The sequence below is a fragment of the Kosakonia sp. LAM2021 genome (genome assembly GCF_016620385.1).
Classification (GTDB): Bacteria; Pseudomonadota; Gammaproteobacteria; order Enterobacterales; family Enterobacteriaceae; genus Kosakonia; species Kosakonia sacchari.
Genome location: NZ_JAENHT010000001.1, coordinates 57,070 through 287,755 on the forward strand (window position 1 = coordinate 57,070; position 230,686 = coordinate 287,755).

Sequence of the window (230,686 nt, forward strand, 5' to 3'; positions counted from 1 at the left end):
GTTCTGGCGCTTGCCGCTGGCCGAGTTCCATCGCAATCAGCTGCCGTCCAACTTCGCAGAACTGAACAACACCGCAGGTGGTTCATTCCCGGCGGGGGCGAGCACGGCGGCCGGTTTCCTGTCGCACTTTGTCGAAAACTACCAGCAGGGCTGGCTGCACATCGACTGCTCAGCAACCTATCGTAAAGCGGCGGTTGAGCAGTGGGCGGCGGGAGCGACTGGCCTTGGCGTACGTACCCTGGCGAATCTGTTAACCGCGAAGTAATCTTTTTTCCTCTCCCGCAAGGGAGAGGAAACTCTCTGGAACCACTATGTCAGAAAGCAAAAACGAATTAGAAACCCTGCTGGAACAGGCCGCAACCGAGCCTGCGTATCGTCCGGCATTTTTCCGCACGCTGCTGGAATCCACGGTTTGGGTGCCAGGCACGGCGGCGGAGGGCGAAGCTATTGTTGAAGACAGCGCGCTTGATTTACAGCACTGGGAAAAAGATGACGGCACCTCCGTGATCCCGTTCTTTACCTCGCTCGAAGCCCTGCAACAGGCGGTGGAAGAGGAGCAGGCGTTCGTGGTGATGCCTGCGCGCACACTGTTTGAAATGACGCTCGGCGAGACGCTGTTTCTCAATGCCAAGTTACCGACCGGCAAAGAGTTCACCCCGCGAGAAATCAGACACCTGGTGGGCGAAGAGGGCAGCCCTCTAAGCCAGCAGGAAGTGCTGGAGGGCGGCACGGCGCTACTGCTTTCCGAAGTGGCTGAACCGCCTGCGCAAATGGTGGATTCGCTGACCACGCTGTTTAAAAGCATCAAAACCGTGAAGCGCGCGTTTCTCTGTTCAATCAAAGAGAAGGCCGATGAGCAGCCCAATCTGCTGATTGGTATCGAAGCCGAAGGTGATATCGAAGAGATTATTCACGCGGCGGGCAGTGTGGCGACCGATACGCTGCCAGGCGATGAACCGGTAGATATTTGCCAGGTCGTTGAAGGTGAGAAAGGCATTAGCCATTTTATGATGGCGCATATTACCCCTTTCTACGAACGACGCTGGGGAAGTTTCCTGCGCGACTTTAAGCAAAATCGCATTATTTAATTATTGGGCGGTATGTTATGTACCGCCTTCTATTATTTAAAAAATTGAATTATTAGCCTTTCATTAATAACGTCACGCAGTTTTCGTCGTAAATTCCATAAATTATGTATTAATCCTATACCTGTGATACGGTGCGTTTTTACGTTTCTTTACGGTTACTTTTTATGGACAAAAAAAGCCTGCTGTACTGCTTCGGCGTACCGTTAATTCTCTTCTTCTACGCCTGCTGGCAGAATATCCGTATTAACGAAGTGGATGTTTACCAGGTCACGCAATATGGTTTTGTTGGCCATAGCGTATTTGCCGATATGTCGCGCCAGATCCTCGCCAAAGCCGGCATGTTGTTTTCTCTGTTGGGCTTGTTTGCCAGTACCAGCGCGGTAATTCTCTGTGTTTTAAGCGTACGGAAAGCCCGTATATCTGCGGAAAAGTTAATTGCCGCGTTTACCCTTTGTCGTAAATTACTGCCATTTATTATGGTTGGCGTAATGGCGTCGATTGGTTTCGCACTGGTCTGCGTGCTGTTATATGAAGTGTGCTGGATCTACACGCTCGGCAGGGCGAGCGCCTTTAATATCAAACTGGTGATATTTGTTTTGCTGATCATTGGTTCGCTGGTATTTATGGTGCTGAAAAGCCTGTTCTTACTAAAACGCTGCTTTGCGCTGTTTGAGCCACAAGATATGCAGGTTCATGGTGCGGCTGTTTCTGAAGCCGATGCGCCGGAACTGTGGCGCTGGGTCAGAGAATTAGCCCAGCGCGGGCAGGCTATTGTGCCGGATAATATTGTTGTCGGTTTATTTGAGGGTTTTTACGTCACCGCAAGCCCGGTACAAATTGAAAATGGCGCGCGGTTAACCGGCAATACGCTCTATTTCCCGCTCAGTTACGCCGCGTTTATGAATAAAGACGAAGTGGCCGCCGTGATTGGCCATGAGCTGGGGCACTTTTCCGGTAATGATACCGTCTACACCCTGCATTTCGCCGGGCTGTATGCCGGTATGGAAAACAGTCTCGACTACTTTTATCGCGATGTGGCGAGCAGCGGCTGGCTTGAGCGGCTGGCGCTCAACCCGACCATTCATCTTGGCCTGTGGTTTTACCGTCAGTTCCATGAAACGGTCAATGGCTGGAGCCGCGTGCGCGAACTGGCGGCGGACACGGCGGGCGCTCGTACCAGCTCGCCACAGGCGCTGGCGGCTTCGCTGCTGCGTTTCTCTGCGCTCAATGAACGTTTTAACGCGCCGATGGAGCTGTTCTTTAACCGCAAACTTGAGACGCACGACCTGGTGCACAGTCTGTTTACTTCGCTGCGTGAGGGCGGGCGTTTTGATGTTGCCGCCTCACTTGAGCAGGAACTGGCGCACCCAACAGACAGCCACCCGCCGACGCGCGTGCGTATTGAGCAACTCAATGTGCCGCTGGATGAAACGCTGCTGGCCCGGGCGTCGCGCCCGGCGGACGAGGCGGATTACCAGTGGATGCGCAGTTTATTTCGCGATGCTTCGGCTTTGTCAGCCGCGTTAACCGCTGGCATGGCGAGCAATGTGGAAGCGCACCATGACGCTTATCAGGCCGAATTAGAGAATCTGGCAGCACACTCCACGGAAAGCGTCGTTGTCTCGCTGCGTAAGAAAAATTTCTGGTTGTTCCTGGTGCTGGCGGTGCTCTGCGTTGCTGGTGCCGGTTTAGTCCTCGCGCTGAGTATCCAGTGGAACGCCACCGCCAACACCTCGATGGAGAAGATAATCTTTGGCCTGGCGGTCGGTGGGCTTATTTTTGGGCTGGCGAGCTGGACGATGCATACCCGCGTGCGTCAACCGCTGTTCACGCTGACTGCGCAAGGCATCGAGAGCTATCAGCTCAGCGCGCCGCTCTTGCTGGCGGAGATTGAAAATATTGATATTCGTAGTGTCAATGAGTGGGTGTTTATCGATCTCTACTGGCGAGAAGGTTATCAGCCGCCGACCTGCACCGTCGGGCGTTTGTTCCGCAGTTTTACGTTTGAGCCGAAGAAGAACAAAGTGGTAATAAGCCTGCCTGGCGGGGTGTTGAAAGGCGCACAGCGTGAAAAAATGTCGATTGAGGAGCTGTATGTCGCGCTCCATGAATACATTCAGGCCGCCTGGGCACGGCGTGAACTGAACCATTCGTAATTCGCGCGTTTACTGATGCTTGCCGCGCTGCGGCAAGCATTATTGCGTCGCTTCCAGCAGCAACAAATCCATCAGCAGGACCAGATTTGACTCGAACGAAGTGATGCCGGCGGCTTCAGCGGCAAAATGAACCGCTTCGTCGTACAGCGCAAAATGGATATCCGCCATCTCCGCGAGCGGGTTTACCGACGCGCGGGTAAACGCCACCACCGTCATACCGACGGTGCGCGCAATACGTGCTTTATCCAGCACTTGTTCCGTTTCACCGCTGCGGGAGACGGCAATAAATACCTGGTAGCGCGCCGCGTTACTGAGAAAGATATTCCGGCTGTCGCCCGGCCCGGAAATAAACGCCGTCTTGCCCAGCACCTGCAATTTCTTGGTCAGGTACTCGGCAAACAGATAGGAAAAACCGGCGCCGTAAAGAAAAAAACTTTCCTGCTCAAGCAGCAGGGCAGCAAATTGCTGCCGTTTTTCCGCGCTCACCCACTGAAACGTACGCTGATAATTCGCCATAAACTGCGCGAAAGCGGCGGGTAGCTCGGCAGGTTCACTGTGCGGCCCGGTAATGTGCGGCGTGTCTGCCAGCCGCTGTTTGCAGTGCCAGATAAACTCACTATAGCCGCTAAAACCGAGCTTCTGGCACAGGCGAATAATGGTGGCGGTGGAGACAAATGTCGCCTGTGCCAGCTCGCGCACCGTGATGTTCCCCACCAGCAACGGGTGTTCCGTCAGATGCGCAAGAACGCGATATTCCGCGCGGGTCAGTGATTCCCCGCGCGTCAACAGTGGTGCCAGTCGGTTGTCCATTTACGCCGTTTCGATGGGTAAATCGTCGCGCGCGCCCCATTCACTCCAGGATCCGTCATACAGGGTCACGTTACTTGCACCAAGCGTTTCCAGTGCAAGGATCACCACCGATGCCGTCACGCCGGAGCCACAGCTGGCGATAATCGGTTTGTTCAGATCCACACCCTGACGGCGGAAAATCGCCGCCAGCTCATCGGTTGTTTTCAGTTCACCTTCAACGACTAAATCGACCCACGGCACATTCAGCGCACCGGGAATATGGCCGCGCTTCAGACCCGCGCGCGGTTCATCCACTTCGCCATTAAAACGTGGAGCAGGGCGGGCATCGACAATTTGCGCCGTGCCTTCGTGGCTTGCCAGCAGCACGTCGGTCAGTTTTTTCACCACGTGCGGGTCGAAATTGGCATTGAAATCGGACTCCGGCAGCGGCACGTCGCCTTTTTGCAGCGGCAGGGCATCGCGCTGCCAGCCTGCCAGCCCACCGGCCAGAATCGAGACATTTTCCACACCGTGATTACGCAGCATCCACCAGGCGCGCGGGGCAGAGAAGAGATTGCCCTCGTCATACACCACCAGATGTTTATCCTGGTTGATGCCCAGTTCGCGCATTGCCACGGCGAACGCTTCCGGGCGCGTCAGCATATGCGGCAGCGGCGTGGTGTGATCGGAAAGGGCTTCGATATCAAAAAAGACCGCACCGGGAAGGTGCCCGGCGCGGTATTCCGCTCTCATGTCGCGATGCTCCTGACCCACTGGCGCCATCCGCGCATCAATCAGCTGGATTTCGGGATCATCGCTGTGCTCTATCAGCCAGTCGGCCGCGACAAAATACGAGGTGGACATGGTTGTCTCCGTGTCATCAACAGTAACCTGAATTGTTAACGTTTTTTCATGACCCGACAAGCCGACTTCGCTAACGCCGCGAGCGACCTCGTTATTTTTATGCTGGTTTGCCGTTTTCCCATGCTTTTTGCAGCGCGGGCCAGTAGTCACGGTTGGCCTCGATCATCTCATTCAGAATTGCTTTCGCATGCTGCATGGTCGGTACGGTGCGGTTGAGGGTAAATGCCTGCAGCGCTTTCTCGTAACTGCCTTCAATGGTGGCTTCCACCAGCAGTTGTTCCGACGACAGTTGCTGCATTAGCAACGTCTGGTGGAACAGCGGCACCGCGCCCATCCGCACCGGTTCCGGCCCTTCACTGGTGATATACGCCGGGACTTCCACCATGGCATCGTAAGGCAGGTTAGCAATCGCCCCTTTATTTTCCACAATCACCAGATGGCGCTGGCGCAGGTCAAAAGCCAGCGAACACGCGACATCAACGATAAACGCGCCGTGTACCCCAACATGGAACGCATCCGGCAGAATACCGGTGCGCTGATACTCCGCCGCAGCGGCAAACAATTTCTTCTCGCGCCCGTCCATCACTTCATTGGCACGGGTGTAATCGGCGTTTTGATGCGCAACAATGTCGTTTGGCATCAGGTAATACTGCAAATAGGGGTTCGGCAAAAATTCCGGGAAGTGATCCATTATCGGCTTAATATTGCGCCAGGTTTTCACCCATGACGGATCGGAATGTTGCGGATCGGTTTGCGCGGCATCTTCAGTCAACAGACCAAAACGGGCCACGTGCTCACGCAGTTCCGGCAGCCGGTCTTCACCATCGACCCGCACTTTGGTAAACCAGCCAAAGTGATTCAGGCCGAAGTAATCCACCTCCAGTTTGTGGCGATCAACGCCGAGGATCGCGCCCATATTGCGCATTGCCGCCACCGGCATATCACAAATATTCAGCACGCGCGCGTTGGGACGCAGGCGGCGCACCCCTTCGGCGACAATCGCTGCCGGGTTGGAGTAGTTAACGATCCAGGCGCTTTTGTCAGCGTAACGTTCCACCAAATCTATCAATTCTACCATCGGCAAAATGGTACGCAGCCCGTAAGCCAATCCGCCAGGGCCGCAGGTTTCCTGACCCACCACGCCGTGGCGCAGCGGGATCTTTTCATCCTGCTCACGCATTTTGTACTGCCCGACGCGCATCTGCGCGAAAACAAAGTGCGCGCCGCGAAACGCCGTTTCTGCATCACTGGTGACGGTGAATTTAATGCTCTGGCTGTGGTCACGGATCACTTTTTCCACCACTGGCGCGATGGTGTTTTGCCGGGCTTCATCGATATCGTAAAGGCGGATTTCCGCCAGCGGAAAATCTTCCAGTCTCACCATCAGACTTTTGACGATGCCCGGCGTATAGGTGCTGCCGCCACCAGCGATCGATAAAATAAACGGGGGTTTAATCATTTCTGGACTCCTTTAGAGAAACATCTCAACCGCTTCTCGCATTTTTTTGACATGCAGCCCGTAGACCACCTGAACGTTATTACCTTGTTTGATAACGCCTTTTGCGCCTGTCGCTTTCAACTGCGGCTCATTAATCATCGCCGTGTCTTTTACCGTTACGCGCAGACGGGTGTAGCAGTTATCCACCACTTCAATATTGGCGCGCCCGCCCAGGCCTTCGATAATCGCTTCGCCAACCGCGTCGTTATTGCCTTTGGCCTGGTAATCCTGCTTGTTGTAAAGGCGTGTCTCTTCGCTGTCATCCTCACGCCCTGGCGTTTTCATATCGAAGCGCAAAATCAGGAAGCGGAAGATAACGAAGTAGAGGGCGAACATGATGAACCCGACGAGGATGTACATCGGCCAGTTGGATTTTTCGGTGCCGAGCGGCAGGTTGTAGAGAATGAAATCGATAATGCCGTTCGCGCCGATGGCATGAACGCCGAACAGAGAAAACAGCATCATGCCAATGCCGGTCAGCACGGCGTGGACCACAAACAGTAGCGGCGCGACAAATAGAAACGAGAACTCAATCGGTTCGGTCACGCCCACCAGCAACGAGGTGAGCGCGGCGGGGATCAAAATGGCTTTTGCTGCGGCTTTGCGTTCCGGTTTCGCGGTGACATACATCGCCAGCGCGGCAGCGGGCAGGCCGAACATTTTACTGATGCCGCGGGCATCCCACACCGCCGTGCTACTTAATTGTGTGACGCTCGGGCAGGCCATTTCTGCGAAGTAGATATTGCGTGCGCCCTGATAGGTGCTGCCGCAGACATCTGCCGTACCGCCTAACTCGGTATAGAGGAACGGGGTGTAAACCAGGTGATGCAGCCCGGTCGGTACCAGAATGCGCTCCAGAAAACCGTACACCGCGACGCCGAATGGCCCGGCACCTTTAATCGCCAGCGCCAGCGCACTGATACCGTGCTGAGCAAAGGGCCATAACTCACTCATCACCACACCGAGCACGATGGACACCGGCAGCATAATAATGGCGACAAAACAGTGGCCGGAATAAATCGCCATCGCGCCGGAAAACTGTACGCCGGAATATTTATCGTACAGATAGCCCGACAGCGCGCCAGTGAGGATCCCGGCGAAGACGCCCATCTCCAGCACCTGCACGCCCAGCACCATGCTCTGCCCGGCTGCTTTCATCTGCGCGGCCGGGGCCAGCGCACCCTGCATCTGCAGAGTGACATTCATGGCGTTGATGAAAACAATAAACGTCACCAGACCAATTAACGCGGCATAACCTTTATCCCGCGAAGCCAGCCCGACCGGGATGCCGACAGCAAACACCAGTGCCAGGTTAGCCAGCACCGAAACGGCGGATTTGGCAATTAACTGGCCGACGTTTTGAATAAACGGATGACCGAGGAAAGGCAAATATTCGGCCAGGTTGCCGTTGCCAAAGATATTTCCGAAGGCAATAAACAAACCGACGATGGGCAAAATGAGCACCGGACCAAAGAGGGACTTACCAAAATTTTGTAGGGCATTCACGGCTCTGGACATAATGTTCTCTCTTATTAGAACCGCGCACAAAGGTGCACAGACCGCTTAACGTTAGCAGCCAGTAATATGAAATATCCAGCTATCTTATTGTTTTAAAAACAAATGACTCATAACGTAACATGTTACATTACGGGCTGTGATCGGGTTAACAGCAAGGGTGAAGAACGTTAACTGCGCTTTGCGAGGCGCTTTCCAGAATTCATCGGCGGTTTTGTAATTGTCACGGTTGCGCATAATAATGTGTGAGCCTCTTTCAACAGGTTACTTAACCAGGGATAACGAATGAAACCGCTACGTCTTGCGGCGCTGACTCTTGCGCTCGTCACCACCTTTACGCTCGCGGGCTGCGATGATAACGATAAGCCTAAGGCCGCCAGCGCACCCGAATCGAAGGCTGCGCCTGCACCAGAGCAAAAAACACCGGCGGCTATCCCGCAGGATAAAGCAAAGCTTGCTGAGCTTGCCGCACGCAGCGAAGGCAAACCGTTAACCCTGCTGGATGCCTCCGAAGTGCAGCTGGACGGCGCGGCAACGTTGGTGCTGACCTTCTCGGTGCCACTGGAGCCAGACCAGAACTTTGCTTCTGCCGTGCATCTGGTGGATAAAAAAAGCGGCAAAGTGGATGGTGCCTGGGAACTGGCGCCAAACCTGAAAGAGCTGCGCCTGCGCCATCTCGAACCTAACCGCGAGCTGCTGGTATCGGTCGATAAAGGGCTGCTGGCGCTGAACAAGGCTACGTTCGGTAGCGATTACGAAAAAACCATCACCACCCGCGATGTGCAACCGAGCGTCGGTTTCGCCAGCCGTGGTTCGCTGCTGCCTGGAAAAGTGGTGGACGGGCTGCCGGTGATGGCGCTGAACGTGGACAACGTTGACGTCAATTTTTACCGCGTAAAACCGGAATCGCTGGCCGCGTTTATCAGCCAGTGGGAGTACCGCAGTTCGCTGTCGAACTGGGAATCTGAAACGCTATTGAAAATGGCCGACCTGGTTTATACCGGCCGTTTTGATCTCAATCCCACCCGCAACACGCGTGAAAAACTGCTGTTGCCACTTGGCGGTATCCAGCCGCTACAGCAAACCGGCGTTTACATCGCGGTGATGAACCAGGCCGGGCATTACAACTACAGCAATGCCGCCACCTTGTTCACCCTCAGTAACATTGGCCTTTCTGCGCACCGTTACCACAACCGGCTGGATATTTTCACTCAGGGGCTGGAAAACGGCGCTGCGCTCGCCGGCATTGAAGTGATGCTGCTGAACGAGAAAGGGCAAACCCTCGCACAGGCCACCAGCGATAGCGACGGTCATGCCACGCTCAACACCGATAAAGAAGCGGCGTTGATCCTCGCGCGCAAAGCCGGTGAAACCACGCTGCTGGATCTGAAATTACCGGCGCTGGATCTCGCCGAGTTCGCCATCGCAGGCGATCCTGGCTACAGCAAACAGTTCTTTATGTTTGGCCCGCGCGATCTCTACCGCCCTGGCGAAACGGTGATCCTTAATGGTCTGTTGCGCGACGGCGACGGCAAGCCGCTGGCAGCGCAGCCGGTAAAACTCGAAGTGGTAAAACCGGACGGGCAGGTGATTCGTACGGTGGTCAGCCAGCCGCAAAACGGGCTGTATCAGTTTACATACCTGCTGGAAGCCAGCGCGCAAACCGGCATGTGGCACATCCGTGCAAACACCGGGGATAATCTTTCTCGTGAATGGAGTTTTCACGTTGAAGATTTTATGCCAGAGCGTATGGCGCTGAATATTACGCCGCAACCAGAGCCTGTTGAGCCTGCCGCAGACGTGGTGTTTAACATTGACGGCCACTATCTGTATGGCGCGCCCGCCAGCGGTAACAGCCTGCAAGGCCAGCTGTTCCTGCGCCCGCTGCGCGAAGCCGTTCCCGCGCTACCGGGCTTCCAGTTTGGCGATATTGCCGAAGAGAACCTAAGCCGCAGCCTGGATGAAGTGCATCTGACTCTGGATAAACAAGGGCAAGGCGAAATCACCACGCCGAGCCAGTGGCAGGATTCGCACTCGCCGTTGCAGGTGATTTTACAAGCCAGCCTCCTGGAGTCAGGCGGTCGCCCGGTGACACGCCGCGCAGAACAGGCCATCTGGCCCGCGCAAGCGCTGCCGGGTATTCGTCCGCAGTTCGCCTCTAAAGCGGTGTATGACTATCGCACTGACACTACCGTGAACCAGCCGATTGTTGATGAGGGCAGCAATGCCGCTTTTGACATTGTCTATACCGATGCCAGTGGTGCGAAAAAAGCGGTCAGTGATTTGCAGGTGCGCTTGATTCGTGAACGCCGGGATTACTTCTGGAACTGGTCGGAAAGCGAAGGCTGGCAATCACAGTTTGATCAGAAAGATCTGGTCGAAGGCGAACAAAGCCTGACGCTCAAAGCAGATGAAACCGGAAAAGTCAGTTTCCCGGTGGACTGGGGTTCCTACCGCCTGGAAGTGAAAGGGCCGGATGACACCATCAGTAGCGTGCGCTTCTGGGCCGGTTACAGCTGGCAGGACAACACCGATGGCGCGGGTGCGGCAAGGCCGGATCGCGTTACCATGAAACTGGATAAACCGGCCTACAAACCGGGCGATACCATCAAATTGCACGTCACCGCCCCTGCCGCAGGAAAAGGCTACGCGATGATCGAATCCAGCGAAGGGCCGCTGTGGTGGAAAGAGATCGATGTACCGGCAGAGGGCGTTGATCTGAGTATTCCGGTCGATCAGAAATGGCAGCGCCACGATCTCTACATCAGCACGCTGGTGGTGCGCCCCGGCGATAAATCGAAATCCGCCACGCCAAAACGCGCGGTAGGTTTACTGCATTTACCGATGGGCGATGAGAACCGTCGCCTTGACGTGACGCTCGACGCGCCGCAGAAAATGCGCCCTAACCAACCGCTGACGGTGAAAGTCAAAGCAGCGGTTAAAAACGGTGCCACGCCAAAACAGATCAACGTGCTGCTTTCTGCCGTGGACAGCGGTGTGCTGAACATTACCGATTATGTGACGCCGGATCCGTGGCAGGGCTTTTTCGGCCAGAAACGCTACGGTGCGGATATTTACGATATTTACGGTCAGGTGATTGAAGGGCAGGGACGCCTGGCGGCGTTGCGCTTTGGCGGCGATGGCGACGAGCTTAACCGCGGCGGCAAACCGCCGGTCAACCATGTCACCATTATTGCTCAGCAGGCACAGCCGGTAACGCTTGATGAAAATGGCGAAGGTACGGTGAGCTTGCCGATTGGCGATTTCAACGGCGAGTTGCGCATAATGGCTCAAGCCTGGACGGCGGAAGACTTTGGTAGCACCGAAAGCAAAGTGATTGTTGCAGCGCCGGTGATAGCGGATCTCAATACGCCCCGTTTCCTTGGCAGTGGCGATACTTCTCGCCTGACGCTGGATCTGACTAACCTGACCGATCAACCGCAAACGCTCACTGTCGCGCTGGCGGCGAGCGGCCTGCTGGCACTGGAAAGCGGTCAACCGGAACCGGTTAAGCTCGCTGCCGGCGAGCGCACCACGCTGTTTATTCCGGTGCGTGCGCTGGAGGGCTTTGGCGATGGTGAGATTAGTGCGCAAATCAGCGGCCTGGCCTTACCGGGTGAAACGTTCGCACCGCAGCAAAAACAGTGGACAATCGGTGTACGTCCCCCGTTCGCGGCACAGACGGTCAATAGCGGTGTGATGCTCAATCCAGGTGAGAGCTGGCATACGCCCGGGCAGCATCTTGCCAATATTTCGCCTGTGACCTTGCAAGGTCGCTTACTGCTTAGCGGCAAGCCGCCGCTGAATCTGGCGCGCTATATCGAAGAGCTGCGTGCTTATCCGTACGGCTGTCTTGAACAGACCACCAGCGGGTTGTTCCCGTCGCTTTATACCAACGCCGCGCAGTTGAAAGCGCTGGGTATCAAAGGCGACAGTGATGAGCAGCGCCGCGCGGCGGTGGATTTGGGTATCTCTCGGCTGCTGCAGATGCAACGCGAAGATGGCGGTTTCGCGCTGTGGGACAAGAGCGGGCCGGAAGAGTACTGGTTGACGGCCTACGTCACCGACTTCCTGGTCAGCGCGTCTGCGCAAGGGTATAGCGTGCCTATGGATGCGCTGAATAACGCCAATAACCGCTTACTGCGCTATTTGCAGGATCCGGCGGCTATGTCTATTCGCTATACCGATGACGCGCCGGCAACCAGGTTCGCCGTACAAAGCTATGCCGGTCTGGTGCTGGCGCGCCAGCAGAAAGCGCCGTTAGGCGCACTGCGTGAAATCTGGCAACGTCATGAGCAGGCCAAAGCGGCGCTGCCGCTGATGCAACTGGGTGTGGCGCTGAAACTGATGGGTGATGCGCAGCGCAGCGAACAAGCGTTAGCGCTGGGGCTGAAAACGTCTCGCTTGCAGTCCGGGCACTGGCTGGCGGATTACGGCAGCGAACTGCGTGATAACGCATTGATCCTGGCGCTGCTGGAAGAGAACAACCTGCTGCCACAGGAGCAGCCGCGTCTCCTGGCGACGCTCGCCGAGCAGGCCTACGGCCAGCGCTGGTTGTCGACACAGGAGAGCAACGCGCTGTTTATGGCCGGGCGTAATCTGCAAAACGCCACTGGCGCCTGGCAGGCACAAACCTCTCTGGATGCAGCAGGGCTCGGTGGCGATCGTCCGCAAAGCCGCAATCTCAGTGCCGATCAACTGGGGGCATTGCAGGTCACCAATAGCGGCAACACACCGCTGTGGTTGCGTCTCGATAGTACCGGTTATCCGGAACAGGCACCTGCGCCGTCCGGGAAGGTATTAAAAATTGAGCGTACGTTCCTGGGAACCGATGGTCGCAGTAAGTCGCTTTCGTCACTGAAAAGCGGTGAACTGGTGCTGGTGCGTCTCGATGTGAATGCCAGCCAGAACGTACCGGACGCGCTGGTGGTTGATTTACTGCCCGCCGGGCTGGAACTGGAAAACCAGAACCTCGCCGATAGCAGCGCCAGTCTGCAAGATAGCGGCAGTGAAGTGCAGGATCTGCTTAATCGCATGCAACAAGTGGATATCCAGCATATGGAGTTTCGTGATGACCGATTTGTTGCTGCGGTGCCGGTAAGCGCAGGGGAGTGGGTCACGCTGGTTTACCTTGCGCGCGCGGTCACACCGGGCACTTACCAGATTCCTGCTCCGCAGGTGGAGTCAATGTATGTTCCGCAGTGGCGGGCGACAGGTGCGACCAGTGGTCCGCTGATTATCGTACCGTAACGTGAGGATCGTACGTCTGATACGCACCCGCTGGCGCTGGCTGGTGGGTGTTCCGCTACTGTTGGTGTTGGGCGTTATGGCTGCAGACAAGATCTGGCCGCTGCCGCTTAGCGAGGTTGATCCGGCGCGGGTGGTTGTGGCCGAAGACGGTACGCCGCTGTGGCGCTTTGCCGATGCCGACGGTATCTGGCGCTATCCGGTTACTATCGAAGAGGTATCGCCCCACTATCTACAGGCGCTTATCCAGTATGAAGATCGCTGGTTCTGGGCTCATCCTGGGGTTAATCCCCTGTCGATTGCGCGCGCCGCCTGGCAGGATTTGCGTTCCGGCCATGTCGTTTCCGGCGGCAGCACGCTGACAATGCAGGTAGCCCGCCTGCTCGATCCGCATCCGCGTACTTTCGGCGGCAAGGTGCGTCAGCTATGGCGAGCGCTGCAACTGGAGTGGCACCTCTCAAAACGTGAAATACTCACCCTTTATCTGAACCGCGCACCGTTTGGCGGCACGCTGCAAGGCGTGGGTGCTGCGAGTTGGGCTTATTTAGGTAAACCGCCGGCGAAACTCAGCTATTCCGAAGCGGCGCTGTTAGCGGTTCTGCCGCAGGCACCCAGCCGCTTACGTCCGGATCGCTGGCCGCAACGTGCGCAGGCCGCGCGCGACAAAGTCCTGGAGCGCATGGTGTCGCAAAAGGTGTGGTCGGCAACGCAGGTGGCGGAGTCACGCGAAGAACCTGTCTGGCTGGCTCCGCGTCAGATGCCGCAACTGGCACCGCTCTTTGCCCGACGGATGCTTGGTGAAAGCAAGGCGCTGAAAATCACCACCACGCTGAATGCCAGCCTGCAACGTCAGCTTGAAGATCTGGCGTTAAATGTGAAAAGCCGCCTGCCAGCGCGCAGCTCGCTGGCGATAATCGTCGTTGATCACACAGATATGAAAGTGCGCGGTTGGGTTGGTTCCGTGGATATCAATGACGACAGCCGTTTCAGCCATGTGGATATGGTCAGCGCCGTTCGTTCCCCGGGCTCGGTGTTAAAACCCTTTATCTATGGGCTCGCGCTGGATGAGGGGCTGATTCACCCGGCTTCGCTATTACAGGATGTGCCGCGCCGGGTGGGCGATTATCGACCCGGTAATTTTGACAGTGGTTTCCATGGCCCGGTAAGCATGAATGAAGCGCTGGTACGCTCTCTTAATTTACCGGCGGTGCAGGTGCTGGAAGCCTACGGGCCGAAAAAATTTGCCGGAAATCTGCGTAACGTTGGTTTGCCGCTGATTTTGCCGACGGGAGCGGAACCCAATTTGTCGCTGATCCTTGGCGGTGCGGGTGCGCGGCTGGAAGATATTGCGGCCGCGTACACCGCGTTTGCCCGTGAGGGGAAAGCGGGAAGCCTGCGTCTGACACCCGATGCCCCGCTGATGGAGCGGCGGTTGATGTCTCCGGGCGCGGCATGGATTATTCGCCGCATTCTCGCCGGAGAAGCACAACCGGTGCCCGACGAAGCGTTGCCGCAGGTGGTGCCGCTGGCGTGGAAAACCGGGACCAGTTATGGCTATCGCGACGCCTGGGCGATAGGGATTAATGCCCGCTACGTGATAGGCATCTGGACGGGGCGACCTGATGGTACGCCCGTGGCCGGGCAATTCGGTTTTGCCAGCGCGGTGCCGTTACTTAACCAGGTCAATAACCTGTTGCAGCCGCGCTCAGCGCTTGAACAGGCGAGACTGCCGCGCGACCCGCGCCCGCAAACGGTCAGCAGCGGCGTCATCTGCTGGCCGGGCGGGCAAAGCTTACCGTCTGGCGACAGCAATTGTCGCCGCCGACTCACCACCTGGTTGTTGGACGGTAGCCAGCCGCCGACGCTGTTATTGCCGGAGCAGGAAAGTGGTCACGGGATCAATTTCCCGCTCTGGCTGAATAAAGAGGGGCGAAGGGTTGCCGCAGATTGCCCGGACGCGCAGCAGAAAACTTTGATCGCCTGGCCGTTACCGCTGGAGCCGTGGTTGCCAGCCGGTGAACGGCGCGCTGCCCGGTTACCGGTGTCTGATAAAAGTTGCCCACCTCGTGACGATAACGCACCGCCGCCACTGTTATTAAGCGGCGTGCGTGAAGGTGCGGTTATCAAACGCATCCCCGGACAGGCGTTTGCCTTGCTGCCGCTACAAAGCAGCGGCGGCGAAGGCAGTCGCTGGTGGTTTTTGAATGGTGAACCGTTAGCCTCGCATAACAACTTATTGAGCCTGAAACTTGATAAAAGCGGGGAGTATCAGTTATTGGTTATGGATGACGCAGGGCAAATAGCGACAGTGCAGTTTGCGGTGCAATAACCAATGAAATGGCGCTGTTGGCGGGGAGTGTTGCTAAAAATAGTCTCATTTTAAAAAAATGTTACCTTCATCCATAGGCAACGCCCGTATTGCTCTTTATAATCCGCGCCACACCTATTCAGGGCAACAGAACAACTTACAGAGGTAAACATGGCTATTGAACGTACTTTTTCCATCATTAAACCGAACGCGGTGGCAAAAAACGTTATTGGCAGCATCTTCTCTCGCTTTGAAGCGGCAGGGTTCAAGATTGTCGGCACCAAAATGCTGCACCTGACCGTTGAGCAGGCGCGCGGTTTCTATGCCGAGCACGAAGGTCGCCCGTTCTTTGACGGTCTGGTTGAGTTCATGACGTCCGGCCCGATCGTGGTTTCCGTACTGGAAGGCGAAAACGCGGTGCAGCGTCACCGTGACCTGCTGGGCGCAACCAACCCGGCTAACGCGCTGGCAGGCACGCTGCGTGCTGATTACGCAGACAGCTTCACCGAGAACGGCACCCACGGTTCTGACTCCGTTGAATCCGCAGCGCGTGAAATCGCCTACTTCTTCGCCGAAGGCGAAGTGTGCCCGCGCACTCGTTAATCACACGTTAAACGTGTAACGAGGTTTACACTTTAATTTGTGAAAAGCCGCGTGCAAACGTGGTATCTGTGCGTCAGAATTTGTACAATGCTGCGCCCCAGGATGAGCCGATGCTTTCCTGGGGCGCTTCTTTTTAACCCTCCACGGGCCACAACGTGTAATAACGAGGCCGGAATACATTATGACTGAACAAATTGTCATGCCTGAGAACGACGCTCTCACGGTGCCAAACAAAGATGCAAAAATTAACCTGCTGGATTTAAACCGTCAGCAGATGCGTGAATTTTTCAAAAATTTAGGCGAAAAACCCTTCCGCGCCGATCAGGTGATGAAGTGGATGTACCACTATTGCAGCGACGACTTTGATGAGATGACCGACATCAACAAAGTGCTGCGCAACAAATTAAAAGACGTCGCCGAAATTCGCGCACCGGAAGTGGTGGAAGAACAACGCTCCTCCGACGGCACCATTAAGTGGGCGATTGCCGTGGGCGATCAGCGCGTAGAAACCGTCTACATCCCGGAAGACGATCGTGCGACGTTGTGCGTTTCTTCCCAGGTAGGTTGTGCGCTGGAGTGTAAGTTCTGCTCCACGGCTCAGCAGGGTTTTAACCGTAACCTGCGCGTGTCGGAAATTATCGGCCAGGTATGGCGCGCGGCGAAAATTATCGGCGCGGCGAAAGTCACCGGTAGCCGTCCGATCACCAACGTGGTGATGATGGGCATGGGCGAGCCGCTGCTCAACCTGACCAACGTCGTTCCGGCGATGGAGATTATGCTGGATGATTTCGGCTTTGGTCTCTCCAAACGCCGCGTAACGCTCTCCACCTCTGGCGTGGTTCCGGCGCTGGATAAACTTGGCGATATGATTGACGTTGCGCTGGCTATCTCTCTGCATGCGCCAAATGACGAAATTCGCGATGAAATTGTACCGATCAACAAAAAGTACAACATCGAAACTTTCCTCGCCGCCGTACGCCGTTATCTGGAAAAATCCAACGCGAACCAGGGTCGCGTAACCATTGAGTACGTGATGTTGGATCACGTCAACGATGGCACTGAACATGCGCACCAGTTGGCGGAGTTGCTGAAAGATACACCGTGCAAGATCAACCTGATCCCATGGAACCCGTTCCCGGGCGCGCCGTATGGCCGCAGCTCTAACAGCCGTATCGATCGCTTCTGTAAGGTACTGATGAGTTATGGTTTCACCACCATCGTGCGTAAAACGCGTGGCGATGATATTGATGCCGCGTGTGGTCAGTTGGCGGGCGATGTGATCGACCGTACTAAACGTACGATGCGTAAGCGTATGCAGGGCGAGCCTATTGAGATCAAGGCACTATAATCATAAGTTGCAGCGCGAAGAATATGCTGCATTTTGTGAAAATGTCGACTATTTGGCCTGTACACATACAGGCCATTAATAATTACGGTGCGTTTCTCCTTACTTTAAGGCAGTATGTAGTGATGGAACAACGGCTTAGCAAAAAGTGCTGAACGCTGTTCTGTTATGACGAGCCTGACAGTCCTATACTGTGGGCCAGGTTTAACCGACCCGGTTTTTTCGCGGCGCGTGTAGGCATTGCGGTTATGCGCGCCTGAATGTTTAATTTTCACGTACCAGTAGTTGTAGCGAATGAATACTGAAGCCACTCACGACCAAAATGAAGCACAAACCACTGGCGTACGTCTGCGCAACGCCCGTGAACAACTTGGACTCAGCCAGCAAGCGGTTGCAGAGCGCTTGTGCCTGAAGGTTTCCACGGTACGCGATATCGAAGAGGACAGGTCGCCCGCCGATCTGGCTTCGACTTTTGTACGCGGTTACATCCGCTCCTATGCCCGCCTGGTGCACATTCCTGAAGAAGAGCTGCTGCCGATTCTTGAAAAACAAGCGCCGGTCAGAGCGGCAAAAGTTGCGCCAATGCAGACTTTTGCTTTAGGCAAGCCGCGCAAAAAACGCGGTGGCTGGATGATGAGTTTCATCACCTGGCTGGTGTTTCTGGTCGCCATCGGTCTGACGGGCGCATGGTGGTGGGATAACCACAAAGCGCAGCAGCAAGAGATCACCAACATGGCGGATCAATCTTCTGCGGAACTGAACGCAAGCAACAGCAACGCGCAAAGCGTACCGCTGAATAACGACACCGCTGCAGCAGACCCGGTTGATAATTCCGGTACGCCTGTTGAAGCGCCAGCCCCGTCGTCGACGGCACAAACGCCAGCCGCCAGCGCGCCGCAAACATCTGCTACTACCGCAAATCAGAACACCGTTGTTGCACCGTCGCAGGCAAATGTCGACACCATGCAGCAGCCTGCCGCTCCAGCGAATACTGCACAGCTCCCGACCAGCCAGGCCGGTGTCGCAGGTGCGCAAGCGGATACTAACGCACTGGTGATGAACTTTACTGCCGACTGCTGGCTGGAAGTGAGCGATGCCACCGGGAAGAAATTGTTCAGCGGCTTGCAACGTAAAGACGCCACGCTCAATTTAACCGGCCAGGCGCCATATAAGCTGAAAATTGGCGCGCCGTCAGCCGTTCAGATTCAGTATCAGGGTAAACCTGTCGATCTGAGCCGTTTTATCAGAACTAACCAGGTTGCGCGTCTGACCCTCAATGCCGAACAATCAGCAGCACAGTAACAGACGGGCAACGCGGGAGATTTTTCATGCATAACCAGGCCCCGATTCAGCGTCGGAAATCGAAACGGATTTACGTTGGTAATGTGCCCATTGGCGATGGCGCGCCCATCGCCGTGCAGTCCATGACAAACACCCGTACCACGGATGTTGAAGCTACGGTCAATCAAATCAAAGCGCTTGAGCGCGTCGGTGCGGATATCGTCCGCGTCTCCGTTCCGACCATGGACGCGGCGGAAGCATTCAAGTTAATCAAACAGCAAGTGAGTGTCCCGCTGGTTGCGGACATCCATTTTGACTACCGCATTGCGCTTAAAGTCGCCGAATATGGCGTTGACTGCCTGCGTATTAACCCCGGCAACATCGGCAACGAAGAGCGTATTCGCACCGTTGTTGATTGCGCGCGCGATAAAAACATCCCGATCCGCATCGGCGTTAATGCCGGTTCGCTGGAAAAAGATCTGCAGGAAAAGTATGGCGAGCCAACGCCGCAAGCGCTGCTCGAATCCGCCATGCGCCATGTCGATCATCTTGATCGCCTGAACTTCGATCAGTTCAAAGTCAGCGTGAAAGCGTCGGATGTATTCCTCGCTGTTGAATCCTATCGCCTGCTGGCAAAACAGATTGATCAGCCGCTGCACCTCGGCATCACCGAAGCAGGTGGCGCGCGTGCAGGCGCGGTCAAATCTGCAATCGGTCTGGGTTTGCTGCTTTCTGAAGGCATCGGTGACACGCTGCGTATTTCGCTGGCAGCCGATCCGGTGGAAGAGATCAAAGTTGGTTTTGATATCCTGAAATCCCTGCGTATTCGTTCGCGCGGCATTAACTTTATCGCCTGTCCGACCTGTTCCCGCCAGGAGTTTGACGTTATCGGTACGGTCAACGCCCTTGAGCAGAGGCTGGAAGATATCATCACGCCGATGGATGTCTCCATTATCGGCTGCGTGGTAAATGGCCCTGGTGAAGCGCTGGTTTCCACGCTGGGTGTGACCGGTGGCAACAAGAAAAGCGGCCTGTATGAAGATGGCGTGCGCAAAGATCGCCTCGATAACAGCGATATGATTAGCCAGCTTGAAGCCCGCATTCGCGCGAAAGCGTCAATGCTGGACGAAGCGCGTCGTATCGATGTGCAACAGGTAGAAAAATAAGGTTGCTGGGAAGCGGCAGGCTTCCCGTGTATGATGAACCCGCCCGGCGCGACCCGTTGTTCGTCGCGGCCCCGAGGGTTCATTTTTTGTATTAATAAAGAGAATAAACGTGGCAAAAAATATTCAAGCCATTCGCGGCATGAACGATTATCTGCCTGGCGAAACCGCCATCTGGCAGCGCATTGAAGGCACTTTAAAAAACGTGCTCGGCAGCTACGGTTACAGTGAAATCCGTTTGCCGATTGTAGAGCAGACCCCGCTGTTCAAACGCGCGATCGGTGAAGTGACCGACGTGGTTGAAAAAGAGATGTATACCTTTGACGATCGCAACGGCGACAGCCTGACATTGCGTCCCGAAGGTACTGCGGGCTGCGTACGCGCCGGCATCGAGCACGGTCTGCTGTACAATCAGGAACAGCGCTTGTGGTACGTTGGGCCGATGTTCCGCTACGAGCGTCCGCAGAAAGGGCGCTACCGTCAATTCCATCAGTTGGGTGTGGAAGTATTTGGCCTGCAGGGGCCGGATATCGATGCCGAGCTGATTATGCTTACCGCCCGCTGGTGGCACGAGCTGGGCATTGCTTCGCACGTTGCCCTTGAACTCAACTCTATTGGTTCGCTCGAAGCGCGTGCGACCTATCGCGATGCGCTGGTAGCTTTCCTCGAGCAGCATAAAGATAAGCTGGACGAAGACTGCCTGCGTCGTATGTATACCAACCCGCTGCGCGTACTGGATACCAAAAACCAGGACATTCAGGCGTTGCTGAACGATGCACCGAAACTGGGTGATTACCTTGATAACGAGTCCCGCGAACACTTCGCAGGTCTTTGCGCATTCCTCGATGCGGCGGGTATCGCTTATACGGTCAACCAGCGCCTGGTGCGCGGTCTGGATTACTACAATCGCACTGTTTTCGAGTGGGTAACCACCAGTCTTGGCGCGCAAGGCACCGTTTGCGCAGGCGGTCGTTATGACGGCCTGGTTGAGCAGCTTGGTGGTCGCGCAACCCCGGCGGTTGGCTTCGCAATGGGTCTTGAACGACTTGTTTTGTTAGTTCAGGCAGTTAATCCGGAATTTAAAGCAGAATCCGTTGTCGATATATACCTGGTGGCGTCTGGCGCCAATACGCAATCCGCTGCTATGCAGTTGGGTGAACAGGTGCGCGATGCGTTACCTGGCGTACGGCTGATGATGAACCACGGCGGCGGCAATTTTAAAAAGCAATTTGCTCGCGCGGACAAGTGGGGCGCTCGCGTCGCACTGGTGCTCGGTGAAACTGAAATTGCCGACGGTAATGTTGTGGTGAAGGATTTACGCTCTGGTGAGCAGAGTACGGTAACGCAGGAGAGCGTTGCGGCGCATTTGCGCACACTACTGGGCTAATCTCCCCGGTGAATTATCGTTAAGGAGAAGGACTGCGTGGAAATTTACGAAAACGAAAACGACCAGGTAGACGCGATTAAGCGCTTCTTTGCCGAGAATGGTAAAGCGCTGGCCGTTGGCGTCGTTTTGGGTATTGGTGCGCTGGTTGGCTGGCGCTACTGGAACGGCCATCAGGCGGACACGGCGAGAGCCTCTTCACAGGCGTATGAAAACGCGGTGGTCGCGCTTTCGGCGGGCAAACCAGAGTCGTTCACAGCGGCGGAAAAATTCGCTGCTGACAACAAAAATACCTACGGCGCGCTGGCGTCGCTGGAACTGGCGCAGCAATACGTTGAGAAGAACGAGCTGGATAAAGCCGCCGCTCAGCTGCAGCAAGGGCTGGCTGCGACGAATGATGAAAATCTCAAGTCGATAATCAATGTGCGCCTGGCGCGCATTCAGGTACAGCAAAAGCAACAAGACGCTGCGCTGAAAACGCTGGATGCTGTCAAAGCGGAAAGCTGGTCAGCGATTGTTGCCGATCTGCGTGGTGAAGCACTGCTGAGCAAAGGCGATAAACAAGGTGCGCGCACCGCATGGGAAAACGGCATTAAAAACAATGCTTCTCCTGCGCTGAGTGAAATGATGCAGATGAAAATCAATAATTTGTCCATCTAAGAGGGACCCGATGCAATTGCGTAAATTACTTCTGCCAGGGCTGCTTTCCGTCACGCTTTTGAGCGGCTGTTCCCTGTTTAACAGCGAAGAAGACGTTGTCAAAATGTCCCCGTTGCCGGTGGTTGAAAACCAGTTCACCCCGACCACGTCATGGAGCACCTCCGTGGGTAACGGTATTGGTGACTTCTACTCTAACCTGCATCCGGCGTTTGCTGATGGCGTGGTTTATGCCGCCGATCGTCACGGTGTGGTGAAAGCGGTTAGCATTGAAGATGGGCATGAAATTTGGTCGGTTAACCTGGCTGAAAAAGATGGCTGGTTCTCTACACGCGCTGCACTGCTTTCCGGCGGTGTGACCGTTTCCGGTGGCCATGTTTATGTGGGCAGCGAAAAAGCGCAGGTTTATGCGTTGAATACCAGCGATGGTTCGCAGGCGTGGAAGACGAAAGTCGCTGGTGAAGCGCTTTCTCGCCCGGTAGTGAGCGACGGTTTAGTGCTGATCCACACCAGCAACGGTCAGTTGCAGGCGCTGAACGAAAGCGATGGTGCATCCAAATGGACCGTCAACCTCGATATGCCTGCGCTTTCTCTGCGCGGTGAATCTGCTCCGACTTCCGCCTTTGGCGCTGCCATTGTCGGCGGCGATAATGGTCGCGTAAGCGCGGTATTGATGCAGCAGGGCCAGATGATTTGGCAGCAGCGCATCTCCCAGGCTAACGGCCCGACAGAGATCGATCGTCTGAGCGATGTCGACACCACGCCGGTTGTTGTTGGTAACGTGGTATACGCGCTGGCCTATAATGGCAACATGACGGCGCTGGATCTGCGTAGCGGCCAGATTATGTGGAAACGCGAGCTGGGTTCAGTGAGCGATTTCGTGGTTGATGGTAACCGCATCTATATGATCGACCAGAGCGATCGTGTTCTGGCGCTGACTACCGACGGCGGCGTGACCCTGTGGACGCAAAGTGACCTGCTGCACCGTAACCTTACCGCTCCGGCGTTGTATAATGGTTACATTGTGACAGGCGATAGCGAAGGCTACGTGCACTGGATTAACGTCGAAGACGGGCGCTTTGTCGCGCAGCAGAAAGTCGACAGCTCCGGTTTCCTGACCGAGCCGGTCGTTGCCGGTGGCAAACTGCTGATCCAGGCGAAAGACGGCACAGTGTACGCCCTTTCGCGCTAAGCGCGTCGGGTTTGTCGTTCCTGAAGACGGCTCCTGTTGCAGGAGCCGTTTTCCTGTTTTTAAAACGGCGCGCAACCCGCGACGTTTTGCTAATGAATTTTCTGTAATGAGGCTTTAAACATGGTACCTGTGGTCGCGCTTGTCGGGCGCCCTAACGTTGGAAAATCCACGCTATTTAACCGTTTAACACGCACCCGTGATGCGCTGGTGGCGGATTTCCCGGGTCTGACTCGTGACCGTAAGTACGGTCGTGCTGAAGTTGAAGGCCGCGAATTTATCTGCATCGATACCGGTGGTATCGATGGCACCGAAGACGGCGTGGAAACGCGTATGGCGGAACAGTCGCTGCTGGCGATTGAAGAAGCCGATGTCGTGCTGTTTATGGTCGATGCGCGCGCGGGGCTGATGCCTGCCGATTCGGCCATTGCCAAGCATCTGCGTTCACGCGAAAAACCGACCTTCCTGGTGGCGAACAAAACCGACGGTCTGGATCCGGATCAGGCAACAGCAGATTTTTACTCGCTGGGCCTTGGTGAAATTCACGCTATCGCCGCTTCCCACGGGCGCGGTGTTACCAGCTTGCTGGAGCACGTGCTGATGCCGTGGATGGATGAGCTGAACCCGCCGGAAGTTGTGGACGAAGAGGCGGAATACTGGGCGCAGTTCGAAGCCAACGAAAACGGCGAGAAAAAAGAAGAGCCGGAAGACGATTTCAACCCGCAGGATCTGCCAATCAAACTGGCTATTGTCGGGCGTCCCAACGTCGGTAAGTCCACACTCACTAACCGCATTCTTGGTGAAGACCGCGTGGTGGTGTACGACATGCCGGGCACCACGCGCGACAGCATCTACATTCCGATGCAGCGCGATGAGCGTGAGTACGTACTTATCGACACCGCTGGTGTGCGTAAACGCGGCAAAATCACCGATGTAGTAGAAAAGTTCTCGGTTATCAAAACGCTGCAAGCGATTGAAGATGCTAACGTTGTGCTGCTGGTCATTGATGCCCGTGAAGGTATCTCCGATCAGGATTTATCGCTGCTCGGCTTTATTCTTAACAGCGGCCGCTCGCTGGTTATCGTCGTCAATAAATGGGACGGTCTGAGCCAGGAAGTGAAAGAGCAGGTGAAAGAGACGCTGGATTACCGCCTGGGCTTTATTGATTTCGCCCGCGTGCACTTTATTTCTGCGCTGCACGGCAGCGGTGTTGGCAACCTGTTTGAATCCGTTCGCGAAGCTTATGACAGCTCCACCCGCCGCGTGAGCACCGCGCTGCTGACCCGTATTATGAACATGGCGGCGGAAGATCATCAGCCGCCGCTGGTGCGTGGTCGTCGCGTGAAGCTGAAATATGCCCACGCCGGCGGTTATAACCCGCCGATTGTGGTGATCCACGGCAACCAGGTAAAAGATTTGCCGGATTCTTACAAACGCTATTTGATGAACTATTTCCGCAAATCGCTGGATGTGATGGGTACGCCAATCCGTATTCAGTTCAAAGAAGGGGAAAACCCGTTTGCTGAAAAACGTAACACCCTGACCCCGAACCAGATGCGTAAACGTAAGCGCCTGATTAAACACATCAAAAAAAGTAAGTAATCACTTGCTTCAAACCCGCCGCCTGGCGGGTTTTTTGTTTGCCAGAATTGGCTCACCTACAAAATTCAGGCGCTGTTTCAGCCTGTCGATAGCAGTACACTCTTTATAGCTATAAAAACAAAGGGTTAATAACTGGCTTCAATAAATAATTTCAAAAGGGATATGAAATGAAGAAGGTTTTACTGTTAATACTGCTGGGCAGTGTAATGACAGGTTGCACACCGCTTCACCCCTCCGATTGTCATAAAACCACTGCGCTTGGCAGTTGCGACTCCGGGCGCTTTACCGACCAGGATGCGTACGGGAAACAGGCCCGCGCGATAAAAAACGCTATCGAATCCCGGCTTACCGATCGTTCTGTCTGGAAAGGGAAAAAATGCCGCTTACATCTGGAATTTGCCTATGATGGCAAACTGAACAATATCGAGACCAGAGAAGGGAATAAAGCTTACTGCGCAGCGTTGAAAACCGCAGCGCAACGGGCGACATTCCCGGCATTTCCTTCTCAGCGGATTTATCAGGCATTCGAGAGCTCCCGCTTCGTGATGGTGGGCGAATAGCAAACCAAACCTGACGCGGCACTTAACCCGTTTGCAGGCGGGTTTTTTGTTGCCAGCGGTGTATGATAAACGCCGTGAAAAATTAAGGAGCGCCTTATGGAACTTACCTGCCCGACTTGCCATAACCCGCTGCAAATCGTGGGAACACAGGCTCACTGCGACGGTTGCGGCAAAGACATTGAAGTACAAGCAAATTGCCCGGAGTGCCACCAGCCTCTGGAAGTATTAAAAGCCTGTGGCGCGGTGGATTTTTTCTGCCAGCACGGCCACGGGCTGATTTCGAAAAAACGCGTCGAATATACGTTGCTCTAAGGTTTGCAAATACAGTCTTCCCCTTCGCGCCACAGTTCGACAAACGACGGTGGCGCTTTGCTTTCCGGGATAAGCAGCAGCACATCCGTTTGCTGGGTGGTCCAGGTTATTTGCAAACGGTAGAAACGCTGATCGCCGCGGCCCGGTGAGTCCGGCTGGCCTGGCGGCTCTGCAAGCGGGAGCGTCTGGTGCAATATATCCACCAGCCGCTGGCGCTGCTCCGCACTGAGCTGGGCGATGACAATTTTACGCGCGCCGCTCAGTTTGGGAATGTAAGCCAGCCCGCCTTCACGGGCTAGCTCCACTACCGCATCGTCGGTTAATTCGGGTTCGTTCATCATAAAACTCCGACATCTTTCCACGCCTGTTCGATAGCAGCGGCGATTTTCTTGCCGGACCGTTTTTCGCCATGTTTGATGGTGAATTTGGCGAAGGTCGCGAAGTCGGCATTTTGCGCCAGTGACTTATCACACACGGTGTCATACCAGGCGTATCCGGCTTTTTCCCATGCATAGCCGCCTATAGCGGTTGCCGCCAGGTAAAATGCCCGGTTAGGAATGCCGGAATTCAGGTGTACACCGCCGTTATCCTCACGCGTTTTAATAAAATCTTTCATATGCGCAGGTTGCGGATCTTTACCCAGTAACGGATCGTCATAAGCCGTTCCCGGCTTCGACATCGAACGCAGCCCCTTGCCATGAATGCCTTTCGCCAGCAAGCCTTCACCAATGATCCAGTCCGCCTGATCCGCCGTCTGTTGCTGGTGATACTGTTTTACCAGCGAACCGAACACATCGGATAATGACTCATTTAACGCGCCAGCTTGTTCAAAGTAGATCAGCCCGGCTTCCGTTTCTGTGACGCCGTGACTCAGTTCATGCGCCACCACGTCAATGGCAATGGTAAAACGGTTGAAGATCTCTCCATCACCGTCGCCAAACACCATTTGTTGGCCATTCCAGAAAGCGTTCTGGTAATCCTTACCGTAATGCACGGTGCCGCTGAGAATGAGCCCCTGGTTATCCAGCGAGTTGCGCTGATAAATCTGCCAGAAGAAATCGTGGGTGACTCCCAGGTAGTCGTACGCTTCGGTGACGGCGACATCGCCCGTCGGTGGCTGGCCTTCATAGCGCACTTGCTCGCCGGGCAACGTCTCTTTTTGCTGGGCGTCATAGATATCGCGTACCAGCTCGCCTGGCGAAGTGACCAGCGGCGCATCGACTTTGCCGTGGCTGTGCGCCATCAACGTTTGTACATGCGTTAAGGTCTGGCGGGCGCAGCGTTGCTGAAGTTCAGAACCATTGTCGATAATGCGGCGCAGGATATAAGGCGGGATAACACTGTACGGATGACGTGCATTCATGTTGATCTCCTTGATAAAACAAAAAAGAACAACAAAAAGTATAGGTTCGTCTGATTTATTGAGCGCGCTAATTAAGAGGATTTACGTTGGCGCGCTTTTTCACGGGCGTGACGGCGCTGACTTCGCTCTCCACCCAGCCGTCATTCAGCCGCGTGGTCAGTTTGTCACCCGCTTTTACCTGTTTGGTCTGTTTCAACACTTTGCCGTCGGTCGCGGTGGTTACGCTATAACCGCGCGCCAGTGTCGCCAGCGGGCTAACGGCTTCCAGATGCGTGATGGCCGAACCGAAGCGTTCACGCGTGCTGCTTAAGCGGTCACGAATATTCTGGCTCAGACGATATTCCAGTTGCTGAATACGGCTTTGCGCCCGGTGAATACGCGGCTGCGGGTTTTGTTGATTCAGGCGTTGCAATACGCGCTGCTGGCGCGCGGACGTGCGTTTTAACTGATTATCCAGCGCGTTGTGCATGCGCTGTTGCAGGCGTTCCAGCACAGTTTGCTGGCGCGCCAGACGCAGTTGCGGATGCTGTTGTTGCAGACGATGGTGGACCTGGGCAAAACGGCGACTACGGCCTGCCAGATAGTAATCCATCGACATTTCTAAACGCTGTTGCATCGCCTGAACCTGGCGCAGCAGCTCCAGCTGGTTACGGCTGACAATTTCCGCCGCAGCAGAGGGCGTTGGCGCGCGCAGGTCGGCAACAAAATCGGCAATGGTCACATCGGTTTCATGCCCAACGGCGCTGACCACCGGAATGCGGCTGGCAAAAATTGCCCGCGCTACACGTTCGTCGTTAAAACTCCACAAATCTTCCAGCGAACCGCCGCCGCGACCGACAATCAATACGTCGCACTCTTCGCGGGCGTTAGCCAGCTCAATGGCGCGCACAATCTGCGCGGGCGCATCTTCTCCCTGTACCGCAGTTGGGTAAATTACTACCGGCAGCGACGGATCGCGGCGTTTCAGCACATGCAGAATATCGTGCAGCGCGGCACCGGTTTTCGAGGTGATGACACCAACGCAATGGGCGGGGGAGGGCAGTGGTTTTTTGAATTGCTGGTCGAACAGCCCTTCGGCCGCAAGCTTAGCTTTAAGTTGCTCATATTTTTGTTGCAGCAGGCCTTCACCGGCCGGTTGCATGCTCTCGACAATAATCTGGTATTCGCCGCGCGGTTCATACAGCGTGATATTGGCACGCACCAGCACTTGCTGGCCGTGCTGCGGGCGAAACGTGACGCGGCGGTTGCTGTTGCGGAACATCGCGCAGCGCACCTGAGCGGTATCGTCTTTTAAGGTGAAGTACCAGTGACCGGAAGCGGGCTGGGTAAAGTTGGAGATTTCCCCGCTGATCCACACCTGGCCGAGTTCGCGTTCCAGCAGTAAGCGCACCGACTGATTAAGGCGGCTAACCGTAAAAATTGAGGGGGATTGGAACGACGACATGTGAGCCAGATCAAATTCTAAATCAGCAAGTTATTCGTTCGATAGTAACCCGAAACGAGGGGATGGCAAGTATTTTTCTTAAAAAAGTGTGGATGCAATCGGTTACGCTCTGTATAATGCCACGGCAATATTTAACCCCCCAGGTCAGAGATATTGCCCATGCTACGTATCGCTAAAGAAGCACTGACGTTTGACGACGTCCTCCTCGTTCCCGCTCATTCCACCGTTCTGCCGAATACTGCCGACTTGAGCACGCAGCTCACTAAAACCATTCGCCTGAACATTCCTATGCTCTCTGCGGCGATGGATACCGTGACGGAAGCGCGCCTGGCAATTGCCCTGGCACAGGAAGGCGGCATTGGCTTTATTCACAAAAACATGTCGATTGAGCGCCAGGCAGAAGAAGTTCGCCGCGTGAAGAAACATGAATCCGGCGTGGTTAAAGACCCGCAAACCGTTCTGCCGACCACCACCCTGCGCGAAGTGAAAGAGCTGACCGAACGTAACGGCTTTGCCGGTTACCCGGTGGTGAACAACGACAATGAACTGGTTGGCATCATCACCGGTCGTGACGTGCGTTTCGTCACCGATCTGAGCCAGCCTGTTAGCGTGTACATGACGCCGAAAGAGCGTCTGGTTACCGTGCGTGAAGGTGAATCCCGTGAAGTTGTGTTTGCTAAAATGCACGAAAAACGCGTTGAGAAAGCGTTGGTTGTTGACGAAAGCTTCCACCTGCGCGGCATGATCACCGTGAAAGATTTCCAGAAAGCAGAACGTAAACCGAACGCCTGTAAAGATGAGCAGGGTCAACTGCGCGTTGGTGCAGCGGTTGGTGCCGGCGCGGGCAACGAAGAGCGCGTTGACGCGCTGGTTGCCGCAGGCGTTGACGTGCTGCTGATTGACTCCTCCCACGGCCACTCCGAAGGCGTGTTGCAGCGCATTCGCGAAACCCGTGCCAAATACCCGGATCTGCAAATCATCGGCGGTAACGTAGCGACTGGCGCAGGTGCTCGCGCACTGGCTGAAGCGGGCGTCAGCGCGGTGAAAGTCGGTATCGGCCCTGGCTCCATCTGTACGACGCGTATCGTGACTGGTGTGGGCGTTCCGCAGATCACCGCTGTTTCCGACGCGGTTGAAGCGCTGGAAGGCACCGGCATTCCGGTTATCGCTGACGGCGGTATCCGTTTCTCTGGCGACATCGCCAAAGCGATCGCCGCAGGTGCTGCCGCCGTGATGGTAGGCTCAATGCTTGCCGGTACTGAAGAATCCCCGGGCGAAATCGAACTCTACCAGGGCCGTTCTTATAAATCCTACCGTGGCATGGGCTCGCTGGGCGCGATGTCCAAAGGCTCTTCTGACCGCTACTTCCAGAGCGATAACGCTGCCGACAAACTGGTGCCGGAAGGTATCGAAGGCCGCGTGGCTTATAAAGGCCGCCTGAAAGAGATCATTCACCAGCAGATGGGCGGCCTGCGCTCCTGTATGGGGCTGACCGGCTGTGGTACTATCGACGACCTGCGCACCAAAGCGGAATTCGTGCGCATTAGCGGCGCGGGCATTCAGGAAAGCCACGTTCACGACGTGACCATCACCAAGGAATCCCCGAACTACCGCATGGGTTCTTAATGATTTTCGCGCCCGGTGCTCTCACCGGGCGCTTTCGTAACTTGCCTCGGAAGTAACGTCAATGACGGACAACATTCATAAACATCGTATTCTTATCCTCGATTTTGGTTCTCAGTACACCCAACTGGTTGCGCGCCGCGTGCGTGAACTGGGAGTTTACTGCGAACTGTGGGCGTGGGATGTCACCGAAGCGCAGATCCGCGACTTCAATCCAAGCGGCATCATCCTTTCCGGCGGCCCGGAAAGCACCACCGAAGACAACAGCCCGCGCGCGCCGCAATATGTGTTCGAAGCTGGCGTGCCGGTGCTTGGCGTCTGCTACGGCATGCAGACCATGGCGATGCAGCTCGGCGGCCACGTTGAAGGTTCTAACGAGCGTGAATTCGGCTACGCGCAGGTTGAAGTACAGACCGACAGCGCGCTGGTTCGCGGCATTGAAGATTCGCTGACCGCAGAAGGCAAAGTGCTGCTGGACGTATGGATGAGCCACGGCGACAAAGTGACGGCGATCCCGTCTGACTTCGTTACCGTTGCCAGTACCGAAAGCTGCCCGTTCGCCATCATGGCGAACGAAGAAAAACGCTTCTACGGCGTGCAGTTCCACCCGGAAGTAACCCACACCCGCCAGGGCCTGCGTATGCTGGAACGCTTCGTGCGCGATATCTGCGAATGTGAAGCGCTGTGGACGCCGGCAAAAATCATCGATGACGCCGTTGAGCGCATCCGCCAGCAGGTTGGCGACGATAAAGTGATCCTCGGCCTCTCCGGCGGCGTGGATTCTTCTGTGACCGCGATGCTGCTGCACCGCGCTATCGGCAAAAACCTGACCTGTGTATTCGTTGATAACGGTCTGCTGCGTCTGAATGAAGCCCAGCAGGTGATGGACATGTTTGGCGACCACTTCGGTCTGAACATTGTTCACGTTGAAGGGGAAGCGCGTTTCCTGGCTGCACTGGCCGGTGAGAACGATCCGGAAGCAAAACGTAAAATCATCGGCCGTGTGTTCGTGGAAGTGTTCGACGAAGAAGCACTGAAGCTGGAAGACGTGAAATGGCTGGCGCAGGGCACCATCTACCCGGACGTGATCGAATCCGCTGCTTCGGCAACCGGTAAAGCGCACGTTATCAAATCTCACCACAACGTGGGTGGCCTGCCGAAAGAGATGAAGATGGGGCTGGTTGAACCGCTGCGTGAGCTGTTCAAAGATGAAGTGCGTAAAATTGGTCTGGAACTGGGTCTGCCGTACGACATGCTGTACCGCCATCCGTTCCCGGGCCCGGGTCTCGGTGTTCGCGTGCTGGGCGAAGTGAAGAAAGAGTATTGCGACCTGCTGCGCCGCGCCGATGCGATCTTTATCGAAGAGCTGCATAAAGCCGATCTCTACAACAAAGTGAGCCAGGCGTTCACCGTGTTCCTGCCGGTTCGTTCCGTGGGCGTGATGGGCGACGGTCGCAAATACGACTGGGTTGTCTCGCTGCGTGCAGTAGAAACCATCGACTTTATGACCGCACACTGGGCGCATCTGCCGTACGATTTCCTCGGCCGCGTCTCTAACCGCATCATCAACGAAGTGAACGGTATTTCCCGCGTGGTGTATGACATCAGCGGTAAACCGCCAGCTACGATTGAGTGGGAATAATAGTTGGCTCCTGCTGATTAAGCAGTTGTGCTCTAAAAAAACCAGCAAGCCTTACGGCTGCTGGTTTTTTTAAATGATAATATCACTCCAGACAGATAGCCTTTGCTAATGATTGTCTATCTATTAAAACTAAGCTGGTATCGCGCTTTATTATAATTTCAGAACAGTATGGTTTAATTTATTTTTTCAAAAGGCAGTTTTTTAAAATTCAAATAGATTATCTAACCTCACGCCCAACCCATCCGCAATAACCGCAATAACTTCCAGCGTTGGATTCCTTACCCCTCGTTCAATCCCACTAATATAAGTGCGATCCAACCCACATTTGTCGGCGAAAGCTTCCTGAGAAAGCCCGCGTTCTAAACGAAGGGTTTTTACGCGTTGTCCAAAACGGACTGTAATATCTTTTGTATTTTTCATGTCCGACAGCATCGTACTTCGTTGCTTATCAGACCACGGACGATGAGTCACATAATTAGCTGTGTGGGTGATCCGATTATCAAGTGCGCCGATCAGTCAGATTCATCAAATGTGAACAGCGTGGTGAGTTCAGTGTGGAGGGCTGTCGCAAGAATATAGAGAATTTCTAAGGTCGGATTCCGGATGCCGCGTTCGATGCCGCTGATATAGGTGCGATCAAGGCCGCACTTCTCCGCAAAGCCTTCCTGAGAAAGCCCCGCTTGCGTACGCAATGTTCTGACACGTTGTCCTAACAGGACTTTGATATTTTCAGAATTTTTCATGCGTACAGCATTGTTTTTTGCTGACTATAAGTCCACGGACTATTAGTCACAATTCTAAAGACTTGTGCTATTGTGTGACTCATAGTCAACATGAAAAGGAGCATTACAATGGAACACCACGACTGGCATCCGGCGGATATCATTGCGTGTTTAAAGAAAAAAGGAACCTCGTTGGCGGCGCTTTCCCGCGAATCAGGACTGGCTTCATCCACGCTCGCCAATGCCTTAACCCGGCACTGGCCGAAAGGGGAGCGGTTAATTGCCGAAGCGCTGGAAACCAGGCCAGAGGCAATCTGGCCGTCGCGTTATCAGATATGTAATTCCGAAGAACGTGTTTGCGAAGAGAAGGGCGCATAAACGCTGAAGCATGAAAACGGTAATGGCCTGTTTCAGGGCTATTACCGTCTGCTCAGTATGTCTGATCATTTCCGCGGTATTTGCTGGCTTGACGAAATTAACCCAGCCGATATTATGTGGTATTAAGCCAGGAATTAAATTTTGAATTTAATTTCCTGCATTGTTTGAATTGAGTATGTTTTTTCGATATTGATTTTCTTTCTTAATTTAACATTTTTAATCCCTTTATCTCTTGTTGAGGTGAAAAAAGCCTCTCCCGTATCGAATTCCCTGCTTTTTAATTATTAGCCTCTTATATTTCACCTCTGTATGTAAATTCCATTTTCTGCCTTCCGTTTGATGCTATGAATGTGCGTTTTTTGAACAAATTCGGTTCATCGCCAGGATGAATAGCTATTCCATGAAACGGCATATTTGAAACGTTAGTTTGAATAGATTGGTGAATACTAAGCATATTTTTTCGCTCAAGTACCTTTTTTCTAACTCTTTGATTCAAATATGTAATGTGATTTAAATTAAATTTTAACGCCAGATTGCCGATAAGTTGTCTTCGGTATGCTCCTTTCAAAGGGGGCAGAAATTCATGAAATCACCTCAACCCAGGGTAATAAATATGTCAGTTAGGCGTTTTTCATTTCTCGTTTTTAGTCTGTTACTTGGTATTTTTCTCATCAGCTCGGCTTCTAACCTTTGGTCACTTACTCACAGCAACCAGTCGCTGGATAACGTGAACAAAGAGATCAGGGTCGTGCTGTCGGTTATTGACCCGATTAACCATAGCCGCACACTGCGTGTGCGTCTGATGGAAGCCATGATTAACGCCTCCCTGGGCGACAAACAGAAAGCGGATGCGTCGCTTGAGAGCGCGAAAGCGGTGATGCAAAAAGCCACCGATGCGTTCAACAACTACAAGGCTGCGCCACCCGTCGAGGGCGAAGAGGCGCTTTCCGCGCCTTACAGTCAGGCCTGGCAAACATATGTTGATCAAGGCCTGCGTCCGTTGATGGACGCCGCGAGCAACAACGACACGGCGCGTTTCAACCAGCTCGTCAGCACCACTGTTCCGCAGCTTGATCGTCAGTTTGAGATCACACTCGATAACCTGCTGGCCTTTCGCGAAAAATACGCCCAGCGCCTTAACAACGACGCGCAGAATCGCTTCGTGAATAGCATGGTGACCATTGGTGTTTTCGCCTTACTGTTTACCTTGATCATTGTCGCTATCTTTATCCTGCTGCGTCGTCGCGTTCTGTCGCCGCTGGATGCCGCCCGCTTACATTGCCAGAAAATGGCGGCAGGCGAGTTGCACACTCCTGTTGTTTACGGTTCTAAAGATGAGATTGGCGACATGCTCGGTTCGCTGGAGCAAATGCGTCTTGCCCTGCTGGAAATCATTGCCCAGGTGCGTAATTCCAGTCAGAGCGTGGCTCACGCGGCAGAAGAAATCGCTGCCGGTAATACCGATCTCTCGGCCCGTACCGAAGAGCAAGCGGCTTCTCTTGGGCAGACCGCTGCCAGCATGGAACAGCTAACTTCAACGGTTAAGCACACCTCCGAAAACACACAACAGGCAAATACCCTTGCGACAGCGATGCGCAGCTCCGCGCAGGAAGGGAATACGATTGTTGAAAAGGCGGTGATGTCGATGAAAGAGATCGAATCCAGCTCCGGCAAAATAGACACCATCATCTCCTTAATCGAGGACATTGCTTTCCAGACCAACATCCTGGCACTCAACGCAGCGGTTGAAGCGGCACGAGCCGGCGAGCAGGGGCGCGGGTTTGCGGTTGTGGCAAGTGAAGTCCGTAATCTGGCGCAGCGTTCGTCACTCGCGGCGAAAGAGATCAAAGAGCTTATTGAGGAATCCGGCCGGCAGGTGCTTCTGGGTAGCGAAAGGGTGTCGCAGGCAGGCGAAAGCATGCAGCGCATTATCAGCACCGTTAAGCAGGTTTCTGAGCTGATGGCGGAAATTGCGCTCTCGACCGGTGAGCAGAGCCGCGGCATAGAGCAGATAAACCAGGCTGTTGCGCAGATGGACACGGTAACGCAGCAGAACGCCGCGTTAGTCGAAGAAGCATCTGCAGCGGCGCTTTCGCTTAAAGAGCAGTCTCAATTGCTGGAAGAGACGGTAGCCGTTTTTAAACTGAGCTAACGTTTTGCCAAAACATAAACAAGGCAGGTTGATGCCTGCCTTGTTGGTGATTCTTTAATGGTTCGTCGCTACCCGGTTACCCGCTATTCAACGTATTTCTCAACAGTGTAGAAGTGCTCATGAAAAGCACGGGTGTGGCCACATCGTTGCAGTTGTCCCAATATAGCGCTGTTCAGTACATCCACTTTTCCACCACGTCATCACCCAGGCGCTCGCGCAGCAACTCCTCGTTATCCTCCTCGCCGTGGGCTTCCAGCAGGCATTTGAACATCAGCACGTCAAGGTATTGGCCCACGTCGGTGAAAATCTGCGTCAGCATCGGCGAGCTGTCGTGATCGAAATACCAGACTTCGCCGGTTTCCCGATGAAAGCACCATAAATTGCCGTTGCCCAGATAGTCGCCAAAGGCGACCAACTGATTAACCTGCGCCCATTGCGACGCCGCGTCTGGCGCACCTTTGAGAATGTCATGAATGCCGGGATAAGCATCTACCAGCGGTTCAATGCTGGCGTATATCGCGGGCGTGACGCTGCACAACCTTTCGGCCAGTTCGAGTGCGCCGAGAGTTTCATGGTAGCGACGCAGCAGCGGCGGAAGCGCGCAGCCCAGGCGTTGTTCAAGCGCTTCAATCTCTTTGGGGTTAACCGGCGCAACTGGCGCCGGGTTATTCCACTGTTCGCGCCAGGCCTGTACGCAGGCGCGCCACCAGGCCAGCCGTGCTGTCTCATCGGTAAATTCTGGCCACGTTAAGGGCGGCAGTTCGCTGCTATCTGGATTCATTTTTTTCCCCCTGCTTATTTACTCTGGCTGCTCACAGGATCGCTTACATTCGCCATGAGGACTACTGCCATTAGTGATGGCTTTACGCTATGTTCTTCGCAACGTTAAGGTAACCGAAAAAATCCACTGTGCAGAACCGGGAGCGCTATGCAGTCAGTAAAGTTAATGGGAGATGGCTATGAGCCGCAGGTCTGGCAGGAAGGCGATCAATTGACATACTCGCTGCCGGTCGATTCCGGGTTTGTCAGTTTTGATTTTAGCTTTATTATTCGCCGAAGCGATCTGGATGTCCTGCTGGCTGATGATTACCGACGCGCCGCACTCGAAATCATTGCGCACACGCTACTTCAGCATTCCACGCTAAAGGGAAATGCCCGTTTCACGCAACGCGATTTCGATAAACTGCTTGCGGATACGCTCCACTCAACGAACGATTTCCTGCAGGCCTTTATTGCCCGCATCAATCGGGAACATCGCATTGGGATTGAGCACTCTGTGAAAGAGATCCTCGCCCGTCGCGCTGCAGCGGATTAAAGCACCGTATGCACTTTGAAAGAGTGGCGCCTATTGCACGCTAAAGCGCATCGGGCTTTTCCCTCAGACAACCCCCACCAAATCAGGTAGTTTGCTTCCGGTTTGCGGTACCGGAGGCGTTATAGTGCTGTTTCATTGCAAAAGGCGTCACAAGAATAAAGAAGGGACTCACATGTCGGGTAGCCAAAAATTCGTTTTACTCCTCCTTGCGTTGGCGTTGTGCTTCGTGGTGGGAACCGGGCTGTATTCCTCGTGGTTTAATGCGGCCTCAGTTGGCGTGTTTATCTGCCTGATGCTCTATTTCACGCGGCCATTGCTGATGCCTGCCGGTTATGGTGCGAACAAAATCCGCACGCTGGTGCTGGTTCTGGCATTTGGAGCATTCTCCAGTGTTTCCAGCACGCTGAATTCGCTCCTGCCGACACTCTGGTCATTGCCGGTGCTGCAAAATGCGCCGGACTGGTTGAAGCGTCTCCAGCCTATTAGTCAGGCCTCAGATCAGTTGCTGGCTGCCATTGTGATCATTGTCGGGATTGTCTTTTTTTGCTTGCGCGACAGAAGCGTCGCAGGCGAGCTTCCGCCATTAAAAAAAGATATCGCTGACAAAGAGTTACCGCGCAAACTGAAGGTATTTTGCAATGTGCTTGAGCGCGATTTGATGACGATCGATCAGGACACTAACTGGAGCCCGGAACACTACACCGAACTGGAAGCCGAGGTCGAGATCCGCCAGGTGAAAGGCGTCGCTTCACGTAAGAAGATCATCGGGTTGCAGGATGCGATCCGCAAAGACCGAACCTCGCGCTCATTTTTGATTCTGGGAGCGCCTGGTTCCGGTAAAAGCGTCGCGCTGCGCAAGCTGGCTAAAGATATGCTGGCCGAAGTCAATAAGACGCACCGCGTGCCGGTCTACATCAACCTGCGTGAATGGGTGCCAGCAAGCACTGTGGTGGCCGGGCGTACTGAGTTTTCCGTGAAGGATCTGGAAGAGTTTGTCATTAAAAGCCTCATTCGTCGTGGTGACGCGTATACCCGAAATTTTGTTAATCAATACTTTGATTCCCTTTGTAGCTCTGGTCGCCTGTTTTTTATCTTTGATTCATTTGATGAAATTTCAGAGCTGCTGGATGCCAGTGAAAACTCAGATGTGATTAATTCACTCTCCAGCGTTATCTCGCGCTTTATGACTTCACACCCGGCGTCACGCGGTGTTTTAGCCTCACGCGTGTTCCGCCAGCCGACGCGCGCATTTCTGGCGGACAAAGTGCTGGAGATCCGCCCACTGTCAGAAGCGGGCATTTCCGAGGCGCTTAGCCACTATCCGCAATTCACGGAGCAGGTAAGAAACACCTTGTTCAGCCACCGCCCGGATTTGATTCCCTTAGTACGCAATCCCTTCATGATGGCGCTGCTTGGCGAGTGGATTGCGGTTAACCAAACGCTGCCGGTTAATCAGGCTGAACTTTATAAGAGCTACATTGATAGCCGCATGAAACTTTGCGAGCAGGAACTCAGCGATGCGGGGATCTCCTCGCGTGAAGTGATCGCGATTTCAACGGATATCGCGTGGTTTGTCTTTCGTTCCTCGAAGTTTGGCCTTGAAGCGCCAGTGAAAGTGATCCGCAGTTATTTCAATTCAGCAAATGTGGACGCGGTACTGGATCTGCTCAGTTTTGCCCGAATTGCCAGGGTGACCCCCGGCAATGACAAATCGTTCGCCTTTGTTCATCGCCGTTTTCTGGAATATTTCGTCACCAACCGTTTTTTGCAGCAGCCCGCAGAAGTGCCCGATTCGCACATTCCTACCGATTCTCGCGGCCGTGACGCGCTGGTGTTGTATGCACAGTTGTGTAGCGAAACCGAGGCTCAACGGCTGGCCAATCTTTGCTGGGATGAGATCCAACGCTATTTCACGGATGCCAGCCAGCGCATTCGCGCCATCCACTGTCTGCGCTTTTTGATTGACGCATTTGGCTCCCGCCGTGAGGTGTTGCAACCGTTCGAAGAAGCGCTTTCTGCTTTTGTGATGCAGCACGTAAAAGCGGGCGATAACATCCTGCTGGCAAAAATTTGCCTGGAAGCCACCGGGCTGCTTTCAGAGTCGCGCGCAGCGCCGGTGCTGGCCGCCGCGATTGCTGGTGAGGATGGCTGGTTGCAGGAGACTGCTTTTCGCGCCTGTCGCCATTTGCCGAAAATGGATCCCGAACTGGAAGAGGGGATGAAGAAATACGTGCTGAATATTTCGGAAACCAATTTCTGGCGCGGGCGCAAAAATATCCTGCTGAGCCTGTCGTTATCCGATGCGTTAAGTGGCGTTTACCGCGTTGCGAAGATGCGCCTGTGGAGCATGAAAGCGGCGCTCACCAGCACGGTGTTACTCATCATTATGTTGCCGTTTATCACCTTTTTTAGCGCGAGCTATGCGGCGGCTGTTTCCGCACCGATCTTACTGTTCGCCAAAGCGGGGCGTACGGCACAAAAAGAGAAGGCGAGAAAAGTGGGCGGCGATAATCCTGCGCCTCGCGCGACGGTGCCATTTGTTGATAAGGGTTTTTTATCCGGCACCATCGTGTTATTTCGGGTGATGTGTTTCGTCATTCTGTCGGTGATCAGTGTGGTCGGGCTGTTATCCCCGGCGCTGGCGCTGGCGGCGATACCGTTTTACCTCTTCAGCGGGCATGCCATTTATAACGGCTGGCTGGCGGCCGTGAATGTGGTGTTGAGTTTAATGTTGCTCGATTGGGTGGCTATCTGCCGGTTTGTACGCAGCAAAATTAATGATTTGCTTAACCCGAAAAAGTGGCTGGCCGCGCTGTCGATTCTCGCCACGTCTGTGTTGGGCGTCGCGCTTATTTTTAGCGCTATTCATTATGTCTCCCAATACCCGATGGCGGAGCCGGTATTTAAAGCCACATTCTCATTGCTGCTCGCGCTGTTGGCGGCATACGTGGCGTTCACCTTTATTCAATCTGTGCGCGGCGGGATTAAAGACGTGCGGATGCTGCGCAAATTCACCTTTGGCTTAGCCATTAAACGTACGCAAATCGCTATAATTCTTTCTGAATGCGTGTCGGATTACGGGCGTTTGCGGTTTGTTCGTCGGCTTGAAAGCGAAGGCATCTCCGCCACCGGCGACTGGCCGGAAGGGTTCAAACTGGCGGTTGGTCTTGGCGAGGCCTACACGGCGCTGGCGCGGCTGGAAGAGCGCTGGTTAAACCTCGACAGATAAGTAACGCGTTTGTGCAAGGGGGCGCATACCTTTGCGCAGACGAGCGCAAACCCACGCGGTAAGACGTGTAAGCAAAATCGGGTAAAACTAGCGTTGCGCGGTGGGGTCGATAGTCTGGCTGATTTGTTGCGACTGGCTTTTATCCTGATGGTGATACCAGGCGCCAATAGAGGAATAGACGAAGCGGCCGAAGAAAAAGATAAAGCTGATAAGAAGTACGATACGGGTCATGCGACTGTCAAATCGATGTCGTTTTCGCATACTGGTTGCCTGACTCACAATGGTTCCTTTAGGAATACCCGATCTACGGGCGACAGCGTCATTAATGCACACTCTTTTAGTCAGGTCAATTAAGCCTGGCGCAAAAACACAATGATTAAATTATCACCAAGAATTATATAAGATAAATTAAATATTTACGTGAGCAATGAAAAATGGGCGATAATGCGCATAAAGCGGGGAATTAGAGTTGGCTGGCGCGTTTTTTTTGATGCAAATCAATTAACAGATATTGTCCGGAATTAGAATTTCTGTTTGTTAACAAACTGGCACTTCACCGGTGCGCAGCACAGTCGGGTCGGATACCTGCCTGAAACACCCGCCAGGATCTGGGTTGGGTAACCGAGCATCTATGACACTTATTCAAAAATATCATCGCCTGAAAGATCAGTGGTGGGCTTTGCCGCTCATCACGCCTGTTGTTTTGTACCCACTGTTTAGTCTCGCTAATACATTTACTACCGTTTCTGGTCAGGCGGTCATTCTCTATTATCTGCCGATGGCGTTGCTGATCGTCCTGATGATGTTTTATGGCTGGGCGGCGCTACCGGGCATTGTGCTGGCGTTGATCTGCCATTATTGGCCCGCACCGCCGCTGGAAATGGTCAGTAAAGGCGTGCATTTGCTGCTGCCCATCATATTGAGCTGGGCGGGTTACCGTATTTTTGTCACTCGCCGCCACCTGGTGGCTTACGGCACGGCATTGCTGGTTTCCCAGCGTATTTTCTGGCAGGTGCTCTGTCCGGCATCGATCTACCTGATGATCCTTGAGCTGGGTGTCTGGCTGAATCTTTACGATCGGGCAGCTGGCGATAGCGGCGCGCTGGCATGGAATGTGCCGATGCTCATCAATTACCAGGCATTGCTGGTGGGAACAATGACCGGCGTGCCGTTTAGCTATTTGTTGATCCGCGTTATTCGCCATCCGCGCTACGCGGTTTCGTGGTTATCGCAAATGCGTCACGAGTTTGATCGCAAAGTTACGCGCATTGAGATCGTGGTCTGGTTCGCCGTGGTGATTGGCATTTTGCTGCTGTTACTAATGCCACTGAACAAAAACAGTTCCATTTTCAGTACCAACTACACGCTTTCACTTCTCTTGCCGGTGATGCTGTGGGGATCGATGCGTTACGGCTACCGTTTTATGTCGCTGGTCTGGACACCGCTGCTGGTGATCTCTATTCACTTTTTTTACCGTTATTTGCCGTGGTTTCCTGCTTACGACGTGCAACTGGCGATCGCCTCATCAAGTTACCTGGTGTTTTCCTTCATCATTCTCGCCATGGCGATGATGGCGACCCGTCAGAGACTGGTGCATGATCGCGCCCGCCGTCTGGCGTTTATCGACCCGGTTGCCAATATGCCCAACCTTCGCGCGCTGGGCCGGGCACTGGCGGATACGCCGTGGTCGGTGCTCTGTTTTCTGCGCGTGCCTGAGCTGGAACTGCTGGGGCGCAACTATGGTGTGCTGCTGCGCATTCAGTACAAACAGCGCATGGCGGACTGGCTCAGGCCGCTGTTATCGGCGGAAGAGGGCGTGTATCAACTCTCCGGACACGATCTGGCGATCCGCCTGAATACGCAGTCGCACCAGACGCGCATTGAGGAACTGGACGCGCGCATCAAGCAGTTCCGCTTTATCTGGGATGATATGCCGCTGCAGCCGCAGGTGGGGTTGAGTTACTGCTACGTGCGTTCGCCGGTGAAGCACCTCTATTTGCTGCTCGGTGAGATGAGTACCATCGCTGATCTATCGCTGGCGACCAACCACCCGGAGAATTTGCAAAACCGGGGCGCGGCGAATCTGCAACGCAGCCTGAAAAGCAAAGTGGATATGATGAATCGCCTGCAGCTGGCGCTGGAGGAGAACCATTTTATCCTGATGGCGCAGCTGATTCATGGCGTGCGTGGCGATGACTATTACGAGATCCTGCTGCGCATGCGTGAAGAGAACGGCGACAGCATCAGCCCGGATGCGTTTTTGCCTGTCGCGTATGAGTTCGGCTTGTCGTCGCGTATCGATTTATGGGTGATTGAACATGTACTGATGTTTATGGCGCAAAACCGCGAAAAACTCCCCGCGCAGCGTTTTTCCATTAACCTCTCGCCGGCCTCAATTTGCCGCACGCAGTTTTCCCAGGAAGTCCGGCGTTTATTACGCAAATACCGCATTGAAGCCTGGCAGTTGATTTTTGAGATAACAGAAAGCAACTCGATGACCAACCTCCAGCAGGCCAACCAGACGCTGGGGCAACTGCAACAGATGGGCTGCCGGGTGGCGATTGATGATTTTGGCACCGGTTATGCCAGCTATGCGCGGCTGAAAACCGTCAATGCCGACATCCTGAAAATCGATGGCAGTTTTATCCGCAATATTGTCTCGAACAGCCTCGATTATCAGATTGTGGCGTCGATTTGCCATCTGGCGCGGATGAAAAAAATGCTGGTGGTGGCGGAGTATGTGGAAAGCGAAGAGATACGCAGCGCGGCAATCGCGCTGGGTATCGACTATTTACAGGGGTATCTGATTGGTAAGCCAGCGCCGCTGGAGACGCTGGTTAACGAGTAGCGAACGGGCGGCTCAGGCCGCCACTTCCGGAGAGTGCTCTTCTTCGATTTTCAGTCGCCAGCCGGTCACGGCTTCCCAGTATTCCTGCTCTTTTTCCAGATCCAGTAACACCAGCGCGTTCTGGCTGAACCAGTCGTGCGGGAAGCTGAGTGTCCAGTGATTGGCATCGGTGGTCAGGCGCAATGTTGGCGGCGTAGTGGTCGCCTGGCGCTGGTTATTCAGCAGCACGCCAAGGCGTAAGATTTGCACCAGCGGTAAATACTGTTTCTTTTTAAACAGCGTAAAACGCGGCAAATCATCAAGCTTGATAGCCTTACGGTGGCAGCGCACCAGCGTCGCCATCATCAGCTGTTGCTCCTGATTAAAACCGGGCAGATCGCTGTTTTGCAGAATGTACGCCGAATGGCGGTGCATCCCGCTGTGGTTAATATTTAGTCCGACTTCGTGCAACATCGCTGCCCATTTCAGCAACGCCGCCAGTTGCGGGTTAGCGAGCTTCGCGTTTTGCGCCAGCCACTGCTCGTAAATCTGGGTTGTGGTTTCCAGCACGCGCCGCGCCTGCTCACGGTCGATATTGTACTGGCTGGCAAGGCTCTGCGCGGTGCGGCTGCGAATGTCCTGATGGCGGAAACGGCCTTCCATCTCATACAGCACGCCTTCACGCAGTGCGCCATCGGAAAGGCGCAATTCGCGGATCGCCAGCGCATCGAACACGCCGCAAAGAATAGCCAGCCCCGGCACAAACACCGCTTTACGCTCTTCGGAAAGGCCTGGCAGGCTCAGTTCACTGAAGTTCTTATATTTCAGCACTTCGGCGACCAGTTTCTCCAGTCGTTCCGGCGTGATAAAACCGTCTTTCTCGCCAGAGGCGATCAGCACTTCGTGGGCGGCTTTAATGCTGCCAGATGCGCCAAGCGCCACATTCCAGCCCTGAATGCGGAACTGCCACGCCAGCGACTCCAGCTTTTGCGTTGCCGCCATACGCGCGCGGCGGAAGTTTTCGCCATTAATCGTGCCGCCCATAAAGTACATCTGCGCAAAGCTCACGCAGCCCATACGGCGGCTTTCCACCAGCTTCGGCTCGAAATCTTCACCGATCACTAATTCGGTAGAGCCGCCGCCGATATCGATCACCAGCTTGCGGCCTTTTTCCGGCTGCGTATGTTCCACGCCCATAAAAATCAGGCGCGCTTCTTCATTGCCCGGAATGATTTCAATCGGGTAGGGGATCACTTTTTCCGCGCGTTTAAGAAACTCTGTGGCGTTCAACGCCTGGCGCAACGTGTGCGTACCAACGATGCACACGCTTGCCGGATCAAAGCCCTGCAAGCGCTCGGCGAACAGCGACAGGCAAGCCAGCCCGCGCTCCATCGCCTCTTCGCTCAGCATGTTATTGCTGTCCAGACCATCAGCCAGGTGCACGCGCTGTTTCAGTCGGCCGATGATCTGCATTGCGCCGTCGACCACGCGCGCAATGACCATATGGAAACTGTTTGAACCCAGATCGACCGCGGCAAATTCCTCCGGTCGTGGCGTCTTTTCTTGTATCGGCATAGGTTAGTCGGGCTGTTCGAGTGATTTGATGTAGTCGTAAATCGCCAGTTGTGCGCGCACTTTACGGCGGTTGCCGCGCGGCACATAGCGATTACTCAGTTCTTTATCGATGTACCTGGCTTTCACGGTATCACTTAAAAGTAAATCAATGATATCCAGAACGCGCTGTTTAAGGCGCGGATCGAGCAGCGGTGCGGCCACTTCGATACGGTAATCAATATTACGTGTCATCCAGTCTGCGGAGGAGAGATAAACGCGTTTATCGCCGCCGTTCTCAAAAATATAGATGCGATCGTGCTCAAGATAACGATCAACGATACTGGTGACACGAATATTTTCGCTGATGCCTTCCAGTTGCGGAATAAGTGAACACATGCCGCGCACCAGCAGGTTCACCGGCACGCCGGAACTGGAGGCGGTATAGAGTCTGTCCACCAGCCCTTTATCAACAAGGTTGTTCAGCTTCAGCGTAATGCCAGAGGGTTTACCTTCCTGCGCGTTAGCGATCTCCGTGTCGATCATGTCGTACAGCAGGCGGCGCGAGTTTTGCGGCGACACCAGCAAATAATCGAAACTCACCGGGCGATAGGGGTTTTCGATAAAGTTGAATACCCGGCGCACTTCATTGGTGATGCGCGCGTCAGCGGTGATCAGCGAGTAGTCCGTGTAAAGCCGCGCGGTTTTTTCGTTAAAGTTGCCGGTACCGATGTGCGCATAGCGCACGATCTCTTCCCCTTCCATACGGGAGATGAGGAACAGTTTGGCGTGAATTTTTAAGCCCGGCGCCGAGAAGATCACCTGCACGCCCGCTTCCGTCAGCCGCTTCGCCCAGTGGATGTTGGCTTCTTCGTCGAAACGCGCCTGCAACTCCACCACCACGGTGACTTTTTTACCGTTATGCGCCGCGTGGATCATCGAATCGATGATGCGCGAATCTTTCGCCACGCGGTAAATGTTGATTTTGATCGCCAGCACGCTCGGGTCGAACGACGCCTGGCGCAGCAGCTCCAGCACGTGTTCAAAGGTGTGGTACGGATAATAGAGCAGCACATCGCGTTCGCGAATGGCGTCAAAACCGTTGCGGAACTTGTCAAACCCGATGTGGCGTAGACGCGGCATCGGTTTGTTGACGAGGTTGGCTTTGCCGACATTCGGAAAACCTATAAAGTCTTTGAAGTTGTGATAACGCCCGCCGGGAATAATGGAGTCATAACGGGAGATGGTCAGCTTTTCACGCAGCATCTCGACCATGGCATCGGGCATATCACGCTGATAAACAAAACGCACCGGTTCGGCGGTCAGACGCTGTTTCAGGCTTGAGGACATCAGCTCCATCAGGCTCGATTCCATTTCGTGCACCAGGTCATATTCGGCGTCACGGGTCATTTTCATCGAATAGGCGTTCAGGGCGTCATAATCGAAGAAGCCTTTAAAGATATCATCCAGGCAGTAACGCAGAATGTTATCCAGCAGAATCATCGGCTTGCGACGGCGCGGCGTTTCCGGCGGCAGGTTTACAAAGCGTGGCACTTTATCTGACGGGATCTCCAGCAGCGCGTAACGAATTTCGTCACCGCGAATAATTTCTACCGCCAGGTAGGTGTAATCATCTTTTAAGAAGCGTACCAGGTTGGTTTCGCGGTTAATCAGCGTCGGGGTAATGTGCTGGCGCAAATACTGTTTGAAGTAGTTGCGCAGCCAGCTCTGCTGGTTTTGCGAAAGCTGGCGTTCGTTAATCAGGAAAATTTGATTACGCGCCATCTCCAGCAGCAGGTCGTTGTACAGACTGTCGAACTCCTGATCGGCTTTCAGTACGCGGGATTGGATCTTGCCCAGCAGATGGCGGGAATTCGTGGTAACGCCTTGCTCTTCGCTAATGATTAAACGGCGTTTCAGTTCAGCAAAACGGACTTTATAAAATTCGTCGAGGTTGTTGGAATAGATCCCCAAAAAACGCATGCGTTCGATAAGCGGGTTACTTTTGTCGGCGGCTTCCTGGAGAACACGTTCATTGAAGCACAACCAGCTTAGTTCTTTTTCGAGATATAACTTTTCCTGACCCATTCCTGTTTACACTCCGGTTCTTGCTCGGGACACGGCAAATCCTTCTCGCGCTCGCGGTGCCCTGACTGACAGGTGAACGTTGCTGGCGTCCCTTCGTATGACACAACTTATTATGGCGAGCTTTGCCGTCAGATGTCCAACTGTGCCAAAAAAGTATGACAGTAATCCGTTTTTCGCATCTAAGGTGATGGAAATAAAGTAACTTTTTCTTTTTGCAGGGGAAGAGGAAAGAAACCCTGCCGCGGCGGGCAGGGAGAAAAGCGATAAATTGCAGTGATTATTCGTCGGCCGCATAGCCTTCAGGCGGTAAGCGCACACCATCCAGCCATGCGCTGTTGCTGTCCATTTTCAGGCGGCCATCAACAAACCAGCTGACCACCAGCGGGTAAATCGCATGTTCCTGCGACTGTACGCGCTCGGTGATCTCTTCTTCCGTATCACCTTCAAACACCGGCACTTTGGCTTGCAAAATCACCGGGCCGCCGTCCAGCTCATCGGTAACAAAATGCACGCTGGTGCCGTGTTCTTCATCACCGTTTTCCAGCACCTGGCGGTGCGTGTGCAGGCCGGGATATTTCGGCAGCAGGGAAGGGTGGATATTCAGCAGACGTCCGGCGTAATGCGCGACAAACGCCGGGCTGAGGATACGCATATAACCCGCCAGCACCACCACATCCGGGGCGTAGGCGTCGATTTCCTGCATCAGCTCGCGGTCAAACGCATCGCGGCTGGCGAACTGATCTGCGCTCAGCGCATGAGCGGGAATATTAGCTTCCCGCGCACGTTTAAGGCCGAACGCGTCGGCCTTATTACTGAAAACTGCCCGCAGGGTGCCGTTGATTTTCTTCTGTTTGCAGGCGTCGATAATTGCCTGCAAATTGCTTCCGTTGCCGGAAATCAGCACCACGATGTTTTTCATTCAATAACCACACGCTCACTGGAATCGGATGCGTTGATGATACCGATTTTCCACGCCTTTTCACCTTTCGCATTCAGCAGCGTGATGGCTTTATCGGCTTCAGCCGCAGGCAGCGCAATCACCATACCGACACCGCAGTTAAAGGTGCGGTACATTTCGTGGCGGCTCACGTTACCGGCGCTTTGCAGCCAGTTGAACACGGCCGGCCACTGCCAGGAGGATTCATCGATTACCGCCTGGGTGTTATCCGGCAGTACGCGCGGGATGTTTTCCCAGAAACCGCCGCCGGTCAGGTGGGCGATGGCGTGAACGTCAACGTTCTCGATCAGCTCCAGCACGGATTTGACGTAAATGCGAGTCGGTTCCAGCAGGTGATCGGCCAGCGGTTTGCCTTCAAGCTGCGTAGACTGCGGATCGGCACCGCTCACTTCGAGCACTTTACGCACCAGCGAATAGCCATTGGAGTGTGGTCCGCTGGACGCCAGGGCGACCAGCACATCGCCGTCAGCCACTTTGGAACCGTCAATGATTTCTGATTTTTCTACCACACCGACGCAGAAACCGGCGACATCGTAATCTTCACCGTGGTACATGCCCGGCATTTCCGCCGTTTCGCCGCCAACCAGCGCACAGCCCGATTGCAGACAGCCTTCGGCGATGCCGTTGATCACGCTGGCGGCGGTATCGACATCCAGCTTGCCGGTGGCGTAATAGTCGAGGAAGAACAGCGGCTCAGCGCCTTGTACCACCAGATCGTTAACGCACATTGCCACCAGGTCGATACCGATGGTGTCGTGACGTTTCAGATCCATTGCCAGACGCAGCTTTGTGCCCACTCCGTCAGTGCCGGAAACCAGTACTGGCTCACGATATTTTTGCGGCAGCGCGCACAGCGCACCGAAGCCGCCCAAACCGCCCATCACTTCCGGGCGACGGGTTTTCTTCACCACGCCTTTGATTCGGTCAACCAGAGCATTGCCTGCGTCGATATCAACACCGGCATCTTTATAGCTGAGAGAGGTTTTATCGGTCACTGCTTGGGTCCCCACGCGTTTACTTGCGGTAGAAATAAAATTCGGCGCAATTCTAACAGCCAAGGCAAACGTTTGCGAGTCCATTATGTAAGGGCGCGGCGGATTCTTGCGATATACTCTTTTCCAGTCTGATTGATCGCGATCAAGCGCCTTCCTGTAGCGCAACGGAGAAAAAGCGGTATAATCCGGCGATTTTTTTTGTGGCTGCCACCTGTCAGGGGAAAGGAGAAGAGTATGAAGGTCGTGGAAGTAAAACACCCACTCGTCAAACACAAGCTGGGCCTGATGCGAGAGAACGACATCAGCACCAAACGCTTTCGTGAACTCGCCTCAGAAGTGGGCAGCCTGCTGACCTATGAAGCAACGGCCGATCTGGAAACTGAAAAAGTGACCATCGAAGGCTGGAACGGCCCGGTACAGGTTGATCAAATTAAAGGTAAGAAAATCACCGTGGTGCCGATCCTGCGCGCAGGTCTGGGCATGATGGAAGGCGTACTGGAGCACGTACCGAGCGCGCGCATCAGCGTGGTGGGTATCTACCGTAATGAAGAGACGCTGGAGCCGGTACCGTACTTCCAGAAACTGGTATCCAATATCGACGAGCGCATGGCGCTGGTTGTTGACCCGATGCTCGCGACCGGTGGTTCAATGATCGCGACCATCGACCTGCTGAAAAATGCCGGTTGCCACAGCATTAAAGTGCTGGTGCTGGTTGCCGCGCCGGAAGGTCTGGCGGCGCTGGAAAAAGCGCACCCGGACGTTGAGCTGTACACCGCGTCGATTGACCAGGGGCTGAATGAGCACGGATACATTATTCCGGGCCTCGGCGACGCCGGCGACAAAATCTTTGGTACGAAATAACTGATAAGAAATCGAAAGCCGACTTTGATAGTCGGCTTTTTTTTGGAATTCATAACACTGCCCGCCATTTTGGACGGGTGGACAACAACAACACTCAGAGGAAAACACTATGACGCGCCGTGCTATCGGGGTAAGTGAAAGACCGCCGCTTTTGCAGACGATCCCGCTTAGTTTACAGCATCTGTTCGCCATGTTCGGCGCAACCGTGCTGGTGCCAATCCTGTTCCACATTAACCCGGCCACCGTGCTGCTGTTCAATGGTGTCGGAACGCTGCTCTATATCTTTATCTGTAAAGGGAAAATCCCGGCCTATTTAGGCTCCAGCTTTGCGTTTATCTCCCCGGTACTGCTGTTGCTGCCGCTGGGCTACGAAGTGGCGCTCGGCGGGTTCATTATGTGCGGCGTGCTGTTCTGCATCGTCTCATTCATTGTGAAAAAAGCGGGTACCGGCTGGCTGGATGTGATGTTCCCGCCTGCGGCGATGGGCGCAATCGTTGCCGTCATCGGTCTGGAACTGGCGGGCGTGGCGGCGAACATGGCCGGCCTGCTGCCAGCAGATGGGCAGTCAGCGGATTCCAAAACCGTGATCATCTCGCTGGTGACGCTGGGCGTGACGGTGTTCGGCTCGGTGCTGTTCCGTGGTTTTATGGCGATTATCCCGATCCTGATTGGCGTGCTGGCGGGCTACGCGCTCTCCTTCTCGATGGGCGTTGTTGATACCACGCCGATTGCCCAGGCGCACTGGTTCGCGCTGCCAACGTTTTATACGCCGCGTTTTGAGTGGTTTGCCATTTTCACCATTCTGCCTGCGGCGCTGGTGGTCATTGCCGAGCACGTCGGTCATCTGGTGGTGACGGCGAATATCGTCAAAAAAGATCTGATCCGCGATCCGGGCTTGCACCGCTCTATGTTTGCCAACGGCCTTTCAACCATCATCTCTGGTTTCTTCGGCTCAACGCCGAACACCACTTACGGTGAAAATATCGGCGTGATGGCGATTACCCGCGTCTACAGTACCTGGGTAATTGGCGGCGCGGCGATCATCGCCATTCTGCTCTCCTGCGTCGGTAAACTGGCGGCGGCTATCCAGATTATCCCGGTGCCGGTAATGGGTGGTGTTTCCCTGCTGCTGTACGGGGTCATCGGCGCTTCAGGTATCCGAGTGCTGATCGAATCGAAAGTGGATTACAGCAAAGCGCAAAACCTGATCCTGACCTCCGTTATCCTGATCATTGGTGTCAGCGGCGCGAAGGTGCACATTGGTGCCGCCGAGCTGAAAGGCATGGCGCTGGCGACGATCGTTGGTGTGGCGCTGAGTCTGATCTTTAAACTGATTAGCGTACTGCGCCCGGAAGAAGTGGTACTGGACGCGCCAGAAGATGACGCGGCGAAGTCGTAATCATCGTGCAGAATTGAACCGGGTCTCGCGCCCGGTTCAAACCTTGCAACATTTTGTGATAGACTCACTGCGTTTTTTGTAAGCCTTGTTGAGGTACCTCTGAACACGCCGGCACAGCTCTCCCTGCCATTGTATTTACCCGATGATGAAACCTTTGCGAGTTTCTGGCCGGGTGACAACCCCTCTTTACTGGCGGCACTGCAAAACGTTCTGCGCCAGGCGCACAGCGGATACATCTATTTCTGGTCGCGTGAAGGCGCGGGGCGCAGCCATTTGCTGCATGCCGCGTGTGCCGAACTCTCCCAGCGTGGCGATGCCGTAGGATATGTGCCGCTTGATAAGCGTACCTGGTTTGTGCCGGAAGTGCTGGATGGGATGGAGCAACTCTCGCTGGTGTGTATCGACAATATCGAATGCGTCGCCGGTGACGAGCCGTGGGAGATGGCGATTTTCAACCTCTACAACCGCATTCTGGAACAGGGCAAAACCCGCTTGCTGATAACCGGCGACAGACCGCCGCGCCAGCTCAACCTGGGCTTGCCTGATCTGGCCTCACGGCTGGACTGGGGGCAAATCTACAAGCTGCAACCGCTTTCCGACGAAGACAAATTACAAGCCTTACAGCTGCGGGCGCGGATCCGCGGGTTTGAGCTGCCGGAAGACGTAGGGCGGTTTTTGTTAAAGCGGCTGGACAGGGAAATGCGCACATTGTTCGATACGCTGGATGAGCTGGATCGCGCGTCGATCACCGCCCAGCGCAAGCTGACTATTCCGTTCGTCAAAGAGATCCTCAAACTCTGAACCCTCGCCACGCGGCGAGGGTTTTTTAACCTTACAAAATCTCCAGAACCTGCTCCGGCGGGCGACCGATTCGTGCTTTGCCGTGGCTAACGACAATCGGGCGTTCAAGCAGTTTCGGGTTATCCACCAGTGCCTGCACCAGTTGCGCTTCCGTCAGTGCGCTATCGCCAAGCTGCAATCCTTTGTAGAGATCTTCTTTACTGCGCATCAGTTCGCGCGCGCTGGACATACCGAGCATTTTCACCAGCTTTTGCACCGTCGCTGCGTCCGGCGGCGTCTCGAGGTAGAGCACCACTTCTGGCTCAACGCCGTTTTCCTTCAGCAGCGCCAGCGTTTCGCGGCTCTTTGAGCAGCGTGGGTTATGGTAAATCTTCACCGTCTCTGACATCTCTTCTCCTTGTTACATTTTCTGGTACGGCTTGAACCGTTGCTGCAACTCGCGTAACTGGTCAATTCGCGCATCGTAACGCGCCTGTTGCAGGCTGCCGAGTTTCACCTGCGAACTGGCGCTGCTCAGCAACGTAATGGCCTGATCCAGCTTGCCTACCAGCGCCAGCCCTTCTGCACGCGCGGCCAGTTCCTGATCGCGGTTATTAAGCGCTGCTTCGGCCTGCGCCAGTAAATCCCAGCCGTTGACATCCTCTTTATACGTAAAGGTGTAACGGTTAAGAATGCGCGCGGCTTCAGCGGGCTGACCGCCTTCCAGGTAAGCGTTCGCCAGGTTAAGTTGCAGCACAGGATTGGTTTTCAGTTCGCTGGCGGTATTGAGGCGTTTAATGGCATCCGCGCTTTTGTTCTGCCCTAAATCGATATCGGTCGCCAGGTCGATATACCAGGCGTTATTCGGGCTGGCGCTCAGCAGCGGCTGCAAGGTTTTTGCCGCCTCGGCGTAATTTTTCGCTTCCATCGCCTGTAACGCCCGGCCATATTGCGCCGCGCGTTGTTCGCGTACATTACCTTTCGACCAGCCATCCAGCAGATCGCTGGTGAGCTGGTTACGCCCGGAATTGTACATGCCCAGCGTTCTGGCTTTCGCCATGTAGAACTCTTCGGATGATTGCACCACCACCGGGCGCATCTGGTTGGCGCGGTTGCGGGCATCCGACAAGCGGCTTTCCGGCAACGGGTGCGTCAGCAGAATTTCCGGCGGGCGCGTGGAGTAGCGCGACTGATCCAGCAGTTTTTCAAGGAATGTCGGCATCGCTTGTGGATCGAACCCGGCGCGTTGCAGCACCTGAATGCCAATGCGATCCGCTTCCTGTTCGTTCTGCTGGGTAAAGCTGATAAGCCCTTGCTGTGTACCGGCCAGCGTGCCGGTGAGCGCGCCCATCCCGGCTTGCGGGTTAGCCATCGCCAGCAAAATGGAACCCAGCACGCCCGCCCAGGTCAGCGGCGCGTTGCGTTTTTGGTCCTCCATCGCGCGCGCCAGGTGGCGCTGCGTGACGTGGGAGATTTCGTGCGCCATCACCGAAGCCAGTTGGCTTTCGTTATCCGTATAGCGGAACAGCGCGGAGTGCAGCACCACATTGCCGCCAAAAAAGGCGAAGGCGTTGATTTCGTCGTTATTGACGAGATAGAAGTGGAAAGGGGTTTTGACCGAATCCGCGTGTGCCACCAGACGCATGCCGAGGGAATTAATGTACTGCACCAGCAGCGGATCATTAATCAGTGGCGCGCTGCCGCGAAGCTGGCGAACGTAATAGTCGCCCATCTGCATCTCCTGACCAATGGAGAGCGTGCTGCCTGCCGAGGTGCCCATATCCGGCAGACCGCTGTCTATCGACTCTGCCCATGTCGGGGTGGTGGCGCCCGCACTGAGTGCGGCAATCAGGGTTGCGACCAGTGTTCGTTTCAACTGCCTGAACATAACCTCTTTCCTGTATTTGGGGTGACACACTGTTGACCTGCTTTCGGCGGCGTCGTTCCGGCTCACCGGCCTTCGAGTGTAGCCGCCTTTTGGGATGAAAAACATTGTATTCAGTGGATTGCTATGTTTCCCGCAAAGGATACGAAAAGCGAAGTCTTTTTTGTGACATTTCGATACAATTCCACTCCTTACCCCCCGCTCAAGAGGCTCATAAAAGAACGTTATGCTCGAAATGTTAATGCAGTGGTATCGCCGCCGCTTCAGCGATCCGGAGGCGATTGCGCTGCTGGTCATTCTGCTTGCGGGGTTCTGTATTCTCTTCTTCTTCAGCGGCCTTCTTGCGCCGCTGCTGGTGGCGCTGGTAATCGCTTACCTGCTTGAGTGGCCTACCGCACGTCTGCAACGTATCGGCTGTTCGCGTACCTGGGCTGCGACCATCGTTCTGGTGCTGTTTGTCGGCATCCTGCTGGTGATGGCGTTTGTGGTGATGCCGGTTGCCTGGCAGCAGGGGATTTACCTGATCCGCGATATGCCCGGCATGTTAAGCAAACTCTCTGATTTTGCCGCCACCTTACCGCGCCGCTACCCGGCGTTAATGGATGCGGGGATCATCGATGCGATGGCGGAAAACATGCGCTCCCGCATGCTGACAATGGGCGATTCCGTGGTGAAATATTCGCTCGCCTCGCTGGTCGGGCTGCTGACGCTGGCGGTGTATCTGGTGCTGGTGCCGCTGATGGTTTTCTTCCTGGTAAAAGATAAAGAGCAGATGCTCAACGCCGTGCGTCGCGTGCTGCCGCGCAACCGTGGGCTGGCGGGTCAGGTGTGGAAAGAGATGAACCAGCAAATCACCAACTACATCCGTGGCAAAGTGCTGGAGATGATTGTCGTTGGCGTCGCCACCTGGATCGGTTTTATCCTGTTTGGTCTCAACTACTCCCTGCTGCTGGCGGTGCTGGTCGGCTTCTCGGTGCTAATCCCCTATATCGGCGCGTTTGTCGTCACTATTCCGGTGGTTGGCGTGGCGCTGTTCCAGTTCGGGCTGGGTACCGAGTTCTGGAGTTGCTTTGCGGTGTATCTGATTATTCAGGGGCTGGACGGCAACCTGCTGGTGCCGGTGCTGTTCTCCGAAGCGGTTAACCTGCATCCGCTGGTGATCATTTTATCGGTGATTATCTTCGGCGGGCTGTGGGGCTTCTGGGGCGTATTTTTCGCCATTCCGCTGGCGACGTTGATTCAGGCGGTGATCCACGCCTGGCCGGATTCGCCGCCGGTGTCAGAAGAGTAAACTCACCGGGCGGCAGCCAGCTTGCCGCCCGGCATTCTCCTCAATGCGTGTCGTTCTGATGGCGCAGATAAATAATCCAGTACGTCACCCCCACCAGCACGCCGCCACCAATAATATTGCCAATCGTCACCGGCAGCAGGTTATCGGTAATCACGTTACTGATGGTGAGCGCCGGGAAGTTATCCGGCGAGCTGTGTACCGCGGTCCAGAAACTCTGCGGTGAGAAGTCACGAATAATCACCGCCAGCGGCAGCAAAAACATGTTGGCGATACTGTGCTCAAAACCGCTGGCGACAAACATGCCGATCGGCAGCAGCATCGCCATGATTTTGTCAGTCAACGTATGACCGGAATAACTCATCCACACCGCCAGGCAGACCATCAAATTACACAGTGTGCCCAGGCACACCGCTTCGATAAAGGTGTGGTGCATTTTATGGTCAGCGGTTTGCAACACATTCAGCCCCCACAAGCCGTTACCGTTCATGGCCTGGCCGCCAAACCAAATCAACGCCACAAAAAACAGCGCACCCACGAGGTTGCCGAAATAGACAATTACCCAGTTGGTAAACAGTTGCCGCCAGCTAATCAACCCGCTGGCTTTTGCCATCACCGTCAGCACGGTTGAGGTAAAGAGATCCGCCCCGCAGACTACTACCAGAATCAGCCCGAGGGAAAAACAGACGCCGCCCGCCAGCTTCGCCAGCGCAGTCGCGGGCGCAGGCCCGGCGGTAACGGTGATGTAAAACACAAACGCAATCGAGATAAATACGCCCGCAGTAATGGCGAGGAAGAACGACAGCTCTTTTCGTTTGCTGACTTTATACAATCCAGACTGCTCGGCGACTTTTGCCATTTCCGCAGGAAGTCGCAGGTCAAACGCGTTGCCGGTATCCATTTGATTCTCCTGATTCAATGCATAGTAGACACCCGCCGTCTTATGCATAGCGCATACCAGCGACAAACCAGAGAGCGTTAGCGGGTTCACAGAACCCGAAGGGGGTTACAGCACTTCGCGCACGGCGATACCAAGACGCTGCATTCGTGATAACAGCGTGGTGCGTTTCATGCCGAGTTTGGCGGCCGCGCCGCGCGGTCCGGCGACAATGCCGTTGGTTTCGCGCAGCACCTGGATAATCTGCTGGCGTTCCGCTTCGTCATTTTCCGGCGGCTCCGGGTGCATCATCTCCGCCACTTTTGGCAGCGTGAAGGGGAAGGGATCGTGGCTGACAGGCTGCACCATGCTGACCGGCTGCGCGTGCAGATGCAGGTTTAAGGTGTTATCACGCGCCAACAGCACGGCGCGTTCAATGACGTTTTCCAGCTCGCGCACATTACCAGGCCACTCGTAACGCATCAGTTGCTGGAGGGTATCGGCGGGAATGGTATCGATGGTGCGATTGAGGCGGCGCGCCAGTTTTTGCGTGAAATAACGCGCCAGCAGCGGAATATCGTCTGGTCGCTCGCGTAGCGGCGGCAGCACCAGCGGAAAGACATTCAGGCGGTAAAACAGATCGTTACGGAACTCGCGGTCAATCACCATCTGGCGCAGATCGCGGTTGGTGGCGGCAATAACCCGCACGTTCACCGGAATGGTTTTTGTGCCGCCGATGCGTTCGATCTCGCGCTCCTGCAACACCCGCAGCAATTTTGGTTGCAGCTCAAGCGGCATATCGCCAATTTCATCGAGGAACAGCGTGCCTTCATCGGCCATCTCAAAACGCCCGCGATGGGCGTTAATCGCCCCGGTAAACGCGCCTTTATCGTGACCAAACAGCTCGCTTTCCAGCAGGCTGGCGGGAATGGCGGCACAGTTGATTTTTACCAGCGGTTTATCTTTGCGCGGGCTCATCTGGTGTAGCGCGCGGGCGATGATCTCCTTGCCGGTGCCGGTTTCCCCGAGGATCAGCACTGTGCTGTCGCTTAGTGCCACAATGTTGACCTGCTGGAGCACCTCGCGCATGGCATCGCTCTGGTAAATGATGTCGCCAAAACTCTGGCTGGAGGCGATTTGCTCGTTCAGTTTGCGGTTTTCGCTGTTCAGATTCTCTTTTAAATGAATCACCTGCCGGTAGGCGTCGGCATTATCGACGGCAATGCCAATTCTGTCGGCAATTTGCTGCAACAATCGACAGTTTTGCTCACCGAAAATCGAGTCGTCCCGGTGCGCCAGCAACAGCACGCCAGGCGCGTGGTGGCTGAAGGTCAGCGGCAAAATAAACACCACGTTTAACCCCTGCATCAATAGCTGTTGCAATACCGGATCGCGCTGCCATAACCCGGCATCCTGCGTCTGGTGCAGCAATGCGCCCTGATTTTCATTGAGCGCCGCCAGCACCACCGGACTGTCACTGCGCAGGGCAAAGCGCTCGGTTTCCGGCGGGCAGCTGGGAAAGTGGGTGGCATGGCAAATAAGCTGGTGGGAGTGCAGCGTGTCGCGCAGAACGACACGAACATTATCGATGCCGAAAAAGCGGTGGATCTCCTGCGAAACATCAGCGATCAGATCGTCAAGATCCAGATGCGAGAGCACCGAGTTGGTAATGTCTACCAGCACTCGATCATGGTCGCGCTCTTCGCGTAGCGTTTCGATCGACTCGCTCAATTCCACCTGAGAAAGTTGCGCTTCCAGCGCCTGGCTTGCCAGCCGCGCCAGCCAGCTAAACATCGTGTTGTCCTGCTCCGTGAACTGGCCGCTATCGGTGCGAACAAAACGCAACTCCAGCACATCACTTTGCGCCAGCAGCACGAGATGCAGCGAACTGTCGCTGACTTTTCCACCGTATTCACGCTCGCTACTTTCGGCGCTGCCATCATCAAAGCAGCGCCAGAAGTGGGCGTTATTCAGGCGTAATTCGATAAACTGGACGGGGCTGAAAGGCGGCGGTAAAGGGATAAACGCCCGGAGTAACGAAGTGTGAGTATTCTGTTCCAGCAACTGCCGTAAGATCATGGATACGTCGCCCTTAATAGTGAGCGTAAATAGTACATTACCCCTTATTTTTGTAGTGTTACAAGCTTCACGTATAAATCACTGGGGTGACATTTATATGATGAATCATTCAGCGTAACAGCCGCACCATCAGATAGATCGCCGGTTCATGCGCCATATCCTGTAAATGTTGCAGCAACTGGCGGCTCCAGCTCCGCCAGGGTTCTTCCGCCGTTTTTGATAACTGTACGAATGTTGGTGCCAGGGTATTCACGTGGCTGGCATCGATGACGATTTCGCCAAAGGTTAATAACCCCTGCATTTTGCGCCTGGCATCCGCGTCATCGATCAACGCCAGCCAGTGCTGGTAATCATCAAGCGGGCATTCAAGCGCCACGTTGAGGCAGTCGATCACCCCAACGTGGTGACCAATCGCCAGCGAGTAGTACATCACCTGGCGACTTTTCTCTTCCAGTTCGACGCTGTTATCGACAAACTTCTGCCGCAGCATCCAGAACATCACTTTCGCTTGCTGCTCAGACATGGGCGCGCTCCAGCTCGTTCATCAGTTGCTGCACGATGGAGCTCAGGCGCGGGTCTGCCGCCTGTTGCAGCCAGTTATTCACCCGCTGTGTGGCCTGTGCGGGATCGCCTGCGGTTAATAAAGCAAAAAGCTGGTCGGTAATTTCGCGTCCCTGGCGATAACCCGCCAGCTGGCGCGCCAGCCGTTCAAGCGTCACGCGTAATGCCAGCGGCAGCGTCGGCCAGCGCACGCTGGCGATTTCATCTGCCGCTTGTTGATGATCGACGGCGTGCAGTTTTTGCTCCAGCAAGCCAAGCGCTACGGCAAAACCGTGGATCGTCGCCGCAGGCGTCGGCGGGCAACCGGGGATCCATACATCAATCGGCACAATGGTGTCGCTGCCGCCCCACACGCAGTAGAGATCGTGGAAAATCCCGCCACCGACGCCGCACGCACCGTAGGAGATGGCAATTTTATAGTCCGGTGCGGCTTCCCATGCGCGCAGCGCGGGCATGCGCATGGCGCGGGTGACCGCGCCGGTAAACAGCAAAATATCCGCGTGGCGTGGCGACGCCACCACTTTGATGCCAAAGCGTTCTGCGTCAAACAGCGGCGTAATGGCGGCGAAAATTTCGATTTCACACCCGTTACAGCCGCCGCAATCGACGCGGTAAACGTAAGCAGAGCGCTGGATATCGCGCAGCAAGAGCTGCTTCATTTTCTGCGCGGATTCATCGAGCGGCACCGGCTGGCTGACATGCTGGTTCAGCACTTTCAGGTCGGAACTCATGCTTGCTCCTTAAGGTAATAATGCACGTTAACGCTGCCGCGATGCTCCAGCGCCGCGCGTCGGCGGCACGCCGGGCAGAGAGAGGCTTGCGCCCGCAGGTTCTCCAGCTGATGCGGTGCGTTTTGGTTCAGGGCCAGCAGCTCCACTGCCAGCGCCACGGATTTTTCTGGCGCGAACGGCACGCCGCACTCGCTACAGTGCTGCAGGCGGAAGGTGGCGCGCACATAGAGATCGGCTTTGTTAGTGACCGCCAGCTCAAACTCTTCCGACAGACGGATCGCCCGCGTCGGGCATACCTCCTCGCAGCGCCCACAGTAGATGCAACGGCCAATGAACAACTGCCAGACGCGGCTGTTCTCCCCGGCATCCGTTTCCAGCGTGAGCGCGTTCGCCGGACAGGCGGTGGTACAGGCGCCGCAGGCGATGCATTGCTGCGGATCCAGTTCCGGTTTTCCGCGAAACCCCGGACACACCTCCAGCGGCGCAAACGGGTATTTCACCGTCGGCTCGCCCGCTCTGAGAATGGTTTTCAACAATTTCAGCATCGTTTCTTTCCTTACTTCAGCGGCGAGTGGCGACGTTCAATGCCGTAACGTTCAATCTCTTTGTAGGGCACGGTTGTCGATTTACGCTTGCGCACATCCACCAGCGTCACGCGGTCGGTACACGAATAGCAGGGATCGAGGCTGCCGATAATCAGCGGCGCATCGGAAACGGTATTGCCGCGCAACATATAGCGCAGCACCGGCCAGTTGGCGTAGGTCGCCGCGCGACAGCGCCAGCGGTAAAGCTTCTGGTTGTCGCCGAGCATGCTCCAGTGAACATCTTCTCCGCGCGGCGCTTCCACATAACCGAGCGCGAATTTATGCGGCTGATAGCTAAACCCTTCGGTCAGCAGCGGCGTATCCGGCAGGTTATCAAGGGCAAATTCAATCATCGCCAGCGAATCGAACACCTCTTTCACCCGCACCATGACGCGTGAAAAGACGTCGCCATCCGGCCAGGTAAAGAGCGTTTTCGGTAGGTTGCCGTAATCCGCGTACGGATGATCGAAACGTAAATCGCGGGCAAAACCGCTGCCACGGATCAGCGGCCCGACCGGGCTGAAATCGCGCGCTATCTGGCGGTCAAGAATGCCCACACCCTGGGTGCGCTGTGCCATGTTGGGCGTGGAGAGCAGCATATCGACCAGTTGTGCCACTTCCGCGCGCATCTCTTTCACCAGTTGAATGGTTTTGACGCGCTGCTCTTTCAGAATGTCGCGGCGGATGCCGCCAATCAGATTCAGACCGTAGGTTTTGCGCGAACCGGTGAGCAACTCAGCCATGGTCATCGATTTTTCACGGATGCGGAAAAACTGCATAAAACCGGTATCAAAGCCGACAAAGTGGCTGGAAAGACCGATGTTGAGCAGATGGCTGTGCAGCCGTTCCACTTCCAGCAGTACCGAACGGATGGTATGCGCCCGCTGCGGCACCACAATGCCGAGCGCATTTTCGACCGAGGTGGTGTAAGCCACGCTATGGGCAAAGCCGCAAATGCCGCAAACCCTGTCCGACAGGAATGTCACTTCGTTGTAGCCCATGCGGGTTTCCGCCAGCTTTTCCATACCGCGATGGACATAAAACAAGCGGTAATCGGCATCGACAATCCGTTCGCCATCAACAAACAAGCGAAAATGCCCCGGTTCATCGGAGGTGATATGCAGTGGGCCAATCGGCACAATGCGCGCCGAATTGCCGCCATCGTTGATAAAGGTGTAGTTTTCCGTGTCGCTGGAGGGTTCCGGGCGCAGGCGGTAATCCATGGTGTCTTTGCGCAACGGGTGCAGATCGTCCGGCCAGTCATCCGGCAACACCAGCCGGCGCTGATCCGGCAAACCGACCGGGATCAGACCGTACATATCGCGGATCTCACGTTCGCCCCATACGGCGGCGGGTACGCGCGGCGTCACCGACGGGAACTCGCGCGTGTCGGCATCGACCAACGCTTTCACCACAATCCAGCACTTTTCCGCACCTTCCATCGACAGCGCGTAGTAGACCGCGTAATGACCATTCAGGGTACGTTCATCATTGCCGAACAGCACCGGTAACCAGCCGTCATGCTGGTAATAGAGGTAGTGCACAATGTCCGGCAACAGATTGATTTTGACCGTTATAGTGACTTGTTCGAAGGTCTGGCGCTCCTCGTCCAGCACCGCGCCGGGAAACTGCGCCTTCAATGCAGCAAGACAGGCGTTGCCGCGAGGTTGCTGGAGATTCACGCTTGCTAAATAACTCACTTTCACTCTCCCTGACGATGCGACGGCGTTGCCGATGCGGCGGTGGTATCAAAATTGGCCCACAGCCAGCTAAGCTGCGTGGGATGATCATCATTGTTTTGCTGCACGATGGTGGCGGCGCTGGCCAGTAACCGGCTGACCGGCTGAGGAATATGCGTACCCATCACCAGCATCATCACCAGCAGAATCACCATCGGCGCGGTGGTGAGCCAGCCCAGCTCGCCGGTTGCCACCTGTTGCGGCGGCGTGGCGAACAGCACTTTCGCCACCATGCGCACCAGCCCGCCGAGCACCAGCGTCAGTAACACCAGCAGCAGGATGGTGACGGCGAGATGTTCCGCCGCCAGCCCGGCGGTAACGGTCATAAACTCACTGAGGAAAATATTGAATGGCGGCATACCGCCCAGCGCCAGCGCGCCGCCGCCGAGCAGCACGGCGGTAAACGGCATCACTTTCAGCATCCCGCATACCACATCCATATTGCGGGTGCCGTACTTAAGCAGCACATTACCGGAGCCGCAGAACAGCAGCGTTTTCGCCAGGCTGTGATTGAGCGTGTGCAGCAGCGCCGCCAGAATACCGAGCGGGCCGCCGATGCCGAGTGCAACGGCTACCAGCCCCATGTTCTCCACACTGGAGTAAGCCAGCAGGCGTTTCATATCCTGCTGCACCAGAATGAAGAACGCGGCGACACCCACCGACAGCAGACCAAAAATCAGCAATAGCCGGTTGGGGAAACTGTCACCGATGGCGTGACAAATAATGATGTAGTAGCGGATCAGCACCAGCAGTGCGCAGTTGAGCAGCACCGCTGAGAGCAGGGCGCTTACCGGGCTCGGCGCTTCGCTGTGCGCGTCCGGCAGCCAGGCGTGCATCGGGAACAACCCGGTTTTGGTACCAAAACCAATCAGCACAAACACAAACGCCAGCACCATCAGTGTCGGGTCGAGCTGGCCGCTCTCTTTCAGCACTTCGGTCCAGAAAATAGCGTGGTCAGGTTGTGCCATAAAGCTGGCGGCATTGGCGTACACCAGCACCGTACCGAACAGGCCAAACGCCACGCCAACGGTACAGATGATGATGTATTTCCATGCCGCTTCCAGCGACGAGCGCTGCCCGTAAATACCGACCAAAAACGCGGAACTCAGCGTGGTGGCTTCGATCGCCGCCCACATTACAATCAGGTTATTACTGGTGACCACCAGCAGCATGGTGAACAGGAACAGGTGGAAAAAACCGTAGTAGTAACAGAGCGTCGGCACGCTGATTTCACCGTGATCAACTTCATGGCGCATATAGCCAATCGAGTAGAGGCCGGTGATAAAACCGATAACGCCCAGCAGCGACAGGAACAACCCGCTCAGGCTATCGATATGCAACCAGCGGCTGGCGGCGAAAATTTCCCCTTCGCGCACCGCTTCCGCGATCGTCCACAGGGCGATGACCAACAGCAGCGAAATCCCCAGCGTATGCACCACCGTAACCAGCGTGCGCGCCACATTGCCGCTCAGGCGGCAGGCGAAACACAGCGCAGAAACCAGCAGCGGCGTCAGCAGCAACAACGTGAACATCAAGGTATGGCTCATGGTGTTACCCCTTCAGCGCCGTCAGCGTGTTGACATCCAGCGTGCCGTGCGTGCGCCAGATTTTCCGTGCCAGCAGCACCATCACAATCACCGCGAAAATGGCGTCGGTGGCGATGCCAATCTCCACCAGCTCCGGCGCGCGCCAGGCGAGCAGCGCCAGCACCAGGTGCGAGCCGTTCTCCATCAGGCAGTAGCCGAAGATTTGCCGCAAAATATTGCGCTGGCTGATAATGCACAGCAGCCCAAGCAGGAAGTGACCGAGCGCAACGGCGAGCGCCGGTTTGAGCTGCGCTATCATCGGCAACTGCACCGGGCGCACCACAAACCAGCACAGCAGCACAATTGCCGCCGCCATCAGCACCAGCGTTGCCGGACCAAACAGCCGTTCCCCAACGCCGGATTGCGCCATCTTGCGAAAGGCGTAGCCCATGATCAGCGGCACCAGCAGCACTTTGGTGAAGAATGCGCTGAACGACCACATCAGCAACTGTTCGGCGTCCAGTAACTGCGACAGGGTAAAAAAGATAGAGACCAGCACCAGCGATTGCAGGGCATACAACCAGCAGGAGACGGAGTAGCGTCTGGCGCAGGTGACCAGCAGCGAGGTGAACATCATCAGCCCCGCCAGGTTGTTAACAAGCAGTGTTCCCGTCATTATCGACTCCCTTATCCAAGCCACGCCGCAGCGATCACGCTTGAGCACAGCGACATCACAATCAGAATCACCAGTACCAGTTTCATCGCATACGGCAGCGGTGCGGCTTGCGCCACTTCCTCGCTCGGCTCACCTGGCACCACGCGCCCGAACCAGTAAATAAACCAGCCGAAGCTGGCGACGGATTCCACCAGCGCCAGAATCATCACCGCCAGTAAAATCGGGTCGTCATTCGACAGGGCAAACCCGGCGGCGAAGAGGGGGAATTTACTGAAGAAACCGTTAAACGGCGGCACGCCGGTGATCGCCAGCGCGGCAACGCAAAAGCCAATGCCCGCCAGCGGCAATGTCTTCATCACCCCGCGCAAGCGTGGCAGCAGGCGAGTACCGCAGCTGTAACTCAGTGCGCCCGCGACGAGGAAAAACAGGCTTTTGGCAAAAGCGTGGTTGAAGATGTAAACAATCCCCGCGGTGAAAGCCAGCGGCGAGCCGAAAGTCGACAGCGACAGGGCAAGGAAGATCCATGCCAGTTGCGAGATGGTCGACCACGCCAGCAGCCGTTTCATATCTTTTTGCGGCAGATACATCAAAAAGCCGTATACCAGCGTCAGCGTCGCCATGCCCACGCCAATCCAGCTGATGATGTGAGGAATGTGTCCGCCTTCGGCGATCGCGCGGGCAAAAATGTAGACACCCACTTTCACCATGGACGCGGCGTGTAAGTAAGCGCTCACCGGGGTTGGTGCTTCCATCGCATCCGGCAGCCAGGCTTGCAACGGCAACTGGGCGGATTTGCCCCACGCGGCAAACAGAATGCCGCCGTACACCAGATACGCCGCCGGGCCTTGTAGCTGACTGATGGCGCTCAGCGCAAAAGTGTGGGTATGCAAAAACAGCGTGGCCGCCGCCAGATACAGGCCAAGCGAACCGACGTGCGTGATAAGCAGCGCTTTCATCGCCGCGCGCTGGGATTTTTCGCTCTGGTAATAGCTAATCAGCGCCCAGGAACAGCCGCCAGTGATCTCGAAAAACAGCAACTGCCCGAGCAGCGTGGAGGAGAGCACTAAGCCGGACATCGCACCGATAAACACCAGCAGGAACGCATAATAACGGTTGCTGCCGTCGTGCGGATGCTCGCGGTTGCTGCGCGTCAGGTAACCGGTCGAATAGAGCGCCACCAGCAGGCCAAGAAAGACCACCGCAAACAGGATCAGGGTGCTGATGCGGTCGACTAACAGACCAAACAGCACCACCTGACCCGCTGCCAGCAGCGGCATATCTGCTGTTTCACTGCCCGCCTGGTAAAAGCGCCAGGCCAGCAACACGGTGGCAAGCGTTGCCAGAAGCGCGAAGAGCGTGGCAAGCTGCGGCGCGGTTTTCCGTGGGCAAAGCGAGACGACCAGCGCGCCGATAAAGGGCAGCAGCAGTGTCGTCAGAGCAAGAGTTTCCATTATTTTTCCGCGCTCCTTACAAACCGGTTAACCAGAGGACATAGGACAGCGCAGCCAGACTGAAGCCGAGCCAGGTCAGGCGGTGCGTCAGCAAAAAGCGCCCACGCGCCAGCGAGTTTTCCACCACCGACGCCAGCACAAACACCACCAACAGTTTCAGCAGCGTGATCACCAGCGACAGCGCCATTGCGCCCACACTGAGCGTGACGGCGTTGCCGAAGGGGAAAAACAGCGCGAGGAACAGCGAGGCCATCACCACCTGCTTCAGACCGACGCCCCATTTCACCAGCGCCAGACCGGCGCCGGAGTATTCGGTCAGCGGGCCTTCCTGCAACTCCTGCTCCGCTTCCGCGACGTCGAACGGGATTTTGCCCATCTCAATAAAACAGGCGAACCCGCAGGCCAGCATTGCCAGTAGCGTGGCGACCGGTGACATCCAGCCCGCCGCCAGCGTGTTGCTGATGGCGCTGATTTGGGTGGATCCTGCCAGTAACGCCAGCACCAGCAGCGAAAGGATCAGCATCGGCTCCACCAGAATTCCCAGCGTCAGCTCGCGGCTGGCGCCGAGGCCGGAGAAGGGGCTGCCGGTATCCAGCCCGGAAAGGGCAAAGAAGAAACGAAACAGGGCAAAGAGATAAATCAGGGTGATTAAATCGCCCGCTCCGGCAAAGGGCGCGGTGCGGATAAACAGCGGCAGCGTCATCGCCACCAGCAGCATGCTGCTGAGCAACACCCACGGCATGGCGCGAAACATCAGGCCAGATGAAGTCGGTGCGACAGCCTGGCGTTTTAGCAGCTTTTGTAAGTCGCGGTAATCCTGCCAGATCCCCGGCCCTTTTCGGGAGTGCATGCGGGCGCGGATTTGCCGGGACACTCCGGTAAACAGCGGCGTCAGCGCCAGCAATAGAGCCGCCTGGCAGAGGGCAAATAGCCCGAGTGACCACGCAGATGTCTGTTCTAACATTGTTGTCTCCTCCTCACAGCGCGATCGTCAGCAGCAGGATCACCAGCGCGGCAATCACATACAGGCAGTAGAGCCGGAAATCGCCGCTTTGCAGGTACTGCACCACGCGAGCCACGCGCTGCGTCGCACTGACCAGCGGGCGAATGATTTTCTCGTCCCAGAATGGCTCCGTACGCGTTGCCGCCTGCGTAATACCGCCCAGGCTGCGCTGTAAGGGCTGAGCCGGATCGAGCTGTTTACGTAGCTGGTAAAGCGGGCCAAACATCACGCGCAATGGCTGGGTAAAGCTGCCTGCGGAAGGGGCCATGCCTTTTTCCCACGCGTAACCACAGGCCCAGGCATCGCCGCTGCGGCGAAACGCGCCGCGCGTCTGGCGGTTGAGAAACCACAGCACGCCGGGCAGCAGGGGCAAAAGCAGTAACAGCAGGAACACGGTGGAAGGCGTCAGCATCGCTTGCTGCGCCTCACCGGGGATAAGCGTTGCGCCTTCGGCGGCGGCAAGCGCGGCGGGTGGCGTTAAGCTCAGCGCGATATGCATTAACTGCGGGGCAATCCAGCTTGCGCCCACGCCGAGCGCCACGCACAGCAGCGCCAGCACGGACATGGCGGCAACCATCGGCCATGGCACTTCACGTGCCTGATCGGCTTTTTCACTGCGGGCATTGCCGCAAAAACTGACGCCGTAAACTTTCACAAAACACATTGCCGCCAGCGCGCCGGTGATCGCCAGCATCACAATGGCAATGGGGCCAGCGAGGCGCGGGATGATCGCGTCAATGCGGGTCAGAGAGAACAGAGACTGATAGGTGTACCACTCGCTGATAAAGCCGTTCAGCGGTGGCATTGCGGAAATCGCAAGGCAGCCCACCAGAAATGCCCCGGCTGTCCACGGCATCCGTTTGCCGAGTGCCCCCATTTTTTCCATATCGCGGGTATGCAGACGAAAAATGATTGCGCCTGCCCCCAGAAACAGCAGGCCTTTAAACAGCGCGTGGTTCAGCAGGTGGAACAGCGCGCCGAGCAGGCCGACAGCGGCAATCATCGGTTGATGTAAAGCGATGCCCGCCATGCCGACGCCGACGCCCAGCAAAATGATGCCGATGTTCTCAACGGTGTGCCATGCCAGCAAGCGTTTGATGTCGTGCTCTGCCAGCGCGTAGAGCACGCCAAGCACCGACGACACCGCGCCAAAAGCCAGCACCACCACGCCCCACCATAACGGAATACCGCTGTGACCGAGCAGGTCGATACCGACTTTGATAATGCCGAAGATACCAATTTTCACCATCACGCCCGACATCAGCGCCGAGGCGTGCGACGGTGCAGCCGGGTGGGCGCGCGGCAGCCAGCTGTGCAGCGGTAACATCCCGGCTTTGGCGCCAAAACCGAAAAAGGCCAGCAGGAAGACCGCCGACGCGGTGCCCGGCTCCAGCGTGAGCGTGCGGAAACTGGCGAAATCGAGGCTGCCGCTCTGTCGCCACATCAGGAAGAAGGCGATCATGATCAATACCGACCCGGCGTGGGCGATAAAGAAGTAGAGCATCCCGGCGCGGATCGACTCTTCATCCTGGTCCGTGATAACCAAAAACCACGAGGCGAGGGACATCATTTCAAACAGCACGATGAACCAGAACGCGTTATCCATCACCACCAGGCCTACCATCGAGGCGATAAACAGGTTCATAAAAAAGCCCATCGCCCCGGCACCTTTGCCGATGTATTCCCGCACATACGCCAGTGAATAGAGCCCGCACAACGTGACCAGCAGCGAGATGACGAGCACCATAAAGGCGCTCAGGTTATCCATGCGCACCACGAAATGGGCGAAATCAAAGGGGCCAATGGCCTGAAAACTCAGCGGCACGCCGCCGTGCAATGCGCTCAGGGCGCTGGCGATCCCCAGCACGCCGCCGATCATGGCGGCGATCCCGGCGACGTTGATCGCCAGTTCCTGACTGCGGGCAAGCAACAACGACAGGACGCCTCCGGCGACGTACACCACGATTGACCACATCAATAATTGCAGGGCATCCATTAGCGTTGCTCCGGCGAAGAGGGAAGAGGAGGGAAGGTCACATCGGTTGAACTCAGCGCGGCCAGCTCCCGACGGGCCTTGAGCTGTTTATGCAGTGTGCTTTCCGTTTCCAGATGCAGCGCTTGCGTGGGGCAAGCCCGTACACAGGCAGGGCCTTCGGGCAGGAAGTCGCAGAGATCGCATTTCACCGCGATGGTTTGCACCCCCGCGTTCCAGCGTAAAAACGGGTGATCGTTGGGCGCGCTGCCGGGCACATCGCGCAGTTGTTCTTCGGCAATGTGATGCTCGTAACGGGCGGGAATATTGAGCGGGCGGCTGCCGGCGGGCGTGATCGCCCCGAACGGACACACCAGCCCACACAGTTTGCAGCCAATGCACAGCGTTTCATTGAGATAAACGGCATCATCCTGAAACGAAATGGCATTGACCGGACACACCTGTTTGCACGGCGCATCGTCACAGTGGCGGCACAGTATCGGCGCGGTTTTGCTGGGTGTGCGCACGAGTGTCAGCCGGGGATGGTGCTGCAGGCCCTGGCTTTTATGCACATCCGAGCAGGCGGCAAGACAGGTATTGCATCCTATACACCACTCGGGATCGGCAATCACAAAGCGGTTCATTTCGGCTCCCTGGAATCGAGGTAAAAACATTGAGCCTGCTTTAGCATAAGCTGTGCCAAAGTTATAAATTTTTAAATTTCAAGTGGTTGTGTGTTTTTGAGGATCGAGGGGCGAACAAAAGTGATGGTCAGCGTAGAGCGAAAATTAACCTGTCGGCACAAGTGTCGACATCACGGTGTGAAGTGTGATCGTGGTCAAATAGTTGAAGGGAGAGGCAAAGGAAAGTTGCAGGGGAGCGGCAAAGGAAAGGGCGTACCCGATCGGGCCGCCCTGAGAAAAGGTGCGTTACTGTCAGGCGTTCTCTTTCAGCCAGTTAACCACGATGTCGTGGTGATTGCTGGTTTTGAAGTCATCAAACACATGTTCAACTTTACCGTCAGCATCCACGAGGAAGCTGATACGGTGGATACCGTCGTAGGTTTTGCCCATAAAGGTTTTTTCACCCCAGACGCCAAACTGCTCGCAGACCTGGTGGTCTTCATCAGAGAGCAGCGTAAAGTTGAGCAGCTCTTTTTCTGCAAAGCGGGAAAGTTTCTCTGGTTTGTCGGTGCTGATACCCAGCACTTCCACACCCGCTTTCTTTAACTCATCCATGTTATCGCGCAGGCCACAGGCCTGGACAGTACAGCCTGGTGTCATGGCTTTCGGGTAGAAATAGACCAGAACACGCTGTCCCTGGAAGTCGGCCAAATTTACTTGTTCACCGTCTTGATCGGGCAAGCTAAATTTCGGTGCGATATCACCGGCTTTCAGTGGATTCATTACTTAACTCCATCCTGTTCATCATGCTGGGAATAGTTGACGATGTTTATACTGCCTTGCGCGTTCAATTCTGTACATAGGGCTTTGAACGCCTGCTCAATATTTGACGCGTCCTGTGACGCGGGGCTATGAGCGGTTATCTGGATAAATAACGTTGGCGCAACGGTAAGATTACCGGGCTGTGTACGGGAGACTAACTCCGCAATATTCATTTCGTGTGCGTCGAAAAGCGCAGTGAAACGCTCAATCAGGTGGGGTGAATCGGGGACTTCAACCTGCACCCACACGGTGGCTGGCATATCAGGACGCGGACGGGCATCGGTGCGCTTCATCACAATTAGCAAATCCAGCTCGGCGCCTTTCAGCGGTAAGGTCGATTCGATAAGCGTAATAGCGTTCCACGAACCCGAAAGCAGCATTATAAACGTGAACTCTTCCCCCAGCATCGCCAGACGGCTGTCTTCGATATTACAGCCGCAGCTGCTGACGTGGCGTGTGATCGTGTTCACAATGCCAGGCCTGTCGGCCCCCAGCGCAGTGATAACCAAAAAGTGTTGTGATGAGGTTGTCAAACCTGAGCTTCCTGTCAAACATGAGGTAATCATAAGGAAAGCATAAAAAAAACCGGCATACAACCGCCACAGAGCCTCAGGTCTCTTGCTTTTCTGACGGCACCGCACGTACCATTGAGAATCTTGTTCGCACAGAGGATGGCCCATGTTCACGGGAAGTATTGTCGCGCTTATCACGCCGATGGATTCGCAAGGTAAAGTCTGCCGGTCAAGCCTGAAAAAACTGATTGATTACCATGTCGCCAACGGAACCACGGCGATCGTTTCGGTAGGGACTACCGGTGAATCCGCCACGCTGAGCCATGATGAGCATGCCGACGTGGTGAAGATGACGGTTGAACTGGCCGACGGGCGCATCCCTGTGATTGCCGGGACAGGCGCGAACGCTACCGCAGAAGCCATCAGCCTGACCCAGTGTTTTAACGACAGCGGCGTGGTGGGTTGCCTGACTGTTACGCCTTACTACAACCGCCCGACTCAGGAAGGGCTGTTCCAGCATTTTAAAGCCATCGCCGAACATACTGACCTGCCGCAAATTCTGTATAATGTGCCGTCGCGTACCGGCTGCGATATGCTGCCGGAAACCGTAGGCCGTCTGGCGAAAATTAAAAATATTATCGGTATTAAGGAAGCGACCGGGAACTTAAGTCGTGTTCACCAGATCAAAGAGCTGGTTTCAGACGACTTTATCCTGCTGAGCGGCGACGATGCCACCGCGCTGGACTTTATGCAGCTCGGCGGTGACGGTGTAATTTCCGTGACCAGCAACGTGGCGGCGCGCGATATGGCTGACATGTGCAAACTGGCGGCCCAGGGGAATTACGCCGAAGCACGCGTAATCAACCAGCGTTTGATGCCGTTACACAACAAACTATTTGTCGAACCCAATCCAATCCCCGTTAAATGGGCATGTATGGAGTTGGGGCTTGTAGCAACCGACACGCTGCGTCTGCCGATGACGCCCATTACCGACCATGGTCGTGACGTTGTCCGCACTGCGCTTAAGCATGCCGGTCTGCTGTAAAGTTTAGGGAGATTTGATGGCTTACTCAGTACAGAAGTCGCGCCTGGCGAAGGTAGCGGGTGTTTCACTTGTGATGTTGCTCGCCGCCTGTAGTTCCGATTCACGTTATAAGCGTCAGGTTAGCGGTGACGAATCCTATCTGGATGCGGCTCCGCTTGCTGAACTTCACGCGCCCGCAGGGATGATCCTCCCGGTGCAAAACGGTGATTACACCATCCCTGTTGCTAACGGCAGCGGCGCGGTAGGTAAAGCGCTGGACATTCGTCCGCCAGCTCAGCCGCTGGCGCTGGTGAGCGGTGCGCGCACCCAGTTTACCGGTGACACCGCGACGCTAATGGTCGAAAACGGCCGCAACAGCACGCTGTGGCCGCAGGTGGTCAGCATTCTTCAGGGGAAAAACTACAGCATCGACAAACGTGACGATGCCACGCAGACCCTGACCACCGGTTGGGTTGACTGGAACCGTCTGGATGAAGATCAGCAGTATCGTGGTCGTTATCAAATCTCGGTGAAACCGCAGGGTTACCAGCAGGCGGTTGTCGTCAAGCTGGTAAATCTGGAACAGGCGGGCAAACCGGTTGCGGACGCCGCATCGCTGCAGCGTTACAGCACCGAAATGCTGAACGTTATCTCCTCCGGTCTGGATAAAACCGCAACTGACGCGCAAACTGCGGCGGAAAACCGCAGCGTCTCTACGCTGAACGTCCAGAGCGCCGCCGATGATACCGGTCTGCCGATGCTGGTGGTGCGTGGGCCGTTTAACGTTGTGTGGCAGCGTCTGCCGTCCGTGCTGGAAAAAGTGGGAATGAAAGTCACCGACAGCACGCGCTCAACGGGCAGCATTGCAGTGACCTATAAGCCGCTGTCCGACAGCAGCTGGCAGGAGCTGGGCGCGCGCGATCCGGGTCTGGCTTCCGGCGACTATAAACTGCAGGTCGGCGATCTGGATAACCGCAGCAGCCTCCAGTTCATCGATCCGAAAGGTCACACGCTGACACAATCGCAGAACGACGCGTTAGTCGCAGCCTTCCAGGCGGCGTTTAACCGATAATCCTCAGGGCCGGATGTTCCGGCCTTTTTTTATTATGGTGACGCAAACGTGTGCGTCAGCGTAAAATAGCCAAATTAGCCTTGTAATCACACCTGGAGTAATTAAGATGCAAAAGCAAGCTGAGTTGTATCGCGGCAAAGCGAAGACCGTGTACAGTACGGAAAACCCGGACCTGTTGGTGCTCGAATTCCGTAACGATACGTCAGCAGGGGATGGCGCGCGCATTGAACAGTTTGATCGTAAGGGCATGGTGAACAACAAGTTCAACCATTTCATTATGACCAAACTGCAAGAAGCGGGCATCCCGACCCAGATGGAAGCGCTGCTTTCTGATACCGAATGTCTGGTGAAAAAACTGGATATGGTGCCGGTAGAGTGCGTGATTCGTAACCGTGCGGCAGGCTCGCTGGTGAAACGTCTGGGCATCGAAGAGGGCATTGAGCTGAATCCGCCGCTGTTCGATATGTTCCTCAAAAACGATGCGATGCACGATCCGATGGTGAACGAATCCTACTGCGAAACCTTCGGCTGGGTGAACAAAGAAAATCTGGCGCGCATGAAAGAGCTGACCTACAAAGCCAACGACGTGCTGAGCAAACTGTTTGATGATGCCGGTTTGATCCTCGTTGATTTCAAACTGGAGTTTGGCCTGTTTAAAGGCGAAGTGGTACTCGGCGACGAGTTCTCCCCGGACGGCAGCCGCCTGTGGGATAAAGAGACGCTGGATAAAATGGACAAAGACCGTTTCCGTCAGAGCCTTGGTGGCCTGATTGAAGCCTATGAAGCCGTGGCGCATCGTCTTGGCGTGAAACTGGACTGATCTTCACCTCGCGTTACTTCCGGAGGGTGACTGCATCCTCCGGATTTCCTCACTTTTTTCCTGTGCTAATCCTTCCCTCTGCGCCTACGATCATATATACACTGAGTCCATCATTGGGATAGTGAGGTAGTTATGCGCTGGCAAGGCCGTCGAGAGAGTGACAACGTAGAAGACCGACGTAATGAGTCGGGTGGGCCGTCGATGCGCGGGCCCGGGTTTCGTTTACCGGGTGGCAAGGGTGGGATAATCCTGCTGTTGGTGGTGATCGTCGCGAGCTATTACGGTGTTGATCTCACCAGTTTACTGACCGGGCAACCGGTGAGCCCACCCACGCAACAACAGCGCGCCGCGAACCCGCATGAGGATGAGTCTGCGCATTTTACCCGCGTTATTTTCGCCACCACCGAAGAGACCTGGGGCCAGCTGTTTGAAAAAATGGGACAACATTATCAACAGCCGACGCTGGTGATGTACCGTGGCAGCACCCATACCGGCTGCGGCACCGGGCAATCCATTATGGGGCCGTTTTACTGCCCGGCAGACAGCAAAATTTATATCGATCTCTCTTTTTACGATGAGATGAAAAACAAGCTCGGCGCGGGCGGCGATTTCGCTCAGGGCTACGTGATTGCCCATGAAGTCGGTCATCACGTGCAAAAACTTCTGGGGACGGAAGCCAAAGTGCGCGGCCTGCAACAAAACGCCACGCAACAACAGGCGAATGCCTTGTCGGTGCGCATGGAGTTGCAGGCCGATTGTTATGCGGGCGTCTGGGGCCACAGCATGGAGCAGCAGGGCGTGCTGGAACCGGGCGATGTCGAAGAGGCATTAAACGCTGCGCAAGCCATTGGTGATGACCGCTTACAGCAGCGCAGTCAGGGCGTCGCATTCCCGGATAGTTTCACGCATGGTACCTCGACACAGCGTTACACCTGGTTCAAACGCGGAATGGACAGCGGCGATCCGGCGCAGTGCAATACCTTCAGCGGGCAGTTGTAATCACCTCGTGATGCAACAGCTGATTGAACTGAGCGCCCGCATGGCGCGGGAAGGGATCCGTCGCTTGCTGGTGATTGCCGGTCAGCCTGCGTGGAGTGAGGCGCAGGCGGGCACACTGCGCGACTCGCTTCCCGGCGACTGGCTGTGGGTCGGTGAAAACAGCGGCTGGCCACAACACATTCAACCTCGCGCATTAACTACCTTGCTCGGGCGTGAATTCCGTCATGCCGTGTTCGATGCGCGTGAAGGATTTGATGTCGCCGCTTTCGCCGCCCTTGGCGGGACGCTCACGGCCGGTAGCTGGCTGGTGATGCTCACACCGCCGTTCGCGCTGTGGCCGCAGCAGCCGGATGCAGACAGCCTGCGATGGAGCGACACCGCCGAGCCGATCCCGACCCCGGTTTTTATTGATCACTTTTGCCGTACGCTCCGTGACGATCCACAAACCGTGGTGTGGCAGCAAGCGTCACCTTTTTCTCTTCCGGACTTTCCTTCCCGGCCTGAATGGCACGCGGCAACTGGCGCACCCGAGCACGAGCAGGCGCAGATCCTTGAGCAACTTCGTCGCATGCCGCCAGGTGTCGCGGTGGTGACGGCACCGCGCGGGCGAGGAAAATCGGCGCTGGCGGGGATGCATATTGCCCGCATATCTGAGCCTGTCACGGTCACCGCACCTGCGCGCGCCGCCACCGATGTGCTGGCGAAATACGCCGGCGAGCGGTTCAACTTTATCGCCCCGGATGCGTTGCTCCAGCAGATAACGGCGCAGGGAACACAGCCGGGCTGGCTGGTGGTGGATGAAGCTGCTGCCATTCCTGGGCCGCTGCTGCATGCGCTGGTTTCCGATTTCCCTCGCGCATTGCTCACCACCACCGTACAGGGTTATGAAGGCACCGGGCAGGGTTTTTTGCTGAAGTTCTGTGCCGGGTTTCCGCAGTTACGCCATTACACGCTCTCCACGCCGCTGCGCTGGGCGCAGGGCTGCCCGCTGGAGCAGGTAATTAGCGCCCTGTTGCTGTTTGACGATGAACCTGTCGTTGAACCGCCGACAGGTGACATCACCATACAGCCGTTATCAGCACGGGCCTGGCAAGAGACGGCGGCGATTTATCGTCTGCTGGCGAGCGCCCATTACCGCACGTCACCGCTCGATCTGCGACGCATGATGGATGCGCCTGGGCAGCATTTCTGGCAGGCTTGCCGGGCAAAAACGGCGGTGGCCGCGCTCTGGCTGGTGGACGAGGGTGGGTTAAGTGCCGGGCTTAGCCAGGCGGTGTGGGCGGGTTTTCGCCGTCCGCGCGGTAACCTGGTCGCACAATCGCTGGCCGCGCACGGCGGTAGCCCGCTGGCGGCAACATTGCGCGGGCGGCGTATCAGCCGCATTGCTGTGCATCCTTTTTGCCAGCGTACGGGGATTGGCAGTGCGCTCATCGCCCATGCGCGAGCGCATACAACGAAGTGTGATTACCTCTCCGTCAGTTTTGGCTATACGCCAGAATTATGGCGCTTCTGGCAGCGCTGCGGTTTTTCGCTGGTACGCCTTGGCAGCCATCGCGAAGCGAGCAGCGGCTGTTTTACCGCCATGGCGATACTCCCGCTGACGGTGGCTGGCGAAGCGCTGCTGGTGCGGGAACAGACTCGCCTGGCGCGCGATCTGCCCTGGCTTGCCGACTGGCGCGAGGAAACGTTGTCTCTGCCTGTTGTTCAGTCGACTACGCTTAGTGAAGAGGACTGGCTCGAGTTGGCCGGTTTCGCTTTTGCGCATCGACCACTTTCGGCGGCTTACGGCGCGTTATGCCGTTTGCTGGCGCACGCGCATTTGCCATTGTTGGCATTGCGAGGACGGGTAAGCGATGGCGAAAGCGAACAGGCGTTATGCCAGCGTTTATCGCTGAGCGGGCGTAAAGCGCTGCTGCTATCTCAGCGCCGGGAGTGTGAACAGGCGCTCTTTAACCTGGATGCTGTTCGCGCGCTCAATCTGAAAACACAGGTGCAGAAACTGCAATTTTTTTAACTAACTCATTCAGTTAAATGGCATGGTCATTATGGCTCCCGGGCGTAAACTGCACTCAACGATTTAAGGAGACAACCATGAAACATGACCATTTCGTTGTGCAAAGTCCGCAATCCCCGGCAAAACAATTACTGCTGTTGTTTCATGGCGTTGGCGATAACCCGGTCTCCATGGGACAAATCGGCAGCTGGTTTGCACCGCACTTTCCCGATGCGCTGATCGTCAGTATTGGCGGCGTCGAAACCTGCGGCGCACCACCGGCCCGCCAGTGGTTTTCCGTGGCAGGCGTGACGGAAGAAAATCGTCAGCAACGCATTGATGCTGTGATGCCGCAATTTATTGACGTTGTGCGCTACTGGCAGCAGCAAAGCGGCGTAAATGCGTTAGCCACGGCGCTGATTGGCTTTTCGCAAGGGGCGATTATGGCGCTGGAAGGGCTGAAAGCGCAGCCGGATCTCGCTTCGCGGGTGATTGCGTTCAACGGGCGTTACGCCACGCTGCCGCAGGCGGTTTCCACGGCACAAACCATTCACCTGATTCACGGCGGTGAAGACCGGGTTATCGATTTGGCCTGGGCGGTGAAGGCGCAGGAAGCGGTGCAAACGCTTGGCGGCGATATCACGCTGGATATTGTCGACGATTTGGGCCATGCCATTGATGATCGCAGTATTGAGCTGGCGCTCAAACATTTGCGCTACACCGTGCCGAAGCACTATTTCGATGAAGCGTTAAGCGGCGGCAAGCCGAATGACGACGATATTATTGAGTTTTTATGAGCAAAAAATTCACCCCCGATAGGGGGTGAATTATGTGAGGCTTACTTTTTCGGCTGATCCTGTTTCGGCCAGTCGTCATCGTCGTCCCACTTGTCGTTGAAATCACGATGCGGCGGCAGATCCGGCTTGTTAGCGAGGAATTTTTTGTGATCGACCCGGCTCAGGTCTTTGATCACATTAATCAGTACGCCAAGTAAAAAAACCAGTACCAGAATCCACCAATATTTTGCCAGCCAATCCATGTCATCCTCCAGGCCATCAGGCGATGAGTTGTTCCATAATGCGTTGATACATACGGGCAAGCAGTTGCAAATCCGCCGCGTTCACACATTCGTTGATCTTGTGAATGGTGGCGTTCACCGGCCCGAGTTCAACCACTTGCGCGCCCATACGCGCGATAAAACGGCCATCTGACGTGCCGCCGGTGGTTAACAACTGCGGTTTGATTTCATTATAGTGCTCAATGGCATTAACCACCGCATCCACCAGCTTGCCGCGCCCCGTCAGGAAAGGTTGCCCGGAAACCCACCACTCCACGCTGTAACGCAACTGATGTTTATCCAGCAGCGCCTGCACGTGAGCTTTGATCATCTCATCGGTCAGTTCGGTACTAAAGCGGAAGTTGAACTGCACAAACAGATCGCCAGGGATAACGTTGTTGCTACCGGTTCCTGCTTTGATATTGGCAATCTGCATGCTGGTCGGCGGAAAGTATTCGTTGCCGTGATCCCACTGGATGGCCACCAGCTCATTGAGCATTGGCGCGGCGCGATGCACCGGGTTATCCGCCAGATGCGGATAGGCAACGTGCCCCTGAACACCGTGAATGGTCAGGTTGCAGGTCATCGATCCACGACGACCGTTTTTTACCACATCGCCCACCACTTCCGTACTGGAAGGCTCACCAACCAGGCAGTAATCCAGCCGTTCGTTACGCGCCATCAGCGCGTCGACCACTTTGACGGTGCCGTTGGTGGCGCTGGCCTCCTCGTCAGAGGTGATAAGAAATGCCAGACGGCCTTTATGCTGCGGATGCTGGGCGACAAAACGCTCGGCGGCGACAACCATCGCCGCCAGCGAACCTTTCATGTCTGCTGCGCCGCGACCAAATAGCATGCCGTCGCGGATGGTTGGTTCAAAAGGCGGGTTGATCCAGCGGTCCGCATCGCCAGCCGGCACCACATCCGTATGGCCAGCGAAGGCCAGCGTTTCGCCTTGCCCGCGCCATGCCCAGAAATTTTGCGTGTCGCCAAAATCCATCGGCTCAATGGTAAAACCGATAGCGCGCAGACGTTCAATCATTAGCGCCTGGCATCCTGCATCATTGGGGCTCAGAGAAGGGCGACGAATAAGCTGCTGTGTCAGCTCAATAACCGGGCACGACATAAACTACACCTCGTTAATAAACTTCTCATAACTGGATTCATTGAAACCCAGCAGCATAGGCTTACCCGGCGCGCAGAGCAATGGGCGTTTGATAATTGCAGGCATTTCAAGCATCAACGCGATGGCAGCATCATCATTGGTGATGGCTGCGCGCTGGGCTTCATCCAGCTTGCGCCAGGTGGTGCCCCGGGTGTTTAGTAGCGCTTCCCAGCCGAGTTCATCAACAAATGTACGCAGTAAATCTGCATGAATACCGTCTGTGCGGTAATCGTGGAAACGGTATTCCACCCGCTGCGCTTCGAGCCAGCGGCGCGCTTTTTTGATGGTGTCGCAGTTTTTGATGCCGTACATGGTGATCATGGTGAATCCTTTTGTCTCTTTTTTGGTTATTTGTGCAAGAAATTAGAATAACGGATTTTAATTTGCCTGTGATTTGTCTGAGAAGCAAATGTCAGCGGATATAACCACTCTGTTCCAGTTTGAATAAACTTTCAGGTGTTGCGCATACCATGCCAGTGGTTAAAAAACGGAAACCATATTGTTGATAAAATCCTGTCTTTTCCGGTACGGAATAAATAAAGGTTTTGCCGAACGGTAATAATGTTCTGACAATGTCAGACATCAGTTGTTTTCCATAACCGCGTCCCTGCATTTCCGGGGCGACCACAATATCCGCAACATAGCTGGCCCATGTCAGATCGCTGATTGCGCGCGCCGTGGCGACCAGCTCCCCGTTATGATAGCCAAACCAGCAGAAGGTGCTATTGCGCCACGCCTGCTCGACCTGTAGCGGGTCGCGCTGATTAAGACCGCCTGCGGCAATCAGCGCCGTTAACGCCAGCCAGTCCACCGCTTCAATTGCTGATTTATCGAACAATGTGATCGTCATTTCATTTGGCCCTAAAGTTTTTATGGAATATTGCCGTTATTCACATTAAATGACATGACATCGGCTCATAGTTATCACAAGCATTAAAAGTACCCCGCTAATAGCGATTGAAGCAATTGATTAACGTCTCTTCAATGTTGTTACGGGTTTAAGTAGAATTGCCAGAATAATAAGAGAGGTAGTTATGATTGAACATGAACTGGGGAACTGGAAAGACTTTATCGAAGGCATGCTTCGTAAATAATTTCCTGACGAACGATTAAGCAGTGACGGCTTAATAAATAACAATGTGAACCGACACATGAAAAAGGCGACCACCAGGTCGCCTTTTTGTTATGCAGAAATTACTGCGTGCGCGCTTTGAGCGGGAAACGGCGGCGCACCAGTACGAAGAACAGCGGTACAAAGAAAATCGCCAGCACGGTGGCGGAAATCATCCCGCCCATCACACCGGTTCCCACCGCATGCTGGCTGCCGGAGCCCGCGCCGGTGCTGGTTGCCATTGGCAGCACACCGAAAACGAACGCCAGCGAGGTCATCAGGATTGGTCTTAAACGCTGACGGCAGGCATGCAGCGTGGAGACCAGCAAATCTTCGCCTTTCGCATTCATATCATTGGCAAACTCAACAATGAGTATCGCGTTTTTCGCTGACAGACCTATTACTGTCAACAACCCGACCTGGAAGTACACATCGTTTTCCAGCCCGCGCATCCAGGTTGCCAGTAGCGCGCCAATCACGCCAAGCGGTACCACCAGCATCACCGAGAACGGCACAGACCAGCTCTCATACAGCGCCGCGAGGCACAGGAATACCACCAACAGGGAGACCGCATATAACGCTGGCGCCTGCGCACCGGAAAGGCGTTCCTGGTAAGACATGGCGGTCCACTCCAGGCCAAAACCGGTAGGCAACTGGCTAACCAGTTTCTCCATCACATCCATTGCCGTACCGGTGCTGACGCCGGGGGCGGATTCGCCGACAATCTCCACTGCGGCATAACCGTTGTAGCGCTCAAGACGCGGCGAGCCGGTTTCCCAGCGCGAGGTGGCAAACGCGGAGAATGGCACCATTCCACCGCTGCTATTTCGCACATACCAGAGGTTAATATCGTCCGGCAGCATGCGGTATTTCGCCGCAGCCTGTACGTAGACTTTTTTCACGCGACCGCGATCCATAAAGTCATTCACGTAGCTGGAACCCCAGGCGGTTTTCAGCGTGTTGTTAATATCATCAATTGACACGCCCAGCGCCTGCGCTTTGCGCTGATCAATATCGATTTGCAGCTGTGCGCTGTCATCAAGACCGTTATGGCGAACGCGGGTCAGCGCCGGATCTTTGGCCGCCATCTCAATCAGACGATCGCGAGCCGCCATCAGAGCGTCGTGGCCTGCACCGGCGTGATCCTGCAATTCCATATCGAAACCGGCCGAACTCCCCATGCCGCTGATGGCGGGCGGGCTGCTGGCGAAAACGCGGGCTTCACTGATGCGGCTAAACGCTTTGGTGGCGCGTTCGATAATGGCAAACGCGCTGCCGCTTTTCGGATCGCGGGCTTCCCAGTCTTTCAGGCGGATGAACAAACGCGCCACGTTCTGCCCGTTACCACCGGGGCCGGAGCCGACGGTAGCAAACACGGATTCAACATTCGATTTCTCGTGGGTGAAAAAATAGTCTTCCACTTTCTGCACCACTTTCAGCGTCTGCTGTTGCGTTGCACCACTCGGCAGCTGCACTGAGGTGGTAAACATGCCCCTGTCTTCCAGCGGCAGAAACGACGTTGGCAGACGCAGGAACAGCAACACCATGCCGCCAATCAGCAGCACATAGAGCAAAATCCAGCGCAGGCTGCGGTGCAGAATTTTACCGACGGCGGTTTCATAACGATCGGCATTACGGTTGAAAATACGGTTAAAGGCGCCGAAAAAGCCTTTCTGCCCATGCAGCTCACCTTTATGCAGCGGCTTGAGCAACGTGGCACACAGCGCCGGTGTGAGGATCATTGCCACCAGCACAGAAAGCACCATCGCCGAAACAATGGTGATTGAGAACTGGCGATAAATCGCGCCGGTGGTGCCGCCAAAGAACGCCATCGGCACAAATACCGCCGACAGCACCATCGCAATCCCCACCAGCGCACCCTGGATTTGCCCCATCGATTTACGCGTCGCTTCCCTGGGCGACAGCCCTTCTTCGGTCATGATGCGTTCGACGTTTTCCACCACCACAATCGCATCATCCACCAGCAGACCGATGGCGAGCACCATGGCGAACATGGTCAGGGTGTTGATGCTGTAGCCGAATGCGTAGAGCACGGCGAATGTGCCAAGCAGCACGACCGGCACGGCGATAGTGGGGATCAGCGTGGCGCGGAAATTTTGCAGGAACAGGTACATCACCAGAAACACCAGCGCGATAGCTTCGAGCAGGGTTTTCACCACATCGATAATCGAGGCTTTAACAAACGAGGTGGTTTCGTAAGCGACTTTATATTCCAGACCGTGCGGGAAAAAAGGTGCCAGCTCGTTTAAGCGATTAATCACCAGTTCTGCCGTCGCCATTTCGTTAGCGCCGGAGGCCAGTTTCACCCCCAGCCCGGACGCGGGGTTACCGTTAAAACGGCTCAGGTAGTCATATTTCTCTGCGCCCAGTTCCACCGTCGCCACGTCGCCAAGACGCACTTCTGAACCGTCCTGATTCACGCGCAGCGTAATATTGCGAAACTGTTCCGGTGTTTGTAAAAGCGACTGCGCATTGATAGTGGCGTTTAAGGCCTGGCGATCAACGGACGGCGTTCCGCCAAGTTGCCCGACGGCGATTTGCGCGTTCTGCGACGAAATGGCGCTGGTGACATCCGAGGCGGTGAGCTGGTAGCTGTTGAGCTTCGCAGGATCGAGCCAGATACGCATTGAATATTGCGAACCGTAGGCGTCAATATCGCCAACGCCGTTTACGCGGCTAATCGGATCCTGAATATTACTCGCCACGTAGTCGGAGATATCTTGTTTATCCATCGAGCCGTCGGTAGAGACAAACGCGATGGTTAAGATATTGGTATCACCGGTTTTGCGCACCGTGACACCCTGGTTTTGCACCGCTTGAGGGAGTTTACGCATCGCCGATTGCAGCTGGTTTTGCACCTGCTGTACGGCTTCATCAGGATCGGTACCGGCACTGAAATTGAGCGTCACCGTTGCCTGCCCGGTGGCGCTGCTTTGCGAGGACATATACATTAAATTATCGAGGCCGGTCATATTCTGCTCGATAACCTGAGTAACGGTATTTTCCAGTGTTTGCGCCGATGCGCCAGGGTAGTTAGCGGTAATGCGGACGTTAGGCGGGGCTAAATCGGGATATTGTTCGACGGGTAAAGAAATAATGGCAAGTGTCCCCGTAAGACAGATCAGGATCGCCAGCACCCACGCAAAAATGGGGCGATCAATAAAAAAATTCGCCATCAGAAATAAAACCTCATATTGCTGCGCATCGTTATAGTGACATTGCTTGCATCAATGTAGCGGCAATGCGGAAACCAATCGTGGAGAAAAAAAGGAGAAAATGTAAATTATCATGCCTGATTAAGGCATAACTATGCATAACGAGACTTAAGCAAAATTTCCTCCTGCACAAAATCATTTTACTTTAAATTCTTTACACTTATTGACGCTGCGCGCTGACCGTTAACGGAAAACGAAACTGCACCTGAGTGCCGCTGCCCGGCGGTGAGACGATTTCCAGCACACCGCCAAGACGCTCGGCGCGCTCGCGCATGATCGTCAACCCGTAATGCCCGGCGGGCTCCTGCGTACTGTTCATACCGATGCCGTTATCGCGAATGTAGACCGAGTGCAGTCCGTCAGGATCGGTCACACAACTGACGGTGATTTCGCTGGCCTGCGCATGTTTAATCGCGTTGATAACCGCTTCACGCACAATTTGTAAGACGTTCATTTGCTGTTGCGCATCCAGTGCCTGCGTGGGTAAACGGCAATCCAGATTCAGCTTCGCGCTGGTCTGGCTCTGCAATACATCCAGTGCTTCACGCAGCGCGGCGGGTAGCGAACTTTGCTGTAAAGAGAGGCGGAACGTGGTGAGTAGCTCACGCAACTGCTGCCAGGCATTGTTCAGACCCCGTGAAAAGTCGTCGATAATCAAGTGTGCCGGGGCGTTATCGTCCGGCACTGAGCGCTTAAGCAGCGCCAGCTGGATACGCAGATAAGAGAGCATCTGCGCCAGAGAATCGTGCAGTTCGCGGGCGATGGTCGCACGTTCTTCCATCAGCATTAATTGCTGGTAATGCTTCTGCGCCTGGTTGATATAGAGCCCGCGTCCAAGAATGGTGGCGATATTACACATCAGCGGTGCGGAGAGCGGCTGCTGGTGGCTTTGCCAGCGCAGCTCGCCCAGCACGTTCTTCTGCATATTTACCGGCAAGCTGTTCACCGGCAGCCTGGGATCGGCCTCACCTTGCTGAATGCGCCAGTTGTCATCGACAACCAGTTCCAGGAAGCACGCCGCTTTATGATCGTAAACAATCTGTAAAACGTGATGCAGACAGAGGGCGTCAATCTGGCTGGTGTTGAGCGCCTGCGAGCACTGGTACATCACTTCCAGGCGACTGTTGGCTTCATGCAGATCGCGGGTTTTTTCTGCTACCGATGTTTCCAGCGAGCGGTAGAGCTTAAACAGTTGTCCGGACATTCTGTCAAACGTTGAAGCCAGTAAACCCAGTTCGTTATCCAGTTTGTTATCGAGCGGCAGCAAGGAAAATTGCCCTTGCTGGATGCGCTGGCAGGTGGCGACCAGGTTATTAAGCGGCTTGACGACCCGCTGGCGAATACGGCGCAGCGTAAAAAACACCAGCGTGAAAATCCCGGCTGCCCCCAGCAGCGAAATAGCGACTACCAGCATCATCTTGCGTTCGGCGTAGTGCTGGAGCGCCAGCACGAACAAATCAATTTGCCCGACATAAGCCTGGATATTTTGCTCGTACCATTGCTGGTCGCCCTGAATTAGATGTTTTTCCATCTGGCGCCAGTTTTCATGCAATTGCCCATAACGTAGCTGCACTTCCTGCGGCACGTACCAGCGGTTCAGGGTTTGTAATACGGGAGAGTTCAGCGTCTGCTGGTAAATCTGGCGGTGGGGTTGTAGTTCGGCGGTCTGTTTTTGCAGCTCGTAACCAAGACGATAACTCTGCATACGCAGCGACCCGGCAATATTAATGGCTTCCGCGTCCCGCAGGCTGCTGGCAAGCGTGACGAGTGCCACTCCGGTGGAGAGCAGCGACAGTAAAACAAGAGAGAAAAAGGCTCTGGCCAGGCTTCCTGAAACAGGTTTTTTGACTATCACTGCAGCGCTTCCCAATCCTGATGTTACGTACAGGAAACATCGGCCTGAACGTCCATCGAATGAAATAATTTTTCATAAATCCTGAAATAAATTGATCTGCTACAAGCTCGTGACAAATAGATAACCTTTCTGGGCAATTGAACATTGCCTGTGTCGTGCTGCCCCGGTAAATACAATCCTCATATAAAAAATAGGGTTTATTAAACCAGAAAAGAAGGGTGCCATGAATCGTTTTATTATGGCGAATAGCCAGCAATGTATAGGATGTCGTGCCTGCGAAGTCGCGTGTGTGATGGCGCACAATAATGAGCAACATGTGTTAAGCGCCGGACATTTTCACCCACGGATCACCGTGGTTAAACATCAGCAACACCGCAGCGCGGTGACCTGCCACCACTGTGAAGCTGCGCCCTGTGCCCGTAGTTGTCCGAATGGTGCAATCAGCCGCGTTGATGAGGCGATTCAGGTCAATCAGCAAAAATGTATTGGCTGTAAATCCTGCGTGGTGGCTTGCCCGTTTGGCACCATGCAGGTGCTGGTCACGCCAATTGGCGACGGGCTGGTAAAAGCCACCGCGCACAAATGCGATCTCTGCCAGGGCAGGGCGGAAGGCCCGGCCTGCGCGCAGAATTGCCCGGCCGATGCGCTACAACTGGTGAACAGCGACGCGCTTGCGGGGCTTGCTAAATCTCGCCGTCTGCGTACCGCCAGCCATGAAGCGCAGCCGTGGCACAGTGTCGCGGCGCTGACTCCCGCCTTTAACGACCGCAAAGTGCGGCAGATGCGCAAAACGACGTCTCGCGGTGAGCCAGATAAACTGCCACTGGCGGCGCGTAAAAATGGTTTTGATGAAATCTATCTGCCGTTTCGCGCCGATCAGGCCAATCGTGAAGCGGAGCGCTGCCTGAAGTGCGGCGAACACAGCATTTGCGAATGGACATGCCCGTTGCATAACCATATCCCGCAGTGGATCGAGCGGGTGAAAGAGGGCGATATTGCGGCTGCGGTTGAACTTTCGCATCAAACCAACTGCTTGCCGGAGATCACCGGGCGCGTCTGCCCGCAAGACCGGCTGTGCGAAGGGGCATGTACGGTGCGCGATGAGTATGGCGCGGTCACTATCGGCAATATTGAGCGCTATATTTCCGATCAGGCGCTGGCGCAGGGCTGGCAACCCGATTTACAGCAGGTTGCGGCGGTAGATAAACGTATCGCGATTATCGGTGCTGGCCCGGCGGGTCTCGCCTGCGCTGACGTGCTCGCTCGCCACGGCGTGAGCGCCACGGTGTTCGATCGTCACCCGGAAATCGGCGGTTTGCTCACCTTTGGCATCCCCGCTTTTAAACTGGATAAATCGCTGCTGGCGCGCCGTCGTGAAATTTTCAGCGCGATGGGCATTCGCTTTGAACTCAATTGTGAAATCGGTAAAGACATCGCGCTGGAAACGCTGCTCAGCGATTACGACGCGGTGTTTGTGGGCGTTGGCACTTACCGTTCAATGAAAGCCGGATTGCCAAATGAAGAGGCACCGGGCGTTTACGATGCGCTGCCGTTCCTGATTGCTAACACCCGTCAGTTAATGGGGTTGCCGGATAGCGCCGACGAGCCGTTTATCAACACCGAGGGGCGTAATGTCGTGGTGCTTGGCGGCGGCGATACGGCAATGGACTGTGTCCGTACCGCACTGCGCCATGGCGCGAGCAAAGTGACCTGTGCCTACCGTCGCGACGAAGCCAACATGCCTGGCTCGAAAAAAGAGGTGAAAAATGCGCGGGATGAAGGGGCTGAGTTTGAGTTCAACGTCCAGCCAGTAAACCTGGAGTTGGATAAGAGCGGCAAAGTCTGCGGCATTCGCTTGCTGCGCACACAGCTCGGCGAGCCGGATGCCAAAGGCCGTCGCCGTCCGGTGCCGATTGAAGGCAGTGAGTTTGTTATGCCTGCTGATGCGGTGATCATGGCGTTTGGTTTTAACCCGCATTCCATGCCGTGGCTGGAGCGCCACGGTGTGCGCGTTGATGACTGGGGGCGTATTGCCGCCAGTGTCGAAAGCCAGTATCGCTACCAGACCAGCAACCCGAAAATTTTTGCCGGCGGTGATGCGGTGCGCGGAGCCGATCTGGTGGTAACCGCGATGGCGGAGGGGCGCCACGCCGCGCAGGGTATGATGGACTGGTTGGGCGTCAAAGCACCAGGGCAGCATTAAGGCGTTTGCCATAAAACAGGCTTCACGGCGTCACACTTCGCGGCGTAGTATTACGCAAAGTTGTTAGCGCTCTGGAGCCTGTATGTCGCTGAAAATTGAAGTTATCAAAGATAAAATCCTCTCTGAAAATTACTTTGTCCTGCGCAATATCACCTACGATTTGACCCGTCAGGACGGTGAAGTGGTGCGTCATAAACGTGAAGTCTACGACCGGGGCAATGGTGCCACTATCCTGCTGTATAACCGTGAAAAGCAGAGTGTGCTGCTGATCCGTCAGTTCCGGATCGCCACCTGGGTGAATGGCAACGTGGATGGTCGCCTGATTGAAGCCTGCGCCGGGTTACTGGATGACGATGAGCCGGAAGTGTGCATTCGTAAGGAAGCGATTGAGGAGACGGGATATGAAGTTGGCGAGGTGCGCAAAGTATTTGAGTTGTACATGTCGCCGGGCGGAGTGACGGAAATTGTCCACTTCTTTATTGCGGAATATAACGACGCGCAGCGCGCGAATAACGGCGGCGGAGTGGAAGATGAAGATATCGAAGTGCTGGAGTTGCCTTTCCGCCAGGCCTTAGCGATGGTCGCCAACGGTGAGATCCGTGATGGCAAGGCGGTGATTTTACTGCAATATTTGCAAACATCTGGCCTAATGGACTGAAATTAATAAGGTTATCAGCTCCGCTTTCAGATGAAGCTATCCGACAAATCCGATTGAGCAAGCCAACCGGGAAATAGAATATACGCAGGTTCTGCGTCTATTCTTCCGGGGTTGTGCCAACCATGCGTTACCGCAGCGTTTTGACTTTGCTCTTCGGTCTTCTGGCCGCACCGTTGCTGTGCGCTGCGCCCGCGCAACAAACCTTTTCCGACTGGCAAGTCACCTGTAATAACCAGAACTTTTGCGTGGCACGCAATATTGGTGAGCATCAGGGGCTGGTAATGACGCTGGAGCGCAGCGCTGGCGCGCGTGCCGATGCCACGCTACGTATCGACTATGGCGGCATCGACGCGCCGATTACTAAAGAACCGCCGATTGCCGGGCGTTTATTGTTTGACGGTCAGCCACTGGCGTTGGCGAGCGATCGCTGGCAAACCACTCCGTGGCATCTGGTGACGGATAACACTGATGCCATCACTTCGTTTCTAAAAAACATTCAGGAAGGCCAGGCGCTTACCCTGCGAGGCAGCAAGGGCGAGATTTCTCTGGTCGGGCTGAAAGCGGCGCTGCTGTTTATTGATGCGCTGCAAAAACGTGTCGGCAGCGAAACGGCATGGATTAAAAAGGGCGATAGCCCGTCGTTAAGCGTCCCGCCCGCACCCGCGTTGAAAAAGGTAGCCACGGCCAACGTTGCGCCAGCTCCGCTGACGCACCAGGAACTGAACGATTTGCTGGATTACGGCACCTGGCGAATGAACAACAGCCAGTGTTCGCTGGATCCGATGCGCCGCCAGGTGCGGGTGAGCGCGCTAACCGATGATAAAGCGTTGCTGTTGATCGACTGTGAAGCGGGTGCGTATAACATGGTCGAACGCGCTTGGCTGGTATCACGGGAAAAACCATTTGCCGCACGGCTGGTGCGCCTGTTGCTGCCTTTCACGCCGGATAACGGTAACGATGAAATGGAGTTGATGAACGCGGCATTTGATGAGAAAACCCGCGAGCTGACCACACTTTCCAAAGGCCGCAGCCTGGCGGATTGTGGCGTGTCGAGCCGCTGGCGTTTTGACGGCCAGCGCTTTCGCCTGGTGCGTTACGCGCAGGAGCCCTCCTGTGATAGCTGGCACGGCCCCGATGCATGGCCAACGCTGTGGGTGACGCGCTAACCCTTCGCTGACATAATCCTTCCCGGATATTTTTATCGGGAAGGGAATAATGAAACGCGTTTACCCACAATGGTTTGCGGCCTGCGTACTCTTTTTTGCCGTTCTGCCTGCACAGGCTGAACTGACCTCAGCAGATAAACAGAGCATCGCCCAGCTTGTCGATGTCTGGAATAGCCACCTGAATGGCAATGCCCAGGCAACCGGCAGCGATCTCTATGCGGCTCAGGTCGAATGGTTTGGCCAGCATCTTGAGCGCGACGAGGTACTGCGCCGTCAGCAAGTGTTCACCTCTCACTCACCGCACTATGCGCAGCGAATTATCACCACGCTTGATATCACCGAAGATGAGGCGGGCCAGGTTCAGGTCGAGTTTGTCAAACAAGCCGGGCTCGATGAAAAACAGGTAAAAAACTACCCGGCGCAGCTTACTTTCAGCAAGCAGCATGAGGGCTGGCGCATTAGCGGCGAAACCGATTTGCTCACCCGCCTGAATCAAAAAGAGGCGTCGGTACAGGGGCTTTTGACCAAAGGTAAGTTTGACGGCATTACCAAAGATGTCGTGTGGGTGAACGCGCGCGACCCCAAAACCGGCGGCAGTTGCGATGAAGAGGGCGACTGTGAATGTAAGCTCTGGAGCAGCAACCCGGCTGTAAAACCCGCAGTGGTGCCGCAGTGCATTGGTGGCGGAGTGGAAACGCTGTCGCAACTCGATGATAGCGGGCGCGATCGGGTCGTTGTTTTCCCGCAGTGGTGGACCAGCGCCTGGCGGGTGGTTTATGTCTTTGATATCCAGCAAGGGCAATGGGCGAAAGCGCTGCCTTCGTTTCCCATTAACATCAATATTCAGGAAGACGATGACGCCGCAACGCTGGTGAAACGCGACACGCAACACAACGGCAATGTGCTGGTGAAAAAAGCACTGTGGGATGAAAAGCAGGAAGATATCGTGACGCCGCAGGAGAGCGAGCCGTTGCTGGTAGTGAAATAAAAATGGCGCGCCAGCCGTATGCTGGCGCGCCCACGCTTATTTTTTCAGTACTGCTTTGGCTTTTGCCACCACGTTCTCGACCGTGAAGCCGAAGTAGGGGAACAGCTTCTCGGCAGGCGCCGATTCACCGTAACCGGTCATACCGACAATCGCCCCTTTCAGGCCGACATATTTGTACCAGTAATCGGCAATCCCGGCTTCGACCGCCACGCGCGCACTCACATCCGAGGGCAGCACAGATTCACGCCAGGCTTCATCCTGCGCATCGAAAATATCGGTTGACGGCAGCGATACCACGCGCACTTTATGGCCTTCGTTAGTCAGTTGCTCCGCCGCATTGACGGTAATTTCCATCTCCGAACCGGTAGCAATCAGGATCAGATCTGGCGTACCCTCGCAATCTTTCAGGATATAACCGCCACGGCTGATGGCCTGCACCTGCTCCGGGGTTCGCTCCATTTGCGTGAGGTTCTGGCGCGAGAGGATCAGCGCTGTCGGGCCATGATGGCGCTCGATCGCTAGTTTCCAGCCGACAGCCGCTTCCACCTGATCGCACGGACGCCAGGTGCTGAAGTTTGGCGTTAAACGCAGGCTGGCGAGTTGCTCCACCGCCTGATGCGTTGGACCATCTTCCCCTAAGCCAATCGAATCATGGGTGTAAACCATGATCTGCCGGGCTTTCATCAGCGCCGCCATACGCGCCGCGTTACGGGCATATTCAACGAACATCAAAAAGGTGGCGGTGTAAGGCACAAAACCACCGTGATGCGCGATACCGTTGGCAATCGCCGTCATACCAAACTCGCGCACGCCGTAGTGAATGTAGTTCCCGGCCAGATCCTCTTTCAGCGAAGTGGAGCCAGACCAGATAGTGAGGTTGCTGGGCGCGAGATCCGCAGAGCCGCCAAGCAGCTCCGGCAAAATTGGCCCATAGCTGTTGAGCGTGTTCTGCGACGCTTTACGGGTGGCGATTTTCGCCGGGTTGGCCTGCAGCTTATTGATCCAGTCGGTGGTGGTTTTCTCCCAGCTTTCCGGCAGTTCACCGCTCATACGGCGTTTAAATTCAGCTGCCAGATCCGGGTACTCTTTAGCCCAGACCGCCAGTTTCTCATTCCACTCATGCTGATGTTTCGCACCGCGCTCGCGGGCATCCCACGCCTGGTAAATCTCTTTCGGGATCTCAAAGGCCGGGTATTTCCAGCCGAGTTTCTGTCGGGTAAGCGCCACTTCTTCTTCACCGAGCGCCGCGCCGTGCGACTCCTCTTTCCCGGCTTTGTTCGGCGAGCCAAAACCAATCACCGTGCGGCAGATAATCAGTGACGGCTTATCTTTCACGCGTTGCGCTTCTTCGATAGCTTTTTTCACCGCCTCGGGTGAATGGCCGTCGATGTCGCCAATCACATGCCAGTTGTACGCCTCGAAGCGTTTGGCGGTGTCATCCGTAAACCAGCCCTCGGTTTCGCCATCAATCGAGATGCCGTTGTGATCGTAAAAGCCGATCAGTTTGCCAAGCCCCAGCGTGCCCGCTAGCGAACATACCTCATGGGAAATCCCTTCCATCAGGCAGCCATCGCCCATAAACACATAGGTGTAGTGATCAACAATGTCATGCCCCGGCCGGTTAAATTGCGCCGCCAGCGTACGCTCGGCAATCGCCAGCCCGACGGCATTCGCCAGCCCCTGCCCGAGCGGGCCGGTGGTGGTTTCCACGCCCGGCGTATAGCCGATTTCCGGGTGGCCTGGGGTTTTGGAGTGGAGCTGACGGAAGTTTTTCAGCTCTTCAAGCGGCAGGTCATAACCACTGAGGTGCAGCAGGCTGTACAGCAGCATTGAGGCATGACCGTTAGAGAGGATAAAGCGGTCGCGATCGTACCAGGTGGGGTCTGCCGGGTTGTGGCGCAGAAAATCATTCCACAGCACTTCAGCAATATCTGCCATCCCCATCGGGGCGCCAGGGTGGCCAGAATTGGCTTTTTGCACCGCGTCCATACTCAGGGCGCGAACGGCGTTAGCAAGCTCTCTACGGGACATAATTCACTCCATGGCAAAGGTTAAAGTTTAGCGGCGAGCAGATCTTCAAGGCTGCGCTGATCGACGGCGAACTGACGGATCCCGTCGGCCAGCTTATCAACGGCCATCGGATCCTGGTTATGCTCCCAACGGAATTCAGCTTCTGTTAACGGTTCCGGGCGATGGAAGGTTTGGCGCGACGGCACCAGCTTGCGCTCAACAATGCCTTCCTGTGCTTGTAGCTCTTTCAGCAGTGCCGGAGAGATAGTCAGGCGGTCGCAGCCCGCCAGCGCGAGGATCTGCTCGGTGCGGCGGAAACTGGCACCCATCACGATGGTTTGATAGCGATGTTGTTTGTAGTAGTCGTAGATATTGCGCACCGACTTCACGCCAGGATCTTCATCCACCACATACGGGTCGAGCGGTTTGCGATCGTTATACCAGTCGTAAATGCGACCAACGAAAGGCGAAATCAAAAACACACCCGCTTCGGCGCAGGCACGCGCCTGGGCAAACGAGAACAGCAGCGTCAGGTTGCAGTTGATGCCCTCTTTTTCCAGCTCTTCCGCCGCGCGAATGCCTTCCCAGGTCGACGCCAGTTTGATGAGAATGCGTGACTTATCGATGCCTTGATCTTTGTACAGCGCGACCAGTTGACGCGCTTTGGCGATACTTTTCTCTTTGTCGTAAGATAGGCGGGCGTCAACTTCGGTGGAGACGCGTCCCGGAATGCTTTTCAGAATTTCCGCACCAAAATTGACCGCCAGTTTGTCGCTGGCTTCTGCCACTTGCTGCTCCTGGGTTTTACCACGCGCTTTGCCGTAGGCGATGGCATCATCAATCAGATGTGAGAAGTGCGCCAGCCCGGCTGCCTTCAGCAGCAGGGAAGGGTTGGTGGTGGCATCTTCCGGCTGATAGTGGCGAATGGATTCGATGTCGCCGCTGTCGGCCACCACGGTAGTGAATTGTTTGAGGCCGTCTAAGTGATTCATGAAAAATAACTCCTTTAAAAGCAATGGATTACTGGAGTGCTTTCTGTCGCACTTTTGTGAGGATGAGAGGTGCATAACAAAAAAGCATAGCAGACGCGCCCGCGCCCTGCGTTTTGCGGCACGTAACAAAGTTGCGATAAATTGATAACAATTTTGTTTATGTCATGGCGAGATTTTGGCTATGTTCAAAGTTTATGCGGGCGACAGAGGCCATACTATGCGGCGCATTGGGATAGACATCGCACGTTTCACTCTGAAAACAACGTGAAAGGAACCTCAAATGGACGACCAACTAAAACAAAGTGCCCTCGATTTTCACGAATTCCCCCGTCCGGGGAAGATTCAGGTCTCCCCGACAAAACCGCTGGCAACACAGCGAGACCTCGCGCTGGCCTACTCCCCCGGCGTCGCCGCGCCTTGTCTTGAGATCGAAAAAGATCCGCTGGCGGCCTACAAATACACCGCGCGCGGCAATCTGGTCGCCGTGGTATCCAACGGTACTGCGGTACTCGGCCTTGGCAATATTGGCGCACTGGCCGGTAAACCCGTCATGGAAGGCAAAGGCGTACTGTTCAAAAAATTCGCCGGGATCGATGTGTTTGATATCGAAGTGGATGAACATGATCCGGACAAACTGATTGATGTCGTCGCCGCGCTGGAACCGACTTTTGGCGGCATCAATCTGGAAGACATCAAAGCGCCGGAGTGCTTCTACATTGAAGCGAAGCTGCGCGAACGCATGAATATTCCGGTATTTCACGACGATCAGCACGGTACGGCGATTATCAGCACCGCCGCTATTCTCAACGGTCTGCGCGTGGTCGAGAAGAATCTCTCCGATGTGCGCATGGTGGTTTCCGGCGCGGGCGCAGCGGCGATCGCCTGTATGAACCTGCTGGTGGCGCTTGGTATGCAGAAACACAATATTGTGGTCTGCGATTCGAAAGGCGTTATCTACAAAGGCCGCGAGCCGAACATGGCGGAAACCAAAGCCGCTTATGCCGTTGACGATGACGGCAAACGCACGCTGGCGGATGTGGTTGCCGGTTCGGACATCTTCCTTGGCTGTTCCGGGCCGAAAGTGCTGACCCCGGAGATGGTAAAAGGCATGGCGCGCCAGCCGTTGATCCTTGCGCTGGCGAACCCGGAACCGGAAATTCTGCCGGATCTGGCGAAAGCGGTGCGCCCGGACGCCATCATCTGCACAGGGCGTTCCGATTACCCGAATCAGGTGAACAACGTGCTCTGCTTCCCGTTTATCTTCCGTGGCGCGCTGGATGTTGGTGCGACGGCGATTAACGAAGAGATGAAACTGGCGGCGGTCAACGCCATCGCGGAACTGGCGCACGCTGAGCAGAGTGAGGTGGTGGCTTCGGCCTATGGCGATCAGGATCTCAGCTTCGGCCCGGATTACCTGATCCCGAAACCGTTCGATCCGCGCCTGATTGTCAAAATCGCGCCTGCTGTGGCAAAAGCCGCCATGGATTCCGGTGTGGCAACGAGACCGATTGCCGATTTCGATGCTTATGTCGATAAGCTCACTGAATTTGTCTACAAAACCAATTTGTTCATGAAGCCGATCTTCTCGCAGGCGCGTAACGCACCGAAACGCGTGGTGCTGGCAGAAGGTGAGGAGCCGCGTGTGCTGCATGCCACGCAGGAACTGGTGACGTTAGGGCTGGCAAAACCGATCCTGATTGGTCGCCCGAGCGTGATTGAGATGCGTATTCAGAAACTCGGTTTGCAAATTCGCCCGGATGTGGATTTTGAAATTGTCAATAACGAGTCCGATCCACGCTTTAAAGAGTACTGGATGGAGTACTTCAACATTATGAAACGCCGCGGCGTGACGCAGGAGCAGGCGCAGCGCGCGGTGATCGGCAATACCACCATTATTGGCGCGATCATGGTGCATCGTGGCGAAGCGGACGCGCTGATTTGCGGCACCATCGGCGATTACCACGAGCACTTCAGTGTGCTGCAGCCGATCTTCGGCTATCGCGACAACGTCCATACCGCAGGGGCGATGAACGCACTGCTGCTGCCGAGCGGCAACACCTTTATCGCCGATACTTACGTCAATGAGGATCCGAGCGCGGAAGAACTGGCGGAGATTACTATTCTGGCGGCGGAAACCGTGCGCCGTTTCGGCATTGAACCGCGTGTTGCGCTGCTTTCGCATTCGCAGTTTGGTTCATCGAACGCGCCTGCGGCGGTGAAAATGCGCGATACGTTAGCGCTGGTGCGTGAACGCGCGCCGGAGTTAATGATTGATGGCGAAATGCACGGTGACGCGGCGCTGGATGAGACTATCCGCCATGAACGTATGCCGGATAGCCCGCTGAAAGGGGCGGCGAATATCCTGATTATGCCGAACGTTGAAGCGGCGCGAATCAGCTATAACCTGCTGCGCGTGTCCAGTTCTGAAGGAGTGACTGTCGGGCCGGTACTGATGGGCGTGGCGAAACCGGTGCATGTGCTGACGCCGATTGCCTCGGTGCGGCGTATCGTCAATATGGTTGCGCTGGCGGTGGTCGAGGCGCAAACGCAGCCGTTGTAATGTTTGTGTCTGCGAACCGTCGATAATCGGATTGTCGCGTGTTGGTCGTGTTTTTGAAGGAAGCCGCTCGTTATTTCTGCCCGGGCTGAATTCAATCGCGATGGGTTGAGTGCCGCTGACATCGGCGAACCGAAGAGTGAGTGACAAGGTCTGGGTGCCATGGATGGCGGCCAGAGGCGAATCGAGCCACAGACAAAATTGCCGGGAGCCATTTTGAACAGCGCCTGCGCTGGCCCTGAAGGGACGAGTCTCAGGGATGGGACGAGTAATCGCGAGTTGAGCCGACCGCAGACAAGCACTCGGTAGGTGAGCGTAGTGCGAAGCACCGATTTATCGCACAGACGCGGGCATTGAAAAGGGGAGCGCGGCAGCTCCCCTTGTCCCATTCACATGCAGCGATGTTTCAGAAACTGTTGAACATCTGCTGAATGGAACAATACCTCATCAGTGACATATCCGTTGAATAGCGCTCTTTATCCGGCCTGAGAATTAAAGAAATTAAACCCAGTCTCTGACTTTTATAAACTCGCTGAGGGCAGCTTCCGGGCTGCCTTCGGCGGGTTGATAATTGTATTCCCAGCGCACCAGCGGCGGCATCGACATCAGAATGGATTCAGTGCGCCCGCCGGTTTGTAAGCCAAACAGCGTGCCGCGATCCCACACCAGATTGAACTCCACATACCGACCGCGACGGTAAAGCTGGAAATCGCGTTCACGCTCGCCATAAGGCGTAGCTTTGCGGCGTTCAACGATCGGCATATAAGCCTCGAGATAGCCGTTGCCCACCGCCTGCATAAAGCGAAAGCAGTGATCGAAATCTGGCGTATTGAGATCGTCGAAAAACAGCCCACCGATACCGCGTTGTTCGTCACGGTGTTTAAGGTAGAAGTAATCGTCGCACCACTTTTTATAACGTGGATACACCTCTTCGCCGAACGGCAAACAGATATCGCGCGCTGTGCGGTGCCAGTGGCGAGCATCCTCTTCAAAACCGTAGTAGGGCGTTAAATCAAAGCCGCCGCCAAACCACCACACCGGTTCCGCACCGGGTTTTTCGGCGATAAAAAAGCGCACATTGGCATGGCTGGTGGGCACATACGGATTACGCGGGTGAACCACCAGCGAAACGCCCATTGCTTCGAAACTGCGACCTGCCAGCTCCGGGCGGTGCGCGGTGGCTGAAGCGGGCATTGCGTCGCCGTGGACGTGCGAAAAATTGACGCCCGCTTGTTCAAACACGCCGCCATCACGCAGCACACGGCTGCGCCCGCCGCCACCTGCCGTACGCGTCCACGCATCTTCAATAAATGCGCCGCCATCAATGGCGCTCAGCTGGTCACAGATCTTGTCCTGCAAATTCAGCAGGGCGTTTTTAACCGGGTGAATATCAGGCGTGGTCATCCGCGTCTCTTCGTATGGGCTTTGTGATTATCAAACCAGCTAAAGTAGCTGAGTACGCCATCGGCAATGGCGCTGGCTATTTTCTGGCGAAACGCCGCCGTTCCGAGCAGCTTCTCTTCTGCCGGGTTGGTGATAAACGAGGTTTCCACCAGCACGGACGGTATCGAAGGCGATTTTAGCACCACAAATGCAGCCTGTTCTGTGTTACGGCTATGCAGGCGGTGTACCGGTTTGATCTGCTTGAGAATATGCGAGCCGAGCGTCAGGCTGTTTTTAATGGTGTCGGTTTGCACCAAATCGAACAGCACCTGCTGGAGCAGGTGATCTTTATCTCTGGCTTTTTTCCCGGCCAGATCGTCGGCGGCGTTTTCTTTATCCGACAGATACTTGGCCATTGCGCTACTGGCCCCGCGATTGGAAAGAGCAAACACCGACGCGCCCGCAGCGCTTGGGTTGGTGAAACCATCGGCGTGGATCGACATAAACAGATCGGCACCGTGCTGGTGGGCAATCTCTACGCGATCATAAAGCGGAATAAATTTATCGCCGGTGCGCGTCAGGCGCGCATCAATTCCCTGCGCACGCAACTGGGCGCGGACGGTTTTGGCGATCGCCAGTACCACGTGTTTCTCTTGCGAACCGTTATGTCCAATCGCGCCGGTATCAATACCACCGTGGCCCGGATCAAGCATCACAATGCGTTTTGCGCCAGCTTTCTTTGCTTTCGGCTTGCTGTGCCCGGTGGTGGTTTTGAGTGGTGTCTCGTCCTTAGCGATAGCACGAGACATGCCCGTTAATGTCAGGGCGGCCAGGCCTGCTTTCAGCACCTGACGACGCGAGGTAAGTGTTTTTAAAGGTTTAAAGGTGCTCATACGCCTGAATTGTCTTATTCGTGGTCCCTGGTGTTATAGCGTATCGTGTTTGCCGTTACGACTATCCGTGCGAACTAATGTTTTACTTTTCATTTCAATACGTGACAGAGTGACATTATGCCAAATTTCAGCGCCGAAGATGCCGGATATTGGCGACAGCGGCGCTTAGGGCCATAATCTACGTTTACACAGCTGAAAATGACGGGGAATACCATGGAGATACGCGTTTTTCGCCAGGAAGATTTCGAAGAAGTGATCACCTTGTGGGAGCGTTGTGAGCTGTTGCGACCATGGAACGATCCGGAAATGGATATTGAGCGCAAAGTGAATCACGATGTGAGCCTGTTTCTGGTCGCCGAAGTCGGCGGTGAAGTAGTCGGCACGGTGATGGGCGGTTATGACGGTCATCGCGGTTCAGCTTATTACCTCGGCGTTCATCCTGAGTTTCGCGGGCGCGGCATCGCTAACGCCTTGCTGAACCGGCTGGAGAAAAAATTGATTGCCCGTGGTTGCCCGAAAATCAACCTGATGGTGCGGGAAGATAACGAGATGGTTATCGGCATGTATGAGCGCCTCGGTTATGAACATATGGATTCGGCCAGTCTGGGCAAGCGTTTGATTGAAGATGAAGAGTACTGAGATTTATCCCGCCGATTACGACAGTCATGGTCGCCTGAAACTCCCTTTTTTGTTCTGGTGCGTGTTGCTGCTCCAGAGGCGCGCACTTGGGGGCTGTTTGTTATTGCCGGTGCATCGCGCGGGCAGGGCGACGCATTGCTCGCACTGTTTTACCCCGATCACGATGATTTCTGGCTGGGCTTGCTGCCGGGTATGCCGGCGGCCCTGACCTTTTTACTGAGCGGTCGCCGCGAACATTTTCCCCGCCTGTGGCGCGCCCTCTACCCGCTGGTATTGCTGGCGCAACTGGCGTTGCTGGTATGGCAACCCTGGCGCTGGTATACCGGCGAGGCGCTTTCCGGCGTTGGGCTGTTTCTGGTTATTGCCGATCTTTTCGCGCTGTGGTGGCTGGCGGCAAACCGGCGTCTTCGGGCCTGTTTTTCCCTTGCTCAACATTGAACGGCACTTTTTTCACTTCCGGGACTCCAACAGGCGTTCTATGAATAAAAGGAATGAAGCATGAAATCCCTGCGTACACTTATTTGCGTTCTGCCGCTGGCGTTAACCGGCTGCTCGACGCTGGCTTCCGTCAACTGGTCGGCGGCCTATCCGTGGAACTGGTTTGGTTCATCTGTCGAGGTGAGCGACAACGGAGTGGGTAACATCACCGCCAGCACGCCACTAAACGAGCAGGCAATTCAGGACGCGCTGGGTGGCGATTACCATCTGCGTAGCGGTATGAAGACGGAAAAAGGCGGCATCGTTCGTTATTTTGAAGCGCTAAAAGACGACAAACTGGCGCTGGTGGTGAACGGAGAAAACGGTGCGGTCAGTCGTATTGATGTGCTCGATAGTAATATTGCCACGGATAAAGGGGTAAAAATCGGCGCACCGTTCAATTCGCTGTTTGATAAAGCTTTCGGTAATTGCGTGAAAGGCGCGGGCGATGACAGCGTGGGCGTCGAGTGTAAAGCGCCGGGTAGCCAGCATATCAGCTACGTATTTACCGGCCAGTGGAGCGGCCCGGAAGGGTTGATGCCGTCCGATGATGCGCTGAAAAACTGGAAAGTTAGCAAGCTTATCTGGCGCCGTTAATTTGATCTTAACTCGCTGCTGCTGCGGGAAAAACAGGTACAATACCGCGATTATCGCCACGGTTTCGTGGCCTGTTTTTTCCAGGAGGAGTCATGTCCCAGGTTCAAAGCGGCATTTTGCCAGAACATTGCCGTGCGGCGATTTGGATTGAAGCCAACGTAAAAGGGGACACCGATGCCCTGCGCGTGGCGAGCCGCGTATTCGCCGATAAGCTGGCGACCTTTCAACTGCAATTCCCCGATGCGGCGCTGGGCGCGACCATTGCCTTTGGCAACAAGACCTGGCGCGCGCTGAACGGTGCTGAAGGCGCAGACGAGCTAAAAGATTTTCCGTCGTATGGCAAAGGCCTGGCACCCGCAACACAGCGAGATCTGCTGATCCACATTCTTTCTCTGCGCCACGATGTGAATTTCTCTGTCGCTCAGGCCGCGCTGGCGGCGTTCGGCGACGCGATCGAGGTTAAAGAAGAGACACACGGTTTCCGCTGGGTCGAAGAGCGCGATTTGAGTGGCTTTATCGACGGTACGGAAAACCCGGCTGGCGATGAGAAACGCCGCGAGGTTGCCATTATTCAGGATGGTGTGGACGCCGGTGGCAGCTACGTAATGGTGCAGCGTTGGGAGCATAACCTCAAGCAGCTTAACCGCATGAGCGTGGGCGATCAGGAGATGATGATCGGTCGCACCAAAGAGGCCAATGAAGAGATCGACGGCGATGTACGCCCGGACACATCACACCTGACGCGTGTTGACCTGAAAGAGAACGGCAAAGGGCTGAAAATTGTCCGCCAGAGCCTGCCTTATGGAACCGCCAGCGGTACGCATGGGCTCTATTTCTGCACCTATTGCGCCCGTCTGTACAACATCGAGCAGCAACTGCTGAGCATGTTTGGCGATACCGACGGTAAGCGCGACGCGATGCTGCGTTTTACCCGCCCGGTGACCGGCGGCTACTACTTCGCCCCGTCGCTGGATAAGCTCTTGGCGCTGTAAACCACGCACCTCTGCCTGACCGGGGAAACCCGGTCACTACTCCCTTCTGCTTATATTCTTTTCTGATTCCAAATCACCAATTGGTATATAAAACCGTTACTGGTTTCACACTCGTTATAAATAAACTGAGTGACGAAATGTCATCAGCTTATAAGGGTGCGCAATGGCCGTTAACTTACTGAAAAAAGGATATCTGACGCTGGCAGCACTGACGCTGTGGGCCGCTCAGGCACAAGCGACGGAACTGCTTAACAGCTCTTATGATGTATCACGCGAGCTATTTGCGGCCCTTAACACGCCGTTCGAACAGCAATGGGCGAAAGATAACGGCGGTGACAAGCTGACCATTAAGCAATCTCACGCTGGCTCCTCAAAGCAGGCGCTGGCGATCCTGCAAGGGTTGAAAGCGGACGTTGTGACATATAACCAGGTCACCGATGTGCAGATCCTGCACGACAAAGGCAACTTGATCCCGGCGGACTGGCAGAGTCGTTTGCCGAATAACAGTTCGCCGTTCTACTCGACGATGGCGTTTCTGGTACGTAAAGGTAACCCGAAGAACATTCACGACTGGAACGATCTGGTGCGCAGCGACGTGAAGCTGATTTTCCCGAACCCGAAAACCTCCGGCAATGCGCGCTACACCTATCTGGCGGCATGGGGCGCAGCGGATCAAGCGGATGGCGGCGACAAAGCCAAAACCCAGCAGTTTATGACCCAGTTCCTTAAAAACGTTGAGGTGTTCGACACCGGCGGTCGCGGCGCGACAACCACCTTTGTTGAACGCGGGCTTGGCGATGTGCTGATCTCGTTTGAATCGGAAGTGAATAACATCCGCAAGCAATATGAAGCGCAAGGTTTTGAGGTTGTCGTACCGAAGGTCAACATCCTGGCTGAATTCCCGGTGGCGTGGGTGGATAAAAACGTGAAAGCCAACGGCACGGAAAAAGCGGCGAAAGCTTATCTCACCTGGCTTTACAGTCCACAGGCGCAAACCATCATTACTGATTATTACTATCGCGTGAACAACCCGGAAGTAATGGCAAAACTGAGCGATAAATTCCCGCAGACAGCGCTGTTCCGTGTAGAGGACAAGTTTGGTTCCTGGCCTGAAGTGATGAAAACCCATTTCGCCAGCGGTGGTGAACTGGACACGTTGCTGGCGGCGGGGCGTAAATGATGTTTGCAGGATCAAAACGTGTGCTGCCTGGCTTCGGTTTAAGCCTCGGCAGCAGCCTGTTTTTTGTTTGTCTGATACTGCTGTTGCCGCTGAGCGCGCTGGTGATGCAACTGGCGCAGATGAGCTGGGCGCAATACTGGGAGGTGGTCACTAATCCGCAGGTTGTGGCCGCCTATAAAGTCACGCTGATTGCTGCGTTTGTCGCCTCCGTTTTTAACGGCGTGTTTGGCTTGCTGATGGCGTGGATCCTCACGCGTTACCGCTTTCCGGGCCGTACACTGCTGGATGCGTTAATGGATCTCCCTTTTGCGTTGCCCACGGCCGTGGCGGGTCTGACGCTGGCCTCGCTGTTTTCGGTGAATGGCTTTTACGGCGAATGGTTAGCGAAGTTTGATATCAAAGTGACCTATACCTGGCTCGGTATTGCGGTGGCAATGGCGTTTACCAGCATTCCGTTTGTGGTACGCACCATCCAGCCGGTGCTGGAAGAGCTGGGGCCGGAATATGAAGAGGCGGCGGAAACCCTTGGCGCGACGCGCTGGCAAAGTTTTCGCAAAGTGGTGCTGCCGGAACTCTCTCCGGCGCTGATGGCGGGCGTCGCGTTGTCGTTTACCCGCAGCCTTGGCGAATTTGGCGCGGTGATCTTTATTGCCGGTAATATCGCCTGGAAGACCGAAGTCACCTCGCTGATGATTTTTGTACGCTTGCAGGAGTTTGATTACCCGGCGGCGAGCGCGATTGCCTCGGTGATCCTGGCGGCTTCTCTGCTATTGCTGTTTTCCATTAACACCTTGCAAAGCCGCTTTGGTCAGCGTGTGGTAGGTCACTAATGGCGGAAATAACTGAATTGAAACGCTATGACAAGCCTCAGGTGAACTGGGGCAAATGGTTTTTGATTGGCACGGGAGTGATTGTCTCGGCGGTTATCCTCGTCGTGCCGATGGTTTACATCTTCGTGCAGGCGTTTAGCAAAGGCCTGATGCCAGTTCTGCAAAACCTCGCGGACGCCGACATGCTGCATGCCATCTGGCTGACGGTGCTGATTGCGCTGATCTCGGTGCCGCTGAACCTGATATTTGGCACATTGCTGGCCTGGCTGGTGACGCGCTTTAACTTCCCCGGACGCCAGTTACTGTTGACGTTGCTGGATATTCCCTTTGCTGTTTCGCCGGTGGTCGCAGGTCTTATCTATCTGCTGTTTTATGGCTCGAACGGCCCGCTTGGCGGCTGGCTGGATGCGCATAATCTGCAAATTATGTTCGCCTGGCCGGGCATGGTGTTGGTTACCGTGTTTGTCACCTGTCCGTTTGTGGTGCGCGAACTGGTGCCGGTGATGTTAAGCCAGGGGAGTCAGGAGGACGAAGCAGCGATTCTGCTTGGCGCGTCCGGCTGGCAGATGTTCAAACGCGTGACGTTGCCGAATATTCGCTGGGCGCTATTGTACGGCGTAGTGCTCACCAACGCGCGGGCGATTGGCGAATTTGGCGCGGTGTCGGTGGTGTCCGGCTCTATCCGTGGTGAAACCCTGTCGCTACCGCTGCAAATTGAGTTACTGCAGCAGGATTACAACACCGTCGGTTCGTTTACCGCCGCGGCCCTGTTGACCTTGATGGCTATTTTGACGTTGTTTTTAAAGAGTGCGTTGCAGTGGCGTTTGAATAATCAGGAAAAACGCCAGCAACAGGAGGGAAATCATGAGCATTGAGATTGCCAATATTAAGAAGTCTTTTGGTCGCACCCAGGTGCTGAATGATATCTCTTTGGATATCCCTTCCGGCCAGATGGTGGCGCTGCTGGGGCCGTCCGGTTCCGGTAAAACAACGTTGCTGCGTATTATTGCTGGCCTTGAGCATCAGAGCAGCGGGCGTATTCGTTTTCACGGGACTGACGTCAGCCGTTTGCATGCGCGCGAGCGCCGCGTTGGTTTTGTATTCCAGCATTATGCGCTGTTTCGTCATATGACGGTGTTCGACAATATCGCTTTCGGCCTGACGGTGCTGCCGCGTCGAGAACGTCCTAATGCGGCGGCGATCAAAGCCAAAGTGACGCAACTGCTGGAAATGGTGCAGTTAGCACATCTGGCGGAACGCTTTCCGGCACAGCTTTCCGGCGGACAGAAACAGCGTGTGGCGCTGGCGCGTGCACTGGCGGTTGAGCCGCAAATTTTACTGCTGGATGAACCCTTCGGTGCGCTTGATGCGCAGGTGCGTAAAGAGCTGCGCCGCTGGTTGCGTCAGTTGCATGAAGAGCTGAAATTCACCAGCGTGTTCGTGACGCACGATCAGGAAGAGGCGACGGAAGTTGCCGATCGCGTCGTCGTGATGAGCCAGGGAAATATTGAACAGGCGGATGCGCCGGATCAGGTCTGGCGCGAACCCGCAACCCGCTTTGTACTGGAGTTTATGGGCGAGGTTAACCGCCTGAAAGGCACGGTGCGCGGCGGACAGTTCCATGTTGGCGCGCACCGCTGGCCTCTCGGTTATACCCCGGCTTACCAGGGAGATGTCGATCTGTTCCTGCGCCCGTGGGAAGTAGATGTCAGCCGCCGCACTAGCCTCGATTCTCCGCTGCCGGTACAGGTGCTGGAAGCCAGCCCGAAAGGCCATTACACCCAACTGGTTGTGCAGCCGCTGGGCTGGAACCCGGAACCGTTGACGGTGGTGATGCGTGATGAGCAACCTCCGCAGCGCGGTGAGCGTCTGTTTGTTGGCCTGCAACATGCCCGTTTATACAACGGGAATGAACGCATTGAGGCCCGCATGGAACTTGCTCTGGCAGATTCTGCCTGATAGCTTAAACAGACGTGGTTTCTGCCGGATAACGTACAGGTTTATCCGGCCTACAAGCCCGGTATGCATCTTGCGACCGGGTTTTTTATTGGACAGCGATTGTGAACACATTAGAACAAACCATTGGCAATACGCCGCTGGTCAAATTGCAACGCCTGACGCCGGATAACGGTAGTGAGATCTGGGTCAAGCTGGAAGGCAACAATCCGGCGGGATCGGTAAAAGACAGAGCGGCACTGTCGATGATTGTGCAGGCGGAAAAGCGCGGGGAGATTAAACCCGGCGACGTACTGATTGAAGCGACCAGCGGTAATACGGGTATCGCACTGGCGATGATCGCCGCGCTGAAAGGCTACCGCATGAAATTGCTGATGCCGGATAACATGAGCCAGGAACGGCGCGCCGCGATGCGCGCCTATGGTGCGGAGCTGATTCTGGTCAGCAAAGAGCAGGGCATGGAGGGCGCGCGCGATCTGGCGTTGGCCATGTCGGCGCGTGGTGAAGGTAAACTGCTCGATCAGTTTAACAACCCGGATAACCCCTACGCACATTACACCACCACCGGCCCGGAAATCTGGCGACAGACCAGCGGGCGAATCACGCATTTTGTCTCGAGTATGGGCACTACCGGCACTATTACCGGGGTATCGCGTTTTCTGCGTGAGCAGGATAAAAAAGTGACGATTGTCGGTTTGCAGCCGGAAGAGGGCAGCAGTATTCCTGGTATCCGCCGCTGGCCTGCTGAATATATGCCGGGGATTTTTAACGCGTCTCTGGTTGATGAGGTGCTGGATATCCATCAGCGCGAAGCGGAAAATACCATGCGCGCGCTGGCGGTGCAGGAAGGTGTTTTCTGCGGTGTCAGTTCCGGCGGAGCAGTAGCAGGAGCAATACGGGTGTCGAAAGCGAACCCGGGCGCGGTGATCGTCGCCATTATTTGCGATCGCGGCGATCGCTATCTTTCTACTGGCGTATTTGGTGAAGAGAGTTATTCGCAGGGCGCGGGGATTTAACCCGTTAAGGAGAGGTAATGGAGATGATCCTGTTCAGGGATAAGACCCGGGCGCAGCAGGCCGATATCGTTGCCGTACAATCACAGGTTGTCTACGGTAGCGTGGGCAACAGCATAGCGGTGCCGAATATTCGCCAGCATCATTTGAACGTACTGGCCGTGCCGACCGTGCTGTTCAGCAACACGCCGCACTATGACACCTTTTACGGCGGCGTCATTCCTGATGAGTGGTTTAACGGCTATTTACAGGCGCTGGAAGAGCGTGATGTTCTGCGCAGCGTTAAAGCTGTGACGACCGGTTATATGGGCAGCGCCAGCCAGATAAAACTGCTGGCTCAGTGGCTCACAGTGTTGCGGGAAAAACATCCGCAATTATTAATTCTGGTTGATCCGGTGATTGGCGATACCGACAGCGGCATCTACGTAAAACCAGAAATTCCGCAGGCATATTGTGAACATCTGCTGCCACTGGCGCAGGGGATCACGCCAAATGTGTTCGAGCTGGAAGTGCTGAGTGGTCAGCCATGCCGGGATTTGCAAAGCGCGATTGAGGCGGCAAAAGGCCTGTTATCGGAATCGCTGCATTGGGTGGCGATCACCAGTGCGCCGGTTGAGCAACACGATGAGCAAATCCACGTGGTACTGGTTACTGCTGATGCGGTTCATGTGAGTGGTTATCCGCGTGTGGCGACAGATCTCAAAGGCACTGGCGATCTGTTTTGTTCTGAACTGGTGAGCGGCATTGTTCAGGGAAAAGCGCTCGACATGGCGATACAGGCTGCGGGCGATCGGGTCGTAGAAGTGATGGGATATACGCTGGAAAAAGGCTATGACGAGCTGATTTTACCGCCGCAGTAAAGCAAAAATGGCGCCTTTCGGCGCCATTCTTTTATGCATTACGCATTACTTTTTGATGCGGATCACCGGGGTTTCGCCCACGGTTACGCTACCAGAAAGTTTGATAAGCTCTTTGATTTCGTCCATGTTGGAGATAACCACCGGCGTCAGGGTTGACTTGGCTTTCTCTTCCAGCAGCGGCAGATCAAATTCGATTACCGGATCGCCAACTTTTACGCGCTGGCCTTCTTCTGCGATGCGTTTGAAACCTTCACCTTTCAGTTCAACGGTGTCGATACCGAAGTGAACAAACAGTTCAATGCCGCTATCGGATTCGATAGAGAAGGCATGGTTGGTTTCAAAGATTTTACCGATAGTACCATCAACCGGGGCTACCATTTTGTTACCGGTCGGTTTGATAGCAATGCCATCACCAACGATTTTCTCAGCGAACACAACATCCGGTACATCTTCAATGTTGACGATTTCGCCAGAAAGCGGGGCAATAATCTCAATGGTTCCGGTGTCTTTTTTATCATCAGAAACCAAAGATTTCAGTTTATCGAAAAAACCCATGATCTTCTCCTAAGCAGTAATTTGGGCGCATCTCGTGGATTAGCAGATTGTTTTTTCTTCAATGAACTTGTTAACCAGCGTCATTAACTCGTCCGTTGTCGGTTGAGCAAGAGCCTGCTCTGCTAACACCTTCGCATCTTCGAAGTTCGTGTTACGAATAATCTTCTTAATGCGCGGGATAGAAATGGCGCTCATACTGAATTCATCCAGACCCATCCCCAGCAACAGAAGTGTAGCACGTTCGTCGCCAGCAAGCTCACCACACATGCCAGTCCATTTGCCTTCCGCATGAGAAGCATCAATAACTTGCTTGATCAGGGTGAGTACAGACGGTGACATTGGCTGGTAAAGATGTGAAATCATATCATTACCACGGTCAACCGCCAGGGTGTACTGCGTCAAATCATTGGTACCGATACTAAAGAAATCGACTTCTTTCGCCAGATGGCGGGCAATTGTCGCGGCAGCAGGAGTTTCCACCATCACGCCAATTTCAATGCTCTCGTCAAACGCCTTGCCTTCGTTACGCAATTCTTGTTTGTAGATCTCAATCTCTTTCTTCAGTGCGCGCACTTCTTCGACAGAGATGATCATCGGGAACATAATTCGCAGTTTACCGAAAGCGGAAGCGCGCAGAATCGCGCGTACCTGGTCGCGCAGGATCTCTTTGCGATCCATGGCGATACGTACCGCACGCCAGCCCAGGAACGGGTTCTCTTCTTTCGGAAAATTCATGTAAGGCAGCTCTTTGTCGCCGCCAATGTCCATGGTACGGACGATAACTGCCTGAGAACCGCAGGCTTCAGCCACCGCTTTGTAGGCGTCGAACTGCTCTTCTTCAGTCGGCAGGGCGTCGCGATCCATGAACAGGAATTCGGTACGGTACAGACCAACACCTTCGGCGCCATTGCGCTCCGCGCCCGCGATATCGCGAACGGTACCGATGTTGGCACATACTTCCACCTGGTGACCATCAAGGGTGATCGCCGGCAGATCTTTCAGTTTCGCCAGTTCGGCTTTTTCTTCAGCAACCTGAGTTTGCGCCGCGCGCAGTGTCTCAATCTCTTCATCGCTCGGGTTAACGTAGACTTTGTTGTTAACCGCATCGAGGATCAGATAATCGCCATTTTTGACCTGAGTGGTGACGCTACCGGTGCCCACAATCGCTGGCAACTCAAGGGAGCGCGCCATGATAGACGTGTGGGAAGTACGACCACCGATGTCAGTGATAAAACCAAGCACTTTTTTCAGGTTCAGCTGAGCGGTTTCTGACGGTGTCAGGTCGGCCGCAACCAGAATCACTTCTTCCTGAATTGCGCTCAGATCGATAATCGGCATACCCAGTATGTTGCGCAGCAGACGCTTACCGATGTCACGTACGTCAGCAGCACGTTCTTTCAGGTATTCATCATCCAGCTCTTCCAGGGCTGTTGCCTGACCTTCGATAACTTCATGCGCTGCCGCATCGGCAGTCATGTTCTTATCTTTAATCAGGGCTATGATTTCCTGCTCCAGCTCCTCATCTTCCAGCAGCATAATATGCCCTTCGAAGATGGCTTCTTTTTCTTCACCGAAAGTTTCACCCGCTTTCGTTTTGATTGCTTCCAGCTGTGCCGATGCTTTGGCACGACCGCTCAGGAAACGCTCAACTTCCTGGTCAACCTTGTCGGCAGAAATTTTCTTCCGGTCGATGACGATCTCGTCTTCTTTCAGCAGCAATGCTTTGCCGAAAGCGATACCCGGGGATGCTAAAATGCCTGAAATCATAACCCTACCTTTACTTGTGACTGATCTTGAAAAGAACCCGTAAGTAAAACTTACTCAAGTTCTGCCATCAGTTTAACCAGATGCTCAACCGCTTTTTGCTCGTCTTCGCCTTCAGCGGTCAACGTCACAACAGTACCTTGAGTCAGACCCAAAGTTTGCAGTTTGAACAGGCTTTTCGCGCTAGCGCTTTTGCCGTTAGAAGTCACAGTGATTTCAGAAGAGAAGCCTTTTGCTTCTTTAACAAACTGAGCAGCAGGGCGGGTATGCAGACCGTTCGGAGCGGTAATGGTAACTTCTTGCTGGAACATTGTATTTCCCCAACTTATAGGTTTAGTGTTGTGGAACTAAAGTCTAGCCTGGCGGCATGACTTTAGCCTGTATTGTTAGCGCCGGCGCAACGGGACAAACTACAGAAGCCTGCCTGGCGCAACCAAACGCTGGCGCTTCTGGCTGCTGACGTTTCGCTCGTCATTAAACATTATGCAGCGAAAGGCAGAATTGAACCAAATCATAAAATCGATTCAGCTTGGTGAAATCTTGCCTTCGATTAATTTCGCGCATCAAAATAAATGTGATGGTTAAATACCAGACTAGGAGGTTTCAGGCAATGCCAGGTAGGGCAAAAATTTGATATATGCCACAAAAAAGCACCGCAATCGGTGCTTTTTTGGGCTTATTTAACAATCTGGCATCACTGTTGCAATTCTTTTTCAGTAAACAGATCGGCAAACAACGCGGTGCTCAAATAACGCTCGCCAGAAGAAGGCAAAATCACCACGATATTCTTATTGGTAAAGGTTTCGTCTTCTTGCAATTTCAGCGCCGCCGCAACGGCAGCACCCGAAGAGATACCCGCCAGAATACCTTCCTCTTCCATCAAACGACGCGCGGTACTGATGGCTTCTTCGTTGGTAATTTTGACAACTTTATCGATCAGTTTCAAATCCAGGTTGCCGGGAATAAAACCCGCGCCGATGCCCTGAATTTTGTGCGGACCAGGTTTCAGCTCTTCGCCTGCCAGCGCCTGAGAAATAACCGGAGAATCAGTTGGCTCGACCGCGACGGTGATCAGGTCAGTTTTGCCTTTGGTATTTTTGATATAACGCGTTACGCCAGTCAGCGTACCGCCAGTGCCTACGCCGGAGATAAACACATCAACCTGACCATCGGTGTCTTCCCAGATTTCCGGGCCGGTAGTTTTTTCATGGATTTCCGGGTTAGCCGGGTTACTGAATTGCTGCAACAGCAGGAATTTCGCCGGATCGCTGGCGACAATTTCTTCCGCTTTCTGGATAGCGCCTTTCATGCCTTTTGCGCCTTCCGTCAGTACCAGGTTCGCGCCTAATGCCTTCAGCAGCTTACGGCGTTCGATACTCATGGTTTCCGGCATGGTCAGCGTCAGTTTGTAGCCGCGTGCAGCTGCGACATAGGCCAGCGCGATCCCGGTGTTGCCACTGGTTGGTTCAACCAGTTCTACGCCCGGTTTCAGCACCCCGCGTTTTTCGGCATCCCAAATCATATTGGCACCGATACGGCATTTTACGCTGAAGCTTGGGTTACGTGATTCGACCTTCGCCAGAATGCGGCCGTTACCGATGCGGTTCAGTCGAACCAGCGGCGTATGACCAATCGTCAACGAGTTGTCTTCAAAAATCTTACTCATAGCCCGTCCTTAACTGTATGAAATTTGGGAGTCACCTCAGCATACGCACTTACTGTTGTTGGGGAAGTAAGGAAATCGCATATCTATATGCTGCGGCGAAATAATGCTAATCAGTATGGAATAAGAAACGGAATAAATCCTTATCGCCACACCGCGTGTTTTTCCCGATAGCAATCGACCCACATTGCCGTTGCGCCACACACCGCTACGGGCATCACGACCAGATTCAACACTGGAATCATCGTAAACAGGCTGGTGAGCGCACCGAATTGCATATTAATAACCTTGCGTTCACGCAAGGAAACGCGCATCGCTTTAAACGGCACCTTATGGTTATCAAACGGATAGTCACAATACTGGATAGCCAACATCCACGCACTGAACAGGAACCACAGCACCGGGGCGACGGTTTGTCCAATACCGGGGATAAAATAAAGCACCAGCAACAATAAAGCGCGGGGCAGATACCAGGCCAGTTTTTGCCATTCGCGCTTCATGATGCGCGGTACATCTTTGAGCAGCCCAAAAACGCCGACGTCGGGCGGTGTCGCGCCGGTAAGGCGTGCTTCCAGCTGTTCTGCCAGCAAGCCATTAAAGGGAGCGGCAATCCAGTTCGCAAGGGTTGAGAAGAAGTAGCCGAACACCAACAGAATTGAGACAACGGCAATTGGCCACAGTAAATAGCTCAGCCATTGCAGCCAGTCCGGCACATGGTTCATCAGCGAAGGGATCCAACTATCCAGGCGGGTAAACAGCCACCAGAATGCGCCGCCCATCAGCAAGATATTCACCATTAACGGCAAGATCACAAAGCGGCGAATGCCTGGCAGTGTGACCAGTTTCCAGCCTTGGGAAAAGTAAAACATGCCGCTGCGAGCAACAGACGGGGATGATGAAACCATAATCTGGCCATACTCCTTTCATGACGACCGAAAACTGCAGCTTATAATATTCATCAGACGGGGGAAACCCGTTCGGAAATGTTCGAAAAAACAGCAAAAAGCACAATTTCGTTCATCTTTATGCTGCGAAAGACACGCGCGCACTTGCACTTGACGTAATGGGCAAATACTCTTAGTGAGTAAATGTTTGCCGTGGTGGCAAGGTGTTAGAACAACAGAGAATATAATGATGCAGGATTTGCGTCTGATATTAATCATTGTTGGCGCGATCGCCATAATTGCTTTGCTGGTTCATGGGTTTTGGACCAGCCGCAAAGAACGTTCGTCCATGTTCCGGGATCGCCCATTAAAACGCATGAAGTCGAGACGTGACGACGACGAGTTGGATGACGAGGATGTCGAAGAAGACGAAGGCGTAGGTGAAGTGCGTGTTCATAAAGTGAATCACGCGCCGGGAGCCAGTAACGAGCAGGACGCGCCGCGTCAGCACCAATATCAGCCGCCTTATGCGTCGGCACAACCACGCCCGTCGGCACCGTCTGTTCAACCTGAAGAGCCACCGCACCACGCGCAGCAGCCTTATTCCCAGCAGCAGCCGGAGCGTCCTGCGCAAGTTCCTGCCTTTGAAACGCAGACGGTGCGTCACGCGCCGCAACAGCCTGTAGCACCACAACAACCAGTGGCACCTCAGCAGCCTGCGCCCCAGTATCAATCGCAACCTGAAATTGCGCAGCCCGCACCTCAGCCGGAACCTGAACCGGTTGTCGAAGCGCCAATCGAAAAACCGCAGCGCAAAGAGACCGTGATTATCATGAACGTTGCTGCACACCATGGCAGCACGTTGAATGGCGAAGTGCTGCTGAACAGCATTTTGCAGGCCGGGTTTAAATTCGGCGATATGAGCATTTTTCATCGTCATCTTAGCCCGGACGGCAGTGGCCCGGCGCTTTTCAGCCTGGCCAATATGGTCAATCCCGGCACGTTTGATGTTGATACGATGAGCGAGATGGCAACGCCAGGCGTCACCATCTTTATGCAGGTGCCTTCCTATGGCGACGAGTTGCAAAACTTTAAACTGATGCTGCAATCCGCACAGCATATCGCCGATGAAGTCGGTGGTGTGGTGCTGGACGATCAGCGTCGGATGATGACGCCGCAGAAATTACGTGAATACCAGGATCGTATTCGCGAGGTCAAAGACGCCAACGCGTAACGGGATCGAACATTATTTCCTTCCAGAACCCCCGCCAGTCGGGGGTTTTTTATCATTGATGGTGCGATATGGACTCAATTGAACAACAACTGACAGAACTGCGAACCAGCCTTCGCCATCATGAATATCTGTACCATGTTATGGACGCGCCGGAGATCCCGGATGCCGAGTACGATCGTCTGATGCGTGAACTGCGTGAGCTCGAAGCGCAGCGCCCTGATTTAGTGACGCCTGATTCGCCGACGCAGCGTGTTGGCGCAGCGCCGCTTACGGCTTTTAGCCAGATACGTCATGAAGTGCCGATGTTGTCGCTAGACAACGTGTTTGACGAAGAGAGTTTCCTCGCTTTTAACAAACGTGTGCAGGACAGACTGAAAAGCACCGACGCGCTTACCTACTGCTGCGAGCTAAAGCTGGATGGCCTGGCGGTGAGTATTCTCTACGAAAACGGTGTGCTGATGCGTGCGGCAACGCGCGGCGATGGCACCACCGGAGAGGATATCACCACTAACGTGCGCACTATCCGCGCCATCCCGCTCAAGCTGCACGGCGACAATATTCCCGCCCGCCTCGAAGTGCGTGGTGAAGTGTTTTTGCCGCAGTCGGGTTTTGAAAAAATCAACGAAGATGCGCGTCGTACCGGTGCGAAAGTTTTTGCCAACCCGCGTAATGCGGCCGCAGGCTCATTGCGCCAGCTCGATCCACGTATCACCGCCAAACGCCCCCTGACCTTTTTCTGCTATGGCATCGGCATTCTCGAAGGGGGCGAACTGCCGCGCAGCCATCTGGGGCGTTTGCAGCAGTTCAAAGCCTGGGGGCTGCCGGTAAGTGACCGTATACGTCTGTGCAGCACGCCGGAAGAGGTGTTGGCCTTCTACCACCAGGTTGAAGCCGATCGTCCAACGCTCGGTTTTGATATTGACGGCGTGGTGATTAAGGTCGACTCGCTCGATTTACAGGAACAGCTGGGCTTTGTCGCTCGCGCGCCGCGCTGGGCAGTCGCCTTCAAATTCCCGGCGCAGGAGCAGATGACCTTTGTTCGTGATGTTGAGTTCCAGGTCGGGCGTACCGGTGCGATTACGCCTGTTGCCAGGCTTGAGCCGGTACACGTCGCCGGGGTTCTGGTCAGCAACGCTACACTGCACAACGCCGATGAAATCGACCGTCTGGGTCTGCGTATTGGTGATAAAGTAGTGATTCGCCGCGCCGGTGATGTGATCCCGCAGGTGGTCAATGTGGTGCTTTCCGAGCGTCCACAAGAAACCCGTGAAGTGCTTTTTCCGACACACTGCCCGGTGTGTGGTTCCGATGTTGAGCGTGTTGAAGGCGAAGCCGTTGCCCGCTGTACCGGCGGGTTAATCTGTGGTGCGCAGCGTAAAGAGTCGCTGAAGCATTTTGTCTCCCGTCGCGCGATGGATGTGGATGGCATGGGCGACAAGATAATCGACCAACTGGTGGAAAAAGAGTACGTCCATACACCGGCAGACTTATTCCGTCTTACGGCAGGTAAGCTGACCGGGCTGGATCGTATGGGGCCTAAATCGGCGCAAAACGTAGTCAATGCGCTGGAGAAAGCCAAAGAGACAACCTTTGCTCGTTTCCTCTATGCGCTCGGTATCCGCGAGGTTGGCGAAGCCACGGCAGCCGGTCTGGCGGCTTACTTTGGTACGCTGGAGGCGCTGATGGCAGCAAGCGTTGACGAGCTGCAAAAAGTGCCTGATGTTGGGGTTGTGGTCGCGAAACACGTGGACAACTTCTTCAATGAAGAGAGCAACCGCGAGGTTATCCGCCAGTTAGTCGAGGATGTTGGCATTCACTGGCCAGCGCCGGTTGTCATCAAGGCTGACGAGATCGACAGCCCGTTTGCCGGGAAAACTATCGTGCTAACCGGTAGCCTGAGTCAGCTTTCACGCGATGACGCTAAAGCACGTTTAACAGCGCTAGGGGCAAAAGTTGCGGGCAGCGTGTCGAAGAAAACGGATCTGGTGATCGCCGGGGAAGCGGCGGGCTCCAAGCTTGCGAAGGCGCAGGAACTGGGGATTGAGGTGATCGACGAAGCCGAGATGATTCGCCTGCTGGGAGCGTAAATGGAAAAGGAACAGCTCGTCGAGATTGCTAATACCATCATGCCGTTTGGTAAATACCAGGGGCGGCGGCTTATCGATCTGCCTGAAGAGTATCTGCTGTGGTTTGCCCGGAAGGATTCGTTTCCCGCCGGGCGGCTGGGCGAGTTGATGCAGATAACGTTACTGATCAAAACGGAAGGGCTGAGCCACCTGGTACAGCCCCTGAAACGCAATTAAGCTTTCGCCGCTTCCTGCGCCTGCTGTTGCTCCGTTTGACGTTTATAACGGCGCGCCAGCACGGCGCAGACCATCAACTGGATCTGATGGAAGATCATCAGCGGCAGCACCATCATCCCGATCACCGACGTCGGGAACAGAATGTTGGCCATAGGAATACCGTTGGCGAGGCTCTTTTTCGAACCGCAGAAAACAATAGTGATTTCATCGGCTTTGTTAAAGCCACATTTCCGTGCCACCACTACGTTCACTACGATGACAATCGCCAGCAACACCAGGCTCGCCACCACGATAAACAGCAGCGAACCGATGCCCACTTTATGCCAGATGCCGTTCACCACCGCTTCGCTAAAGGCGGAGTAAACCACCAGCAGAATCGACGTCTGGTCGGTTTTTGAAATCCACTTCTTATGTTTCGCCACAAAAGCGCCGGTCCACGGGCGTGAAAGGTGGCCCAGCACAAACGGCAGCAGCAGTTGCAGCATGATCTTACCCACTTGCTCAAGGCTGCCTTCTGCGCCGTGCAGATCCATCAGCAGGCCAACCAGCAGCGGCGACAGGAAGATGCCGAGTAAGCTGGAGGCCGATGCCGAGCAAACCGCCGCCGCGACATTACCGCCCGCCAGCGAGGTAAAGGCTATTGCCGACTGAACGGTCGCAGGCAGAATGCACAAATACAGAAAACCGGTATACAGCTCCTGGCTGACATTCACCGGCGACCACCAGACAAACAGCACGCCGAGCGCCGGGAAAAGCACAAACGTGCTGCACATTACCCAAAGGTGTAAACGCCAGTGGCTACCGCCAGCGATGATCGCCTCGCGCGACAGTTTTGCGCCGTGCATAAAAAACAACAATGCAATCGCGGCGGTGGTTAGCCCTTCGAAAAACGGCACAAAGCCGCCGCGCGCCGGGAAGAAAGAGGCCAGCAAAACGGTACAGACCAGCGTGAGCGTAAAAGGATCAAGGATACGAAAAAGTTTCATGTGCACTCCTGAAAGTCGGTGTCGCTATTGTGCTTTTTCTGCTTTGAGAAATAAAATTGATTTATTGCATCCATTCATGAATTTATAAGATGAATTATTCCTTACGTCAGTTACGCGTCTTTGTCACGGTGGCGCAGGCCAAAAGTTTTAGCCGGGCAGGGGAGATAATCGGCCTCAGCCAGTCGGCGGTAAGCCATAGCGTGAAAGAGCTGGAGCTGCAAACCGGTGTACGCTTACTCGACCGTACCACCCGCGAAGTGGTGCTGACCGAAGCCGGACATCAACTGGCCGGACGCCTCGAGCGGCTGTTAGATGAGCTTAGCAGCACACTGCGTGAAGCCGGGCGCGTCGGGCAGCAACTGACTGGCACAGTGCGTGTGGCGGCGAGCCAGACCATTTCGGCGCACCTGATCCCACAGTGCATCGCCAGCAGTAACCAGCGCTATCCGGAAATTGATTTTGTGTTGCACGACCGGCCGCAGCAATGGGTGCTGGAAAGTATTCGCCAGGGCGAGGTGGATTTTGGCATTGTGATAGATCCAGGCCCGGCGAACGATTTTCAGAGCGAAGAGATCCTCGAGGAGCCATTCTTTTTGCTGTGTCGCAGCGATCATTTGTGGGCACAGCTTGCGGAGGTGCCTTGGTCGGCGCTGGATGGTGCGAGATTAGTGGTGCAGGATTACGCGTCAGGTAGCCGACCGCTTATCGATGCGGCGCTGCGCCATTTTGCTGTGCGCGCGACAATCGTGCAGGAGATTGGCCATCCGGCAACGCTGTTTCCAATGGTCGAAGCGGGGATCGGCATTAGCATTCTGCCCGCACTCGCCTTGCCGCTGCCGCAGGGAAGTGAGCTGACAGTAAAACGGCTGGTGCCGGATATGCAGCGCAAAATTATGCTGGTGCGGCGAAAAAATCGGTCACTCTCGGGGGCGGCGCAGGCATTGTGGGAAGTCGTAAGAGAACAGGCCCGGTGTTTAAACCAGGCCCGTGAGGACGATCCGTTATTTACTCAGACGTAAATATCAATCTGATGATCGTCGGAAGGTTTGTTAACACCTTCCGCTTTCGTTTGCGGGTGCTGCTGGGCTTGTTTCTGCTCTGCTTCCTCAGCCTGTTTGCGCTGCAGTTGCGCCAGCTGCGCTTGCAGTTGCTGGATTTCAGTCTGAATCATCTCTTGCTGTTTCTTCTTGTCTTCCGTCGAACCGCTCCCGTTAGCGATTTCTTTCAGCTGCTGCGTCAGCTTGGTGATCTTCTGAGTAATGCGGCTGATTTGCGAAGCGGTATCGTTGCCGGTAGACGATGAACTACCCGCGCTACCTGTTTGAATTGACGCAGTTGTTGTCGAGATTGTGGTCATTGCACACTCCTTTTTGCCATAAAACATGGTTATCGGCCGTCATCATTCATTTCTTGAATTGTCTTAATCGAATGGCGGTTCGGCGGGCATCATATCGGGACATTAAGGATAAATTATGGGTAAACGTTACCGTTTTTACTCGTTGAAAATAATGGGGTTTTATTCGTTTCTCTATTGCTGTCAGGGTAGGTTTAATGGCTAACCCGACAGGTATTTAAGCGCTTATATGCTGCCCTAAAGAAAATTGTGCGGCGGGAAAAATTCATTGGTTTACTGGTCGCATAATGGGAGTCGCGCGGTTGGTAATCAATAGATTTCAACTGAAGGCTGGAATGGTGGAATGGGCAGATAAAGGGTAAATCGCAGATAGCAAAAAAGCGCCGCCAGCGCCATTTTTACATTGGTGGGTCGTGCAGGATGACTCGCTTTGCTCGCCCTTCGGGCCGTCGCCGCAAGCGGCTCCGTTGTCTCACTACGTTCGACTCGAACCTGCTGCAGGTTCGAATCTTTTATTTGGGCAGATAGCAAAAAAGCGCCTTTAGGGCGCTTTTTTACATTGGTGGGTCGTGCAGGATTCGAACCTGCGACCAATTGATTAAAAGTCAACTGCTCTACCAACTGAGCTAACGACCCGAAGTGGTGGGTGATGACGGGATCGAACCGCCGACCCCCTCCTTGTAAGGGAGGTGCTCTCCCAGCTGAGCTAATCACCCACTTCGGTACTTCAACTGATAAGAATTCGCTGGTGAGAAAGTGGTGGGTGATGACGGGATCGAACCGCCGACCCCCTCCTTGTAAGGGAGGTGCTCTCCCAGCTGAGCTAATCACCCACTTCTCATTCTTATCTACACTGCGGAAGCCACAAAAATCGTGGTGGGTGATGACGGGATCGAACCGCCGACCCCCTCCTTGTAAGGGAGGTGCTCTCCCAGCTGAGCTAATCACCCCCGCTGTGTGGAGTCGCATTATAGGGAGAGTTGAAAATGAGTCAACGCATTTTCAAAAGAAATTGTTCGTTCGTCGTAAAATTAGACAAACCGCTGCGTAAAGCGTCGCGAGAGCATGATTTCTAAACAAAATAGCCAGATAACCCCCTCATTGCGGCAACAACATTGAGGAATCAGCCCACAGTGATAGAATATCGCCCACTTTCATTTTCGCTATTGCCGACGGTCGGCATCTTTATAAACGTAAGGCCATTTCATGAAAATCAAAACTCGCTTCGCGCCAAGCCCCACCGGCTATCTGCACGTTGGCGGCGCGCGCACTGCTCTTTACTCCTGGCTATTTGCACGTAATCACGGCGGTGAGTTTGTGCTGCGTATTGAAGACACCGATCTTGAGCGCTCCACTCCGGAAGCAATTGAAGCCATCATGGATGGCATGAACTGGCTGAACCTGGAGTGGGACGAAGGTCCGTACTTCCAGACTAAACGTTTCGACCGCTACAACGCGGTCATTGATGAAATGCTCAAAGCCGGCACCGCCTATAAATGTTACTGCTCGAAAGAACGCCTTGAGCAACTGCGCGAAACGCAGATGGCAAACAATGAAAAACCGCGTTATGACGGCCGCTGCCGCCATGACCACTCGCATCATGCGGATGATGAACCGTGCGTCGTGCGTTTTGCCAACCCGCAGGATGGTTCTGTTATTTTTGACGACCAGATTCGCGGCCCGATTGAGTTCAGCAACCTCGAACTCGATGACCTGATCATTCGCCGTACTGATGGTTCACCGACCTATAACTTCTGCGTTGTGGTTGATGACTGGGATATGGAAATCACCCACGTTATTCGTGGTGAAGACCATATCAACAACACGCCGCGTCAGATCAACATCCTGAAAGCGCTGAACGCGCCGGTTCCGGTTTACGCGCACGTGTCGATGATTAACGGCGACGATGGTAAAAAACTCTCCAAACGCCATGGCGCGGTCAGCGTAATGCAGTATCGCGACGATGGTTATCTGCCGGAAGCGCTGCTTAACTATCTGGTGCGTCTGGGCTGGTCGAGCGGCGATCAGGAGATCTTCACCCGTGAAGAGATGATCAAGCTGTTTTCACTCGGTGCGGTAAGCAAGTCGGCGAGCGCGTTCAACACCGACAAACTGCTGTGGCTGAACCATCACTACATCAATACGCTTGATCCGGAGTATGTGGCGACGCACCTGCAGTGGCACATTGAACAGGAAAACATCGACACCCATACCGGCCCGCAGCTGTTTGAATTAGTGAAGCTGCTCGGCGAGCGTTGCAAAACGCTGAAAGAGATGGCGGCAAGCTGCCGTTATTTCTATGAAGAGTTTGACGAATTCGACGCAGATGCAGCGAAAAAACACCTGCGTCCGGTTGCGCGTCAGCCGCTGGAAGTGGTGCGAGACAAGCTGGCTGCTATCACCGACTGGACGGCGGAAAACGTTCACCACGCGATTCAGGCGACTGCCGATGAGCTGGAAGTAGGTATGGGCAAAGTCGGTATGCCGCTGCGCGTTGCCGTGACCGGCGCGGGACAGTCTCCGGCGCTGGATGTCACCGTTCACGCCATTGGCCAGGCGCGGAGTATCGCGCGTATCAACAAAGCGCTGGGTTTTATTGCTGAGCGTGAAAGCCAGCAGTAAGTTTTACCTGCTGTAAATAAAAAGCCGCCTTTATTAAGGCGGCTTTTTTATGGCTGTCAGCTCACAGCGTGCAGCGTGAATTCCGTCGATTAACGGGCAACCACAAAGCGTTTAGCGTCATCCATAAAGGCTTTATCGCCAGCGGGTGCCACGATCGAACCGAAGTTCATATGACCGCGCAGTTTCCAGTTCGCCGGAATACCCCAGGTGCGCTGCACATCGGCGTCAACCAGCGGGTTATAGTGTTGCAGATTCGCGCCAATGCCTTTTTCGGCCAGCGCCAGCCACACGGCGTATTGTGCGATACCGGTGCTGTGTTCAGACCATACCGGGAAGTTATCGGCGTAAGCGGCAAACTGCTCCTGCAAGCCTTTCACCACATCCTGATCTTCAAAGAACAGCACGGAACCCGCCGCTGCGGCAAAGCCGTCCAGCTTGTCGGAAGTGGCTTTAAAGCTCTCTTCCGGCACGATTTTTCTCAGTTGCTCGCGAGTCAGCTCCCAGAACTGCACATGTTCTTTACCTAACAGGATCAGCGCGCGGGAGCTCTGTGAGTTAAACGCAGAAGGCGCCTGACGAATCGCTTCTTTGATGGTTTCAATGACGACATCTTCTGCCACCGGCAGATCTTTACCCAGGGCGTAAATGGTGCGGCGTTGTTTGGCTAAAGCGAGAAAATTGTCTGACATAGTCACTCCTGAAGTTGGCTGCACGTCCGCGACGTTGTTACCTGCGGACTGTGGAAACAAAGCGCTAAAAAGTTTCTGTAATGGGTTCATGGTTAATCTGGCCTGCAACGAAAGTTTTGATTAATTTTACGGCCAACCTGCGGGCCAGTTCCGTTTGTAATGGGCTGTTTTGCCCTGATGAAACGAATGATAGGCCGATGACGTGGAAAGAAAAAGCTGAACTATTTGCGCGTAGTATTCAAAAAATTAGAATGACTTTTGAATAGTTATCGAGGGTAAAAGGCGGGGAGATTCCCCACCGTACACGCGCAGGGAGGGGAAATAGTGCGTTTTCAAACGGCGAGCCAGCGCTTCCAGATAAAGCGCACCACAAAAAACTCCACGGTGCCGAGCAACAAAAACCACAGGCAGTAAAGAATGATGTAAAGCTGGGTTAGATCGAGCAGATGAAAGCGCTGCACCAGGCTTTGCGCCAGTTGCAACCCAAGCGCGGGCGCGGGAAGCAGCAGCACGGAGAGAAAGGCCATCAGCAGAATGCCTGCCAGCGTAAGCAGCGGTTCGAGCGAGTGTTTCATAAGCGTTAATCAATGGTGAAAAGCCGCATTGTCGGGGAAAGCGGCGCGCTGCGCAACGTTCCCCGACAGGCTTTTACGCTACGACGAAGCGGTCAACCAACGTCGCCATGGTTTCCGATTGTTGATCCAGCATCTGACTGGCGGTCGCCGCGCTGGCGACCAGCCCGGCATTTTGCTGGGTGACCTGTTCCAGTTGGTTCAGGGCTTGATGCACCTGCGACACGCCCAGCGACTGCTCACTCGCTGCACGCGCAATATCGCTGACAAACGCCAGCATCTGCCCGGTATGGGCTTTTGCCGATTGCAGCGCGCGGTCAGAAGCCTGCACCAGCGTGACGCCTTGCTGGATCTGCTCCATGTTTTTGCTCACCAGTTCTCGGATCTGGTGCGCGTCATTGGCGCACCGCTGCGAAAGGTTACGCACTTCGCTCGCCACCACGGCGAAACCTTTGCCCAGCTCACCGGCGCGTGCGGCTTCCACTGCCGCATTCAGTGCCAGCAGATTGGTCTGGAAAGAGATTTCGTCAATTGAACTAACAATATTTGAGATCTGCTCGCTGGAGCCGCGAATGGCAATCATGCTCTGGCTGGCTTCACCCGCCACCCGGCTTGCTTCCTGCACGTGTTGCTCCATCTCTTGCGTCAGCCGTTTGGCTTCGTTGGCGTTATCCGCCGTCTGGTTCACTGCGGTTGCGATCTGCTCCATGCTGGCCGCGGTTTCCACCAGTGACGCGGCTTGTTCATCCGTACGTGAGGCCAGATCCTGGTTCCCGCTGGCAATCTCGGAACTGGCGCCGCGCAGCACGCCCGCACCGTGTTTTATCTCGCTCACAATATGCTGAATATTCTCGATGGCCTGGTTGTAAGCTCGGTTCAGCAACGACAGCTCGTCGCTTCCCGGCACATCCAGCCGCTGGGTGAGATCGCCGTCCATCCCTTCAATCGTTGCCAGTGAATGGTGCAACTGGCGATGAATACTGCTTGCCACCAGCAGGGCGAAGAACAGCGCGATCGCCAGGGCTGCGACGCTTATCACCGCAAAAACGATCACATCGCGCCAGGCGTTATCTGCCAGACCTTTTGCCGTTAGCAGTAAGGTATTTGCTGCGGCATCTTCCACAGATTTCAGCGTATTGATGCGCGCAGTCTGGGCGTTAAACCAGTCTGTCGGCGCGATGCCAAAACCGCCGGTCGCCACATGATCAATTGCCTGCTGGCGCATCTCAAGCGCGCGCGTCACTTCCGGGGTTTGCAGTTGCGCCGCCAGCCGTTCATTGACGGCGGCAGTACTGAACGCTCGCGTTGCCGCCAGCCAGGAAAGTTGCTTGCCAACCACTTCGTTTAACTGACGGAACTGCCCGTCGGTAAACCGGTCAGCGGAAAACACGTTGGACATCAGCGCACGTTCAACGCCGGTTTGCTCTTTGGCATTCAGCACGCTGTAATATGCCGCCAGTTGATTCACAATTTCGCCGTTGTCCGTCAACTGACTAATGCCGCCCACCACATTAAGTAAATCGCTAATAATGGTGCTGTACCAGGTCAGCGATTCCGTACCGCTTACGCTGAGGGTATGAATTTGTTGGCGAAAATCAGTTATGCCTTGTTGATGCTGGCGGAATTGATCGAGTGCATGACGAATATCATTATTCGCCCGCTGGAGCGGGAATTCTTTTAACGCTTCAGCTAATTGGCTCAGTGCTTTATCAGAGAGAATATATTGTGCAGATAACTCAGCGTTAAATTGCTGACCTTTACTGCCGATATATCCTGCACTCATGCCACGTTCTTTTTGTAATTCATGAATAACGCCGCCGGCATTTTTCGCCAGATCCGTTAATGACATGATGGTGCGCATCTGCTGGCCTGTTTCCACGCGCGCCAGGATGCCGCTGGTTGCTAACCATATGAGGGCAAACAATAAAGGCAGTAAAGCCAGTAATAATTTAAATTTCATTGATAACCGGTAAATCCATCTCATACAAATGCCTCATTTTCTCGTTTGCTTTAATTCGTTATCGGAGTAGGGCGCGGGGGCTTTATTTCTAACGCAGAGCTTGTTGATATTTATCAATTCTGTTGAATTCATCTACCACTTAGTGGTTATTATTTTGAGTAATAAGAAAAAAATAACCTGCTGATTCGCAGGTTATTTAAGTTGTGGTTAAGAATAATAACTAAAAAATTAACTCTTTAGCCTGCCGCCCAAATCTCAGCATGTTTTTGCATTAATCCAATTAGCGAGCCGCCATCGGTGATAAATTCACGCATCATCTGTGCTTCACTTTTCCCGCGTTTCACCACGTTTGCCAGTTCATCCAGTGCGCTACCCGCATTGAGCTTATCAGCCGACGGCGCAAGCTTCTCCAGCAGGCGAGTGAGATCGTCAGCGATGGTGTACCGCTCACCGGTATGTACATCGGTAATCAAGCCCTCCAGCCCGTAACGGCAGGCCTGGAAGCGGTTGAATTTATACAGTAAATAATCCTGCGGCTGGTGTTTAAACGGCCGCTCAGTCAGCAGCCAGTGCGACAACGCCTGGATAAAACCGGCAACATTAATGGCGTGCGAAAGCGTTAGCGGCGTGTCCATGACCCGCACTTCAACGGTGCCGAAATGCGGGCTGGGGCGAATGTCCCAGTGCAAATCTTTAATGCTTTCAATCATTGAGGTGTAGCTCAGGCGGCGAAACAGCCCTTCAAACTCCTGCCAGTTCGCCACCCACGGCATCGGGCCATTATCCGGAAAGGAAGAGAAAATGTTCAGGCGCGACGACGCATAGCGGGTGTCGGTGCCCTGGATATAGGGCGAGGCGGCGCTGAGCGCAATAAAGTGCGGCACAAAACGGGAAAGACCATGCAGCAAATAGATCGCGTCGTCACCGTTGGTGCAGCCAACATGCACATGCTGGCCAAACACCGTCGCTTGTTGCATCAGATAACCAAACGTTTCCAGCGTGCGGCTATAACGCTCATCATTACAGATCTCCTGGCGTTGCCACTTCTGAAAAGGGTGAGTACCGCCGCCGCATATCTGCACATGGTGCTCGGATGCGGCCTGCAAAATCACATGCTGCATAGCGGAAAACTGATGCGCCGCCTGGTTGATATCCCGGCACACACCGGTGGCAATCTCCAGCATGCTTTCGGTGATGTCATGTTTGACCTCACCGGCACTTATCTGGTGTTTTACCGCTTCAATCAGGCGTGAAGAGTCCTGGCTCAAATCATAGCCCGGCGGGTTAACAACCTGTAATTCCAGTTCAATGCCGAGCGTAAACGGTTCAGAAACATGAAAATCTGGCAGTGGCATAGCGTTCTCGCGATAAAAGGGTTTGCTTCAGTATGGAAGCGATTAATCATTCCTTCCTGCGAGGCGGCGGCAACCGCTCAAAATATCAACACAACTGCGCCAGTTGGCCGCGCAACACCTCCACGCCAGGTGCAATTGCATCCGGATTGATCGCGTGAAATCCCATCCGAAAGAAGTTATCCGGCGGCGCAGCATCAAGAAAATGCCGCGCGCCTGGCTCAATCAACACGCCCGCGTGGGCGGCGCGCCAGGTCAGTTGCTGGGTGTTGATCTGTTCTGGGGTGCGCAGCCAGAAGGCGTTGGCATGTTCGCTGCCCTGCATCAACTGGCACTCCGGCAAAAAGGTGTGCAACGCGTTGTGCAGGCAATCCCAGCGGCGGGCGGAGTCTTCATGGTAGCGGCGCAAATGGGTTTCGTAATGCCCCTGCGCCAGAAAATGCGCCATCTGGTATTGAATATTGGTGGGCGGATGGCGGTACACCAGGCGGCGCAGCGCCCGTGCTTCATCAATGATTTCCGGCGCGGCAACCATATACCCCAGCCGTAAGCCCGGCGACAGTGCTTTGGACAAGCTGCTGACATAAATTACGCGCCCGCTGCGATCGCTGGCTTTCAGTGCGGGCAGCGGATTTTGCATAAAATTACTTTCCGAGTCGTAATCATCCTCAATCACCACGGCATCGTGGCAAGCCGCGTAATCGAGCAACTGCGCGCGCCGCGCTTTACTCATCGTCACGCCAGTGGGTACCTGGTGGCCTGGCGTTACATAGTAGTAGTCGCAAGGCGTTTCGTTGAGCACCAGCCCTTCGCTGTCCACGTCGTGCGGCACGATTTGCGGCTCGCTTAATAAGAAGGTGTTAATGGCTTCGCGAAACCCGGGGTTCTCCACTGCCACGCGTGTTGCGGGCGACATCAGCAAGCGCGTCAGCAGATAGAGCGCATTTTGCGAGCCGAGCGTAATCAGGATCTCATCCGGCGCGGCAACGATGCCGCGTTTTGGCAACACGCGGGTGCGGATCTGCTCAATCAACATCGGCACATCCTGGTCAATATGATCGATAACCCACGCCGGATCGCGCACGCCGCCGTGCAGCCAGTTTGCCGCCGCGCGCCAGCTCGCAAGCGGGAATTGCTGCGTATAGGGCTGCCCGTAGATAAACGGGTAGCGATAGTGCATCCAGCCCGCTGGCTTAAGGATTGATTCCTGCTGGCTGGGGGTGATTTTCAGGCGGTTGCCCCAGCGTGGTGCAGCGCTCTCGCATTCAGGTGCAGGTGGCGTTGGGTTTTGCCCGCAGCGGTAGTAATCCGGGTGCAGGTAATAACCGCTGCGCGGGCGGCTCACCAGATAACCTTCGTTGACCAGGCCTTCAAACACCAGCGCGGTGGTATTGCGCGAAACGTTAAGCTGGCTGGCAAGCTGACGGCAGGAGGGCAGCGCGGTATCCGCCGGAAAAATCCCGCTCAGAATGGCGTTGATCAAACATTCGCGGACTTGCTCCTGCAACCCGCGTTGGCCGTCAAAATTCACATTCAACAGGTGACGAATCATGCTGCCCTCCTTCGGATATATCACGTTATGCAGTAGAGCAAATTCCATACCAGCTTCCTGTTAACTGACACACTCATTCGCCAGAACTGGCTCTATTCACAAAAGCGCAAGCCTCCCTATTGTAAAAACGCAGTCATGAAAAACACACGATGTCGTGTTTCGGCATATATCTTGCAACGCTTCCGGCACACCTGGGATATACCGGTCTGGCACATTAAATAAGGGTGGAGAGATGAAAAACGTATTCGGCAAATATTGTCTTGCAGCCACGATCGCTTTGGCATTTTCCTTACACGCAGTCGCAGCGGATTTACCCGAAATTGAAAAATCTGGCACCATGAAAGTGGCGACCGAAGACGATTACGCGCCATTTAATTTTATGAATAATGGGCAGACGGATGGCTTTAATAAGGACATGCTTGAGGAATTACGCAAATACGCGAAATTCAATATTAACCAAAGTATCTTACCGTGGACGGGATTACTCGCTGCGGTTTCTACCGGTCAATATGATATGGCACTTACCGGTGCGGTAATTACCGATGAACGCCTCAATGTCTTTAATTTCACCCCGCCGTGGGCTTCTGCGCAGCACTATTTTGTCAAACGCGCCGACGATAAAACCTTAAATACCATTGCCGATCTCAGCGGTAAAAAAGTGGGCGTACAGGCGGGCAGCGCACTGCTGGCGCGTTTGCCGGAGCTGAAAGCGATGCTGGAGAAAGTGGGCGGAAAACTCGGGCCGGTGGTGGAATATCAATCCTACCCGGAAGCCTACGCCGATCTGGCGAACAAGCGCGTTGATTATGTGATTAACGTGGTGATTTCCGTCAACGATCTGGTGAAAGCCAAACCGAAGGTCTTTGCCAAAGGCCTGGCCGTTTCCGGTCCGGGTTACATGGCGTGGCCGATCCCGAAAAACTCACCGGAACTGCTGAAATTTATGACCGGTTTTATGAATCATATGACTGAAACCGGCAAGCTCACTGAGCTGCAGAAGAAGTGGTTTGGTGAAACCTATGAACTGCCGAAAGAGCCGATCACCAGCGCCGATCAGTTCCACAAGTTAGCCGGTTTGTAAGTCATCTGCGGCGGGCAACCGCCGCCCGTTTTCACAGGAGGGAACATGGACTTAATCTCATGGCAGTTATTGATTGAAGGCGCATGGACGACCCTCTGGATCTCAGGCGTGGCGATTGCGTTCGGGGTGGCCATCGGCCTGGTTATCGCCTTTATCCGCATGATGAAGATCCCGTTTATTGACCAGTTTCTGGTGGTTTACATCAGCCTGGCGCGGGCCACGCCGCTGGTGACGCTGGTGCTGTTTCTGTTTTTATCCCTGCCGACACTCGGTATTAACCTGGATAAAACGCTGGCGGCGATTGTCGCGCTGACGCTGAACACCTCGGCGTTTAACGCGGAAATCTGGCGCAACGCGTTTCGTAATTTCCCCCGTGAACAGCGGGAAGCGGCGGAATCCGTGGGGATGCGGCGCTGGACCTATTTTCGCCACATTATGTTGCCGCAAATGTGGATCGAAAGCCTGCCGGCGCTGGTTAATGAGATGTCATTTTTGATCAAAGGCAGCCCGGCGATTGCGGTGATTGGCGTGGTGGATTTAACGCGCGTCACTAACCGGATCTCATCGGTGACCTATGAACCGCTGTCGCCGATCCTCGCTGCGGCGCTGTTATACGTAATTATTATCGGCCTGCTGCTGAAGTTGCAGGGCGTAGCTGAACGCAAAGCGAAGCGCCTGGCGCGATAAAAGGCGGAGGATGTATGAATCAGTGGGGAATTATTTGGGCCGCGCGTGAGAGTTTTTTCAACGGGCTGCTGGCGACGTTAGAATTATTTATTATTGCCGCCGTGGTTGGATTATTGATTGGTGTGCTGTTTTGCTACTTGATGGAATATCAAAACCGTGTTGTAAATCGTCTGATAATTGCTTTCGTGAGCCTGATGCGAGCAATACCGTTTTTGATTCTGGCATATCTGCTTTATTACGGTTTACCGCAGTTAGGTATCAGCATGGACGCCTGGACTGCAGGGTTATTAGCGCTGGTGATTTATCACGGTGCCTATTTCTTCGAAATATTGCGTAGCCAGCGCAGAATATTCTCCTCCGGCTATATTGAAGCTGCCGTATCGCAAGGTTTTTCCCGTTATAAGATCTTCCTGCACATTATTTTGCCGAATATTGTCTCTTCCGCGCTGCCCTTAATGGGCAACCAGCTGATTATTTGCCTGAAGGACACGGCGTTTCTGTGCATTATTACCGTGCAGGAGATCACCGCCGCCGCGAACAGTGTGCAGTCCACGTACTTTATTCCGTTTAACGCCTTTATTGTCGCCATTGCGCTGTACTGGGGCATCAGCATTCTGCTGGAGTTGCTGATTAAGCGGTTAAGCCATTACGGAGCGAAAAGAGGAATGACCCATGCCTGAAGCAAGCGCGGTAAGCATCAAAAACCTGTCCAAGCAGTTTGATAACGTTGAGGTACTGCGTGATATCAATCTGACAGTAAAAAAGGGCACGGTGGTCAGTATTCTGGGTTCGTCCGGTTCGGGGAAATCGACGCTGCTGCGTTGTATGAACTGGCTGGAGCAGCCGGATCGCGGCGAAGTGCGCATCAGCGGGCAGCGCATCGGTGTGGATGAAAAAACCGGCAAAGCGATGTCGCATAAAGATCTCTCGCACATCCGTGAACGGGTTGGCATGGTGTTCCAGAGTTTTAACCTGTGGCCGCATTTATCTGTGTTGCACAACGTCAGCGAAGCGCTGGTGCATGTGAAAGGGATGAAGCGTGAACAGGCGAATGAAATTGCTCATCGGCAACTGGAAAAGGTCGGCATGAACCATAAAGCCGATGTCTATCCGATAACGCTTTCCGGCGGGCAGAAGCAGCGCGTGGCGATTGCCCGTTCGCTGGCGATGTCGCCGGAGGTGATTTTATTTGATGAACCCACTTCAGCGCTGGATCCGGAGCTGGTTAACGAAGTGCTGGGCGTGATGAAAGATCTCGCCGCAGAGGGTTACACCATGGTGGTGGTGACGCACGAGATGGATTTCGCCCGCCAGGTGTCGGACGAGGTGGTGTTTCTGGAAAAAGGATTGTTGATTGAGCAAGCACCGCCGGAGAAATTTTTCACCAACCCGGATTCGGACAGGGTGAGGAAGTTTTTGCAATCCAGCCGCTGAGGGCAGGGGTTCAGAACCGAAAAAACAGACCGCTAATCGGTATTTTTCGAGCAGTGCCGCACGTTGAAATATCTGGCAGGATTGCATTGGACTTGCCATTACGAAGCGGCTGTAGCGGTTATAAAATTACCACCTAAGTGAAATTTCACTCATTGTCAGGGTAACGCGTTCAGGGAGTTTTCTATGAAAAAATTCGATGAGTTCGACGGTTTCTGACAGACAACTTTTTGACAGGCGGGGCTCAGGCTCCGCTTTTTTACCGCACGACATGGCGTTGTCTGTGGAAATCAGTCCGACCGCGTGGCAAGTCACCAGCAATCTTCTTGTTTTTGGCGGCATTTGTACCGCTGTTTTTACTATCAGATTTAACGTGAAGATGACCCGGTAAGCATCACCCCACCGGGCCTGGTATTAAAGCGCGATAACGTCATCCCCTTGTTTGAACCAGCGCGGTGCTTTTAGCGTATCGGCGAAAAACGCCACCAGCATATAGAGCAAATCCCGCAGTACGCTTTCGGATGCAGGCGCAAGCGTGTTGCTCATCAGTAATTGCGTTAGCACCTGGCAATATCGACACAACTGGTCGGATTCGGGTTCAAATGAGGGAACATGCGCGGGAATACTTTCCACGGTCAGGCAGGCTTTCAATGCTTGCGGAACAGGTTCGAGAAGCGTCGGTTGCAACAGAGCAAGACAGGCAGAAAGTCTGCCGCAAAGCGCCATTTTTAATCGCGGATCATCGCACTCCGCCAGCACTTCCGCAAAACGCTCGCAGTTATCAGCAAGCTCGGTGAAATCGGTCGAGTGAGTGAACGGCGAAGTCAATAACGCCTGAGTCAGGGTTGGGGTAGTAGCCATAAAAAGGCCTCAAGTGAGTCATGATGCTAACCGCCACCAGAGGTTCCAATCTCATTGGTGGCGGACCGAACAGGGTTGGAACTACCGGACTCACTGACCGGCGCGTCTTACGACGCCCCTGTTCGGCCCACCATTGAGGTATGACCGAACGCACGACATAACAACATGCCGCCTGTGAGTGAGCAGGGTTCCAATCCCGACGCCTGATTTTGCAGGCGCGGAGAGAACATATGACTAACACGTACAAGCGGCAAGGGATTATAGCTAACCTGATGAAGGGATTACCATTCCTGGAAGCAGCTTCGCAAAACTTTTGTTTTTTAGAGAAAGAATGAAAAGCACGTGCGAGCCATATCGCGGGACGTCGTTCCAGCCGCAATAAAGGATTTTTATAAGCAACGATATTACAGCGGTGGGGTTGTGTCCCCGCTGAAATCGGCGAGCCGGAGCACCGACGACAAGGTCTGGGCGCCAGGGATGGCGACCAGAGGCGAAACGAGACAGGACGTCGAGTCGAGCCGGCCGAAGTCGGAGATGCGGGAGGTGAGCGTAGTGCGAAGCACCGATTTCCCGCGGGGCCGCGGGGATTGAAAAGGGGGGCGCGGCAAGCTCCCCTTTTCCCGTTCACGTGCGGTGATGTTCAGGTGTCTGCCGAACGTCTGGTGAACGGAACTATTCCACAATGCCAAACCGTTCCACAATGCCAAACCGTTCCACAATGCCAAACCGTTCCACAATGCCAAACCGTTCCACAATGCCAAACCGTTCCACAATGCCAAACCATTCCACAATGCCAAACCATTCTGCAGAACCAAACCATTCCACCAGACACCGCCGAAACGCCTACTCCCTCAATGCTGAACATTTTCCGACGACACCCCCATTTTCACCTGTGGGCGAAAAAAATCCTCATGCAGCGCGACCTGGTTACGCCCGCGCTTTTTCGCGTGATACAGCGCGGTATCCGCCGTGCTATACAGCGTCTCAAAATCGCTGTCTTTATGCCCCAGGCTGACACCAAAACTGGCGGTCACCAGTTGCTGGGGAAGCACCTCGAGCGGCGAGGCATTCAGCGATGAGTGAATATAACTGGCCGTAATCATCGCCTCTTCGACACGCGCTTTTGGCAGCACAATGGTGAATTCTTCGCCGCCGACGCGACCAATCGCCGCGCTTTGCGGCACGGCGCGGCGAATACGCGCCACCAGCGCACAAATCACGCGGTCGCCCATCGGGTGGCCATATTCATCATTAATGCGTTTGAAATGATCAATATCGAGCAGGATCAGCGCCACATGGCCGGTCGTCAGCCCCTGGTTAATGTGATTAATGATTGCGCTGCGGTTAAACACGGCGGTCAGCGGGTCGTGCGTCGCCTCATATTCAAGGCGTGCCGCCAGCTGTTGCAACTGCTCATTCATGCGATTCAGCTCGCGCTCGGCGCGATCACTGCGCGAAATCAGGCGATACGATTCGCGGATCAGCCGCTGGTAGTTTTTTGCCACCGCCCACAATTTTTCGCGGCAGACATCGGCCGTCAGCCTGTCGTCAGCAGCGGCCAGGCGGGCATCTTCGAGAACGGAATAATCCTCCTTGAATAGCTCATTGATATCTAACATGCGTTAATGTCCGGGATAAGAAAAACGGCCAGCGACGGGAAATCGATGCGCAGCTCCTGGCCAAACTCCTCGGAGATATCGTCTTCGGCGTCATAGTACCAGTACAGCTCACACGCCGCGCCGCCTCTGGCGTAATCATTCAGGCTTTCGAACAGCGTAAATAGCAGTTTGGTACTGGAGCTGTTGAAGTAGCTCAGTGCCACATGCAACTGGAGCGGCGAGTGCGTCTGCTGGCCAGTCTGCAACCAGCCTTCCAGTGCATCCATCAGCGGGCGGAAAAATGCGGCGGCATTTTCCGGGTAAGCTTCGCCTTTCAGCATCAGGTGTTGGGTGGCAAAATCAAATTTCACCTCCGGCGTCGCGGCGGTGGCGGGCAATTCAATAGCCGGCGTCAGTGTCATATCAGTCATGGCAGAACGTTGCCTTTAAGTGAAAGGCGGACAGAGAACTCGCCGCCAGAGGGTGAATGCGATATTCCAGCGGCAGGCTGGTGTCCCGCGCCATGGTCAACAAACCAATGTTCGCGCCTTTACTGGTGACAGGAGCTTCACTGCGTAGCCCCTGTTTCCAGGCATCGCGGATCTCCGCCTGCGACATACCGCGCAACACATCGAGATTTGTCTGCAATAACGAGGACGCTTCCGGCCCCACCAGGTTTGCGGTTTCGAGGTAATAGTGGGTTTGATCCATATGAAAGCAGACCGAACCGAAGCGCAGCTCTTGCTGTTCAGTCGATAAATACCGGTCGTCTGAGGAGTAGCGCACAATGTTTTGCCCCATCTCGATAAAAGCTGAGAACAACTTTCTGCGTGTTATCGCTGAGGATTCATGTTTATCCAGCCATGTGCGAATGACTTCGCCCAGCGAAACAATATGCTGCTGGGAAAAATAGCCCGTATAAAAAAGCTCAACGGCGTTTTGCCGTTGCAGCGTAAAAAGGGGTAACAGAACGGCTTCTTTGACCTGCAGGTCGTTTATTTGCATGTTATTCACCAGCGAAAACCAAACCACGTCATGTCATCGCGCGACGCCTGCTGACCCTGCCAGGCTTTCAGCGCCGCGAGCAGGGCGTCGGAAAGTGCAGGCATCGGCAGCGTGCGGTTTTGCGCTAACAGTGACTGAATACGTTTTTTGCCAAACATTACCTTGCGCGGGCCGCCTGGCTGGTCGGTCGCGCCATCAGAAACAATTAAGAATGTGTCGCCACGGCACAATGGAGCCTGGTAGCGCTGCCACTGGTAATCCACCGGTGTGTCGGTGTAGCCGACACCTTTGCGGCAGCTTTCAAGCGTTGCTGCGCTGTCTTTTTCCGCGCTGAGCACGAAAGCGTGCATCCGCGCGCTCGCCCAACTAACCTGCTCATGTTGCGTGTCGACAAACAGAACAAGGGCGTCACAGCCATCGTTGGACTGGCTGCGATCGGCAGAAGGATGCACCTGGCTGAGCGTCTGTTTGATATGTTGGTTGATCAGGCTGAGCAATTGTTCCGGCGCGTTCGCAGGGGCGAGGCTGAGCGCTTTTTCCAGCGCCGAGGAGAAAATAAAGGTCATAAACGCGCCGGGAACGCCGTGCCCGGTGCAATCCGCCAGCACCATCAACCAGCCATTTTCCACGTGCTGAAAAGCATAGATATCGCCGCCAACGCAGTCGCGCGGGTGCCAGTGCAGGCACCAGTCATCCAGCGTTTTTTCAATGGTATTGCGCGATCGGCTCAGCATGGATTCCTGAATAATGCGCGCGTATTCAAGACTTTGCATAATTTGCAGATGCTGTTTGGCCTGTAAATCAGATACCGTGCGGATAAGGTCAATGCCCAGGCCAATACCGATGTATTGCCCCTGCTGGGTGAGGATAAACCCTTCGGTGACGGCTTTGTCGCCGGTTTCGATCACCCGCTCGGACAGATATTCGAGACCGGAATCGGCATCGACAATCAGCGGGTTTTTATCCATAAACGCGATGCAGCTTTTCTGATCATACAGTTCATGAAAAAACGGACGGCTCATCTGCGACAGAAAAATATGCCGGTTAATCATGCCAATAGGACGGTTATTTTCCAGTACCGGCAGGCCAATCAATGATTTGTGTTCATTGAACAGTGACATGACCTGCACATTATTGGCATCCGGTGTCACGTGCGGGACGGCAAGGCGCAAGATACCAGCATTAAGCTGTCGCGAAGAGAGCGGTATATCCATGATTCAAACAGCATCCCGATATAAGAATAATCTTAGGTTAAGGCGGGTTTGTGACGGTTTGATTTCAATTAAGTAAGCCAATGAATAACGGGAGATTATTGCTCCCTAAGCGAAACCACAGTCATATCTGCGGCGGCGAGAGGAGAGGGGATAAAAAAAAGCCCGCACTTGTCAGGCGGGCAAATAATACTGGAAGCAATGTGAGCAATGTCGTACCGAATACTTGAGTGATTTGCTCAACTATTCGGTAATGCGAAAGATAATCTTTATCATCTTTTCGGTCAACCCCAACTTTTGTGCGACTTCACTGATTTAATGCCTCGAGTTCAAGAAATTCGCGCCAGCTCACATCATCAATATAAATACCTGCGTGCTGGCGACGGGTGTACGCACGTCGTTCCGGCTCGCCGGGGATTTGCACATCCCGCTCTTCTTGCCCTTCGCGCAGATAGTCGATCTGCGCCAGCAGTGCGTGCTGATATTGCTCACCCGCCCCCAGCTTTTGTGGGTCGAAAAGAATCGACAACATATTATTGATGATCCCTGCGCGCGGCGGGATTTGGTGGCTTTCCGTTTCACCGCCGGTCAACGCTGCGCCGAGCAGGCTGCAAATCAGCGATAACCCTGCGCCTTTATGCCCACCGAACGGCAACAATGCGCCGCGCGGTTCCGTCATTAATACACCCGGATCGGTTGTTGGTTGCCCGTGAGCATCCACGGCGCAGCCTTCCGGGATGGATCGCCTTTCATTCCACGCGATGCGGGCTTTATTCCCGGCAATCGCGCTGGTCGCGAAATCCAGCACCACCGGCGGGCGTCCCGGCAGCGGCACGCCCACGCAAAACGGGTTCGTGCCGAGCCTGGCGTGCAGCCCATTAAACGGTAGCACTGCTGATGGCGCGGCAACGTTAGCAAAATGGATAGACACCAGCCCGGCAGCGGCGACCTGTTCCGCCCATGCGCCAATGCGGCCAAGGTGGTGTGAATTGGCTAAGCCGACAATCGCCACGCCAGACTGTTCTGCGCGGGCGATGCCTGCCGCCATTGCTTGCTCGCCCAGCAACTGACCAAAACCGTGGTTGCCGTCAAAAGAGAGGATCGCGCCTTCTTCACGTACCGTTTGCAGGCTGGCATTGGCGTTCAAATCGCCGGCCAGGATGGCGCGAATATACCGAGGAAGCAGTGTCACGCCGTGCGAGTCGTGGCCTTTTAACGACGCTTCCACCAGGTTATCAGCAACTTTCTGCGCAATTTCAGGCGCGGTATTCACCCGCAGCAGGTGTTGTTGCAGCAGCGCGCGTAACTGCTGATGTGAAAATAGCGGCATAATCCCTTAACTCACTAAGGATAATAAAGAGGAGTTTTCGACTATAACGACGATGCAGAACGTGCCTAACCATTAAAAATAACTATCTTTTCCTGCCGCATGAATAAAGCGATGAGTAACATCTCATTGTGATTTTTTAACTAAGCATTACTGATTAAATCATTTCCATTTTCTTATCCCACCAGCCAATCATTTTCGTTTGAAAAATTAAAAAACTGGGGACAGGCATGAATACAATAAACAAAACGCTCGCCGGAGCGCTGGCGCTTTTTACCTTAAGCGGCATTGCGCATTCGGCATTTGCCGAAGGGAAAATCAGCATTGCGCAGCAATTTGGTATTGGTTATTTAATTCTTGATGTTGTACGCGACCAGCAACTTATCGAAAAAGAGGGTAAAAAAGAGGGGCTGGATATTACCGTTGACTGGCGCACTATCTCTGGCGCTACGGGAATGAATGAAGCGCTGCTTTCCGGCGCGCTGGATGTCGCTTCTGCAGGCGTACCGCCGCTGCTGACGCTGTGGGATCGCACCAAAGGTAAGCAGAACGTGAAGGCCATTGCTTCCCTCGGTTCAATGCCAAATTATTTGCTCAGTAATAACCCGGAGGTGAAAAGCATTAAAGATTTGAGCGATAAAGATCGCATTGCGGTGCCGGCTGCTGGTGTCGGTTTTCAGTCCCGCACATTACAGATTGAAACCGCTAAATTATATGGCGATGCAGATTTTAAACGCTTCGATAATATCAGTGTTAGCCTGCCACACCCGGACGCCAGCGCGGCGTTAATTGCCGGAGGATCAGAAATTACCACCCATTTCTCCAGCCCGCCGTTTCAGTATCAGGCTCTCGAACACAGCAACGTGCATAAAATCTTGAGTTCATATGACGTATTAGGCGGACAGGCAACGTTTAACGTGCTTTATACCACGCAGAAATTCCACGACGAGAACCCGAAAACCTATAAAGCTTTTTATCGCGCGCTGAGCGAAGCCGCGAAAATCATTAATGCGGATAAGAACGCCGCCGCCGAAACCTATATTCGTGTGGAAAAATCTCGTCTGCCATTACCGCTGGTGCAGAAAATCGTCAATGACCCGGAAATAAGCTTCACCGTCTCCCCGGAACGCACCGGTGTGTATGCGGAAAAACTGCATGAGCTGGGCGTACTGAAAAACAAAGCCGACTCGTGGAAAGCGTACTTCTTCAGCGAAGCGTGGGAAAACCCGGGCAGCTAACCTCAGGAGGCAACGATGGCAATGCATCCGCATGACGGGCCGCTATTACAAGTCAGCCACGTCGATATTGAGTACCGCACCCGCGAGCGGCAGGTGCGCGCGACCCATGATGTCAGTTTCGACGTCTGGCCTGGCGACCGTTTTATTCTGCTCGGACCATCTGGTTGTGGAAAATCGAGCCTGCTGAAAGCGGCGGGCGGTTTTCTCGCGCCGCGCAGCGGGCAAATTGTCTTGCAGGGCGACGTTATCACCGCACCTGGACCTGAACGGATGATGGTGTTTCAGGAGTTCGACCAACTGCCGCCGTGGAAAACGGTACTGGAAAACGTCATGTTCCCGCTCCTGGCGAGCCGCAAAGCGAACCGCGCACAGGCGAAAGAGGCGGCGCTGCATTTTCTGGGCAAAGTCGGGCTGGCGGATTTTGCCGATGTGATGCCGCATATGCTTTCCGGCGGCATGAAACAGCGCGTGGCGATTGCGCGGGCGCTGGCAATGAAGCCGCGCATTTTACTGATGGACGAACCGTTTGCTGCACTCGACGCGCTGACACGGCGCACGATGCAAGAAGAGTTGCTGGCGTTATGGGAAGAGGAGCGTTTTACGCTGCTGTTTGTCACCCACTCAATTGAAGAAGCGTTGGTGGTCGGCAGCCGTATTCTGGTGCTCTCGCCGCATCCCGGGCGGGTCAGGGCAGAACTGAACTGCCATCAGTTCACGCTTAATGAATTCGGTAGCGAAGCGTTCCAGCAGGCGGCGCAGCATATCCATGATCTGCTGTTTCCGGCTGGTGGCGCTGGCGCATCCCCCTCATCTGACAAGGAGCCGGCTTATGTCGCAGCCACCGTACATTCGTCCTGAATTTGAACGCGAACTGCCGCCGCTGCGCAATGTGCCGGTTGAAATACCGTTACCGCTAAGCCAGCGCTTGTGGAATCAGGCGTGGCTGCGCAAGTCGCTGATTGTGCTGCTGGTACTGGCGCTGTGGGAAGTGGCGGCGCGGGTACAGCATAACGACTTGATGCTGCCGGGCGTGCTACAAACCTGGCACGCTTTCAGTGAAGATATGCGTAACGGCGAACTGCCGGAAAAAATCATTAACTCACTGAGTATTTTGCTGAAAGGTTATTTGATTGGCAGCCTGCTGGCGCTGGTCGCCAGTGCGCTGGCGGTGACAACACAGTTTGGCCGTGACCTGCTTAGCACGTTAACGGCGATGCTCAACCCGCTGCCGGCGATTGCGCTGTTGCCGCTGGCGCTGCTGTGGTTTGGTCTGGGGAATGCGAGCCTGATCTTTGTGCTGGTGCATTCGGTGATGTGGCCGATTGCGCTCAATACCTGGTCTGGTTTTAGCGGTGTGCCGGAGACATTGCGCATGGCGGGGCGCAACTATGGCTTGAGCGGGCCACGTTACGTGCTGACGATCCTCATCCCGGCCTCGCTTCCGGCGATCCTCTCCGGTTTAAAAATTGGCTGGGCTTTTGCCTGGCGCACACTGATTGCCGCCGAGCTGGTATTTGGTGCGTCCAGCGGACAGGGCGGGCTGGGCTGGTATATTTTCCAGAACCGCAACGAGCTGTTCACCGACCGCGTATTCGCCGGGCTGGTAACGGTGATCGCCATTGGTTTACTGGTGGAAGGCGTGGTCTTCGCCAGCCTTGAGAAAGTGACCGTTAAACGCTGGAGAATGCAGCGTTAAGCGCCGCACGTTTTTCCCGCCTGCCCGGCGCCGCCGGGCAAAACAGTGATCCCGGCTAATGCTTTTGTCAGGTTTTGTCAGTACTATCCTCTGCGCGAAAAAACAGACAACGAGTAAGCGATGACCCTCTTCTGGTGTGTAGTGCCAATATTGCTGTTGTTCTTTGGCAAAGCGTGGAGTTCGGCGAAGATCCGCGAATATTACCGCCGCTCGCAGCGCGCTCTGGAAGCGACCGTGGCCAGCGAGATGGATAACCAGCAACCTTCCTGGATAAATGATGTCGCGCAGCGTGCGCAATTCACCGCCTCGCTGTGCGAGCTGTGCATGAAAAAAGATGTGCCAGACTGGTTTCTGGAGAGCATTGCCGGCAACGACGAAGGGATGCGTTTTCTCACCCGACACGCCGCGCTGATGGAAACCTTTGGCGCGCCATTTCGCGACCAGGTGCAGGCTGCCGCCGAGCTGGTCGACGGCGCCTGGCAACGTTCAAAATTACGCGGTTATTGATGAGCCGGGCGGCGGGCAAAGCTGGCGGATAATCGGTCCAGCAAAATCGCCATCAGCACCACTACAATACCGCTTTGCAACCCAAGCCCGATTTCCAGTTGTTGAATGCTGCTGAGAATATCGTTGCCCAGCCCGCCAGCGCCGACCATTGAGGCGATGATGACCATCGACATTGCCATCATGATGGTCTGATTGATGCCCGCCATAATTGACGGCTGCGCGGCCGGAAGTTGCACCTTCCACAACAGTTGCCACGGCGTACAACCAAAGGCGATCCCCGCTTCCAGCCGTGCAGTGTTGACCTGGCGGATCCCTAAGTCGGTTAAGCGCACTACCGGTGGCATCGAAAACAGGATCGTGGCGAAAATACCCGGCGGGCGACCAAGGCCAAACAAAATGGTGGCCGGGATCAGGTAAACAAACGCAGGCATGGTCTGCATAAAATCGAGCAGGGTACGCACAATGCTGCCCACCGTTGCTCGCCGCGCGCTCCAGATCCCAAGCGGAATACCGAGCAGCAGGCTAAAAAAGGTGGAGGAGAGTGTCAGCGCCAGCGTAATTGCAGCATGTTCACTGTAGCCGCTATAGATGATGTACAGGGTTGCCAGTAGCGCGAACAGCGCAAATCCTTTGCCGATGCGCCACGCGCCAAGCCCGACCGCCAGCACCACCAACCCCCACGGCGAGAGCGCGCTAATCAACTGTTCAAGACCACCGGCAAACAGATCAATAACGCTCGCGATGCCGTCGAAAAGCCCGCCCGCATTTGCCAGTAACGCGTGGACAGCATCATCAATCTGCCTACTAAAATCTAATGGGTAAGCCATGGTATTCCTTAACGAGTGCCCCAGATATCGGCGTAGTTTTCCGCCAGTTGCCAGCGGGAAACGTCCACCCCGGAGAAAAAGTGGCGCACATAAGGTGTAGCAGGGGCGTTTATCAGCACTTCGGGTTTACCTACCTGTACCAGTTTGCCTTTTTCCATTATCGCGATGCGCGAACCCAGCCGTAGCGCCTCTTCCATGTCGTGAGTGACAAAGACGATGGTGCGTTGCGAGCCCGTCTGTAGCATCAGCAGCAGGCTTTGCATTTCGCGGCGGATAATCGGATCCAGTGCGGAAAACGCTTCATCCATTAATAGCACCGTCGGTTCTACCACCAGCGCCCGCGCCAGCCCAACGCGCTGCTGCATGCCGCCAGAAAGCTGGTGCGGATACTGCTCAGCAACCTGTGCAAGGCCCACTTTCTCCAGCATGGTCAGCGCCCTGGCTTCCCGCGCTTCACGCGGAATACCGGCAACTTCAAGACCGAAGGCGACATTTTCCAGTACCGTGCGCTCATCAAATAGCGCAAAAGACTGAAACACCATACTCATATGCTGGCGGCGCAGCGCAATCAGCTCATGCTCAGACAACGTTGCCAGCGCACGTCCCTGAAAAGTGACGTCGCCAGAAGTGGCCGGGATGAGATGATTTAAGGTGCGCAGCAGGGTCGATTTGCCCGAGCCGGATAAGCCCACAATGACAAAAATCTCACCGGCAAAAATCTGCAAATGAATATCTTGCAGGGCTTTTACCGGTACGCTTTTTTCCCGGCGTGAAAAAATACTTTTTCGACGTGTGGAATAATAGTCTTTATCCACTGCGCGTAACTCAAATAAAGGTTGCGACATAATGTTTGCTTTATTTTGGGGTTTCGCGTTCACACTAACGTAAAAGAATTGACCGGAGTATTTATTTTAACTTTGCTGATATGCTTTTTCTGCATGAGCTTATTTAAAAAACGGCAATTGACGTTGTGTTTTCATGAAAGCCCCAGGCTTCATCTAATAACCATGATTTGACTTTTTCCTGCTGGGCGGAAATCGGTTTATGGCTGGCAGAAATAAGATAATAACCGCGCTCGGTTCGCACCGCCGGGCCGCACTGCGCTAACTGCTGATGAGTAATAAATGGCGCAATTAACGGCTGCCAGCCAAGGGCAATGCCCTGGCCTTCCAGCGCCGCCTGGATAACCAGCGAGTAAGCATTAAACGTACGCGAGGCGCTATGGCTCTGGCCGAAAATCTGGTGGTAGCGGAACCAGTCCTCCCAGCTTATCCAGCGCTGCGGACGGGTTTCCGGCAGCTTTAACAGCGGATAACGTAGTAGCGCTTCCGTCTGCATGTTTTCCCCCATTTTTTGCTTTATTTCCGGGGTGCAGACCGGGAACACAATTTCCGGAAACAGGCGCTGGGTCTGCGTTCCCGGCCAATTTCCCTGACCAAAATAGATAGCCAGATCGGCATTGCTGTCGCGAAAATTGTAGTCATTAGGCGAGGTGGTAACCTGCACTTCCACGCCGGGGATCAGCGCCTGCAAACGCTCCATTCGCGGTAGCAGCCAGTAGCTGGCAAAACCCATATCGGTGTCGATGCGCAGCACGTTGCGCTTGCGCCGGGTGCGCTCCAGTTGCTCGCTGATGTCGCTCAGGCTGCTGCGTACAATCAGGTACAGACTATGGCCGGACTCGGTTAACTGTACGCCGCGATGCCGCCGCTCAAATAACGGGGCATCAAGCCGGTTTTCCAGCATTTGAATGCGCTGGCTCACCGCCGGCTGGGAAAGCCCCAGCTCATTTCCGGCGGCGGTGAAATTACCTAATCTTGCCGCCGCCTCAAATACCACCAGCGCCTGTAAAGGCGGAAGTTGTAATTTATCTGCCATAATTCCACCTTATTTCATGATAAAGAAATAACCCCTTCACAGGGGAATATACGCGTGAGATAAACGTATCATGTTTTTTACGTCTATTTTATTTTTGGATGTCGCATGCTTATAAAGAAACCGAATATCGTTATTCTTATGGCCGACCAATTAACGGCCAGCGCATTAAAAACGTATGGGAATAAGGTTAGTCTGACACCGAATATTGATAAATTAGCCAACGAAGGGGTGGTATTTGAATCTGCCTACTGTAATAGTCCGCTGTGCGCGCCGTCGCGCGCCGCATTGATGACCGGGCAATTTATTTCACGCAACGCCGTTTATGATAATGCCGCCGAGTTTCATGCCGATTCACCGACCTTTTGTCACTACCTGCGCGAGCAGGGTTACCGTACCTGGCTTTCCGGCAAGATGCATTTCTGCGGTCCGGATCAGCTCCACGGGTTTGACGAACGCCTGACCACCGATATCTACCCGGCAGACTTCGGCTGGACGCCGGACTGGGAGCGCCCGGAGCGCCGTCTTGACTGGTATCACAACATGAGTTCGGTGCTGGAAGCGGGGGAGTGTGTGCGTACCAACCAGCTTGATTTTGATGACGAAGCGCTGTTTCTCGCACGCCAGCGTTTATATGATGCCGCACGTCGGCCGTCGGAACAGCCTTTTATGTTGCTGCTGTCGCTGACTCATCCGCACGATCCGTTCGCCATTCCGCGTCGCTATCTCGATCGTTTTCGCGAAGAGGATATCGATCTGCCGCAAACACGCCGTGAAGACGTGGAAGACGACGCGCATTCGGCACGCTTGCGAGCGATGTATCAACTGGAGGAAGGGCTGCTTACCGACGACCACATTCGCCGCGCGCGTCACGCCTATTATGGTGCACTGGCGTATGTGGATGATTGTTTCGGCGAGGTAGTAAAAACCTTGCAGGACACCGGGCTTGCGGAAAATACCGTGGTGCTGGTAATCGCCGATCACGGTGAAATGTTAGGTGAACGCGGCCTGTGGTACAAAATGACTTTCTTCGAGAATGCGGTGCGTATCCCATTTATTGTGCATAACCCGGCGCGGTTTACGCCGAAGCGTATCGCACAAAGCGTGTCGCTGGTGGATCTGCTACCGACGCTGGTTGAACTGGCAAGCGGAGAAGACCGCAAAGCGCAGGCGATAGCCCCGCTCGATGGCAACAGCCTGGTGGCGCATTTGCGCGGCGAAAATGGCCCGGATGGGGCGTATAGCGAATACCTTGCCGAAGGCGCGCTGGGACCGATGCTGATGATCCGCCGTGGCCCGTGGAAATACATTCACTCTTTTAGCGAAGCGCCGCAGTTATTCCACTTGCAACGCGATCCCCATGAGCGCGAAAACCTGGCGACACACAACGAATACCAGACGGTGGCAGATGCTTTTGCCGCTGAAGTGGACGCGCACTGGGATGTGGCGGCGCTGCGTGAGCAGGTGCTGGCAAGCCAGAAGCGGCGGCTCTTTTTAACCCGCATCGCCGGACGCGATGCCATTCCAAAATGGGATTTCCAGCCGCAGCAGGATGCGTCGCAGCGCTACATTCGTAACCACCAAACGCTGGATGAACAGGAAGCTTTTGCCCGTTATCCGCACCCTTTAAAACAACCGGCCGGGAAATAACAATGAATCACACTGTGAGCAAACTTTTACTGCTGGCGCTGGCTGGCAGCGTTTCACTGAACGTTTTCGCCGCCGACGCTGAGCGCTGCGCGACGGTGACCCAGTCCGATCCGGGTTGGACGGATATTGCCTCAACCAATGCGCTTTCTGGCGTGGTGCTTAACGCGCTGGGTTACCAGCAAAAAGTGCAGAATCTCTCTGTGGCGCTGGCTTTTCAGGGGCTGAAAACCGGCCAGGTGGATGTTTTTCTGGGTAACTGGATGCCTGCGCAGGAGCCGGTGATCGGTAAATTTACCGCCGACGGCGCAATTAAGGTGATCGGCGCAAACCTGCCTGCAGCGCGTTTTACGCTGGCGGTGCCGGATTATGTTGCCGCAGCCGGAGTGAAAGATTTCGCCGACCTGCAAAAGTACGCCGATAAATTTCACCATAAGATTTATGGGATTGCGCCGGGCGCGCCGGCCAACCAAAACCTGAAAAAGATGCTCGATAAACATGATTTCGGCCTGCAAAACTGGCAACTAGTGGAATCGAGCGAGAGCGGCATGCTGGCGCAAGTGACTCGCGCAGTGGAACGCAAAGAGTGGATCGTCTTTTTAGGCTGGGAGCCGCACGCCATGAACACGCGCTTTAAGCTGGCCTACCTGAGCGGCGGCGACAGCTACTTTGGTGCGAATTATGGTAGCGCGACGGTAAACACGGTGACACGCAAAGATTTCGCCACCGATTGCCCGAACCTTAATCGTTTTTATAGCCAGCTGAAGTTTGATGTCGCGCTTGAAAACGCAGTAATCACCCGCGTGCTGGATAAACAAGAAGATGTCAACGCGGCGGCGAAAGCCGAGCTGGCACAACGTCCGGAACTGTTAAAAACGTGGCTCGCGGGTGTTACCACGCGCGACGGTCAACCTGCACAACCGGCCGTTGAGAAAGCGCTCGGTCTGTAATTTCCCCACTGTTCACGCCGGATGTCTGCATATCCGGCGCTTTTCGCTTTTTTTTACCGCTCAATTTATCCCCACGACAGCGAAGTGAAACGATAGTTCTTGCTCGAAAGTAAAGAATGCGTATAGTTCTCATTCTCTTTAGTGTTTGTGGGCGCAGCAAGGATCTTCCCCGCAATAATAGTGAGCGTAAAGGCTGACAGGGAACACTGAAAAGCCGTGACGAGCTGCGCCGGGCCGAATCTGCCCTCATCAAACGATCGCGCACATGATGCGTGGCGTGGGCGCTCGTCTGCCTTGATGACATTAACGGTAAAGGATCTCCCATGAAGATGAACACCTCCGTGCTGGCTCTGCTGGCGGCGATGACGCTTGCCGGTTGCAGCGCACATAACATCACCAGTGCACAGCCTGCAGCACCAGCAGCAAAACCTGCGGCGGCGCAGCTACCTGAAAATGTGGTGAAACGCTCTCTTACCAGCGGCTTGTATGAAATGGCGCTCAGCCCGCAGGGCGATGCGCTGTATGTTGCCAGCGCGGAAGGCTTTAAAGATGTGCAGGGCGGGGTGGTTTACAAACTGGATCCGAAAACGCTAACAACCCTCGGCGCGACTCACACCGACCTGAAAAACTTTGGCATGGCTCTCTCTCCGGATGGCAAAACCGTGTATGTCACCAATTCGCTGGACGGCGGCGTGAGCGCTATCGACACCAGCAACGGCAAAGTGCTTTCCCGCACATTGTTCCCGGAACGCAACGAAAAAGGCCTGCCCTACGGTGCGCGTGAAATTGTGCTGCATAACGGCAATTTATATATCGGCGCCGTTGCCGATCCGGCGCTGGTGTGGGTGGTCGACGCGAAAACCCTGAAGGTCAAAGCGCGTATCAAAAACGCGGGCAAATGGGTGACCGGCCTGCACTTCTCTGCGCAGACGCAACGTTTGTATGTGGCGAATGGTGGCGGCGAAATTCTGGTGGTCAACCCGCGCAATAACCGTATCGAGCAACGCTGGAAACCGTTGGGCGACAAACCGGCGCTGCTGTTGAATATCGCTGAAGATGAGGCCACCGGCCGCTTGTTCGTCACCGATAATTCAAAAGCCAAAACCACGCTGGTGCTGGATATTCACAGCGGCAAAATCGTGAAACAGCTTGAGGGCGATGCGCTGGCGGTGAAATTCAACGCTAAACGCCATGAAATCTATATTACCCAGCGTGAGTCCGGCAAAGTGCTGAGCCTTGATGCAACCAGCTATGCCGTAAAACAGCGCTGGGAGCTGCCGCCGCATCCGAACAGCCTGCTGCTTTCCGCCGATGGCCAGACGCTGTTTGTCACCGTCAAACAGGCGTTTAACAAAGATCACTCCACCAACGGCCCGGATAGTGTCGTCAGGATCGATCTGAACAAGTAATGACGCTGGCCTGGAAACGGGCCATTTCTTTTTATTTCAATAGTTAATAATGATGAATAACCGCAAAAAACATTCGATACCTTTGCGCAAGACCTTGCTTGCGCTGGTCATTGGCGCGGTCGCGCATAACGCACAGGCAGCGACGGCTGACGCCAGCGTAAAACCCACGCATGAAGAAACCATTGTTGTGCAGTCCGCTGCCGGCAGTGATTTCAGGCCCGGCGGCAGTGAACTGGTTCCCGCGTTTCTGGACGGACAAGTGGCGCACGGCGGCCGCCTTGGCGTGCTGGGCGAGCAAAAAGCGATGGATGTGCCGTTTAACGTCATCGGTTACACCTCGAAGCTGGTGCAGGATCAACAGGCAAAGACTATCGCCGATGTCGTTAGCAACGATGCCGGCGTGCAGGTTGGCCAGGGTTACGGCAACTTTGCCGAAACGTACCGTATTCGCGGCTTCCAGCTTGATGGCGACGACATGCTGATGGGCGGGCTGGCGGGCATTGTGCCGCGCCAGATTGTCGATACCCAGATGCTGGAGCGCGTGGAGATTTTTAAAGGTTCGAACGCGCTGATGAACGGTTCTGCGGGTTCGGGTGTAGGCGGCATGATTAACCTCGAACCGAAACATGCCGAGGATACGCCGCTCACCCGCGTGGGTGTCGATTACACCACTCGCTCACAAGTCGGTGGTTCGCTGGATGTGGGGCGTCGCTACGGTGATAACAACCAGTTCGGCGTACGCATGAATTTGCTGCATCGCGAAGGGGATGCTGCGGTAGAAGACGATCATCGCCGCACGACGGCGGCGTCAATTGGCCTCGATTATCGTGGCGAGCGCTTGCGCACGTCGCTGGATCTCGGTTACCAGAACAAAACGGTTCACGGCGGCGAAATGGGCGTCAATATCAGCGCCGTCGACTTTATTCCGACGCTGCCGGATACCCGTAAAAACTACAGCCAGCGCTGGGCGCACAGTGATATTGAGAACGAATTTGGCCTGGCGCGCGCCGAATACGATCTCACCGATGACTGGACAGCTTACGGCGCGTTTGGCGGCCAACATGCTCATGAAGACGGCACCTATGGCGCGCCTAAACTGTTTAATAAAAACGGTGACGCCACTTTCAGCCGCATGGATACGGTGCGGATTTCCGACTCCTGGAGTGGCATGGCCGGGTTGCGCGGTAACTTCGATACCGGTTTTGTTTCCCATAAAGTGAATGTAGGTTATTCGGCGAACATCAAGCGTGACCGCGTGGCCTGGACTCAGTCCGATCAAAAAAATCTGCCGGTGGTGAACATTTATGATCCCTCTGCGATCCCGCTGCCGGACAATTTAACCCATAGCGGCAACTACAGTGACCCGCTGACAACCGCGCGCTACCGCTCGCAGGGTTATACGCTGAGCGACACGCTCGGTGTATTCGAGGACCGGCTGCTGTTTACCGTGGGCGCGCGTCACCAGAAACTGTGGGTGCGCAACTACAGCAATGCCACCGGTGCGGAAACCACCACTGCGCGTTATACCCAGGATCGCTGGATGCCGACGTACGGTGTGGTCTATAAGCCGTGGGATGTTGTCTCTTTCTACGCCAACCATACCGAAGCGCTACAACCGGGCGGCGTGGCGCCGAAGACGGCGGAAAACCGCTATCAAAGCGTGGGGATTGCGCATTCTAAACAGAACGAAATTGGCGTGAAAACGGACTTTGGCCGCATTGGCGGTACGCTGGCGTTGTTTGAAATCAAAAAGCCGACCGGCATTCTTAACAGCACGACCAATGTTTACGGGCTGGACGGTGAGCAGCGTAACCGTGGCGTGGAGTTGAATCTGTTTGGGGAGCCGGTGCTCGGTCTGCGCCTGAATGGCAGCGCGACCTGGCTGGATGCGGAGCTAACGAAAACCAAAGATGGCATTAATCAGGGTAACCGACCAATTGGTGTGGCGAAATTCTACGGGGTGATGGGGGCCGAGTATGACATCAAACCGGTCGATGGCCTGACCGCCACGGCACGCGTGAACTATACCGGCTCGCAATATGTAAACACCGCCAATACCCGCAAACTCGACAGTTACACCACCCTCGATCTTGGCCTGCGCTACCGTATGCAACTGAATGCGGAGAAAAACGAGATGGTCTGGCGCGTGGGCGTGGATAACGTCACCAACGAGAAATACTGGGCCAGCGTTGAAGACAACGGCACCTATATTTACCAGGGCGATCCGCGTACCGTAAAAGTCTCAATGAGTTACGACTTCTGATAGGTGTTTTATCCGGCGGGCGTGATGCCCGCCTGTTGCAGGCCATTCAACACTTCCCGCATTCCCCGGCTCACCACTTTATCCTGACGCATCACCAGTGCTAACTGGCGCTGGAGCGGCGGCTGCACCGATTGTACGCGCAGACCCTGGTGGTCTTCTTCAGCCTGAACCGCCACGCCGGGCACAATGCTGTAACCCAACCCGGCGCGCACCATGCGTTTTATCGCTTCAATACTGCCCAGCTCCATCACCGGTGCGAGGGTGACACCGCCTGCGCTAAACCACTGTTCTATAAGCAGGCGCGTACTGCTGCCGGATTCGAAAACAATCAGCGGAAGGTGCGCAAGCGTTGCCGGCGTCGGCAATGAAACGCCGTCAGCGTCTTGTGCAGTGATCACCACAAATTCTTCGGTAAATAACGGTGAAATCGCCAGATTGCGCCCGTTGGCGGGCAGCGTTACAAGGCCGATATCGATACGGTTTTCTTCCACCGCGCGCACGATATCACTGGTGTTGCCGGTGCGCACCCCGACAGACAGTAGCGGGAAATCGCGGTGCAACTTTTGCAGCAGTGGCGGCAACAGGTGAATACAGGTCGTCGCGCCGGTGCCAATTGTCACGCTGCCGCTAATAGCGTCCTGATGCTGCGACACTGACTGCACCGCGGCGCTGACGGCATTTTCGATCTCCGCACAATGCGCCAGAAAGGTTTCTCCGGCGGCGGTGGCGCGCAGACCGCGCCCGGAACGTTCAATCAGGCGAACGTGCAATGCCTGTTCAAGCTGGCGGATTTGCAGGCTGACTGCGGGTTGCGAAATGCCTAACACCTCTGCGGCGGCGGTAAAACTTCCCCGGGCAAGCACCAGCTTAAACGTCGCTAACTGGTCAAAGCTGAAGTGTGGCATGGCAAAGTTTTCCTTATAACGGTGATAAGCGCAGCCTGGTGCCGCGCGGGCGGCGTTACCGGTAGCCTGTAGATATCATCAAACGGGGAACAGTTATGGAAATTATTGACGCGCAAGAACATCATCTTAGCGCGATTGTGCAGATTTATGCTTATCACGTGACGCACGGTAACGCCACATTCGAAACCGAAGCGCCGGACGTGGAGGAAATGCGTACGCGGCTGGCGAAAACCCGCCGCAACGGCTTGCCGTGGTATGTCGCCGTGCATGAAGGGCAGGTTCGGGGTTACTGCTATTTATCGCGCTATCGCGAGCGGCGGGCGTACCAGTACACGCTGGAAGATTCTATCTATGTTGATGACAGTTTCCGCCAGCAGGGCGCAGGCAAAGCGCTACTCGCCCGCGCGGTAGCCTGGGCGGAGCAAAACGGTTACCGCCAGCTCATCGCCAACGTTGGCAACAGCGAAAATGAAGGTTCATTACGCCTGCACAGCCGTGCCGGTTTTGTGGTTATCGGCACGCTGAAAAGTGTCGGCATGAAGCACGGGCGCTGGCTGGATACCGTTCTGATGCAGCGCCCATTGGGGGAGGGGGATGTGACGCTTCCGCGCAACAACCTCCTGTAAGTCAACGGTAATGAGTGGCTGAAAGACTATTCTTCTGCCGTCACAATGCGCTCAAACGCGTTCAGTTCCGCCAGCTTGGCGTGATACCACTGATCGCAAAACGCGCTGCCTAAATGGTCCGCCAGGTAGGCGCACTGGCGAAACGCCTCCAGCGCAGGCTGCTGGAATAACGGCAGATCGGGCGAGGCGTGGGTGAAGTTTGCCAGCGCGTCATCATCAATACGTTCCAGGCCGTATAACATGCCCGTCAGTAACGTCGCCATTACCAGATAAGGGTTGGCGTCCGCGCCCGCCAGGCGATATTCGATCCGCCGGTTGCGCGCATCAGAGCAGGGAATGCGCAGAGCAGCGTTGCGTTTGTTGTAACCCCAGGAGTGAAAAAGCGGTTCATACAGATTCTTACGCAACCGCCTGAACCCATTAACACCTGGCGCCATGATCGCCAGCGACGCGGGCATCAATTCCAGCATGCCGGCAAGGGAGAGTCGCACCATTTCATTGGGTGCCTCCGCCGGGCTGGCAAACACATTTTCTCCATTTACATCATTAAGGCTGACGTGAAAATGCAGGCCATTACCGGCCAGTTCTGAGAATGGCTTCGCCATAAAATTGGCCTGATAGCCAAATTTCTCCGCTACGGTACCGGTGAGTTTGCGCAGCGCCAGCATCTGCTCGCAACTCTCCACGACATTGGATGAATGGCACATATTCAGTTCAAACTGCCCGGCTTCGGCTTCGCTAACGATGCCGGATAAGGGAAGACGTTGTGCTGCCGCCATGTTTTCCAGTTCCTCAATAAACGCAGAGTAGGTGGACGGCACGGCCAGATGAAAACAGCCCTGCGGGCGGTTCTGTTGTACGGCGGGGTCTACAAGGTAGAACTCCATTTCCGCAGCCACCACCGGGTAAAGGCCATGTTGATGAAACTGACGCAGCACATTTTGCAATATGACTCTTGGCTCAAGCGGCCACGGCATATTATCGCTGTCGAGCATGGTTAATAATAATTGCGCGTTATGGTGCGGATCGTGCGCGCTTGGGCGTAACGTGCCGGAAACGGGTAAACATAAATTATCGGGTTCTTCGTTAATAAGTCTGCCGGGTGAAGAGGTGATTATTTTCCCTTCGCGATCCATGGCGTAAACAGATTGCGGGAAATAACAACCCGTGCTTAGAGAAAATATATTTTCGACGGTGACTCTTTTCCCCCGGAATGTGCCGTGGGTATCGTTAAGATAAATATCAACGTGTTTTGTTTGCGGGTGTTCGTTCAGATACGCTTTGATTTCGTGACAAAAATTCTGCTGAAGTAGCCTGATTTCCTGATCAACCATCAATGCCGATCGCGAATGTAACGGTGTTGGAAATGGTGTGGTGGTAAAAAAGATACGGATATTTTTCAGTAGCGGAATAGTCATCAGCGAGTTCATATTTTTCTTTCTGTGAGGCCTGTTGGCGATGAACTCAGCATAAAAGAGCGCTTTTTATTTTGATATAAACGCCGCGTAAAAAGGAAATACGCGGCGATAAAAATAGTATAAAAATGGCGTGTTTAAAGCGTGGAAGGCATTTTTAGCAGCGGCGAGGGCGCGCTATCCACGAAATGCGTTTTTACCCAGTCAAGTGTTTTGCGCTGGCCAGGAAAAGTGAGCAATTCGCGGGCGTCGGCAAAGCTGACCCAGCGGTATTCGCTGTGCTCGTGGTTGAGTGTTATCTCGCAGGCTTCATCGACGTACGCAACAAACACCGGCACGACGGTGATGGCGTCGCGGTGCGCTTCGTAAAACTGCTCGCAGCAGTCGGCGGAATAGAGGTCGCTAAGCTGTAAGCCCGTCTCTTCCCGGGCTTCACGCAGTGCGGTTTGCCAGGCCGTTTCACCGTGTTCAATGCCGCCTGCAATCTGGCACCACTGGCCGTTAAGCATTTTACCGCTGCGTTTAAGCAGCAGAACGCGCCAGCCCGCTGCGGAGTGGCACAGCACAAACAGGGCTATCGAAAAGCAGCGTATCGGGATTTCCTTACTCATTGTTTTCTCCGTGTTAATGGCTTAAGCAGCAATATCAGGGTGTCGCCAGGGCTTGTCATGGTTTCGCGCAAATGGCCTTTTTTCCTGATTTTTCACAACAACCAGGCAGCAGATCGGTTACACTCGCGGCACAGAAAAGCCACATGACAGGAGGTTTATATGCTGGAAAAATTGCGTACCCGCGAGGGGAAAAAATTTATCATTGCGGTGGTGATTGTATTCCTGGTTGCCGTGAGCGTCATTTCGAAAGTGACCTTCGAGGGCGTCGAAGATCAGTACAATTTGCCGATGGAATCCTGGACGGTAACGATGTTTATCATGCAGGGCGCATGGGTTGCTATCTACAGTCTGATGTTCACCATCATTGGCTCGCTGCCTTTTGGGTTCTATTTCCTCGGCCCGAAAGACGATCGCGGCTGATCCCTCCCGCCCTGGCGTGCTGCCGGGGCCGCCTCTCTTGCGTTCTTGAGCCTTAATCGAAATCGTGATCTCTCGCGTCCTCAGCGTAAAGCTCTGCGGTAAGCGACGATGACCGACAAGTTAACTGCCACTACATTTTCTGGCCCATGCAGGCTGCTGTTTCTCGCTTTAAAAAGCGTTTTTACCTCGCAATAACACTTTCACCAACAATTAAAGATCAAAAAATAAACGCCGATAGAGATCTCACAGGGAGTTCGTGCTGAAAGGAAGATAACGTAAAAGGCTGACTCCAGGAGAGCCGTAATGGCCAGAGAATTTGTGACCAAAAAAATGAGCACCCGCGCGCAAATGTTGCTGACGGGGGCCATCACCATCACCCTCGGTTTTGTGGTAACTATCGGGGTACTGAGCTGGCAGTCCAGCAGTGAACAAAAACACCGCGCCGAACAATACCTGCAAAAAATTGCCCAGAGCCAGGCGTTGACTATCCAGCAGCAACTGAACTATGCGCGCGATGTGGCGCATAACCTCGGTCACAGCATGATTGCGTTGCCAGAAGCTGGCATCACCGACCGCCAGGTGGCAGATAAACTGCTTATCTCCGCCCTGCGCGATAACCCTGACTATCTCTCTATCTCGGTTATTTTTGAAGATAACGCCTATGACGGTCGCGATGCAGAGTTCGCGGATAAGCCCGATCAGGCACCCAAAGGCCGCTACGCCTTCTTTGTCGATCACGATCAGTCCGGTAATTTTAAGCTCCACCCGTTAACGTCGATCTTTACGCCGGGCCAGGGCGACTACTATCTGCTGCCGCAAAAAAGCCAGAAAGATACGTTAATTGAGCCCTACAGCTATGCCTATAACGGCGTGCCGACGCTGCTGACCTCAGTGGCGGCACCGATTGTCAGCGGTGGCAAACTGCATGCCGTTGTGACATCGGATATCTCGCTGGCCTCATTGCAGCAGAAAGTGAATCAGATCAAACCGTGGGAAGGGGGCGGCTATGCGGTGCTGCTCTCTACTGCCGGGAAGGTGATTTCCTACCCGGATAAAAACCTGACCAGCAAGCCTTACCCTGGTAAAACGGATGGCTTTACCAGTAATGTGGTGGAACAAGATGATCCGATCCTCGGCGAAAAAGCGCTGATTACCTGGCAACCTGTATCTATCGGCAACAGTACCGATAACTGGTATCTCGGCGTCGTTGCGCCGGTGAGTTCGGTGATGGCGGCAGCCAACCGTCAACTGATGTACGCCATTGTTCTGGGGGTTATCAGCATCCTGTTGGTGTGTACGCTGCTCGGCCTGATCTTCAGTCGTAAAGTGTTGAAACCGATTGGTGGCGAGCCGCTGGAAGGGGCGAATATCGCACTGGCGGTCGCGGACGGCAAACTCGATAACACCATTCCGGTGAAAGGTAACGATCGCAGCAGCCTGTTCTATGCCCTGCATACCATGCAGGCGCAGTTACGGCAGATTGTCGGGCAGATCAAAGAAGCCAGTGACTCGGTGCGCCAGGGCGCCGGCGAGATTGTCAGCGGCAACATTAACCTCTCTTCGCGTACTGAACAGCAGGCCGCAGCGCTGGAACAGACCGCCGCCAGTATGGAGCAGTTTAGCGCCACGGTGAAACATAACGCCGCCAACGCCCACCAGGCGACGGCGCTTACCGCCAATGCCACGCAGATTGCCAGCCGGGGTGAAACGTTGGTCGGTCAGGTGGTGGAAACGATGGCGAAAATTGACGACAGCGCGAAGAAAATCGGCGATATCACGGCGATCATTAACAGCATCGCTTTTCAGACCAATATCCTGGCGTTGAACGCCGCGGTAGAGGCGGCGCGTGCTGGTGAACAGGGGCGTGGCTTTGCGGTGGTGGCGTCTGAAGTGCGCAACCTGGCGCAGCGCAGCGCCGACGCGGTGAAAGATATCGGCGCGTTGATTGAAGAGTCCAGCAAACGCGTCGAAGCCGGGGTGCAACTGGTGAACGATGCCGGACACACCATGCAGGAGATGACGCAGGCGGTGAATTCCGTGCAGACCATCATCAATGAGATTGTCAGCGCCTCGGATGAGCAGGCCAAAGGCATCAGCCAGGTGACGATTGCCGTCAATGAAATGGACGGTGTCACGCAACAAAACGCCTCGCTGGTGCAGCAAATGGCTGCGGCAGCAACTTCACTTGAAGATCAGGCGCAGCAACTGGCGCAGACGGTGCATCAGTTCCGCCTCGAAGCGTAACCTCAACAGAGAGCCTGGCAACAGGCTCTCTGCCTTTCTTATCCGGCAACCAGTTCGATACGGTTATTATCCGGGTCCAGTATCACGGCTTCATAAAAACCATCCCCCGTCCATCGCGCGGCGCTGGCTAACCGGCCCTGCTGACGGGCTTTTTCTGCCATCTCATCCACCGCCCCGACATCTCCGACATTAATCGCGATATGCGCCCAGCCAACAAATTCTGCGGCGTTCGGCGCATCGGCCAGTTCTGGCACGGTCATGAGTTCAATGGTTGGCCCGTTGTGCAGCGACATAAAATAGGATGCAAAACCGGCGCGGTTTTGACTGACATATTTCTCATTGCTGGTGGCGGAAAAAAAGTCGCGCCAGAAAGCGCGCTGTGCGTCGAGCTGGCGTGTCCAGAGTGCGACATGGGCAATGTTCATGGTGATCTCCAGGGCGTAGGGGTTGTTAATTGACAGCGTAATACATTTGCATGATCATGCTCATTGTTGCTCGATTTGAATTTAATAAAGAGGATTTATGCTCGATTATGCAGCTTTTCCCGATCAACGACAAGATCTGATCCGCCAGCGCCTTCAGGCGCAGGGACGGGCAGTCTGTGCGGAGTTAGCCGTTGAATTGCAGGTTTCAGAGCACACTATTCGCCGCGATTTGCAGGAACTGAGTAAAGCGGGCATCTGCAAGAAGGTCTATGGCGGCGCGGTATTGCAACTGGCGGCCGCCGGGAGCTTTACGCAAAGAAAAGAGCAGGATCGAGCAACAAAAAGCCTCCTCGCGCAGCGCTGCGTGCCACTGCTCAAGCCCGGCACCTGTGTATTTATTGATACCGGCACCACCAACCTTGAACTGGCAAAAGTGCTGCCGCCAGAGTTAAACCTGACGGTAGTGACTAACTCACCGGAAATCGCCGCTGTTGCGTGTAAACATCCGCGCTGCGAAGTGATCATGCTGGGCGGGCTGGTGCAGAGCAGCACCGGCGGTTGCGTCGGCGCACCGGCTATCAGCCAGCTTAACGGGATCATTTTCGATCAGGCGTTTATCGGTGGCTGCGCGATGTCGCCAGAAATGGGGCTGACCGGCTTTGATTATGCCGATTGCGAATTTAAAAAGGCGGTGATCGCCCAAAGCAACCAGGTGGTGGTGGCATTAACGGCGAACAAGATCCCCGGAGTGGCCCGCTACATTGTTGCCGCCAGCCAGCAGATTGATGTGCTGGTGGTAGAAACCGATCTCACCAAAGCGTTTCATCAGGCCTTTCGCGCAGAGAATATTGAGATCCTGACGGTTTAAACGCAACCGGGCGTTTCGCGCGTTGCCGCTCAGGGTTCATTTCTTGCCAGCCCACAGCGGAGATGTTAAAAGGTGCCCCTTTAAATGAAACCACAAAGGGGAAGGACGTGAAAAACGCGTCACAGGCAGCGGGAAGCAGCACCGATGCCGCGTCGGAAGCAGGGCCGACACTACAACGAGGTTTAAAAAACCGCCACATTCAGCTGATTGCACTGGGCGGCGCGATTGGCACCGGGCTTTTTCTGGGCATTGGTCCCGCGATTCAGATGGCCGGGCCAGCCGTTTTGCTGGGCTACGGCATTGCTGGCGTTATCGCTTTTCTGATCATGCGCCAGCTCGGTGAAATGGTGGTTGAAGAGCCGGTTTCTGGTTCATTTTCCCATTTTGCCTACAAATACTGGGGACCGTTCGCGGGCTTTCTTTCTGGCTGGAACTACTGGGCGATGTTTGTGCTGGTGGGAATGGCGGAACTGACCGCCGCCGGTATTTACATGCAGTACTGGTTTCCGGACGTGCCGACCTGGATTTGGGCCGCCGCTTTCTTTGTCATCATCAATGCCGTCAATCTCGTCAATGTGCGCTTGTATGGCGAAACCGAGTTCTGGTTTGCGCTGATTAAAGTGCTGGCAATTATCGGCATGATTGGTTTTGGCTTGTGGATGCTGTTTACCGGCCATGGTGGTGAGCGCGCCAGCTTCGATAACCTCTGGCGCTATAACGGCTTTTTCGCCACCGGCTGGCATGGGCTTATCCTCGCGCTGGCCGTGATTATGTTCTCTTTTGGCGGCCTGGAGCTGATCGGCATTACCGCCGCCGAAGCCAGCGAGCCGCACACCACCATTCCGAAGGCGGTTAACCAGGTGGTGTACCGTATTTTACTGTTTTATATCGGCTCACTGGTCGTGCTGCTGGCGCTTTATCCGTGGATTGACGTCAAAGCCAACAGCAGCCCGTTTGTGATGATTTTCCACGAACTGGACAGCAACCTGGTGGCATCAGCGCTCAATTTCGTCATTCTGGTGGCGTCCCTGTCGGTGTATAACAGCGGTGTCTATTCCAATAGCCGTATGCTGTTTGGTTTGTCAGTGCAGGGCAACGCGCCGGCCTTTTTGACGCGCGTCAGCCGCCGTGGCGTGCCGGTGAATTCCCTGTTCCTCTCAGGGGCTATCACCTCGCTGGTGGTATTGGTTAACTATCTGCTGCCGCAAAAAGCCTTCTCCATGCTGATGGCGCTGGTGGTGGCGACGCTGCTACTTAACTGGATCATGATTTCGCTGGCGCACCTCAAATTCCGCGCAGCGATGCGCCGCAAAGGGCGCGATCCGCAGTTTAAAGCGCTGCTCTTCCCGGCGGGCAACTATCTGTGCATTGGCTTCATGCTGATGATCCTGGTTTTGATGTGCACCATGGACGATATGCGCCTGTCAGCGGTGTTGCTGCCGGTGTGGATTGTGTTCCTGTTTGTCGCTTTCAAACTGCTGCGTCGAGCACCGAAGCGCGGATAACTCGCGCGATTCCCTACCAGATCCGGTGGGCTGCCGCTTGCCGGACTGGTGATGATGTCTATGTCTAAACTGTGATAGCCTCGGGTCTTATGGCCAATTGCAGAATATATTGTTGTTATGTCCATTCAGAAAATTGCCAGGATGGCGGGCGTTTCCGTTGCAACGGTTTCACGGGTGCTGAATAACAGCGAATCAGTGAAGCCGAAAAATCGCGAACGCGTATTGCAGGCCATCAAGGAGTGCCAGTATCAACCCAACTTATTAGCCCGCCAGTTGCGCACCGCGCGCAGCTCAATGATTCTGGTGTTGGTCTCGAATATCGCTAACCCGTTTTGCGCCGAAGTGGTGAAGGGCATTGAAGAAGAGGCGGAAAAAAACGGGTATCGCATCCTGCTGTGTAACTCCGGTGCAGATATAGCGCGCTCGCGCTCAGCGCTCAAATTGCTGTCGGGCAAGATTGTTGACGGCATCATCACCATGGCTGCGTGTGCGAAATTGCCGGAACTGGGCACCATGATTGGTGCCGCGCCCTGGGTGCAATGTGCCGAGTACGCCGATAACGGCGACGTCTCCTGCGTGGGCATTAACGATGTCGACGCCGCCCGCTGCGTGATTGACCAGTTAGTAGAGCGCGGCTGTCAGCGCATTGCCATGATTAACCACGATTTGAGTTATAAATATGCCCGGCTGCGTGAACACGGTTATCGGAGCGGTTTACAGGCAAAACGCCTGCGCTATGAAAACGTGGAGTACGCCCGCGATTTGAGTTTCAGCGCCGGGAAAACCGCGATGCAGCTGCTGCTTAGTGCACCGGAACGCCCGGACGCGGTGTTTGCCGTTTCCGATACGCTGGCCGCCGGGGCGCTGCTGGCGATCCATGAAGCTGGGCTGTCAATGCCGCAGGATATCGCGGTGGTCGGTTTCGATGGTACTGAACTGGCAGAAATGGTTACCCCGCCGCTCAGCACCATTGAGCAACCTTCGCAGGCGATGGGGCGCGAAGCCGTCCGGCTGTTGCTGAACCGTATTGATAATCCGGATAGCCCCCCAGAAAGCGTAATCATGGACTGGCGTTATATTTCCCGCGCCAGCGCCTGACATTTCAGGCATGATGTGTGTAAAGATTTCGCCAGCCGCCGCGCTGGCTTTTTTATTGCTCAGGGAGCCTTGCCATGACCCGGCAACGACAAGCTGATTTATTTCTGGTTTTGACCACGCTGATTGCCGCTTGCGGATGGATTTTCTCACGCGAAGCCATTAGCGGGATGCCGGTTTTCGCCTTTCTTGGGCTGCGTTTTTTTGGCGCGGCGCTGGTGCTGCTGCCGTTTTGCCGTGGGCAACGTATTGCGCGGGAAAAAGTGCGTCAGGTAGTGATAAGCGGATTATGGATGGCGCTCAACCTCTGCCTGTGGATCTGGTCAGTGTCGACCACGCCATCGCTGGGCGAGGGGGCATTTATCATGAGCCTGTCGATGCTGTTCGTGCCGCTGGTGGCCTGGGTGATGCTAAAAACCCGCCCGGCTCGCGCCTACTGGGAGTGTTTGCCGGTCGCCATTGTTGGATTAGCGCTGCTGAGCCTGCACATACCCATCACGTTTCATGCCAGCCAGGGCTGGTTTTTGCTGACGGCGTTCGTGCAGTCGATCTATTTTTGCTACACCAGCCGTTGTGCCAGAGAAGTACCGCTGCTGCCGCTCACGGCGGTACAGCTTGCGATAACCGGCGTTGCCGGGCTGGTAATTTCTGCGTTGTTTGAGTCCTGGACTCAACCCTTTACCAGCACCACAGCGATGTGGCTGGCGGCGAGCATTTTAATTGCCACAAGCCTCAGGTTTGGCCTGCAACTGCAAGGGCAAAAATATGCTGCCGTCGCCAGCGCCGCCATCATTATGGTGCTGGAACCGTTACTGACGGTGATTGCCGCCTCGATTTGGTACGGTGAGCGCTTACCGCTACAAAAAATTCTTGGCGGTGTGCTGATCCTGCTGGCGCAGATTTGGTTCCGCTGGCGGATGATTGCGCGTTTACCGTCAAAGCCGTAACGTGCCAGCCAGCACCGTATGCGCGCCGCCGCCGATCAGCACGCGACCATTTTCCCTGAGCGCCAGCGCTAAAACGCCGCCGCGCGTTGAGGCCTGGTAGGCGGTAAGCGAGTGCTTACCCAGCCGCGCTGACCAGTAGGTCGCCAGCGCACAGTGCGCGGAACCGGTCACCGGATCTTCATTCACGCCTACCCACGGGGCGAAGTAGCGCGACACGCAATCATACTCATCCTGACCGGGCGCGGTGACTGCCACGCCGCGGCCTGGTAAGGCGCGAAGCACCGCAAAATCAGGCTTGAGCGCGTAAACTAACTGCGCATCCTCGACCACCACCAGTTGCTTCGCGCCGAATACACCGTAACCACTCACCTGTTCATTCGCCAGTCCAAGTGCTTTCAGTAATTCTGCTGGTGCCTCGGGCTCCATTTGCGGTGTCAGTAGCGGGAAATCAAGCTCAATGCCCTGCGCTCCGGCAGTTGCGGTCAGCGGGCCGGAAAGGGTGTGAAAGGTGATGGCATCGCCTTCGGCAAGCCGCCCGTTCTGGCGCAGAATATGCGCGGTTGCCAGCGTGCCGTGGCCGCATAAATCGACTTCGGCCTGCGGCGTAAACCAGCGCAGGTTATTGTCCGCAAGGTTTAAAAACGCGGTTTCGGATACCGCCATCTCTTCGGCTATCTGCTGCATTAATGCGGCTTCCAGCCCCTGCGGTGTAATGCAAACCGCTGCCGGGTTACCGGAAAAAGGACGCGTGCTGAACGCGTCCACCTGGTAAATATCAAGTTCCACTACGGCGCTCCCTTTGTTAACAAGGGGATAACATTATCGCCTTTTTACGCCTGTAGGTAGCGCTAATCAGGAGTTTGCCGGGCAGCGCGGTGCCAGTTGATGGCGTGCGCTCACTGCCGCTGCCGCCAGCACCAGCATCATCACCACTTCTGTTGCCAGAAAACCACTCAGCGCCGTGCTGTAGTTGCCCTGCGACTGGCCGACAAGATGCAAAAACAACCCGCCGAGTACTGCCGGACCGAGGCCGAGCGTGGCCTGCTGCAATGTGCTGAGCAGTGCGCTACCTGCGCCTGCATCCTGGGTGGTGATATCACGCATTCCGATGCGGTAAAAGCTATTCACAATCAGCGCCTGGCCATAGCCAATCAGCGCGGTAGACGGCGCAAGTGCCAGCGCATCCACCATTCGCCCGGAGAGCTGCAGAGTAGCAATCAATGCCAGCAGGCCACTGACCTGAATCATCAGCCCGGTGAGTAAAATGGTGCGCATACTATAGCGACCAATCATTTTGGGCGCATACCAGGCAGAGACAAAATAGGCGACGCCCAGCGCGACAAAGCTGTTGCCCGACTGATACGGCGTCATGCCCATTCCGGCTTGCAACGTGAGCGCCATACAGAACATAAAACCCGACCACGCGCTAAAGAACAGTAAAGCAATCAGCAGGCCGAAACGGATACTGTGCAGTTTGAGTAAGCGCGGCGGTAACAGCGGCATCAAACCCGCTTGCTGCTGTTTTAACGCGCTGGTGCGCATCCACCATGCCAGCGGAATCAGCGCCAGCAGCGCGGCTTTCGTTTCCCACGGCCAGTGCAGTTCCGGGCCAAGCGCCAGCGGGAACAGCAGGCAGCAGAGGATCATCGCAAGGGCAACAGTGCCTTGCCAGTCAATGCGCGTGCGCGTTTCGCTCCGGGTTTCCGGCACATAGCGGCGGCTAAGCGCCAGCACTAACAGACAAATGGGTACATTGATAAAAAAGGCGTTACGCCAGCCAAGACCGGCGATATCCGCCGAGACCAGCCAGCCACCGCCCATCTGACCAATGATAAACGCCACGCCGCCAATACCGCCGTAGAGACTGATGGCGCGCGCATGGGCAGTGCCTTTTAACGTGACATGCAACGTCGCGAGGATTTGCGGCACAATCAGTGCCGCGCCCATGCCCTGTAGCGTTCGCGCGCCAAGCAGCGTGGAGACCGAATTTGCCAGCCCGCACAACAGCGAAGCGATACCAAACAGGGCAACGCCCCATAAGAACACCCGCCGGCGACCGAAGTTGTCCCCCAGTTTACTGCCCATCGCCAGACAGACGGCGAAAGCCACGCCGTACAGCGCGACAATCAGCGCCAGCTGCGTGGCAGAGGTGTGCAGCGAGAGGGTGATGGAATCGAGCGCGACATTGGTAATTGACGTGTCAATCAATGGCAGCATCTGCCCGGTCAGCAGAAGGATCAGGCCTGCCCGGCCCGGAGAAACAGCAGACGTTTTCATGGTAACTCCATTGCGTCATTCATCGGATGGACGTAGCATCGCTTAACAGAAAAACGGGTACCAGTTCTTGCCTATACTGGTACTGGCACTACCATGCTGGAGATTGTTATGACGTTGATGGTCGAAAAACTTCCGGAACTGACGGTGCTGGATGAGAACCGTAAACAGCTTGGTGCATTTTTGCGTGCGCGGCGGGAAAGCCTCGATCCGCAACGGCTGGGGCTGCCACGCAGTACACGTCGGCGCACGCCGGGGCTGCGGCGTGAAGAGGTGGCACTGCTGGCAGATGTTGGCGTCACCTGGTACACCTGGCTCGAACAGGGCAGGGACGTCAATCCTTCCGCTACCGTGTTGCAGGCGATTGCCGCGGCTTTGCAATGTTCGCCAACGGAAACCCGTCATCTGTTTTTGCTGGCCGGGCTAACGCCAACGGAAGCACTGAATACGCCGCAGTGTGAAGGCATCAGTGAAGGCACCCGGCGCTTGCTGGATAGCCTGCTGCCGCAACCGGCCAGTATTCAGAAAACCAACTTTGACATTGTGGCGTGGAACGTTGGTTTTGAGCGCCTGATGGGCATTAATTTCAGCGAGATCCCCGACGAAGACCGCAACTGCATTTATCTCTATCTCACCCACCCGCAGTGGCGCAGCCGGCTTGGCTTTGACGATAGCGTATTACAAACTTTTGTGGCCTATTTCCGCGCAGCCATGGCTGAGCACCGGGGCGATGCGGTGTGGGAAGCGAAGCTGGCGCGGTTTTGTGCGGCGTCGGCGGAATTTGAAGCGTTGTGGCGCAAGCATCTGGATGTGCGCGGCGTGGAAAATAAGATAAAAATCTTTAATCACCCGCAGCTTGGCGAATTTTCCCTTCAGCAAATGTACTGGTACTCAGCACCGCGTAACGGCTCGCGGTTGCTGGTGTATCTGCCGGTGGATGAAACCAGTGAAAAGGCGTTGAGCTGGCTGGCGGAAAACGCTTAAGGGCGCAGACGTTTTTGATCTTTGCGCGGCAAGCCGTCGACCACGCGATCCCATGATTCCTGAATCAGGAACGCGAGCAGCGATTCATCGATGTCGTCGCCTGCGAATACGGAAATCCAGTGTTTTTTGTTCATGTGATACCCCGGCTCAATGCTGGGGTGGATCTGCTGGTTGAGCAGTGATTTTTGCGGCTCGGCTTTCATCGTCACCATCGGCCTGCTGTGCGCGGTAGTGGTCATCATAAAAATCTTCCCGCACACTTTGAACACGTCATGTTCCGGACCAAACGGCCAGCAATGTTCGGTGAAGGGCAGTTCGAGCGCAATACGGTGCGCGCTTGCTTGCAGGGTTTTACTGTCCATGATTTTCCTCAATGGCCAGCGCACGCCACATGGCTTCGAAGCCAAGGCGCTTAAACTCGGTGATGCGAGACGCATCCCGGCTGGCGAAGGTGATCGTTGTGTCCGCCATCGACAGGAAAATCGCATCGCCAAAAGGGGAGTATTCATCGGTCAGAAACACCGGCCGTACCGAACGATGGCATAACTCATGCAGCTCCGGAAAAATTTCCGCGACTTGCTGGCGGGTGGCATCGGTGAGTTTGTCGCTGACGGCTATCTGGCGCACGGCGCAGTGACCATTCGGGTGGCGGATCCCCCAGTCGATATAGCTGTTCCAGATGCATTGCGTGTGGTGCCTGGAATCGTTGATCGAGAGATCGATATTCGCCAGCATCGTGCCGCACAGATCGCTTTTCAGATGCAGGTAAAGCGCGTTGAGCAGGTCGTCTTTGGTGGCGAAGTAGCGAAACAGCGTCCCTTCCGCGACACCCGCATTGCGAGCGATTAACGCGGTGGAGGCAGCGATCCCCGACTGTGCAATGGCTTCGGTAGCCGCTTCCAGTAACGCCAGTTTTTTATCTTCACTCTTTGGACGAGCCACTGCACTTTTCCTCTCACATTGTAAAAACCACGATTGAAACATGCCCTCTGCAACGCTGCAACGTCGAATGACATAGAAAAAAATGATCTTGACGGTTGAGCGATGCTTTCTATAATGAGTGCTTACTCACTCATAATCAAGTTTAACCAGCGTCGTATCTACGGAATGGATCGATTTTGTCGGGTCAGGATATGAAGCGTCTCATTTTCAGCGTGGTTCTTGTTATGCTCGTTGCCTCTGCCACAAGTTTACCTTTTGTTCTGAATGCCGGATTTGGCCAACTCCCGCAGGGCGAACAGCTTACTGAAGTCGAAAAATCACCGCATTATCGTGACGGAAAGTTTCAAAACCAGTTGCCGACTCCGGGTTTCACCGGAAAGAAAAATATGCTGGCAGCATGGTGGGATTTTCTGGTTACTAAACGCGAGAACGCGCGCCCGCAGCAGCCGTTACCGGCGGTGCACACCGATCTCGCCAGCCTGCCGCTTGAGCAGGATACGCTGGTGTGGATGGGGCATTCGTCCTGGTATGTGCAACTGGCGGGCAAGCGTATTCTGATCGATCCGATCCTGAGTCATTACGCGGCGCCATTTTCATTTCTCAATAAGGCGTTTGCCGGTAACGATCTCTGGACGGCGCAAAACATGCCGGAGATCGATCTGCTGATTATTTCTCACGATCACTATGACCACCTGGATTACGCCACCATCAAGGCGCTGATGCCGAAAATCAAAAAAGTGGTGACGCCGCTCGGTGTGGGCTCGCACCTGCGTTACTGGGGAATGGATCCGGCAATCATTCAGGAAGCTGACTGGCAGCAGAAAGTGGTGGTGAGTGACGATTTGACCGTGCACGTTTTACCCGCGCGCCACTTTTCCGGGCGCGGTCTGAAACGCAATCAGACATTGTGGGCCAGCTTTATGTTCACTACCGCCACGCAGAACGTTTATTACAGCGGTGATAGCGGTTATGGCCCGCATTTCAAAGCGATTGGCGAACAGTTTGGCGTGGTTGATCTGGCGATTATGGAAAATGGTCAGTACGACGAGGACTGGAAGTATATTCATATGATGCCGGAAGAGACCGCTCTGGCAGCACAGGAACTTAATGCTCGCGCGGTTCTGCCGGGCCATGCGGGGCGTTTTGTGTTGGCAAAACACACCTGGGACGATCCGTACAAAAGGCTGGCGGCAGCAAGCCGGGAAAAAAGCTATCGCTTATTGACACCGAGGCTGGGCGAACCGGTGCTTGCGGCAGACACTGCGCAAGTTTTCCGCGCCTGGTGGGAATAAACCCGTTTATTAATCGAAGAGCAGAGGGGGATCGCAGTATGACTATTTCCGCTCAGGTTATCGACACCATCGTCGAGTGGATCGACGACAATCTCCATCAACCATTACGTATTGATGATATTGCAGCGCATGCGGGCTATTCCAAATGGCATCTGCAACGGCTTTTCTTGCACTATAAAGGGGAGAGTCTGGGGCGCTATATTCGCACGCGAAAATTATCTCTCGCTGCGAGGGATTTACGTAATACCGATCAGAAGGTTTACGACATCTGCCTGAAGTACGGTTTTGATTCGCAGCAGACGTTTACGCGCATCTTTACCCGCACCTTTAATCTGCCGCCGGGTGCGTACCGGCGGGAGAATCATCAGCATACCCATTGATGGTAAACAGATAAAAAAATCGGCCTGCATAAGGCCGTTTTTTATTCTGCCAGCGTTTTCTCGATGCCTAAACGGCTTAAGAGCCCGCTAATACCTTCGCGCGCCAGCAGCGTTGAAAGCTGCTTTTGTTCCTCAGCGGTCATGTTTTGCAGCACTTTGATAATTTCATGCAGCGCGCTATTCCCACTGGCGTAAACCGGTGCGGGTTCGGCAATAGAATAGGGAGAATTATGATGGCGCATAGAGGGCGTTTTCATAATGAAACTGCGCACCTCTTTCGTGAGGTGAATCAGCCTGGCGCGACCGCCTTTTACACCGGGTAACGGTTCTGTTTCCCAACCTTGCTGGCGGATCCAGCGATTTACCGTTTGTCTGGCGACGCCGAGAAACTCCGCTAATTCTTCGGTGGTCATTTTGTTAGGTAATTTCATCATATTATTTTTGATCGCGGAGCCCCAGACGTTGCAACAAGCCGGTAATGCCGTCGCGTAATAAAAGTGAAGAGAGTTGTTTTTGCTCCGCGTCGGTCATCTCTTTTGCCAGCCGGATTAATAACGCCTCAAGTGAGGTATCGCCGGCGGTAAGCGTGGCTTTGGGTTGGTCTTCAGTGCGCTGTGCGCTGCGAATAAATGCGCGGACTTGTTCATTTATATGGACCAGACGGGCTTTACCTCCCTGTACGCCGGGTTTTGGTGAGGTCACCCAGCCTTCTTTGCGCACCCATTTATTGATGGTTTGTCGGCTATATCCTGTAAGGCTGGCCAACTCTTCTGGCGTCATTCGTTCCTTGAGCATGTAATTTCCCGAATTGTTGTAAGGGTAATTAATGGCTTATGTTATAGCACCATTTTACGGGAAAATGTGACATGTTTAACTACTGGCTGCGAGGGTGTTCGCAATGTCTTTCATTTGCATGCTTTTTCAGCGATTGAATAATACGGCGCGATTTTGCCGTTGACACCTGGCAAGGGAATTCATATTATGCCGCCCGTCAACACGACACGCTTTACGCGATGGGGCTATAGCTCAGCTGGGAGAGCGCTTGCATGGCATGCAAGAGGTCAGCGGTTCGATCCCGCTTAGCTCCACCAAATTCCGAACCCAACGGAATTGGCGCGTTAAGGCATAATGTGGGGCTATAGCTCAGCTGGGAGAGCGCTTGCATGGCATGCAAGAGGTCAGCGGTTCGATCCCGCTTAGCTCCACCAAAATTCAAACCCTCGCGTTTACGCGGGGGTTTTTGTTTTTATCTTCCTCTTTTATTCAATTCTTTCTGCTATACATAACTAAGCATACGTCCGGTAAGGCGACAGTTATGCTCGGTATTCGAGCCGCTGATAGCTTGATTCGCACTATGAATAAACCTATCATCTCGGCGACTCTTTTTTGACCAGTTGGGAGCATTTAATTAACGCTGATGAAATACAGTAAATACAGTGCGGTAAGAAAATTCTTCCTCGCGTTAATTTTATGCCTGGTGGCTATTCCGGTTTCACGATTTATTTCTCCACTCACCCTTGTTGATGCCAGTGAAGTTTATCTTGCCTGGTTACCGTTGAGTGCAATGCTGGCAATACTTCTATTATTTGGTCGGCATGGAATATTACCGATTATCATTGGGTTTGCTCTGGTAAATGAGGCTTTTTTTCATCTTCCCCTCGCTGAAGCATTGATTCTTTTATTTTGCCAACTATTTTCGGTGTTGTTGATCTGCGGTATTGTTCGCTGGCAGTTGGGCTCTCGCTGGCGTCACGGTCTGCCAAATAAAGATATGGGCGTGCGTATCCTGTGGTTAGGATTTATTGCTCCTGTCGGAATGAAAACATCGATGTATATTGCTGGCGCCTGGTTTAACTATCCAATTAATTTATCGAATTTTTTTGGGGCTGGTTCGGTTATTTACTCTATTATTGATATCCAGAGCCTGATTTGCGCCGCACTTATTTTTACCATGATTATTTATTATCCTTTGAGGATGATTCTTAATCCCCGCTTTGCTCGCGCCTTATGGTTGAGAAATTTTAAACCGTTTTTTTCCAGGAAAAATCGACTCTTTACGCTGTGTTGGCTTATTTCGCTTGCTGCACTTGTTATTATTTTATGCGCTCCATATAAAAATGATTATATTGCGGGTTATTTGGTGCCGGTTATTTTTATTTTATTCACCTTTGGCATCAGTAGGTTAAGTTCTACGCTCATTTCATTAAGTTGGGGCGTTTCGGCGTTCCTGTTGCTGGCGTACAACGATAATTTTCTTCACGGTGTGCGTTCCGATTACTCGCTGGCATTTGTGATGTCGGTACTTATCAGCTTTACCATCTGCATACTTTATATGACGCGTGTTTTTAACCGCAGCGAATGGCTGAAAGGGCGTTGGGAAATACAGGCCATGAGCGATCCATTAACGGGCCTGCCCAACCTGCGTGCGCTGGAACAGCAGATGGCGCAGCAGCCAAATGGTATCGTGTGCTGCCTGCATATGAAAAACCTCGAATTCCTCAGCCGCCATTTCGGCATGATGATGCGTGTATATGTGAAACGCAGCGTAACGCGTGAGCTTCAGCCTTTGCTACAGGATGGGGAACGCTTTTTCCAGCTTCCCGGCAGTGAGCTTTTATTGTTACTTGATGGGCCAGAAATCCTGGCGCGTTTGCATCATATGCTGGATTACCTGAACAGTCGCCGCATTTACTGGAACAATGCCGTTCTGGATATTGAGTTTGGTGCTTCCTGGGGGGAATTGCAGGGCACGGGTGAAGAGCTACATCAGACATTGGGCCAGTTAAGTTGGCTTTCAGAACAGGCATGTTCGGAGCACCGGGTACTGGCGCTGACAAACAGCCTGCAAGTGGTTACCGATCAAACCACGGAGCGAGTGTTACAGCTGAACAAGGTAAAGCGTGCGCTCAGCGAAAACGGAATTGTCCTCTATGGGCAGCCGATCGTGAATGCCGAAGGGGACGGTTACCGGGAAGTCCTCACGCGGCTGGTTGTTGATGGCGAATTCATTACGCCAGATCTTTTTATTCCTGTTATTGCCCAGTTCAATCTTGGCGCACGGTTTGATATGCAGGTTATAGAGTGCCTGCTTCAGTGGATGCAGGCGCACCCGCAGCCCGGCGATTCGGCGCGTTTTTCGGTGAATTTAATGCCACTCACCCTGATGCAAAAAGAGTTCGCCGCGCAGTTTCTGGCGCTTTTTGCACGCTATGCGGTATTGCCGCAGCAGGTGATCATCGAGATAACGGAAGAGCAGGCTTTCTCAAATTCGGAAATCAGTATCCATAGTATTAAGCAGTTGCGAAAGGCGGGATTCAAAATCGCGATTGATGATTTTGGTACCGGCTATGCCAATTTTGAACGTTTGAAAGGGCTCCAGGCCGATATCATCAAAATCGACGGCTGTTTTGTTCGGGATATTTTGCAGGACAAGCAGGATGCAATGATTGTCAAAGCGATATGCGAACTGGCGAAGGCCAAATCGCTGACTGTGGTTGCGGAGTATGTGGAGAATGAAGCGCAACGCGAATTGTTGCTGAATTCTGGCGTCGATTACCTGCAGGGGTATTTGCTGGGGAAACCGCAGCCGCTGGCAAACGCCAAATAAAAAAACCGGGGAAATCCCCGGTTTTTTTTAGCCTATGACAATCAAATAACCAGCGCAGCGATAGCCGCAGACAGCACGCTCACCAGCGTGGATCCATACACCAGTTTCAGACCGAAACGGGAAACCACGTTACCTTGTTCTTCATTCAGGCCTTTGATTGCCCCGGCGATAATGCCGATAGACGAGAAGTTCGCGAAGGAGACGAGGAACACGGACAGGATACCTTCTGAACGCGGAGAGAGGTTCGCCGCGATTTTCTGCAGATCCATCATCGCCACAAATTCGTTAGAAACCAGTTTGGTCGCCATGATACTGGCAACCTGCAGCGCTTCGTGAGCCGGCACGCCCAGCACCCAGGCAATCGGGTAGAAAATATAGCCCAGAATTCCCTGGAAGGAGATACCCAGCACGGCGGCAAACAGCGCGTTCAGGCCGGAAATGAGGGCGATAAAACCAATCAGCATTGCCGCAACAATAATGGCAACTTTGAAGCCCGCCAGAATGTATTCACCCAGCATTTCAAAGAAGCTCTGGCCTTCATGCAGCTTCGCCATTTGCAGGTTTTCTTCGCTCTCATCCACGCGGTACGGGTTGAGAATCGACAGCACTATAAAAGTACTGAACATGTTCAGTACCAGCGCCGCAACAACATATTTCGGCTGGAGCATGGTCATATACGCACCAACGATGGACATCGAAACAGTCGACATTGCGGTCGCTGCCATGGTGTACATGCGGTTGCGGGACATTTTGCTGAGAATGTCTTTGTAAGCAATGAAGTTTTCAGACTGTCCCAGAATCAGGGAGCTAACAGCGTTAAACGACTCCAGTTTGCCCATGCCGTTCACTTTGGACAGCACCGTACCGATGGCGCGGATGATGATCGGCAACACGCGAATGTGTTGCAGAATACCAATCAGAGCAGAAATGAAGACAATCGGGCACAGCACTTTCAGGAAGAAGAACGCCAGACCTTCATCATTCATTTTACCGAAGACGAAGTTGGTACCTTCGTTGGCGAAACCGAGCAGTTTTTCGAACATCTCGGAGAAGCCTTTTACGAAGCCAAGGCCAACATCAGAGTTCAGGAAGAACCAGGCCAGTAAAACTTCAATCACCAGCAGTTGAATAACAAAACGAATGCGGATCTTCTTGCGATCGCTGCTTACGAGCAGGGCAAGCAGCGCCACAACAGCAAGCGCCAGGACAAAGTGCAAAACGCGGGACATATTTGCTCCAAATATGAGACGGGTAGGAATTTCGTGCACATTCTATGTAACAAGGCAAAAGAAAACGAGATCAAACACACACTATATTAATGACCTGTGACCAGACTCAAAATTAGTGATCCAACATACATTTCTGTTATGTTAAGTAAAAGCGTGAAAAGTTGCGTCATACTGCTAGACTCTTAACATAATGCTGCGGCAAAAGCTGTTGTCGCCGTCACCATCCTTGACATTCAACCCTTCTATTGTTTCTGGCTATCAGAGAAATCAGGTAAACCCATTTAAATGAACTTGATAATCATTCTCATTTTGGTAGCATAAAACATAGCAAAGGCTATATTTAGGGGCAATAAATGAACAGTAGTCGCGTTGAGAATAGTAATGGGCGTGCAGCGCGCAAGTTACGGTTTGCCTTAATGGGACCCGCGTTTATTGCTGCTATCGGTTATATCGATCCGGGCAACTTCGCTACCAATATTCAGGCGGGCGCCAGTTTTGGCTATCAACTGCTGTGGGTGGTGGTCTGGGCCAATATCATGGCGATGCTGATCCAGCTGCTTTCCGCCAAACTGGGGATCGCCACCGGGAAGAACCTCGCAGAGCAGATCCGCGATCACTATCCGCGCCCGCTGGTGTGGTTCTACTGGGTTCAGGCAGAAATTATCGCCATGGCAACCGATCTGGCAGAGTTTATCGGTGCCGCCATCGGGTTTAAGCTCATCCTCGGCGTTTCGTTACTGCAAGGTGCGGTGCTCACTGGCGTGGCGACGTTCTTGATTCTGATGTTACAGCGGCGAGGGCAAAAACCGCTGGAGAAAGTAATAGGCGGCCTGCTGCTGTTTGTCGCTGCAGCTTATATTGTCGAGCTGGTTTTTTCCCAGCCGAAGCTCGCTCAACTGGCGCAAGGCATTGTGATCCCGAGTTTGCCGAGTAGCGAAGCGGTGTTTCTCGCGGCAGGCGTTCTGGGTGCGACCATTATGCCGCACGTCATTTACCTGCACTCGTCTCTGACGCAGCATCTGCACCAGGGTACTCAGCGCGAGCGTTATTCCGCCACGAAATGGGATGTCGGCATCGCAATGACTATCGCCGGGTTTGTGAATCTGGCGATGATGGCGACAGCGGCAGCGGCGTTCCATTTTAACGGGCATACCGGTGTTGCCGATCTCGACCAGGCGTACCTGACGCTGGAGCCATTATTAAGTCACGCGGCAGCGACCATTTTTGGTCTTAGCCTGGTAGCAGCGGGGCTTTCTTCTACGGTGGTGGGGACGCTGGCCGGGCAGGTAGTGATGCAGGGGTTTGTGCGTTTTCATATTCCCTTGTGGGTGCGGCGCACCATCACCATGATGCCGTCGTTTATTGTTATCTGGCTGGGGCTGGATCCGACGAGGATTCTGGTTATGAGCCAGGTACTGCTCAGTTTCGGTATCGCACTGGCGCTTGTGCCGCTGCTGATTTTCACCAGTAACCGCAAATTAATGGGCGAGTTAGTCAACACGACATTCATTAAGCGAATTGGTTGGGTGATTGTGGTGCTGGTGGTCAGTTTGAATGGCTGGCTGTTAATCGGCAGTGCGGCAGGTCTGTAAATCGCATGAGAAAAAGGAGCGCTTGCGCTCCTTTTTTTGAATTAGTGGTGGTGTCCCCGGCCACGATGATCGTCGCGGTCCCGCCAGCCTTCACGGTAACCGCGTTCATACGCATTCTGTTTGTCCCAGCCGCGATGCCAGCCGCGGTCGTGTTTGTGCCAACGGTTGCCGCGCCACTCATAGTTGCGGCCCCAGTAGTCACGGTCGCGCCAGCGGCCGCCGTCCCAGTAGTTACCGTAATTATCGCGATCGCCAATTTGTAATTTTACAGATGGCAACAGGGTGATTTCGCCAGCATTTGCGACTAGCGGCGCAGAAGCCATTAACACAGCTGCCAGAATCAGTGACCTGAACATACTCTTCTCCTTCACGATCGGGCCGAAACGGCCTGTTACAACAATATTACGGGGCGGCCAAACCCCGTATTATTGGCGGAACTCCTAAATCATGAATGGCAGCATTTTTTGCTAAATTTGCTGTTATTTTGCGCCACTGAGAATGGCGTCGATCTCGTCACTTTCAGTCGTTGTGAAGTGGCGGTTTGCCAGCATGCCGACTGCATCGTCAAGCTGGCTCGTTTTACTGGCACCAATCAGCACCGAGGTAACACGATCGTTGCGCAGCACCCAAGCCAGCGCCATCTGCGATAACTTCTGTCCGCGCCGTTCCGCCAGTGCATTCAGCGCGCGAACGGTCGTCAGCTTTTCGTCCGTAATTTGCTCCGGATTGAGAAAGCGGCTGCCGCTGGCGGCGCGGGAATCGGGTGGAATGCCGTGCAGATATCGGTCGGTCAGTTGCCCGCCTGCCAGCGGTGAAAACGCAATACTGCCGACGCCTTTTTCCTGCAACACATCAAGCAATTCCGCTTCGACCCAGCGTTCAAACATTGAGTATTTCGGCTGATGGATAAGACACGGTGTTCCGAGGTCATTAAGAATATCGATAGCTTCGCGCGCCTGCGCCGCCGGATAGTTGGAAAGCCCGACGTACAGGGCTTTGCCCTGGCGTACAATATGGTCCAGTGCGCGCATGGTTTCCTTCAGCGGCGTCTCGGGATCCGGGCGATGGTGATAGAAGATATCAACATACTCCAGACCCATACGGCGCAAGCTCTGGTCGAGGCTGGCAATCAGGTACTTACGTGAGCCCCAGTCGCCATACGGGCCGTCCCACATGGTATAACCGGCTTTGCTCGAGATAATTAATTCATCGCGGTAGGGCAGGAAGTCCTCTTGCAAAATCCGGCCGAAATTGCGCTCTGCGGAGCCCGGTGGCGGCCCGTAGTTGTTGGCCAGATCAAAATGGGTAATGCCCAGATCAAAGGCATGCCGCAACAACTGGCGGCTGTTTTCCAGCAAAGTGGTATCACCGAAGTTGTGCCACAACCCAAGCGAAATTGCCGGAAGTTTTAACCCGCTGTCGCCGCAGCGATGGTAGTGCATCTTTTCATAGCGTGCGGGATCGGCCAGATAAACCATGCAGTTGCTCCTTGTTATCAACGTAGCATCAGTGTATGCGTTTACATTCACTGAGCTTACACTGTCAGGCGCCGTAAAGCTTGCTTGCCACTTCCTCTCTGACGCGCATCCTGGACTCTCATCACAGTTCTCCAATACTCAGATAAGTGTCAGTATTTGGAGATGTAACGCAATGCAAAACGATTATTCAGTTGCCGACTATCTACTGGACAGGCTTGCCGGCTGCGGCATTCATCATCTTTTCGGCGTACCCGGCGACTACAATCTGCAGTTTCTTGATCATGTTATCCAGCACCCGGCGGTGCATTGGGTGGGCTGCGCCAATGAATTGAATGCCGCTTATGCCGCCGATGGTTACGGGCGTTGCCAGGGCGCGGGCGCGCTGCTGACCACCTTTGGCGTGGGAGAGTTGAGCGCGATTAACGGTGTGGCCGGCAGCTTTGCGGAGTATGTTCCGGTGTTGCACATCGTGGGCGCACCTTGCCGCAGCGTACAGCAACGTGGTGAACTTCTGCACCACACCCTGGGAGACGGTGATTTCAGCCATTTCTGGCGCATGTATGAACCTGTTAGCGCCGCACTGGCGGTGTTAACAGCAGAAAACGCTTGTTATGAGATTGATCGCGTGATCCGCATTATGCTCAGTGAATCCCGCCCCGGTTACCTGATGTTGCCCGCAGACGTAGCAAAAATGGCGGCAACGCCGCCTGTAAACGTTATCACTCCCGCACCACTTCAGGCTAACGAAGCGCGTCTGGAAAGCTTTCGCCGCCATGTACAGGCGATGCTCAGCGAAAGCTCGCGCGTTGCGCTGCTGGCGGATTTTCTCGCTCACCGCTTTGGTGTACAGAAAATGTTGCAGTGCTGGATGAAGGATTCGCCCATCCCGCACGCTACGTTGTTAATGGGTAAAGGTTTGTTTGATGAAACGCAGCCAGGGTTTGTCGGCACTTACAGCGGTGCCGCCAGCCCGCCGCAGGTGCGTGAAGCGATCGAGAGTGCCGATGCGGTAATGTGTGTCGGCGTGCGTTTTACGGACACCATCACCGCCGGGTTTACCCAGCAGCTACCCGTGGAACGCACGATTGATATCCAGCCCTTTGCGGCGCGGGTAGGGGAAGAGTGGTTCAGCGGGATTGCAATGCAGGACGCGGTGAATACGTTGATTTCGGTTTGTCGCAATAACCCACGCTGCGTGCTTGACTCTGTCCCCGCGCCCTCCGCCAATTCGCCGCACCACTCCGGCACATTGAATCAGCATACATTCTGGCAAACCCTGCAGGCATTTATTCGCCCCGGTGATATTTTACTGGCCGATCAGGGAACCGCCGCCTTTGGCGCGGCGTCTTTGCGCCTGCCAGCCGATGTTGACATGCTGACGCAGCCGTTGTGGGGATCGATTGGCTATTGCCTGCCCGCCGCGTTCGGCGCACAAACCGCCTGCCCGGAGCGGCGTGTCATTTTGCTTAGCGGCGACGGCGCAGCGCAGCTCACTATTCAGGAGCTGGGGTCCATGCTGCGTGACGGGCAGCGACCAATCATTTTATTGCTCAATAATGATGGTTACACGGTGGAGCGGGCGATCCACGGCGCGCATCAGCGGTATAACGATATTGCGCGCTGGAACTGGACACATATTCCGCATGCGCTCAGCCATGACTGCCAGGCCGAATGCTGGCGCGTTAGCGAAACGGTGCAACTGGCGGAAGCACTGGAAGCCGCCTCGCATCATCACCGGCTTGCGCTGATTGAAGTAATGTTGCCGCAAGCCGATTTGCCGGATCTGCTGCGTGAGGTTACGCATGCGCTGGAAACGCGTAACAGTGAGTAGTTACTTACTGCGTCGGGGGACAATCATCATCGGTTTTCCGGCCAGCACTAACCAGGCGGGCAGGATCACGATACACAGCAGCGGCAACAAGGTGGTATCCGGTACAACGACGGCTGCCAGGAACAGGCTCAGCCAGCCATCGCGTGTTACAACCAATACCAGCCCTAATACGGCACAGGAAACGGTGACCGCAGCCGGAACAGCATCGACATGTTCATGCAGCATTAAGCCTAAAGCCACCCCGACAAACACCGCCGGAAATATACGCCCACCGCGAAAACCGCAGGCGGCAGCAATCACCAGCGCGGCGAGCTTCACCAGGGCAAACAGCAGGTAATCGGTTACGGTATAGGTATGTGCAAACGCCAGCTGTTGCATCTCATCCAGCCCCTTAAATAGGGTAACGTGGCCGCCCGTCATGCCCAGAAGACCAAGCAAAAAGCCGCCCACTCCCAACGTCAGCACCGGGTTGTTCAGGCGATGCATTAAGTGATGCAGACGCGGTAAACACCAGACTGCCACCATTCCCAGCGCAATGGCGAACAGCGTCACGACCGCGCCGCTAAAAATATCAACGATATGCATCTGCGGATAATGAGGAATGGGCAGCGTGAAATGCGGTTGCGAAAAGAGGCTGGTGGTTAACGCGCCTGCTGCCGCAGCCATTAACGGCGCGAACAGGCGATCCCACAGCGGCACGTCTTCACTGGCTTTCAGAGTTTGCGAGAAGATAAGCGCTGCCGCCACAGGCGTGCCAAACAGCGCACCGAGCGTGCCGGCAGAGGCAAGGATTGTCCAGTCCAGCGGCGCAACGCGCGGGAAAATGCGCGCGCCAAGTGCAACGGCAAGGGCGATATTGAGCACCATCACCGGTTGTTCCGGGCCAAGACTTACGCCGCCAGCCAGACCGAGGATCAGCGCCAGTGCCAGCCCCGGCAGCGCGTTGACGGCAACTGGCGAACCAATCAGCGGCACCGTCGCCGGATCCGGCCCGCCATGACCGGCGCTGAAACGGATCACAAGGCCAACAGCAACGCCGGTGAGCGTCAACACGACCAGTATCCACCAGGGGGAATCCGGTGAGATGCCGAGCCGCCACGGCACGTCGCTCCACAACACGGTTTGCAGCAGGGCAGCGATTTTCATCACCAGCGCTAAGATCAGACTCGACGCAACACCAATAATGAGCGCAGGCAGCGCCAGTAAGAGCAGCGTTCTCGCACGCGGATGGAGCATCTTTTTATCCTTGTAACGAAGCCAGGCAACGGAGGATGCAACCGGGCTGAAACCTTTAAGGTAATCTGTGATGAAGATCGATAATCCTGGGGCACTCATGATATGGTCGTTGTCGTTACAGCGCCTTGAATTTACAGTGTGCCAAAGATTTATTCTGACTTTAGCGGAGCCGTAAAAGAATGACAAAGTATGCTTTAGTGGGAGACGTGGGTGGCACGAACGCGCGCTTAGCGTTGTGTGATGTCGATAGCGGTGACATCTCCCGGGCCAAAACCTACTCCGGCCTCGATTATCCAAGCCTGGAAGCCGTGGTGCGTGTTTATCTGAAAGAGCACGACGTCAAGGTAGAAGATGGCTGTATCGCCATCGCCTGTCCGATAACCGGTGACTGGGTGGCAATGACCAACCACACCTGGGCGTTTTCGATTGCCGAAATGAAGAAAAACCTCGGTTTCGCCCATCTGGAAATCATTAATGATTTCACCGCCGTATCAATGGCGATCCCGATGCTCAAAGCCGAACACTTAATCCAGTTTGGCGGTTTGGCGCCGGTTGAAGGTAAACCGATCGCCGTTTACGGTGCAGGCACCGGGCTTGGCGTTTCGCATCTGGTGCATGTGGATAAGCGCTGGGTGAGTTTGCCAGGCGAAGGCGGCCATGTCGATTTCGCGCCAAACAGCGAAGAAGAGGGGATTATCCTCGAAGAGTTACGTGCGGAAATCGGTCACGTTTCTGCTGAACGCGTGCTCTCCGGTCCCGGTCTCGTTAATCTCTATCGCGCAATCGTCAAATCAGATGGCCGCCTGCCGGAAAATCTGCAACCGAAAGATGTGACTGAACGCGCACTGGAAGACAGCTGCATTGACTGCCGTCGCGCGTTGTCACTATTTTGCGTCATTATGGGGCGTTTTGGCGGCAATCTGGCGCTCAATCTCGGCACTTTCGGCGGCGTATACATTGCTGGTGGTATTGTGCCGCGCTTCCTCGATTTCTTCACCGCTTCCGGTTTTCGCGGCGGTTTTGAGGACAAAGGGCGCTTTAAATCCTACGTCCAGGATATCCCGGTATTTCTGATCGTGCATGATAACCCGGGCCTGTTGGGTTCTGGCGCGCATCTGCGCCAGACGCTGGGTTACGTGCTTTAAAGATTCATTAACTGACGAAACTCTTTAACTTTGCTGCGGCTGACGGGCACCTGAAACTCCAGGTCCCGCAGCCGCAAAATATAGGTGTTGTTAAACCAGGGTTCGATCTCGCGGATTTTATCCAGGTTGACGCAGTAAGAGCGGTGGCAGCGAAAGAAGTGCGCCGCCGGCAGTTTGCTGCAAAACTCGGTGATGTTCATCGGCATCACATAAGATTCCCGTTTCGTATAGACAAACGTCATCTTCTCATGCGCTTCCGCATAATAAATATCATGAATACTGGTGACGATAATGCGCTCGTCTTTCACCAGATTAATGGTCGCGTTTTCCCGTGGCTGCGGGCTGGCTACCGGGCCAGATTGCTGCTGCCAGGTCGTTTCCAGTTTTTGCAGCATGCTAATGATGCGTGACTCCTGGTACGGTTTCAGGATGTAGTCGAACGCTTCCAGCTCAAAAGCCTCCACCGCATGCTCTTTCCAGGCAGTAATAAAGACGATAAACGGCTTATGGGCGAACTGACTGATATTCTGCGCCAGCAATACGCCATCCAGAGAAGGGATATTGATATCAAGAAAAATGGCATCGACTTTGTTGTGCTGTAAATACTTCAGCACGTCGAGACCATCGTCGAAGGTGCCGACAATTTCCATCTGGCTATGGGCTTTAATAAGCCAGCTCAGCTCCTGTTGCGCCAGGATCTCATCTTCAACAATGATGACTTTCATACAGCTCTCCTGTTAAGGCAACAATGCGGCGGGAGACGGCTGACGTTGCACAAAGAACGCGATCTCCGTGCCCGGCGTTAAACGGCGGATATGCAACCCTTCGCCATACAGCAATTTCACGCGCTGGTGAACGTTCAGCAGGCCAATCTTGTTACCGGGCATCTCATCGGCTTCAACGCGGGCAATCATCTGCGGATCGATGCCGTTGCCCGTATCGCGCACCGCGATACGCACGCGGTTGCCGCACTCTTCCACACTGATGGTGACCACGCCTTTGCCTTTACACGGCTGAATGCCATGCACAATCGCGTTTTCAACCAGCGGCTGGATCAGCAGGCTTGGGATCACACAACTGACCTCTTCATCGATGTCATAAATCACCGTCAACTTATCGCCAAAGCGGGCCTGCTCGATGGCGATATAGTCTTTGATTTGATAGAGCTCTTTTTTGATATCAATGAGTTCATCATCTTTTAATTCAATGTTATAGCGCAGATAACGCGACAAATTGAAAATGAGCTGCCGGGCGGTGTCCGGATTCAGGCGAATCGACGACGAGATAGCGTTCAGGGCGTTAAACAGGAAATGCGGATTGATCTTACTTTGCAGAGCGCGCAGTTCCGCTTTGTTCGCCATCTCCCGCAGCTGTTCGGCGCGGGAAACTTCCAGTTGTGTCGAGATAATCTGCGATAAACCAACGGCCATATCCTGTAATGACGAGGTGATCTGGTGCGCGTGGCAGTAATAGATCTTCAGCGTGCCGGTCACGATGCCCTGTTCACGCAGCGGGATCACCAGCATCGAGTGGATTTCGGGCGTGCGGTGGGCTTCGTCATTGTTTTTAATGATAATTTCGCCGGTGTTCATCGCCTGGTGAGTGGTTGGACTGATAATATCGTCGCTGTCGCGGTAATTATTTTCTCCCACGCCAACGTAAGCCAGCACGTGATCGGTATTGGTGATAGCCACGGCATCGGCGTTGATATCCCGGCGAATAATGTCACAGACTTTGCGCAGGGACTCGCTATTCACATTGCGGAACAGCGGCAGTGTTTTATTGGCAATATCCAGCGCCAGCTTCGCCTGACGACCGGCAATCGCCTCTTTTTCCCCTTCCACGCTTTGCACCAGCAGCACAATAAAGCCGATGCAGACGCTGCCGAGGATCATCGGCACGCCAATTTTGGACACAATATCGAGGCCGAGCGCGGTAGTCGGCGCCCACAGCACCACCAGCGTCATGGTCAGGCTTTCGCAAATCATGCCGCCGATGATGCCTACGCGCCAGTGCTGCGCTTTGGGCACTTTGCGGTTAATCATCCCGGACATCACGCCGGCAATAATGCTGGTAATAAAACAGGGAATCGCCGTCACGCCGCCAATATCAATCAGATAACGGTGCACCCCGGCAATCACGCCGGTAATAATGCCGACCCACGGGCCGAACAAAATCCCGCCGGACATCACCGCGATGATACGCACGTTAACCAGCGAGCCTTCCACCGGTACGCCGGACCAGGTGCTGAACAGGGCAAACATTGAGAAGATGGCCGTCACGCCCAGCAGCTCTTTTGGCGAGTGCGCTGTTTTATGCAGCAGTTCGCGGAACAGGCGGATGCGGATCAAGAAAAAAAGGCAGATCAGCATGAGCGCCGCTCGGTCAAAAACGGCCAGCAGCATGTCGAATATTTCGTGCACGGGGGACTCATATGAATAGCGTCAAAAAGCTATGATAAAAAACCCCGGCGCAGATGACCAGCCGCAGTATTCATTTGCTGAATGAGGAAAAACCACTTTTCCAAAAGGGGATTGAAAAGAGTCGAAAGAAGAGACGCGAACCTGCGCTAACCGATGATTTTTTAAGGTAATTTTATCTTTATTTTATTGTTAAAATATATGATGGATTTTTCTATAAGAGGATAATTTCGCTTTCCCTTTCCTAAATTAAACTTCCTCTTTTATGGCGTTGCGTTATTTTTGCGCTTACCTCTCGACAGCGAGATTTTTTTCGGGCTATGTTCTAAGCACGCCGCAAATGCGGCGACGTCGCTCGGACGGTCCGGGCGCTAACGTTACTCCGAGGAATCTATGGCTGACTTCAGTCCTGAACGCCGTTTTACGCGTATCGATCGTCTTCCCCCCTATGTTTTTAATATCACCGCTGAACTGAAAATGGCTGCGCGACGCCGCGGCGAAGACATTATTGATTTCAGTATGGGCAACCCGGATGGCGCGACGCCGCCGCATATCGTTGAGAAACTCTGTACCGTAGCGCAACGCCCGGATACGCACGGTTACTCCACGTCGCGCGGCATTCCGCGTCTGCGCCGGGCGATTTCCCGCTGGTATCAGGATCGTTATCAAGTGGATATCGATCCGGAAACCGAAGCGATTGTCACCATCGGTTCGAAAGAGGGGCTGGCGCATCTGATGCTGGCGACGCTGGATCACGGTGATACCGTGCTGGTGCCGAACCCGAGTTACCCGATTCATATTTACGGTGCGGTGATTGCCGGTGCGCAGGTACGTTCTGTGCCGCTGGTGGAAGGTGTCGATTTCTTTAATGAACTGGAGCGCGCCATCCGCGAAAGCTATCCGAAGCCGAAGATGATGATTTTAGGCTTCCCGTCTAACCCGACGGCGCAGTGCGTTGAACTGGAGTTCTTCGAGAAAGTGGTCGCGCTGGCAAAACGCTACGATGTGCTGGTGGTTCACGACCTGGCCTACGCTGACATTGTTTACGATGGCTGGAAAGCGCCGTCGATCATGCAAGTGCCGGGCGCACGCGATGTCGCTGTTGAGTTCTTCACCCTGTCGAAAAGTTACAATATGGCGGGCTGGCGTATCGGCTTTATGGTCGGTAATTCGGTGCTGGTCAACGCGCTGGCGCGGATCAAAAGTTATCACGATTACGGCACCTTTACGCCACTACAGGTCGCAGCGATCGCCGCGCTGGAAGGGGATCAGCAGTGTGTGCGCGATATTGCCGCTCAATATAAACGCCGTCGCGATGTGCTGGTAAAAGGGTTGCATGAAGCGGGCTGGATGGTAGAAATGCCGAAAGCGTCGATGTACGTGTGGGCGAAAATTCCGGAACCGTACGCGGCGATGGGCTCGCTGGAGTTTGCCAAAAAACTGCTGCAAGAGGCGAAAGTGTGCGTCTCTCCGGGCATTGGCTTTGGTGATTACGGCGATACGCATGTACGCTTCGCGCTGATCGAGAACCGCGATCGTATCCGCCAGGCGGTACGCGGCATTAAAGCGATGTTCCGCGCCGATGGGTTACTGCCGGCAGCGCAAAAGAGCGCGGCAGAAGATCTGGAACCATAACTGCGCCTTGCCCGCCTGATCGTTGGCGGGCAAAACAAAAAAGGAGCCTTTTGGCTCCTTTTTTGTACAGCACGATATGCTCAGGTTAGATCATCAGGGCGAATGTGCCGGCCCACACAATAACCATCACCGAAATGCCCATAAAGAAATATTTCACGTTCATCGCTCCGCACACCTAAGTATGCATTCATGACCATTCAGGACTGAGTATAGAGAGGTGAAACTACGCCACATCGAAAATGAGAATTATCTCTATTTCGGCCACAGCTCCATCTCAGAATTTCGGGTGAATTCCTCACCAAACGGGGCTAATGTACGCTTAATTTTTAGGCCTTACAAGAGCCTTTTTTCTATTCAATTTTAGTGACTTACATTGTGTCGGGCTTTGGCGACACAATACTTTCACTGCTAAATAAATTGCTATTGAGCGACGAAAAAAAGGGCCTGCTGAAACGGTTCATTTCCGCTTGAATAATAAGGCTAATTTTTTGAAGCGGGTCACAGCATCTGCAATTCTTTCGGAAAAATGCGCCGCCGTGTTTCTGCGATGACATGCATAAAAAAGTGAGTGAGAGGGGAAAAATAACCCTGCGGCGAAAAAATCCCGCTTAGGGAAAAGGACGCTGGGGAAAATTGTTGAAGAATCCTGGCATATCATCAAAGCCGTGAGCTTCCCGGCTGATGAGTGCCGCCTGTTGCACACCAAATGGCACGATCCCTGCTTGCTTGTTCGCCCGTACATGACCAACCTCACAAATTGTCTCCCATGCCAGCCTGCTTTTCCCGTGTAGCCGTTACCGTTTACAGCGTCGTGATAGTTTGCATCAGCAAAAGCGTGATTGCTGGCGCACTATAATAAAATTGTATCTTTTCTGTTAAATCCTGCCTTGCGCGCAATTGTATAGGCAAGTATATATGTTTACACATCAGGATATGTCCTCAGGAGAGAACACCGATGCCGCACATCCTCAACCGCCAGCAGACTTTCCGCGCCCACAGCGGTACGGACCTGGATGCGAAAAGCTGGCTCACCGAAGCACCGTTGCGCATGCTGATGAATAGCCCTGATCCCAATGTTGCCAAAAAAACGAACGCGCGGGTGGTGTATGGCGGCATGGGTCGCAGCCATCTTGATTCTGGCTCGGTAGTAAGCCCGAGCCGCGAAACCGAAGCGATGCACAACGGTTCCGACGTCGTATCCAACTGGCCGTTGCTTAACGCCGCCAGCGGCGCGACCTGTGCCTCGCGACATCACGGCGGTAGCGTGCGAATGGTTTTTTCCCGGCATGCAGGGATGGTGATCGTTTGTGGTGACACAGATGAAGCGGCGGCACACATTGCGCACGTGCTGCACAACGATCCGGCTACCGGTGTGATTCATCACGCTGACGCCGGGTATGAGATTGCGATTGAGTGCGCCGCAGCGCAGGCGCTCAATCTTCCGATGGTTGCTGCAATGCAGGAGCAGGGCAAAGCATGAAAAATTTCACCCTTATTCCGGGTCAACTCACCCTCGCGCAGTTGCGCGAAATCTACAGCCAGCCTCTTCATCTGTCGCTGGATGATGGCGCGTTTGCGACCATTAATGAGAGCGTTGCCTGCGTCAACACGATTATGGCGGAAGGCCGCACTGCCTATGGCATCAATACGGGCTTCGGTTTGCTGGCGCAAACGCGCATCGCGACGGAAGATCTGGAGAATTTGCAACGCTCGCTGGTGCTTTCTCACGCGGCAGGCGTTGGCGAACCGCTGGATGACGCGCTGGTTCGCTTAATTATGGTGCTGAAGATCAACAGCCTGGCGCGCGGTTTTTCCGGCATTCGCTTGCAGGTTATCCAGATGCTGGTGGCAATGGTTAACGCGGAGGTTTATCCGTGGATCCCGGCGAAAGGCTCGGTGGGTGCATCCGGTGATCTCGCACCGCTGGCGCATATGTCGCTGACGCTGCTTGGCGAAGGGAAAGCGCGCTGGCAGGGTGAATGGTTACCGGCGAGTGAAGCGCTGAAAAATGCCGGCCTTGAGCCGATTACGCTGGCGGCAAAAGAGGGGCTGGCGCTGCTGAACGGTACGCAAACGTCGACCGCATTTGCTTTGCGCGGCCTGTTTGAAGCCGAAGATCTGTTCGCTTCTGCTGTGGTTTGCGGTGCGTTGACCACTGAGGCGGCGCTCGGTTCGCGTCGCCCCTTCGATGCGCGTATTCATGATGTTCGCGGTCAGCGTGGGCAGATTGACGCGGCGGCGTTATATCGTCATCTATTAACCGATGACAGCGCCATTTCTCAGTCTCACCACAACTGCAATAAAGTGCAGGATCCTTATTCCCTGCGCTGCCAGCCGCAGGTGATGGGCGCATGTCTGACGCAACTGCGTTTTGCTGCAGAAGTGCTGCTAACCGAAGCGAATGCGGTTTCCGATAACCCGCTGGTTTTCGCCGCTGAAAATGAAGTGATCTCCGGAGGAAATTTCCACGCTGAACCAGTGGCGATGGCGGCAGACAACATTGCGCTGGCGATTGCGGAAATAGGCTCGCTTGCGGAGCGCCGTATCGCCCTGCTGATGGACAGCCATATGTCGCAACTGCCGCCGTTCCTTGTGAAAAACGGCGGTGTTAACTCCGGCTTTATGATTGCCCAGGTCACCGCAGCGGCACTGGCAAGCGAAAACAAAGCGCTGTCACATCCGCATAGCGTGGACAGTTTGCCGACATCGGCAAACCAGGAAGATCACGTTTCGATGGCACCGGCCGCCGGGCGTCGCCTGTGGGAAATGGCGGCAAATACACGTGGCGTCATTGCTGTCGAGTGGCTCGCCGCCTGCCAGGGGCTGGATATGCGCGAAGGCTTAACCAGCAGCCCGTTGCTGGAACTGGCGCGCCATCTGCTGCGCGAACAGGTTGCGCATTATGAGAAAGACCGTTATTTCGCGCCGGATATTGAACGTGCGATGGCGTTGCTGGCGGAGCGCCATCTGACGACATTGCTGCCAGCAATAGTGTCTTGCTAAAGAAGAGAGGGGCATTGCTGGTCATTCGAATCTGACGGGTGCTGCCTGTGAAATGAAATCCTGTAAGGCAGCCGAGTGTTTTGTTATCAGGTGCAGGTGTCATGCCAGTAATGGATTAAGTGTTAGCGGTAACTGGAAATACAGACTCAAAGACACGGGAATGAATACCGTCATTAAGGGATGCTTGCGCATCCCTTTTAGTGTTAACGGGGCAGTCGTTGTCGACTCCAGTCGAGCGCGGTATTGATCAAGGAAGTCAGTAGCTGGCGGAACGCTTCACTCTTCTCTTCGGAGAAAGCAAAACTCGTTTCATCCATATAGCAACACTGCGCCACTTCCAGCTGTATCGCATGGATGTTCTGTTGCGGTGCGCCGTAATGGCGGGTGATATAGCCGCCTTTGAAGCGACCGTTGAGCACTTTCGTGTAGTGCGGAAATGCCTCACTGCACGCCAGTAATGCGGTGCTCAGTTCCGGTGCGCAGCTTGCGCCATCGGCAGTGCCGAAGTTCAGATCCGGCAGTTTGCCGTCAAACAAACGCGGAACCACCGATTTGATGGAGTGCGCATCCCACAGGAGCGCGTAGCCGAACGTGTCACGCAGCCGCGCCAGTTCCTGCGCTAGCGCCTGGTGATAGGGCTGCCACACAGTATGCAAAATAGCAGCTTTCGTGGCGTCATCCGGCGCTTTACCCGCTTCGAACAGCGGCTCGCCGTCAAAAAAGGTCTCCGGGAACAGGCCGGTAGTCGCAGTGCTGTATAACGGTTTGTCATCTGCCGGGCGGTTTAAATCCACCACATAGCGGGAATAATTAGCGCTCAGCACACTGGCACCAAGTTCACGAATTGGCTGATACAGCAGCGGGATATGCCAGTCCGTATCCTCCAGACGTCGTGCCCGCGCCGTGAGACCGCTGGCAATTTCCGGCGTCAATTGCGTGCCTGGATGGGGCATGCTGACCAAAAGCGGCAACCGGCCCTGATGTAATTCGAATGCGTTAGTCATGCCAGACTTCCTCCCCCTGATAGATAACCTGTTTTGACAGTGTGCCTCCCAGCCAGTAGCTGAGTTCTGCCGGATGCGCCACATCCCACGCGACAAAGCTGGCCTCTTTACCCGCCTGGAGCGTGCCGCAACGTTCGCTGATGCCTAATGCGCGGGCGGCATGACAGGTCACTCCCGCCAGCGCTTCTTCAGGCGTCAGACGGAACAACGTGCAGGCCATGTTCATCATCAGGCGCAGCGACAACACGGGCGACGTACCGGGGTTCAGATCGCTGGAAATCGCCATCGGCACCTGGTGCTGACGCAGCAGCGCCACCGGTGGCTGCTGGCTCTCGCGTAAAAAGTAAAAAGCACCCGGCAGCAGAACGGCAGTGGTGCCGTGCTGCGCCATCAGTACGATATCTTCTTCGCACAAATACTCGAGGTGATCGGCGGAAAGCGCATTGTAGCGGGCAGCCAGCCCTGCACCGTGCAGCAGAGAAAGCTGTTCGGCATGCAGTTTTACCGGTAAGCCAAGCTGCTGCGCTTTACGGAAAACCCGCTCCACTTGCGGCGGTGAAAAGGCCAGATGTTCACAAAAAGCATCGACCGCATCGACCAGCCCTTGCGCGTGCCAGGCGGGTAGCCAGTGCTGGCAAATCTCGTCGATGTAGCCGTCAGCGCGCCCCTGATACTCGCCCGGCAATGCATGCGCTGCGAGACAGGTGCTGAAGAGAGTGAGCGGCATTTCTGCGCCAAGCGCGCGGATCACCTGCAACATTTTGCTTTCATCGGCAAAGCTGAGGCCATAACCGGATTTGATCTCAAGCGCGGTAACGCCGTCTTTACGCAGCGCGTCAATGCGCTTGCGGGCGCTTTCCAGCAGTTGTTGCTGGCTGGCGTTGCGGGTGGCATTGACGGTACTGATAATGCCGCCGCCTGCGGCGGCGATTTCCGCGTAGCTCGCGCCGTTGAGTCGCATCTCAAACTCCTGGCTGCGATCGCCGCCAAACACGCTATGGCTATGGCAATCGATCAACCCGGGTGTAACCAGCCGTCCTTGCAAATCCACTTCACGATCGACCCCATCATCCGGCTGCGTTCCCTCTTCGCCCAGCCATGAAATCTGCGACCCGTTGGTGATCAGCGCGCCGCGAGGGATCAGGTTGTATTTGCCCGCTTCCATGGTGGCAATCTGACAGTGACGCCATAAAATGCGCATCCGCGTTCTCCCGTCATGGTGTGGCGCGGCAATCACCGCGCCGTCGGTTTTACTTTGTAATCATCGGTAAATTGAGGCCGTGCTCTTTGGCACAGGCGACAGCTGAATCATAGCCTGCGTCAGCATGGCGCATCACGCCAGTCGCCGGATCGTTATGCAGGACGCGGGCAATACGTTCTGCCGCTTCATCCGTGCCATCACAGACAATAACCATCCCCGAATGCTGCGAGAAGCCCATGCCGACGCCTCCACCGTGGTGCAGAGAAACCCAGGTTGCGCCGCTGGCGGTGTTGAGCAACGCGTTCAGCAAAGGCCAGTCGGAAACCGCATCGGAGCCATCTTTCATCGCTTCAGTTTCGCGGTTCGGGCTGGCAACGGAGCCGGAGTCCAGGTGATCGCGACCAATGACAATCGGCGCGGAGACTTCGCCGCGACGCACCATTTCGTTAAACGCCAGCCCCAGACGTGCGCGCTGCCCAAGACCAACCCAGCAGATACGCGCAGGTAAGCCCTGGAAACTGATGCGCTCTTTCGCCATATCCAGCCAGCGGTGCAGATGCGCATCATCCGCGATCAGCTCTTTTACCTTTTCATCGGTGCGATAGATATCTTCCGCATCGCCGGAGAGCGCGGCCCAGCGGAATGGCCCGATACCGCGACAGAACAGCGGGCGAATATAGGCGGGCACAAAACCCGGGAAATCGAAGGCGTTGCTGACGCCCATCTCTTTCGCCATCTGGCGAATATTGTTGCCATAGTCGAAGGTCGGAATGCCCTGCTGCTGGAAGGCGAGCATTGCTTTAACGTGCTCGGCCATGGAGGCTTTCGCCGCCTGAGTCACCACGGCCGGTTCACTTTTCGCACGTTCGCGATACGCTTCCCACTGCCAGCCAATCGGCAAATAGCCGTTCAGCGGATCGTGGGCGCTGGTTTGATCGGTCACGAGATCGGGGCGAACACCGCGTTTAACCAGTTCCGGTAAGACTTCTGCCGCATTGCCGTGCAGCGCCACCGAGATGGCTTTGCCTTCGCGGGTATAGCGTTCGATACGCGCCAGCGCATCGTCCAGATCCGTTGCCTGCTCATCCACATACCCGGTACGCAGGCGGAAATCGATGCGCGATTGCTGGCACTCAATGTTCAGCGAGCAGGCACCCGCCAGCGTGGCGGCCAGCGGCTGCGCACCGCCCATGCCGCCCAGACCCGCGGTCAGCACCCAGCGGCCAACCAGCGAACCGTTATAGTGCTGGCGACCCGCTTCGACAAAGGTTTCATACGTACCCTGAACGATCCCCTGGCTGCCGATATAGATCCAGGAGCCGGCGGTCATCTGGCCGTACATCGCCAGCCCTTTAGCGTCCAGCTCGTTAAAGTGCTCCCAGTTGGCCCAGTGGGGAACCAGGTTTGAGTTGGCGATCAGCACGCGCGGTGCATTGCTGTGGGTTTTAAACACGCCGACCGGTTTACCGGACTGCACCAGCAGCGTTTCGTCATCGTTGAGCTGCTTTAGCGCTTCAACCATTTTGTCAAAGCACTCCCAGTTACGCGCTGCCCGTCCAATTCCTCCATAGACCACCAGCTCTTTCGGGTTTTCCGCGACATCGGGATCAAGGTTATTCATCAGCATGCGCAGCGGCGCTTCGGTCAGCCAGCTTTTCGCATTCAGTGTCGTGCCGCGTGGCGCTCTGATCTCAACATCACGATAACGGGATAATTCACTACTCATGTGGTTTACCTTCTTTGTTTGATAGCGGAATACATGCTTACTGACGTTGCGATGCTGTTGTATACGTCTTGTATATACATGACAAGCATATATGGTGCCACTTTAATCGAATTATTTATTTTACATACAAAACAATGCGTTGTTTTTGATGTGTTTTTTCCTGGTACTGAAGGAAAGGGTTTTGATGCACTTTCCTGCACTCTTATTGTGCCAGGTGGCGCTGAAATGCTCGTTTTTAGTGCGTGCCTGCGCTGTTTTAAAGCGAGTTGACTGGGAAAATAAGCAGGATTAATCCGTTCTGTTACGCTGATTTTATTAACGAAATTTTTATATGTTTTTGTTTTTATTTGATTTTATTTAAATCACGAATGTTGCGATTACGTTATGGCACATGGCTTGCTAGTTGTACATACAAGGATATACAAAAAATATTTTTGCATTGCCGTCACAACGGGATGGCAAACGATGACCATAAGGCGTAACGATGATTACTTTCAACAATGTGACCAAGCATTACCGCGACGGTACTGTCGTGGTCGATGGCCTGAACCTTGTCGCGCCAGGAGGCAAAATTACTGTGCTGGTGGGGCCGTCGGGTTGCGGAAAAACTACCTCATTACGCATGATCAACCGGCTGGTGGAACCCTCTTCCGGGACGATTTTGCTCAATGGCGAATCCACCGCTCAGATGGATGTTGTGCAGTTGCGCCGCCGTATTGGTTACGTGATCCAGAATGCCGGGTTGTTCCCGCATAAAAACATCATCGATAACATCGCCACTACCGCCATCCTCAATGGGGCGGCGAAAAGCAAAGCCAGAGCCAGAGCCGCGGAATTACTGGAAGTGGTCGGCCTGGCGCCACAGCTGGCGAAACGCTATCCCTGGCAACTCTCCGGCGGCCAACAGCAGCGCGTCGGCGTGGCGCGTGCGCTGGCTGCCGACCCGGAATTTATGCTGATGGATGAACCCTTCAGTGCCGTTGACCCGGTGGTGCGTGAACAGTTGCAGGACGAGTTTCTGCGCATTCAGAAAGAGGTCAGCAAGACCATCATTATGGTCACGCACGATATTGATGAAGCAATGAAACTGGGTGATTGCGTTGCGGTGCTGAAACCTGGCGGCAAGCTGGCGCAACTGGCGACGCCGGGCGAACTGCTGAATGCGCCGCAGAGCGAATTTGTTGCCGATTTCATTGGCCGCGACCGCGGTTACCGCAAACTTAGTTTCCACACCTCCGCACCGCTGACGGCGTTGCGGGCGGAACCGGCCATCGAAATGGGCGCGATACTTGCACAGGCACGCAATATCAGCACACAACGTTGGCTGCTGGTGACGCAGCAGGGCAGAGCTTGCGGCTGGTTTGACACGCATCAGCAGGTAACGGTGATAGCGCCGGAAAATGTGAACCTTGGCGCGACGTTTTCTCCGCAGGGCGGCACGTTGCGCCAGTTGCTGGATTCGGCGCTCAGTTCTCCCTGCCACCGCGCCGTGGTGGTCGATGAACAGCTTGCCCCGCTGGGATCGCTGGCGCTGGAAAATGTGCTGGATGCCTGCAAGTCGCTGACGCAGGAGGCACTATGAGATTTGACTGGCTGTGGGGGCAAAGCGACAGGATCCTCAGCTTGTTGCTCTGGCACTGCTATTTGTCGATTACGCCGATCCTGATCGGTCTGCTGCTGGCGATCCCGGTGGGTTGGGCGGTGAACAACCTGCCAAAAGTGAAAGGTATCGTTCTGAACCTGTTCGGCCTGCTGTACACCATTCCGTCGCTGGCGCTGTTCGTCCTGTTGCCGCCGTTGCTGAATACGCAAATTCTCGACCCAATTAACGTGGTTGTGGCGCTGACTATCTACAGCTTTGCGCTGCTGGTCAGAACCGTGTGCGACGGGCTGGATTCCGTGGACGAAGATACCCGCCAGTCGGCTTTTGCGCTGGGCTACAAACCGCTACAGCAATTTTTGCAGATCGACCTGCCGCTTGCCGTGCCGGTAATCGGCTCCGGGCTGCGCGTAGCCGTAGTTTCGAATGTCAGCATTGTGTCGGTTGCCGCGCTGATTGGCGCGCCACAGTTAGGTTCGCTGTTTACCCAGGGGTTTCAGCTTCAGTTCCTCACCCCGATTATCGCCGGGATTGTGCTGTGCATCGCGCTGGCCTTCATTCTCGATTGCCTGGTGGTGGCGATAACCCGCTCTTTAAGCCGCTGGCAACCGCAAAGGGGATAATTGATGAGTGAATGGTTTTTTGATCTCAGCCACTGGTTCGGCGACGACGGCATTGTGCCGCTGCTGTTGCAGCATATCGGCTACAGCGCGGCGGCGCTGGCGATTGCCGTCGCCATTGCGTTTCCGGTCGGCTGCTACACCGGCCATACCGGGAAAGGGGAGGCGCTACTGATTGGCACCACCAACGCCCTGCGTTCGTTGCCCTCTTTTGGTCTGATTATTTTGCTGGTGATCCTGCTGGCGGGCTATTTCGAATCGGATTTGGCCTTTGTTTTACCCTGCATCATCGTACTGGTGGTGCTGGCGCTGCCGCCCGTGGCGTTGGGCGTACATGCGGGTATCCGTTCTGTCGATCCCAGTGTGCAGGACGCGGCAAAAGGAATTGGACTGACGCCGCTTCAGGTGCTGTTACAGGTTGAGTTGCCTTGCGCAATGCCGTTGATCCTCTCCGGGATCCGCAGTGCCGCGCTGCAAATTGTTTCCACTGCGACCATTGCGGCATACGTTTCACTCGGCGGCCTGGGACGTTTGATTATCGACGGGCGTGCCGCCAACGACTTTGCGCAGATGACAGCCGGAGCCCTCCTCGTCGCGCTGCTGGCATTGATCATTGATCTCTTTTTTTCGCTTTCAGGGAAAGTCGTGGTTTCACCGGGCATCACCCGGAAAACCAAAAACCAGTGATGTTGAGTCCTTTAATTACAGAAGGTTAATAAGATGATTAAGAAACGCTATTTAACGTTGTTTAGTGCCGCGCTGCTGTCTGTCGCTTCTTCTGTCTGGGCTGCGGATGCCGGTCAGAAAGTGATTATTGGTTCGGCAGATTTTCCGGAAAACCAGTTGCTGGCGACCATTTACGCCGGGGCGCTGGAAGCGCAAAACATTCCGGTCGAGAAAAAACTCAACATTGGTAGCCGTGAAGTCTATATCCCGGCGCTGCTCGACGGTTCCATCACCGTGATCCCTGAATACAGCGGCGCGCTGTTAAGCTATCTGGATGCGAAAAACGAAGCACACAGTTCGGAAGATGTGGCGAAAGCGCTGGCTGCTAAGCTGCCGGAAAAAGTGAAAATGCTGAACACGTCCACGGCACAAAACAGCGATGTACTGGCGGTAACGAAGAAAACCGCCGACAAATACAAACTGAAAACCATCGACGACCTGAAATCTGTGGCCGGGCAGTTAGTGCTTGGCGGCCCGGCGGAGTGGAAAACCCGTCATGAAGGCGTTCCCGGCCTGCGTGAAGTTTACGGCCTGAATTTCAAAACCTTCAAAGTGCTGGATGTCGCTGGTCCGCTGACACTAACGGCACTGAAAAATAACCAAGTTCAGGTCGCTGACCTGTACTCCACTACGCCGGAAATTAAAAAAGATCACCTGGTTGCGCTGGAGGATCCGAAACACCTGTTTGCCGCGCAGAACATTGTGCCCATTGTCGCCAGCAGCACGCTGAACCCGACCATTGAAAGCACATTGAACAAAATCTCTGCGCAACTCACCACCGAAGATCTGATCGCCATGAACGAGCAGCTTGCTGAGTTCACCAGCATTGATGATGTGGCGCACCAATGGCTGGTTAAACACCAACTGAGCAAGTAAGGAACGGCTGCGAGATGACGACAACAATCCCTTCTTCCATGCCGCATGTGGATGCGGTCACCTTAGGCACGGATGCCACGACCATCGATGAGCTGGTGCGCATTGCCGATGGTGCACCCGTTATTCTGGCTGATGAAGCGCTGGCGCAAATGGATAAGGTCAGCGGGTACATTCGCAAGGCGATTGCTGACGGAAAGGTGATTTATGGCCTGACGACTGGCGTGGGAGACCTGGTGACCGAGCGTCTCTCTGCGGATCAAATTGCCAGCGTGCAACTCAATATGCTGCGCAGTCACGCCTGCGGGATGGGACCGGATCTGTCGGTGCGGGAAGTGCGGGCGATGATGGCGGTGATGTTGAAATCGCTGTTGCAGGGCTACAGCGGTGTCAGCTCTGAACTGGCGCAGCGTATGTGCCTGATGCTGAACCGGCAGGTGACGCCATGGTCGCCTGCCAGCGGTTCCGTGGGGTATCTGATTGCTACTGCACATATCGGCTTATCGTTATTTGGCGAAGGGCAGTGCTGGTATCAGGGCGAGTTATTACCCTCCGCCGACGCGCTGGCGAAAGCGGGCATTGCGCCACGTATTCCTGGCCCGCGCGAAGGACACGCGCTGATCAGCGGCACGTACGAAATTACCGCACTGGCTTGTCTGGCGGTGCGGGATTTCGAGCAGTTGCTGCCGGTTGCGGATATGGCAGGCGGCATGTGTCTCGAAGCGCTGAAAGGCAACACCCGCGGCTATGACGCGCGTCTGCACGCCCTGCGTCCGCATGACGGGCAACAAGAAACAGCGCAGATTTTGCGCCGTTTACTGCGCGGCAGCGAGATCCTTCAGCGTTACCGCGACCACCGGGTGCAGGATGCGCTCAGCTTACGCTGCATCCCGCAAATCCATGGTGCAGTGCGCGATCAACTGGTGCATTGCCGTCATATCGTCACCACCGAACTCAATTCGGTAACCGACAACCCGGTGTTTTTGATTGAAGACGATACGCTGGTGATTTTGCCTGGCGGCAACGGCCACGGTGCGCCGCTGGCACTGGCACTTGATGCGCTGGCGGTGGCTATTGCGCAACTGAGCACCGCGTCGCAGGCGCGTTCTGACCGTATCACTAACGTGCATCTTAGCGGCTTACCGGCGTTTCTGGTCGGCAAAAGCGGAGCCAATTCCGGGATGATGATCCCGCCGTATGTCGCCGCCGCCCTCGCCGGGGAGAACCGCAGCCTGGCGGTGCCCGCCAGCGTACATACGGTTTCCACCTGTGCCGGGCAGGAAGACCATATCAGCATGGGCGTCTCCTCGGCGCGAAAAGCGATGCAGGCGGTGGCAAATGCGGTGGATATTGTGGCTATTGAGCTGCTGTGCGCTTGTCAGGCGATTGAATTTCACCGCCCGTTGCGTGCCTCGGTGGGTACAGAACTGACACTCTCGCGGGTGCGCCAGCAGGTCGCGTTTCGTGAAACCGATACGCCGCTGTACACGGATATGCATGCTGTCCGGGATCTGATAGCTGATGGTGAACTGAGCCGCCAGCTTACTTTATTGATAAAGGCGGGTGCTGATGAGTGAAGCTAATAGTCTGCTCAAGGGGAAATGGAGACGGGATCTGTCGCGCGTATAGGCGGGCACGTGGTGCGTTTCGCGATAACCTGGCACACGCAGCGGCTGTGGCTGCGCCAGGGAAATCGCTGGCAATGCTGCTTTGCTCAAGATGTATCAATGGCGAAGAGGTGCGCCTGGTAGTGCTGGTTCAGTCTGATAAACAGCAAGCGCAGGCGTTAAGCGGCGCGTGACAAATCACCAAAGCCGTGCCGCTGGCGGTCGTCATGTTCAAAAAGCGGGCTGGCCCGCGACGAAATGCCGCTGTGTGCGGATGGGGTTTATGAGCGGGTTAATTGCCGATAATGACGAGGGCTGGCGGCGTTTCAGAAGGTCGACGCCGCAGTTTAGCCGAGCTTAACGGGATGTCAGCGTCACGCAGGCGAAAAGCGTGTCGCTGCCTGCGTTGACGCTAACCATCGCCGGGTTATCGATAATCAGGCTGTCGTAATGGTGCAGGATATGGCGTTCGCCTCCGACGATGACGTCAAGACGATTTCCGGCATTGAACAGCAGCATGGTTCCCTGCTGATGTTGCCATGTGCCAGCGCGCTGCCAGCACACCGTTGCCAGGGTGGTTTCACGGTGGTAAATCACATTGAAATCGAGTAGCGGCCCGCCGACAACCTCGCAGAACACCTCACTGTCGCCGTTAAAATCCGTCGCCTGAAACGGTGGAATTAACGCACTGCGCTGGTCATCAATCGTCAGAAACATACCTTCGCCTTCCAGTACGCTGATGTTTCGCAGGTAACTGGAGAAACGTGAAAACGCCCCGTCTTCGCGAATTGTCGCAACCGATATGCGCCAGTCATACTGCTCGCTGGCGGGAAAACGGCACACTTCGCGGGTGACGCCCTGGCCATTTTTCCAGCGCATCTCAGCGTAGCCGCTATAAGGCAGCAGTCTCATTTGCGCATGCTTCCTTCCAGGCGGTAACGCGAACCCGGATAGACCAGGCGCACGCTGGTGACGATTTTCTTGTCCTGACGACCGGTCCAGGTGCGGCGGTTCACTTGCAGGCAGGGGGTGTGCTCATCTATTTCCAGATAAACGCATTCACTGCGGGGTACGTTTACCGCTTCGATAATGTGCTCGCCCTCGACAATCGGTGCGATGGAAGAGAGATAGGCATTCGGGGTGATACGGGTGAAATCCTGTTGCAAATAGTCTGGCACAATCAGCGCATTCACCAGCCTGTCTTCCAGCATCACCGGAACGCCATCTTCATAATGGCAAATCAACGAATGGAACAGGCGACTGCCTTTCGGCAGATTAAAAGCCAGCGCTTGCTGAGCATCTGCATGCTGCTGGGTCAGTTCCAGCACTCTGGCATGATGACGATGGCCGCGGCTGGCAATCTCATCGGCAATGTTGTTAATTTCCAGTAATGCCGACTGCCCGCGGACTTCGGCGACAAAGGTGCCAACGCCCTGCATACGCACCAGCAGCCCTTCGGCGGTCAGTTCACGCAGCGCGCGGTTAATGGTCATCCGGCTGTAGCCAAACTGGCTGACCAGCTCGCTTTCGGACGGCACGCGGTAGTTCACCGGCCAGGCGCCGCTGTGAATGTTGGTTTTAATCATGCTCTTCACCCTTTCATAGAAAGGGGCGGGCTGATCGAGACGTGTCTCGCCTGTGGTTGCTTTAAAAATATCGCTTTGCTCCATTAACCCTTTCCTCGGCCGGATGACCGTTGAAGTTTACTCTACGCACTTTTGGATGTATATATATAAACATGTATATACATATTAAATAACGGCAGGCGGTGAGGGGATATATGACGGTATATTTCGCGGCAAAAGCATTGTTGCCGCAGGGCTGGGCGGAGAATGTTCGCATTACGGTTTCCCCGCAGGGCATCATCACCGCGCTCGAAAGCGGTAGTCAGCCAGATGATTCTACGATTTGCCTGGAAGGTTTCCTGGTTCCGGGCATGCCAAACCTGCATTCGCACGCATTTCAGCGTGCAATGGCCGGGCTGACCGAAGTGGTGGGCGATCCGGCAGACAGCTTCTGGACATGGCGCGATCTAATGTACCGGCTGGTGGATAAAATCACCCCCGAACAGCTGGAAATCATTGCCAGCTATCTGTACATCGAAATGCTGAAGGCGGGTTATACCTCCGTTGCCGAATTTCACTATTTGCACCACGATCGTGGCGGAAAACTTTACGCCCAGCCAGCCGAACTGGCGTTGCGTATTTCGCAGGCGGCGAAAACGGCGGGCATAGGCCTGACATTACTGCCGGTGCTTTACAGTTTCTCTGGTTTTGGCGGGCAGCCAGCGACCGCCGGGCAGAATCGCTTTATTCACGATACGGAAAACTATCTGACCCTGCATGACTCGCTGACCTCCCAGCTTGCTGCTGAGCCGATGCAGCGTACCGGGCTGTGCTTCCACTCGCTGCGAGCTGTTACGCCGGAACAGATGCGGAACGTGCTTAAGGCCTGTCCGCAACCGCAGCCGGTGCATATTCATATTGCCGAGCAGCAAAAAGAGGTTGATGACTGCGTGGCTTGGTCTGGATTGCGTCCGATAGAGTGGCTTTATCAGCATATGCCGGTGGATGAGCAGTGGTGTCTGATCCATGCCACGCATATTACGCCACAGGAAACCCAACAGATTGCCGCTTCCGGCGCAGTGGCGGGTCTTTGCCTGACGACTGAAGCCAATCTTGGCGATGGTATTTTTCCGGGGCCGGACTATCTTGCGCAGCAGGGACGTTGGGGAATTGGCTCCGACAGCCATATCAGCGTCAGTGTCAGCGAGGATTTGCGTTGGTTTGAGTACGGGCAACGGTTAAACAAACGGCGGCGCAACTTACTGTCTTTGCCGGATGAACCCTATGTCGGAAATGTGCTGTATCAGGGGGCATTGCAGGGCGGACGCCGTGCGCTGGGGCAGGCGATAGGTCAACTGGCGCCAGGCGATCGTGCGGATATGCTGTTGCTCGACAGCCGCGATCCCTTCCTGGCTGCCGCAGGCGATCGTGAACGTCTGAACCGCTGGATTTTCGCCTGTTCGACAAACCCGATAAAAAGGGTGATGACAGGAGGGCGCTGGGTGATCGAAGAGGGGCGTCACGCGCAGGATGAGCAGGTGACCTCCGCGTTTATTAAGGTCATGCAGCAACTGATGGCGTAATACTAACCAGCAGGTTGTTGATAAGAAACAATGGCGATGAGAAGACGAAGAGAGTTATTTAACTTGCTGAATTTGTAAGAGAATAACGACGTTGAACGATGTTTGCTGGAAGCAGGATATTGTCCCCTGCAGGAATCGAACTTTTTACTTAACTTTTTGTTTGATTGGTTTTTTTTAATATTTTATTAGGCGATTTATACACGATTCTATACGCATGTTATCTTCGCTATACGGAGGTGCTCATGCGTGTAGTTTCTTTGTGGAATCAGTTAAACGACTGGATTTACATTTCTTTACGCATATTGTTCATCAATTTTCTGCTTCATTAACATCTAACCACCGTTAGCAATGACTAACAAACACTAACATTCACCAATATTCACCAATATTCACTATTTACAGTCCTTCAATTTTTCTGAATATTGCTCTCTGGTCGCTAACTTTACGGCTAATATCTTCTGTGTAAGTATATATACATCCAATACGGATTTATTTTCTTGAGCATAAATTTAAGGAAGTGACGATGGGGCTATTACCTCGAAAAAACATATCTGAAGAAAAACTAAGACTTTTACGTATATCTGAAGTTATTAATTTAACCGGCTTACCTAAATCTACGATTTATTTAAAAATAAAAAACAAACAGTTTCCCACGCAATTACAGATAGGAACTCGTTCTGTAGCTTGGCTGGAAAATGAAATTCACGATTGGATAATTAATAATATCGAAAATAGAAAACATTAACCGCTTATAAACCAACTCTGAAATTTAATTAGCTAAAAGGTGTTTTTATGAATAGCCTTCAATTAGAGGGTGCGGGTTCACTCGCCCTGCAATTTACTAAAAGTAATTACGTTGCCAAAATTCAAAACTATAAAGTTATTCCATTTAATGATTCGAACAGTGACGCTGCATGTATTGCCCGTATTATCGAAATTTTTACGCTAAGCAAAGTACGCGCTGAAGGGGAAAAACTGTTTTCGTTAACCGGCCTGGTCATTCCTGATACTGGTGCTGAAGCCGGTGAAATTAATATGTTGCTAAAGCGCTGCATTCAGCTTTGCCGCCATGAGGAAGAGGAACTTGGCTACAGAGAACGTGCAGCCGCTGAAGCCAAAACGGCAACAAAGCAGGTTTATACCGCCCGCAGTGTTGCCGAGATGAAAAACCGGGGGTCACATCCTGTCAGCCGTGCTGATGCTGAATATCTTTATCAGGCCTCGCAACACCGGGTTGAAGAGCAACGAAAGCGGGTAAACCATTTCCGGTCTTTACCTGGTTTACTTGTTGAAGAAGCCAGGCATATTGGAAAGGGTGTGGATAAACCGGTGCTGCATTCATTTCCCGCTTCCCTGCGCGTTCCGGCAGAAATTACGACCTCTAATCAGGAACCGGCAATTTCCAGTGCCGCAAGGTTTGTTATGGATGCCCTTGATGAGCTGGTAAAAGCGGTGCGTGAAATCATTAAACACTGCACTCCACCATCTGACAGGTACGCCTTAAATAATGGTGGCTTGCTGCGGGTGGCAGCTTATAAAGAGTATTACAGGGCGGATAATACCCTGTTACGTGCGGTGGTTACCGGTGAGGATTATGCCGATTACCGTCTGCAATGCCATAAACTGACCGAACGAAAAGAAAAGCTTTTTTCCGTCTAATTTATTCAGGGTGTATTTATGTTTGCTTTTAAAAATCAAAAGCCGGATGCGGCACGTCTCTATCATGAGAAATTCACAGGTAATTCCAGAGCTGATGTTAATGAAGGGCGTCGTTTTTCTCTTCGTGGTAATAAAGAAAATATTCTCCGTGCATCTATTCTGGAATCAGGCTGGATGATGGGGCAGATCACGCTGCGTGATGTTAATGCTGTCTCCGGTAATGCCATCAATGTCGGTGCCAGTGAGTTACATACTGGCCGGGTTGCGGGCGGACGCTTTCGTAAAAAGGTGGCAATAAATGGAACCGAATTCTGGCTGTCAGAAACGGATACCTGCGCCACTATCGGTTACGGCGAAATGTCGGATATTTATAACCTTGGTCACGCCGGTAATTTTGATGAGGTGATGGATACCTTTTTCAGCCAGGCCTATTCACTGGATATGTTACGAACGGGTTTTAATGGTACATCCATTTCAGAAACGACTGACCCGGAAGGAAATAAGAAAGGCGAGGACGTCAATATTGGCTGGCATGCGCTGGCAAAGGATTATCAGAAAGGAAAGCAGATTATTTCTGAACCGCTGACCCTGGGTGAAACGGGGCACTGGAAAAATATCGATTTACTGGCTAACCATCTCATCACCAGTGTTATCGCCGAACCGTTCCGGGAAGATCCCCGACTGGTGGTAATGGTTGGCGCTGAGCTTGCCGCACAACAACGTCTGCGCCTCTTTAACGCCGCTGACCGCCCGGCAGATATCAGTGCCGCGCAGATGGCCAGCAGTTCCATCGCCGGGCGCTTTGCGTTCATTCCGCCCTTTATGCCCGGTAAGCGTCTTGCTGTCACCACGCTGAGTAATCTGCATATCTATACGCAGGCGAATACACGTTATTTCCGCGCCGAATTTGACGAGGATAATTGCGAATATGTGCATTCCTATCTGAGAAATGAAGGCTACGCGCTGGGTAATCCGGAACTCTATGCTGCTGTTGATGAGAGCGCTGTTTCTCTCGTTGAGTAATGTTCCCGCAAATAAAAAGCCCGCTGATTATTTAGCGGGCTTTGAGAACATTTTTAGGTGAAAAAATGAAGCTCACAGAGTGGCAGACCCTGTAAGGACATTCAGAATGCCAGGATTTTGAGAAATGAACAATACAATAAATTCGGTTATAAATTTCTTGCGTCGCTTTTATCTGGCGGGCTATAGTTCCGCCGTTGCCGCAAAATCGGCAACCGGGCGTGGAAACCCGTGTAATCTGAAGGCGACACCAGACGCGCCATGCGTCTTTTTTTGTGTCTTTGTCTTTGCACATCTGTTACTTGCGCAGCGGTTTCTATACCGTTGTAGCTATCGCGTAATGGTGGCTCAGGCGGGGCTGACTTCGGTCAGGCCGGTATCCTTCAGAGCCGGTATTTCCACCCCCGTCTGGGCTACCACCAGTGAGCGTGGAAACTCCGGTGGTGGCGTTAACCGCTATCTGAAGGAGGTTGCCATTATGGCTACAGTCCCCGCGTTGCCGCACCCCGAATATACCTTTCTGTTTCTTGCCGTGCGTCGTACCGACGGTAAAGCCCTGCCTGCGCCGGTTCGTATTACTGCGCATAACGAACGTGATGCCCGTCTGCAACTGATTACTGAGTTTGTTCTCTGCTTTGCTGGCCGTATTCCCTCCAGGACTTCCGGGGAGGCAAGGGCATGAAAGAGATTTCTGCTGTGCAGTCTGGCTGCACCCTGTCTGATACTGGCGAAAACCGTCTGTTGCGCGTGACGCTGGCCAGTGAATTCCTTGCTGATTTGTTATCCGGGTGTGGTTCTTCCGGTTCACGAACCGTTTCCGCTGAAGGGGCTGCGGCGATGTTTGCCTGTCTGGCCGAACAGCTCGACGGAGTTGTAAAGGAAACCAGCACCATGAAGGGGAACCACAATGATCAGTAACGAATCCCTTGTTTCCCCTGCCTTTCGTACTGCATTACTGCGCCGCTATATCGCAGAGGCTTTCATTTCCCTGATGCGGCGCGTCAATGGCGAGGCCGCTTATATCGAAGATGGCGAACGCGTGGCGCTGACGCCTGACAAAGTGGCCATGAACATTCTTTATCACCTTGAAATACCGTGGATGGATGAGTTTGGTATCGAAGAGGGCAGTCGCCTTGCCGCAGAGGTACTGGAAAAAATGCTCGCGCCGGGTTTTATGGGCGAAACGCTCCGGCTGTCGGTTGAGGGCGTTACGGAGATGCGTGAGGTTTACCGGGACATTATTTTTGGCGCGCCTGACGGGGAACTGCCGCCGGGTTATGAATTCATGTGCTGCGGTGAGCGGGAGGGGAGCCAGTGAAACCAGTCTCTGTAACATCGGTAGCCTCTGCCGCGCGTGGCCGCTGGCCTCATATTCTTTCGGCGCTGGGGATCGACATACCGGCAGGCCACCGCCACGGCGCATGCCCGAAATGTGGCGGCACGGATCGTTTTCGCCTGGATGATAAAGAGGGACGCGGAACATGGTTCTGCAATCAGTGCGGTAACGGTGATGGTCTGGATCTCGTTCGTCTGGTGACCGGCAAAGGGGTTAAAGAGGCATCGGGCATGGTGGCCGGAACATTGTCTCTGGCAGAAGTGAGCCAGCAACCCGTTAAGCCAGCCAGGAATGAAGCTGCACGGCAGGCAAATGGCCGGGCGCGCTTTCATCAGCTGATGAAGAAAAGCAGACAGGGGGAAAGCCGCTACCTGAGCGATCGCGGTCTTTATGGCCACGCTTTCAGCCTGTCTGAGCAGCCCGTCACGGTGGCGGGAACGGTTTTTCCTGCCGGTTCACTGCTGCTGCCACTGACTGACAGCGACGGTGTTATTACCGGCGGTCAGCTTATCAGCCCCGAAGGGGATAAAAGTCTGTTACCGGGCAGCCAGCTGAGCGGCAGTTTTATCGCGCTGGCTGACATACCCGCGACGCCGCCTGAACAGGTCATCATCACAGAGGGTTTCGCCACCGCGCTCACGGTTTCCCTGATTGCTTCCGGCTGGGTTATTGCCGCTGTGGCGGCGACGAATCTCCTTAAAACGGCTGAAAAAATACGGCAGAAATGGCCGGATAGCCGCATTGTGCTGGCCGCTGATAACGATCTGCTGGACGGGAAAGAAAATACCGGGCGTCTGTGGGCGGAAAAGGCCGCAAAAGCGGTTAACGGCTGGGTGACCCTGCCGCCGACCCGTCATAAGGCTGACTGGGATGATTTTCGTCAGGAAAATGGTCTGGAGCGTGCCCGCGAGGCGTTCCGGGATGAAATGACCCTGCATGGCCGGGGGCAGACACGGCTGCCGGAGGGGTTCCGCCTCACTAAAGAATACCTCTGGTATGACAAGCTGGTTAATAAATCGGACGGGGACACGGAGATCCGCAATATCAAGATTTCCAGCCCTATCCGTGTCACGGCCATTACCAGCGATGCTGATGGCAGCAATTACGGGCGGCTGCTGGAGTGGGAGGACACCAACGGCAATCCCCGGAAATGGGCGATGCCGATGGAAATGCTGGGCGGCAGCGGAGAAGAGCTGCGTCGCGTCCTGCTGGTTAACGGGCTTTCCTATATCAATGTTAACGGTGCGGCAAGGGCGCACCTGATGGAATACATCTCGCTGTGTAAGCCGGAAAACAAAGTGACCTGCGTGAACCGAACCGGCTGGCATGGCGGCGTGTACGTTTTACAGGATGAAGTGATTGGCCGCGATGCGCGGTCGGTCATTCTCCAGACTTCCAGCGTTCAGGGACGGGATTTCCGGGTGAATGGCACATCGGAAGAGTGGCGGGAGCACATCGGGCGCTACTGCACCGGGAACGCAAGACTGGCTTTCAGCGTCAGCCTGGCCTTTGCTGCACCACTGCTGCAACTGGTCGGCATGAGCGGCGGCGGCTATCACCTGAAAGGGGAATCGACGGACGGCAAAACCACCACCATGAAAGTGGCGGCATCCGTCTGCGGCGGAACGGATTTCTGGCATACGTGGCGCGCAACGGGTAACGCGCTGGAGGGAACAGCCAGCCGCCGCAATGACGCCACACTGATGCTCGATGAAATCCGCGAGGTGGACGGACGCGAGGCGGGGAATATTGCTTACATGCTGGCCAACGGCCAGGGCAAGGCCAGAGCCAGAACAGACGGTTCCGTGCGGGAAACGAACCGCTGGAACCTGCTGTTTCTCTCCACCGGCGAATTGTCCCTGGTGGAGCATGCGGCAAACGCGGGGGAACGCACTTATGCCGGTGTTGAGGTGAGGATGATCCAGATCCCCAGCGATTCCGGCAAATACGGGGTGTTTGAAGAACTGCATGGTTTCAGCGGCGGCAAGGCGCTGTCTGAACATCTGGAACAAGGCGTGGCGCAGTTCCACGGTGCGCCGTTCCGTGACTGGCTGCGCCACATCACGGCTTCGCTGCCGGAGGTGACCAGCCAGGCGAAGGCGATGCTGAAAGAGTTCACGCGCAGGCTGACGCCGCAGGATGCGGGGAATCAGGTCGGGCGGGCGGTGACCCGCTTTGCCCTGGTGGCGATGGCCGGGGAACTTGCCACCCGCGCCGGTATTACTGGCTGGGCGGAAGGTGAGGCCTACGCAGCGGCAGAGCGTTGTCTGGCGTCGTGGATGGTGGATCGTGGCCATTCAGCCAATCAGGAAGATCGCGCCGCGCTGGAACAGGTGCGCGACTTTATCACGCGTAACCAGTACAGCCGTTTTGCAGACTGGCACGACGACAGGAACCGCCCGGTGGCCATGATGGGTTTTCGCAAAGTGGATACGGGCAGTCAGACCACGGAAACGGTCACGACATTTTATGTCCTGCCGTCAGGCTGGAAGGAAATCTGTAAGGGCTTCAATGCCAGTAAGGTGGCAAAACTCTGCGTCAGCGCGGGCTGGCTGGAGCCGGGCAGGGACGGGCGAACCCAGACCAGCCTTCGCCTGCCAGAAATAGGCCTCAAACGGGTGTATCAGTTTAATACGAATGTACTGGGCGACCCGGAAGAATAGCTTCACGTGAGTCTTATTTTTATGAGGTAACACAGGTAACAGAGGTAACAGCCAGACACCACAGGGGTTACGGGTGTTACCAGTTAAAAAACAGGAGTGGTAACAGAGGTAACAAAAACCGGGTGTTACCACCCGTTACCTCGATAAAAAAAGCAGAGGTAACGGTATTTATCTTTATAAATCAATGATGTTACCAGTGTTACCGCTGTTACACGCTCTCAGGTAAACAGACTTATCCTGTCAGCCCTTTTTCTGGCAGGCAATTAATTAAGGAAACTGCATGCGCATAATGAAAATGACCTGCCCCGAATGTCTTGCCGACGCCAAAATCCGCAAGACCAACCGCAAGCATCCGCAGCTGGCGGACGTTTACTGTAGCTGTACCAACGTTGAATGCGGCCACACCTTTGTAATGAGCGTGTCTTTTTCGCATACCATCAGCCCCAGTGCTCTTAAGGGGCAGGGAAGGGTTAAAGAGCTGATTGATGCCCTGCCGGAACAGGATCGCGATAAGGCGCTGGAACTTCTGCTCCGGGCAAAAAAACGGGCTTAATGGTGGCAGGCCGGGAGACGAAACGTGTGCCCGGTACTGCCTGATTGTGATGAAATTTTTTCAGTATATCGCTTCGCTAACACTCTAACTTTAAACAAGTTATTATTTTCGTGTTGAGCGTTATCTCTTCCTGAATAGTGACGTAAAATTAAAAATCCTTTCTGAAACAATCACCTGAAATAATTAGCGCCAGTCCTGAAAGTGCAGAAACTGAAAAAAACTGAAATCCGTTTCAATTTTTTCAGTCCGGTTTTCATGCCAGAGAGCCAGCACTGTCGCGGGCTGGCTTACCGGTTTGTAGAAAAACAAAACTGAAAAAATTTACTGGTATGAAAGTGGCAGGCGGGTGCGGTGTAGTGCCGTTTTTGTTCGATTTGGATTTTTTTCATTTATTAGTTGTTATGTCATATCTAGCAATAAATCTATTTCGATGACGTTGATAAGGCTCAGGAATAGTGATAATAATCAAATTGGGATAAACCTTATTTACAAACTGGAGTCGCGCTATTAGTGAGCGAGATTTATAAAATTTGATATTCATCACAAATTTTAAATGGGGATAACTATGGCAAAAAACCTTCCTGCTTTCATGAATGCCACGGGAACTATCAGTAAAATTCTTGATAAAATTAAGGTTGCGGCTACACCTGAACGCTTTACGCAAGATTTTCTATCTACAGGATTAGGTTTTTCTGGTGGGGGGGCAAAGGCATTTATACCTTTAGCAAAAAAAATGGGCATTCTTGCTTCTGATGGTACCCCAACAGAACTCTATCGGCAGTTCAGAAACACTAATACGTCCATCTCTAGAGCAGCAATGGGTAAAGCATTAAAAAATGCTTATCCAGATGTTTATGCGCGAAATGAATACGCTCACAAACTCTCAAAAGCTGACCTTGAGGGATTGCTTGTTGAAATGACGGGACTTGAAAAAGGAAATTCTTCTGTTCGCGCAGTTATCGGAACCTTTGAGGCAATACGGGCTTTTGCTAATTTTGATACAATTTCTGAGCCGATTGTTGAAAGTGAAACAGCAGGCGAAACTACCGAAAAGAATGCAGAAAATTTTAGCGATGTTTATGATCCGGGAGTAAAGCTTGGTCTTTCTTATACAATAAATCTTGTGCTGCCTAAGACCGATGATGTTGCTGTTTTTAATGCTATATTTAAAAGTTTACGTGATAATCTTTTGAGAAAATAGTATGGAAGATAAAATTAAAGTTTTTGCTTTTTCAAATAAAATAGCAGAAAGAGAATTGGATCGTCTCGAGTATGATATGAAAATTGACTTGGGAAGAGGAGGAAACTTTGCTGATGATATCGACGAGGATTACTACCCTCAATTTAGTCATGATGTGAGAGTAAAGGCTAGGGAAATGTCAATTCATTATGAATTGTTTTATTGTTTGGAGGTGTCAATTAGAGGCTTGATAAAAGAAAAACTAGTTTCTGAATTAGGTGATGATTGGTGGGGGGGAGAGAACATTCCGGAACATATCAAAAAAAATGTTAAAGATAATATGCAGAGAGAGATCGATTCTGCTTTTACTCCTCGCTCAGATGATGAATTGGATTATACAACTTTTGGAGAGTTAGGTGAGATCGTAAGGAAAAACTGGAAGCATTTTGCTGACCTTTTCAATAGTGAAAAGGCATTCAATCGAGTGATGAATAGCCTCAATTTGCTCCGTGGACCGATTGCTCATTGTAGCCCATTAGCAGAGGATGAAATTGTTCGTTTGAAACTGACACTTAAAGATTGGTTTCGACTTATGGAATGATTATGTTAGTTATTAAATTTTCAATGAGATATTTTAGGAGATGTCATGGATTTTAAATTTATTACAGATGTTTTTGAAACTACCGGTTTAATATATGAGGTTAATGATGGTAAGTTATATGTAATTATTAATGATAACAGACTTGAAATTAAATTTGCGGATAGTTATCCAGAGATTATAAAAACGTACTCTAAGTCTAGGCAATATCAATTTAATAGTGAGAAAAATACGTTACTAAGCTACAGATCGGTTGAGGTAGTAGTGCAAAGACTTAACCAAAATACATTTGAAACACCACGGTTTGAGTTTAAGTCTAATTCTGCGCGTCAAGTTTTGCTTTCTCGATCAACTAAAGAATTTTCACTTAGTCATTTTAAATCTAATGATTACATAAATTATTTTACTAGGTTCGTTAAGCCAAGATTAATAAGGCGAGCGAGAAATAGAATGAGCTATATTTATTTTAATATGCTGGTTTGGAATCCCGTAACTATAAAATACTCTGTCTCAAGGAAGATTGATTCGGAAAAAATGTTTAGTGATGCGTTTCAGTGTTTTGAAAGTTGCTTGTATAAGCTTGCTGTGGACTATTCTCAAGCCTGGGATTTGTATAAAGGTAGGCGTCTTATTTATGCTGCATTACATAATGAAGATGAGGTGGAGTTGAATATTCCACTTGGTGTTTATGATAAAAACTTAGTCAACTATTATAAGGTTGCTGTAAGTAGTCAATTCCCGAGTCAATCATTCCTTTCCTATTACCATGTGTTAGAATATAATTTTTTGAGTGTGTCGGAGGCGGAGTTACAATCAAAATTAAAAGCTAATATCCAATCTACAAGTTTTTTTGGTTCGCCCGCTGATATCGTTTCTATAATAAATATTGTAAAAAAACATTCCGATAAATCGGACGAGAAAGATATGTTGATGAGAGTACTGAGAAAGTTTGTCGATGAAGAGGAGTTAAAGGAGTTTATAATACAGTTTGAAATTGATGCTGGGGAGAAGTTGTATACTAAGGCAAGGATGGTTTTTGGGGAGAAATTATCTATTAATATAACTAACGAACATATGATACCTAATACAGCCCAAATGCTGAAGCATATTAGAAATGCTCTTGTTCATTCTTCTGATAAATATAATAGAGATGACTGCCATATCCCATTGACTGAATCAGAAGAGTTAGTCAGTTGCTATGTGCCCCTAGTCCGTTTTCTAGCTGAGCAAATTATCCGGGCAAAATAAATATTATTCGGTCAATATTATGACTTGAAAAGAAAATTTGAATAGAATTGAATCATTTCCCTTCTTTTTGATATGTACTGCGCATGATTATAAGTACCTCGAATCGAGTTTTTATCAACATGCGCAAGCTGCATTTCAATCCAGGCACTTTCAAAGCCATGCTCGTGCAAGATGGTGCTCATGGTATGCCTGAAGCCGTGCCCGGTTAACCGGCCATGATACCCAAGCAGCTTGATTACTTTGTTGATGCTGGCTTCACTCATTGGCTTTCTGACATCGTTGCGACCTGGGAAAACGAGGCTGTAATTGCCTGTGATCACCTGGAGTTTTTTCAGAATGTCGATTGCTTGGGTGGATAACGGAACCAGGTGCGGGCGGCGCTTTTTCATGCGTTCTTTTGGGATCTCCCATAACGCATTGTCGAGATCGAATTCTTTCCACTCTGCCGCGCGTAACTCAATAGTACGAACGCCGGTAAGCATCAGCAGCTGCGTGGCGTATTTCGTTACCAGACTCCCTTCATAATTCTCCAGAGCTTTAACAAATGCGGGTAGCTCACTTTCTGTCAGGAACGGGAAATGTTGTGTTTTAGGCTTGCTGAGTGCGATAGCCAGATCGGGAGCGAAATTGTATTTTGCCCGTCCGGTTGCCACGGCATATCGAAGCACTTCGCCGCAACGGCGACGAATTTTGCTGGTCTGTTCCAGTGCGCCTCGTTTCTCAATTTTTTGCAGGACTGTTAGTAGTTCTAGCGGTTCGATTTGTTCAATGGGACGCTGACCGATATAGGGGAAAATATCCTTCTCAAGGCAGTTCAGAACCTCTCTTGCGTACCCGTGCGACCATGTGGCCGTTTTTGATGAATGCCACTCTTTGGCGACGGCCTCAAAGCTGTTTTCATGGGCGAATTGCAGCGCGATTTTTTCAGCTTTGCGGGCTTCGCTGGGGTTAATGCCCTTTGCCAACATAGAACGACATTCCTCGCGCTTTTGCCGTGCTTCAGCGAGCGATACCTCACCATACACACCGAAGGAGATCATCTTTGGTTTACCGGCGAATCGGTAACGAAAGCGCCAGCCCTTACTGCCTGTCGTATCTATAAGCAGTGACAGACCCATCCCGTCATTGAGGGTGTAGGCCTTTTCTTTGGGTTTGGCGCGTTTAATTTGGAGGTCGGATAGCAGCATGTGTATAGAAAAAAAGATCGAACCGGGTTATACACAATCCTATACGCAAGTGTGTATAGATTCTATTAGAAAATATGGAACTTAGTTAGACGTGGATTTTTGAAATTTTCTTTAATTTTTAGCGGATTATGGAACTTTTTGGACTGTCTGAGGCTTGGTCATGGTGTCCCCTGCAGGAATCGAACCTGCAACTAGCCCTTAGGAGGGGCTCGTTATATCCATTTAACTAAGGGGACAAAGCGGCGGGAGTATAACGTTATTTACGTCTCGCGTTAAGCTCACCGGCCGCCAAGTGATTAAACTGTCGCCGTTTATGCCTCTTTTTCTGCGCCGTCACGTTGCTGTTTTTGCTCGTCGGCGCGGGCTTTTGCCTCGGCTTTACGCGCATTGATCATATCGTTACGGATCTGCGCGTGACTGAGCAGGGCAAAAATAAAGGTGCCGCCGCAAATATTCCCGGCGAGTGTCGGCAAAGCGAAAGGCCAGATAAATTCGCTCCAGTGCAGCGTACCGTTAAACACCAGATAGAAAATCTCCACCGCGCCGACCACAATATGTGTGGTGTCCGCCAGCGCGATAAGCCAGGTCATTAAAATGATCACCACAATTTTCGCCGCGCCCGCCGACGGGAACATCCACACCATGGTAGCGATGATCCAGCCGGAAATAATGGCGTTAGAGAACATCTCCAGCGGCGTGTTCTTCATTACATCCATGCCGATTTTGACAAAAGCGTCGCGCGTGGCTTCATCGAATATGGGCATATACTCGAACGCCCAGGCAGCAATAGCTGTACCAACCAGATTCCCCAGTAACACCACGCTCCATAAGCGTGTCATCAGGCCAAAGTTAACCCAACTGGGTTTTTGCATCACTGGCAATACGGCCGTGACGGTGTTTTCGGTAAACAGCTGCTGGCGCGCCATGATGACAATAATAAAGCCAAAGGTGTAACCGAGGTTTTCCAGCAGGAAACCGCCGGGAACACCGTCGAGCTGTACGTGGAAAATCCCTTTTGCCAGCAGCGACGCGCTCATCGATAAGCCCGCCGCAATCGCTGACCAGAACAGCGCCATCGCATCGCGTTCCAGCTCTTTTTCTCCGTCCTGGCGAATATGTTCATGAATCGCCATCGCACGTGAGGGCAGGCGCTCTTCATCAAGTTCTATTTTCTTCCCACTTTTCTTCTCGTCGCTCTCAACTTGTATGTCATCGCTGTGTTTGTCGAGTTTCTCTTCTTTAATATTGTCCACGATGGCCTCGCTTGGTGATGGCGGCAAAATTTAAGCGTAGCGGTTTTCGCGCTTATTCCGTGACGGCATCGTCCTAAATTGCGCGAAAAGCAATAATGGCAATACGATATTGAGGAAGTTTGTATAGAATTGTTAACGAGCCGTAAAGGTGAGTTCGGTTAGGCTGAGTGAGATTTGTTCGCTGCGTGGACATCGGAATATGTGCTGATACAATGCGTTGCGCATTGTCTGCGCAAAACGGATTTCCGCGTTTGCGTTATTCAAAATGGCATTCAGCGATGACCATTTTCTTCAGGGAGACACCTATGAAATTCCGCCTGTCGGCGCTTGCGCTGGCTACCACTGTGCTGGTCGGTTGTGCCAGTTCCGGTAAAGATTCGCAGGGACGTTCAGACCCGCTGGAAGGGTTCAACCGCACCATGTACAGCTTCAACTTCAATGTACTGGATCCGTATGTTGTCAGGCCCGTTGCCGTTGTCTGGCGTGATTACGTGCCGCAGCCAGCGCGTAATGGCCTGAGCAACTTCACCAGCAACCTTGAAGAACCGGCGGTGATGGTGAACTTCTTCTTACAAGGCGATCCGTACCAGGGGATGGTTCACTTTACGCGCTTCTTCCTGAACACCCTGCTGGGGATGGGCGGCCTGATGGATGTCGCTGGTGCTGCAAACCCGAAATTGCAGCGCGTTGAACCGCACCGTTTTGGTAGCACGCTGGGGCATTACGGCATGGGTTACGGCCCGTATATGCAACTGCCGTTCTATGGCAGTTTCACGCTGCGTGAAGACGGTGGTGATATGGCCGATACGCTCTATCCAGTGCTGTCGTGGCTGACCTGGCCGCTGTCGGTGGGCAAATGGACGGTCGAAGGCATTGAATCGCGCGCGCAACTGCTGGATTCAGACGGCCTGCTGCGCCAGTCTTCCGATCCGTACATTCTGGTGCGTGAAGCCTACTTCCAGCGCCACGACTTTATCGCCAACGGCGGTAAGCTGAAACCGCAGGAAAACCCGAACGCGCAGGCGATAGAGGGCGATTTGAAAGACATCGACTCGCAATAAGCCAAAGCACAGCAAATAAAAAAGGTGAGCACGGCGCTCACCTTTTTTTATGCCTGATGGTTTATCAGAACGCGTAGTTGAAGTTCGCGCCGTACAGCCATGCACGACCTTCAGACTGGAAGGTATACGGGCCTTCGGTGAATTTCACTTTCTGACCGTGCATATAAGAAACGCCGACGTCGACGGACGCATCTTTATTAAATGCGTAGGTCGCACCGGTGCTCAGCCAGAGGCGATCCTGATCCGGGATGGAGATGGAGCGTTTGTCTGCCGGAACCGGGCTATCATCGAAGGCGATACCGGCGCGGAAGGTCCAGTTATCATCCATGTAATAGGTGGTACCCAGCGCAATACGATAGGCGTCTTTAAAGCTCTCATCTTTATAGAACAGTGTCTGGCCGTTGTTGCCGGTCGCTTTCAGTTCCTGGAACTGACTCCAGCTGGTGTAAGTCAGGCTGTAGTGAACCGCCCACTGCGGATCAACGCGGTTATAACCCGACACTTCCCACATTTCCGGCAGATGTAATGAGAGCGAACCGTTGGTGGTGGAACCGCCGGTGCCATATGGCAAGCCCAGGCCTAGTGCCGCATTGATCGGGTTCAGCGTCGCTGGCAGGCTGCTCTTATAATCGCCGTCGAAGTCGACTTTTACTTCGGAGCGGTAGGTTAATGCGTAACGGTTGTTTTTATCCAGCTCGTAGAGAATACCGGCGTTCCAGCCAAAGCCCCACTCATCACCTTTCAGATGGGCGATTTGCGTATCGCGGCTAATACCGCCAGCCTGCGCGCCAATCGCGGCGGCTTGTTGCGCGGACAACTGACCGGATTGCACCAGCCCTGGCAGACCTGCGCCGATGATTTGTGGCAGGTCACCCGCGTAGCGCTCGACTTTCGCTTTGGCATAAACGGCGTCGAAACCGAGGCCGAAGCTCCAGTGGCTATCCAGACGATACGCACCGCTCAGGTTGAGATTCAGCGTTTCGAGGTCGGTTTTACCACCCATTGAACCGGCGGCGTAGTTGTTATTGAACTCGGTGGCCAGCCCGTAGTTAGAGGTCACGGACGCGCCCCAGCCAAATTGATCGTTAATCGGTGCCACGAAGTGCAGGTTCGGGATCCACGCGGTCGGGGCGATATTATCCTGGCTGGCATTGTTGCCAATGGCAGAACGGCCCGTCACGTTAACATCCGGATCGACGAACACCGCGCCACCAGAGAAGGTCGGGCGATCAAACATGGTGATCAGCGCCGGGTTGCGACTGACGTTGCCTGCGTCATCAGCGATAGCACCTTCACCGGAATAAGCTCGGCCAAGGCCAGAAGATGAAAACTCGTTGAGTTGGAAGCCTGCGGACCAGGCCTGGGTAGAAACGATTGCCACTGCGACTGCCAACGCAGATTTGGTAAACCGGGTTTTCTGGCTCATGACCATAACCTCATTCGAAATCGATTTATTTTTATACAAACTTTGTTACGCGGGGTAACAGGAGCGCGAAGTGTAGGGTCTGAGGTACATCTGAGAAATCAGACCAGTGGCGAGAGTATAGGTCTGACCAGAGGAAATGTTGCAAGTATGTATATAAGATTTTTCAATTGTGATCTTCGAAACGGGATCTGCGCAGCAAAATTGCCCCCGGTGTTAATCAGTCGATTAGATGATTTTTGTTTTAGATCATTTTTAAGTGTGATTTCGGTCACTTATCACCGCTTGCGGAATTAACGACTGGAGCCACATTCCCTCGCGGCGTAAAATATGCGCAACGTTTATCTGGCACCTTGGGTGCGAATTCAGAGGAAATCTACCATGAGTAAATGCAGTGCTGATGAAACCCCGGTTTGCTGCTGTATGGATGTTGGCACCATTATGGACAACTCCGACTGCACCGCCTCTTACAGCCGCGTGTTCGCTAAACGCGCCGATGCTGACGAAACCCTCGCTGCACTGAGCGCCAGAGCCCGCAGCGTGGAATCCGATCCCTGCCAAATCACCTCCACGTTTACAGAAGTGGCAGACGGTGTGCGCCTGGATATCGATTTTGTCTTCGCTTGCGAAGCCGAAACGCTGATTTTCCAGCTCGGTCTGCGTTAATTATCCCGCCAACGCTCCCGTCCAGCGGGAGCGTTTTGTTAAGTATCTCTGTGCCTTAGCTCCCATTTTTTTCTCCCTCCCATTGGCTAAATGTAAAAAATTGGTTAAGACTGTTATCAGGTCAGACCACTTAATGCATTACGCTGTTAACAGGGGAGTGTTATGAAGGCATTACCGCTTGTCACCCGCCAGGGCGACCGCATTGCCATTGTCAGTGGGTTACGTACCCCTTTTGCCCGCCAGGCGACCGTCTTTCACGGCGTGCCGGCCATTGATCTTGGCAAAATGGTGGTGGGAGAGATGCTGGCACGCAGCGAAATTCCCCCCGAAGTGATTGAGCAACTGGTCTTTGGCCAGGTGGTTCAAATGCCAGAAGCGCCGAATATTGCGCGCGAAATTGTGCTTGGCACCGGCATGAGTGTGCATACCGACGCTTACAGCGTAAGCCGCGCCTGCGCGACCAGCTTCCAGGCGGTGGCGAATGTCACCGAAAGCCTGCTGGCGGGCACCATTCGTGCCGGTATCGCCGGTGGTGCAGACTCATCTTCAGTGCTGCCAATTGGCGTCAGCAAAAAACTGGCGCGAACGCTGGTGGATGCCAACAAAGCGCGCAGCATGGGGCAAAAACTGAAACTCTTCTCGCGCCTGCGTCTGCGCGATCTGCTGCCGGTTCCCCCGGCGGTGGCGGAATATTCCACCGGCCTGCGCATGGGCGACACCGCTGAACAGATGGCAAAAACTTACGGTATCAGCCGTGAGCAGCAGGATGCGCTGGCGCACCGCTCACACCAGCTTGCCGCACAAGCCTGGGCCGAAGGCAAACTGGCAGAAGAGGTGATGACCGCTTATGCACCACCGTTTCGCGATCCGGTCGAAAAAGATAACAACGTACGCACAAACTCAAGCCTGGCGGATTATGCAAAACTGCGTCCGGCGTTTGATCGCCAACACGGTACCGTGACGGCGGCCAACAGTACGCCGCTTACTGATGGCGCAGCGGCGGTGATCCTGATGACCGAATCCCGTGCCAAAGAGCTGGGGCTGGTGCCGTTGGGATACCTGCGTAGTTATGCGTTTACCGCCATTGATGTGCGTGAAGATATGCTGCTTGGCCCGGCGTGGGCAACGCCGCTGGCGCTGGAGCGAGCCGGGTTATCAATGGCGGATTTAACCCTGCTTGATATGCACGAAGCCTTTGCCGCGCAAACCCTGAGTAACCTGAAGCTGATGGCCAGCGAACGTTTTGCCCGTGAAGTGCTGGGGCGTTCACAGGCGACCGGCGAAGTGGATGACAGTAAATTTAACGTGCTTGGCGGTTCTATCGCTTATGGGCACCCGTTTGCCGCTACCGGCGCGCGTATGATCACTCAGACCCTGCATGAGCTGCGCCGTCGTGGCGGCGGTTTTGGTCTGGTGACGGCCTGTGCCGCGGGCGGTCTGGGTGCGGCAATGGTTCTGGAGGCAGAGTAATGACCACAACATCGGCATTTACCCTTAGTGTGCGTCCCGACAATGTGGCGGTAGTCGCTATTGATGTACCGAACGAGAAGATGAACACGCTGAAAGCGGAGTTCGCGACGGATGTTCGCGCCATTTTAAAACAGATCCGCGATAACAAAGCGTTGCGCGGCGTGGTGTTTATCTCAGCAAAACCGGACAACTTTATTGCGGGCGCGGATATCAATATGATCGCCCGCTGCCAGACGGCGAAAGAGGCCGAAGAGCTTGCCCGCCAGGGGCAGCAACTGATGGCGGAAATCCATGCGCTGACGATCCCGGTCGTCGCCGCGATTAATGGCCCGTGCCTCGGCGGTGGGCTGGAGCTGGCGCTGGCGTGCCATCGCCGGATTTGTACGAACGATGCCAAAACGGTGCTGGGATTACCGGAAGTGCAACTGGGCTTGCTTCCCGGCTCCGGCGGTACGCAGCGTTTGCCGCGTCTGATTGGCGTGAGTACCGCGCTGGAGATGATCCTCACTGGTAAGCAGTTACGCCCACGGCAGGCCTTAAAAGTGGGTCTGGTTGACGATGTGGTTCCGCCTTCCATTTTGCTGGACGCCGCCGTCGGGCTGGTTTCGCAGGGGCGTCCTGCCAGCCGCCATTTACCGGCGCGCGAGCGCATTCTTGCCGGGCCGCTTGGCCGCACGTTACTGTTCCGCATGGTGGCGAAGCAAACGGAGCAGAAAACCCAGGGGAATTATCCTGCTGCGTCGCGCATTCTCTCGGTGATTGAAACCGGTCTTGCCCAGGGGCGCAGCAGCGGTTATGACGCCGAAGCCCGTGCGTTTGGTCAACTGGCGATGACGCCGCAATCGCAGGCGCTGCGACATCTCTTCTTTACCAGTACCGATATCAAAAAAGATCCTGGCAGCGTCGTCGAACCCGGCCCGCTTAACAGTGTCGGTGTGCTGGGCGGCGGGTTGATGGGCGGCGGTATCGCGTTTGTCACGGTCAGCAAAGGTGGTTTGCCGGTGCGCATTAAAGATATTAATGCGAAGGGCATTAACCATGCGCTGAAATACAGTTGGCAACAGCTGGATAAAAAAGTGCGACGTCGTTACCTGAAACCCGCCGAGCGCGACAGCCAGATGGCGAAGATCTCCGGTTCGCTCAATTATCGTGGCTTCGCCCACCGCGATCTGGTGATTGAAGCAGTATTCGAAGATTTAGCGTTGAAGCAGAAAATGGTAGGTGAAGTCGAAGCCAACTGTGCGGCGCATACTATTTTCGCCTCCAATACCTCGTCTTTACCTATCGGCGATATTGCTGCGAATGCGGCGCGTCCGGAAAAGGTCATCGGATTACATTTTTTCAGCCCAGTGGAAAAAATGCCGCTGGTTGAGGTGATCCCCCATGCCGGCACCGATGAGCAGACCATTGCCACGACGGTGAAGCTGGCGAAAAAACAGGGCAAAACGCCCATTGTGGTGGCAGATAAAGCGGGTTTTTACGTTAACCGCATCCTCGCGCCTTATATTAATGAAGCGATGCGTCTGTTAAGCGAAGGGCAACGCATTGAAACGATCGATCAGGCACTGGTGAAATTCGGTTTTCCGGTGGGCCCCATCCAGTTGCTGGATGAAGTGGGGATCGATACCGGCACCAAAATTATCCCGGTACTGGAAGCCGCCTACGGGGAACGTTTTAGCGCGCCTGCAAGTGTGGTTAACGCAATCTTGAATGACGATCGCAAAGGCAGAAAAAATGAGCGCGGTTTCTATCTTTACCCGGCGAAAGGGCGTAAAAGCAAAAAACAGCCAGACCCATCGATCTACCGCTTAATCGGTGTTTCAGATGGCACGCAGTTACCGCCCCAGCAGATAGCAGAACGGTGCGTGATGTTGATGCTGAACGAAGCGGCTCGCTGCTTTGATGAACAGGTGATTCGCAGCGCGCGCGATGGCGACATTGGTGCCGTGTTTGGTATCGGTTTCCCACCGTTCTTGGGTGGGCCATTCCACTATATGGATGCGCTGGGCGTAAGCGAAGTGGTGGCGACACTACAGCGTTTACAGGCGCTGTACGGCGAGCGTTTTGCCCCTTGCGAGCCGCTGTTACGGATGGCGGAACAAGGCGTAACTTTCTGGCCGACAAAAGAAACTGAACGTTTCAGTTAGTGTCTAAAAAAGTAATTCTGTTATACCTCATGGGCTTTACGGTTATTTAATAAACAGTGATTGACTATACTTGCGCCATTGAGGTAAAAAACAGCGTTTCATTCAACGAATGGATCAGGCACAATGCCCGGCCATTAATATTTTCCGGTGTCGTGAAATGATTTTGCGGTGAAAGTATTAATGATTCTGGTTAACAAAAGCGGTGCAATATGCAAGTTTTTATCATGCGTCACGGCGACGCTGCCCTCGATGCAGCCAGTGACTCGGTTCGTCCCTTAACCCCTTGTGGCTGTGACGAAACCCGTCAAATGGCAACATGGTTGAAAGGCCAAAAAGTGGATGTTGAACGTGTTCTGGTCAGCCCTTTTTTACGTGCTGAACAGACGCTGGATAAGGTAGGGGAGTGTATGAACCTGCCTGACAACGTGGATGTCCTGCCGGAACTGACGCCCTGCGGCGATATCGGCCTGGTTAGCGCCTATTTGCAGGCGCTGGCAAATGAAGGTACTTCCGCCGTGCTGGTGATCTCTCACCTGCCGCTGGTCGGATACCTGGTGTCCGAGCTCTGCCCGGGTGAAGCGCCGCCGATGTTTACCACCTCCGCCATCGCCTGCGTTACGCTGGGTGAAGACGGTAAAGGTGTCTTTAACTGGCAAATGAGTCCCTGCAACCTGAAGATGCCAAAAGCTATCTGATTCGCCGGACCATGAAAGATAAAGAGCCGCATTGCGCGGCTCTTGTCGTTTCTGCTTCAGGGCAACTCCGGCGGTTGCCACTCTTCTATTTCAATAAGCACCAGTATCGCCGCGTCACCGCCATACTCTTTCGGGGCCTGGTGAAACGCCATCACATGCGGGTGCTGCGCCAGCCATAGCGGTGTCTGCTGCTTGAGAATATGTTTGCCGTGGCCGTGCATCACGCAGGCGCAAAACACATGTTCGCGACGGCAGGCGGCAATCAACGCCCCCAGTTCCTGCTTCGCCTGAAGCTGGGTTAAACCGTGCAGATCAAGAAACAGCTCCGGGGCATAATCGCCACGGCGGATCTTTTTCAACTCAAAATGGCTGACATCGTCGCGCACATATTTTACCGGACCTTCGGTGTTTAACAGCGGCTGGAACTCATCAGAAAAATAGTGGCTGTTATCGGCCTGCTCCTGCAACAACCGTTTCTCCGGCACTTCAGTGATTTTTTTTCGCGCCGGGCGATGAACTACGGTGTCCTGCTTAATCTGGCGTGTACCGGTCATTAGTTGCCGGAACAGCGCCTGTTCCTCCTCGCTAAGCGATGGTTTCTTTTTCATCTGCGCATCTCATCTTTTCTTTTTTTCAGTGTACCCGACTCATTGCGCCAGCGGTGCAGCAAAATGCATTTTTACCCCGCGCAGGTGCGTGAGAATGCTGATTTATCGCCGTCTTCGTGGCAAACTAGCCGCCGAATTTAATGCGAGCATGCGCCTGGGGGATACCATGGATAAAATTTTCGTCGACGAAGCAGTGAACGAACTGCACACCATTCAGGACATGTTGCGCTGGTCGGTAAGCCGATTTAGCGCCGCCAATATCTGGTACGGCCACGGCACCGACAATCCATGGGATGAAGCGGTACAACTGGTGTTGCCAACGCTCTACCTGCCGCTGGATATCCCGGAAGATATGCGCACCGCGCGCCTGACCTCCAGCGAGCGTCACCGCATTGTTGAGCGCGTGATCCGCCGCGTTAATGAACGTATTCCGGTGGCTTACCTCACCAATAAAGCCTGGTTTTGCGGCCACGAATTTTATGTCGATGAGCGCGTGCTGGTGCCGCGTTCGCCGATTGGCGAGCTGATTAACAACCATTTTGCTGGTCTTATCGATGAACAGCCGAAGCATATTCTTGATATGTGTACCGGTAGCGGCTGTATCGCGATTGCCTGTGCTTATGCCTTCCCGGAAGCGGAAGTGGACGCCGTCGATATCTCCACAGACGCGCTGGCGGTAACCGAGCACAACATCGAAGAGCACGGGCTTATTCACCATGTGACGCCAATCCGCTCCGACGTTTTCCGCGACTTGCCGAAAGTGCAGTACGACCTGATTGTGACCAACCCGCCGTATGTTGACGAAGAAGATATGGCGGATCTGCCGTCTGAGTATCGCCACGAACCGGAACTGGGCCTGGCCTCCGGCAGCGATGGCCTGAAACTGACGCGCCGCATCCTCGCCTGCGCGCCGGATTACCTCTCTGACAACGGCATCCTGATTTGTGAAGTGGGTAACAGCATGGTACATCTGATGGAACAATATCCGGACGTACCGTTTACCTGGCTGGAGTTTGATAACGGCGGGGACGGCGTCTTCATGCTGACCAAAGCGCAGCTTATCGCCGCTCGCGAACACTTCAGCATTTATAAAGATTAAAACGACGCTCAACACAGACAACGACAACGGAGCCGTGATGGCAGGAAACACAATTGGACAACTCTTTCGCGTAACCACCTTCGGCGAATCGCATGGCCTGGCGCTCGGCTGTATTGTCGACGGCGTGCCGCCGGGCATTCCGCTGACCGAGGCGGATCTGCAACACGATCTGGACAGACGCCGCCCGGGGACATCGCGCTACACCACTCAGCGCCGCGAGCCGGATCAGGTGAAAATTCTCTCCGGCGTGTTTGAAGGCGTGACCACTGGCACCAGCATTGGTCTGCTGATTGAAAATACCGATCAGCGTTCGCAGGATTATGGCGCAATTAAAGATCTGTTCCGTCCGGGACATGCGGATTACACCTACGAGCAAAAATATGGCGTGCGCGACTATCGCGGCGGTGGCCGTTCTTCCGCCCGTGAAACGGCGATGCGCGTGGCGGCTGGCGCTATTGCTAAAAAATACCTGGCGCAGAAATTTGGCATTGTTATTCGTGGCTGTCTGACGCAGATGGGCGACATCCCGCTGGAGATCAAAGCGTGGGATCAGGTGGAGCAGAACCCGTTTTTCTGCCCGGACCCCGATAAAATCGACGCGCTGGATGAGCTGATGCGCGGCCTGAAAAAAGAGGGCGATTCCATTGGCGCGAAAGTGACCGTTGTCGCCGATGGCGTACCGGCAGGTCTTGGCGAGCCGGTGTTTGACCGCCTTGATGCGGATATTGCCCATGCGCTGATGAGCATTAACGCGGTGAAAGGCGTTGAAATTGGCGATGGCTTTGAGGTGGTAAAACTGCGCGGCAGCGAAAACCGCGACGAAATCACCAGACAGGGCTTTCAGAGCAATCACGCGGGCGGCATATTGGGCGGTATCAGCAGCGGTCAGCAAATTATCGCCAATATCGCGCTGAAACCCACCTCAAGCATTACCGTGCCTGGGAAGACGATCAACCGCTTTGGCGATGAGGTCGAAATGATCACCAAAGGTCGTCACGATCCGTGCGTTGGCATTCGTGCCGTACCGATCGCTGAAGCGATGCTGGCGATTGTCTTGATGGATCACTTCCTGCGTCAGCGCGCGCAAAACGCTGATGTAATAACCGAAATTCCACGCTGGTAATCATGAAAAAAACGGCAATCGCCCTGTTTGCCCTGCTGGTGAGCGCAACTGCCATGGCGGCGACGCCCTGGCAAAAACTGACTCATCCCGTTGCTGGTAGCCCACAATCTATCGGCGCGTTTTCCAATGGATGCATCGTTGGCGCGCATGAGCTGCCGCTGCAATCGGATCACTACCAGGTGATGCGCACCGATCAACGGCGCTATTTCGGCCATCCGGATCTGGTGCTGTTCATTCAGCGCTTCAGCACGCAGGTGTACAACCTCGGGCTGGGTACGGTGCTGGTAGGCGATATGGGGATGCCAGCCGGTGGGCGTTTTAACGGCGGTCACGCCAGCCACCAGTCGGGGCTGGATGTCGATATCTTCCTGCAGCTTCCCAAAGCACGCTGGAGCGCGGCGCAATTGCTGAAACCACAGGCGCTGGATCTGGTTTCCCGCGATGGCAAACAGGTGGTGCCCGCGCTGTGGAAGCCGGAAATCAGCAGCATGATCAAGCTGGCGGCGGAAGATAACGAGGTAACGCGCATTTTCGTTAACCCGGCAATCAAGCAGCAGCTTTGTCTTGATGCAGGAAGCGATCGTGACTGGCTGCGCAAAGTGCGCCCGTGGTTCCAGCATCGCGCGCATATGCATGTGCGCCTGCGCTGCCCGGCGGACAGCCTGGAGTGCCAGGATCAACCGCTACCGCCGCCAGGCGATGGTTGCGGCGCAGAATTGCAAAGCTGGTTTGAACCGGCGAAGCCGGGTAGTTCAACGCCTGAGAAAAAGACGCCGCCGCCGTTGCCGCCGTCCTGCCAGGCTTTACTGGATGAACACGCACTCTGATGGAACTCTTTCACCAACTGTTTATGGTGTCACCGCTGCTGCTGGTGACGCTTTTTTTTGTCGCGCTACTGGCCGGGTTTATTGACGCGCTGGCGGGCGGGGGTGGGCTGCTAACCGTTCCGGCATTAATGGCGGCAGGTATGTCACCGGCGCAGGCGCTGGCGACCAACAAATTGCAGGCCTGCGGCGGTTCGCTTTCGTCATCGCTCTATTTTATTCGCCGCAAAGTGGTAAACCTCACCGATCAGAAGCTCAATATTCTGATGACTTTTATCGGTTCCACCACCGGCGCGCTACTGGTGCAGCATGTGCAATCCGATGTGCTGCGCCAGATCCTGCCGATTTTGATTATCTGTATTGGCCTCTATTTCCTGCTGATGCCAGGACTGGGCGAAGAAGATCGTCAGCGCCGTTTGTACGGCCTGCCTTTTGCGTTGGTCTCCGGCGGTTGTGTCGGTTTCTATGACGGTTTCTTTGGTCCAGGCGCAGGCTCGTTTTACGCGCTGGCGTTTGTCACGCTTGCGGGTTTCAATCTGGCAAAATCGACCGCTCATGCCAAAGTGCTGAATGCCACCTCCAACGTCGGCGGGCTGCTGCTATTTATTATTGGTGGCAAAGTGGTGTGGGGCACCGGCTTTGTTATGCTGGCCGGGCAATTTCTCGGCGCGCGCATGGGCTCGCGTCTGGTGCTCAGCAAAGGGCAAAAGCTCATTCGTCCGATGATTGTGATTGTCTCGGCGGTGATGAGCGCAAAACTTCTCTATGACAGTCACGGGCAGGAGATCCTCCAGTATCTGGGGGTGAATGTATGACGCATCACTATCAACAACTCATTGATATTTTCGACGGCTGTTTTGCCGACGATTTTAATACCCGTCTGATTAAAGGCGACGACGAACCGATCTATCTTCCTGCTGATGCGGATGCACCTTATAACCGCATTGTTTTTGCCCACGGCTTTTATGCCAGCGCGTTACATGAAATTTCGCACTGGTGCATCGCGGGAGCCGAGCGGCGCAAGCTGGTTGATTTTGGTTACTGGTACTGCCCGGACGGACGTGATGCGGCGACGCAGGGGAAATTCGAAGATGTTGAAGTCAAACCGCAGGCGTTTGACTGGTTGTTCTGCGTGGCGGCGGGTTTCCCGTTTAACGTCAGTTGCGACAATCTGGAAGGCGATTTCGAACCCGATCGCATCGTCTTCCAGCGCCGTGTGCATGCACAGGTGATGGCGTATCTGGAGCAGGGCATTCCTGAACGTCCGGCGCGTTTTATTAAAGCACTACAGGATTATTACCAGACGCCGCCCTTAGCGGCAGCACAGTTTCCGTGGCCGGAAGACCTGTAAGGCCATTTTTTAAATGAGGAAGAGAGATGATCGCGGAGTTTGAATCACGCATTCTGGCGTTAATAGATAACATGGTGGACCACGCCAGTGATGATGAGCTGTTCGCGGGCGGTTATCTGCGCGGCCACCTGACGCTGGCGGTGGCGGAGCTGGAGAGCGGCGATGACCATGCGCCGGAAACCCTGTACGGAAAAGTGACCACCAGTGTGCAAACCGCTATTCAGGCGGGGGAATTATCGCCGCGCGACCAGGCGCTGGTGCTCAGCATGTGGGAAAATCTGTATCAGCAGGCGAAAGCGCACTAAGCCATCCTTTCCCTCTCCGCTCAGGAGAGGGAAAACATCCACTTCATTTCACCGCTTTACCTTTCAATAACTTTCTGACCCATAAACGATTCGGATTCATTGCCGCCAGCGTTTCACCGTCCAGCGGGATCGGTTCATTGCTCATTTGCGATGCCAGGATTTCTGCCGCCAGCGGCGCGCTGCAAAGGCCTCGTGAACCCAGTGCTCCCAGCATAAACAGTCCGTCATAGACGGGCGCGCTGACGGCTGTTTCGCCGTGCTCTGAGAGCGTGGCATAGGCGTTAAGTGTTGCGTCGTAATCCGCGACGTTGCCGACCATTGGCAGGTGATCGCGCGTGGCGCAGCGCACGCCGTTGCGCGCATCGCCCGCGCTGACATCCACCGTTTTGGCCCATGATGCCTGCGGGAAGCAGTCGAGCAGCCGCTGGCGGTTCTGCTGCTGATCGGCTTCGCTGTAGGCAGTTTCCTGCTGCCCACGATGATAACTTGCGCCAATACAGTGCTGCTGATTGTGTGGGTTTTGCGGCGTCAGATAGCCGTCATAACACAACACCTGACGCAACGGGCTGAGCTGAGATGTGGTGGGAATATGGCTGACCTGGCCTGCCACCGGATACACCGGCAGTTTTTCCGTTTGCGCAAAGTGGTGAATGCGGTGCCCGTTCGCCAGCACCACGGCGGCATGCTGGCGTAACTCGCCGCCTTTGATATGCAACTGCCAGTGATTATCGTCAGTCGTTAATTGCTCGACATCATAACCATAGTGCACCTGTAAGCCCTGTTCACAAGCCAGCGCGATGGCGGCCGCCGTGAGCTGCGCCGGGCAAAGCCAGCCGCCAGCCGGGTAAGTGATGCCACCGCAGCCCGTTTCCACGCCGCAGAGCGCATCGGCCTCATTTGCGTCAATACGCCTGGCGAGCTCCGGGGGCAGATCCAGCGCCAGCATCTGTTCGATTTTGTGATGGCTTTTTTCATCCCAGCCAAGTTGTGTTACGCCGCACCATTGATGGTCGAATTCAACGGCAAGCGCGTCGTACACGCGGCGGGCAAAGGTAAAAGCCGCCGGGAAGAAACGCGCCAGCGCCGGATCGTGGGCGCTGAGCAAAGGGTAGAGTGCGCCCTGGCGGTTGCCGGATGCGCCTTCGGCAGGGGCGTCATCGGCGCAATACAGCGTGACCTGCCAGCCGCGACGCAGCAACGCCAGCGACAACAGGGCGCTGGCTACACCGCCGCCAATCAACGCCACTTCGCGCTTCTCTGTGCCGCTGCGGGCAAACCACGGCGCACGGACCGCAGGCGCTCGCGGGTTTTCCATCACCCCGGTGAGCATTTCGCGTTTGCGGCCAAAACCTTTGCTTTTGTGCATGGTAAAACCCGCTTCTTGCAAACCGCGCCGGACGAAACCCGCCGAGGTAAAGGTCGCCAGCGTACCGCCCGGTCTTGCAAGGCGCGCCATCGCCTGAAACAGATTTGCTGTCCACATGTCCGGGTTTTTTGCCGGTGCAAACCCATCAAGGAACCAGGCGTCCACGCTCTGGTTGAGCGAATCATCCAGCGTATCGGTCAGGTCGTTGATATCACCGAACCATAAATCGAGCGTCACACGACCGCCATCCAGCAACAGGCGGTGGCAACCGGCAAAAGGCAGCGGCCACTGTGCTTGCAGCTGTTCTGCCCAGTTCGCCAGTTCCGGCCAGTGGGCATGCGCTTTGCGCAGATCGTCGCGGGTGAGCGGAAATTTTTCAAAACTGATGAAATGTAATCTTTCCAGGGTAGCGTCGGGGCTAACTGCGCGAAAGGCCGTAAACGCCTGCCAGAGAGTAAGGAAGTTCAGACCGGTGCCGAAACCGCTCTCAGCCACCACAAACAGCGGGCGCGGGTGGTCAGGAAAACGGTGTTCAAGACGGTTGCCGCCGAGAAAAACATAACGTGTCTCTTCCAGCCCGTTATCATTAGAGAAGTAGACGTCGTCAAAATCTCGGGAAACAGGTGTACCCTCAGCGTTGAATTCCAGGTTGGCGGATTGTATAGCGGTTTGTTTCACGTAAGTTACTCGTCCATCAAGCAGTGTCACGATCTTAACGAGGGACAAAGAAAGGCGCAAATTTCCTCAGAAATTGTCTGATCGGACTTGTTCGGCGTACAAGTGTACGCTATCTTGCGACTCGAAACTTAATTAGTGCGACTTTAGGGGTATTGAATGAAACGTGCAGTGATTACTGGCCTGGGCATCGTTTCCAGCATTGGTAGCAACCAGCAGGAAGTCCTGGCATCCCTGCGTGAAGGACGCTCAGGGATCACATTCTCTCAGGAATTCAAAGATTCCGGCATGCGCAGCCACGTATGGGGTAACGTTAAACTGGACACCACTGGTTTGATTGACCGTAAAGTGGTTCGTTTCATGAACGATGCCTCTATCTATTCCTATCTCTCCATGCAGCAGGCGATTGAAGATGCTGGCCTGAAAGACGAGGTTTATCAGAACAACCCGCGCGTGGGCCTGATTGCAGGTTCTGGCGGTTCGTCTAAATCTCAGGTATTCGGCGCTGATGCAATGCGCAGCCCGCGTGGTCTGAAAGCGGTTGGCCCGTATGTGGTCACCAAAGCGATGGCGTCTGCGGTTTCCGCGTGCCTCGCAACACCGTTTAAAATTCACGGCGTTAACTACTCTATCAGCTCCGCGTGTGCGACTTCCGCGCACTGTATCGGTAACGCGGTAGAACAGATCCAACTGGGCAAACAGGACATCGTTTTTGCCGGCGGCGGCGAAGAGCTGTGCTGGGAAATGGCTTGCGAGTTCGACGCGATGGGCGCGCTCTCGACCAAATACAACGAAACGCCGGAAAAAGCGTCCCGTACTTACGATAAAAACCGCGACGGTTTCGTTATCGCAGGCGGCGGCGGTATGGTGGTGGTTGAAGAGCTGGAGCACGCGCTGGCGCGCGGCGCGCACATTTATGCGGAAATCGTTGGCTACGGCGCGACCTCCGATGGTGCAGACATGGTAGCGCCGTCAGGCGAAGGCGCAGTGCGTTGCATGAAGATGGCGATGCACGGCGTTGATACCCCGATCGACTATCTGAACTCCCACGGGACTTCCACGCCGGTTGGCGACGTGAAAGAACTGGGCGCTATCCGCGAAGTGTTCGGCAACAACAGCCCGGCGATTTCCGCGACCAAAGCGATGACTGGTCACTCTCTGGGGGCTGCTGGCGTTCAGGAAGCGATCTACTCCCTGCTGATGCTGGAGCACGGCTTTATCGCCCCGAGCATTAACGTGGAAGAGTTGGATGAGCAGGCTGAAGGCCTGAACATCGTCACTAAACCGATGGATGCCACGCTGACTACCGTGATGTCTAACAGCTTCGGTTTTGGCGGCACGAACGCCACTCTGGTAATGCGCAAACTGAAATAAGTTTGTCTTACCGCGAGAAGGGGAGCCTGAGGCTCCCTTTTTAATTGCCCGCTTTAAACCCTCTTCTGCGAATGCAGCAGCATTTTTGGGCTCTGCCTTGATTGCCGTTGAATTGTCATCTTACCGAACTGACCGAGGCTTTTTAGAAAGGGTTTAGTACGCACCCTGGCGGCGAAAATAATTCCGCTTTTATTCAGGGGATTTTTACGCGTTGACAACCCGCTACGTTGACAGGCAAACTCCACCCGCAACATTATCCCTGCGATAATGCGTAAGCGTTTAACGTTAACCAACGCGCCTTAATCCTGAAACTCAGGTAGAGGGGGCGTGGTACTTCCAAATCCCGCCTTACTCTGCGTTATGGAGTAATGCATGTCTGCAGAATCACAATCTGTTCGTTCTTCTTCAGCGAATGTTTCGCTGTTTCGCATCGCTTTCGCGGTGTTTCTCACCTATATGACCGTTGGGCTGCCGCTACCGGTGATCCCGCTGTTTGTTCACCACGAGCTTGGCTACGGCAACACGATGGTCGGTATCGCGGTCGGAATTCAGTTTCTTGCTACTGTCTTAACGCGCGGCTACGCCGGGCGGCTGGCGGATCAGTTCGGTGCTAAACGCTCGGCATTGCAGGGGATGTTTGCCTGCGCACTGGCAGGTGTGGCGTGGCTGCTGGCGGCGTTACTACCGGTTGAACCGCTGGCGAAATTCGCGTTGCTGGTAGTGGGGCGTTTAATTCTCGGTTTTGGCGAAAGCCAGTTACTGACCGGAACGCTGACCTGGGGCATGGGGCTGGTTGGCCCGACGCGTTCCGGCAAAGTGATGTCGTGGAACGGGATGGCGATTTATGGCGCGCTGGCGGCCGGTGCGCCGCTGGGGTTATGGATCCACAGCCAGTTTGGTTTTGCTGCGCTTGCCGCGACCACTATCGCGTTACCGTTTGTTGCCTGGGCGTTTAACGGCAGCGTGCGCAAAGTACCGGCACATGCGGGTGAGCGCCCGTCGCTGTGGAGCGTGGTTGGGCTTATCTGGCAGCCGGGTCTGGGGCTGGCGCTACAGGGCGTCGGCTTTGCGGTTATCGGTACCTTTGTTTCGCTCTATTTCGCCAGCAACGGCTGGGCAATGGCAGGCTTTACCCTGACCGCCTTTGGTGGGGCGTTTGTGCTGATGCGTATTCTGTTTGGCTGGATGCCGGATCGTTTTGGCGGCGTGCGCGTAGCGATAGCCTCGCTGATGGTTGAAACCGTGGGTTTGTTGCTGTTGTGGCAGGCGCACGACGCGTGGGCGGCGCTGCTTGGCGCGGCGCTAACCGGCAGTGGTTGTTCGCTGATCTTCCCGGCGCTCGGTGTGGAAGTGGTAAAACGCGTGCCGCCGCAGGTGCGCGGTACGGCGCTTGGCGGTTATGCCGCGTTTCAGGACATCTCGTATGCCGTTACCGGCCCGCTGACCGGCCTGCTGGCAACCTCGCTCGGCTATTCGGCGGTGTTCCTCGCCGGGGCCATATCGGCGGTGACCGGCATTATCGTGACATTAATCGCTTTCCGCTCACGTAAATAGCGCCGAAAACCGCAGCAATAAAACTCTTTGCAACCGGTTTCACAAAACAAGCCCGCAATGATGTCATGTCATCGCGGGCTTGTTTATCCTTGGTTCACCATTGAGCGAAAGGAGAGAGATATGCCTGGGTTTAAAGCGGATTTTTTATGGGGTGGCGCTGTTGCCGCGCATCAGCTGGAAGGCGGCTGGCAGGAAGGCGGTAAAGGCGTGAGTGTTGCCGATGTAATGACCGCAGGCGCGCACGGCGTACCGCGTGAAATTACCGACGGCGTGCTGCCCGGTAAAAATTATCCCAACCATGATGCCATCGATTTTTACCATCGCTACAAAGACGACATTAAGCTGTTTGCCGAGCTGGGTTTTAAATGTTTTCGCACCTCTATTGCCTGGACGCGGATTTTCCCGAAAGGCGACGAGCTGGAGCCAAACGAAGCCGGGCTGCAATTCTATGACGATCTGTTTGACGAATGCCTGAAGTACAACATCGAGCCGGTGATTACCCTTTCCCATTTCGAAATGCCTTATCACCTCGTCACCGAATATGGCGGCTGGCGCAACCGTAAACTCATCGACTTCTTTGTCCGCTTCGCCAATGCCGTTTTCACCCGCTACCGCAGTAAGGTGAAATACTGGATGACGTTTAACGAAATCAATAATCAGGCCAACTACCACGAAGATTTCGCGCCGTTTACCAACTCCGGCGTGAAGTACCAACCCGGTGAAGATCGCGAAGTGATTATGTATCAGGCGGCGCATTACGAGCTGGTGGCGAGTGCGCTGGCGGTAGAAGCCGGACATAAAATCAACCCGGATTTTAAAATTGGCTGCATGATCGCCATGTGCCCGATCTATCCGTTAACCTGCGCGCCGGACGACATGATGATGTCGGTGGTGGCAATGCATCGCCGCTACTGGTTTACCGATGTGCATGTGCGTGGTTATTACCCGCAGCATCTGCTCAACTACTTCGCACGCCGTGGTTTCAAACTCGACATTACCGATGAAGATTTGCAGATCCTCACGCGTGGCTGCGTCGACTATATCGGCTTCAGTTACTACATGTCTTTCGTGACCAAAGCGAAAGAAGATAACCCGCAACTGGATTACGACGAAACCAAGAGTCTGGTGCCGAACCCGTATGTCAAAGCGTCAGACTGGGGCTGGCAAATCGATCCGGTTGGTCTGCGTTACTCCCTGAACTACTTCTACGACATGTACCAGTTGCCGCTGTTTGTGGTGGAAAACGGCTTTGGCGCGATTGATAAGCCCGAAAGTGACGGCGTGGTCAATGACCAGTACCGCATTGACTATATGCGTAACCACATCAGCGAAATGAAAAAAGCGGTAGTGGAAGATGGCGTTGATTTAATGGGCTATACGCCGTGGGGTTGTATCGATCTGGTTTCGGCGGGCACTGGCGAAATGAAAAAACGTTACGGCTTAATCTACGTCGATAAAGACAATGATGGCAACGGCACGCTGGCGCGCAGCCGCAAGAAATCGTTCTGGTGGTATCAGGACGTGATCAAACATAACGGTGATAATCTGTAAAAGCGAATCCCCTCCAGCGGAGGGGATTTTTTAACTGAGTAGCCAGAAAAGAAACGCCACAATCAGCAGGGCGATAAAGAAGAAACCCGGACGGGTAGAAATCGCTTTTACCGTCTCCACAATCGGTGCCACGAACGGGCTGTAAATCGGTTGAATATCGCGCACCTCAATCATCCCCGACGCCCGCTCGGTGCGGCGCAAGAACACATGATTAAGAATATCTTGTACCTGCGCGGTGGTTAACACCGTCTGCGGCGTCGCTTGCCATGTCTGCTGCGCGTATTCGGTGATGCTGCGCATCTCGTTGTTATCCAGCGGTTGCTTTAGCACCGTCTGGATAATATGCAGCGTCGGCGCGGGATGCGTACTCAACGTCTGACGCGCCTGTAGCCAGGTCATCAGCGGCGTAAAGTGTTTTGCCGGGATCAGTTCGCCGCTTTTCACGCCGGACAGCTCCAGCATCGATTGCCAGATAAGTTTGCCCGATTCGCCGGTGGCCGCCGTCAGTTTGATAACCGCCTGGTTGAGCGAGTTATGCTCCGCAGGCAACAATGGGCGCTCGGTGGAAGGGCGCTGTTGCGGTTGCGGAATGGTGATCTGGTTGTTTTGCAGCATCGTCAGCACCGTTTTCAACTGCTGCGGTGTCAGCTGGCTTAGCGCCGTCTGCCCGAACTGCTGGCGAATAAAATCACTCACCGCCTGGCGATTATTCCCCTGGCTTAACAGCTCCGTCAGCTGTGACACCATCTGGCGAGTTGTATGGTTCTGCGTTGCCGTCTCTACGCGCTGGTTGAGGTTCTGTTCCGCCGCCGGAAAATGGCGGGAAAGCAGCGGCGTGTCGTTCTTCAGCCCTAAATCATGCTTAACGCCCGCCCAGACTTCCGCGCTCTGCTGTTGGGTCAGCGCAATCAGGCGAATAACCAGACGCTCAAGCACGGTGCGCTGCATCGTGGATAACGGTTGTTCGCCGATATTATTGGCGGCTGGAGCTGGCTCTTGCCCGGGAGGGCGCGCGGGGGCACCCTGAATGGGTTGAATCATGGTTTCCTCTTACTCTCGCGTGGCGGTGGCGGCATTGCGGGTATGCCCGGCCGCGAGATTATGGCACACTTGCGCGCTCAACTCCCGTTCTCAAACAGGTACTGAAGCGTGAAAATCCTTGTTGATGAAAATATGCCTTACGCCCGCGATCTTTTTAGTCGCCTTGGTGAGGTAAAAGCGGTTCCCGGTCGTCCGATTCCCGTAGCGGAACTGGCCGATGCGGACGCCTTAATGGTGCGCTCTGTCACGAAGGTGAATGGCGGTTTATTACAGGGCACGGGGATCAAATTTGTCGGCACGGCGACGGCAGGCACCGACCATGTTGATGAGGCGTTTTTGCAGCAGGCGGGCATTGCTTTTTCCGCCGCACCAGGTTGCAACGCGATTGCGGTCGTCGAATATGTTTTCTCCTCGCTGCTGATGCTGGCGGAGCGCGACGGCTTTGCGTTGCAGGATCGCACCGTTGGTATCGTGGGTGTCGGTAATGTGGGTGGTCGCTTACAGGCGCGGCTGGAAGCGTTTGGTGTTCGTACATTGCTATGCGACCCGCCGCGCGCCGATCGTGGCGACGACGGGGATTTCCGCAGCCTGGATGAACTGGTGCGCGAAGCCGATGTGCTGACATTCCATACGCCGCTGTTTAAAGACGGGCCGTATAAAACGCTGCATCTGGCGGATGATGCGCTGCTTTCGCGCCTGAAGCCTGGCACTATTCTGATAAACGCCTGCCGCGGGCCGGTAGTGGATAACGCCGCGCTGCTGCAACGTTTGCAAGCCGGGCAGGCGCTGAGCGTGGTGCTGGACGTGTGGGAGCCGGAGCCGGATCTGAATGTCGACTTGCTTAACCTTGTCGATATCGGGACGGCGCATATCGCCGGTTACACCCTTGAAGGCAAAGCGCGCGGCACTACGCAGGTGTTTGAAGCCTTTAGCGATTTTCTCGGCAAGCGCCAGCAAGTGGCGCTCGACACGCTGCTGCCCGCACCAGAGTTTGGCCGTATTACGCTGCATGGCCCGCTTGATCAGTCAACGCTAAAAAGGCTGGTGCATTTGGTGTATGATGTGCGCCGCGACGATGCGCTGCTGCGAAAAGTAGCGGGCACGCCGGGTGAGTTTGATAAGCTGCGCAAAAATTACCTTGAGCGCCGTGAATGGTCATCGCTGTATGTGCAGTGCGATGACGCCAGCGCCGCCGCGCTGCTGCAAAAGCTTGGCTTCAACGCCACGCATAACCCGGCACGTTAATGTCATCTTAATGCTCCCTGCCGAATATGACGGCGGGGACGCTTTTTTCCTGGAGTAAATCACCATGTCTGAAGGCTGGAATATTGCCGTTCTTGGCGCTACGGGTGCTGTCGGAGAAGCCTTGCTCGAAACGTTAGCGGAGCGCCAGTTCCCGGTTGGCGAAGTGTATGCGCTGGCCAGAAGCGAAAGCGCGGGTGAAAACCTGCGTTTTGCCGGTAAAACCGTGCGTGTGGAAGATGCCGCCGGGTTTGACTGGACGCAGGCGCAACTGGCCTTTTTCGTCGCGGGAGCGCAGGCTTCGGCGACCTATATTGAAGAGGCGACCAACGCGGGTTGTCTGGTGATCGACACCAGCGGTCTGTTTGCCCTGGAGCCGGATGTGCCGCTGGTGATGCCGGATGTTAACCCGTTCGTACTGGCGGATTACCGTAATCGCAACATTATTGCCGTGCCGGATAGCCTCACCAGCCAGTTGCTGGCGGCGCTAAAACCGCTGATTGATGAAGGTGGTTTATCACGCGTGAGCGTAACGTGCTTGCTGTCTGTTTCCCGCAACGGCAAGCAGGCGGTGGACGCGCTGGCCGGACAGAGTGCCAAGCTGTTGAACGGTATCCCGATTGATGAAGACGACTATTTTGGCCGCCAGTTGGCGTTCAACATGCTGCCGTTGCTGTCGGACAGCGAAGGTAGCGTGCGTGAAGAGCGGGTTCTCGTCGATCAGATGCGCAAAATTTTGCAGGACGAAGGGTTGATGATCTCGGCGAATTGCGTACAGTCGCCGGTATTTTACGGTCACGCGCAGATGGTGAGCTTTGAAGCGATTCGTCCATTGGCGGCGGAAGAGGCACGTGACGCGTTCAGCCGCTTTGAAGATATCGCGCTCTCTGAAGCGGGGGAGTTCCCGACCCAGGTTGGCGATGCCTCCGGCCAGGCGCACCTTTCCGTAGGTTGTGTGCGTAACGATTACGGTATGCCGGAGCAGGTGCAGTTCTGGTCAGTTGCCGATAACGTACGTTTTGGCGGTGCGCTGATGGCGGTGAAAGTCGCTGAAAAATTGGTTCAGGAGTATCTGTACTGATGCAGGACGAGCTGAAAGCGCCGGTCTACAAAATTGCGCTTGGCATTGAGTATGACGGCAGCAAGTATTACGGCTGGCAACGTCAGCAGGAAGTACGCAGCGTGCAGGAGAAGCTGGAGAAAGCGCTCTCGCAGGTGGCCAACGAGCCCATTAACGTGTTCTGCGCCGGGCGTACCGACGCAGGCGTACACGCGACCGGGCAGGTGGTGCATTTTGAAACTACGGCGCAGCGCAAAGACGCGGCCTGGACGCTGGGTGTAAATGCGAATTTGCCTGGTGACATCGCGGTACGTTGGGTCAAAGATGTCCCGGATGATTTTCATGCGCGTTTTAGCGCCACGGCTCGCCGTTACCGCTACGTCATCTACAATCATCGTTTGCGCCCGGCGGTGCTCGGTCACGGTGTGACGCACTATCATCAGCCGCTGGACGCGGAGCGCATGCACCGTGCGGCGCAGTGCCTGCTTGGTGAAAACGACTTTACCTCGTTTCGTGCGGTGCAGTGCCAGTCACGCACGCCGTGGCGCAACCTGATGCATATCAACGTCAGCCGCTACGGTGCTTATATTGTTGTTGATATCAAAGCCAATGCCTTTGTACATCATATGGTCAGGAATATTGTCGGTAGCCTGATGGAAGTAGGCGCCCACAACCAGCCGGAGAGCTGGATAGC

At 54.5% G+C, this 230,686-nt stretch carries 207 protein-coding genes, 7 tRNA genes, 1 other RNA gene and 2 pseudogenes (2 of these 217 running past the window's edge); 120 read left to right on the top strand and 97 right to left on the bottom strand.

All coding sequences use genetic code 11. The features are described 5' to 3' along the window. The 3 genes from pepB to JKP81_RS00290 form a co-directional block, all read left to right on the top strand. A protein-coding gene (gene pepB, locus JKP81_RS00280) for an aminopeptidase PepB (protein WP_200550155.1) crosses the window boundary here: on the top strand, positions 1-265 show its end. The gene continues 1,022 nt to the left of window position 1, outside the view; the window shows 265 of its 1,287 coding nt (coding positions 1,023-1,287); the start codon falls outside the window, past its left edge; it ends in the stop codon at positions 263-265. 46 nt (positions 266-311) lie between these two features. After that, the gene (sseB, locus tag JKP81_RS00285; RefSeq protein ID WP_200550157.1) at positions 312-1,088 is read left to right on the top strand and encodes an enhanced serine sensitivity protein SseB; all 777 of its coding nucleotides are present in this window, start codon (positions 312-314) and stop codon (positions 1,086-1,088) included. A gap of 164 nt (positions 1,089-1,252) precedes the next feature. Beyond that, positions 1,253-3,244 (top strand): M48 family metallopeptidase, encoded by a 1,992-nt coding sequence (locus JKP81_RS00290; RefSeq protein ID WP_200550159.1) that lies wholly within the window; start codon positions 1,253-1,255, stop codon positions 3,242-3,244. Positions 3,245-3,283: 39 nt separating this feature from the next. Here JKP81_RS00290 and JKP81_RS00295 read toward each other — a convergent pair whose 3' ends face one another. The 4 genes from JKP81_RS00295 to JKP81_RS00310 form a co-directional block, all read right to left on the bottom strand. Next, entirely contained in the window at positions 3,284-4,054 is a 771-nt protein-coding gene (locus tag JKP81_RS00295) for a MurR/RpiR family transcriptional regulator (protein ID WP_200550161.1), read from the bottom strand. After that, positions 4,055-4,897: a 3-mercaptopyruvate sulfurtransferase gene (sseA, locus tag JKP81_RS00300; protein WP_200550162.1), complete on the bottom strand. Its 843-nt coding sequence runs from the start codon at positions 4,895-4,897 to the stop codon at positions 4,055-4,057. Positions 4,898-4,994: 97 nt separating this feature from the next. After that, positions 4,995-6,356: a 6-phospho-alpha-glucosidase gene (locus JKP81_RS00305; protein ID WP_200550163.1), complete on the bottom strand. Its 1,362-nt coding sequence runs from the start codon at positions 6,354-6,356 to the stop codon at positions 4,995-4,997. Between the two features lie 12 nt (positions 6,357-6,368). Continuing rightward, positions 6,369-7,913: a PTS transporter subunit EIIC gene (locus JKP81_RS00310; RefSeq protein ID WP_200550164.1), complete on the bottom strand. Its 1,545-nt coding sequence runs from the start codon at positions 7,911-7,913 to the stop codon at positions 6,369-6,371. A gap of 282 nt (positions 7,914-8,195) precedes the next feature. Between JKP81_RS00310 and JKP81_RS00315 the strand changes: the two genes are divergently transcribed. From JKP81_RS00315 to JKP81_RS00370, 12 genes are all read left to right on the top strand, one after another. Further along, positions 8,196-13,160, top strand: coding sequence for an alpha-2-macroglobulin (locus tag JKP81_RS00315; RefSeq protein WP_200550165.1), 4,965 nt, complete (start codon positions 8,196-8,198; stop codon positions 13,158-13,160). A 1-nt stretch (position 13,161) separates the two neighbouring features. Next, positions 13,162-15,486 carry a peptidoglycan glycosyltransferase PbpC gene (gene pbpC, locus JKP81_RS00320; RefSeq protein WP_200550171.1) on the top strand — a complete coding sequence of 775 codons (2,325 nt, stop codon included), beginning with the start codon at positions 13,162-13,164 and terminating at the stop codon, positions 15,484-15,486. A 150-nt stretch (positions 15,487-15,636) separates the two neighbouring features. After that, positions 15,637-16,068: a nucleoside-diphosphate kinase gene (ndk, locus tag JKP81_RS00325; RefSeq protein ID WP_017458995.1), complete on the top strand. Its 432-nt coding sequence runs from the start codon at positions 15,637-15,639 to the stop codon at positions 16,066-16,068. Positions 16,069-16,249: 181 nt separating this feature from the next. Then, positions 16,250-17,416: a bifunctional tRNA (adenosine(37)-C2)-methyltransferase TrmG/ribosomal RNA large subunit methyltransferase RlmN gene (locus JKP81_RS00330; protein ID WP_200550172.1), complete on the top strand. Its 1,167-nt coding sequence runs from the start codon at positions 16,250-16,252 to the stop codon at positions 17,414-17,416. Positions 17,417-17,707: 291 nt separating this feature from the next. Beyond that, positions 17,708-18,715: a cytoskeleton protein RodZ gene (gene rodZ / locus JKP81_RS00335; protein WP_200550173.1), complete on the top strand. Its 1,008-nt coding sequence runs from the start codon at positions 17,708-17,710 to the stop codon at positions 18,713-18,715. A 26-nt stretch (positions 18,716-18,741) separates the two neighbouring features. Beyond that, a complete protein-coding gene (gene ispG / locus JKP81_RS00340) occupies positions 18,742-19,860 on the top strand; it encodes a flavodoxin-dependent (E)-4-hydroxy-3-methylbut-2-enyl-diphosphate synthase (RefSeq protein WP_017458992.1) in 1,119 nt (372 codons plus the stop codon). A gap of 109 nt (positions 19,861-19,969) precedes the next feature. Next, positions 19,970-21,244 (top strand): histidine--tRNA ligase, encoded by a 1,275-nt coding sequence (gene hisS / locus JKP81_RS00345; protein ID WP_200550174.1) that lies wholly within the window; start codon positions 19,970-19,972, stop codon positions 21,242-21,244. A gap of 36 nt (positions 21,245-21,280) precedes the next feature. Then, on the top strand, positions 21,281-21,901 hold the full coding sequence (locus tag JKP81_RS00350; protein WP_200550175.1) for a YfgM family protein: 621 nt from the start codon (positions 21,281-21,283) through the stop codon (positions 21,899-21,901). Positions 21,902-21,911: 10 nt separating this feature from the next. Further along, on the top strand, positions 21,912-23,090 hold the full coding sequence (gene bamB, locus JKP81_RS00355; RefSeq protein WP_200550176.1) for an outer membrane protein assembly factor BamB: 1,179 nt from the start codon (positions 21,912-21,914) through the stop codon (positions 23,088-23,090). Positions 23,091-23,210: 120 nt separating this feature from the next. After that, positions 23,211-24,689 (top strand): ribosome biogenesis GTPase Der, encoded by a 1,479-nt coding sequence (gene der, locus JKP81_RS00360; protein WP_200550177.1) that lies wholly within the window; start codon positions 23,211-23,213, stop codon positions 24,687-24,689. A gap of 167 nt (positions 24,690-24,856) precedes the next feature. After that, positions 24,857-25,249, top strand: a complete 393-nt coding sequence (locus tag JKP81_RS00365; RefSeq protein WP_200550178.1) for a cell envelope integrity TolA C-terminal domain-containing protein — start codon at positions 24,857-24,859, stop codon at positions 25,247-25,249. Positions 25,250-25,345: 96 nt separating this feature from the next. Continuing rightward, positions 25,346-25,561, top strand: coding sequence for a zinc ribbon domain-containing protein (locus JKP81_RS00370; RefSeq protein ID WP_200550179.1), 216 nt, complete (start codon positions 25,346-25,348; stop codon positions 25,559-25,561). On the opposite strand, the gene JKP81_RS00375 is transcribed toward JKP81_RS00370, so the two are convergent. The 3 genes from JKP81_RS00375 to xseA form a co-directional block, all read right to left on the bottom strand. Beyond that, the gene (locus tag JKP81_RS00375; protein WP_200551041.1) at positions 25,558-25,899 is read right to left on the bottom strand and encodes a protealysin inhibitor emfourin; all 342 of its coding nucleotides are present in this window, start codon (positions 25,897-25,899) and stop codon (positions 25,558-25,560) included. The two genes, JKP81_RS00370 and JKP81_RS00375, sit on opposite strands and share 4 nt — an antisense overlap. Further along, on the bottom strand, positions 25,899-26,924 hold the full coding sequence (locus JKP81_RS00380) for a M4 family metallopeptidase (protein WP_200550180.1): 1,026 nt from the start codon (positions 26,922-26,924) through the stop codon (positions 25,899-25,901). Before JKP81_RS00380 ends, JKP81_RS00375 begins: the two co-directional genes overlap by 1 nt. A gap of 67 nt (positions 26,925-26,991) precedes the next feature. Then, entirely contained in the window at positions 26,992-28,368 is a 1,377-nt protein-coding gene (gene xseA, locus JKP81_RS00385; RefSeq protein ID WP_200550181.1) for an exodeoxyribonuclease VII large subunit, read from the bottom strand. A gap of 159 nt (positions 28,369-28,527) precedes the next feature. Here xseA and guaB point away from each other — a divergent pair, with 159 nt between their 5' ends. Next, positions 28,528-29,994, top strand: coding sequence for an IMP dehydrogenase (gene guaB / locus JKP81_RS00390; protein WP_200550182.1), 1,467 nt, complete (start codon positions 28,528-28,530; stop codon positions 29,992-29,994). 61 nt (positions 29,995-30,055) lie between these two features. Next, entirely contained in the window at positions 30,056-31,633 is a 1,578-nt protein-coding gene (gene guaA, locus JKP81_RS00395) for a glutamine-hydrolyzing GMP synthase (protein WP_017458981.1), read from the top strand. Between the two features lie 201 nt (positions 31,634-31,834). Here the strand turns inward: guaA and JKP81_RS00400 are convergent, their stop codons facing one another. Both JKP81_RS00400 and JKP81_RS00405 read right to left on the bottom strand, forming a co-directional pair. Next, entirely contained in the window at positions 31,835-32,053 is a 219-nt protein-coding gene (locus JKP81_RS00400) for a helix-turn-helix domain-containing protein (RefSeq protein ID WP_200550183.1), read from the bottom strand. Positions 32,054-32,145: 92 nt separating this feature from the next. After that, positions 32,146-32,376 (bottom strand): helix-turn-helix domain-containing protein, encoded by a 231-nt coding sequence (locus JKP81_RS00405; RefSeq protein WP_200550184.1) that lies wholly within the window; start codon positions 32,374-32,376, stop codon positions 32,146-32,148. Between the two features lie 108 nt (positions 32,377-32,484). Here JKP81_RS00405 and JKP81_RS00410 point away from each other — a divergent pair, with 108 nt between their 5' ends. Further along, positions 32,485-32,733: a helix-turn-helix transcriptional regulator gene (locus JKP81_RS00410; RefSeq protein ID WP_200550185.1), complete on the top strand. Its 249-nt coding sequence runs from the start codon at positions 32,485-32,487 to the stop codon at positions 32,731-32,733. Between the two features lie 613 nt (positions 32,734-33,346). Further along, positions 33,347-34,885 carry a methyl-accepting chemotaxis protein gene (locus JKP81_RS00415; protein ID WP_200550186.1) on the top strand — a complete coding sequence of 513 codons (1,539 nt, stop codon included), beginning with the start codon at positions 33,347-33,349 and terminating at the stop codon, positions 34,883-34,885. 172 nt (positions 34,886-35,057) lie between these two features. Here JKP81_RS00415 and JKP81_RS00420 read toward each other — a convergent pair whose 3' ends face one another. Continuing rightward, positions 35,058-35,666, bottom strand: coding sequence for an SMI1/KNR4 family protein (locus JKP81_RS00420; protein ID WP_200550187.1), 609 nt, complete (start codon positions 35,664-35,666; stop codon positions 35,058-35,060). A 147-nt stretch (positions 35,667-35,813) separates the two neighbouring features. Between JKP81_RS00420 and JKP81_RS00425 the strand changes: the two genes are divergently transcribed. Both JKP81_RS00425 and JKP81_RS00430 read left to right on the top strand, forming a co-directional pair. Then, positions 35,814-36,200: a hypothetical protein gene (locus JKP81_RS00425; RefSeq protein ID WP_200550188.1), complete on the top strand. Its 387-nt coding sequence runs from the start codon at positions 35,814-35,816 to the stop codon at positions 36,198-36,200. A gap of 172 nt (positions 36,201-36,372) precedes the next feature. Further along, positions 36,373-39,429 (top strand): NACHT domain-containing NTPase, encoded by a 3,057-nt coding sequence (locus tag JKP81_RS00430; RefSeq protein ID WP_200550189.1) that lies wholly within the window; start codon positions 36,373-36,375, stop codon positions 39,427-39,429. Between the two features lie 87 nt (positions 39,430-39,516). Here the strand turns inward: JKP81_RS00430 and JKP81_RS00435 are convergent, their stop codons facing one another. Further along, positions 39,517-39,708, bottom strand: a complete 192-nt coding sequence (locus JKP81_RS00435; RefSeq protein WP_071908227.1) for a YfgG family protein — start codon at positions 39,706-39,708, stop codon at positions 39,517-39,519. Positions 39,709-40,060: 352 nt separating this feature from the next. On the opposite strand from JKP81_RS00435, the gene JKP81_RS00440 reads away from it, so the two are divergent. Further along, a complete protein-coding gene (locus tag JKP81_RS00440) occupies positions 40,061-42,277 on the top strand; it encodes an EAL domain-containing protein (RefSeq protein WP_200550190.1) in 2,217 nt (738 codons plus the stop codon). A gap of 12 nt (positions 42,278-42,289) precedes the next feature. Here JKP81_RS00440 and ppx read toward each other — a convergent pair whose 3' ends face one another. From ppx to purM, 4 genes are all read right to left on the bottom strand, one after another. Continuing rightward, complete coding sequence (gene ppx / locus JKP81_RS00445; RefSeq protein ID WP_017458970.1) at positions 42,290-43,831, bottom strand: exopolyphosphatase; 1,542 nt, start codon at positions 43,829-43,831, stop codon at positions 42,290-42,292. Positions 43,832-43,834: 3 nt separating this feature from the next. Then, positions 43,835-45,895 (bottom strand): polyphosphate kinase 1, encoded by a 2,061-nt coding sequence (gene ppk1 / locus JKP81_RS00450; RefSeq protein WP_017458969.1) that lies wholly within the window; start codon positions 45,893-45,895, stop codon positions 43,835-43,837. 277 nt (positions 45,896-46,172) lie between these two features. Next, on the bottom strand, positions 46,173-46,814 hold the full coding sequence (gene purN, locus JKP81_RS00455) for a phosphoribosylglycinamide formyltransferase (RefSeq protein ID WP_200550191.1): 642 nt from the start codon (positions 46,812-46,814) through the stop codon (positions 46,173-46,175). Beyond that, positions 46,811-47,848, bottom strand: coding sequence for a phosphoribosylformylglycinamidine cyclo-ligase (gene purM / locus JKP81_RS00460; RefSeq protein ID WP_200550192.1), 1,038 nt, complete (start codon positions 47,846-47,848; stop codon positions 46,811-46,813). Before purM ends, purN begins: the two co-directional genes overlap by 4 nt. A 234-nt stretch (positions 47,849-48,082) precedes the next feature. On the opposite strand from purM, the gene upp reads away from it, so the two are divergent. The 3 genes from upp to JKP81_RS00475 all read left to right on the top strand — a co-directional run bounded on the left by upp (position 48,083) and on the right by JKP81_RS00475 (position 50,909). Then, positions 48,083-48,709, top strand: a complete 627-nt coding sequence (gene upp, locus JKP81_RS00465; RefSeq protein WP_017458966.1) for a uracil phosphoribosyltransferase — start codon at positions 48,083-48,085, stop codon at positions 48,707-48,709. Between the two features lie 109 nt (positions 48,710-48,818). Next, a complete protein-coding gene (gene uraA, locus JKP81_RS00470; RefSeq protein WP_200550193.1) occupies positions 48,819-50,108 on the top strand; it encodes a uracil permease in 1,290 nt (429 codons plus the stop codon). A 99-nt stretch (positions 50,109-50,207) separates the two neighbouring features. Then, positions 50,208-50,909 carry a DnaA inactivator Hda gene (locus JKP81_RS00475; RefSeq protein WP_065370367.1) on the top strand — a complete coding sequence of 234 codons (702 nt, stop codon included), beginning with the start codon at positions 50,208-50,210 and terminating at the stop codon, positions 50,907-50,909. Between the two features lie 31 nt (positions 50,910-50,940). On the opposite strand, the gene arsC is transcribed toward JKP81_RS00475, so the two are convergent. Beyond that, entirely contained in the window at positions 50,941-51,297 is a 357-nt protein-coding gene (gene arsC / locus JKP81_RS00480) for an arsenate reductase (glutaredoxin) (protein ID WP_200550194.1), read from the bottom strand. A gap of 12 nt (positions 51,298-51,309) precedes the next feature. Beyond that, positions 51,310-52,776: a beta-barrel assembly-enhancing protease gene (gene bepA / locus JKP81_RS00485; protein WP_200550195.1), complete on the bottom strand. Its 1,467-nt coding sequence runs from the start codon at positions 52,774-52,776 to the stop codon at positions 51,310-51,312. Between the two features lie 223 nt (positions 52,777-52,999). On the opposite strand from bepA, the gene JKP81_RS00490 reads away from it, so the two are divergent. Continuing rightward, positions 53,000-54,064, top strand: coding sequence for an AI-2E family transporter (locus tag JKP81_RS00490; RefSeq protein WP_017458961.1), 1,065 nt, complete (start codon positions 53,000-53,002; stop codon positions 54,062-54,064). 40 nt (positions 54,065-54,104) lie between these two features. Here the strand turns inward: JKP81_RS00490 and focA are convergent, their stop codons facing one another. The 14 genes from focA to JKP81_RS00560 form a co-directional block, all read right to left on the bottom strand. Continuing rightward, entirely contained in the window at positions 54,105-54,962 is an 858-nt protein-coding gene (focA, locus tag JKP81_RS00495) for a formate transporter FocA (protein ID WP_200550196.1), read from the bottom strand. Between the two features lie 105 nt (positions 54,963-55,067). After that, complete coding sequence (locus tag JKP81_RS00500; protein WP_234455450.1) at positions 55,068-57,017, bottom strand: sigma 54-interacting transcriptional regulator; 1,950 nt, start codon at positions 57,015-57,017, stop codon at positions 55,068-55,070. A 109-nt stretch (positions 57,018-57,126) separates the two neighbouring features. Next, positions 57,127-57,540 (bottom strand): formate hydrogenlyase maturation HycH family protein, encoded by a 414-nt coding sequence (locus tag JKP81_RS00505; protein ID WP_200550197.1) that lies wholly within the window; start codon positions 57,538-57,540, stop codon positions 57,127-57,129. Next, complete coding sequence (locus tag JKP81_RS00510) at positions 57,533-58,309, bottom strand: NADH-quinone oxidoreductase subunit B family protein (protein ID WP_200550198.1); 777 nt, start codon at positions 58,307-58,309, stop codon at positions 57,533-57,535. The genes JKP81_RS00505 and JKP81_RS00510 overlap by 8 nt, the downstream gene beginning before the upstream one ends. Next, the gene (gene hyfH / locus JKP81_RS00515; protein WP_020454686.1) at positions 58,306-58,854 is read right to left on the bottom strand and encodes a hydrogenase 4 subunit H; all 549 of its coding nucleotides are present in this window, start codon (positions 58,852-58,854) and stop codon (positions 58,306-58,308) included. Before hyfH ends, JKP81_RS00510 begins: the two co-directional genes overlap by 4 nt. Before the next feature lie 11 nt (positions 58,855-58,865). Continuing rightward, entirely contained in the window at positions 58,866-60,575 is a 1,710-nt protein-coding gene (locus JKP81_RS00520) for a hydrogenase large subunit (RefSeq protein WP_200551043.1), read from the bottom strand. A 20-nt stretch (positions 60,576-60,595) separates the two neighbouring features. Further along, positions 60,596-62,179, bottom strand: coding sequence for a hydrogenase 4 subunit F (gene hyfF / locus JKP81_RS00525; protein ID WP_200550199.1), 1,584 nt, complete (start codon positions 62,177-62,179; stop codon positions 60,596-60,598). A 4-nt stretch (positions 62,180-62,183) separates the two neighbouring features. Next, the gene (hyfE, locus tag JKP81_RS00530; RefSeq protein WP_017458953.1) at positions 62,184-62,834 is read right to left on the bottom strand and encodes a hydrogenase 4 membrane subunit; all 651 of its coding nucleotides are present in this window, start codon (positions 62,832-62,834) and stop codon (positions 62,184-62,186) included. 11 nt (positions 62,835-62,845) lie between these two features. Beyond that, positions 62,846-64,285, bottom strand: a complete 1,440-nt coding sequence (locus JKP81_RS00535) for a hydrogenase 4 subunit D (RefSeq protein WP_200550200.1) — start codon at positions 64,283-64,285, stop codon at positions 62,846-62,848. Between the two features lie 16 nt (positions 64,286-64,301). Beyond that, on the bottom strand, positions 64,302-65,249 hold the full coding sequence (locus tag JKP81_RS00540; protein WP_200550201.1) for a respiratory chain complex I subunit 1 family protein: 948 nt from the start codon (positions 65,247-65,249) through the stop codon (positions 64,302-64,304). A gap of 13 nt (positions 65,250-65,262) precedes the next feature. Beyond that, positions 65,263-67,284 carry a hydrogenase 4 subunit B gene (hyfB, locus tag JKP81_RS00545; protein ID WP_200550202.1) on the bottom strand — a complete coding sequence of 674 codons (2,022 nt, stop codon included), beginning with the start codon at positions 67,282-67,284 and terminating at the stop codon, positions 65,263-65,265. Next, complete coding sequence (locus tag JKP81_RS00550) at positions 67,284-67,904, bottom strand: 4Fe-4S dicluster domain-containing protein (RefSeq protein WP_200550203.1); 621 nt, start codon at positions 67,902-67,904, stop codon at positions 67,284-67,286. Before JKP81_RS00550 ends, hyfB begins: the two co-directional genes overlap by 1 nt. Before the next feature lie 291 nt (positions 67,905-68,195). Beyond that, positions 68,196-68,666, bottom strand: coding sequence for a thioredoxin-dependent thiol peroxidase (gene bcp, locus JKP81_RS00555; RefSeq protein ID WP_020454679.1), 471 nt, complete (start codon positions 68,664-68,666; stop codon positions 68,196-68,198). Then, positions 68,666-69,238 (bottom strand): glycine cleavage system transcriptional repressor, encoded by a 573-nt coding sequence (locus JKP81_RS00560; protein WP_017458947.1) that lies wholly within the window; start codon positions 69,236-69,238, stop codon positions 68,666-68,668. The genes bcp and JKP81_RS00560 overlap by 1 nt, the downstream gene beginning before the upstream one ends. A gap of 145 nt (positions 69,239-69,383) precedes the next feature. Here JKP81_RS00560 and dapA point away from each other — a divergent pair, with 145 nt between their 5' ends. The 6 genes from dapA (at position 69,384) to ypfH (ending at position 75,922) form a co-directional block, all read left to right on the top strand. Beyond that, entirely contained in the window at positions 69,384-70,262 is an 879-nt protein-coding gene (gene dapA, locus JKP81_RS00565; RefSeq protein WP_200550204.1) for a 4-hydroxy-tetrahydrodipicolinate synthase, read from the top strand. A gap of 16 nt (positions 70,263-70,278) precedes the next feature. Beyond that, entirely contained in the window at positions 70,279-71,313 is a 1,035-nt protein-coding gene (gene bamC, locus JKP81_RS00570; RefSeq protein WP_065370380.1) for an outer membrane protein assembly factor BamC, read from the top strand. Between the two features lie 106 nt (positions 71,314-71,419). After that, positions 71,420-72,133, top strand: a complete 714-nt coding sequence (gene purC, locus JKP81_RS00575; protein WP_017458944.1) for a phosphoribosylaminoimidazolesuccinocarboxamide synthase — start codon at positions 71,420-71,422, stop codon at positions 72,131-72,133. Between the two features lie 132 nt (positions 72,134-72,265). Beyond that, entirely contained in the window at positions 72,266-73,132 is an 867-nt protein-coding gene (locus tag JKP81_RS00580; RefSeq protein WP_200550205.1) for a neutral zinc metallopeptidase, read from the top strand. Between the two features lie 10 nt (positions 73,133-73,142). Continuing rightward, positions 73,143-75,146: a tRNA(Met) cytidine acetyltransferase TmcA gene (locus JKP81_RS00585; RefSeq protein WP_200550206.1), complete on the top strand. Its 2,004-nt coding sequence runs from the start codon at positions 73,143-73,145 to the stop codon at positions 75,144-75,146. Between the two features lie 77 nt (positions 75,147-75,223). Continuing rightward, positions 75,224-75,922, top strand: coding sequence for an esterase (gene ypfH, locus JKP81_RS00590; RefSeq protein WP_200550207.1), 699 nt, complete (start codon positions 75,224-75,226; stop codon positions 75,920-75,922). A gap of 41 nt (positions 75,923-75,963) precedes the next feature. Here ypfH and JKP81_RS00595 read toward each other — a convergent pair whose 3' ends face one another. The 4 genes from JKP81_RS00595 to JKP81_RS00610 form a co-directional block, all read right to left on the bottom strand. Beyond that, positions 75,964-76,164, bottom strand: coding sequence for a YpfN family protein (locus tag JKP81_RS00595; RefSeq protein ID WP_017458940.1), 201 nt, complete (start codon positions 76,162-76,164; stop codon positions 75,964-75,966). Between the two features lie 16 nt (positions 76,165-76,180). Further along, positions 76,181-77,308 (bottom strand): succinyl-diaminopimelate desuccinylase, encoded by a 1,128-nt coding sequence (gene dapE, locus JKP81_RS00600; RefSeq protein ID WP_017458939.1) that lies wholly within the window; start codon positions 77,306-77,308, stop codon positions 76,181-76,183. Positions 77,309-77,311: 3 nt separating this feature from the next. After that, a complete protein-coding gene (locus tag JKP81_RS00605; protein WP_200550208.1) occupies positions 77,312-77,668 on the bottom strand; it encodes an ArsC family reductase in 357 nt (118 codons plus the stop codon). Between the two features lie 91 nt (positions 77,669-77,759). Beyond that, on the bottom strand, positions 77,760-78,197 hold the full coding sequence (locus JKP81_RS00610; RefSeq protein ID WP_086870854.1) for a GNAT family N-acetyltransferase: 438 nt from the start codon (positions 78,195-78,197) through the stop codon (positions 77,760-77,762). 184 nt (positions 78,198-78,381) lie between these two features. Here JKP81_RS00610 and ypfM point away from each other — a divergent pair, with 184 nt between their 5' ends. Further along, positions 78,382-78,441, top strand: coding sequence for a protein YpfM (gene ypfM, locus JKP81_RS00615; RefSeq protein ID WP_100181659.1), 60 nt, complete (start codon positions 78,382-78,384; stop codon positions 78,439-78,441). 100 nt (positions 78,442-78,541) lie between these two features. Here the strand turns inward: ypfM and acrD are convergent, their stop codons facing one another. Both acrD and narQ read right to left on the bottom strand, forming a co-directional pair. Further along, complete coding sequence (gene acrD, locus JKP81_RS00620) at positions 78,542-81,655, bottom strand: multidrug efflux RND transporter permease AcrD (RefSeq protein ID WP_200550209.1); 3,114 nt, start codon at positions 81,653-81,655, stop codon at positions 78,542-78,544. Positions 81,656-81,854: 199 nt separating this feature from the next. Beyond that, on the bottom strand, positions 81,855-83,549 hold the full coding sequence (gene narQ / locus JKP81_RS00625; RefSeq protein ID WP_200550210.1) for a nitrate/nitrite two-component system sensor histidine kinase NarQ: 1,695 nt from the start codon (positions 83,547-83,549) through the stop codon (positions 81,855-81,857). Positions 83,550-83,772: 223 nt separating this feature from the next. Between narQ and aegA the strand changes: the two genes are divergently transcribed. From aegA to JKP81_RS00645, 4 genes are all read left to right on the top strand, one after another. Continuing rightward, the gene (gene aegA, locus JKP81_RS00630; protein ID WP_200550211.1) at positions 83,773-85,752 is read left to right on the top strand and encodes a formate-dependent uric acid utilization protein AegA; all 1,980 of its coding nucleotides are present in this window, start codon (positions 83,773-83,775) and stop codon (positions 85,750-85,752) included. Positions 85,753-85,834: 82 nt separating this feature from the next. Then, complete coding sequence (nudK, locus tag JKP81_RS00635) at positions 85,835-86,410, top strand: GDP-mannose pyrophosphatase NudK (protein ID WP_200550212.1); 576 nt, start codon at positions 85,835-85,837, stop codon at positions 86,408-86,410. Between the two features lie 122 nt (positions 86,411-86,532). Beyond that, positions 86,533-87,576 carry a DUF1176 domain-containing protein gene (locus JKP81_RS00640; protein ID WP_200550213.1) on the top strand — a complete coding sequence of 348 codons (1,044 nt, stop codon included), beginning with the start codon at positions 86,533-86,535 and terminating at the stop codon, positions 87,574-87,576. A gap of 49 nt (positions 87,577-87,625) precedes the next feature. Next, complete coding sequence (locus JKP81_RS00645; protein ID WP_200550214.1) at positions 87,626-88,564, top strand: hypothetical protein; 939 nt, start codon at positions 87,626-87,628, stop codon at positions 88,562-88,564. A 36-nt stretch (positions 88,565-88,600) separates the two neighbouring features. On the opposite strand, the gene tkt is transcribed toward JKP81_RS00645, so the two are convergent. Both tkt and tal read right to left on the bottom strand, forming a co-directional pair. After that, positions 88,601-90,595, bottom strand: a complete 1,995-nt coding sequence (tkt, locus tag JKP81_RS00650) for a transketolase (RefSeq protein ID WP_200550215.1) — start codon at positions 90,593-90,595, stop codon at positions 88,601-88,603. 20 nt (positions 90,596-90,615) lie between these two features. Further along, positions 90,616-91,566 carry a transaldolase gene (tal, locus tag JKP81_RS00655; RefSeq protein ID WP_200550216.1) on the bottom strand — a complete coding sequence of 317 codons (951 nt, stop codon included), beginning with the start codon at positions 91,564-91,566 and terminating at the stop codon, positions 90,616-90,618. A 280-nt stretch (positions 91,567-91,846) separates the two neighbouring features. Here tal and maeB point away from each other — a divergent pair, with 280 nt between their 5' ends. Further along, complete coding sequence (maeB, locus tag JKP81_RS00660) at positions 91,847-94,126, top strand: NADP-dependent oxaloacetate-decarboxylating malate dehydrogenase (protein WP_200550217.1); 2,280 nt, start codon at positions 91,847-91,849, stop codon at positions 94,124-94,126. Between the two features lie 498 nt (positions 94,127-94,624). Here maeB and hemF read toward each other — a convergent pair whose 3' ends face one another. Continuing rightward, complete coding sequence (gene hemF / locus JKP81_RS00665; protein ID WP_200550218.1) at positions 94,625-95,527, bottom strand: oxygen-dependent coproporphyrinogen oxidase; 903 nt, start codon at positions 95,525-95,527, stop codon at positions 94,625-94,627. Beyond that, positions 95,524-96,399, bottom strand: coding sequence for an N-acetylmuramoyl-L-alanine amidase AmiA (gene amiA / locus JKP81_RS00670; RefSeq protein WP_175273331.1), 876 nt, complete (start codon positions 96,397-96,399; stop codon positions 95,524-95,526). The genes hemF and amiA overlap by 4 nt, the downstream gene beginning before the upstream one ends. Positions 96,400-96,612: 213 nt before the next feature. Between amiA and JKP81_RS00675 the strand changes: the two genes are divergently transcribed. The 10 genes and pseudogenes from JKP81_RS00675 to pdxK all read left to right on the top strand — a co-directional run bounded on the left by JKP81_RS00675 (position 96,613) and on the right by pdxK (position 104,943). Beyond that, complete coding sequence (locus JKP81_RS00675; protein WP_131406597.1) at positions 96,613-97,038, top strand: GNAT family acetyltransferase; 426 nt, start codon at positions 96,613-96,615, stop codon at positions 97,036-97,038. After that, a pseudogene (locus tag JKP81_RS00680) lies at positions 97,025-97,476 on the top strand (DUF2919 domain-containing protein). Before JKP81_RS00675 ends, JKP81_RS00680 begins: the two are co-directional and overlap by 14 nt. A 60-nt stretch (positions 97,477-97,536) precedes the next feature. Beyond that, the gene (locus tag JKP81_RS00685; RefSeq protein ID WP_200550219.1) at positions 97,537-98,112 is read left to right on the top strand and encodes an RpoE-regulated lipoprotein; all 576 of its coding nucleotides are present in this window, start codon (positions 97,537-97,539) and stop codon (positions 98,110-98,112) included. Positions 98,113-98,204: 92 nt separating this feature from the next. Beyond that, a complete protein-coding gene (locus tag JKP81_RS00690; protein WP_200550220.1) occupies positions 98,205-99,104 on the top strand; it encodes a Dyp-type peroxidase in 900 nt (299 codons plus the stop codon). Positions 99,105-99,267: 163 nt separating this feature from the next. Further along, positions 99,268-100,284: a sulfate ABC transporter substrate-binding protein gene (locus JKP81_RS00695; protein ID WP_020454656.1), complete on the top strand. Its 1,017-nt coding sequence runs from the start codon at positions 99,268-99,270 to the stop codon at positions 100,282-100,284. Continuing rightward, positions 100,284-101,114 carry a sulfate/thiosulfate ABC transporter permease CysT gene (gene cysT, locus JKP81_RS00700; RefSeq protein ID WP_017458920.1) on the top strand — a complete coding sequence of 277 codons (831 nt, stop codon included), beginning with the start codon at positions 100,284-100,286 and terminating at the stop codon, positions 101,112-101,114. Before JKP81_RS00695 ends, cysT begins: the two co-directional genes overlap by 1 nt. Beyond that, complete coding sequence (gene cysW / locus JKP81_RS00705; protein WP_200550221.1) at positions 101,114-101,989, top strand: sulfate/thiosulfate ABC transporter permease CysW; 876 nt, start codon at positions 101,114-101,116, stop codon at positions 101,987-101,989. The genes cysT and cysW overlap by 1 nt, the downstream gene beginning before the upstream one ends. Continuing rightward, positions 101,979-103,073 (top strand): sulfate/thiosulfate ABC transporter ATP-binding protein CysA, encoded by a 1,095-nt coding sequence (gene cysA / locus JKP81_RS00710; RefSeq protein WP_200550222.1) that lies wholly within the window; start codon positions 101,979-101,981, stop codon positions 103,071-103,073. Before cysW ends, cysA begins: the two co-directional genes overlap by 11 nt. Before the next feature lie 101 nt (positions 103,074-103,174). Then, positions 103,175-104,086 (top strand): cysteine synthase CysM, encoded by a 912-nt coding sequence (cysM, locus tag JKP81_RS00715; protein WP_200550223.1) that lies wholly within the window; start codon positions 103,175-103,177, stop codon positions 104,084-104,086. Between the two features lie 17 nt (positions 104,087-104,103). Beyond that, positions 104,104-104,943, top strand: coding sequence for a pyridoxine/pyridoxal/pyridoxamine kinase (pdxK, locus tag JKP81_RS00720; RefSeq protein WP_200550224.1), 840 nt, complete (start codon positions 104,104-104,106; stop codon positions 104,941-104,943). A 45-nt stretch (positions 104,944-104,988) separates the two neighbouring features. Here the strand turns inward: pdxK and crr are convergent, their stop codons facing one another. The 5 genes from crr to cysZ all read right to left on the bottom strand — a co-directional run bounded on the left by crr (position 104,989) and on the right by cysZ (position 109,830). Next, positions 104,989-105,498 carry a PTS glucose transporter subunit IIA gene (gene crr, locus JKP81_RS00725; protein ID WP_017458915.1) on the bottom strand — a complete coding sequence of 170 codons (510 nt, stop codon included), beginning with the start codon at positions 105,496-105,498 and terminating at the stop codon, positions 104,989-104,991. Positions 105,499-105,537: 39 nt separating this feature from the next. After that, the gene (gene ptsI / locus JKP81_RS00730; protein WP_200550225.1) at positions 105,538-107,265 is read right to left on the bottom strand and encodes a phosphoenolpyruvate-protein phosphotransferase PtsI; all 1,728 of its coding nucleotides are present in this window, start codon (positions 107,263-107,265) and stop codon (positions 105,538-105,540) included. A gap of 50 nt (positions 107,266-107,315) precedes the next feature. Beyond that, complete coding sequence (ptsH, locus tag JKP81_RS00735) at positions 107,316-107,573, bottom strand: phosphocarrier protein Hpr (protein WP_007370907.1); 258 nt, start codon at positions 107,571-107,573, stop codon at positions 107,316-107,318. A gap of 383 nt (positions 107,574-107,956) precedes the next feature. Beyond that, positions 107,957-108,928 carry a cysteine synthase A gene (gene cysK / locus JKP81_RS00740; RefSeq protein ID WP_017458913.1) on the bottom strand — a complete coding sequence of 324 codons (972 nt, stop codon included), beginning with the start codon at positions 108,926-108,928 and terminating at the stop codon, positions 107,957-107,959. A 140-nt stretch (positions 108,929-109,068) separates the two neighbouring features. After that, entirely contained in the window at positions 109,069-109,830 is a 762-nt protein-coding gene (cysZ, locus tag JKP81_RS00745; RefSeq protein ID WP_200550226.1) for a sulfate transporter CysZ, read from the bottom strand. A gap of 226 nt (positions 109,831-110,056) precedes the next feature. Between cysZ and zipA the strand changes: the two genes are divergently transcribed. From zipA to JKP81_RS00760, 3 genes are all read left to right on the top strand, one after another. Next, positions 110,057-111,043, top strand: coding sequence for a cell division protein ZipA (gene zipA / locus JKP81_RS00750; RefSeq protein WP_200550227.1), 987 nt, complete (start codon positions 110,057-110,059; stop codon positions 111,041-111,043). A gap of 68 nt (positions 111,044-111,111) precedes the next feature. Then, on the top strand, positions 111,112-113,130 hold the full coding sequence (gene ligA, locus JKP81_RS00755) for an NAD-dependent DNA ligase LigA (protein WP_200550228.1): 2,019 nt from the start codon (positions 111,112-111,114) through the stop codon (positions 113,128-113,130). Further along, on the top strand, positions 113,131-113,346 hold the full coding sequence (locus JKP81_RS00760) for a DUF3820 family protein (protein WP_200550229.1): 216 nt from the start codon (positions 113,131-113,133) through the stop codon (positions 113,344-113,346). It begins immediately after the preceding gene. Here the strand turns inward: JKP81_RS00760 and JKP81_RS00765 are convergent. Further along, entirely contained in the window at positions 113,343-114,332 is a 990-nt protein-coding gene (locus JKP81_RS00765) for a bile acid:sodium symporter family protein (protein ID WP_020454645.1), read from the bottom strand. The two genes, JKP81_RS00760 and JKP81_RS00765, sit on opposite strands and share 4 nt — an antisense overlap. Before the next feature lie 89 nt (positions 114,333-114,421). Between JKP81_RS00765 and JKP81_RS00770 the strand changes: the two genes are divergently transcribed. After that, positions 114,422-115,351 (top strand): LysR family transcriptional regulator, encoded by a 930-nt coding sequence (locus JKP81_RS00770; RefSeq protein WP_200550230.1) that lies wholly within the window; start codon positions 114,422-114,424, stop codon positions 115,349-115,351. Here the strand turns inward: JKP81_RS00770 and JKP81_RS00775 are convergent. The 6 genes from JKP81_RS00775 to JKP81_RS00800 form a co-directional block, all read right to left on the bottom strand. Then, complete coding sequence (locus JKP81_RS00775) at positions 115,342-115,689, bottom strand: FlxA-like family protein (protein ID WP_020454643.1); 348 nt, start codon at positions 115,687-115,689, stop codon at positions 115,342-115,344. The genes JKP81_RS00770 and JKP81_RS00775 overlap by 10 nt on opposite strands. A gap of 401 nt (positions 115,690-116,090) precedes the next feature. Then, positions 116,091-116,213, bottom strand: a non-coding RNA gene (locus JKP81_RS00780) — RtT sRNA. A gap of 33 nt (positions 116,214-116,246) precedes the next feature. Then, positions 116,247-116,322 (bottom strand) — tRNA-Lys (locus JKP81_RS00785). A 4-nt stretch (positions 116,323-116,326) separates the two neighbouring features. Further along, positions 116,327-116,402: transfer RNA gene (locus tag JKP81_RS00790), tRNA-Val, on the bottom strand. Between the two features lie 41 nt (positions 116,403-116,443). Next, a tRNA-Val gene (locus JKP81_RS00795) sits at positions 116,444-116,519 on the bottom strand. Positions 116,520-116,560: 41 nt separating this feature from the next. Beyond that, positions 116,561-116,636: transfer RNA gene (locus tag JKP81_RS00800), tRNA-Val, on the bottom strand. 256 nt (positions 116,637-116,892) lie between these two features. Between JKP81_RS00800 and gltX the strand changes: the two genes are divergently transcribed. Next, positions 116,893-118,308 carry a glutamate--tRNA ligase gene (gene gltX / locus JKP81_RS00805; RefSeq protein WP_200550231.1) on the top strand — a complete coding sequence of 472 codons (1,416 nt, stop codon included), beginning with the start codon at positions 116,893-116,895 and terminating at the stop codon, positions 118,306-118,308. Positions 118,309-118,397: 89 nt separating this feature from the next. Here the strand turns inward: gltX and JKP81_RS00810 are convergent, their stop codons facing one another. From JKP81_RS00810 to JKP81_RS00830, 5 genes are all read right to left on the bottom strand, one after another. Continuing rightward, complete coding sequence (locus tag JKP81_RS00810; protein WP_200550232.1) at positions 118,398-118,997, bottom strand: nitroreductase family protein; 600 nt, start codon at positions 118,995-118,997, stop codon at positions 118,398-118,400. A 332-nt stretch (positions 118,998-119,329) separates the two neighbouring features. Then, positions 119,330-119,572, bottom strand: a complete 243-nt coding sequence (locus JKP81_RS00815) for a DUF1158 family protein (protein ID WP_175273339.1) — start codon at positions 119,570-119,572, stop codon at positions 119,330-119,332. 73 nt (positions 119,573-119,645) lie between these two features. Next, positions 119,646-121,553, bottom strand: coding sequence for a methyl-accepting chemotaxis protein (locus JKP81_RS00820; protein ID WP_200550233.1), 1,908 nt, complete (start codon positions 121,551-121,553; stop codon positions 119,646-119,648). Between the two features lie 212 nt (positions 121,554-121,765). After that, complete coding sequence (locus tag JKP81_RS00825; RefSeq protein WP_200550234.1) at positions 121,766-122,884, bottom strand: YbdK family carboxylate-amine ligase; 1,119 nt, start codon at positions 122,882-122,884, stop codon at positions 121,766-121,768. An 85-nt stretch (positions 122,885-122,969) separates the two neighbouring features. After that, the gene (locus tag JKP81_RS00830) at positions 122,970-124,433 is read right to left on the bottom strand and encodes a PLP-dependent aminotransferase family protein (protein ID WP_200550235.1); all 1,464 of its coding nucleotides are present in this window, start codon (positions 124,431-124,433) and stop codon (positions 122,970-122,972) included. 232 nt (positions 124,434-124,665) lie between these two features. On the opposite strand from JKP81_RS00830, the gene JKP81_RS00835 reads away from it, so the two are divergent. The 4 genes from JKP81_RS00835 to JKP81_RS00850 are packed head-to-tail and all read left to right on the top strand — an operon-like array spanning position 124,666 to position 127,635. Next, complete coding sequence (locus tag JKP81_RS00835) at positions 124,666-125,514, top strand: transporter substrate-binding domain-containing protein (protein WP_017458708.1); 849 nt, start codon at positions 124,666-124,668, stop codon at positions 125,512-125,514. A gap of 45 nt (positions 125,515-125,559) precedes the next feature. Then, entirely contained in the window at positions 125,560-126,201 is a 642-nt protein-coding gene (locus JKP81_RS00840) for an amino acid ABC transporter permease (RefSeq protein ID WP_200550236.1), read from the top strand. A 14-nt stretch (positions 126,202-126,215) separates the two neighbouring features. Beyond that, the gene (locus JKP81_RS00845) at positions 126,216-126,881 is read left to right on the top strand and encodes an amino acid ABC transporter permease (RefSeq protein ID WP_200550237.1); all 666 of its coding nucleotides are present in this window, start codon (positions 126,216-126,218) and stop codon (positions 126,879-126,881) included. Then, positions 126,874-127,635 carry an amino acid ABC transporter ATP-binding protein gene (locus JKP81_RS00850; protein WP_200550238.1) on the top strand — a complete coding sequence of 254 codons (762 nt, stop codon included), beginning with the start codon at positions 126,874-126,876 and terminating at the stop codon, positions 127,633-127,635. The genes JKP81_RS00845 and JKP81_RS00850 overlap by 8 nt, the downstream gene beginning before the upstream one ends. Before the next feature lie 411 nt (positions 127,636-128,046). Here the strand turns inward: JKP81_RS00850 and JKP81_RS00855 are convergent, their stop codons facing one another. From JKP81_RS00855 to JKP81_RS00885, 7 genes are all read right to left on the bottom strand, one after another. After that, positions 128,047-128,493: a hypothetical protein gene (locus tag JKP81_RS00855; protein ID WP_200550239.1), complete on the bottom strand. Its 447-nt coding sequence runs from the start codon at positions 128,491-128,493 to the stop codon at positions 128,047-128,049. A gap of 672 nt (positions 128,494-129,165) precedes the next feature. Then, the gene (locus tag JKP81_RS00860) at positions 129,166-129,318 is read right to left on the bottom strand and encodes a hypothetical protein (RefSeq protein WP_200550240.1); all 153 of its coding nucleotides are present in this window, start codon (positions 129,316-129,318) and stop codon (positions 129,166-129,168) included. A 26-nt stretch (positions 129,319-129,344) separates the two neighbouring features. After that, entirely contained in the window at positions 129,345-130,112 is a 768-nt protein-coding gene (locus JKP81_RS00865) for a GGDEF domain-containing protein (RefSeq protein WP_200550241.1), read from the bottom strand. After that, positions 130,106-130,522 carry a DUF1987 domain-containing protein gene (locus JKP81_RS00870; RefSeq protein ID WP_200550242.1) on the bottom strand — a complete coding sequence of 139 codons (417 nt, stop codon included), beginning with the start codon at positions 130,520-130,522 and terminating at the stop codon, positions 130,106-130,108. The genes JKP81_RS00865 and JKP81_RS00870 overlap by 7 nt, the downstream gene beginning before the upstream one ends. Next, positions 130,515-131,096 carry a SiaB family protein kinase gene (locus JKP81_RS00875; protein ID WP_234455451.1) on the bottom strand — a complete coding sequence of 194 codons (582 nt, stop codon included), beginning with the start codon at positions 131,094-131,096 and terminating at the stop codon, positions 130,515-130,517. The genes JKP81_RS00870 and JKP81_RS00875 overlap by 8 nt, the downstream gene beginning before the upstream one ends. A gap of 5 nt (positions 131,097-131,101) precedes the next feature. After that, complete coding sequence (locus tag JKP81_RS00880; RefSeq protein WP_200550244.1) at positions 131,102-132,310, bottom strand: SpoIIE family protein phosphatase; 1,209 nt, start codon at positions 132,308-132,310, stop codon at positions 131,102-131,104. 304 nt (positions 132,311-132,614) lie between these two features. Further along, a complete protein-coding gene (locus tag JKP81_RS00885) occupies positions 132,615-133,637 on the bottom strand; it encodes a malate/lactate/ureidoglycolate dehydrogenase (protein WP_200550245.1) in 1,023 nt (340 codons plus the stop codon). A 227-nt stretch (positions 133,638-133,864) separates the two neighbouring features. On the opposite strand from JKP81_RS00885, the gene JKP81_RS00890 reads away from it, so the two are divergent. From JKP81_RS00890 to JKP81_RS00905, 4 genes are all read left to right on the top strand, one after another. Beyond that, positions 133,865-134,872, top strand: a complete 1,008-nt coding sequence (locus tag JKP81_RS00890) for an ABC transporter substrate-binding protein (RefSeq protein ID WP_200550246.1) — start codon at positions 133,865-133,867, stop codon at positions 134,870-134,872. Between the two features lie 15 nt (positions 134,873-134,887). Then, entirely contained in the window at positions 134,888-135,730 is an 843-nt protein-coding gene (locus tag JKP81_RS00895; protein WP_200550247.1) for an ABC transporter ATP-binding protein, read from the top strand. Then, positions 135,702-136,568: an ABC transporter permease gene (locus JKP81_RS00900; RefSeq protein WP_200550248.1), complete on the top strand. Its 867-nt coding sequence runs from the start codon at positions 135,702-135,704 to the stop codon at positions 136,566-136,568. The genes JKP81_RS00895 and JKP81_RS00900 overlap by 29 nt, the downstream gene beginning before the upstream one ends. A gap of 120 nt (positions 136,569-136,688) precedes the next feature. Further along, entirely contained in the window at positions 136,689-137,075 is a 387-nt protein-coding gene (locus JKP81_RS00905; RefSeq protein ID WP_200550249.1) for a hypothetical protein, read from the top strand. On the opposite strand, the gene JKP81_RS00910 is transcribed toward JKP81_RS00905, so the two are convergent. The 3 genes from JKP81_RS00910 to JKP81_RS00920 form a co-directional block, all read right to left on the bottom strand. After that, positions 137,069-137,902: a proline/glycine betaine ABC transporter permease gene (locus tag JKP81_RS00910; protein ID WP_200550250.1), complete on the bottom strand. Its 834-nt coding sequence runs from the start codon at positions 137,900-137,902 to the stop codon at positions 137,069-137,071. The genes JKP81_RS00905 and JKP81_RS00910 overlap by 7 nt on opposite strands. 8 nt (positions 137,903-137,910) lie before the next feature. Further along, on the bottom strand, positions 137,911-138,747 hold the full coding sequence (locus tag JKP81_RS00915; protein ID WP_200550251.1) for an ATP-binding cassette domain-containing protein: 837 nt from the start codon (positions 138,745-138,747) through the stop codon (positions 137,911-137,913). A gap of 103 nt (positions 138,748-138,850) precedes the next feature. Then, positions 138,851-139,780, bottom strand: coding sequence for a LysR substrate-binding domain-containing protein (locus JKP81_RS00920; protein WP_200550252.1), 930 nt, complete (start codon positions 139,778-139,780; stop codon positions 138,851-138,853). 105 nt (positions 139,781-139,885) lie between these two features. On the opposite strand from JKP81_RS00920, the gene betC reads away from it, so the two are divergent. The 4 genes from betC to JKP81_RS00940 all read left to right on the top strand — a co-directional run bounded on the left by betC (position 139,886) and on the right by JKP81_RS00940 (position 146,046). Then, complete coding sequence (betC, locus tag JKP81_RS00925; RefSeq protein WP_200550253.1) at positions 139,886-141,427, top strand: choline-sulfatase; 1,542 nt, start codon at positions 139,886-139,888, stop codon at positions 141,425-141,427. A 2-nt stretch (positions 141,428-141,429) separates the two neighbouring features. Continuing rightward, a complete protein-coding gene (gene choX / locus JKP81_RS00930) occupies positions 141,430-142,374 on the top strand; it encodes a choline ABC transporter substrate-binding protein (protein WP_234455452.1) in 945 nt (314 codons plus the stop codon). Between the two features lie 323 nt (positions 142,375-142,697). Then, positions 142,698-143,783, top strand: a complete 1,086-nt coding sequence (locus JKP81_RS00935; protein ID WP_200550254.1) for a YncE family protein — start codon at positions 142,698-142,700, stop codon at positions 143,781-143,783. 49 nt (positions 143,784-143,832) lie between these two features. Further along, complete coding sequence (locus JKP81_RS00940; protein WP_200550255.1) at positions 143,833-146,046, top strand: TonB-dependent siderophore receptor; 2,214 nt, start codon at positions 143,833-143,835, stop codon at positions 146,044-146,046. A gap of 8 nt (positions 146,047-146,054) precedes the next feature. On the opposite strand, the gene JKP81_RS00945 is transcribed toward JKP81_RS00940, so the two are convergent. Then, positions 146,055-146,951, bottom strand: coding sequence for a LysR family transcriptional regulator (locus JKP81_RS00945; protein ID WP_200550256.1), 897 nt, complete (start codon positions 146,949-146,951; stop codon positions 146,055-146,057). Between the two features lie 95 nt (positions 146,952-147,046). Here JKP81_RS00945 and JKP81_RS00950 point away from each other — a divergent pair, with 95 nt between their 5' ends. Further along, positions 147,047-147,577, top strand: coding sequence for a GNAT family N-acetyltransferase (locus tag JKP81_RS00950; RefSeq protein ID WP_200550257.1), 531 nt, complete (start codon positions 147,047-147,049; stop codon positions 147,575-147,577). A gap of 26 nt (positions 147,578-147,603) precedes the next feature. On the opposite strand, the gene JKP81_RS00955 is transcribed toward JKP81_RS00950, so the two are convergent. Both JKP81_RS00955 and JKP81_RS00960 read right to left on the bottom strand, forming a co-directional pair. Beyond that, entirely contained in the window at positions 147,604-149,007 is a 1,404-nt protein-coding gene (locus tag JKP81_RS00955) for a glutamine synthetase family protein (protein ID WP_200550258.1), read from the bottom strand. Positions 149,008-149,129: 122 nt separating this feature from the next. After that, entirely contained in the window at positions 149,130-149,603 is a 474-nt protein-coding gene (locus JKP81_RS00960; protein WP_200550259.1) for an NUDIX pyrophosphatase, read from the bottom strand. 159 nt (positions 149,604-149,762) lie between these two features. Between JKP81_RS00960 and JKP81_RS00965 the strand changes: the two genes are divergently transcribed. Beyond that, the gene (locus JKP81_RS00965; RefSeq protein WP_017458690.1) at positions 149,763-150,023 is read left to right on the top strand and encodes a DUF2534 family protein; all 261 of its coding nucleotides are present in this window, start codon (positions 149,763-149,765) and stop codon (positions 150,021-150,023) included. 303 nt (positions 150,024-150,326) lie between these two features. Further along, positions 150,327-152,267, top strand: a complete 1,941-nt coding sequence (locus JKP81_RS00970; RefSeq protein WP_200550260.1) for a methyl-accepting chemotaxis protein — start codon at positions 150,327-150,329, stop codon at positions 152,265-152,267. Positions 152,268-152,305: 38 nt separating this feature from the next. On the opposite strand, the gene JKP81_RS00975 is transcribed toward JKP81_RS00970, so the two are convergent. Beyond that, positions 152,306-152,692, bottom strand: a complete 387-nt coding sequence (locus tag JKP81_RS00975) for a VOC family protein (RefSeq protein ID WP_200550261.1) — start codon at positions 152,690-152,692, stop codon at positions 152,306-152,308. A gap of 97 nt (positions 152,693-152,789) precedes the next feature. Here JKP81_RS00975 and JKP81_RS00980 point away from each other — a divergent pair, with 97 nt between their 5' ends. From JKP81_RS00980 to JKP81_RS00995, 4 genes are all read left to right on the top strand, one after another. Next, positions 152,790-153,560, top strand: a complete 771-nt coding sequence (locus JKP81_RS00980; protein WP_200550262.1) for a DeoR/GlpR family DNA-binding transcription regulator — start codon at positions 152,790-152,792, stop codon at positions 153,558-153,560. Positions 153,561-153,667: 107 nt separating this feature from the next. Next, positions 153,668-155,065, top strand: coding sequence for a phenylalanine transporter (pheP, locus tag JKP81_RS00985; RefSeq protein WP_200550263.1), 1,398 nt, complete (start codon positions 153,668-153,670; stop codon positions 155,063-155,065). A gap of 117 nt (positions 155,066-155,182) precedes the next feature. Next, positions 155,183-156,163, top strand: coding sequence for a LacI family DNA-binding transcriptional regulator (locus tag JKP81_RS00990; RefSeq protein ID WP_200550264.1), 981 nt, complete (start codon positions 155,183-155,185; stop codon positions 156,161-156,163). Between the two features lie 74 nt (positions 156,164-156,237). Beyond that, on the top strand, positions 156,238-157,107 hold the full coding sequence (locus tag JKP81_RS00995) for a DMT family transporter (protein ID WP_200550265.1): 870 nt from the start codon (positions 156,238-156,240) through the stop codon (positions 157,105-157,107). Here JKP81_RS00995 and JKP81_RS01000 read toward each other — a convergent pair. Continuing rightward, entirely contained in the window at positions 157,096-157,893 is a 798-nt protein-coding gene (locus JKP81_RS01000) for a PhzF family phenazine biosynthesis protein (protein WP_200550266.1), read from the bottom strand. The two genes, JKP81_RS00995 and JKP81_RS01000, sit on opposite strands and share 12 nt — an antisense overlap. Before the next feature lie 66 nt (positions 157,894-157,959). Then, the gene (locus JKP81_RS01005) at positions 157,960-159,384 is read right to left on the bottom strand and encodes an MFS transporter (RefSeq protein WP_200550267.1); all 1,425 of its coding nucleotides are present in this window, start codon (positions 159,382-159,384) and stop codon (positions 157,960-157,962) included. Positions 159,385-159,492: 108 nt separating this feature from the next. On the opposite strand from JKP81_RS01005, the gene JKP81_RS01010 reads away from it, so the two are divergent. Next, complete coding sequence (locus JKP81_RS01010; protein WP_200551045.1) at positions 159,493-160,365, top strand: helix-turn-helix transcriptional regulator; 873 nt, start codon at positions 159,493-159,495, stop codon at positions 160,363-160,365. Here JKP81_RS01010 and JKP81_RS01015 read toward each other — a convergent pair. Continuing rightward, complete coding sequence (locus tag JKP81_RS01015; RefSeq protein WP_200550268.1) at positions 160,362-160,727, bottom strand: MmcQ/YjbR family DNA-binding protein; 366 nt, start codon at positions 160,725-160,727, stop codon at positions 160,362-160,364. The two genes, JKP81_RS01010 and JKP81_RS01015, sit on opposite strands and share 4 nt — an antisense overlap. Beyond that, the gene (locus JKP81_RS01020) at positions 160,717-161,307 is read right to left on the bottom strand and encodes a TetR/AcrR family transcriptional regulator (RefSeq protein WP_200550269.1); all 591 of its coding nucleotides are present in this window, start codon (positions 161,305-161,307) and stop codon (positions 160,717-160,719) included. Before JKP81_RS01020 ends, JKP81_RS01015 begins: the two co-directional genes overlap by 11 nt. A 176-nt stretch (positions 161,308-161,483) precedes the next feature. On the opposite strand from JKP81_RS01020, the gene JKP81_RS01025 reads away from it, so the two are divergent. Both JKP81_RS01025 and JKP81_RS01030 read left to right on the top strand, forming a co-directional pair. After that, positions 161,484-162,599 carry an MBL fold metallo-hydrolase gene (locus JKP81_RS01025; protein WP_200550270.1) on the top strand — a complete coding sequence of 372 codons (1,116 nt, stop codon included), beginning with the start codon at positions 161,484-161,486 and terminating at the stop codon, positions 162,597-162,599. Positions 162,600-162,637: 38 nt separating this feature from the next. Then, complete coding sequence (locus JKP81_RS01030) at positions 162,638-162,979, top strand: RamA family antibiotic efflux transcriptional regulator (RefSeq protein WP_045513916.1); 342 nt, start codon at positions 162,638-162,640, stop codon at positions 162,977-162,979. Positions 162,980-163,020: 41 nt separating this feature from the next. Here the strand turns inward: JKP81_RS01030 and JKP81_RS01035 are convergent, their stop codons facing one another. Next, entirely contained in the window at positions 163,021-163,413 is a 393-nt protein-coding gene (locus JKP81_RS01035) for a YfeC-like transcriptional regulator (RefSeq protein ID WP_200550271.1), read from the bottom strand. Position 163,414: 1 nt separating this feature from the next. Continuing rightward, positions 163,415-163,774 carry a YfeC-like transcriptional regulator gene (locus tag JKP81_RS01040; RefSeq protein ID WP_200550272.1) on the bottom strand — a complete coding sequence of 120 codons (360 nt, stop codon included), beginning with the start codon at positions 163,772-163,774 and terminating at the stop codon, positions 163,415-163,417. A 220-nt stretch (positions 163,775-163,994) separates the two neighbouring features. Here JKP81_RS01040 and JKP81_RS01045 point away from each other — a divergent pair. The 3 genes from JKP81_RS01045 (at position 163,995) to JKP81_RS01055 (ending at position 166,586) form a co-directional block, all read left to right on the top strand. Then, positions 163,995-164,070 (top strand) — tRNA-Ala (locus tag JKP81_RS01045). A gap of 41 nt (positions 164,071-164,111) precedes the next feature. Next, a tRNA-Ala gene (locus JKP81_RS01050) sits at positions 164,112-164,187 on the top strand. Positions 164,188-164,396: 209 nt separating this feature from the next. Further along, the gene (locus JKP81_RS01055; RefSeq protein ID WP_200550273.1) at positions 164,397-166,586 is read left to right on the top strand and encodes an EAL domain-containing protein; all 2,190 of its coding nucleotides are present in this window, start codon (positions 164,397-164,399) and stop codon (positions 166,584-166,586) included. 41 nt (positions 166,587-166,627) lie between these two features. Here the strand turns inward: JKP81_RS01055 and JKP81_RS01060 are convergent, their stop codons facing one another. Continuing rightward, on the bottom strand, positions 166,628-167,815 hold the full coding sequence (locus JKP81_RS01060) for a NupC/NupG family nucleoside CNT transporter (protein ID WP_200550274.1): 1,188 nt from the start codon (positions 167,813-167,815) through the stop codon (positions 166,628-166,630). Positions 167,816-168,168: 353 nt separating this feature from the next. On the opposite strand from JKP81_RS01060, the gene JKP81_RS01065 reads away from it, so the two are divergent. Next, positions 168,169-169,407 carry an Nramp family divalent metal transporter gene (locus JKP81_RS01065; protein ID WP_200550275.1) on the top strand — a complete coding sequence of 413 codons (1,239 nt, stop codon included), beginning with the start codon at positions 168,169-168,171 and terminating at the stop codon, positions 169,405-169,407. A 41-nt stretch (positions 169,408-169,448) separates the two neighbouring features. Here JKP81_RS01065 and JKP81_RS01070 read toward each other — a convergent pair whose 3' ends face one another. Both JKP81_RS01070 and mgrA read right to left on the bottom strand, forming a co-directional pair. Then, positions 169,449-169,763: a DUF2502 domain-containing protein gene (locus tag JKP81_RS01070; RefSeq protein ID WP_200550276.1), complete on the bottom strand. Its 315-nt coding sequence runs from the start codon at positions 169,761-169,763 to the stop codon at positions 169,449-169,451. Positions 169,764-169,886: 123 nt separating this feature from the next. Next, positions 169,887-170,885, bottom strand: coding sequence for an L-glyceraldehyde 3-phosphate reductase (mgrA, locus tag JKP81_RS01075; RefSeq protein WP_200550277.1), 999 nt, complete (start codon positions 170,883-170,885; stop codon positions 169,887-169,889). A gap of 172 nt (positions 170,886-171,057) precedes the next feature. On the opposite strand from mgrA, the gene JKP81_RS01080 reads away from it, so the two are divergent. Further along, positions 171,058-172,716, top strand: a complete 1,659-nt coding sequence (locus JKP81_RS01080; protein ID WP_200550278.1) for an alpha-keto acid decarboxylase family protein — start codon at positions 171,058-171,060, stop codon at positions 172,714-172,716. On the opposite strand, the gene JKP81_RS01085 is transcribed toward JKP81_RS01080, so the two are convergent. Continuing rightward, positions 172,717-173,952, bottom strand: a complete 1,236-nt coding sequence (locus JKP81_RS01085) for an ion channel protein (protein ID WP_200550279.1) — start codon at positions 173,950-173,952, stop codon at positions 172,717-172,719. A gap of 179 nt (positions 173,953-174,131) precedes the next feature. On the opposite strand from JKP81_RS01085, the gene glk reads away from it, so the two are divergent. Then, positions 174,132-175,097, top strand: a complete 966-nt coding sequence (glk, locus tag JKP81_RS01090; protein WP_200550280.1) for a glucokinase — start codon at positions 174,132-174,134, stop codon at positions 175,095-175,097. Here the strand turns inward: glk and JKP81_RS01095 are convergent. Then, a complete protein-coding gene (locus JKP81_RS01095) occupies positions 175,094-175,822 on the bottom strand; it encodes a LytTR family DNA-binding domain-containing protein (RefSeq protein WP_200550281.1) in 729 nt (242 codons plus the stop codon). The two genes, glk and JKP81_RS01095, sit on opposite strands and share 4 nt — an antisense overlap. A 12-nt stretch (positions 175,823-175,834) precedes the next feature. Continuing rightward, entirely contained in the window at positions 175,835-177,520 is a 1,686-nt protein-coding gene (locus JKP81_RS01100) for a sensor histidine kinase (protein ID WP_200550282.1), read from the bottom strand. Between the two features lie 390 nt (positions 177,521-177,910). Here JKP81_RS01100 and alaC point away from each other — a divergent pair, with 390 nt between their 5' ends. Then, positions 177,911-179,152, top strand: coding sequence for an alanine transaminase (gene alaC, locus JKP81_RS01105; protein WP_017458664.1), 1,242 nt, complete (start codon positions 177,911-177,913; stop codon positions 179,150-179,152). Between the two features lie 85 nt (positions 179,153-179,237). Here the strand turns inward: alaC and ypdK are convergent, their stop codons facing one another. After that, positions 179,238-179,309, bottom strand: coding sequence for a membrane protein YpdK (gene ypdK, locus JKP81_RS01110; RefSeq protein ID WP_099458783.1), 72 nt, complete (start codon positions 179,307-179,309; stop codon positions 179,238-179,240). 484 nt (positions 179,310-179,793) lie between these two features. Here ypdK and JKP81_RS23500 point away from each other — a divergent pair. From JKP81_RS23500 to hutH (JKP81_RS01120), 3 genes and pseudogenes are all read left to right on the top strand, one after another. Next, a pseudogene (locus JKP81_RS23500) lies at positions 179,794-180,031 on the top strand (hypothetical protein); the annotation flags it as partial. A 76-nt stretch (positions 180,032-180,107) separates the two neighbouring features. Further along, positions 180,108-180,632: a hypothetical protein gene (locus JKP81_RS01115; RefSeq protein WP_200550283.1), complete on the top strand. Its 525-nt coding sequence runs from the start codon at positions 180,108-180,110 to the stop codon at positions 180,630-180,632. Beyond that, positions 180,629-182,155, top strand: coding sequence for a histidine ammonia-lyase (gene hutH, locus JKP81_RS01120; protein WP_200550284.1), 1,527 nt, complete (start codon positions 180,629-180,631; stop codon positions 182,153-182,155). The genes JKP81_RS01115 and hutH (JKP81_RS01120) overlap by 4 nt, the downstream gene beginning before the upstream one ends. A 203-nt stretch (positions 182,156-182,358) precedes the next feature. Here the strand turns inward: hutH (JKP81_RS01120) and hutG are convergent, their stop codons facing one another. Genes hutG through hutU form a run of 3 tightly spaced genes read right to left on the bottom strand, consistent with a single transcriptional unit; the run spans position 182,359 to position 186,086 of the window. Further along, a complete protein-coding gene (gene hutG / locus JKP81_RS01125) occupies positions 182,359-183,159 on the bottom strand; it encodes an N-formylglutamate deformylase (protein ID WP_200550285.1) in 801 nt (266 codons plus the stop codon). Then, a complete protein-coding gene (gene hutI / locus JKP81_RS01130) occupies positions 183,152-184,360 on the bottom strand; it encodes an imidazolonepropionase (protein WP_200550286.1) in 1,209 nt (402 codons plus the stop codon). Before hutI ends, hutG begins: the two co-directional genes overlap by 8 nt. A gap of 49 nt (positions 184,361-184,409) precedes the next feature. Further along, positions 184,410-186,086 carry a urocanate hydratase gene (hutU, locus tag JKP81_RS01135; protein WP_200550287.1) on the bottom strand — a complete coding sequence of 559 codons (1,677 nt, stop codon included), beginning with the start codon at positions 186,084-186,086 and terminating at the stop codon, positions 184,410-184,412. Positions 186,087-186,570: 484 nt separating this feature from the next. On the opposite strand from hutU, the gene JKP81_RS01140 reads away from it, so the two are divergent. The 6 genes from JKP81_RS01140 to JKP81_RS23690 all read left to right on the top strand — a co-directional run bounded on the left by JKP81_RS01140 (position 186,571) and on the right by JKP81_RS23690 (position 191,706). Then, the gene (locus JKP81_RS01140) at positions 186,571-187,668 is read left to right on the top strand and encodes an ABC transporter ATP-binding protein (RefSeq protein WP_200550288.1); all 1,098 of its coding nucleotides are present in this window, start codon (positions 186,571-186,573) and stop codon (positions 187,666-187,668) included. Next, a complete protein-coding gene (locus tag JKP81_RS01145; RefSeq protein WP_200550289.1) occupies positions 187,665-188,309 on the top strand; it encodes an ABC transporter permease in 645 nt (214 codons plus the stop codon). The genes JKP81_RS01140 and JKP81_RS01145 overlap by 4 nt, the downstream gene beginning before the upstream one ends. A 3-nt stretch (positions 188,310-188,312) precedes the next feature. Continuing rightward, positions 188,313-188,993 carry an ABC transporter permease gene (locus JKP81_RS01150; RefSeq protein WP_200550290.1) on the top strand — a complete coding sequence of 227 codons (681 nt, stop codon included), beginning with the start codon at positions 188,313-188,315 and terminating at the stop codon, positions 188,991-188,993. A gap of 33 nt (positions 188,994-189,026) precedes the next feature. After that, the gene (locus JKP81_RS01155) at positions 189,027-189,908 is read left to right on the top strand and encodes an ABC transporter substrate-binding protein (RefSeq protein WP_200550291.1); all 882 of its coding nucleotides are present in this window, start codon (positions 189,027-189,029) and stop codon (positions 189,906-189,908) included. 14 nt (positions 189,909-189,922) lie between these two features. Further along, a complete protein-coding gene (gene hutH, locus JKP81_RS01160) occupies positions 189,923-191,482 on the top strand; it encodes a histidine ammonia-lyase (protein WP_234455454.1) in 1,560 nt (519 codons plus the stop codon). A gap of 98 nt (positions 191,483-191,580) precedes the next feature. After that, positions 191,581-191,706: a hypothetical protein gene (locus JKP81_RS23690; RefSeq protein WP_255563062.1), complete on the top strand. Its 126-nt coding sequence runs from the start codon at positions 191,581-191,583 to the stop codon at positions 191,704-191,706. 163 nt (positions 191,707-191,869) lie between these two features. Here the strand turns inward: JKP81_RS23690 and JKP81_RS01165 are convergent, their stop codons facing one another. Together JKP81_RS01165 and hutC are read right to left on the bottom strand one after the other, a co-directional pair. Continuing rightward, positions 191,870-192,424 carry a HutD family protein gene (locus tag JKP81_RS01165; protein ID WP_200550292.1) on the bottom strand — a complete coding sequence of 185 codons (555 nt, stop codon included), beginning with the start codon at positions 192,422-192,424 and terminating at the stop codon, positions 191,870-191,872. Further along, positions 192,421-193,182 (bottom strand): histidine utilization repressor, encoded by a 762-nt coding sequence (gene hutC / locus JKP81_RS01170; protein WP_200550293.1) that lies wholly within the window; start codon positions 193,180-193,182, stop codon positions 192,421-192,423. The genes JKP81_RS01165 and hutC overlap by 4 nt, the downstream gene beginning before the upstream one ends. A gap of 110 nt (positions 193,183-193,292) precedes the next feature. Here hutC and JKP81_RS01175 point away from each other — a divergent pair, with 110 nt between their 5' ends. The 12 genes from JKP81_RS01175 (at position 193,293) to JKP81_RS01230 (ending at position 204,917) form a co-directional block, all read left to right on the top strand. Continuing rightward, positions 193,293-194,660, top strand: coding sequence for a formimidoylglutamate deiminase (locus JKP81_RS01175; RefSeq protein ID WP_200550294.1), 1,368 nt, complete (start codon positions 193,293-193,295; stop codon positions 194,658-194,660). Positions 194,661-195,183: 523 nt separating this feature from the next. Further along, a complete protein-coding gene (locus JKP81_RS01180) occupies positions 195,184-195,405 on the top strand; it encodes an AlpA family transcriptional regulator (RefSeq protein WP_200550295.1) in 222 nt (73 codons plus the stop codon). A gap of 47 nt (positions 195,406-195,452) precedes the next feature. Beyond that, positions 195,453-196,319, top strand: coding sequence for a hypothetical protein (locus tag JKP81_RS01185; RefSeq protein ID WP_200550296.1), 867 nt, complete (start codon positions 195,453-195,455; stop codon positions 196,317-196,319). Between the two features lie 18 nt (positions 196,320-196,337). Further along, a complete protein-coding gene (locus JKP81_RS01190; RefSeq protein ID WP_097406342.1) occupies positions 196,338-197,342 on the top strand; it encodes a P2 family phage major capsid protein in 1,005 nt (334 codons plus the stop codon). Between the two features lie 124 nt (positions 197,343-197,466). Continuing rightward, complete coding sequence (locus tag JKP81_RS01195) at positions 197,467-198,021, top strand: host cell division inhibitor Icd-like protein (protein WP_200550297.1); 555 nt, start codon at positions 197,467-197,469, stop codon at positions 198,019-198,021. Then, the gene (locus JKP81_RS01200) at positions 198,018-198,257 is read left to right on the top strand and encodes a hypothetical protein (protein ID WP_200550298.1); all 240 of its coding nucleotides are present in this window, start codon (positions 198,018-198,020) and stop codon (positions 198,255-198,257) included. Before JKP81_RS01195 ends, JKP81_RS01200 begins: the two co-directional genes overlap by 4 nt. After that, positions 198,247-198,657, top strand: a complete 411-nt coding sequence (locus tag JKP81_RS01205) for a hypothetical protein (RefSeq protein WP_200550299.1) — start codon at positions 198,247-198,249, stop codon at positions 198,655-198,657. The genes JKP81_RS01200 and JKP81_RS01205 overlap by 11 nt, the downstream gene beginning before the upstream one ends. Next, positions 198,654-201,338, top strand: a complete 2,685-nt coding sequence (locus JKP81_RS01210) for a DUF927 domain-containing protein (protein ID WP_200550300.1) — start codon at positions 198,654-198,656, stop codon at positions 201,336-201,338. The genes JKP81_RS01205 and JKP81_RS01210 overlap by 4 nt, the downstream gene beginning before the upstream one ends. Positions 201,339-201,618: 280 nt before the next feature. After that, positions 201,619-201,891, top strand: coding sequence for an ogr/Delta-like zinc finger family protein (locus JKP81_RS01215; protein ID WP_200550301.1), 273 nt, complete (start codon positions 201,619-201,621; stop codon positions 201,889-201,891). 565 nt (positions 201,892-202,456) lie between these two features. After that, on the top strand, positions 202,457-203,092 hold the full coding sequence (locus JKP81_RS01220; RefSeq protein ID WP_200550302.1) for a DUF5343 domain-containing protein: 636 nt from the start codon (positions 202,457-202,459) through the stop codon (positions 203,090-203,092). 1 nt (position 203,093) lies between these two features. Continuing rightward, positions 203,094-203,672, top strand: coding sequence for a Swt1 family HEPN domain-containing protein (locus JKP81_RS01225; protein WP_200550303.1), 579 nt, complete (start codon positions 203,094-203,096; stop codon positions 203,670-203,672). A gap of 45 nt (positions 203,673-203,717) precedes the next feature. After that, the gene (locus JKP81_RS01230) at positions 203,718-204,917 is read left to right on the top strand and encodes a hypothetical protein (protein WP_200550304.1); all 1,200 of its coding nucleotides are present in this window, start codon (positions 203,718-203,720) and stop codon (positions 204,915-204,917) included. 17 nt (positions 204,918-204,934) lie between these two features. Here JKP81_RS01230 and JKP81_RS01235 read toward each other — a convergent pair whose 3' ends face one another. The 3 genes from JKP81_RS01235 to JKP81_RS01245 all read right to left on the bottom strand — a co-directional run bounded on the left by JKP81_RS01235 (position 204,935) and on the right by JKP81_RS01245 (position 207,357). Then, positions 204,935-206,104 (bottom strand): tyrosine-type recombinase/integrase, encoded by a 1,170-nt coding sequence (locus JKP81_RS01235; RefSeq protein ID WP_200550305.1) that lies wholly within the window; start codon positions 206,102-206,104, stop codon positions 204,935-204,937. A gap of 161 nt (positions 206,105-206,265) precedes the next feature. After that, a tRNA-Arg gene (locus tag JKP81_RS01240) sits at positions 206,266-206,340 on the bottom strand. 75 nt (positions 206,341-206,415) lie between these two features. After that, positions 206,416-207,357 carry a formate/nitrite transporter family protein gene (locus JKP81_RS01245; RefSeq protein WP_200550306.1) on the bottom strand — a complete coding sequence of 314 codons (942 nt, stop codon included), beginning with the start codon at positions 207,355-207,357 and terminating at the stop codon, positions 206,416-206,418. A gap of 305 nt (positions 207,358-207,662) precedes the next feature. Here JKP81_RS01245 and mlaA point away from each other — a divergent pair, with 305 nt between their 5' ends. Next, positions 207,663-208,418 (top strand): phospholipid-binding lipoprotein MlaA, encoded by a 756-nt coding sequence (gene mlaA, locus JKP81_RS01250; protein WP_017458648.1) that lies wholly within the window; start codon positions 207,663-207,665, stop codon positions 208,416-208,418. Positions 208,419-208,482: 64 nt separating this feature from the next. Here mlaA and fadL read toward each other — a convergent pair whose 3' ends face one another. Further along, a complete protein-coding gene (gene fadL, locus JKP81_RS01255; protein WP_200550307.1) occupies positions 208,483-209,844 on the bottom strand; it encodes a long-chain fatty acid transporter FadL in 1,362 nt (453 codons plus the stop codon). A gap of 378 nt (positions 209,845-210,222) precedes the next feature. Between fadL and JKP81_RS01260 the strand changes: the two genes are divergently transcribed. The 4 genes from JKP81_RS01260 (at position 210,223) to sixA (ending at position 214,819) form a co-directional block, all read left to right on the top strand. Continuing rightward, the gene (locus JKP81_RS01260) at positions 210,223-210,507 is read left to right on the top strand and encodes a YfcZ/YiiS family protein (RefSeq protein ID WP_200550308.1); all 285 of its coding nucleotides are present in this window, start codon (positions 210,223-210,225) and stop codon (positions 210,505-210,507) included. A 162-nt stretch (positions 210,508-210,669) separates the two neighbouring features. Continuing rightward, entirely contained in the window at positions 210,670-211,977 is a 1,308-nt protein-coding gene (gene fadI / locus JKP81_RS01265; RefSeq protein WP_097407745.1) for an acetyl-CoA C-acyltransferase FadI, read from the top strand. Then, the gene (gene fadJ / locus JKP81_RS01270; protein WP_200550309.1) at positions 211,977-214,124 is read left to right on the top strand and encodes a fatty acid oxidation complex subunit alpha FadJ; all 2,148 of its coding nucleotides are present in this window, start codon (positions 211,977-211,979) and stop codon (positions 214,122-214,124) included. Before fadI ends, fadJ begins: the two co-directional genes overlap by 1 nt. 209 nt (positions 214,125-214,333) lie before the next feature. Continuing rightward, a complete protein-coding gene (gene sixA / locus JKP81_RS01275; RefSeq protein ID WP_200550310.1) occupies positions 214,334-214,819 on the top strand; it encodes a phosphohistidine phosphatase SixA in 486 nt (161 codons plus the stop codon). Between the two features lie 56 nt (positions 214,820-214,875). Here the strand turns inward: sixA and smrB are convergent, their stop codons facing one another. Beyond that, positions 214,876-215,427 carry an endonuclease SmrB gene (gene smrB, locus JKP81_RS01280; RefSeq protein WP_200550311.1) on the bottom strand — a complete coding sequence of 184 codons (552 nt, stop codon included), beginning with the start codon at positions 215,425-215,427 and terminating at the stop codon, positions 214,876-214,878. 166 nt (positions 215,428-215,593) lie between these two features. On the opposite strand from smrB, the gene prmB reads away from it, so the two are divergent. Genes prmB through JKP81_RS01310 form a run of 6 tightly spaced genes read left to right on the top strand, consistent with a single transcriptional unit; the run spans position 215,594 to position 220,129 of the window. Beyond that, the gene (prmB, locus tag JKP81_RS01285; RefSeq protein WP_131406943.1) at positions 215,594-216,526 is read left to right on the top strand and encodes a 50S ribosomal protein L3 N(5)-glutamine methyltransferase; all 933 of its coding nucleotides are present in this window, start codon (positions 215,594-215,596) and stop codon (positions 216,524-216,526) included. Positions 216,527-216,563: 37 nt separating this feature from the next. Next, complete coding sequence (gene aroC, locus JKP81_RS01290) at positions 216,564-217,649, top strand: chorismate synthase (protein ID WP_200550312.1); 1,086 nt, start codon at positions 216,564-216,566, stop codon at positions 217,647-217,649. 2 nt (positions 217,650-217,651) lie between these two features. Further along, a complete protein-coding gene (gene mepA, locus JKP81_RS01295; protein WP_200550313.1) occupies positions 217,652-218,476 on the top strand; it encodes a penicillin-insensitive murein endopeptidase in 825 nt (274 codons plus the stop codon). Next, positions 218,476-219,288 (top strand): sulfite exporter TauE/SafE family protein, encoded by an 813-nt coding sequence (locus tag JKP81_RS01300; protein WP_200550314.1) that lies wholly within the window; start codon positions 218,476-218,478, stop codon positions 219,286-219,288. Before mepA ends, JKP81_RS01300 begins: the two co-directional genes overlap by 1 nt. Then, a complete protein-coding gene (locus tag JKP81_RS01305) occupies positions 219,285-219,824 on the top strand; it encodes an elongation factor P hydroxylase (RefSeq protein WP_017458637.1) in 540 nt (179 codons plus the stop codon). The genes JKP81_RS01300 and JKP81_RS01305 overlap by 4 nt, the downstream gene beginning before the upstream one ends. Before the next feature lie 26 nt (positions 219,825-219,850). Next, positions 219,851-220,129, top strand: a complete 279-nt coding sequence (locus tag JKP81_RS01310) for a YfcL family protein (RefSeq protein WP_200550315.1) — start codon at positions 219,851-219,853, stop codon at positions 220,127-220,129. Between the two features lie 43 nt (positions 220,130-220,172). Here JKP81_RS01310 and mnmC read toward each other — a convergent pair whose 3' ends face one another. Continuing rightward, positions 220,173-222,173: a bifunctional tRNA (5-methylaminomethyl-2-thiouridine)(34)-methyltransferase MnmD/FAD-dependent 5-carboxymethylaminomethyl-2-thiouridine(34) oxidoreductase MnmC gene (gene mnmC, locus JKP81_RS01315; RefSeq protein WP_200550316.1), complete on the bottom strand. Its 2,001-nt coding sequence runs from the start codon at positions 222,171-222,173 to the stop codon at positions 220,173-220,175. A 156-nt stretch (positions 222,174-222,329) separates the two neighbouring features. Between mnmC and fabB the strand changes: the two genes are divergently transcribed. From fabB to JKP81_RS01330, 3 genes are all read left to right on the top strand, one after another. Next, positions 222,330-223,544: a beta-ketoacyl-ACP synthase I gene (gene fabB / locus JKP81_RS01320; protein ID WP_200550317.1), complete on the top strand. Its 1,215-nt coding sequence runs from the start codon at positions 222,330-222,332 to the stop codon at positions 223,542-223,544. A gap of 372 nt (positions 223,545-223,916) precedes the next feature. Continuing rightward, complete coding sequence (locus JKP81_RS01325; RefSeq protein WP_200550318.1) at positions 223,917-225,098, top strand: MFS transporter; 1,182 nt, start codon at positions 223,917-223,919, stop codon at positions 225,096-225,098. A 120-nt stretch (positions 225,099-225,218) separates the two neighbouring features. Then, positions 225,219-226,649 carry a 6-phospho-beta-glucosidase gene (locus tag JKP81_RS01330; RefSeq protein ID WP_200550319.1) on the top strand — a complete coding sequence of 477 codons (1,431 nt, stop codon included), beginning with the start codon at positions 225,219-225,221 and terminating at the stop codon, positions 226,647-226,649. Between the two features lie 30 nt (positions 226,650-226,679). On the opposite strand, the gene flk is transcribed toward JKP81_RS01330, so the two are convergent. Beyond that, positions 226,680-227,687: a flagella biosynthesis regulator Flk gene (flk, locus tag JKP81_RS01335; RefSeq protein WP_200551047.1), complete on the bottom strand. Its 1,008-nt coding sequence runs from the start codon at positions 227,685-227,687 to the stop codon at positions 226,680-226,682. 111 nt (positions 227,688-227,798) lie between these two features. Between flk and pdxB the strand changes: the two genes are divergently transcribed. The 3 genes from pdxB to truA all read left to right on the top strand — a co-directional run. After that, positions 227,799-228,935, top strand: coding sequence for a 4-phosphoerythronate dehydrogenase PdxB (gene pdxB, locus JKP81_RS01340; RefSeq protein ID WP_200550320.1), 1,137 nt, complete (start codon positions 227,799-227,801; stop codon positions 228,933-228,935). A gap of 64 nt (positions 228,936-228,999) precedes the next feature. Continuing rightward, entirely contained in the window at positions 229,000-230,013 is a 1,014-nt protein-coding gene (locus tag JKP81_RS01345) for an aspartate-semialdehyde dehydrogenase (protein WP_200550321.1), read from the top strand. Further along, positions 230,013-230,686, top strand: the 5' portion of a protein-coding gene (gene truA, locus JKP81_RS01350) for a tRNA pseudouridine(38-40) synthase TruA (protein WP_200550322.1). The gene runs 139 nt beyond the window's last position; only the first 674 of its 813 coding nucleotides appear in the window; the start codon lies at positions 230,013-230,015; its stop codon lies off the right edge, out of view. Before JKP81_RS01345 ends, truA begins: the two co-directional genes overlap by 1 nt.

Excerpts from the sequence above, each read along its gene's own strand:
- sseB (WP_200550157.1), top strand. The coding sequence starts at position 312 with ATGTCAGAAAGCAAAAACGAATTAGAAACCCTGCTGGAACAGGCCGCA.
- JKP81_RS00290 (WP_200550159.1), top strand. The coding sequence starts at position 1,253 with ATGGACAAAAAAAGCCTGCTGTACTGCTTCGGCGTACCGTTAATTCTC.
- JKP81_RS00295 (WP_200550161.1), bottom strand. The coding sequence starts at position 4,054 with ATGGACAACCGACTGGCACCACTGTTGACGCGCGGGGAATCACTGACC.
- sseA (WP_200550162.1), bottom strand. The coding sequence starts at position 4,897 with ATGTCCACCTCGTATTTTGTCGCGGCCGACTGGCTGATAGAGCACAGC.
- JKP81_RS00305 (WP_200550163.1), bottom strand. The coding sequence starts at position 6,356 with ATGATTAAACCCCCGTTTATTTTATCGATCGCTGGTGGCGGCAGCACC.
- JKP81_RS00310 (WP_200550164.1), bottom strand. The coding sequence starts at position 7,913 with ATGTCCAGAGCCGTGAATGCCCTACAAAATTTTGGTAAGTCCCTCTTT.
- JKP81_RS00315 (WP_200550165.1), top strand. The coding sequence starts at position 8,196 with ATGAAACCGCTACGTCTTGCGGCGCTGACTCTTGCGCTCGTCACCACC.
- ndk (WP_017458995.1), top strand. The coding sequence starts at position 15,637 with ATGGCTATTGAACGTACTTTTTCCATCATTAAACCGAACGCGGTGGCA.
- JKP81_RS00330 (WP_200550172.1), top strand. The coding sequence starts at position 16,250 with ATGACTGAACAAATTGTCATGCCTGAGAACGACGCTCTCACGGTGCCA.
- rodZ (WP_200550173.1), top strand. The coding sequence starts at position 17,708 with ATGAATACTGAAGCCACTCACGACCAAAATGAAGCACAAACCACTGGC.
- ispG (WP_017458992.1), top strand. The coding sequence starts at position 18,742 with ATGCATAACCAGGCCCCGATTCAGCGTCGGAAATCGAAACGGATTTAC.
- bamB (WP_200550176.1), top strand. The coding sequence starts at position 21,912 with ATGCAATTGCGTAAATTACTTCTGCCAGGGCTGCTTTCCGTCACGCTT.
- der (WP_200550177.1), top strand. The coding sequence starts at position 23,211 with ATGGTACCTGTGGTCGCGCTTGTCGGGCGCCCTAACGTTGGAAAATCC.
- JKP81_RS00365 (WP_200550178.1), top strand. The coding sequence starts at position 24,857 with ATGAAGAAGGTTTTACTGTTAATACTGCTGGGCAGTGTAATGACAGGT.
- JKP81_RS00370 (WP_200550179.1), top strand. The coding sequence starts at position 25,346 with ATGGAACTTACCTGCCCGACTTGCCATAACCCGCTGCAAATCGTGGGA.
- JKP81_RS00375 (WP_200551041.1), bottom strand. The coding sequence starts at position 25,899 with ATGAACGAACCCGAATTAACCGACGATGCGGTAGTGGAGCTAGCCCGT.
- JKP81_RS00380 (WP_200550180.1), bottom strand. The coding sequence starts at position 26,924 with ATGAATGCACGTCATCCGTACAGTGTTATCCCGCCTTATATCCTGCGC.
- xseA (WP_200550181.1), bottom strand. The coding sequence starts at position 28,368 with ATGTCGTCGTTCCAATCCCCCTCAATTTTTACGGTTAGCCGCCTTAAT.
- guaB (WP_200550182.1), top strand. The coding sequence starts at position 28,528 with ATGCTACGTATCGCTAAAGAAGCACTGACGTTTGACGACGTCCTCCTC.
- guaA (WP_017458981.1), top strand. The coding sequence starts at position 30,056 with ATGACGGACAACATTCATAAACATCGTATTCTTATCCTCGATTTTGGT.
- JKP81_RS00400 (WP_200550183.1), bottom strand. The coding sequence starts at position 32,053 with ATGAAAAATACAAAAGATATTACAGTCCGTTTTGGACAACGCGTAAAA.
- JKP81_RS00405 (WP_200550184.1), bottom strand. The coding sequence starts at position 32,376 with ATGAAAAATTCTGAAAATATCAAAGTCCTGTTAGGACAACGTGTCAGA.
- JKP81_RS00410 (WP_200550185.1), top strand. The coding sequence starts at position 32,485 with ATGGAACACCACGACTGGCATCCGGCGGATATCATTGCGTGTTTAAAG.
- JKP81_RS00415 (WP_200550186.1), top strand. The coding sequence starts at position 33,347 with ATGTCAGTTAGGCGTTTTTCATTTCTCGTTTTTAGTCTGTTACTTGGT.
- JKP81_RS00420 (WP_200550187.1), bottom strand. The coding sequence starts at position 35,666 with ATGAATCCAGATAGCAGCGAACTGCCGCCCTTAACGTGGCCAGAATTT.
- JKP81_RS00425 (WP_200550188.1), top strand. The coding sequence starts at position 35,814 with ATGCAGTCAGTAAAGTTAATGGGAGATGGCTATGAGCCGCAGGTCTGG.
- JKP81_RS00430 (WP_200550189.1), top strand. The coding sequence starts at position 36,373 with ATGTCGGGTAGCCAAAAATTCGTTTTACTCCTCCTTGCGTTGGCGTTG.
- JKP81_RS00440 (WP_200550190.1), top strand. The coding sequence starts at position 40,061 with ATGACACTTATTCAAAAATATCATCGCCTGAAAGATCAGTGGTGGGCT.
- ppx (WP_017458970.1), bottom strand. The coding sequence starts at position 43,831 with ATGCCGATACAAGAAAAGACGCCACGACCGGAGGAATTTGCCGCGGTC.
- ppk1 (WP_017458969.1), bottom strand. The coding sequence starts at position 45,895 with ATGGGTCAGGAAAAGTTATATCTCGAAAAAGAACTAAGCTGGTTGTGC.
- purN (WP_200550191.1), bottom strand. The coding sequence starts at position 46,814 with ATGAAAAACATCGTGGTGCTGATTTCCGGCAACGGAAGCAATTTGCAG.
- upp (WP_017458966.1), top strand. The coding sequence starts at position 48,083 with ATGAAGGTCGTGGAAGTAAAACACCCACTCGTCAAACACAAGCTGGGC.
- uraA (WP_200550193.1), top strand. The coding sequence starts at position 48,819 with ATGACGCGCCGTGCTATCGGGGTAAGTGAAAGACCGCCGCTTTTGCAG.
- arsC (WP_200550194.1), bottom strand. The coding sequence starts at position 51,297 with ATGTCAGAGACGGTGAAGATTTACCATAACCCACGCTGCTCAAAGAGC.
- bepA (WP_200550195.1), bottom strand. The coding sequence starts at position 52,776 with ATGTTCAGGCAGTTGAAACGAACACTGGTCGCAACCCTGATTGCCGCA.
- JKP81_RS00490 (WP_017458961.1), top strand. The coding sequence starts at position 53,000 with ATGCTCGAAATGTTAATGCAGTGGTATCGCCGCCGCTTCAGCGATCCG.
- focA (WP_200550196.1), bottom strand. The coding sequence starts at position 54,962 with ATGGATACCGGCAACGCGTTTGACCTGCGACTTCCTGCGGAAATGGCA.
- JKP81_RS00500 (WP_234455450.1), bottom strand. The coding sequence starts at position 57,017 with ATGATCTTACGGCAGTTGCTGGAACAGAATACTCACACTTCGTTACTC.
- JKP81_RS00505 (WP_200550197.1), bottom strand. The coding sequence starts at position 57,540 with ATGTCTGAGCAGCAAGCGAAAGTGATGTTCTGGATGCTGCGGCAGAAG.
- JKP81_RS00510 (WP_200550198.1), bottom strand. The coding sequence starts at position 58,309 with ATGAGTTCCGACCTGAAAGTGCTGAACCAGCATGTCAGCCAGCCGGTG.
- hyfH (WP_020454686.1), bottom strand. The coding sequence starts at position 58,854 with ATGCTGAAATTGTTGAAAACCATTCTCAGAGCGGGCGAGCCGACGGTG.
- hyfF (WP_200550199.1), bottom strand. The coding sequence starts at position 62,179 with ATGAGCCATACCTTGATGTTCACGTTGTTGCTGCTGACGCCGCTGCTG.
- hyfE (WP_017458953.1), bottom strand. The coding sequence starts at position 62,834 with ATGACGGGAACACTGCTTGTTAACAACCTGGCGGGGCTGATGATGTTC.
- JKP81_RS00535 (WP_200550200.1), bottom strand. The coding sequence starts at position 64,285 with ATGGAAACTCTTGCTCTGACGACACTGCTGCTGCCCTTTATCGGCGCG.
- JKP81_RS00540 (WP_200550201.1), bottom strand. The coding sequence starts at position 65,249 with ATGTTAGAACAGACATCTGCGTGGTCACTCGGGCTATTTGCCCTCTGC.
- hyfB (WP_200550202.1), bottom strand. The coding sequence starts at position 67,284 with ATGGATGCCCTGCAATTATTGATGTGGTCAATCGTGGTGTACGTCGCC.
- JKP81_RS00550 (WP_200550203.1), bottom strand. The coding sequence starts at position 67,904 with ATGAACCGCTTTGTGATTGCCGATCCCGAGTGGTGTATAGGATGCAAT.
- bcp (WP_020454679.1), bottom strand. The coding sequence starts at position 68,666 with ATGAATCCACTGAAAGCCGGTGATATCGCACCGAAATTTAGCTTGCCC.
- dapA (WP_200550204.1), top strand. The coding sequence starts at position 69,384 with ATGTTCACGGGAAGTATTGTCGCGCTTATCACGCCGATGGATTCGCAA.
- bamC (WP_065370380.1), top strand. The coding sequence starts at position 70,279 with ATGGCTTACTCAGTACAGAAGTCGCGCCTGGCGAAGGTAGCGGGTGTT.
- purC (WP_017458944.1), top strand. The coding sequence starts at position 71,420 with ATGCAAAAGCAAGCTGAGTTGTATCGCGGCAAAGCGAAGACCGTGTAC.
- JKP81_RS00580 (WP_200550205.1), top strand. The coding sequence starts at position 72,266 with ATGCGCTGGCAAGGCCGTCGAGAGAGTGACAACGTAGAAGACCGACGT.
- JKP81_RS00585 (WP_200550206.1), top strand. The coding sequence starts at position 73,143 with ATGCAACAGCTGATTGAACTGAGCGCCCGCATGGCGCGGGAAGGGATC.
- ypfH (WP_200550207.1), top strand. The coding sequence starts at position 75,224 with ATGAAACATGACCATTTCGTTGTGCAAAGTCCGCAATCCCCGGCAAAA.
- JKP81_RS00595 (WP_017458940.1), bottom strand. The coding sequence starts at position 76,164 with ATGGATTGGCTGGCAAAATATTGGTGGATTCTGGTACTGGTTTTTTTA.
- dapE (WP_017458939.1), bottom strand. The coding sequence starts at position 77,308 with ATGTCGTGCCCGGTTATTGAGCTGACACAGCAGCTTATTCGTCGCCCT.
- JKP81_RS00605 (WP_200550208.1), bottom strand. The coding sequence starts at position 77,668 with ATGATCACCATGTACGGCATCAAAAACTGCGACACCATCAAAAAAGCG.
- JKP81_RS00610 (WP_086870854.1), bottom strand. The coding sequence starts at position 78,197 with ATGACGATCACATTGTTCGATAAATCAGCAATTGAAGCGGTGGACTGG.
- acrD (WP_200550209.1), bottom strand. The coding sequence starts at position 81,655 with ATGGCGAATTTTTTTATTGATCGCCCCATTTTTGCGTGGGTGCTGGCG.
- aegA (WP_200550211.1), top strand. The coding sequence starts at position 83,773 with ATGAATCGTTTTATTATGGCGAATAGCCAGCAATGTATAGGATGTCGT.
- nudK (WP_200550212.1), top strand. The coding sequence starts at position 85,835 with ATGTCGCTGAAAATTGAAGTTATCAAAGATAAAATCCTCTCTGAAAAT.
- JKP81_RS00640 (WP_200550213.1), top strand. The coding sequence starts at position 86,533 with ATGCGTTACCGCAGCGTTTTGACTTTGCTCTTCGGTCTTCTGGCCGCA.
- JKP81_RS00645 (WP_200550214.1), top strand. The coding sequence starts at position 87,626 with ATGAAACGCGTTTACCCACAATGGTTTGCGGCCTGCGTACTCTTTTTT.
- tkt (WP_200550215.1), bottom strand. The coding sequence starts at position 90,595 with ATGTCCCGTAGAGAGCTTGCTAACGCCGTTCGCGCCCTGAGTATGGAC.
- tal (WP_200550216.1), bottom strand. The coding sequence starts at position 91,566 with ATGAATCACTTAGACGGCCTCAAACAATTCACTACCGTGGTGGCCGAC.
- maeB (WP_200550217.1), top strand. The coding sequence starts at position 91,847 with ATGGACGACCAACTAAAACAAAGTGCCCTCGATTTTCACGAATTCCCC.
- hemF (WP_200550218.1), bottom strand. The coding sequence starts at position 95,527 with ATGACCACGCCTGATATTCACCCGGTTAAAAACGCCCTGCTGAATTTG.
- amiA (WP_175273331.1), bottom strand. The coding sequence starts at position 96,399 with ATGAGCACCTTTAAACCTTTAAAAACACTTACCTCGCGTCGTCAGGTG.
- JKP81_RS00675 (WP_131406597.1), top strand. The coding sequence starts at position 96,613 with ATGGAGATACGCGTTTTTCGCCAGGAAGATTTCGAAGAAGTGATCACC.
- JKP81_RS00685 (WP_200550219.1), top strand. The coding sequence starts at position 97,537 with ATGAAATCCCTGCGTACACTTATTTGCGTTCTGCCGCTGGCGTTAACC.
- JKP81_RS00690 (WP_200550220.1), top strand. The coding sequence starts at position 98,205 with ATGTCCCAGGTTCAAAGCGGCATTTTGCCAGAACATTGCCGTGCGGCG.
- JKP81_RS00695 (WP_020454656.1), top strand. The coding sequence starts at position 99,268 with ATGGCCGTTAACTTACTGAAAAAAGGATATCTGACGCTGGCAGCACTG.
- cysT (WP_017458920.1), top strand. The coding sequence starts at position 100,284 with ATGTTTGCAGGATCAAAACGTGTGCTGCCTGGCTTCGGTTTAAGCCTC.
- cysW (WP_200550221.1), top strand. The coding sequence starts at position 101,114 with ATGGCGGAAATAACTGAATTGAAACGCTATGACAAGCCTCAGGTGAAC.
- cysA (WP_200550222.1), top strand. The coding sequence starts at position 101,979 with ATGAGCATTGAGATTGCCAATATTAAGAAGTCTTTTGGTCGCACCCAG.
- pdxK (WP_200550224.1), top strand. The coding sequence starts at position 104,104 with ATGGAGATGATCCTGTTCAGGGATAAGACCCGGGCGCAGCAGGCCGAT.
- crr (WP_017458915.1), bottom strand. The coding sequence starts at position 105,498 with ATGGGTTTTTTCGATAAACTGAAATCTTTGGTTTCTGATGATAAAAAA.
- ptsI (WP_200550225.1), bottom strand. The coding sequence starts at position 107,265 with ATGATTTCAGGCATTTTAGCATCCCCGGGTATCGCTTTCGGCAAAGCA.
- ptsH (WP_007370907.1), bottom strand. The coding sequence starts at position 107,573 with ATGTTCCAGCAAGAAGTTACCATTACCGCTCCGAACGGTCTGCATACC.
- cysK (WP_017458913.1), bottom strand. The coding sequence starts at position 108,928 with ATGAGTAAGATTTTTGAAGACAACTCGTTGACGATTGGTCATACGCCG.
- cysZ (WP_200550226.1), bottom strand. The coding sequence starts at position 109,830 with ATGGTTTCATCATCCCCGTCTGTTGCTCGCAGCGGCATGTTTTACTTT.
- zipA (WP_200550227.1), top strand. The coding sequence starts at position 110,057 with ATGATGCAGGATTTGCGTCTGATATTAATCATTGTTGGCGCGATCGCC.
- ligA (WP_200550228.1), top strand. The coding sequence starts at position 111,112 with ATGGACTCAATTGAACAACAACTGACAGAACTGCGAACCAGCCTTCGC.
- JKP81_RS00760 (WP_200550229.1), top strand. The coding sequence starts at position 113,131 with ATGGAAAAGGAACAGCTCGTCGAGATTGCTAATACCATCATGCCGTTT.
- JKP81_RS00765 (WP_020454645.1), bottom strand. The coding sequence starts at position 114,332 with ATGAAACTTTTTCGTATCCTTGATCCTTTTACGCTCACGCTGGTCTGT.
- JKP81_RS00770 (WP_200550230.1), top strand. The coding sequence starts at position 114,422 with ATGAATTATTCCTTACGTCAGTTACGCGTCTTTGTCACGGTGGCGCAG.
- JKP81_RS00775 (WP_020454643.1), bottom strand. The coding sequence starts at position 115,689 with ATGACCACAATCTCGACAACAACTGCGTCAATTCAAACAGGTAGCGCG.
- gltX (WP_200550231.1), top strand. The coding sequence starts at position 116,893 with ATGAAAATCAAAACTCGCTTCGCGCCAAGCCCCACCGGCTATCTGCAC.
- JKP81_RS00810 (WP_200550232.1), bottom strand. The coding sequence starts at position 118,997 with ATGTCAGACAATTTTCTCGCTTTAGCCAAACAACGCCGCACCATTTAC.
- JKP81_RS00815 (WP_175273339.1), bottom strand. The coding sequence starts at position 119,572 with ATGAAACACTCGCTCGAACCGCTGCTTACGCTGGCAGGCATTCTGCTG.
- JKP81_RS00820 (WP_200550233.1), bottom strand. The coding sequence starts at position 121,553 with ATGAGATGGATTTACCGGTTATCAATGAAATTTAAATTATTACTGGCT.
- JKP81_RS00825 (WP_200550234.1), bottom strand. The coding sequence starts at position 122,884 with ATGCCACTGCCAGATTTTCATGTTTCTGAACCGTTTACGCTCGGCATT.
- JKP81_RS00830 (WP_200550235.1), bottom strand. The coding sequence starts at position 124,433 with ATGATTCGTCACCTGTTGAATGTGAATTTTGACGGCCAACGCGGGTTG.
- JKP81_RS00835 (WP_017458708.1), top strand. The coding sequence starts at position 124,666 with ATGAAAAACGTATTCGGCAAATATTGTCTTGCAGCCACGATCGCTTTG.
- JKP81_RS00840 (WP_200550236.1), top strand. The coding sequence starts at position 125,560 with ATGGACTTAATCTCATGGCAGTTATTGATTGAAGGCGCATGGACGACC.
- JKP81_RS00845 (WP_200550237.1), top strand. The coding sequence starts at position 126,216 with ATGAATCAGTGGGGAATTATTTGGGCCGCGCGTGAGAGTTTTTTCAAC.
- JKP81_RS00850 (WP_200550238.1), top strand. The coding sequence starts at position 126,874 with ATGCCTGAAGCAAGCGCGGTAAGCATCAAAAACCTGTCCAAGCAGTTT.
- JKP81_RS00855 (WP_200550239.1), bottom strand. The coding sequence starts at position 128,493 with ATGGCTACTACCCCAACCCTGACTCAGGCGTTATTGACTTCGCCGTTC.
- JKP81_RS00865 (WP_200550241.1), bottom strand. The coding sequence starts at position 130,112 with ATGTTAGATATCAATGAGCTATTCAAGGAGGATTATTCCGTTCTCGAA.
- JKP81_RS00870 (WP_200550242.1), bottom strand. The coding sequence starts at position 130,522 with ATGACTGATATGACACTGACGCCGGCTATTGAATTGCCCGCCACCGCC.
- JKP81_RS00875 (WP_234455451.1), bottom strand. The coding sequence starts at position 131,096 with ATGCAAATAAACGACCTGCAGGTCAAAGAAGCCGTTCTGTTACCCCTT.
- JKP81_RS00880 (WP_200550244.1), bottom strand. The coding sequence starts at position 132,310 with ATGGATATACCGCTCTCTTCGCGACAGCTTAATGCTGGTATCTTGCGC.
- JKP81_RS00885 (WP_200550245.1), bottom strand. The coding sequence starts at position 133,637 with ATGCCGCTATTTTCACATCAGCAGTTACGCGCGCTGCTGCAACAACAC.
- JKP81_RS00890 (WP_200550246.1), top strand. The coding sequence starts at position 133,865 with ATGAATACAATAAACAAAACGCTCGCCGGAGCGCTGGCGCTTTTTACC.
- JKP81_RS00895 (WP_200550247.1), top strand. The coding sequence starts at position 134,888 with ATGGCAATGCATCCGCATGACGGGCCGCTATTACAAGTCAGCCACGTC.
- JKP81_RS00900 (WP_200550248.1), top strand. The coding sequence starts at position 135,702 with ATGTCGCAGCCACCGTACATTCGTCCTGAATTTGAACGCGAACTGCCG.
- JKP81_RS00905 (WP_200550249.1), top strand. The coding sequence starts at position 136,689 with ATGACCCTCTTCTGGTGTGTAGTGCCAATATTGCTGTTGTTCTTTGGC.
- JKP81_RS00910 (WP_200550250.1), bottom strand. The coding sequence starts at position 137,902 with ATGGCTTACCCATTAGATTTTAGTAGGCAGATTGATGATGCTGTCCAC.
- JKP81_RS00915 (WP_200550251.1), bottom strand. The coding sequence starts at position 138,747 with ATGTCGCAACCTTTATTTGAGTTACGCGCAGTGGATAAAGACTATTAT.
- JKP81_RS00920 (WP_200550252.1), bottom strand. The coding sequence starts at position 139,780 with ATGGCAGATAAATTACAACTTCCGCCTTTACAGGCGCTGGTGGTATTT.
- betC (WP_200550253.1), top strand. The coding sequence starts at position 139,886 with ATGCTTATAAAGAAACCGAATATCGTTATTCTTATGGCCGACCAATTA.
- choX (WP_234455452.1), top strand. The coding sequence starts at position 141,430 with ATGAATCACACTGTGAGCAAACTTTTACTGCTGGCGCTGGCTGGCAGC.
- JKP81_RS00935 (WP_200550254.1), top strand. The coding sequence starts at position 142,698 with ATGAAGATGAACACCTCCGTGCTGGCTCTGCTGGCGGCGATGACGCTT.
- JKP81_RS00940 (WP_200550255.1), top strand. The coding sequence starts at position 143,833 with ATGATGAATAACCGCAAAAAACATTCGATACCTTTGCGCAAGACCTTG.
- JKP81_RS00945 (WP_200550256.1), bottom strand. The coding sequence starts at position 146,951 with ATGCCACACTTCAGCTTTGACCAGTTAGCGACGTTTAAGCTGGTGCTT.
- JKP81_RS00950 (WP_200550257.1), top strand. The coding sequence starts at position 147,047 with ATGGAAATTATTGACGCGCAAGAACATCATCTTAGCGCGATTGTGCAG.
- JKP81_RS00955 (WP_200550258.1), bottom strand. The coding sequence starts at position 149,007 with ATGAACTCGCTGATGACTATTCCGCTACTGAAAAATATCCGTATCTTT.
- JKP81_RS00960 (WP_200550259.1), bottom strand. The coding sequence starts at position 149,603 with ATGAGTAAGGAAATCCCGATACGCTGCTTTTCGATAGCCCTGTTTGTG.
- JKP81_RS00965 (WP_017458690.1), top strand. The coding sequence starts at position 149,763 with ATGCTGGAAAAATTGCGTACCCGCGAGGGGAAAAAATTTATCATTGCG.
- JKP81_RS00970 (WP_200550260.1), top strand. The coding sequence starts at position 150,327 with ATGGCCAGAGAATTTGTGACCAAAAAAATGAGCACCCGCGCGCAAATG.
- JKP81_RS00975 (WP_200550261.1), bottom strand. The coding sequence starts at position 152,692 with ATGAACATTGCCCATGTCGCACTCTGGACACGCCAGCTCGACGCACAG.
- JKP81_RS00980 (WP_200550262.1), top strand. The coding sequence starts at position 152,790 with ATGCTCGATTATGCAGCTTTTCCCGATCAACGACAAGATCTGATCCGC.
- JKP81_RS00990 (WP_200550264.1), top strand. The coding sequence starts at position 155,183 with ATGTCCATTCAGAAAATTGCCAGGATGGCGGGCGTTTCCGTTGCAACG.
- JKP81_RS00995 (WP_200550265.1), top strand. The coding sequence starts at position 156,238 with ATGACCCGGCAACGACAAGCTGATTTATTTCTGGTTTTGACCACGCTG.
- JKP81_RS01005 (WP_200550267.1), bottom strand. The coding sequence starts at position 159,384 with ATGAAAACGTCTGCTGTTTCTCCGGGCCGGGCAGGCCTGATCCTTCTG.
- JKP81_RS01010 (WP_200551045.1), top strand. The coding sequence starts at position 159,493 with ATGACGTTGATGGTCGAAAAACTTCCGGAACTGACGGTGCTGGATGAG.
- JKP81_RS01015 (WP_200550268.1), bottom strand. The coding sequence starts at position 160,727 with ATGGACAGTAAAACCCTGCAAGCAAGCGCGCACCGTATTGCGCTCGAA.
- JKP81_RS01030 (WP_045513916.1), top strand. The coding sequence starts at position 162,638 with ATGACTATTTCCGCTCAGGTTATCGACACCATCGTCGAGTGGATCGAC.
- JKP81_RS01035 (WP_200550271.1), bottom strand. The coding sequence starts at position 163,413 with ATGATGAAATTACCTAACAAAATGACCACCGAAGAATTAGCGGAGTTT.
- JKP81_RS01040 (WP_200550272.1), bottom strand. The coding sequence starts at position 163,774 with ATGCTCAAGGAACGAATGACGCCAGAAGAGTTGGCCAGCCTTACAGGA.
- JKP81_RS01055 (WP_200550273.1), top strand. The coding sequence starts at position 164,397 with ATGAAATACAGTAAATACAGTGCGGTAAGAAAATTCTTCCTCGCGTTA.
- JKP81_RS01060 (WP_200550274.1), bottom strand. The coding sequence starts at position 167,815 with ATGTCCCGCGTTTTGCACTTTGTCCTGGCGCTTGCTGTTGTGGCGCTG.
- JKP81_RS01065 (WP_200550275.1), top strand. The coding sequence starts at position 168,169 with ATGAACAGTAGTCGCGTTGAGAATAGTAATGGGCGTGCAGCGCGCAAG.
- JKP81_RS01070 (WP_200550276.1), bottom strand. The coding sequence starts at position 169,763 with ATGTTCAGGTCACTGATTCTGGCAGCTGTGTTAATGGCTTCTGCGCCG.
- mgrA (WP_200550277.1), bottom strand. The coding sequence starts at position 170,885 with ATGGTTTATCTGGCCGATCCCGCACGCTATGAAAAGATGCACTACCAT.
- JKP81_RS01080 (WP_200550278.1), top strand. The coding sequence starts at position 171,058 with ATGCAAAACGATTATTCAGTTGCCGACTATCTACTGGACAGGCTTGCC.
- JKP81_RS01085 (WP_200550279.1), bottom strand. The coding sequence starts at position 173,952 with ATGCTCCATCCGCGTGCGAGAACGCTGCTCTTACTGGCGCTGCCTGCG.
- glk (WP_200550280.1), top strand. The coding sequence starts at position 174,132 with ATGACAAAGTATGCTTTAGTGGGAGACGTGGGTGGCACGAACGCGCGC.
- JKP81_RS01095 (WP_200550281.1), bottom strand. The coding sequence starts at position 175,822 with ATGAAAGTCATCATTGTTGAAGATGAGATCCTGGCGCAACAGGAGCTG.
- alaC (WP_017458664.1), top strand. The coding sequence starts at position 177,911 with ATGGCTGACTTCAGTCCTGAACGCCGTTTTACGCGTATCGATCGTCTT.
- JKP81_RS01115 (WP_200550283.1), top strand. The coding sequence starts at position 180,108 with ATGCCGCACATCCTCAACCGCCAGCAGACTTTCCGCGCCCACAGCGGT.
- hutH (WP_200550284.1), top strand. The coding sequence starts at position 180,629 with ATGAAAAATTTCACCCTTATTCCGGGTCAACTCACCCTCGCGCAGTTG.
- hutG (WP_200550285.1), bottom strand. The coding sequence starts at position 183,159 with ATGACTAACGCATTCGAATTACATCAGGGCCGGTTGCCGCTTTTGGTC.
- hutI (WP_200550286.1), bottom strand. The coding sequence starts at position 184,360 with ATGCGCATTTTATGGCGTCACTGTCAGATTGCCACCATGGAAGCGGGC.
- hutU (WP_200550287.1), bottom strand. The coding sequence starts at position 186,086 with ATGAGTAGTGAATTATCCCGTTATCGTGATGTTGAGATCAGAGCGCCA.
- JKP81_RS01140 (WP_200550288.1), top strand. The coding sequence starts at position 186,571 with ATGATTACTTTCAACAATGTGACCAAGCATTACCGCGACGGTACTGTC.
- JKP81_RS01145 (WP_200550289.1), top strand. The coding sequence starts at position 187,665 with ATGAGATTTGACTGGCTGTGGGGGCAAAGCGACAGGATCCTCAGCTTG.
- JKP81_RS01150 (WP_200550290.1), top strand. The coding sequence starts at position 188,313 with ATGAGTGAATGGTTTTTTGATCTCAGCCACTGGTTCGGCGACGACGGC.
- JKP81_RS01155 (WP_200550291.1), top strand. The coding sequence starts at position 189,027 with ATGATTAAGAAACGCTATTTAACGTTGTTTAGTGCCGCGCTGCTGTCT.
- hutH (WP_234455454.1), top strand. The coding sequence starts at position 189,923 with ATGACGACAACAATCCCTTCTTCCATGCCGCATGTGGATGCGGTCACC.
- JKP81_RS01165 (WP_200550292.1), bottom strand. The coding sequence starts at position 192,424 with ATGAGACTGCTGCCTTATAGCGGCTACGCTGAGATGCGCTGGAAAAAT.
- hutC (WP_200550293.1), bottom strand. The coding sequence starts at position 193,182 with ATGGAGCAAAGCGATATTTTTAAAGCAACCACAGGCGAGACACGTCTC.
- JKP81_RS01175 (WP_200550294.1), top strand. The coding sequence starts at position 193,293 with ATGACGGTATATTTCGCGGCAAAAGCATTGTTGCCGCAGGGCTGGGCG.
- JKP81_RS01180 (WP_200550295.1), top strand. The coding sequence starts at position 195,184 with ATGGGGCTATTACCTCGAAAAAACATATCTGAAGAAAAACTAAGACTT.
- JKP81_RS01185 (WP_200550296.1), top strand. The coding sequence starts at position 195,453 with ATGAATAGCCTTCAATTAGAGGGTGCGGGTTCACTCGCCCTGCAATTT.
- JKP81_RS01190 (WP_097406342.1), top strand. The coding sequence starts at position 196,338 with ATGTTTGCTTTTAAAAATCAAAAGCCGGATGCGGCACGTCTCTATCAT.
- JKP81_RS01195 (WP_200550297.1), top strand. The coding sequence starts at position 197,467 with ATGAACAATACAATAAATTCGGTTATAAATTTCTTGCGTCGCTTTTAT.
- JKP81_RS01200 (WP_200550298.1), top strand. The coding sequence starts at position 198,018 with ATGAAAGAGATTTCTGCTGTGCAGTCTGGCTGCACCCTGTCTGATACT.
- JKP81_RS01205 (WP_200550299.1), top strand. The coding sequence starts at position 198,247 with ATGATCAGTAACGAATCCCTTGTTTCCCCTGCCTTTCGTACTGCATTA.
- JKP81_RS01215 (WP_200550301.1), top strand. The coding sequence starts at position 201,619 with ATGCGCATAATGAAAATGACCTGCCCCGAATGTCTTGCCGACGCCAAA.
- JKP81_RS01220 (WP_200550302.1), top strand. The coding sequence starts at position 202,457 with ATGGCAAAAAACCTTCCTGCTTTCATGAATGCCACGGGAACTATCAGT.
- JKP81_RS01225 (WP_200550303.1), top strand. The coding sequence starts at position 203,094 with ATGGAAGATAAAATTAAAGTTTTTGCTTTTTCAAATAAAATAGCAGAA.
- JKP81_RS01230 (WP_200550304.1), top strand. The coding sequence starts at position 203,718 with ATGGATTTTAAATTTATTACAGATGTTTTTGAAACTACCGGTTTAATA.
- JKP81_RS01235 (WP_200550305.1), bottom strand. The coding sequence starts at position 206,104 with ATGCTGCTATCCGACCTCCAAATTAAACGCGCCAAACCCAAAGAAAAG.
- mlaA (WP_017458648.1), top strand. The coding sequence starts at position 207,663 with ATGAAATTCCGCCTGTCGGCGCTTGCGCTGGCTACCACTGTGCTGGTC.
- fadL (WP_200550307.1), bottom strand. The coding sequence starts at position 209,844 with ATGAGCCAGAAAACCCGGTTTACCAAATCTGCGTTGGCAGTCGCAGTG.
- JKP81_RS01260 (WP_200550308.1), top strand. The coding sequence starts at position 210,223 with ATGAGTAAATGCAGTGCTGATGAAACCCCGGTTTGCTGCTGTATGGAT.
- fadI (WP_097407745.1), top strand. The coding sequence starts at position 210,670 with ATGAAGGCATTACCGCTTGTCACCCGCCAGGGCGACCGCATTGCCATT.
- fadJ (WP_200550309.1), top strand. The coding sequence starts at position 211,977 with ATGACCACAACATCGGCATTTACCCTTAGTGTGCGTCCCGACAATGTG.
- sixA (WP_200550310.1), top strand. The coding sequence starts at position 214,334 with ATGCAAGTTTTTATCATGCGTCACGGCGACGCTGCCCTCGATGCAGCC.
- smrB (WP_200550311.1), bottom strand. The coding sequence starts at position 215,427 with ATGAAAAAGAAACCATCGCTTAGCGAGGAGGAACAGGCGCTGTTCCGG.
- prmB (WP_131406943.1), top strand. The coding sequence starts at position 215,594 with ATGGATAAAATTTTCGTCGACGAAGCAGTGAACGAACTGCACACCATT.
- aroC (WP_200550312.1), top strand. The coding sequence starts at position 216,564 with ATGGCAGGAAACACAATTGGACAACTCTTTCGCGTAACCACCTTCGGC.
- mepA (WP_200550313.1), top strand. The coding sequence starts at position 217,652 with ATGAAAAAAACGGCAATCGCCCTGTTTGCCCTGCTGGTGAGCGCAACT.
- JKP81_RS01300 (WP_200550314.1), top strand. The coding sequence starts at position 218,476 with ATGGAACTCTTTCACCAACTGTTTATGGTGTCACCGCTGCTGCTGGTG.
- JKP81_RS01305 (WP_017458637.1), top strand. The coding sequence starts at position 219,285 with ATGACGCATCACTATCAACAACTCATTGATATTTTCGACGGCTGTTTT.
- JKP81_RS01310 (WP_200550315.1), top strand. The coding sequence starts at position 219,851 with ATGATCGCGGAGTTTGAATCACGCATTCTGGCGTTAATAGATAACATG.
- fabB (WP_200550317.1), top strand. The coding sequence starts at position 222,330 with ATGAAACGTGCAGTGATTACTGGCCTGGGCATCGTTTCCAGCATTGGT.
- JKP81_RS01325 (WP_200550318.1), top strand. The coding sequence starts at position 223,917 with ATGTCTGCAGAATCACAATCTGTTCGTTCTTCTTCAGCGAATGTTTCG.
- JKP81_RS01330 (WP_200550319.1), top strand. The coding sequence starts at position 225,219 with ATGCCTGGGTTTAAAGCGGATTTTTTATGGGGTGGCGCTGTTGCCGCG.
- JKP81_RS01345 (WP_200550321.1), top strand. The coding sequence starts at position 229,000 with ATGTCTGAAGGCTGGAATATTGCCGTTCTTGGCGCTACGGGTGCTGTC.